At 65.9% G+C, this 166364-nt stretch carries 189 protein-coding genes and 2 tRNA genes; 109 read left to right on the forward strand and 82 right to left on the reverse strand.

The window, feature by feature from the left end; all coding sequences use genetic code 11:
* Positions 1-124 precede the first annotated feature (124 nt).
* Positions 125-784, forward strand: a complete 660-nt coding sequence (locus AB0O71_RS08540) for a TrmH family RNA methyltransferase (RefSeq protein WP_363744253.1) — start codon at positions 125-127, stop codon at positions 782-784.
* A gap of 146 nt (positions 785-930) precedes the next feature.
* Here AB0O71_RS08540 and AB0O71_RS08545 read toward each other — a convergent pair whose 3' ends face one another.
* The 3 genes from AB0O71_RS08545 to AB0O71_RS08555 are packed head-to-tail and all read right to left on the reverse strand — an operon-like array spanning position 931 to position 3115.
* Entirely contained in the window at positions 931-1656 is a 726-nt protein-coding gene (locus AB0O71_RS08545) for a GntR family transcriptional regulator (RefSeq protein ID WP_363744255.1), read from the reverse strand.
* Positions 1657-1670: 14 nt separating this feature from the next.
* Positions 1671-2474 carry a carbon-nitrogen hydrolase family protein gene (locus AB0O71_RS08550; RefSeq protein ID WP_363744257.1) on the reverse strand — a complete coding sequence of 268 codons (804 nt, stop codon included), beginning with the start codon at positions 2472-2474 and terminating at the stop codon, positions 1671-1673.
* Entirely contained in the window at positions 2474-3115 is a 642-nt protein-coding gene (locus tag AB0O71_RS08555) for an RraA family protein (RefSeq protein ID WP_363744259.1), read from the reverse strand. The genes AB0O71_RS08550 and AB0O71_RS08555 overlap by 1 nt, the downstream gene beginning before the upstream one ends.
* A 380-nt stretch (positions 3116-3495) precedes the next feature.
* On the opposite strand from AB0O71_RS08555, the gene AB0O71_RS08560 reads away from it, so the two are divergent.
* From AB0O71_RS08560 to AB0O71_RS08575, 4 genes are read left to right on the forward strand one after another with little or no spacing between them, the layout of a single operon-like run.
* Complete coding sequence (locus tag AB0O71_RS08560) at positions 3496-4563, forward strand: extracellular solute-binding protein (protein WP_363744261.1); 1068 nt, start codon at positions 3496-3498, stop codon at positions 4561-4563.
* Between the two features lie 2 nt (positions 4564-4565).
* Entirely contained in the window at positions 4566-5666 is a 1101-nt protein-coding gene (locus AB0O71_RS08565; protein WP_363744263.1) for an ABC transporter ATP-binding protein, read from the forward strand.
* 10 nt (positions 5667-5676) lie between these two features.
* Positions 5677-6582: an ABC transporter permease gene (locus tag AB0O71_RS08570; RefSeq protein ID WP_363744265.1), complete on the forward strand. Its 906-nt coding sequence runs from the start codon at positions 5677-5679 to the stop codon at positions 6580-6582.
* A 6-nt stretch (positions 6583-6588) separates the two neighbouring features.
* Positions 6589-7371 carry an ABC transporter permease gene (locus AB0O71_RS08575; protein ID WP_363744267.1) on the forward strand — a complete coding sequence of 261 codons (783 nt, stop codon included), beginning with the start codon at positions 6589-6591 and terminating at the stop codon, positions 7369-7371.
* A gap of 40 nt (positions 7372-7411) precedes the next feature.
* On the opposite strand, the gene solA is transcribed toward AB0O71_RS08575, so the two are convergent.
* The 3 genes from solA to AB0O71_RS08590 form a co-directional block, all read right to left on the reverse strand.
* Positions 7412-8596, reverse strand: a complete 1185-nt coding sequence (gene solA, locus AB0O71_RS08580) for an N-methyl-L-tryptophan oxidase (protein ID WP_363744269.1) — start codon at positions 8594-8596, stop codon at positions 7412-7414.
* Positions 8597-8663: 67 nt separating this feature from the next.
* Positions 8664-9821 (reverse strand): tyramine oxidase subunit B, encoded by a 1158-nt coding sequence (locus AB0O71_RS08585; RefSeq protein WP_363744272.1) that lies wholly within the window; start codon positions 9819-9821, stop codon positions 8664-8666.
* A gap of 149 nt (positions 9822-9970) precedes the next feature.
* Entirely contained in the window at positions 9971-10513 is a 543-nt protein-coding gene (locus AB0O71_RS08590) for a TetR family transcriptional regulator (RefSeq protein ID WP_363744274.1), read from the reverse strand.
* A gap of 77 nt (positions 10514-10590) precedes the next feature.
* Here AB0O71_RS08590 and AB0O71_RS08595 point away from each other — a divergent pair, with 77 nt between their 5' ends.
* Together AB0O71_RS08595 and AB0O71_RS08600 are read left to right on the forward strand one after the other, a co-directional pair.
* A complete protein-coding gene (locus AB0O71_RS08595) occupies positions 10591-12138 on the forward strand; it encodes an Ada metal-binding domain-containing protein (protein ID WP_363744276.1) in 1548 nt (515 codons plus the stop codon).
* Positions 12135-12698 carry a methylated-DNA--[protein]-cysteine S-methyltransferase gene (locus AB0O71_RS08600; protein ID WP_363744278.1) on the forward strand — a complete coding sequence of 188 codons (564 nt, stop codon included), beginning with the start codon at positions 12135-12137 and terminating at the stop codon, positions 12696-12698. Before AB0O71_RS08595 ends, AB0O71_RS08600 begins: the two co-directional genes overlap by 4 nt.
* A 24-nt stretch (positions 12699-12722) precedes the next feature.
* On the opposite strand, the gene AB0O71_RS08605 is transcribed toward AB0O71_RS08600, so the two are convergent.
* From AB0O71_RS08605 to AB0O71_RS08655, 11 genes are all read right to left on the reverse strand, one after another.
* A complete protein-coding gene (locus AB0O71_RS08605; protein ID WP_363744280.1) occupies positions 12723-12923 on the reverse strand; it encodes a hypothetical protein in 201 nt (66 codons plus the stop codon).
* A gap of 85 nt (positions 12924-13008) precedes the next feature.
* A complete protein-coding gene (locus tag AB0O71_RS08610) occupies positions 13009-13419 on the reverse strand; it encodes a hypothetical protein (RefSeq protein ID WP_363744282.1) in 411 nt (136 codons plus the stop codon).
* Between the two features lie 4 nt (positions 13420-13423).
* Positions 13424-13924: a DUF2243 domain-containing protein gene (locus AB0O71_RS08615; RefSeq protein WP_363744284.1), complete on the reverse strand. Its 501-nt coding sequence runs from the start codon at positions 13922-13924 to the stop codon at positions 13424-13426.
* A gap of 5 nt (positions 13925-13929) precedes the next feature.
* The gene (locus AB0O71_RS08620; RefSeq protein WP_363744286.1) at positions 13930-14793 is read right to left on the reverse strand and encodes a cytochrome c oxidase assembly protein; all 864 of its coding nucleotides are present in this window, start codon (positions 14791-14793) and stop codon (positions 13930-13932) included.
* Positions 14794-14934: 141 nt separating this feature from the next.
* Complete coding sequence (locus tag AB0O71_RS08625) at positions 14935-15213, reverse strand: hypothetical protein (RefSeq protein ID WP_363744288.1); 279 nt, start codon at positions 15211-15213, stop codon at positions 14935-14937.
* 52 nt (positions 15214-15265) lie between these two features.
* Positions 15266-15985 carry a cation transporter gene (locus AB0O71_RS08630; protein WP_363744290.1) on the reverse strand — a complete coding sequence of 240 codons (720 nt, stop codon included), beginning with the start codon at positions 15983-15985 and terminating at the stop codon, positions 15266-15268.
* The gene (locus AB0O71_RS08635) at positions 15960-16355 is read right to left on the reverse strand and encodes a metalloregulator ArsR/SmtB family transcription factor (protein WP_363744292.1); all 396 of its coding nucleotides are present in this window, start codon (positions 16353-16355) and stop codon (positions 15960-15962) included. Before AB0O71_RS08635 ends, AB0O71_RS08630 begins: the two co-directional genes overlap by 26 nt.
* A gap of 115 nt (positions 16356-16470) precedes the next feature.
* Positions 16471-16541, reverse strand: a tRNA-Gly gene (locus tag AB0O71_RS08640).
* Positions 16542-16550: 9 nt separating this feature from the next.
* Complete coding sequence (locus AB0O71_RS08645; RefSeq protein WP_363744294.1) at positions 16551-17762, reverse strand: tyrosine-type recombinase/integrase; 1212 nt, start codon at positions 17760-17762, stop codon at positions 16551-16553.
* On the reverse strand, positions 17762-18187 hold the full coding sequence (locus AB0O71_RS08650; RefSeq protein WP_363744296.1) for an ImmA/IrrE family metallo-endopeptidase: 426 nt from the start codon (positions 18185-18187) through the stop codon (positions 17762-17764). Before AB0O71_RS08650 ends, AB0O71_RS08645 begins: the two co-directional genes overlap by 1 nt.
* Positions 18188-18219: 32 nt before the next feature.
* Positions 18220-18591, reverse strand: coding sequence for a helix-turn-helix transcriptional regulator (locus AB0O71_RS08655; protein ID WP_363744298.1), 372 nt, complete (start codon positions 18589-18591; stop codon positions 18220-18222).
* A 98-nt stretch (positions 18592-18689) separates the two neighbouring features.
* Between AB0O71_RS08655 and AB0O71_RS08660 the strand changes: the two genes are divergently transcribed.
* Genes AB0O71_RS08660 through AB0O71_RS08675 form a run of 4 tightly spaced genes read left to right on the forward strand, consistent with a single transcriptional unit; the run spans position 18690 to position 20254 of the window.
* Positions 18690-18926, forward strand: a complete 237-nt coding sequence (locus AB0O71_RS08660; RefSeq protein ID WP_363744300.1) for a hypothetical protein — start codon at positions 18690-18692, stop codon at positions 18924-18926.
* Between the two features lie 17 nt (positions 18927-18943).
* Positions 18944-19138, forward strand: coding sequence for a helix-turn-helix domain-containing protein (locus tag AB0O71_RS08665; RefSeq protein ID WP_363744626.1), 195 nt, complete (start codon positions 18944-18946; stop codon positions 19136-19138).
* A gap of 11 nt (positions 19139-19149) precedes the next feature.
* Positions 19150-19974, forward strand: coding sequence for a Rha family transcriptional regulator (locus tag AB0O71_RS08670; protein ID WP_363744302.1), 825 nt, complete (start codon positions 19150-19152; stop codon positions 19972-19974).
* Positions 19967-20254 (forward strand): hypothetical protein, encoded by a 288-nt coding sequence (locus tag AB0O71_RS08675; RefSeq protein WP_363744304.1) that lies wholly within the window; start codon positions 19967-19969, stop codon positions 20252-20254. The genes AB0O71_RS08670 and AB0O71_RS08675 overlap by 8 nt, the downstream gene beginning before the upstream one ends.
* Before the next feature lie 579 nt (positions 20255-20833).
* Here AB0O71_RS08675 and AB0O71_RS08680 read toward each other — a convergent pair.
* The gene (locus tag AB0O71_RS08680; protein ID WP_363744306.1) at positions 20834-21031 is read right to left on the reverse strand and encodes a hypothetical protein; all 198 of its coding nucleotides are present in this window, start codon (positions 21029-21031) and stop codon (positions 20834-20836) included.
* Positions 21032-21220: 189 nt separating this feature from the next.
* Here AB0O71_RS08680 and AB0O71_RS08685 point away from each other — a divergent pair, with 189 nt between their 5' ends.
* The 28 genes from AB0O71_RS08685 to AB0O71_RS08820 all read left to right on the forward strand — a co-directional run bounded on the left by AB0O71_RS08685 (position 21221) and on the right by AB0O71_RS08820 (position 36360).
* Positions 21221-22426 (forward strand): AAA family ATPase, encoded by a 1206-nt coding sequence (locus AB0O71_RS08685; protein ID WP_363744308.1) that lies wholly within the window; start codon positions 21221-21223, stop codon positions 22424-22426.
* Positions 22427-22504: 78 nt separating this feature from the next.
* Positions 22505-23005 carry a hypothetical protein gene (locus tag AB0O71_RS08690; RefSeq protein WP_363744310.1) on the forward strand — a complete coding sequence of 167 codons (501 nt, stop codon included), beginning with the start codon at positions 22505-22507 and terminating at the stop codon, positions 23003-23005.
* Entirely contained in the window at positions 22998-23255 is a 258-nt protein-coding gene (locus tag AB0O71_RS08695; RefSeq protein WP_363744312.1) for a hypothetical protein, read from the forward strand. The genes AB0O71_RS08690 and AB0O71_RS08695 overlap by 8 nt, the downstream gene beginning before the upstream one ends.
* The gene (locus AB0O71_RS08700; protein ID WP_363744314.1) at positions 23245-23382 is read left to right on the forward strand and encodes a hypothetical protein; all 138 of its coding nucleotides are present in this window, start codon (positions 23245-23247) and stop codon (positions 23380-23382) included. The genes AB0O71_RS08695 and AB0O71_RS08700 overlap by 11 nt, the downstream gene beginning before the upstream one ends.
* Entirely contained in the window at positions 23382-23693 is a 312-nt protein-coding gene (locus tag AB0O71_RS08705; RefSeq protein WP_363744316.1) for a hypothetical protein, read from the forward strand. Before AB0O71_RS08700 ends, AB0O71_RS08705 begins: the two co-directional genes overlap by 1 nt.
* 1 nt (position 23694) lies before the next feature.
* Positions 23695-24528: a PD-(D/E)XK nuclease-like domain-containing protein gene (locus AB0O71_RS08710; RefSeq protein WP_363744628.1), complete on the forward strand. Its 834-nt coding sequence runs from the start codon at positions 23695-23697 to the stop codon at positions 24526-24528.
* Positions 24528-25319 (forward strand): hypothetical protein, encoded by a 792-nt coding sequence (locus AB0O71_RS08715; protein WP_363744318.1) that lies wholly within the window; start codon positions 24528-24530, stop codon positions 25317-25319. Before AB0O71_RS08710 ends, AB0O71_RS08715 begins: the two co-directional genes overlap by 1 nt.
* Positions 25320-25694: 375 nt before the next feature.
* Positions 25695-26030, forward strand: a complete 336-nt coding sequence (locus tag AB0O71_RS08720) for a hypothetical protein (RefSeq protein ID WP_363744634.1) — start codon at positions 25695-25697, stop codon at positions 26028-26030.
* Positions 25942-26178 carry a hypothetical protein gene (locus AB0O71_RS08725; protein ID WP_363744320.1) on the forward strand — a complete coding sequence of 79 codons (237 nt, stop codon included), beginning with the start codon at positions 25942-25944 and terminating at the stop codon, positions 26176-26178. The genes AB0O71_RS08720 and AB0O71_RS08725 overlap by 89 nt, the downstream gene beginning before the upstream one ends.
* Positions 26150-26818: a hypothetical protein gene (locus AB0O71_RS08730; protein WP_363744322.1), complete on the forward strand. Its 669-nt coding sequence runs from the start codon at positions 26150-26152 to the stop codon at positions 26816-26818. The genes AB0O71_RS08725 and AB0O71_RS08730 overlap by 29 nt, the downstream gene beginning before the upstream one ends.
* On the forward strand, positions 26803-27165 hold the full coding sequence (locus AB0O71_RS08735) for a hypothetical protein (protein ID WP_363744324.1): 363 nt from the start codon (positions 26803-26805) through the stop codon (positions 27163-27165). The genes AB0O71_RS08730 and AB0O71_RS08735 overlap by 16 nt, the downstream gene beginning before the upstream one ends.
* On the forward strand, positions 27162-27710 hold the full coding sequence (locus AB0O71_RS08740) for a hypothetical protein (protein WP_363744326.1): 549 nt from the start codon (positions 27162-27164) through the stop codon (positions 27708-27710). Before AB0O71_RS08735 ends, AB0O71_RS08740 begins: the two co-directional genes overlap by 4 nt.
* Positions 27707-28045: a hypothetical protein gene (locus AB0O71_RS08745; protein WP_363744328.1), complete on the forward strand. Its 339-nt coding sequence runs from the start codon at positions 27707-27709 to the stop codon at positions 28043-28045. The genes AB0O71_RS08740 and AB0O71_RS08745 overlap by 4 nt, the downstream gene beginning before the upstream one ends.
* Entirely contained in the window at positions 28042-28305 is a 264-nt protein-coding gene (locus AB0O71_RS08750; protein ID WP_363744330.1) for a glutaredoxin domain-containing protein, read from the forward strand. The genes AB0O71_RS08745 and AB0O71_RS08750 overlap by 4 nt, the downstream gene beginning before the upstream one ends.
* Positions 28295-28846 carry a single-stranded DNA-binding protein gene (gene ssb / locus AB0O71_RS08755; RefSeq protein ID WP_363744332.1) on the forward strand — a complete coding sequence of 184 codons (552 nt, stop codon included), beginning with the start codon at positions 28295-28297 and terminating at the stop codon, positions 28844-28846. Before AB0O71_RS08750 ends, ssb begins: the two co-directional genes overlap by 11 nt.
* Positions 28846-29073, forward strand: coding sequence for a DUF3039 domain-containing protein (locus AB0O71_RS08760; RefSeq protein ID WP_363744334.1), 228 nt, complete (start codon positions 28846-28848; stop codon positions 29071-29073). Before ssb ends, AB0O71_RS08760 begins: the two co-directional genes overlap by 1 nt.
* The gene (locus AB0O71_RS08765) at positions 29057-29491 is read left to right on the forward strand and encodes a nucleoside triphosphate pyrophosphohydrolase family protein (RefSeq protein ID WP_363744337.1); all 435 of its coding nucleotides are present in this window, start codon (positions 29057-29059) and stop codon (positions 29489-29491) included. The genes AB0O71_RS08760 and AB0O71_RS08765 overlap by 17 nt, the downstream gene beginning before the upstream one ends.
* A gap of 137 nt (positions 29492-29628) precedes the next feature.
* On the forward strand, positions 29629-30102 hold the full coding sequence (locus AB0O71_RS08770; protein ID WP_363744339.1) for an HNH endonuclease signature motif containing protein: 474 nt from the start codon (positions 29629-29631) through the stop codon (positions 30100-30102).
* Positions 30103-30639: 537 nt separating this feature from the next.
* Positions 30640-30888, forward strand: coding sequence for a DUF3310 domain-containing protein (locus AB0O71_RS08775; RefSeq protein WP_363744341.1), 249 nt, complete (start codon positions 30640-30642; stop codon positions 30886-30888).
* Positions 30885-31994: a DNA cytosine methyltransferase gene (locus AB0O71_RS08780; protein WP_363744343.1), complete on the forward strand. Its 1110-nt coding sequence runs from the start codon at positions 30885-30887 to the stop codon at positions 31992-31994. Before AB0O71_RS08775 ends, AB0O71_RS08780 begins: the two co-directional genes overlap by 4 nt.
* Positions 31991-32554, forward strand: a complete 564-nt coding sequence (locus AB0O71_RS08785; RefSeq protein ID WP_363744345.1) for a hypothetical protein — start codon at positions 31991-31993, stop codon at positions 32552-32554. The genes AB0O71_RS08780 and AB0O71_RS08785 overlap by 4 nt, the downstream gene beginning before the upstream one ends.
* Complete coding sequence (locus tag AB0O71_RS08790) at positions 32551-33426, forward strand: hypothetical protein (RefSeq protein ID WP_363744347.1); 876 nt, start codon at positions 32551-32553, stop codon at positions 33424-33426. The genes AB0O71_RS08785 and AB0O71_RS08790 overlap by 4 nt, the downstream gene beginning before the upstream one ends.
* Positions 33423-33863 (forward strand): hypothetical protein, encoded by a 441-nt coding sequence (locus AB0O71_RS08795; RefSeq protein WP_363744349.1) that lies wholly within the window; start codon positions 33423-33425, stop codon positions 33861-33863. Before AB0O71_RS08790 ends, AB0O71_RS08795 begins: the two co-directional genes overlap by 4 nt.
* Before the next feature lie 436 nt (positions 33864-34299).
* Positions 34300-35028, forward strand: a complete 729-nt coding sequence (locus AB0O71_RS08800) for a hypothetical protein (protein ID WP_363744351.1) — start codon at positions 34300-34302, stop codon at positions 35026-35028.
* A complete protein-coding gene (locus AB0O71_RS08805) occupies positions 35021-35284 on the forward strand; it encodes a hypothetical protein (protein WP_363744353.1) in 264 nt (87 codons plus the stop codon). The genes AB0O71_RS08800 and AB0O71_RS08805 overlap by 8 nt, the downstream gene beginning before the upstream one ends.
* Complete coding sequence (locus AB0O71_RS08810) at positions 35281-35559, forward strand: hypothetical protein (RefSeq protein WP_363744355.1); 279 nt, start codon at positions 35281-35283, stop codon at positions 35557-35559. Before AB0O71_RS08805 ends, AB0O71_RS08810 begins: the two co-directional genes overlap by 4 nt.
* Positions 35559-36014 carry a hypothetical protein gene (locus AB0O71_RS08815; protein ID WP_363744357.1) on the forward strand — a complete coding sequence of 152 codons (456 nt, stop codon included), beginning with the start codon at positions 35559-35561 and terminating at the stop codon, positions 36012-36014. The genes AB0O71_RS08810 and AB0O71_RS08815 overlap by 1 nt, the downstream gene beginning before the upstream one ends.
* Before the next feature lie 100 nt (positions 36015-36114).
* A complete protein-coding gene (locus tag AB0O71_RS08820; RefSeq protein WP_363744359.1) occupies positions 36115-36360 on the forward strand; it encodes a hypothetical protein in 246 nt (81 codons plus the stop codon).
* 439 nt (positions 36361-36799) lie between these two features.
* Here AB0O71_RS08820 and AB0O71_RS08825 read toward each other — a convergent pair whose 3' ends face one another.
* From AB0O71_RS08825 to AB0O71_RS08960, 28 genes are all read right to left on the reverse strand, one after another.
* On the reverse strand, positions 36800-37213 hold the full coding sequence (locus AB0O71_RS08825) for a hypothetical protein (protein WP_363744361.1): 414 nt from the start codon (positions 37211-37213) through the stop codon (positions 36800-36802).
* On the reverse strand, positions 37210-37758 hold the full coding sequence (locus AB0O71_RS08830) for a helix-turn-helix transcriptional regulator (RefSeq protein WP_363744363.1): 549 nt from the start codon (positions 37756-37758) through the stop codon (positions 37210-37212). Before AB0O71_RS08830 ends, AB0O71_RS08825 begins: the two co-directional genes overlap by 4 nt.
* Positions 37745-38242: a hypothetical protein gene (locus tag AB0O71_RS08835; RefSeq protein WP_363744365.1), complete on the reverse strand. Its 498-nt coding sequence runs from the start codon at positions 38240-38242 to the stop codon at positions 37745-37747. The genes AB0O71_RS08830 and AB0O71_RS08835 overlap by 14 nt, the downstream gene beginning before the upstream one ends.
* A gap of 503 nt (positions 38243-38745) precedes the next feature.
* A complete protein-coding gene (locus AB0O71_RS08840; protein ID WP_363744367.1) occupies positions 38746-39069 on the reverse strand; it encodes a hypothetical protein in 324 nt (107 codons plus the stop codon).
* Positions 39066-39773 (reverse strand): hypothetical protein, encoded by a 708-nt coding sequence (locus tag AB0O71_RS08845; protein WP_363744369.1) that lies wholly within the window; start codon positions 39771-39773, stop codon positions 39066-39068. The genes AB0O71_RS08840 and AB0O71_RS08845 overlap by 4 nt, the downstream gene beginning before the upstream one ends.
* Entirely contained in the window at positions 39770-40075 is a 306-nt protein-coding gene (locus AB0O71_RS08850; RefSeq protein WP_363744371.1) for a hypothetical protein, read from the reverse strand. The genes AB0O71_RS08845 and AB0O71_RS08850 overlap by 4 nt, the downstream gene beginning before the upstream one ends.
* 9 nt (positions 40076-40084) lie before the next feature.
* The gene (locus AB0O71_RS08855) at positions 40085-40267 is read right to left on the reverse strand and encodes a hypothetical protein (protein WP_363744373.1); all 183 of its coding nucleotides are present in this window, start codon (positions 40265-40267) and stop codon (positions 40085-40087) included.
* Entirely contained in the window at positions 40264-41016 is a 753-nt protein-coding gene (locus tag AB0O71_RS08860) for a CHAP domain-containing protein (protein WP_363744375.1), read from the reverse strand. The genes AB0O71_RS08855 and AB0O71_RS08860 overlap by 4 nt, the downstream gene beginning before the upstream one ends.
* Positions 41017-41362: 346 nt before the next feature.
* Positions 41363-43525 carry a hypothetical protein gene (locus tag AB0O71_RS08865; RefSeq protein WP_363744377.1) on the reverse strand — a complete coding sequence of 721 codons (2163 nt, stop codon included), beginning with the start codon at positions 43523-43525 and terminating at the stop codon, positions 41363-41365.
* A 17-nt stretch (positions 43526-43542) separates the two neighbouring features.
* Positions 43543-44934 (reverse strand): hypothetical protein, encoded by a 1392-nt coding sequence (locus AB0O71_RS08870; RefSeq protein WP_363744379.1) that lies wholly within the window; start codon positions 44932-44934, stop codon positions 43543-43545.
* A 59-nt stretch (positions 44935-44993) separates the two neighbouring features.
* Complete coding sequence (locus AB0O71_RS08875) at positions 44994-45998, reverse strand: hypothetical protein (RefSeq protein WP_363744381.1); 1005 nt, start codon at positions 45996-45998, stop codon at positions 44994-44996.
* Entirely contained in the window at positions 45998-46882 is an 885-nt protein-coding gene (locus AB0O71_RS08880) for a hypothetical protein (RefSeq protein WP_363744383.1), read from the reverse strand. Before AB0O71_RS08880 ends, AB0O71_RS08875 begins: the two co-directional genes overlap by 1 nt.
* An 11-nt stretch (positions 46883-46893) precedes the next feature.
* On the reverse strand, positions 46894-50121 hold the full coding sequence (locus tag AB0O71_RS08885; RefSeq protein ID WP_363744385.1) for a hypothetical protein: 3228 nt from the start codon (positions 50119-50121) through the stop codon (positions 46894-46896).
* Positions 50122-50129: 8 nt separating this feature from the next.
* On the reverse strand, positions 50130-50378 hold the full coding sequence (locus AB0O71_RS08890) for a hypothetical protein (protein WP_363744387.1): 249 nt from the start codon (positions 50376-50378) through the stop codon (positions 50130-50132).
* A 152-nt stretch (positions 50379-50530) separates the two neighbouring features.
* Positions 50531-50980 carry a hypothetical protein gene (locus AB0O71_RS08895; RefSeq protein ID WP_363744389.1) on the reverse strand — a complete coding sequence of 150 codons (450 nt, stop codon included), beginning with the start codon at positions 50978-50980 and terminating at the stop codon, positions 50531-50533.
* Positions 50981-51075: 95 nt separating this feature from the next.
* The gene (locus AB0O71_RS08900) at positions 51076-51666 is read right to left on the reverse strand and encodes a hypothetical protein (RefSeq protein WP_363744391.1); all 591 of its coding nucleotides are present in this window, start codon (positions 51664-51666) and stop codon (positions 51076-51078) included.
* A gap of 67 nt (positions 51667-51733) precedes the next feature.
* Positions 51734-52150, reverse strand: coding sequence for a hypothetical protein (locus AB0O71_RS08905; protein WP_363744393.1), 417 nt, complete (start codon positions 52148-52150; stop codon positions 51734-51736).
* A complete protein-coding gene (locus AB0O71_RS08910; protein WP_363744395.1) occupies positions 52147-52485 on the reverse strand; it encodes a DUF5403 family protein in 339 nt (112 codons plus the stop codon). Before AB0O71_RS08910 ends, AB0O71_RS08905 begins: the two co-directional genes overlap by 4 nt.
* On the reverse strand, positions 52485-52745 hold the full coding sequence (locus tag AB0O71_RS08915; protein WP_363744397.1) for a hypothetical protein: 261 nt from the start codon (positions 52743-52745) through the stop codon (positions 52485-52487). Before AB0O71_RS08915 ends, AB0O71_RS08910 begins: the two co-directional genes overlap by 1 nt.
* Positions 52746-52873: 128 nt before the next feature.
* Positions 52874-53269, reverse strand: a complete 396-nt coding sequence (locus AB0O71_RS08920; RefSeq protein WP_363744399.1) for a Gp19/Gp15/Gp42 family protein — start codon at positions 53267-53269, stop codon at positions 52874-52876.
* 8 nt (positions 53270-53277) lie between these two features.
* Positions 53278-53757, reverse strand: a complete 480-nt coding sequence (locus AB0O71_RS08925) for an SAP domain-containing protein (RefSeq protein ID WP_363744401.1) — start codon at positions 53755-53757, stop codon at positions 53278-53280.
* Between the two features lie 60 nt (positions 53758-53817).
* The gene (locus AB0O71_RS08930) at positions 53818-54834 is read right to left on the reverse strand and encodes a major capsid protein (protein ID WP_363744403.1); all 1017 of its coding nucleotides are present in this window, start codon (positions 54832-54834) and stop codon (positions 53818-53820) included.
* A gap of 11 nt (positions 54835-54845) precedes the next feature.
* Entirely contained in the window at positions 54846-55283 is a 438-nt protein-coding gene (locus AB0O71_RS08935) for a hypothetical protein (RefSeq protein WP_363744405.1), read from the reverse strand.
* A 15-nt stretch (positions 55284-55298) separates the two neighbouring features.
* Entirely contained in the window at positions 55299-55973 is a 675-nt protein-coding gene (locus tag AB0O71_RS08940) for a hypothetical protein (protein ID WP_363744407.1), read from the reverse strand.
* 56 nt (positions 55974-56029) lie between these two features.
* Complete coding sequence (locus tag AB0O71_RS08945; RefSeq protein WP_363744409.1) at positions 56030-57139, reverse strand: hypothetical protein; 1110 nt, start codon at positions 57137-57139, stop codon at positions 56030-56032.
* On the reverse strand, positions 57060-58571 hold the full coding sequence (locus AB0O71_RS08950) for a hypothetical protein (protein WP_363744411.1): 1512 nt from the start codon (positions 58569-58571) through the stop codon (positions 57060-57062). Before AB0O71_RS08950 ends, AB0O71_RS08945 begins: the two co-directional genes overlap by 80 nt.
* Before the next feature lie 3 nt (positions 58572-58574).
* Entirely contained in the window at positions 58575-60335 is a 1761-nt protein-coding gene (locus AB0O71_RS08955) for a terminase TerL endonuclease subunit (RefSeq protein WP_363744413.1), read from the reverse strand.
* Positions 60335-60838, reverse strand: coding sequence for a hypothetical protein (locus AB0O71_RS08960; protein WP_363744415.1), 504 nt, complete (start codon positions 60836-60838; stop codon positions 60335-60337). The genes AB0O71_RS08955 and AB0O71_RS08960 overlap by 1 nt, the downstream gene beginning before the upstream one ends.
* A 1093-nt stretch (positions 60839-61931) precedes the next feature.
* Between AB0O71_RS08960 and AB0O71_RS08965 the strand changes: the two genes are divergently transcribed.
* From AB0O71_RS08965 to AB0O71_RS08995, 7 genes are all read left to right on the forward strand, one after another.
* A complete protein-coding gene (locus tag AB0O71_RS08965; protein ID WP_363744417.1) occupies positions 61932-62219 on the forward strand; it encodes a hypothetical protein in 288 nt (95 codons plus the stop codon).
* A gap of 32 nt (positions 62220-62251) precedes the next feature.
* Positions 62252-62818, forward strand: a complete 567-nt coding sequence (locus AB0O71_RS08970) for a hypothetical protein (RefSeq protein ID WP_363744419.1) — start codon at positions 62252-62254, stop codon at positions 62816-62818.
* Positions 62819-62919: 101 nt separating this feature from the next.
* Entirely contained in the window at positions 62920-63393 is a 474-nt protein-coding gene (locus tag AB0O71_RS08975; protein ID WP_363744421.1) for a hypothetical protein, read from the forward strand.
* A gap of 98 nt (positions 63394-63491) precedes the next feature.
* Entirely contained in the window at positions 63492-63671 is a 180-nt protein-coding gene (locus tag AB0O71_RS08980; protein ID WP_363744423.1) for a hypothetical protein, read from the forward strand.
* Positions 63672-63724: 53 nt separating this feature from the next.
* Positions 63725-63994 carry a hypothetical protein gene (locus AB0O71_RS08985; RefSeq protein WP_363744425.1) on the forward strand — a complete coding sequence of 90 codons (270 nt, stop codon included), beginning with the start codon at positions 63725-63727 and terminating at the stop codon, positions 63992-63994.
* A 150-nt stretch (positions 63995-64144) separates the two neighbouring features.
* Complete coding sequence (locus AB0O71_RS08990) at positions 64145-64474, forward strand: hypothetical protein (protein WP_363744427.1); 330 nt, start codon at positions 64145-64147, stop codon at positions 64472-64474.
* Between the two features lie 94 nt (positions 64475-64568).
* On the forward strand, positions 64569-64817 hold the full coding sequence (locus tag AB0O71_RS08995; RefSeq protein WP_363744429.1) for an XRE family transcriptional regulator: 249 nt from the start codon (positions 64569-64571) through the stop codon (positions 64815-64817).
* Here AB0O71_RS08995 and AB0O71_RS09000 read toward each other — a convergent pair.
* From AB0O71_RS09000 to AB0O71_RS09020, 5 genes are all read right to left on the reverse strand, one after another.
* Positions 64814-65128: a hypothetical protein gene (locus AB0O71_RS09000; protein ID WP_363744431.1), complete on the reverse strand. Its 315-nt coding sequence runs from the start codon at positions 65126-65128 to the stop codon at positions 64814-64816. The genes AB0O71_RS08995 and AB0O71_RS09000 overlap by 4 nt on opposite strands.
* Before the next feature lie 112 nt (positions 65129-65240).
* Complete coding sequence (locus AB0O71_RS09005; RefSeq protein WP_363744433.1) at positions 65241-65495, reverse strand: hypothetical protein; 255 nt, start codon at positions 65493-65495, stop codon at positions 65241-65243.
* Positions 65496-66109: 614 nt separating this feature from the next.
* Complete coding sequence (locus AB0O71_RS09010; protein ID WP_363744434.1) at positions 66110-66709, reverse strand: hypothetical protein; 600 nt, start codon at positions 66707-66709, stop codon at positions 66110-66112.
* A gap of 84 nt (positions 66710-66793) precedes the next feature.
* Entirely contained in the window at positions 66794-67093 is a 300-nt protein-coding gene (locus tag AB0O71_RS09015) for a DUF2510 domain-containing protein (RefSeq protein WP_363744436.1), read from the reverse strand.
* 313 nt (positions 67094-67406) lie between these two features.
* Positions 67407-68567: a serine hydrolase domain-containing protein gene (locus AB0O71_RS09020; protein ID WP_363744438.1), complete on the reverse strand. Its 1161-nt coding sequence runs from the start codon at positions 68565-68567 to the stop codon at positions 67407-67409.
* A 215-nt stretch (positions 68568-68782) separates the two neighbouring features.
* Between AB0O71_RS09020 and AB0O71_RS09025 the strand changes: the two genes are divergently transcribed.
* Positions 68783-69826: a biliverdin-producing heme oxygenase gene (locus AB0O71_RS09025; RefSeq protein ID WP_363744440.1), complete on the forward strand. Its 1044-nt coding sequence runs from the start codon at positions 68783-68785 to the stop codon at positions 69824-69826.
* Between the two features lie 5 nt (positions 69827-69831).
* Here the strand turns inward: AB0O71_RS09025 and AB0O71_RS09030 are convergent, their stop codons facing one another.
* Together AB0O71_RS09030 and AB0O71_RS09035 are read right to left on the reverse strand one after the other, a co-directional pair.
* Positions 69832-71106 carry a DEAD/DEAH box helicase gene (locus AB0O71_RS09030; protein ID WP_363744442.1) on the reverse strand — a complete coding sequence of 425 codons (1275 nt, stop codon included), beginning with the start codon at positions 71104-71106 and terminating at the stop codon, positions 69832-69834.
* 47 nt (positions 71107-71153) lie between these two features.
* On the reverse strand, positions 71154-72476 hold the full coding sequence (locus AB0O71_RS09035; RefSeq protein ID WP_363744444.1) for an MFS transporter: 1323 nt from the start codon (positions 72474-72476) through the stop codon (positions 71154-71156).
* Between the two features lie 166 nt (positions 72477-72642).
* Between AB0O71_RS09035 and AB0O71_RS09040 the strand changes: the two genes are divergently transcribed.
* From AB0O71_RS09040 to AB0O71_RS09080, 9 genes are all read left to right on the forward strand, one after another.
* Complete coding sequence (locus AB0O71_RS09040) at positions 72643-72957, forward strand: Dabb family protein (RefSeq protein ID WP_363744446.1); 315 nt, start codon at positions 72643-72645, stop codon at positions 72955-72957.
* A 197-nt stretch (positions 72958-73154) separates the two neighbouring features.
* Complete coding sequence (gene dnaK / locus AB0O71_RS09045) at positions 73155-75005, forward strand: molecular chaperone DnaK (protein ID WP_363744448.1); 1851 nt, start codon at positions 73155-73157, stop codon at positions 75003-75005.
* Positions 75006-75007: 2 nt separating this feature from the next.
* On the forward strand, positions 75008-75604 hold the full coding sequence (locus AB0O71_RS09050; protein WP_363744450.1) for a nucleotide exchange factor GrpE: 597 nt from the start codon (positions 75008-75010) through the stop codon (positions 75602-75604).
* Positions 75597-76553 carry a DnaJ C-terminal domain-containing protein gene (locus AB0O71_RS09055; RefSeq protein WP_363744452.1) on the forward strand — a complete coding sequence of 319 codons (957 nt, stop codon included), beginning with the start codon at positions 75597-75599 and terminating at the stop codon, positions 76551-76553. The genes AB0O71_RS09050 and AB0O71_RS09055 overlap by 8 nt, the downstream gene beginning before the upstream one ends.
* 89 nt (positions 76554-76642) lie before the next feature.
* Positions 76643-77065 carry a MerR family transcriptional regulator gene (locus tag AB0O71_RS09060; protein WP_363744454.1) on the forward strand — a complete coding sequence of 141 codons (423 nt, stop codon included), beginning with the start codon at positions 76643-76645 and terminating at the stop codon, positions 77063-77065.
* A complete protein-coding gene (locus AB0O71_RS09065) occupies positions 77062-78237 on the forward strand; it encodes a methyltransferase (RefSeq protein ID WP_363744456.1) in 1176 nt (391 codons plus the stop codon). The genes AB0O71_RS09060 and AB0O71_RS09065 overlap by 4 nt, the downstream gene beginning before the upstream one ends.
* A 47-nt stretch (positions 78238-78284) precedes the next feature.
* Positions 78285-79544 (forward strand): MFS transporter, encoded by a 1260-nt coding sequence (locus tag AB0O71_RS09070; RefSeq protein WP_363744458.1) that lies wholly within the window; start codon positions 78285-78287, stop codon positions 79542-79544.
* Between the two features lie 94 nt (positions 79545-79638).
* Positions 79639-80826: a glycosyltransferase gene (locus AB0O71_RS09075; protein WP_363744460.1), complete on the forward strand. Its 1188-nt coding sequence runs from the start codon at positions 79639-79641 to the stop codon at positions 80824-80826.
* Between the two features lie 2 nt (positions 80827-80828).
* A complete protein-coding gene (locus AB0O71_RS09080; protein ID WP_363744462.1) occupies positions 80829-82043 on the forward strand; it encodes a glycosyltransferase in 1215 nt (404 codons plus the stop codon).
* On the opposite strand, the gene AB0O71_RS09085 is transcribed toward AB0O71_RS09080, so the two are convergent.
* The gene (locus AB0O71_RS09085) at positions 82040-82681 is read right to left on the reverse strand and encodes a CHAP domain-containing protein (protein ID WP_363744464.1); all 642 of its coding nucleotides are present in this window, start codon (positions 82679-82681) and stop codon (positions 82040-82042) included. The two genes, AB0O71_RS09080 and AB0O71_RS09085, sit on opposite strands and share 4 nt — an antisense overlap.
* A gap of 234 nt (positions 82682-82915) precedes the next feature.
* Between AB0O71_RS09085 and AB0O71_RS09090 the strand changes: the two genes are divergently transcribed.
* A tRNA-Ser gene (locus tag AB0O71_RS09090) sits at positions 82916-83003 on the forward strand.
* A 269-nt stretch (positions 83004-83272) separates the two neighbouring features.
* The gene (locus AB0O71_RS09095) at positions 83273-84424 is read left to right on the forward strand and encodes a hypothetical protein (RefSeq protein WP_363744466.1); all 1152 of its coding nucleotides are present in this window, start codon (positions 83273-83275) and stop codon (positions 84422-84424) included.
* An 11-nt stretch (positions 84425-84435) separates the two neighbouring features.
* Here the strand turns inward: AB0O71_RS09095 and AB0O71_RS09100 are convergent, their stop codons facing one another.
* Positions 84436-86142, reverse strand: coding sequence for a long-chain-fatty-acid--CoA ligase (locus tag AB0O71_RS09100; protein WP_363744468.1), 1707 nt, complete (start codon positions 86140-86142; stop codon positions 84436-84438).
* Between the two features lie 213 nt (positions 86143-86355).
* On the opposite strand from AB0O71_RS09100, the gene AB0O71_RS09105 reads away from it, so the two are divergent.
* The 4 genes from AB0O71_RS09105 (at position 86356) to AB0O71_RS09120 (ending at position 89787) form a co-directional block, all read left to right on the forward strand.
* Complete coding sequence (locus tag AB0O71_RS09105) at positions 86356-87411, forward strand: YihY/virulence factor BrkB family protein (protein ID WP_363744470.1); 1056 nt, start codon at positions 86356-86358, stop codon at positions 87409-87411.
* A 120-nt stretch (positions 87412-87531) separates the two neighbouring features.
* Positions 87532-88575, forward strand: coding sequence for an iron-containing redox enzyme family protein (locus AB0O71_RS09110; protein ID WP_363744472.1), 1044 nt, complete (start codon positions 87532-87534; stop codon positions 88573-88575).
* Entirely contained in the window at positions 88572-88772 is a 201-nt protein-coding gene (locus tag AB0O71_RS09115; RefSeq protein WP_363744474.1) for a CDGSH iron-sulfur domain-containing protein, read from the forward strand. The genes AB0O71_RS09110 and AB0O71_RS09115 overlap by 4 nt, the downstream gene beginning before the upstream one ends.
* A 10-nt stretch (positions 88773-88782) precedes the next feature.
* Entirely contained in the window at positions 88783-89787 is a 1005-nt protein-coding gene (locus AB0O71_RS09120) for a glycosyltransferase (protein WP_363744476.1), read from the forward strand.
* Here AB0O71_RS09120 and AB0O71_RS09125 read toward each other — a convergent pair.
* Positions 89690-90934: an aminotransferase class I/II-fold pyridoxal phosphate-dependent enzyme gene (locus AB0O71_RS09125; protein WP_363744478.1), complete on the reverse strand. Its 1245-nt coding sequence runs from the start codon at positions 90932-90934 to the stop codon at positions 89690-89692. The two genes, AB0O71_RS09120 and AB0O71_RS09125, sit on opposite strands and share 98 nt — an antisense overlap.
* Before the next feature lie 69 nt (positions 90935-91003).
* Here AB0O71_RS09125 and AB0O71_RS09130 point away from each other — a divergent pair, with 69 nt between their 5' ends.
* On the forward strand, positions 91004-91354 hold the full coding sequence (locus AB0O71_RS09130) for a TIGR02611 family protein (protein WP_363744480.1): 351 nt from the start codon (positions 91004-91006) through the stop codon (positions 91352-91354).
* Positions 91355-91442: 88 nt separating this feature from the next.
* Here AB0O71_RS09130 and AB0O71_RS09135 read toward each other — a convergent pair whose 3' ends face one another.
* The 3 genes from AB0O71_RS09135 to upp all read right to left on the reverse strand — a co-directional run bounded on the left by AB0O71_RS09135 (position 91443) and on the right by upp (position 93984).
* Positions 91443-92144 carry a DUF4870 domain-containing protein gene (locus tag AB0O71_RS09135; protein ID WP_363744482.1) on the reverse strand — a complete coding sequence of 234 codons (702 nt, stop codon included), beginning with the start codon at positions 92142-92144 and terminating at the stop codon, positions 91443-91445.
* Positions 92145-92280: 136 nt separating this feature from the next.
* Positions 92281-92976 carry a winged helix-turn-helix domain-containing protein gene (locus AB0O71_RS09140; protein ID WP_363744484.1) on the reverse strand — a complete coding sequence of 232 codons (696 nt, stop codon included), beginning with the start codon at positions 92974-92976 and terminating at the stop codon, positions 92281-92283.
* A gap of 369 nt (positions 92977-93345) precedes the next feature.
* Complete coding sequence (upp, locus tag AB0O71_RS09145) at positions 93346-93984, reverse strand: uracil phosphoribosyltransferase (RefSeq protein ID WP_363744486.1); 639 nt, start codon at positions 93982-93984, stop codon at positions 93346-93348.
* A 56-nt stretch (positions 93985-94040) separates the two neighbouring features.
* On the opposite strand from upp, the gene AB0O71_RS09150 reads away from it, so the two are divergent.
* A complete protein-coding gene (locus AB0O71_RS09150) occupies positions 94041-94475 on the forward strand; it encodes a nucleoside deaminase (protein ID WP_363744630.1) in 435 nt (144 codons plus the stop codon).
* A 131-nt stretch (positions 94476-94606) separates the two neighbouring features.
* Here AB0O71_RS09150 and AB0O71_RS09155 read toward each other — a convergent pair whose 3' ends face one another.
* The 5 genes from AB0O71_RS09155 to AB0O71_RS09175 all read right to left on the reverse strand — a co-directional run bounded on the left by AB0O71_RS09155 (position 94607) and on the right by AB0O71_RS09175 (position 99755).
* On the reverse strand, positions 94607-95701 hold the full coding sequence (locus AB0O71_RS09155; protein WP_363744489.1) for an ABC transporter ATP-binding protein: 1095 nt from the start codon (positions 95699-95701) through the stop codon (positions 94607-94609).
* A complete protein-coding gene (locus tag AB0O71_RS09160) occupies positions 95698-96528 on the reverse strand; it encodes an ABC transporter permease subunit (RefSeq protein ID WP_363744491.1) in 831 nt (276 codons plus the stop codon). The genes AB0O71_RS09155 and AB0O71_RS09160 overlap by 4 nt, the downstream gene beginning before the upstream one ends.
* A gap of 8 nt (positions 96529-96536) precedes the next feature.
* Positions 96537-97382, reverse strand: coding sequence for an ABC transporter permease (locus tag AB0O71_RS09165; protein WP_363744493.1), 846 nt, complete (start codon positions 97380-97382; stop codon positions 96537-96539).
* 93 nt (positions 97383-97475) lie between these two features.
* Positions 97476-98612, reverse strand: coding sequence for an ABC transporter substrate-binding protein (locus AB0O71_RS09170; RefSeq protein ID WP_363744495.1), 1137 nt, complete (start codon positions 98610-98612; stop codon positions 97476-97478).
* A gap of 180 nt (positions 98613-98792) precedes the next feature.
* Positions 98793-99755 carry a cation diffusion facilitator family transporter gene (locus AB0O71_RS09175; protein WP_363744498.1) on the reverse strand — a complete coding sequence of 321 codons (963 nt, stop codon included), beginning with the start codon at positions 99753-99755 and terminating at the stop codon, positions 98793-98795.
* Between the two features lie 137 nt (positions 99756-99892).
* Between AB0O71_RS09175 and proC the strand changes: the two genes are divergently transcribed.
* Positions 99893-100756 (forward strand): pyrroline-5-carboxylate reductase, encoded by an 864-nt coding sequence (gene proC / locus AB0O71_RS09180; RefSeq protein WP_363744500.1) that lies wholly within the window; start codon positions 99893-99895, stop codon positions 100754-100756.
* Positions 100757-100760: 4 nt separating this feature from the next.
* On the opposite strand, the gene AB0O71_RS09185 is transcribed toward proC, so the two are convergent.
* Positions 100761-101426, reverse strand: coding sequence for a TrkA family potassium uptake protein (locus AB0O71_RS09185; protein WP_363744502.1), 666 nt, complete (start codon positions 101424-101426; stop codon positions 100761-100763).
* On the reverse strand, positions 101419-102792 hold the full coding sequence (locus AB0O71_RS09190; RefSeq protein WP_363744632.1) for a potassium transporter TrkG: 1374 nt from the start codon (positions 102790-102792) through the stop codon (positions 101419-101421). Before AB0O71_RS09190 ends, AB0O71_RS09185 begins: the two co-directional genes overlap by 8 nt.
* Before the next feature lie 233 nt (positions 102793-103025).
* Here AB0O71_RS09190 and AB0O71_RS09195 point away from each other — a divergent pair, with 233 nt between their 5' ends.
* From AB0O71_RS09195 to AB0O71_RS09210, 4 genes are all read left to right on the forward strand, one after another.
* Positions 103026-103490 carry a metalloregulator ArsR/SmtB family transcription factor gene (locus AB0O71_RS09195; RefSeq protein ID WP_363744504.1) on the forward strand — a complete coding sequence of 155 codons (465 nt, stop codon included), beginning with the start codon at positions 103026-103028 and terminating at the stop codon, positions 103488-103490.
* A 115-nt stretch (positions 103491-103605) separates the two neighbouring features.
* A complete protein-coding gene (locus AB0O71_RS09200) occupies positions 103606-103704 on the forward strand; it encodes an AURKAIP1/COX24 domain-containing protein (protein WP_005504750.1) in 99 nt (32 codons plus the stop codon).
* A 117-nt stretch (positions 103705-103821) separates the two neighbouring features.
* A complete protein-coding gene (locus AB0O71_RS09205; RefSeq protein ID WP_363744507.1) occupies positions 103822-104127 on the forward strand; it encodes a glutaredoxin family protein in 306 nt (101 codons plus the stop codon).
* 34 nt (positions 104128-104161) lie between these two features.
* Positions 104162-104464 carry a Dabb family protein gene (locus AB0O71_RS09210; protein WP_363744509.1) on the forward strand — a complete coding sequence of 101 codons (303 nt, stop codon included), beginning with the start codon at positions 104162-104164 and terminating at the stop codon, positions 104462-104464.
* A gap of 21 nt (positions 104465-104485) precedes the next feature.
* Here the strand turns inward: AB0O71_RS09210 and AB0O71_RS09215 are convergent, their stop codons facing one another.
* On the reverse strand, positions 104486-105622 hold the full coding sequence (locus AB0O71_RS09215) for an FAD-dependent oxidoreductase (protein WP_363744511.1): 1137 nt from the start codon (positions 105620-105622) through the stop codon (positions 104486-104488).
* On the reverse strand, positions 105619-107508 hold the full coding sequence (locus AB0O71_RS09220) for an FAD/NAD(P)-binding protein (RefSeq protein WP_363744513.1): 1890 nt from the start codon (positions 107506-107508) through the stop codon (positions 105619-105621). Before AB0O71_RS09220 ends, AB0O71_RS09215 begins: the two co-directional genes overlap by 4 nt.
* A gap of 175 nt (positions 107509-107683) precedes the next feature.
* On the opposite strand from AB0O71_RS09220, the gene AB0O71_RS09225 reads away from it, so the two are divergent.
* The 6 genes from AB0O71_RS09225 to AB0O71_RS09250 are packed head-to-tail and all read left to right on the forward strand — an operon-like array spanning position 107684 to position 113540.
* Positions 107684-108838 (forward strand): ABC transporter substrate-binding protein, encoded by a 1155-nt coding sequence (locus tag AB0O71_RS09225; RefSeq protein WP_363744515.1) that lies wholly within the window; start codon positions 107684-107686, stop codon positions 108836-108838.
* 45 nt (positions 108839-108883) lie between these two features.
* The gene (locus AB0O71_RS09230; protein WP_363744517.1) at positions 108884-110821 is read left to right on the forward strand and encodes an ABC transporter permease; all 1938 of its coding nucleotides are present in this window, start codon (positions 108884-108886) and stop codon (positions 110819-110821) included.
* The gene (locus AB0O71_RS09235; protein WP_363744519.1) at positions 110818-111654 is read left to right on the forward strand and encodes an ABC transporter ATP-binding protein; all 837 of its coding nucleotides are present in this window, start codon (positions 110818-110820) and stop codon (positions 111652-111654) included. The genes AB0O71_RS09230 and AB0O71_RS09235 overlap by 4 nt, the downstream gene beginning before the upstream one ends.
* Complete coding sequence (locus AB0O71_RS09240) at positions 111647-112384, forward strand: ABC transporter ATP-binding protein (RefSeq protein WP_363744521.1); 738 nt, start codon at positions 111647-111649, stop codon at positions 112382-112384. Before AB0O71_RS09235 ends, AB0O71_RS09240 begins: the two co-directional genes overlap by 8 nt.
* Positions 112381-112920: a CMD domain protein gene (locus AB0O71_RS09245; RefSeq protein ID WP_363744524.1), complete on the forward strand. Its 540-nt coding sequence runs from the start codon at positions 112381-112383 to the stop codon at positions 112918-112920. The genes AB0O71_RS09240 and AB0O71_RS09245 overlap by 4 nt, the downstream gene beginning before the upstream one ends.
* Positions 112917-113540: a peroxidase-related enzyme gene (locus AB0O71_RS09250; RefSeq protein ID WP_363744526.1), complete on the forward strand. Its 624-nt coding sequence runs from the start codon at positions 112917-112919 to the stop codon at positions 113538-113540. The genes AB0O71_RS09245 and AB0O71_RS09250 overlap by 4 nt, the downstream gene beginning before the upstream one ends.
* A 40-nt stretch (positions 113541-113580) precedes the next feature.
* On the opposite strand, the gene AB0O71_RS09255 is transcribed toward AB0O71_RS09250, so the two are convergent.
* Positions 113581-114288 carry an SDR family oxidoreductase gene (locus tag AB0O71_RS09255; RefSeq protein ID WP_363744528.1) on the reverse strand — a complete coding sequence of 236 codons (708 nt, stop codon included), beginning with the start codon at positions 114286-114288 and terminating at the stop codon, positions 113581-113583.
* Positions 114281-116458: an FAD/NAD(P)-binding protein gene (locus tag AB0O71_RS09260; RefSeq protein WP_363744530.1), complete on the reverse strand. Its 2178-nt coding sequence runs from the start codon at positions 116456-116458 to the stop codon at positions 114281-114283. The genes AB0O71_RS09255 and AB0O71_RS09260 overlap by 8 nt, the downstream gene beginning before the upstream one ends.
* 188 nt (positions 116459-116646) lie before the next feature.
* Between AB0O71_RS09260 and AB0O71_RS09265 the strand changes: the two genes are divergently transcribed.
* The 6 genes from AB0O71_RS09265 (at position 116647) to pdxS (ending at position 124175) form a co-directional block, all read left to right on the forward strand.
* On the forward strand, positions 116647-118290 hold the full coding sequence (locus AB0O71_RS09265; RefSeq protein ID WP_363744532.1) for a TIGR04028 family ABC transporter substrate-binding protein: 1644 nt from the start codon (positions 116647-116649) through the stop codon (positions 118288-118290).
* Positions 118287-119249: an ABC transporter permease gene (locus AB0O71_RS09270; protein ID WP_363744534.1), complete on the forward strand. Its 963-nt coding sequence runs from the start codon at positions 118287-118289 to the stop codon at positions 119247-119249. Before AB0O71_RS09265 ends, AB0O71_RS09270 begins: the two co-directional genes overlap by 4 nt.
* A complete protein-coding gene (locus AB0O71_RS09275; RefSeq protein WP_363744535.1) occupies positions 119246-120118 on the forward strand; it encodes an ABC transporter permease in 873 nt (290 codons plus the stop codon). The genes AB0O71_RS09270 and AB0O71_RS09275 overlap by 4 nt, the downstream gene beginning before the upstream one ends.
* Complete coding sequence (locus AB0O71_RS09280) at positions 120115-121797, forward strand: ABC transporter ATP-binding protein (protein ID WP_363744536.1); 1683 nt, start codon at positions 120115-120117, stop codon at positions 121795-121797. The genes AB0O71_RS09275 and AB0O71_RS09280 overlap by 4 nt, the downstream gene beginning before the upstream one ends.
* Positions 121798-121819: 22 nt before the next feature.
* Positions 121820-123136, forward strand: a complete 1317-nt coding sequence (locus AB0O71_RS09285) for an alkylhydroperoxidase domain protein (protein WP_363744538.1) — start codon at positions 121820-121822, stop codon at positions 123134-123136.
* Positions 123137-123257: 121 nt separating this feature from the next.
* Positions 123258-124175 carry a pyridoxal 5'-phosphate synthase lyase subunit PdxS gene (pdxS, locus tag AB0O71_RS09290; RefSeq protein WP_363744540.1) on the forward strand — a complete coding sequence of 306 codons (918 nt, stop codon included), beginning with the start codon at positions 123258-123260 and terminating at the stop codon, positions 124173-124175.
* Between the two features lie 54 nt (positions 124176-124229).
* Here the strand turns inward: pdxS and AB0O71_RS09295 are convergent, their stop codons facing one another.
* The gene (locus AB0O71_RS09295; RefSeq protein ID WP_363744542.1) at positions 124230-124778 is read right to left on the reverse strand and encodes an XRE family transcriptional regulator; all 549 of its coding nucleotides are present in this window, start codon (positions 124776-124778) and stop codon (positions 124230-124232) included.
* A gap of 64 nt (positions 124779-124842) precedes the next feature.
* Here AB0O71_RS09295 and AB0O71_RS09300 point away from each other — a divergent pair, with 64 nt between their 5' ends.
* From AB0O71_RS09300 to AB0O71_RS09325, 6 genes are all read left to right on the forward strand, one after another.
* A complete protein-coding gene (locus AB0O71_RS09300) occupies positions 124843-125826 on the forward strand; it encodes an NAD(P)/FAD-dependent oxidoreductase (protein ID WP_363744544.1) in 984 nt (327 codons plus the stop codon).
* Complete coding sequence (locus AB0O71_RS09305) at positions 125827-126546, forward strand: class I SAM-dependent methyltransferase (protein WP_363744546.1); 720 nt, start codon at positions 125827-125829, stop codon at positions 126544-126546.
* A 177-nt stretch (positions 126547-126723) separates the two neighbouring features.
* The gene (locus tag AB0O71_RS09310; protein ID WP_363744548.1) at positions 126724-127311 is read left to right on the forward strand and encodes a SipW-dependent-type signal peptide-containing protein; all 588 of its coding nucleotides are present in this window, start codon (positions 126724-126726) and stop codon (positions 127309-127311) included.
* A 7-nt stretch (positions 127312-127318) separates the two neighbouring features.
* On the forward strand, positions 127319-127975 hold the full coding sequence (locus AB0O71_RS09315) for a SipW-dependent-type signal peptide-containing protein (RefSeq protein ID WP_363744550.1): 657 nt from the start codon (positions 127319-127321) through the stop codon (positions 127973-127975).
* A 33-nt stretch (positions 127976-128008) separates the two neighbouring features.
* Positions 128009-129217 carry a signal peptidase I gene (locus AB0O71_RS09320; protein ID WP_363744552.1) on the forward strand — a complete coding sequence of 403 codons (1209 nt, stop codon included), beginning with the start codon at positions 128009-128011 and terminating at the stop codon, positions 129215-129217.
* A gap of 65 nt (positions 129218-129282) precedes the next feature.
* Positions 129283-129780, forward strand: coding sequence for a hypothetical protein (locus tag AB0O71_RS09325; protein ID WP_363744554.1), 498 nt, complete (start codon positions 129283-129285; stop codon positions 129778-129780).
* A 69-nt stretch (positions 129781-129849) separates the two neighbouring features.
* On the opposite strand, the gene aspS is transcribed toward AB0O71_RS09325, so the two are convergent.
* Positions 129850-131193, reverse strand: a complete 1344-nt coding sequence (gene aspS, locus AB0O71_RS09330; protein ID WP_363744556.1) for an aspartate--tRNA(Asn) ligase — start codon at positions 131191-131193, stop codon at positions 129850-129852.
* A gap of 114 nt (positions 131194-131307) precedes the next feature.
* Here aspS and AB0O71_RS09335 point away from each other — a divergent pair, with 114 nt between their 5' ends.
* From AB0O71_RS09335 to AB0O71_RS09350, 4 genes are read left to right on the forward strand one after another with little or no spacing between them, the layout of a single operon-like run.
* A complete protein-coding gene (locus AB0O71_RS09335; protein ID WP_363744558.1) occupies positions 131308-131952 on the forward strand; it encodes a histidine phosphatase family protein in 645 nt (214 codons plus the stop codon).
* On the forward strand, positions 131949-132575 hold the full coding sequence (locus AB0O71_RS09340; protein WP_363744560.1) for a TlpA disulfide reductase family protein: 627 nt from the start codon (positions 131949-131951) through the stop codon (positions 132573-132575). The genes AB0O71_RS09335 and AB0O71_RS09340 overlap by 4 nt, the downstream gene beginning before the upstream one ends.
* A gap of 2 nt (positions 132576-132577) precedes the next feature.
* Positions 132578-133315 (forward strand): cytochrome c biogenesis protein CcdA, encoded by a 738-nt coding sequence (locus AB0O71_RS09345; protein WP_363744562.1) that lies wholly within the window; start codon positions 132578-132580, stop codon positions 133313-133315.
* The gene (locus tag AB0O71_RS09350; protein WP_363744564.1) at positions 133299-134966 is read left to right on the forward strand and encodes a cytochrome c biogenesis protein ResB; all 1668 of its coding nucleotides are present in this window, start codon (positions 133299-133301) and stop codon (positions 134964-134966) included. Before AB0O71_RS09345 ends, AB0O71_RS09350 begins: the two co-directional genes overlap by 17 nt.
* A gap of 36 nt (positions 134967-135002) precedes the next feature.
* On the opposite strand, the gene AB0O71_RS09355 is transcribed toward AB0O71_RS09350, so the two are convergent.
* The 4 genes from AB0O71_RS09355 to AB0O71_RS09370 all read right to left on the reverse strand — a co-directional run bounded on the left by AB0O71_RS09355 (position 135003) and on the right by AB0O71_RS09370 (position 139111).
* A complete protein-coding gene (locus AB0O71_RS09355) occupies positions 135003-135812 on the reverse strand; it encodes an ABC transporter permease (RefSeq protein ID WP_363744566.1) in 810 nt (269 codons plus the stop codon).
* Positions 135813-135834: 22 nt separating this feature from the next.
* The gene (locus AB0O71_RS09360) at positions 135835-136719 is read right to left on the reverse strand and encodes an ABC transporter permease (RefSeq protein ID WP_363744569.1); all 885 of its coding nucleotides are present in this window, start codon (positions 136717-136719) and stop codon (positions 135835-135837) included.
* 95 nt (positions 136720-136814) lie between these two features.
* On the reverse strand, positions 136815-137990 hold the full coding sequence (locus AB0O71_RS09365; RefSeq protein WP_363744571.1) for an extracellular solute-binding protein: 1176 nt from the start codon (positions 137988-137990) through the stop codon (positions 136815-136817).
* A 59-nt stretch (positions 137991-138049) separates the two neighbouring features.
* Complete coding sequence (locus tag AB0O71_RS09370) at positions 138050-139111, reverse strand: ABC transporter ATP-binding protein (protein WP_363744574.1); 1062 nt, start codon at positions 139109-139111, stop codon at positions 138050-138052.
* A 175-nt stretch (positions 139112-139286) separates the two neighbouring features.
* Here AB0O71_RS09370 and AB0O71_RS09375 point away from each other — a divergent pair, with 175 nt between their 5' ends.
* Both AB0O71_RS09375 and AB0O71_RS09380 read left to right on the forward strand, forming a co-directional pair.
* Positions 139287-140093 (forward strand): GntR family transcriptional regulator, encoded by an 807-nt coding sequence (locus tag AB0O71_RS09375; protein WP_363744576.1) that lies wholly within the window; start codon positions 139287-139289, stop codon positions 140091-140093.
* Between the two features lie 36 nt (positions 140094-140129).
* Positions 140130-140870 (forward strand): hypothetical protein, encoded by a 741-nt coding sequence (locus AB0O71_RS09380; RefSeq protein ID WP_363744578.1) that lies wholly within the window; start codon positions 140130-140132, stop codon positions 140868-140870.
* A gap of 37 nt (positions 140871-140907) precedes the next feature.
* Here the strand turns inward: AB0O71_RS09380 and AB0O71_RS09385 are convergent, their stop codons facing one another.
* The gene (locus tag AB0O71_RS09385) at positions 140908-142038 is read right to left on the reverse strand and encodes a mannose-1-phosphate guanylyltransferase (RefSeq protein WP_363744580.1); all 1131 of its coding nucleotides are present in this window, start codon (positions 142036-142038) and stop codon (positions 140908-140910) included.
* A gap of 221 nt (positions 142039-142259) precedes the next feature.
* On the opposite strand from AB0O71_RS09385, the gene sdhC reads away from it, so the two are divergent.
* Genes sdhC through AB0O71_RS09410 form a run of 5 tightly spaced genes read left to right on the forward strand, consistent with a single transcriptional unit; the run spans position 142260 to position 146789 of the window.
* Positions 142260-142676, forward strand: coding sequence for a succinate dehydrogenase, cytochrome b556 subunit (gene sdhC / locus AB0O71_RS09390; RefSeq protein ID WP_363744582.1), 417 nt, complete (start codon positions 142260-142262; stop codon positions 142674-142676).
* A 17-nt stretch (positions 142677-142693) separates the two neighbouring features.
* A complete protein-coding gene (locus tag AB0O71_RS09395) occupies positions 142694-143137 on the forward strand; it encodes a succinate dehydrogenase hydrophobic membrane anchor subunit (RefSeq protein ID WP_363744584.1) in 444 nt (147 codons plus the stop codon).
* 51 nt (positions 143138-143188) lie between these two features.
* Positions 143189-145021 (forward strand): succinate dehydrogenase flavoprotein subunit, encoded by a 1833-nt coding sequence (sdhA, locus tag AB0O71_RS09400; protein WP_363744586.1) that lies wholly within the window; start codon positions 143189-143191, stop codon positions 145019-145021.
* A 3-nt stretch (positions 145022-145024) separates the two neighbouring features.
* On the forward strand, positions 145025-145792 hold the full coding sequence (locus AB0O71_RS09405) for a succinate dehydrogenase iron-sulfur subunit (protein ID WP_363744588.1): 768 nt from the start codon (positions 145025-145027) through the stop codon (positions 145790-145792).
* Between the two features lie 37 nt (positions 145793-145829).
* Entirely contained in the window at positions 145830-146789 is a 960-nt protein-coding gene (locus AB0O71_RS09410; RefSeq protein ID WP_363744590.1) for a YhjD/YihY/BrkB family envelope integrity protein, read from the forward strand.
* Here the strand turns inward: AB0O71_RS09410 and AB0O71_RS09415 are convergent.
* Entirely contained in the window at positions 146779-148626 is a 1848-nt protein-coding gene (locus AB0O71_RS09415; protein WP_363744592.1) for a sigma-70 family RNA polymerase sigma factor, read from the reverse strand. The two genes, AB0O71_RS09410 and AB0O71_RS09415, sit on opposite strands and share 11 nt — an antisense overlap.
* A 396-nt stretch (positions 148627-149022) precedes the next feature.
* On the opposite strand from AB0O71_RS09415, the gene AB0O71_RS09420 reads away from it, so the two are divergent.
* Together AB0O71_RS09420 and AB0O71_RS09425 are read left to right on the forward strand one after the other, a co-directional pair.
* On the forward strand, positions 149023-149205 hold the full coding sequence (locus tag AB0O71_RS09420) for a hypothetical protein (protein WP_363744594.1): 183 nt from the start codon (positions 149023-149025) through the stop codon (positions 149203-149205).
* A gap of 22 nt (positions 149206-149227) precedes the next feature.
* A complete protein-coding gene (locus AB0O71_RS09425; RefSeq protein WP_363744596.1) occupies positions 149228-150550 on the forward strand; it encodes a thymidine phosphorylase in 1323 nt (440 codons plus the stop codon).
* A 2-nt stretch (positions 150551-150552) separates the two neighbouring features.
* On the opposite strand, the gene AB0O71_RS09430 is transcribed toward AB0O71_RS09425, so the two are convergent.
* The 4 genes from AB0O71_RS09430 to AB0O71_RS09445 all read right to left on the reverse strand — a co-directional run bounded on the left by AB0O71_RS09430 (position 150553) and on the right by AB0O71_RS09445 (position 156327).
* Entirely contained in the window at positions 150553-151476 is a 924-nt protein-coding gene (locus AB0O71_RS09430; protein WP_363744598.1) for an ADP/ATP-dependent (S)-NAD(P)H-hydrate dehydratase, read from the reverse strand.
* A complete protein-coding gene (locus tag AB0O71_RS09435) occupies positions 151473-153335 on the reverse strand; it encodes a phospho-sugar mutase (RefSeq protein WP_363744600.1) in 1863 nt (620 codons plus the stop codon). The genes AB0O71_RS09430 and AB0O71_RS09435 overlap by 4 nt, the downstream gene beginning before the upstream one ends.
* Before the next feature lie 249 nt (positions 153336-153584).
* Positions 153585-154814: an NAD(P)/FAD-dependent oxidoreductase gene (locus AB0O71_RS09440; RefSeq protein WP_363744602.1), complete on the reverse strand. Its 1230-nt coding sequence runs from the start codon at positions 154812-154814 to the stop codon at positions 153585-153587.
* Between the two features lie 160 nt (positions 154815-154974).
* A complete protein-coding gene (locus AB0O71_RS09445; protein WP_363744605.1) occupies positions 154975-156327 on the reverse strand; it encodes an MFS transporter in 1353 nt (450 codons plus the stop codon).
* A gap of 765 nt (positions 156328-157092) precedes the next feature.
* Between AB0O71_RS09445 and AB0O71_RS09450 the strand changes: the two genes are divergently transcribed.
* The 9 genes from AB0O71_RS09450 to AB0O71_RS09490 all read left to right on the forward strand — a co-directional run bounded on the left by AB0O71_RS09450 (position 157093) and on the right by AB0O71_RS09490 (position 166270).
* The gene (locus tag AB0O71_RS09450) at positions 157093-157671 is read left to right on the forward strand and encodes a cupin domain-containing protein (protein WP_363744607.1); all 579 of its coding nucleotides are present in this window, start codon (positions 157093-157095) and stop codon (positions 157669-157671) included.
* A 52-nt stretch (positions 157672-157723) separates the two neighbouring features.
* A complete protein-coding gene (locus tag AB0O71_RS09455; RefSeq protein WP_363744609.1) occupies positions 157724-158842 on the forward strand; it encodes an ABC transporter substrate-binding protein in 1119 nt (372 codons plus the stop codon).
* Between the two features lie 11 nt (positions 158843-158853).
* The gene (locus AB0O71_RS09460; RefSeq protein WP_363744611.1) at positions 158854-159738 is read left to right on the forward strand and encodes an ABC transporter permease; all 885 of its coding nucleotides are present in this window, start codon (positions 158854-158856) and stop codon (positions 159736-159738) included.
* Positions 159735-160541: an ABC transporter permease gene (locus tag AB0O71_RS09465; RefSeq protein WP_363744613.1), complete on the forward strand. Its 807-nt coding sequence runs from the start codon at positions 159735-159737 to the stop codon at positions 160539-160541. The genes AB0O71_RS09460 and AB0O71_RS09465 overlap by 4 nt, the downstream gene beginning before the upstream one ends.
* Entirely contained in the window at positions 160525-161541 is a 1017-nt protein-coding gene (locus tag AB0O71_RS09470) for an ABC transporter ATP-binding protein (RefSeq protein ID WP_363744615.1), read from the forward strand. Before AB0O71_RS09465 ends, AB0O71_RS09470 begins: the two co-directional genes overlap by 17 nt.
* Before the next feature lie 67 nt (positions 161542-161608).
* Positions 161609-162979, forward strand: coding sequence for an FAD-binding oxidoreductase (locus tag AB0O71_RS09475; RefSeq protein WP_363744617.1), 1371 nt, complete (start codon positions 161609-161611; stop codon positions 162977-162979).
* 27 nt (positions 162980-163006) lie between these two features.
* Entirely contained in the window at positions 163007-163369 is a 363-nt protein-coding gene (locus AB0O71_RS09480; RefSeq protein ID WP_363744620.1) for a cupin domain-containing protein, read from the forward strand.
* Positions 163370-163373: 4 nt separating this feature from the next.
* The gene (locus tag AB0O71_RS09485; RefSeq protein ID WP_363744622.1) at positions 163374-164588 is read left to right on the forward strand and encodes an FAD-dependent oxidoreductase; all 1215 of its coding nucleotides are present in this window, start codon (positions 163374-163376) and stop codon (positions 164586-164588) included.
* Positions 164589-164656: 68 nt separating this feature from the next.
* The gene (locus AB0O71_RS09490; RefSeq protein WP_363744624.1) at positions 164657-166270 is read left to right on the forward strand and encodes an amidohydrolase; all 1614 of its coding nucleotides are present in this window, start codon (positions 164657-164659) and stop codon (positions 166268-166270) included.
* Positions 166271-166364: the final 94 nt, after the last annotated feature.

The raw sequence follows: 166364 nt of genomic DNA on the forward strand, positions 1-166364 counted from the left end.
CGTCACGCCGAACGCAGACCTCGACCTCGCTGCCCGCGACGTCGCCCAGTCGGCGTTCGGGCATGCCGACACGCACCAACAGTGACCCCGCTCGCAGAAGGGCGGCGCGTGGGAGAATCTACGCGTGAACGACGTAGCGCCGCAGGCGAATCCGACTCCCGAGCGATCGACCTCCGGGGTCGGGCCGTGGCCGGGCGGGCGCGACGCCTGGCCGACAGATGCGCACTACGACGCTGAACTCCTCGAGCACGGCGACACGCGCAACGTGGTCGACCGATACCGGTACTGGAACATGGCAGCGATCGTCTCCGATCTCGACGAACATCGGCACCCCTTCCACGTCGCGATCGAGAACTGGCAGCACGACATGAACATCGGGTCGATCGTGCGCAGCGCGAATGCGTTCGCGGCCGACACGGTGCACATCGTGGGTCGCCGCCGCTGGAACAAGCGCGGCGCGATGGTGACCGACCGGTACCAGCACGTGGAGCACCGCGAAGACGTGACCGCGCTCGTCGCGTGGGCGCGGGGCGAGGGGATCCCGATCATCGCGATCGACAACGTGCCCGGCTGCGTGCCGATGGAGACCTTCGACTGGCCGGAGCGCTGCGTGATGCTCTTCGGTCAGGAGGGACCGGGCCTCACCGCGGAAGCGATCGCCGCGGCCGACGCCGTCGTCGAGATCTCCCAGTACGGGTCGACCCGATCGATCAACGCGTCGGCCGCCGCAGCGGTATCGATGTACAGCTGGGTGCAGCAGCACTCCCCGCTCCGCCCGCGCTGAGCACGCCCGCCCGGGCGCTCGTGTCGCCCGCGAGATCGAGGGCTTCGCCCGAACCGGAGCAATTCGCCGCTGGATCTTCCTCTCGCGCTCGACGAGAACACTCCGTTTCGCGGGGAGGGGCGCAGCGCGGGAGCGCGAGCTCAACCCTAGTTGCGGAAGATGCCCGAGACTTCGCCGAGGCTTCCGACGAGATGGGATTCCAGAAGCGAACTCGCGGTGTCGAGGTCGAACTGCTCGATCGCCTGAGCGATCTCGAGGTGCTGGTCGACCGCCGAGCAGCGCCGAGACGGCACCGCCTGAAACATGGCGATGCCGATCCGCACCTGTCGATCGTGGATGGAGTTGTAGAGCTGCGCGAACTCGGTGTTTCCTGTCGCCTGCACGAGGGTCCAGTGGAACTCCTTGTCAGTGACCACCATGTCGACGATGCGTTCGGGATCGTCATCGAGGATCGCGCGTTGTTCTTCGATGAGGTGATGCAGCCGGTCGGCGATTGGCACTCGGTGCTCGCACACCCATTTCACCCCATGGCCCTCGAGTACCACCCGAGTCATCGCTTGCTCCTGGATCGCCCGGAGGGTGATCTCGGGCACGAGGGCGCCCCGGTGCGGAATCAGCGTCAAGAGTTGCTCTGACTGCAAGCGCGAGAACGCCTCCCGCACCGGGGTGCGGGAGACGCCTGTCGCCACAGCGATCTCGTTCTCGGTGATGACCGTTTGCGGAGCGAGCTCGAGTGTGATGATGAGGTTCTTCAGATATCCGTAGGCGTAGTCCGCAGCCTTGATGCCGGGTGGACGCACGCCCGGCGGAAGTGGTGATTTTACCGACCAGCCGCCGAACCGGGCGTGCGATACATCCGGGATGAGCTGCATGCGTAGATCGTAGCTCAGGCCCGCGGGCCGACGGTGAAGCGCCGATTCTCGAGGCACGGATTGGTGCGGCGCACCTGCGCTATGCGGTCGGAGCTGACCACCGCGGTTGCGAACGTTTCGGTCTCCTCGCCCGCCGAGGCGCGCGTGATCCCGAGCGGGTCGATGATCTGGCTCTGACCCGTGCAATGCGGGCCGGTTTGGCCCGCCGCGGCGACATATGTCGTGTTCTCAATCGCCCGCGCGCGCAGCAACGACTCCCAGTGCAGCTCCTTCATCGGCCCGACGGCCCATGCCGCGGGATAGACGAGTACATCAGCGCCGTGGTCGACGAGCCATCGCGCCATCTCTGGGAACCGCAGGTCGTAGCACGTCGCCGCGCCGACGGTGATGCCGTTCACCTCGAAGGTGAGCGGGGTGTCGGCGATCGCCGCTGACACCGAGTCGGATTCCCGGTATCCGAAGGCGTCATAGAGGTGGATCTTACGGTAGACGCCCTCCAGCTCTCCGGTCGGAGCAACGTGCACGAGCGTGTTGTACGGGTGGGCGCCCTCATTCGTCTCGGTGAATCCAGCGACGACGTGGGTGCCGCTGCGCTCAGCTGCTCCCCGAAGTGCGGTGACGAACTCGCCGTCGAGCGCTTCCGAGTACCCCTCGTCGGGTCGTTCTTTCCCGGGGTCGGAGTACATGGCGTTCTCCGGGATCACCACGAGGTCGGAATTTGAGCCGGCTTGCTCGATCAGAGACACCGAGAGGTCGCGGTTGCGGGCGACGTCGAGTGTCGCGGAGAACTGGGCGACCGTGAGGCGGAACTCGCTCATCAGGCCGCCCCGCTCGTCTCGAAGTACTTCGCTGCACCGCTCCACTCCGAGAGTTTCAACCCGGCCGTGATCTCGGCCTTCTTCGAGGGCTCGGCGCTTTCCTTGCTGCGCAGGTCGGCGACGATGTCGTCGATCTCGTCCTCCGTGAGGACTGCGATGCCATCGGAGTCGGCGAACACCGCGTCTCCGGGGGTGATGACCACACCGCCGACGGTGATCGGGACGTTGATCGCCCCCTCGATGCCGAGGATCCGGGTGGTGCGAGCGGATACGCCGCGCGAGTACACGGGGAGCCCGAGTTCGAGCACCTCGTCGAAATCGTTCATCGCACCCGAGAGGATGACGCCCTCGGCTCCACGGGTCTTCGACGTGAACGCCACCATGCCGCCGAAGCTCGAGCGTTCGTCTCCCGATTGCTCGACGACGAGCACGTCGCCCGGGCGCAGGTGGTCTGCGGCGACGTGCAGTGCACTGGAGTCCATGTGGGGGAGTCGTACGGTCACTGCCGTGCCGGCGAACTGGATTGGACGACGGTTCGGGGTCAACCCGCGCACGAAACCGTAGTCGCGCAGGTGACCGAGGGTTGACGTCTGAACGGTGAGCAGCGACTGGCGCCGCTCCTCCGAAATCTGCTGGGGCATGGGGAGGAATTGGAACACGGGTTCGTGCCTTTCCGGTGCGGGTTCCGCGAGGGTTCGCACACCTCTTCGTGTGGGATCGTGCAGAGCTGACCAGGCCTGTCGCACGGATTGTGTACGTGTTGTATACACATGCTATGCACCGTAGCAGGCAGGATGTCGCAACGGAAGTGCGATCTCGCTGTGCGAAGGAAAACGGCAGATGAGAGCGTATAAAATTGAGCAGAGCAACGAAAGTCGTCGATGTGGAACGTAGGCAAAGCGTTACCAAATCGGACCTTGCGCGATCCTGAGCCGCCGCGTATCGTCGCTCACGACCAGGCTTGTTGACATGGGTGCGAGAGGCGGGACGAACCCGCATCAGACTTCAAAGGAGAAGTACCATGTCACAGAAGAAGACTCTCGGCGTTTCAGCCGTGCTGATCTCCGCGCTCGCGTTCACTGCGTGCAGCGGCTCGGGCGCCGGATCGGGCTCCTCGAACCCCGATGCCGTCGAGATCAATGTGCTCGGCTACGCCGCGCTGTTCGAGGATCAGTACACCGCGGCAGTGATCGACGAGTTCAACGCCTCACAGGACGACATCGTTGTGAACTTCGTTCCGGCGCAGCACAGCGCGGAGATGCTCGGCAAGCTCCGCAGCGAATCATCAAGCCCCACGGTCGACGTCGCGATCATGGATGCTTCCGTCGCGCATACCGGAAACCAGGAAGGCATCTTCGCGAAGGTCTCTGAGGACGACGTTCCGAACATCGCCAACGTGGTCGACCTCGGGCAGAGCGCCGATGGGTTCGGCCCCGCGCTCACCTTCGACAACCTTGTCGTGCTGTACAACACCGCCGAGGTGAAAACACCGCCGAAGGGCATCGAGGATCTCTGGGACGCACCGGAGAACTCGGTGTCGATCCCCGCGCCGCCGGATATCCAGGGGCACACGCTGACGATTCTCACCGCGAACAACCTTGGTGACGATTACCAGGAGAGCATCGAACCGGCGATCGAGAAGCTCTCTGAGCTCGCGCCGCTCGTGAACACCTGGGAGCCGGTACCCGATGTGTACCAGCCCGTGATCTCGGGAACGTCGCAGTACGGCGTCGGCTGGAACGCCCGTGCGCAGTATTTCGCCGATGACTCCGATGGTGCGATGGGCGTCGTCCAGCCCGACGACGGTATCGGCTTCCAGATCAATACGATCAATCTCGTCGAGGGAACCGAGAAGGCCGACGCTGCCCGCGAGTTCATGGATTACGCGCTCTCCAAGGAAGCGCAGGAGTCGTTCGCTGAGGCACTCTTCTACGCGCCGGTCGTCTCCGACGCCGAAGTGCCGGAGAACATCACAGAGCGTGTCGCCGACTCGGCCGACCCGAACATCGTCGACATTGACTGGATCTGGCTCGCCGACGAGCGCGATGCCTGGACTGAGCAGTGGCGACGCAACGTCATTGGAGGCTGATCATGACGGAGCAGCTCGACCCTGAGTACTTGTCGATCCGCAACCTGCAGAAGACGTACCCGAAGACCACCGCTCCAGCGGTGAACGATGTAAACCTCGACGTGCAGCAGGGCGACCTCGTCGCCCTGCTGGGCCCCTCGGGGTGCGGCAAGACCACCACGCTGCGTATGGTCGCCGGGCTCTTGGAGCCCACATCGGGGGAGATTTACGTCAATGGGAAGGACGTCGTCTCCACTCCGGTGCACAAGCGCGGCATGGGAATGGTGTTTCAATCGTATGCGCTGTTTCCGCACCTCACCGTGGAGGAGAACGTCGCTTTCGGGCTGCAGATGCACAAGGTGCCGCGCGCCCAGGTCGCGCCGCGCACGGCCGAAGCGCTCGACAAGGTGCAGTTGGGGCACCTCAAGGCGCGCAAGCCCTCGGAGCTCTCGGGTGGCCAGCAGCAGCGCGTCGCGCTCGCTCGAGCGCTCGTGATCCACCCGACGCTGCTGCTGCTCGACGAGCCGCTCTCGAATCTCGATGCGAAGCTGCGTGAGGCGATGCGCCGGGAGATTCGCAACATTCAGCAGGAGTCCGGAACCACGACCCTGTTCGTGACGCACGACCAAGACGAGGCGCTCGATATGGCGGACCGCATCGCCATTCTCAACAATGGCGTGATCGAGCAGTACGACCGTCCGACGGCGATCTACGAGAGCCCGGCGACGAAGTTCGTGGCGAATTTCGTCGGGAAGGCGAATTTCTTGGAGGTCGGCTCGGTGTCGGGCGGAGCGGGCGGGAGCTATCAGGTGCAATCAGACCTGTTCGGAAGCTTCGCCGTGGGGGGTGCCAGCGGGATCGCCGGTGAGGCTTCGCTCGTGGTGCGTCCGCATCGGGTATCCGTCGAGGCGGGCGGCGACCGCTTGGGTTCGTTGCCCACCGCGCGGGCGCGAGTCATCGCGTCGAGCTACACGGGCAATGTGCGCAGCTACGATTTGCGGCTCGACAGTGGGCAGGTGATGCGCGCTGACAAGCTCAGCTCGCCGCAGGACGAGCTGAGCATCGGCGACGAGGCGTACGTGTCGTTCGAACCGAGCGACGCGCATCTCGTGCCGGAAGGGTGAGGTGAGTCCGATGACTGCAACACACACCAACACCGAGCTCATCAGCGTTGGCATGAAGTCGAATCGGGCGCGCAATCGTTCCCGGCTCTCCGCCTACGGACTCGTGCTGCCGGGAGTGATCGGGCTTTTCGTGAGCTTCCTGGTGCCGCTGTTCGTCATGATCCGCATGTCTCTCAACGAGAACGGGTCGGGCGGCCAGCTCATCGAGACCTTCACGCTCGCCTCTTACAGTAAGGCGCTCTCCGATCCGTTCTATTGGGAGGTCGTCGGCAACACGCTGATGCTCGGGCTGGTCTGCGGGCTCTCTGCCGTGGTGCTCTCCTACCCGATCGCGCTCTTCCTCACGCGCACGACGTCGCGCTGGAAGGGCGTGCTGATCGCACTCGCCATCGCGCCCTTGCTCACCTCGGCTGTGGCGCGAACCTTCGGGTGGATGGCCATTCTGGGCGATCAGGGAGTCATCAACGCAGCGCTCATGAACATGGGTCTCCTCAGCACGCCGCTCCGGTTGAGCAACAACTTCCTCGGAACGTCGATCGCACTCGTGGAGATTCTCATGCCCTATGCGATTCTCGCGATGATCTCGGGGTTCGGGCGCATCAACAGCTCGCTCGAGGAGGCCGCCGGATCGCTCGGCGCCTCAAAGGTCAAGGTGTTTCTGCGAGTGACCCTTCCGCTGTCGCTCCCCGGTGTGTTCACCGGGTTCCTGCTCGTCTTCGTGCTCGCGGTGAGCTCCTTCGTCACCCCGAAGCTGCTCGGCGGCGGGCGCGTGTTCATCCTCGCAACCGAGGTGTACAGCGAGGCGACGCAGACGCTCAACTGGCCGTTGGCTTCGGCTCTCTCGGTCATTCTGCTCGTGGTGTTCGGCGCTATCGTCGCCGTGTATCAACGACTCATCAAGCGATTCGAAGGGTGATGCGCCATGGCTAAAATTCTCAACCGGATCATCGTGACGATCGTGTACCTGTTCCTGCTCGCCCCGATCATCGCGGTCGTGATCATCTCGTTCAACGACTCGAAGAGCCTCGCGATCGAATTCGGCGCTCCGTCGTTCGAGTGGTACCAGAGCATCCTCGTGAACACTGATCTGATGGACGGCGCCCGTGTCAGCCTCATCACCGCTGTGATCACCGCAGTGGTCGTGCTGCTGCTCGGCGTGCCGGTCGCGCTCGCGATCGCTCGGTACGAGTTTCCCGGCAAAGCTGCGGTGTCGGGGTTCTTCCTCTCGCCTCTGCTCGTGCCCGGCGTGGTGCTCGGCCTCGGGCTGCTGCTGGTGTTCCAGCCCGTCGGTCTCGTGGGAACGTATCCGGGCATCGTGCTCGCCCACTTCGGGGTGACCGTGCCCTATGTGATCCGCACGACGCTCTCGAGTCTGACGACGAGCGACATGCGGTGCGAGGAGGCGGCGCGGGTACACGGTGCAAACTCCTTCACCACGTTCCGGCGCGTGACGCTGCCGATCATCGCTCCCGGCATTCTCGCGGGCGGCGTGATGGCGTTCATCATCTCGTTCGACGAAGCGGTCATCTCACTGTTCGTGGCGGGGTCAGGCCACACGACGCTGCCCGTCGAGATGTTCCGATACCTGCAGTACCGCTCGGACCCGGGCCTCGCCGCACTGTCGGCGATCCTCATCGCACTGTCGGTGGTCATCGTGCTCATTATCGAGCGCGCCGTCGGGCTGAGGAAGGTCGTGAACTCCTAGCGAAGGGTGGGCACTGACGCTCGGGCGCAGGCCTGCGTGGTCAGTGCCCGCCGCCGGTGTAGGGGCCGGTCACCGCGAGTCGCTCGAGGTGCGCAGAAAGTGCGAAGCGCGGATCCCACCCCGTCACCGCGTCGAGGTCGTCGCCGGCGGCGAGCTGCGCCGCCCACTCGCCGAGCTGCGGCGAGAACTTGAAGCCGTGGCCCGAGAGCCCGGTCACGGTGACCACCCGGCCGCTCGCGCTGCGGTCGACGACGGGCAGGCGGTCCGGGGTGTACGCGCAGTGGTGCACGCTCTGCCGCACCGGCTCGGGGTTGATGCCGGGGAAGAGCTCGGAAGCGCGCTGGCCGATCTTGATGAGCTCGGCGCGCGTGTGCGACACCGGCACCTCGTCGACGTCGCGATACACCGGCCACTCCGGGTTCGTGCACGCTTTGAAGGAGTACCCGTCGAAGCTCGGCGCCCCGAAGAAGTGGATCGGGCCGACATCGCGCAAGAAGGCGGGGAACCGCTCGGGCACGAACTGCTCGGGGTGCTTCGGCATGAACCACGTGAGGCCGAGCACCTGCAGGCGCAGCAGGTCGTTCAGCTCCGGGAAGAGCCTCGTCGACCAGGATCCCGATGCGACGACCACCGAGCGCGCGAGCCAGGCGCCCTGCGTCGTGCGCACCACGACCCCGTTGCCGCGCTCTTCGATCTCGAGCACCGGGGTGTTGAAGTGCAGTTCGGCACCGTTCGCCTCAGCGAGGTCGAGCGCCGACATCACGGCGACCTCCGGGCGCAACCCGCCGCCGTGCTCGTCGAGCAGTGCAACGTCTCCGTCGTTGATGCGGTGCTGCGGGTACTCGGTGCGCAACTCTTCGGTGCTGAGGATGCGGTGCGGAATGTCGAACTGCCGCACGGTGCCGATGGCCGTCTCGAGATCGGGGAAGCCCTCGGGGGCGATGCTCAGGCAACCCACCTCGGCGTAGATGCCGCGGCCCGATTCCCGCTCCAGTTCGCGCCAGAGTTCGCGCGAGCGTTGGATCATGCCGACGTAGGTGCCGCCCTCGTGCACGGCGGTGCGGAAGACGCGGGATTCGCCTGCGTAGGAGCCGTGCGAGTGCACGCGCCCGTACTGCTCGATGCCGACGACCGTGAGGCCTTCGCGCTTGCTGAGCTGCCAGAGGGCCATCGAGCCCACGGTGCCGGCGCCGATGACGATCACGTCTGCGTGCTGAAGTTCCATCAGTCCTCTATCTCATCCTGTGTCGTGGCTCGTCTGGTGTCGTTGCTCGTGCGGTTTCGCGGGTCGCCTAGGCGAGTGCCGGGGTGTCCCAGAGGTTCAGCTTCGTGCCGATTCCGTCGCGCACGGCGTTGCGGTAGACCTGCGTCGCCCAGGCGACGTCTTCGACGGGCATGCCGCCCACCGAGTAGATGAAGATCTCGTCGTCGTCGCTGCGGCCAGGGGTGATGCCGCGGATGATCTCGCCCACGTCTTCGAACTGCTCCGGCTGCATTCGCCCGTCGCGCACGCGGTCGACGAGGTGGATGCCCCAGATGCCCACGGTTTCGTGAGCGGGTTCCGGTAGTTCCTCGGCCCACGCCTGGTAGATCTTGCGAGCGTCGGCGACGTGGCGAGAGCGCTGTACGAGCGACTCCTCGACGGCGAGATGCGCCGAGCAGCAGATGAAGGCGCCGGGCTTCACCCATTCGTCGCGCACGAGGGGGTAGTGCTGCGAACCCGACTGGCTGGGCACTGCGATGCTCACGATGTCGGATCCGCGCACGGCGGCTTCGAAGCTGTCGACCTGCTCGATGGTGAGCTGCGGAAACTTCTCGGTGGCCCAGGCGATGAAGGTGTCGATGCCGCCCTGGCTCCGGCCGAAGACGCGCACCGTGTCGATGCCGGGACGCACGGCGAGAAACGACTCGAGCGACGTGCGGTTCATCGGGCCGGGCCCCACGATGCCGACCACCCGGGCGTCGTCTCGTGCGAGATAGCGTGCTCCGACGCCGGGAATCGCGCCGGTGCGATACGCGCTCAGCAGGTTCGCCGACATGATCGCAAGCGGCGCGCCCGTGTCTTTGTCGCTCAGTGTGAACATCAGGATCGAGCGCGGCAGGCCGCGCTCCTTGTTCGCCACGTTCGATCCGTACCACTTGCACCCGGCCGCCTGGTAGTCGCCGCCGAGGTATGCGGGCATCGCCATGAAGCGGCGATCCGGCCCGTCGACCGGCATCCCCGGAAAGGTCTCCTCAGGTGGGAAGAAGATCTGTGCACCGTGCGAGTTGTTCTCGGTGCCGGCCATCCGGTAGTCGCCGGCGGCGAATAGCCCGAGCATGTCTGACATCGTGTCGACGCAGGCCGGCATATCGGTGACCCCGGCGCGAACCATGTCGGGTTCGCTGAGGTACAGGAAGTCGATGCGGGTATCGCTCGCGGTATCGCTGGTGGTCTGGGGCTGCGGCACGTCGGTGTGTCCCTTCGATCGTTCCCGGCTGCGACGCTCGGGGTGGCCTGCGCGAGCAGACTCGGGTCGGGTGGGTCAACCCTAGAACTATCCATATGGATAGTCAAGTGCTCAGCTCCCCGCGGAGACGCCGGATCGCGCGCGCCGGATCAGTTCGCGTGCTGCGCCTGTGCGACTAGGGCCCGCAACCGCGCGAGCGCCGGCTCCACACTCTCGGGAAGTACCAATTGCTTGAAGACGATGCCGTCGAGCGCGAACCAGATGAGCTCGGTCAGCTCAGCATCGCGCACGCCCAAACGCGCCAGCTGTCGTGAGATCGCCTCGCGATACGCGAGGTAGTGCCGCTCGGCGAGCGCTCGCAGCTCGGGCCGCCGCCGGGACTCGAGCAACAGCTCGTACTGGAATGCCTGGGTGCCGCTCTCGCGATCCGCCAGTGACTCGATCCCCGCGGCGAACGTCTCGGCCGTCAGTGCGTCTCCGACCATGTTCGAACCTTTGAGGCTCTCGTCGATCGCGTACTCCATCGCCTCGGCGATCAGCTGATCACGCGTGCCGAAGTGGTGTCGCACCAGTCCGTGCGAGACGCCGGCTTCGGCAGCGACCGCGCGATACGTGAGCGCCCGAAGCCCACCGGCAGAGACGACGACCACGGTCGCGCGCAGCAGTGCCTCACGGCCCGAAAGGTCTTTCATGCTGTCGAGCGTACTGGTCGCACCGCCGTGTCCGATTCCCGCGTGCGCACAGAGCTTCGGCCCGCGAAGATAGTGACGTGACTCCGACGGCCCCCGCGCTCCCGCTCGACTTCGACGCGTGCTATCGCGCGGCATCCGGGCGCGACGGCCGGTGGGACGGGCGATTCTATCTTGGCGTGACGAGCACGGGGATCTACTGCAGACCGTCATGCCCCGCCAGGAAGCCGCTGCCCGAGAACTGCCGCTTCTTTCCGTCCGCGGCGGCGTGCGTCGCGTCCGGGTTTCGCGCATGCAAGCGATGCCGGCCTGAGGCGGTTCCCGGCACGCGGGACTGGGATGCGCGCGGTGATCTGGTCGGCCGAGCCGTGCGCCGCATTCGTGATGGTGCCGTCGATGCGGTCGGGGTCGCGGGTCTGGCCAGGGAGCTCGCGGTGAGCGAGCGTCACCTGCGGCGCATGCTCATCGAAGAGGTCGGCGCCGGGCCGCTGCAGCTCGCCCTTACACGCCGAGCGCACGCCGCGCGGGCGCTCATCGACGAGACAGATCTTCCACTCGCCGACATCGCATTCGCGGCGGGGTTCGGCAGCGTCCGGCAGTTCGGCGAGGTGATGCGCGAGCACTTCGGCGTGGCGCCGTCGCAGCTGGCTCGGCGTCACGGCGAGGCCGCCTCCGGGCCGAGCTCCGACGAGCGACCCATGCTCGCACTGCGCTTGCGCACTCGCGCGCCCTACGACGCGGCCGCCCTGCGAGCGTCGCTCGTCGCGCACGCCATTCCCGGACGAGACGTCATCGGTGGCGATGGCTCGACGGAGCACGCGCTTGACGCGCCGGGCGGTACCGCCGTCGCGCGCGTGCACTGGGCCGAGGTATCCGCGACTGCTGGGCTGGCGACCGCGTTCGGAACGACGATCGGGATCCCAGTGACGCTCGAGTTGCCGCGGCTTGCCGACGCGATGCCAGCGATCGCAGTCGTGCGGCGCATGCTCGACCTCGACGCCGATCCCGCGCAGATCGCCGAAGCGCTCGGAGCCGACCCGCGTCTGGCGCCCCTGGTAGCCGCGCGCCCCGGCCTGCGCATGCCGGCGGCGCGGTCCGCTCACGAGACGGCGCTCGGCACGGTGCTCGGCCAACAGGTGTCGCTCGCCGCCGCTCGCACCCTGCAGGGGCGTCTCGCCGCGCGCTTCGCACAGCCCTTCACCGGGGTCGCCGCAGCCGCCAAATTCCATGGTGGGCTCGACGTCGCTGCGATTGCCCGAGAATCGGCCGACGCGCTGCGCGAGGCGCTTGGTCTGACCCGCAGCCGGGCCGAGACGCTGCGTTCGCTCGCCGTCGCCCTCACCGGCGGGCTCGATATCAGCGCGGGCGCCGACCGCGAACGCGCCCGGCGCGAACTCGCAACGCTGCGCGGCATCGGGCCGTGGACGGTCGAGATGATCGCGATGCGCGCACTGGGCGACCCGGACGCGTATCCAGCCGGCGACCTGATCCTGCGACGTGCCCTCGGCGATCCCGCCCCGAGAGATGCGGTGAGGATCGCCGCAGACTGGCGACCCTACCGCGGCTACGCCACGCAGCACCTCTGGGCCGATTTTCTCGAGACGTCCGCGCGAAAGGACCCCGCATGATCACCAGCCCGCTCATCCGCACCGTCGTCGACATCGTCGGAGCGCCGTTCCACGCGATCTGGGCGCCGGAAGACGGTGCGATTGTCGCCGCGGGCTTCGCCACTGAGGAGGATCCCGCTGCCGATGCGCTCGTCGCACGCCTCCGCAGCATCCACGCCGACGCCGCGGAGCGCGGGATCACCGACGCGGCTCCGGGCGCGGCCCCGGGCCCGGTCGCCGATGCACTGCGCGCCTACGCCGACGGCGACGTGACCGCCATCGATCGGTTGGCGGTTCGGCAGCCCGAGACGCCGTTCCGCGGCGAGGTGTGGCGCGCGCTCCGCGAGGTGCCGGCGGGCCGGGCCGTGACCTACACCGAACTGGCCGGGCTCGCCGGACGCCCGTCTGCGGTGCGCGCGGCGGCGTCGGGCTGCGCCAACAACCTCGTCGCTCTTGTTGTGCCCTGCCATCGCATCGTGCGCAGTGACGGAGGTTTAGGCGGCTACCTCTTCGGCGTGGATATCAAGACGCGCCTGCTGCAGCACGAAGGTGCGCGCCAGCGCGAGCTGTTCTCCGACTGATGCGGTCGGAGACGGGCGGGCGTCTCAGGCAGGCGAGTAGCGATTGCGCAGCTCGGCTGCACGGCGAATGTCGCCCTCGAGCGCGGCGGTCTGCTCTGGCGTGAGTGTCCCATCCTTCTTGGCGTTGTCGAGGCGTTCGAGGCCCGTCTGCACTTCGTTATCCAGGCCATCGAGCACGATCTGCTGAATGCTCTGGGGGAGGCGCTGAAAACTTGTCGTATCCATACTGACAAAGTTACAAGGTGTCAGGCGGTTCCGTCACATTGTGATAAATGATGTGCGCGTGTTGCGCCGGCATTGTTTTCGTTCGTCACTCGACCGTGACGTCGATCAGCGCCGTTTTCTGCTCGGTCGGGTCGTCGGGAACCGCACCGCGGAACTGGTATTCGAACTGAATCTTCGTCTGCCCGGTGCCGGTAGCGGTGAACCGGTAGGCGAGGTCGTTCGGCCCGCCCACGCTGTCTGACTCGCCCGCATATTCGGTCACTTTCTCGCCCGTCGACAGCACCGATGGGTCGGGGTCGCTGATGATCACCCAGTCCGATCCGACCGACATGTTGACCTCGCCGAAGTCGACAGTGAGCTCGGTTCCGTTCTCCACCGCGACCGAGGACTCCTCGTAGCCGACGGTGACCGACCCCGGTGCCGCGCACCCCGAGAGGGCGAACGCACCAAGAGCTGCGGCTGCGAGCGAGAGGACGGGCAACGCGCGAGATCTCATGCGTTCACGATATCGGCTGGCTCGACGCACTGTCTTCCGATATCCCGGGGTTTCCCCGGCGGGCGAGCACCAAAGTCCAGATGATGCCTGAGACGAGGAGCAGCGCACCGGCCGCGTTCCAGGCGACATCGTAGGGCAGCAGTTCGACCCCGTAGCGGATCTGGTGCAGCCGCAGGATCTTGTGGTCGACGATCCCGTCCCAGAGTTGGAACAGCCCCAGCCCCACCAGAAACCCCGCCCAGGCGGCGGCCGCCCAGAACGTGCGGCGCCGACGCGCGTCGAGCATGAGGAAGAACCCGAAGACGAAGACGAAAAGCTCGGCCGCGTGGAGCAGCCCGTCGGAGAAGATGGCGATGTCCGGGGTGGAGTTGTCGTAGAAGTGATGCCAGGCGAGGATCTGGTGGAAGACGATCTCATCGATCGCCGCCATCATGGCCACGCCGAGCAAGGAGCCGGCCCAGTAGGAGCGGAATCGCAGCGGAGACCCTCCCGTCCGACTGCTCATGCCGTTCATGCTGATGCTCCCTTCGTGCGTCGGCTCCCGCCCGGCGCAGCTGGCTCTGTGCGCTGGGCGGCTGAAACTGAGGTGGCCGTGGCCCGCAGTCGTCGGCCCGTGGCGCGATACCACTCTGCGCAGAGCAGCACGATCAGCACGAAGTCGACCGCGTCGCCGCCCGTGAACATGAGCTGAGCCCCGACGTGCGCCTCCGTTGCGGGGACGCCGGGTGGGGGATGAGCGTAGAGCAGTTTGGCCAGGATGCCGTGCGCGGCGAGCGAGCTCACCAGGACGACGCCGCGCATCACGAGGCCGGAGCGGTGCGGCGACGGGTCGATCCCCACCAGCGCATACGTGTAGAGGTATCCGGCGAGCAGGAAGTGGAGCATCACGAGCAGGTGCACCAGCATGTCCCGCTGCATCAGATCGTACAGCGGAGTGCGGTACAGCACCCACATCCCGCCGACGTTCAGCGCGGCCGCGACGATCGGATGGGTGAGCACGCCGGCGAGGGGGCTGCGCAGCAACCGGCTCAACCGCCGTGCCGGATCGACGCTCAGGGTCCGCAGCGCCAATGTCATGGGCGCGGAGAGCACTAGCAGGAGGGGTGCAGCCATGCCGACCAGCAGATGGGCCGCCATGTGCGCGACGAATGACTCATGCGCGGCTGCGGCGAGCGGTCCGATGAAGCCGGCTGCTCCGGCGAGCACGCCGGCGATCCAGAACATCGTGCGGAACCAGGGCCACGCTCGTCCCCGCTGCCGACCGATGATGGTCGCCGAGACGTAGACGGCGATGGCGACCAGCACCGGGAGCAGGGCGATGAGTTCTGAGCTGACACCGCCCGACGCGGCGCCGTGCGCGTGCGCGGGGATCACGGTGCTTCGCCTGCGGTCGTGCAGGTGATGGGGTCACCCGCTCGCGCCAGTGTGCTCGCCCAGCGGGGCCGGTGCGGGGGGCGCGAACTCATGCTCAGAGGCTACGTGCGAGTGGGTGGGCTGAGAGGAGGGTTGACTTCCTCAGCTCCCGAACGTGCGCGCGAGTCGCACAACGAGCAAGCCGACCGCCATGAGCAGCCCGAGATAGCTCAGAATCAGGCCGACGATCGCGGTCCACACGAGAGGCCCGGCGCGCAGGACCGCCTGGTGGCCGACGGTGACGGCGCCGCAACTGAGACCCAGGAGGATCACGTACGTGGTGAGGTCGCCAGCCTGCACGAACAGGTAGACGACGCAGAGCACCCCGAGCGCGAGCGCGACCAGGTGTCGTACGCGGTGATCGGACGTCGGATCGGGCATGATGCAGAGCTTACCGATCGGTCCGCTCACCACGACTGCAGTGCAGGTCCCGCTACGTGAACCGGCTGCGGCCTGGATCCGTCGCCACGACCGTCGAGCAGCATCCGTCTGCACACGTCTCGGGTTCCCGTTCGCCGGTGAGCACTGCCACCGGGGCGGCGCAGCACGCGTCGCCCTTCCAGGCCTCGATGCCCTCGCGGACGGCGAGGACCGCGATCACCAGTGCGGCGACCGAATCCGCCCAGGCCCAGCCGAGCAGGCTGTTGAGCAGTAAGCCGGCGAGCAACGCCGCGGAGAGGTAGGTGCACATCAGCGTCTGCTTCGAGTCAGCAACGGCTGACGCCGAACCCAGCTCGCGACCGGTGCGGCGCTCGAACCAGCTGAGGAAGGGCATTACGATCAGGCTCAGCGCTGCGATCGCGATCCCGACCGGCGAGTGCTCTGGGTGCCGCACGCCGAACAATGAGAGCACCGCATCGACGCTCACGTACGCGGCGAGGGCGAAGAACGATACGGCGATCACACGAAGCGCCACCCGTTCCCGCTTCTCCGGGTCAGGCGCGGCGAACTGCCATGCCACTGCCGTCGCGGAGAGCACCTCGACGATGGAGTCGAGTCCGAAGCCGATGAGGGCGGCTGACGATGCTGCACCGCCGGCGACCAACGCGACGATCGCTTCGATGACGTTCCAGGTGATCGTGATCGCGACGACGATCCGGATGCGTCGACGCAGCACGCCGCGGCGTTCAGGCGCGATTGCCGGCGCGGTCATGGCGCATCCTCCGTGGCACATCCTCCGTGCCGCAGCAGCCGGGGACGGAGCACGCCGGGTCGACGCACGGCGCGCTCTCGTCAACCGCCAACGTGACGTCCACGAGTGCCGTGAGCGCCGCTGCAAGGTGCGGGTCGGCGATCTCGTAGCGCGTCTGACGACCTTCGGGCTCGCCCACGACGATCCCGCAGTCTCGCAAGCACGTCAAATGGTTCGAGACGTTCGATCGCGTCAGTTCAAGCTCGCGGGCAAGCGCGGCCGGGTATGTCGGTCCCTGCAGCAGGGTCATCAGGATCCGAGAGCGGCTCGGGTCCGCCATGGCCCGGCCGAGCCGGTTCATGACGTCGAGACGCGAGGCAATGGTCAGCATGCACTGAACTATACAGTGACTGCTGACCTTTCACCAGGCGTTGAGATTCTTGGAGGGAGCAACAAGCCTCGAAAACGAAGAACGGGCCCAATCGTGGAGGAAAGGGCCCGTTCAGAGGGGATGACGGGAATCGAACCCGCGCTATCAGCTTGGGAAGCTGAAGTTCTGCCATTGAACTACATCCCCACGGCGGAATCATGCCGATCCCGACTCCGTAACACTATCAGAAACGCGCCTACTATCCATTTTGTATCCACTTTGGGCGAAGCGCTCTAGCTGTTCTGTCAGATCCTTCGGGACGTCCACCTTCGCTATGTAGCTCTTCTCAGTCGTCGCGACCGTTGAGTGACCGAGCTGGCCTCGCGCAGCATCCGCGCCACTTTCCGTTGCGATGAACGTACCGACGGAGGACCGGAATGTCTTTGGCAGTTCATCGAACGTCGACATCCCGTCCCCGAGCGCGTTCTGCCACTGGGTGCGGAAGTTGTCGGGGTTGCGCACCGTTCCCGTTGATGACGGGAAGACCTCTTCCGTCAGGGAGGTCATACGCCGTTCGAGGAGCTGCGCGACGAGGAACGGCGGGAGTGCAAGCTTCCTGATTCGGTTCGTCTTCGTGTGCTCCTGGATGACGGTCTTGAACTGCTCGTCCTTGACGACCGTTGCGTGGATCAACACGGTCGGCGGTGCGGCATTGAAGTCAATGTCAGACCACCTGACCGCGAACGTCTCGCCGGGCCGGCACCCGGTCCCCAGCATGAAGTCGGACGGCTGCGCGAGATCCGATACACGCCGCATCCCTCGCTTGTCAGTGCCAGAATCCCAAGCTTTCAGCTTCGCCCGCATCTCACCGATCTGCTTGATCGTCCATGCCTTCGGCTCCGACACCTCGCCCTTGATCGGCGCGCATCCGTCCACGGGGTTCACTGTGATCGCGCCCATTCGGATCGCATAACCAAACATATTCTGCAAGATCGCCTTCGCGATACTCCCGCTCGACGGAGAGGTTGCCTTTACGAGGTCGCGCAGAAAGCGGTTCACGCGTGGCGTCTTCGCTTCACGCAAGGAGAATCCGCCGAGCCCACGGATGATGTGGTTATCAATCATGCTGCGGTAGCGGCGCTCTGTGCCGATAGGCGGCTTCGCCGTTTCGAGGTACTCCTCCCACCACTCCTCAAGAACGATGGGGATCTTGAGATCCGCCATCGCCGTGTCTTCCGTGCGCGAGATCTCCGCGAGGAACGACTTGAGGTTCGCTTCGGCTTCCGCGGGCGTCCGTCCGGTCCTCGTCACCTTGATTACCTTGCCGTCGTAGCCACGGTAATTCGTCACTGCAAATGGAGTGCCGGACTGGTTCTTGGCGCGGCGAATATCCCCGTACGTGCCGACTGACAGACTGCGGCGTCCCATCAGGCGACTTCGTATCGGTCGGACCACTGGCCGAAGCCGTAGCGAGGGTGGACGTACACGGTATCTCCAATGCGTTGAAGGGTGCGTTGGTAGGCGATGATGGTGCGTTCGAGCACGTAGAGGTCGACTGCCATTGCGTCAATTTTTCCTGCGTGTCGTTCTTCGGCTTCGCGGTATTCGTCAGCGTCAATGAGGAAGTGTGCTGCCCACTCGTCGGCGCGGCGCTCCTGGCGGGCGTTCTCCGCGCTGAACATCGAAGGCTCGTCTCGGTGGGTGGCGTGGCCGAGCTCATGGGCGTAGACGTGTCGGAGCTTGCGGGGGAGCAGGCCGTCCTGAAGGCGGATGAGGCGCAACTCGTGGCAGTAGTCGCCGTTGCGGCGGAGGTGGCGGAGGTCGGTGAACTCGACCCGCACACCAAGCGCCATTGCGTGATGGTGCAGGTGTTTCACTGGTGTCCTTACTCGGTGTCTTCGCCGTTGTCCTCGGTGTCGGTCCACTCGTCAGCGGCGCGGGCGTATCGGTCCTGGCGATCCTGCCCGAAACCACCGACAGTCACATTCGCAGGCAGGCTGTCCTCGTAGATTCTGCGGCTCACGGTCGTCAGGAGATCCTGCCCGGTGATCCCAATGAGGCCGGCGAAGATGTCGAGCTCGTCGGTGTCGAAGGCCTTGATCCCGTTCACGCGCTCGGAGATGTACCCCTGATTGCGGTCGAGTGCCGCCGCAAACGCGGTCTGAGTGATTCCGTGTCGGGCCATGAGCCCCTTCACTTCGAGGGAGACGGCCTTCGAAAAGGCACCAACCGCACGCTGACTATCTCTATTCGCCATATCCCACAGTGTATGCGATATGCCATACAAATACAATCTGACAAATATTTCCCCGGCGTCAGCTTGATTGAGTATTGGATATGCCATAACCTATTGCCATGAGCACACACGAGACAGTTACCACGAGCATCCGCGTTCGCCTGGCGATGCTCAACAAAAATCAGACCTGGCTCGCTGACGAGTGCGAGAAGTCCAAGGCATGGGTGAGCGACCGAATGAGTGGACGCGTCGGAATGAGTACAGACGACATCGACCTCATCGCGCACGCGCTCGCAGTGCTTCCTCACCACCTCACGAGTGGTGACCTCATCCCGAAACTCGCGGTGGCGGCATGAGTGCCTCATCGCCATATATGACGGAGCACGAGGTGTCCGAGTACCTCCGGATCCCGGAGGGCACATTGCGGAACTGGCGCTCCACTCAGCCCGAAAGGCTACCTGCGCTGAAGCAGGGTCGGATGATCCGATACGCGCGCAGCACTGTCGAATCTTTCTTCGCAAACGAGAAGCCCGGTGCTGGAACACCGGGCGAAGACACCAACGCCTAGGAGGGCAATCAATGTCTGAGCAACAGGCTATCAACATCGTGGAGGATCCTGACGGCGAACTTCGTGTCTCGTCGTTGATAATCGCGGGCCGCACTGAGAATCAGCACGCGTCAGTTCTCCGGATCATTCGGGATCGTTCGCAGGAGCTCGAGCAGTTCGGCTTGGTCAGATTTGAAATCGTGCCAAGATCAGCGGGCCAGCACGGCGGCGGTGAAACCACCTTCGCCCTCCTGAATGAGCCACAGTCGACGCTTCTGATGACGTTCATGCGGAACAGTCCCGTCGTGCTTTCTTTCAAGGTCGAACTCGTGAAGCAGTTCTACGCGATGCGTCACGCTCTCAGCAAACCTCGTCCCGCCGCCGAACTCGACCGCCGTCAACTCGCGCTCATGGTCATTGAGGCGGAGGACGCTCGTGAGGCTGCTGAACAACGAGCCCTCGCGGAGTCGCATCGCGCTGCAGTCGCAGAAGAATTTCGGGAGCAGATCGAGCTCAACGACGGCCTGACAGTGCGTGACTTCCACAAGAAGTACTTCTCCGCACACGGTGAGCGTGAGGTCAACGAGTTCTTCTATGATCGCGGTCTTCTCATCGACGAGCGGAACAAGCGGTACAACCCGGAAACCGGCCAACGGAAGGACGGCAAGAACCACCGCCGCCCCACGTTCACCGGTAAGGCCTTCTTCTACCTCCACGGCGATCTCGACCGTGACGGTGTCCGACACGAGAAGACCCGCGTGCGACCCGGCGCGCCTGAACTTCAGCTCGTCGAGTACATGACCAAACGCGGGTTCACCGCGAACCGTTCTGAGAGCAAGGAGCTCGCACATGTCTAAGCCAGTTGTTCTCTACCGAGCCGTCACGACGACACCGCAGGAAATCTACTACGACGATGAGTGCATCGTGGAGCCGCCTGGGATCATTATCGGTCGCCAGACGGGCTATCTCTCGCGATCGGCTGCAGTAGACGCAGCGCGCCGTGCGTACTTCGAAGCGCACGAGTTCGAGATCGTGAGATCGGAGCCGGTCGTGTTCCTCGACAAGGCAGAGAAGCTCCGACTCGCGATCGAACTACTGGAGCAGGAACTCGCTGCGGCCGAAGCTGTGGACCAATGACGTGGCCTGAAGCCCTTGTGGCCTGCGCCGGGATCGCGAGACTCGCTGCGGTCCTGATCTTCACTCGCGACTAGCCCCGTCGCCACCTCTCAAGCCGCCGTTTGCTCGGTGGCCTAGCTACCGCTTTGCCAAAAACAGGGCGGCAAGGGTAACCAGCCCCTTCGCCGTTCACGGCCGCACGGCGGCTCACAACTACATAGCTGCAACTGAAACGCCCCTGATTGGTGGGGCGGCACACCACCCGTGCGGTGGGTGACACCGATGGTCTACGCATGACACCCGGTCCCAAAGGTTGCAGCGCTGAATAGAGAACTTGAACAGGATCCTGCCCGAGCAAGCAGTTGCGCGCTCTGCTCCCGGTGACCGCTGAACGGCGGCCAAGGACCCCGACCGGCCACGACGGCCCACTTCCTTATCAGCGTTCGCGCTGGGTGGAGTCGTTACACGCACGTTGCTGAACCCGTAGAGGCGGGGAGCACGGCAGGAAGCACGGTCACAGAGGTGGAGCGCCGGACTTGACGGCCCACCGCGGAGTTTGAGCGACCGCGGCCACCACGATGCGCGACCGCGCGTCTTCAACTATTGCTGCGAGGTGCTAGTCGCTTGCTGCTGCAGAGCGTGCTGGTAGTTGATGAGATCAATCCGGTACTGATGCTGCTCCTTAGCGTGCTGCCGAAGCGCAGACAGCACCATTGCTTTGATGATCGCAGCCATGATCAGCAAGGAGACTGCTGCTACTGCGATCAAAACGATGAGAGTGAAGGCATCCAGAGGCATGTTTTCAAGATAGCGCAGTGATAGGTGCTTGAAGGTCTTTTCTATCTCTTGCGTTCGCCCATATCTCTCATCGCAGTTTTCGAAGATAGCGGCCCATTTAGATGGCCACGACTTTGCCTATCAAGACTCTCGAGCCCGCCCCGCACCGACCGTGGGGCGGGCTTTCTCGTACCCACCGGAAGGAACACCATGCACATCGTTGAGCTGCAGATTGAAAATTTCAAGCGGATCCGCGCGATCAATATTGAGCCTGATGATACCGGCGCCGTCGTCATTTCAGGCCGCAATGCTCAAGGCAAGACCTCAGTACTCGACGCCATCTGGGCTGCGCTCGGTGGCCGCGACGGCAACAAGAGCGTGAAGCCAATCCGCGACGGCGCCGACCAGGCGCGCGTCACGCTCAATCTCGGCGACATGATCGTCACGCGAATCTGGCGCAACGGGACGACGGCCGTGAAAGTGCAGTCCGCCGACGGCGCCGAGTACAAGTCGCCCCAGTCATTGCTCGACACTTTGTTCGGGCGAATGTCGTTCGACCCGCTCGCGTTCACACGACTGAGCGCGCGCGATCAGAAGGAGATGCTGCTCAAGCAGGTGACTCTCGATGTCGACATCGACAAGCTCGACGCCGAACGCGAGAGGAAGTTCGCCGAGAGAACTGAGGTCGGGCGGACGAAGAAAGCTCTTGGTGAGCCGCCAACGATCGACCCTGCGATTCCTCACGAAGAGAAGAGTGCGCGTGAGATTCTCGGGCAGCTCGAAGAGGCGATGCAGCACAACCAGAGCGTTCGGAGCGCGATTGAAGCGAAAGAGAAGTTGGAGCACCGGATCGAGCAACTCGAGAAGGAACTCGACCAGCTCAAAGATCGGCTCGGTGATGCCGAGGAGAAAGCAGCTACTCAGCTCGTTGATGAGGAGGAATTGCGCTCAAACCTGCAGGCACTCGATGAGGTGAACGCAGCGGTGCGGTCGAACAACGCTGCGCGAGAGCAGAGTGTGAAGCACGCCGAGCTCGAGAACGAGTACGCGGATCTCAGCGAGCAGATCGCAGCGATCGATGCGGAGAAAACGGAAGCGCTCGCCCGCGCGGAGTTCCCGGTCGATGGCCTCGGTTTCGACGCTGACGGGGTGACGTTCGCCGGCATCCCGTTCTCGCAGGCGTCCGCGGCCGAGCAGATCCGGGTATCGATGGCGATGGCAATGGCCTCAAACCCGAAGCTGCGGGTCATCCGCATCATGGACGGATCGTTGCTCGACGACGATGGCATGCGGATCATCACCGAGACAGCGCGAGAGCACGATTTCCAGTGCTGGATCGAACGAGTTTCGGACAACGGTGCAGCGTTCGTTATCGAGGATGGCGAGCTGCAGGAGGCCGCAGATGCGGTGGCGTGACTTCGTTCTGAGTCTCGTCATGGCGGCGCTACTCCTGCTCCTGTTGTTCTACATCCGGTGGTCGATCGGGGCGTGGGCATGAAGGACCACCTGAAGCTCGCGCGGAAAGAGTTCCCCCGCTACGGCGCCGTGCTCATCGAGGAACACCCTCGGGCTGGCCAGACATGGCGCATGCCCTGGGGTGAGCGATGGGTTGCGTCACCACACATGCGGCTCGCCACTGTCCGGTCGATGGTCGCAGAGCTTCGAGCACGAGAAGACCCGCTGCACGGCTACCAACCGGGCGACGTTCCGCCCGGTTCCATATTCACCGGCACGGACCACTTCACCGAACGATTCCAGCTCATGGCCGGCCAACGCGGACAGCTAACTTACGCCGAAGTGCGCGCCGCGCTGCTCGAGCCGAGCGAAACACGAATCCACCCTGAATCCGGGCGATGCGCGTACATCCGTGACCGTGTTGCCGTCATCGCAGTCATCGAGACCGGTGCCGGGATCCGCCTCATTACGGCGCTGTGGACGCGCCCCGACCTGTGGGCGCAGAACCCACGAGAAACGAAGGAGACCAGCCATGTCTGACCAGAACATCACCCGCGAGCACCTCGTCGCCAACGCTCACGCCTGCGACGGTGCCGTGCATGTCGTCGTCGGAGACGCACTCACCATCGAGGAGTCCCGCAAGCTCCGGCACGCGATGGAAGCGGCCGAGCAAGACGCAGTGAAGCAGCAAGGCGGAGGCGAGAGCAACGTGCATCCGATGTTCAGCGGCATCTTCGATCTCCTCGCCGACGCCGCGAAATCACCAGAGGGCGGCCCCGATGCCGCCTGACCAGATCGCTGGGGGAGGCACCACCGCCATCGCCCTCACCCTCACCGCCGGGACTTGTCTCCTCGCGGCATGGAAACTCGGCCACCTCAGCACGCTGCTCGAGTGGCTCGGCATGAAGGAGAAATGATGCCGAATAACCCCATCCCTCGAGTGACGGCGGTCGGTGCACGCGCTGCCACGGTCCCGTCGAAGCCTTGCAGGAATCGCAACAACCCAGCGGGTCACAACCGCGAGTGCCCTTGCGGTTGGGCCCGAAAAGAGCGGCCGCCGCAGACCGTCCCGTACGACGAGGACACCCTGAACCTGCCCGCGTCGCCCCATGTCAATTTCGACGAGCTCGAAGACATAGACGACCCGGCCTACATCGAGAAGCGGTTCGAATCCGATCGGCTCGACGCCGACGTCGACCGCATGTTAGAGGAGAACCACTTTGGATGAAATGAAGCGCGAAGGCCTCGTGCTCGGAATGCCAGAAGACGAGTACCACGGCGGGCCCGAGTTCTCGTCGTCGGCGGCGAAGGAGATTCTGAAGACGCCCCTGCACTACAAGCACGTCTATCTCGACGGGCACCGCGAGAAGAAGAAGGCGTGGGACATTGGCACCGCGGTCCACTCGAAGGTGCTCGGCGTCGGCCAGCAGGTCGTCGCCTACCCCGAGAAGGTGTTGTCCGCTTCCGGTGCAGCGAACACGAACGACTCGCGTGCATTCCGCGCTGAGCAAGAGGCCGCCGGCCTCATCGTCGTAAAGCAAGCGGAGCTTGACGAGATCAACGCCATGACTGAAGCGGTGCTGAAACACGAACTCGCATCTGCATGGCTTCACTTGCCAGGCCAAGCGGAGGCGTCGATGTTCGCCACGGACCCCGAAACTGGGCTGAGGTTGCGGTGCCGGTTCGACTATCTTCCCGATGACCCTCGGGCGGCGATCGACCTGAAGACGACACTCGACGCGTCCCCGAACGGGTTCGCGAAACGAGCGCATGACCTTGGTTACCACGTGTCCCGAGCGCACTATCTCCTCACAGCGAAACTGGCGGGGCACCCACGGCAGGAGATGGTGTTTATCGCTGTCGAGAACAAGGCTCCATACCCAGTCGCCGTCTACCAGTTCGATCTTCGACAGATCGAACGCGGCGAGAAACGTGCTCGGCGGGCGAGACAGCTTCTCGTCCAGTGCCGGCAGAACGACACCTGGCCCGGGTACTCACCGGACGTGGAGTACCTCAGCGAGCCGGCATACGCCATGTACCAAGACGAATCGGAAGGTATCTAATGGAGAACCCCCTCGACCAGATACGACACCCAGCAGCCGCCGGATCGGAAGCGACGAAGATCGAGCAGGCGCGTGCCGTTGCCGAGGTTGCTGCAGCGATCCAGGTCGCGCAGCAGTTCCCGCGCAACGCTGACGCGGTACGAGCGGAGATGCAGGAACTTTGCACCTCCTACGACGTCGCCTCTGAAGCGTTCTACGCCGTCCCAAACCGCGGGTCCGGCATGAGCGTGCACCTCGCACGAGAACTCGCGCGCATCTACCGGAACATCGACTACGGCGTGCGGGAGCTCTCCCGAGACTCGATCAACGGCCAGTCCGAGGTGCAGGCGTGGGCGTGGGACCAGCAAGCAAATACCCGCACGACGCGGTCATTCATCCAACCTCACGCGAAGAGCACAAGAAAAGGCCAGGTCGCGATCACCGACCTCAACGACATCTACTTGTCGAACCAGAACACCGGCGCGAAAGCGGTGCGCGAATGCATCTTCGGCGTCCTCCCCGGATGGCTGAAAGCAGAAGCGACAAGGCTGCTCAATGAGACGCTCGAGCGCGGCAACGGGCAGTCGATCGAGCAACGGCGTGAGGAAGCGGTTGCAGCATTCGTGCCCTTGAGGATAACGGCCGCCCAGCTCGAGCAACGCGTCAAGCGCAAGTACGACGAGTGGCAGCCGGAGAATATTGCCGAGCTTGAACGCATCTACATGGCCGTCACGCGCGACGGAATCCCTGTCACCGAGTTCTTCCCACAGGAGACGGTGCAACTCCCGCCATCGGCGTCTCCGCGTGAGTAAGGGCCCCGATCTATCGGTCTTCACCGACGCAACCGTCGATGCGATCTTCAGGCGCGACGGCGGACGGTGCGCGCGATGCAAGCGCCAACACGACCGGGATTACGGGCGGTCTGTGCTGTGGAGCGTGCATCACCGTGCCCCTCGCGGGGCAGGCGGGAGTCGCGCGGTCACATGGATCGGAAACGTCTCAAATGGCGTCATCTTGTGCGGGCACGGCACGATCGGCTGCCACCACGACGTCGAGAAGTTCCGTGCCGACTCGCGCAAGCAGGGATTCATTGTGTCCCGCATCGGTGTCCGCCAATCACACGAAGTACCTATCCGGCACGCCGTCCACGGTTGGTGTCGACTCACGCAGGAAGGAGGCCACGAGCCATGCGATCCACCCGACGAATAACTCACGAGGACGTGGCGCTCGCTGCACGCAACCTCACCACGGAGGAAATAGTTCGCTACGCGGCGCAGTTCCGCGAACTTGGCGAGAACGCCGTGACAGCGGAGCAACGTGCCGACGCGACCGCCCTTGCTCAGATGTATGAGGATGCGGTCAGCATCCACGCCCGTGAACTCAGTTGGGGCGAGATCATCCGCCTCAGCATGACCGATTGGAAGGAGGACCCTCATGCAGACGACACGACACCTGGTCTTGAACCACATTCGCGCTTACACGCGGACCAAAGGATACGCGCCGTCGCTCCGAGAGATAGGTGACGCTGTCGGGCTGTCCTCCCTCTCATCCGTGAGCCACCAGCTTGACGCGCTCGAGCGAGAGGGGAGCATTCATCGCACCCGGGGGCGCAATCGATCGATCGTTGCGAAGGAGGTGAACCGTGGCCAAGATCCGCACCATCAAACCTGACTTCTGGACCGATGGAGACATCATCCGGTTGCCATACGAGGCGCGGCTGTTCTACATCGGCATGTGGAATCACGCGTGTGACCGCGGCCATCTTCCCGACGACCCGTTCGGGTTGAAGCTCAAGATCCTCCCGGCGGACCCTGTCGACGGGGACGAACTCGTCGACAAGCTCGTCGCCTCTGGAAGGGTCACCCGCATCTCACTCGAGGACGACAGGCGGTATCTCCTCATCCCCAGATTCACCGATCACCAGCGCATCGAGAATCGCTGGAAATCGCGGTGCCCCGCGTGCGACCAGGCGGACCTCGCAGAAACTCGCGCGAGGTTTAGCGAGGAACGTGGTGGCTCTTCCGAACTCGGTGAAGGAAGGGAAGGGAAGGGAAAGGAAAGGAAGGGAAGGGAAGGGGCCGCGCCGGAAGCGCCCGGTGCCCCCACCCCCACCTGTTCGAGCCATAACGGATGGGATCACGACAAGCCCTGCCGAGCATGTGCGAAGGACAGAGCCGCATTCGCCGCGTGGGAGTCAGCGGTTGCCGCCGATAACCGGCGTAGCAATCGTCGTGAGCGCCAGTACTGCGAACACGGACTGCCTCGGCACGAAGCCTGCGAGAGGTGTGGTGACGCATGGCCGGGGAACTGACGCTGGCGAAGGTCGAGCGCAGAGCGAACGAGAACACGACCACGCTGCTCGAACTCATCGAGTCGGGGGACCGCGGCGCGCTGCAGTCCTGGGTCGACGGGAAATCGAGAACCGAACTCGCGTGGATGGTCCTCGCACTCGGCGCCGGTTACCTCGAACGAGAAGCTGAAGCGGATCGGCTTCACATCACCGACGGAATCATCCGGCGTGAGAACGAAGTACTCGAGAACGCCAACAAGCGCCTCTTCGCTGAGAAACGAGCTCTCACCGACAAGGTTCTCGAACAGCGGCAGATCAACGAGGCGCGCGCTGCGGCCGCGCCCACGAAAGGAAGGAGGGTCGCATGATCCTCGGGATCGACTTCTCGCTCACTGCTACCGGTGTGTGCGCCATTAGCGAGGGTGAGGCTGAGTGTTTCACCGTGGTGTCAAAACCGGAGCCATATTGGTGGCTGTTCCCGGAGCGTGTCGAAGAAATCGCTGACCGCATCATGAACTGGGCCAATGCCGGAGGGTTCTCGCCGACGGTAGTTGTCGAATCGCCCGCGTACATGTCGAAGGGGTCTGGCCTCGATCGCATGTTTGGTGGTTGGTGGCTCCTGATCGACAAGCTGCAAACCGCGCATGACGTGGAACCGCCGATTTTGAAAGTCGCACCGGCGCAGCTCAAGAAGTTCGTCACCGGAAAAGGCAACGCCGGTAAGGACGAAATGAACTTCGCAATCGCCCGCCGCTACCCCGACGTAGACGTGACGAACAATAACGAGGGTGACGCTCTCGGCCTCGCCACTATCGGTGCGGCCGTGATGGGCGAACCATTCACCGGGGTCCTCACGAAATACCAACAAGAAATCGTCGACGCCGTGCGCGCCGGCGGAAAGGACAAGAAATGACCAACCATTCATCACCCCCGTACCCACCGAAGGACGAGCTGAAGGCCACGAGAGCACCCGCGCTCGTGGCCTTTCTGCTGCTCCTCGCAGTTTTCGTGACGCTCATCGTCATGATCACGCTGCAGGTAACGCAAATCGCATCGTTCCACCCCGCAACCTACGTCGCGATCATCTTCGGCAGCTCCTTGGCCGTGCTCGCGATTGCCGCGTTCGGCAGCCGCAAAGCGCAGCACCGCCGTTCAGAAACGGCGCACCGCATTCTCTCGACCCAGGACCAGGCATCCGTCGATCGGGTCGTCAACCGAATCAAGCATCAGAGAGGACACAACGATTGAGAACCGTACGCGTCTACACAAAACCAGATTGCGGGCCATGCACGATGACGAAGAAACTTCTCGAAGCCGCCGGCATCCCATTCATCGAGGAAAGCGCCACTGAGCCCGGCAATCTCGCGGCGATCAAGGAACTCGGGTTCCTCTCTGCACCAGTCGTCACCGTGGGCGATTCCCTTGACGACATGTGGGCGGGGTTCCAACCCGGCCGCATCAAGGAACTCGCCGCACGAATCGCAAAGGAGAACAATCATGGCCGGTGAACCGCTTCTGACTGTTGTCGGCAATCTCGTCGCCGACCCTGAACCTCGCGTCAGCCAGGCCGGCAAGTCGTGGGTGACGTTCCGTATTGCGAGCACCCCGCGAATCCGCGACCGCCAGTCGGGCGACTGGTCGGATGGCGAACCGTTGTGGCTCGGGTGCCGCGCGTACGGCGAGTACGCCGATAACATCGCGGCATCGCTCACCAAGGGCATGCGCGTCATCGTGCAGGGCCGTCTCACTCAGCGCAGCTACACCGACAACCAGGGGCAGCAGCGCACCTCTCTCGACCTCGAGGTCGAAGAGGTCGGGCCGTCGTTGCGGTTCGCAACCGCTCAGGTAGCTCGCAACAGCGACCGGGGTCAGACGGGCGGGTTCGGCACGCCACCGCAGAGCGGGTTCGGTGGACAGAGCGCGGACGGGATGAGCGGGTGGGCGCAGACCCCGCCCGAGGGCGCTGCGGGCGCCATGCAGGGTGGAAGTCAGATGGACTCCTACTACGGCAATAGCCCGGGCGGCTTTGGCGACGAGGAGCCGTTCTGATGAGCTCCGACGTACTCGAGAGGCCCGACACCAGGATCGAGGCGACCGACAGCGGCGACCACGAGCGCATGTCGCACTACTTCCGCAAAGCCGACATCGAAGCCGCCTACTTCGACGGCGCCGAGGTGACGGCGCTCTGCGGCAAGAAGGACGTGCCGACGCGTGACTTCTCCAAGTACCCAGTCTGCAAGACATGTCAGGAGGCACTCAATGCAATCCCAGAGTGACTACGTCACCACCACCGAAGCGAACGAAGCCGTGAGGCAGGTCCGCCGATATCACCAGGAGCAAGTGCGCGAATTCCGTGTCGCGTGCGGCGACGTGGTCTCCGATGTGCCGAAGCTGCCGAACCAGGCGATCCTCCGCCTCGGGCACAAGCTCATCAAGGAGGAAGTGAAGGAACTCATCGACGCCGTGATCGACGCCGATGCACCCGAAGTGCTCGACGCGCTCGGAGACATCCTCTACCTCACCTACGGGCTCGCCGCAGCCGCCGGATACGACATCGATGAAGCCTTCGACCGCATCCACGCCGCCAACATGGCGAAGGTCGGGCCAGATGGCCAAGTAGGACGCCGTGCTGACGGGAAAGTGACAAAACCCGAGGGGTGGAAGGCGCCAGATCTGAATGATCTAGTTCAATGAGCGCGTCAGATGAGGAGAAACGCTCGTGCTCTCTCAGTGAGTGCACGGCTCGTCATTATGGCCTCGGGTACTGCAGAAAGCATTACCGGCGCTTTAAGGCCCACGGTGTGCCCAGGCTCCGAACGCATCATCTCTCAGTGGCCGAGAGGTTCTGGGCGAAGGTGGACAAAAAGGCACCCGGTGAATGCTGGGAGTGGCAAGCGGCAAAGGACCCCGATGGATACGGGCGATTCATGGTTAAGAAGAACGAACCCGTGCAATTGGCACATCGAGTCTCGTTCGAGTTCAGCTGTGGTGCCATCGAAATCGGCAAAGTTTTGGATCATCTTTGCCGCAACCCGCCTTGCGTCAATCCGCGTCACCTTGAGGTGGTTAGCCAACGCACCAACATGGAACGCGGCGATATCGCATGGGCGGCGATGCGCAGAACCGGGCGCTGCCCGAAGGGGCACGATCTATCCATTGATGGACAGTTGTACCTCAGAAACGGACGATCGTATCGGCGATGCCAGCCATGCCACCTGGCTAGTCATCGGGAGCGCAATCGTCGCTACCGTGAGCGGCGAAAGAAGACGCCGCCGGATCTGACGGATCTCGTCGCAGAGAAGTAATCCCTGAGCCCCGCCACGAGCGGGGCTTTCACTTTCGAAGGGCCCGGCAGAGTCGGGCCCTTCGTCATCCCCAGGAGACCTGATGGAAGAGTGCGCCTGCCGCCGCGACCACGACCACAACCACGCCTCGTTCTGCTACCAGAACGGCGGCCGCTGCAAACAGTGCCGCGCATGGCGCGCCGAACGGTACAAGAGCCAGCGCGCGTACGTGAAGCGTCAGAGGCTCCTCGCAGGCATCGACATACTCGTCCCGTCCGGGCCAACGGTACGCAAGCTTCGCGCACTCGCATGCATGGGATGGGGAGCCGCAGAGATCGGCGCGCGAACCGGCTACCACCACAGAATCCTCACCCGCATGAGGTCCGGTTCCCGCACCCAGACGACCGTTTCGGTCGCGCGAACCATTGACCGCACCCACCGAGAACTTGCCACCCATCGACACGACACCCGAGAAGGTCGCATCACGACCACGAGGGCAAGAGCAAACGGGTGGATCGGGCCGGCCGAATACGACGACATCGAAGAAGGGATCGCCGAATGAGCGACCAGATCAACCCGCCGCACTACAAGCGATGCAAGGAAGTACTCGGTGTCGAAGTGATCGACATTCTCGAGTTCTTCTTCCCCGACGACCCGCTTATGTGGAACGCCGGAAAGTACCTTCTCCGGGCTGGGCATAAGGACGGCGCGCCGATGGACATCGAGCGAGGCAAAGCGATCTGGTATCTCGAGCGAGCCAGGCAACGTGATGCAGCGTTCCGCGCCGACGAGAGGGCAGCGAAGTGAACCCCGTCACCGCGCTCGACGTGTTCGCCGGCGTCGGATGGGGCGTTGCCTGCCAATGGCTCGGAGTCCGCGAGTACGGCGTCGAGATCGCGAAGTCGGCAATCCGCCTCCGCGCCGCGAACGGGATGCGCACGATCTACCGCGACGTTTGGTCGGGCCTGTTCCACGAGCACCTGGTGCCCGAGCACGATCTCTACATCGCGTCTCCACCGTGCCAGACGTTCAGCATGGCAGGGAAGGGTGGGGGTCGGAAGGCGCTCGAGGACGTACTGCGCGCGATCGACGAGCACCACCACGAAGACGCGGCCCGCCTGCACGAACTCACGGAGTCCCTCGACCCTCGCACCGCCCTCGTGCTCACGCCGCTCGCTCACATCTATCGACACCGGCCTCGCCTGGTGGCGCTCGAGCAGGTGCCCGAGGTGCTGCCGGTCTGGCACGCCTACGCGAACGTGATGCGCGGACTCGGGTACTCGGTGCGCGTCGAGATCATGCGATCGGAGCAGTACGGCGTTCCGCAGACCCGGAAGCGCGCAATCCTCATGGCTCGCCTCGACGGCAAGATCCAGCCGCCCGCAGCGACGCACTCCCGTTTCTATCCAACGAATCCAGACCGACTGGATCCGGGCGTCGAGAAGTGGGTGACTATGGCCGACGCACTGGGGTGGGGAATGACTAATCACCCATATCTGACGATCGCATCAGGTCGGGAAACCGGAGGGCCAAATAAAGAGAAGGTCGGCGGATCCGCGGCGCGAGCCAAGATCTATGCAGAACTCGATGCGGGGCGATGGGTGTTCGAGCGACCCGCTACAACCGTAGTGGGAACGTTCAGTCCGCACATGATCTCGGCGCCCGGGCATCGCGACTTCAAAACGGTGTCAAGGCAGGACGTCGACGGCTCGGTGCGAGTCAGCCTCGAGCAAGCTGCGGCATTGCAGTCGTTCCCCGCTGATTTCAAATGGCGCGGGACGAAGACCGCAAAGTTCTTGGCCGTTGGGAACGCGGTCCCGCCGCTCATGGCGGCCGCGATCCTCGGCGCTCTGCTCGCCCCGCCCGCCGAGCGCGACGCATGGGACAACGTCTTCGCGGCGGTGGCCGGATGACCACCTACCCGCCTCTCACCGACACCGACCTCAACGCTCTCGCCCGCATGGGGCTGCCCCGAACATCACTCGACGTCCCGAAGGAGAACACGAACATGACCGAGATGAGAATCCTGACCGTGCGTCAGCCGTGGGCGTGGGCAATCATCTACGGCGGCAAGGACGTGGAGAACCGCGTGCGGAACGTCGCGGGCGACTACCGCGGCCCCGTCGCGATCCACGCGGGAGCGGAGTACGACCGTGAGGCAGACGCACACCCTGAGATTCGGAGCATGGCGCGCGCCCGCGATGCCGCCTCGCTTCGGGAGCACCTGATCGCGCACGGCGAGAAAGCATACCGGCGCATCATCGGCGTAGCAGACTTCACCGGCGTGCACCTCGACCGGGGCCAGGAATCCGAGCTCTGTTCTGAATGGGCCGAGACCGAAGTGCATCATCTGGTGCTCGAGAACCCGCGCCCGCTCGCCGAACCGATCCCATACCGCGGCGCGCTCGGCCTGCGCCGCCTCGAGGACACCACTACCGCGCAGATCCTCGCGCAGATCGGAGACCCCCGATGACGAACCAGGAGACACCCGAGCAGGGTGGCGCAACCGAGGAACAGATCGAAGCCGCAGCGCTTGCAATGCACCGGTGCGACTGGCCGGGGGGATATGGGTGGACGGCTTACTTGCCCCTTGCCCGCGCAGCACTCGCGGCAGCGCCGAAAACCTCCGACGTATCGCAGGGCACGTCTGACGAACTGATTCACAACCTCTGGGTTGCCGCCCAGGAAGTGAAGCAATACGGCAAGTGGTACTACGAGCTGATGACCGATGCCGCTGAAGCCATTACTACCCTCTCAGCGTCTGCGTCCGCCCAACCAGCGGACGAGCGCCACGATGCCGAGGAGCGCGAGGCCGAGTCCGAGGATCATGCGGCAACGGTAACAGGCGAGCGCGAGCGCGGCTTTCGGAATATGGAAGCGGTGCAGGGCATTCTCGGTGCTACGCAGACATCCGTGGCAGATGCAACACGAGAGCTCTCGCTTGTCGCCTCCGATCTCGCAGCATCGTCACGCCCGGTTGAGGGAACAATTCGCCATGCGGTGCAGTCCGTCGTGTGGAACGCAGCGAACCATCCGAAGCCGAGCGCGGTTCTCGGTCAGGACATTCGCCCCCTGACGGACGAGATCGTGGCGTCGGTCATGGCCGCTCTCGCCGCCCCGGTCGAGGTAACCGGCGAGCCTCAGGGGTTGAGCACTGTTCTGCCTACTGTCTCGACCGCAGAGCTGGACCTGGAACACGGCCCGGAGCGGCGGAGTGCGTGGGAACGCGAGAAGCTGATCGCCGAAGCTGAGACATGGGGCCGTGAGCAGCTTCCGCCGTCACCGTGGGGCGACTCGCACGTCGTGCATCGCCTGATCGCTGAGCTACGAGGTGAGGGGCGATGATCGAGGGCAAGCAGTGTGTTCTCGCGTTCCAGGCGTGGCACAAGCAGTGGTGGCGAAACGAGCCGAACCCGGTCGCGGAGTCCAACGCACAGTCGGCGTTCTTCGCGGGGTGGGAAGCGCGCGGAGCGTCGACCGCACCGAGCAGTGATCGCGCGAAACTGATCGAGGTGGTTCGCCACAACTTCAGGATCGGGCCCATCGGGCCGAACTCTCGAGATCTGCTGGATCGCGGTGGAAAGGTGCATCTCACTCCCGGAGAAGCCGGAGCAATCGCTGATTCGATCCTCGCCGCGTTTCCCGAACTCGCTACCACGTCCAAGTTCCGATTCACCGACGCACAATGGCGCGAGTACCAGGCTCTCCCAGAGCAAGGATATTCGAACCGGCAGCACCTGGAGCATGTGGTCAACCAGTGGATCCGAGGCGAGGCGATATGAGCCGCATCCGTAAGCACTCGTGCGGTGCCCCTGGCCCGTATGGGGCGCACTGCACCGACTATCCCGGGCACGACTACTCCTGCTACGACGCGGGCGATGACGTGTCATTCAATGAGCGCACGATGCGCGAAGAGGGCATCCCGCACGGGGACTGCAGCGATCCCATATGCACAGAAGAGAAGGGGGCATGAATGAACGCTTACTTTTCGCGGACCCGCCGCCACTCAGTGAATAAGCCGAGGATTCTGCCCTGGCTAAGACGGTATAGCTTGCCGCAGCCGTCACACCGCCATTCAGTACCGACGCCGAACTTTGAACGGTCGGGGAAACGGCAGTAGTGCGATCCATCGACGACTCGCTCAAGACCCATGATTCGGATGCTACCGGGTCGATGCTGTCGCGCGTGGGAACGGTTGAAACAGAAACGAGGAGAGACATGAAGATCGATCGGACGAACTACGAGCCGCTTGTGAATGCGTTCAAGAAGGGCTGGCAGGAGGCAGACGACGAGGGCGACGTTGGCAATCGCGTCAGGCGCGGTGTCCGAGCACTGCTCGATGAGTCGAACAGCCCGCAGGGTATCCGGCGCTGGGCGCATGCCGTAAAGGCGAACTCGGCGCTCATCGACCAGCTCGAAGGAGCACAGGCCGAACGCGCGGAGGTGGAGCGTGCAGCCGCCGAGAAGACCGAGGCTGAGCGAAATGCGCTCGGCGCTGCGGCGTTCGCCGCCATTGTGGCGTCGGGTGCCGACACCGACGGGGCAGAGACATGGGAATCCTACTTCCGGCCGCTGCGCTACCCCTCATGGGTGGACGACGTGCACCAGAATGTCACCTCGATCCGGGAGGAACGCGACCGCGCTGAAATGGAATCGCTGTCGGCCGAAGCTGGCGTCAAAGCTCAGAACGAGGCGAACAACAAGCTCATGCAGATCAATGGCGAACTGATCGCGGAACGCAATGCTGCCGTCGAGGAGCGTGATGCTGCACTGTCCACCATCGCCAAGGTGGAGGCGCTAGCCGACGAGGTGATCGCGGTTCATGGAGATCGAATCGGAACTCACTATGCCGACTGCTACAAGAACCACGTTGCGTGCTTCGCGGTAGCTATCCGGCACCGTGCTCTCGGGTCTGTGCCGTCAACAGGGGAGGGAAACGATGAGTGAGGGGGAACGTATCGAGCTTGAAGAACTCACCGATGCACTCCGTGACGCCGCAGCCCGGGACGATGACCCGCAACTCACCCCAGCCGAGAACTGGCAGCAGCTCACGCACTGGGCACTAGGTGTGGCGGGTATCGAGGTGACAGAGCAGGAGTTCGAGAGGGCGTGGCGAACTGCGTGGCAGCGGGCGTTCATGGGCGGTAGCTACACGCAGGATGCGAAAGCGATTCTCAAGGCAATCAGGGAGGGAAACGGATGAGCGAGACGAGTTTCATCGAGGTCTATCCTGTGGGCCTGCTCTCCGACATCAAGCGTAAGCGGGCGCGGAACGGCATCAAGGGCTATCTCATGTATCAGGTTAAACGCCGCAACTGGCGCGCAGTGCGCAACTACTTCAACGGCTACCTCGCGGAGTGGCACTACTGCCCGGATGGGGTCCGACACACGAAATGCGGCAGAGGGTGGACGAGACGTATCGCTCTGCGCCGCCTGGGGATACATATTGCGGAAGCGAATACCAAGGGGGCCTACTGATGACTGACGACGAGAAGCGCGAACTGATCGACCGCGCGAGAGAGACCACCCGGTGCCGGTGTGTTGACGCACCAGAGCAGGATTGCGGACAGCACGGAGATGAATGGTCCCGGACTATGGGCGACCTCGCTGATGCTCTCGAAGGGACGCTCACAGAACCCAAGCGGGAAGAAGTGAGCAAAGCGCTCGAGTACTACCGAAAGAACCTCGGCAGATCGGTGCGGTCGAACTCGCACAAGCAAGGTGGGACGCGACCTAAAGCAGCGAATCACGGCGCGCGGTGGACCCCAGAGGAGGACGAGGTACTTGTCAGGGGAGACGGACTCTCACTGCTGGAGAAGGCCAAGATGCTTGGGCGCAGCTATTACGCGACAGAGCACCGCCACGCCTATCTCTTGAACAAATCTGTGGGGGCGGTCACTGATGACGGAGAGCGAGCCAACAATGGCGACTAATCCAGGCAGTAAGTCCGATAGTGGCGATTCCCGTCCGCATTCGGCCCTTGGTGGGGTTGACCCGTGGGAGGTAGCGAAAGTTGCGGCGGAGGATCATTTCTTGCCGCGCATGGACGGCACCGTGTCGCCGAAGTATGTGCAGCAAGCGTTCATCGACGGGTACGCAGGAGCGGTGGAGCAGCTACCCAGCAGAGACGAAATCGCGGCGGCGGTTAATCAAGCGCTTGATGGGTTCCCCAACGGTGAGACGTTCGACGACAGTAGGTCTTATGCGGACCAGGAAGCGGAGTGTGCGGCCGACGCGGTGCTGGCCCTGATCCGGGAATGCTACGAGGGTGAAAGTTAACTCACGCCCTGCACCATTAGTTAACGTTTACGGCTCCGATATGGCATCTGCACGCGTCATCTCGCCAGAGAACTGATACATACACGTGCCAAGTACTCACGCCTTTCACCCCATCCCGGGGTCCTTTCGTGTGCAGGGGTGGGAAGCATGAGCAGACTCTGTTCGTGCGCCCGCCGATGTACCGTGTCTTCATGTACGTGTGCGTCGCGTGTGGTGGTCCCGCTAAACGAGTAGGGGACACTGTTCGCTGCGTTGATACCGACTGCGGGATGGTGCGGATACTGCAGGCACTCCCCGAACAGCTGCCTTGGGAGTAGCACTGTCCGGCGACAGCACCGCCATAATCCCCTGGAAGTGATGGTGGGAATGCCCACGATGCGACCGGGTGAAAGTCCGGGGGCGCACTTTTGAAGCGAAATGCCCCCAGCCTCGATGTTACTCAGCCTGCTTGAGTTGGCGGCGTCTCAGCCCAGAAAGGGAACGAGTGGACTTCGCCGTCGTTGAGTCTGAAGTTAATGATGAACTGTCCGGGGTTAGGAATCATCGCGTTTCGAAGATCAAAGACCATCGGGAAATGGGTCTGCCGACCATGCCCAAAGGTGGACACAATTTCTCCGCGCCCCTCGAATAGCGGCTCGTCCACGCCAGGCTCCCCGCACCAGAAGTGGAATGCGTCAGTGGCCTCGCCTTCACCAATCTCTTCAGACACTGTCGTCGCGATGGCTACCAAATCTACGCCCATTGACGCGGGAAATTCTCCACGATGGAGCTGATTTACGAATCCGCCTAACACGCCTAGCGTCCCTTCCCGGACGCTTCCATGATCTGCAAGGAATACGGTATTGAGTTTCAAGATACGGACCTTCCCGACAAGGGAGATTTAGTGAGTGAATAGTGCGTGCCCCCGATGTTCGCATTGCGAACGTTCCCGAACACTGAGGCGTCTACAACAGGAACCATCTTTGCCATCTCTACCGCGGCGATCGAATCGGATTCTGTGATCAGCACAGCATTACTCGTTGCGCCGGTATCCTCGCTCTGGACAAAAGCGAAAAGCTCTTTATGCCTCCGATCGCGAGCGCGTTTGGCTTTGAGGCTCGGTGCGCCGTCGTCAGCAGGTTCAGCCTCCAGCTCGAGGAGATATCCCATAGCGCGCAAGTAACGCGCGGCCGTTGCAACTCGAAGCGCGCCATCTGCGTTGAGGACCTGGGAGACCCGACCCTCAGTAACGCCAAGGCGTTCAGCAAGAGTCTTCTGCGATAGTCCAGTAACACGGAAGGCCTTCTTGAGGAGATGCCCAACGCGGACCTCAGCCCGAGCTGCGGCCATCTCACGCTGACCTTCAACTGTCCTCTGCTCAAGATCTACGAGTGAAACTCGTTTCTCAATTTGTGTCATGAGAAAGATCCTCCGCTCTAACTTCAATTGACCGGTCAATGTCTTCTTGCGTAGCCCATTCCCCAGTTTTCGGGAAATAGTGGCCTACACGGATGAACTCATCGAAATCCTCCGGAAGAATTGCTTTCGTCTTCCCATCCCATTGTGTGTGATCGGTGCCGAATTTTGGCTCGAAGGTCCCATCACCAGGAGTGTCAAAGAACGAGACACGCAAAGTCTCAATTTTGAACTCCCAGATGCCTTCTTCGAGTCGGTTATATGGGGTTTCGAGGTCACCAAATTCCGCCAGGTGTTCAGCCTGCGCGAGAAAACGACTCTTCATCTTCACCTGGTACTCATCGGGGAAAACGGTTATGCCAGGAGCCGGCCAGGACTTAGCGTCTAGCTGCTCCAACAAATCGACCACTGGAGACGTGATGCCGTCAGCAAGTACGGCGCACGTGATCTCGTGGACCCGTCCGTCCACCAACAATAGTCGATCCACTTTAGACAATCCTAAACTCCGCATACACTCGTAGCACTTTCATCGAATCGTACTAGGTTGGTAACCTGCGAGACCAGGGCCATTCAGCTACCATTATTCGAACATACTTTCGAATGGTGGTGAGCATGGAGCGGTCGAATCTGATTCAGGTAGCGTCGGATGAGTGGATCGTGATGCGTGAGTTCGCTCAGTATCCGAAGGCTGTGATTCGTGGGATGCGTGACAGTGACGGACAAGCACGGTTCATTTTGAGTTCTTGGAATCCGGTCAGGCATAAGCAGCGCATGATCGGCCTCTACCCCACCAAAGAAGAAGCCGAAGCCGCTGTGCCGTGGCCCAGCAGAAACCCGGACCTGCCAGCACGCGCCGAGATCGCGAAAACCAGGCAACGCGGACCTGACACGGTCGACGCGAACGGGTACCCGCCAGGATCGCCGGACTGGGAACGGGTACGACGAAAAGCCCCCACCCGACCCGGAGGTCAGATGGGGGCATGAGTAAGCTCAGGAGTTCGCGTAGCGGGGTGTGTAGTGGGGGCGCGCGTCTGAACCGAGCATCAGCTTCTCGACGCTCGGCCAGCGATCGCCTAGCCATTGGGCAACGCGCTGGTAGATGAGGATCACCGCGGCGATCACGACGGCCTGCAGCAGGGCGAGCGCGGGAACCGAGATGATGCCGGCATCTGAGATGACACCATCGACCCATGCGAGAGCTGCGGCGAGCATGGGAATCGTCGCGACGAGGCGAGCGACGAGCACAGCGACGAGCGCAGCCATGATGGTGCGCCGGTCCTGGTTCTTCCGGTCGGTCTTGGTCTGGGTGTTCATGTTTGCTCCTCTGGGGGAATGATGGTTCGGCAGGCACCAGCGGATGCGGTGGTGCCGTCGGTAAATGTGACTTGCCAGGTGCCGGCGTCGTCGCAGGTGAGGGTTTGTATGCCGCGGCCGTCTTTGCCGGCGGACCCGGCTGGGCCTTGTGGTCCGGTCGCTCCGGGTTCGCCTGCAGGACCGGGGGCACCTTGCGGACCCGGCGCGCCCTGAGGCCCCGGAGTGGTGGAGTCTTCGCCTGGTGCTCCGTTCAGGCCGGGTGCACCGGGGTCACCCGTCGCACCGTCCTCTCCCACGGGCCCCACGCAAACGATTGGGAGGCAGAACGCGGACACCGCAGAAGCAATCTGCGAGCTCGATGCGTCCTTGCCGTTCGCGCCCGCCGGACCGGATGGCCCAACAGGTCCCGGAGGGCCGGCGGCACCCGTCGCGTCGGCGGCCGGATCCGGCGACTCACTCGCCACCTCGGCTGGGTCCGGCGCTGCAGGTTCCTCACCGGTCTCCTTCGTAAACTCGTCATACAGTTCCACGTAGCGGTCCTGCCACGAGATCGACTGCTCATGCCAGGCCTCGCGCCCGTTCCACGCGGTGATCCAGCCCGCACCCATCGCGACAACGATCGATGCAAGGACCAGTGTGAATGCGATGATCACGCGTTGACGTTCCCGCTGCGCAGCTTTCAGAAGTTCGTCTGGGTTACTCAATGGTCGCTCCTCAACGCTTCAGGCAGGTCCGGCCAGGGTGGGATTGTTCCGGTCTCAACGCCGTGCTGGATCATCGCGTAATGGCGCATCCAGGCGATGTCGCGCGTCCGGTATCGATCCAGCTTCTTATCGACGACGTCGAGCCGAGTGGATAGTTCTTTGCGTTCCGCGCGTTCCGCCGCGAGGTCTTCTTGCAGTTGGTCCAGGCGGGTGTTCTCGATCGTTCCCTTGCGGGGCAGGAGAGCGATGAGGGCCAGGACGATCGCCAATCCCCAGCCCCCGACCATGCCTGCTATTTCCATACAGGTCTCCTACGTGTTGGGCCACCGACCGGGATCGGGCGAAGCCGTGTCGGCCCGGTCGTTCGGCGAACGTCCATGGCCGCGACGTTCCTTCCGGTCTTGTTCGAGCGCGAGGCCGACGAGGATGACCGGTGTGAAGATGACGCCGGAGGCTGCGATCGCGACCAGCATCGGCGCGATCGCGTCCATCATCCGCGCCGCTGGATTCGATCGAGTGCGGGCTTGTCGTACGTCTCCCACTGCGCTTTCCCGATCTTCCCGAAGTTCCGGGTCACTCCGTAGAGGCGGGACTGCTCGTTGATGTATTCCTGCTTGACGCCGGAGAACATCGTGTAGAAGCCTGAGTCGGAGTTGAAGATCACGCAGAGTCGCTTCTCTGCGGCGGGGAGCGGCTTGGTGAAGTCGGTGACGATGTAGGCGCCGATGTTCGCGGACATGGAGTCCTCCTTCTGGGAGTTGGTGAGGGTGGGGGTCTTGCTCGCGTCGACGGCGCCGACGCTGAGAATCCGCGGCCGCAGGTAGCCGATGATTCCGTTCGTGATGAGGTCCGCGATCTGCACGGCCCCCGGGTTCTGAGTCAGGCACCGCAGCATCCGCCCGCCGTTCACGACGTTGAGCACGGTCGCGACGTGCGACCACGGGTACCAGGCGGAGCCGTACTCCCAGAACGCGACATCGCCCGCGCGAGGAGTCGCCGACGCGGGCAGGATCTCGAACCACCGGCCAAGGCCGGCGGCGTGCGCGTTGTGGTGCACGTTGCAGGCGTACCCGGAGTGCGGGTTGCTGCCGCCGGCATCGGCCCACGTGGTGAGCGCTGGTACGCCGATGAAGTTCGTCGCGTAGTGAGACCATTGGTCCCAGCACTGCGCACCGAACCAGCCGTCGACGTCGATGAAGCGGGAGCGCACCGAGGCGATGTACTGCTCGAGTGATTGCGCCATTGGTTCCCCTTCCGTGGGAATAGAAAAGCCCCGCTACTCAGCGGGGCTCATGGGCGAATCAGTAGTGTCGGGTGGTGGACGCAACAACTGAACGGCTGCCAGGATCATGCCATCACCGATCACAGACTCATCAGCGCCCGGCCTTTCGACGCCATGCGCGATCGCATACGCGTACGCCGCATCCCAGCCAGGTTGAGCAGACAGCTGCCACACATGAGACTGCGCCCAGAACGCTGGATCGCTCGCACCCTTCGCAGCGGCACACGCCGTCACCCGAAGAAGGAGCTGCTGATCCGCCGCAATGGCTGCCTGAGTTAGATACGTCATCTCGCCCCCAAGTTCTTTTTCATCGGAACCACGACCCACTGCCAGCAACAGACGCAGCTGTAACGGTGCCCGTGTTTCGAATATCAATTCGCCCACCCGAATGCGCGATGCCTGACCCTCCGTACGTGCTATTCACGTTCACCAGGAAGGGTGTAGGTACGGCCGGGACCGCTGCGGCCGGGAGTGTGCTGATTCCCTGAATCACTGCCCCGACTGCCAGAGAGTTCGTGAGCCCGAGCGAGAACCGGAACTTCACTTCTCCCAGGTAGATGCGCCACTCCATCGTTCCCGTTCCGCCCGAGATCGGAAGCGACGCCCAGTCGGTATCGCCCTGGAACTTCACAGAGCCCAGAAACTCCGTGTCGCCGTACATCGTTGCTTTGTCGAGCGTCAGGCTTAGGCCAGTCTGCCTGCCCGTTCCGGGTGACGTCGGCGACGAGATCGCGAGAAACGAGACAGAGCTCTCGCTAGCCGCCATGTAAGCCATAGGAGACTGTTCGCCCGCAACGGGGGAGACGAAACTGAGTCGTGTCCTCGGGCTCGATGAAATCCTCTCGGTTCTCAGTGAGGCTTGCCCGAACGCGGTTTCAAGCTCAAGCCTCCCATCGGTGAGCCGTACCGCGTCACCATTCGCGCCGACGCTTTTTACCGATGCTGATCCGTCAATTTCGCGCGTGATCGCTGCTACACCGCTCAGTGCGTCATATGCGACGATGCGTAGTTCGTCGATGTACAGGTTTCCGCTAGCGAACGAGTGCACATAGGCTTTGTCGGCAACCGTGCCAGCGGGAATGCTGTACACAAGTTCGGTCCACGTGTTCGCGGGTACCGAAACGCGAGTTTCTGAATACTCAACCCCAGCCGCGACCGACGCTGCAACCGTCACGTATACCCAAACCGTCATTCGCCCGCCTCGGGGGAAGGCAACTTGAGTGAACCGGCGCGTGCCATACTTCGCACCAGTACTGCCAACGCTCGGGTAACCAAGCATCGAATATGAGCCGGCCTTTTTCTGCGCGGCCGTTCTCGTGAGAACAGCGCTCCCGTCGTATCGCTCCCACGTCCCGACAACCTCGCAGTTGTCGTACAGAACCTGCGACATAGATGTGACAGATGAGAGCGTGAGCTCGCTGCCCTCGAACCGGTTACCGAAAAACTCGCCACCGATGACCGTCGGCGCAACAATCCGAGCATTCCCGATCGCGACCGTTCCGTTCTCGTCAGGCACGAGAATCTGGTCGGCGAGCACCTGATCGCGCACCCATCCCGTGCCCGACCACCGGTCGATCTGGTACGGCTGCCCGCTCGCGTTGACTTTCACGCGCTGCGCATTGATTCGGAACCCGCCCTCAGGCTCGGCCGGCTCGATGTTCCCGCCGTCGACCTGCCGGTACCGGGTGTTCTGCAGTGCGAGCTCGCGCACCGCGTTCGCCCGAGCAGTCGCGTCGGCTGCTGCTGAGGCGGCGCCGACCGCCGTGCTCTGAGCCGATGCCGCCTTCGCTTCCGCGGCGGCCTGCGCCGCATCGGCCTTCGCCTTCGCATCAGCAGCGGCGGCGAGCTTCGCCGCATCCTCGGCGGCTTGCGCCTTCGCGGTCGCATCGTCCGACGCTGCGGCCTTCGCCGCGCTCTCGGCAGCGGCCGCCTGCGCTGTCGCATATTCCTTCGCCGCTGCCTCGGCTGCTGCGGCCTTCGATGTTGCGTCCGCGGACGCTTGTTCCGCTTCGGCTTTGGCCTGCGCCGCTGACGTGCTCGCGGCTTCCGCGACTGTTTGTGCGGCATTTGCCGCTGTCCTTGCTCCCTCCGCAAGTTCGGAGACGCCGGCTGCCGCCGCTGCAGCTTCGTTCGCCGCGGTGAGCGCTTCGCCAACGCGCCCCGCCGCGATCAGGCTGAGGTCGAACGCCGCATCGGCGCTGCCATCGACGATAGCGAGACGTTCGGGGAGGAATGTCGACTCAACTGCCGACGCATCCGAGATGTCTCCGATGTCAGTGAGCGTCCCGTCATGTTCCGCGGCGATGTGGTAGGCGTCGCGCCCCGCAGCCACACCATCGGCAATACCCTGTTCTGTGCCGTCATCGAGTGCAACTGATGTGAATGGAAGCTGCTTAGCTCGTGAGGCGTTGAGCCGACGCTCGAGATCGACGATTGTCCGCGCGAGCTTGCGCTCATCCTTGCTCGTCATGATGACCCTCTCTACTGCTAGGCGGGCGCAAGCCGTATGCGCGCCCGGTTCTGTGATGGCCACGACCACGATTCGATGCGGGCAAGCCCCGACCATCTGGTGCCGATCGTTGTGACACCTGAGATTTGGATCATGTCTCCGACGTTCCACGAGCCGATACGACAGTTCGGGTGATCTCGGACGTTGATCTCTGTCGGGAATAGCCCGCCGGTGCTTTCGGCGAGCACTCTCCGCATGAGAGCGCGCATCTGCGCCGACGTTTTCGCTGACCGATCATCAACTTTTGCCGTGCGACGCATCCGGCTCGCGCGCACACTCATTGACTCCCGGATCGCCTTGGACCCTTCGCCGGCGCCGATACCGGCTGCGGCGTTGTAGTAATCGAGCCGATCCAGCTCGAGCGCGTCGACGATGTTTACGGCTGTGTCGAATACAAGATCGTTTCGGCGCCCGCCAGCTCGCGGATAGTGCACCTTGATCGCGAGATCGGGAGCGCCCTGCGAGTAGCGGGTGACGGTCGACCACTCGACGCCCGCCGTTCGGCAAAGATCCTGCAGAGCGGTGTAGGCGTCCGGGAGGTCGTCGCCGTCGATCGTGTAAGCGCCGGCCCCGTCTTGCTGCTGTTCTTTCAACGCGTCGTACGCCTTCTTGGCGGCGTCGTAGGCTTTCTGCGCTTCGTCCTTCGTCTTTCGGGCGTTCGCAAGTGCGGCGCGGCCTGCTGCGATTTCTGCGTTGTAACCGGCAAGCGCCTGCTGGTGCTCGGCCTTGCGTTGCGCGAGCGTCTGCCGCGCCTGCTCTACCTGCTCTGATGGCGCGTTGGTGCTGATGAGCGACGTTACGAGGGACTGTGCATGGGTGACGAGTGCACGAGCCTGTGCGACGTCGTCCGCCAGCGTCGAATCGAGGTTCTGGAGACCGCTCGTTGCCTTCGATTTCGACTTCGAGAATGTATCGAGAGTCCGGCGACGCGCATCCATACTGGCTCGAGCCGCCGCGATGCGGTCGTCAAGATCGGAGCCGAGTCGAACCGGCGTCGACCCTTCAACCGTGCACCCAAACCAGGCATTCTCCCAAGACTGGATGTCGTTCAGGAGTTGCCTTGCGAGCACGGCGGGATCGTCCCGCACCCCTCGGATAAGGCCCTCGAACGGTGTGCCCTTGAGATAGCCGATCGCCTCGATGATCGTCAGATCCCACCCTGCAGCGCTGAGAGTCGCCTCCGCAACGATCCCAGTCCAGATGCGGCGCACGCGGCCCGGATCGTCGATCTCGGCGTGCACGAACGTGCTCCACTCTTCGAACATGGGCCGTCCGTCGTCGGCCAAAATGCGGTGTGATGCGGGAGCAGGAACCGTGGCCGCCATGATCCCGTACGCGCCGAGCGCCCACTCGGGACCATCTTGAGTCACGAGAGGCGCCTCATAGTTAAGCCATCGCCATGTTCCGTAGCGCTGCAGCGCGAATCGCATTAGCCTCGCTCCTGGAATGTCACCGTGATCGCGATGCTCGACGTAGCATTCAGTCGCGCAGTCGTTGTATTGGTGCCAGCCGTTCGTCGCGCCCGGGGAAAAATCTTCTGACGGGTCCCTCGAAGCTCCTGCGGGATGGCAATGGTGTCAGCGAGCCCGAGCGTCACTCGGTGCGCATTGGACTCCCCGTCACTGTCCCAACTCGTCGTCTGAGATTTCACGTTGTTCGGATTTACTGTCTGGGCTAACTGCAGCCACAACATGCCGCGTGCGTTCCCACCCGGGTAAATGACTCCGTAGAAAGCTGCCTGTGTTTCAGCGTGCGTCGCCCACTCAGGAATGTCCAGACCTAGTTCACCGGCATCCTCAGCCTGAGTCGGCCAAGTCTGCCCACCCTCCGAAGTGCTCGTGATCAGTTCAACCTCGCTCCCGGAAAGCGAGTAGTACAGAACGCGAGTGAGCTCCTTCGGAGTGTGGGGGCCAGCGATTCTAGAGATCATTGAGGACTGCACGTCACCACGATTCGCGGGGATTGTAAGACGCGACAGCACCAGGCCTGTGCGGTTGGCGTAGCCGGGGACCTGATGCAAGTGCTTTACGTTGATGCCTGCCGGCACGCCCTCGATGACGTGCAATTTGAAGAACTCGAACGTTTCCGGGTCCAAGGGTTCGGGAACCGGAGAGTTCTGTGCCCACGGGTCTAGGACCTCGAACACGACGAGATCGGTTCGCCCCGATCCTGATGGGGTGGGAGTTACCGCGAGCGTCGTAGCCTCGTTCAGTGAGGCGAGATAGGTCTGCCCATCGGAGTATCGCGATTTGATCAAGCACGAACCGGGGGAGACCTGCACGGCACCGCCGGTGGGATTCGTGGGGCGCGTAATCAGATCCGACAGACTGGCCACCCCGTGAGCATCGCCCGACAGGCCATAGGTCAGCCGACGCGCGTCCTCGACCGGTGTCTTGACGGGGCCATCAATTGCCCATCCACTAGTACTGGCCATCAGATACCTGCTTTCGTGTTTCGCCACCGCACCTGTGCGCGAGCGGTCCCCTGAGGTGAGATCCCCCGAAGACTCACCTGGTGCGGTCCGGGGGTGAGAGATAACTCCGACAACAGCGAGCTCGTCGGAGCGAGGAAATTGTTCGGTTCACCGTTGACCATGAGAGTCATCCGTCCAGGACGCGCGTCTGCGACAGCGATCTCGTCGTATGCGAGCGACCGATTCGTGATGAGTTTGAAGCCGTCCGTGATCTCAAGTTCTGCGCGCGCCTGAATGGGACCTTGTAGTGAGACGATGCACGAAGCGTCGGTATCGCCGCCGACGTCGAACCACGTGGCTCGCACGGCTGGTTCAAGATTCTGGACCGGAAAGACGAGCGGGAACGTCCACCCTGAACGCACGGCCGGCGGCACGATGCCCACCCCAGCCTCATGCCAAGTAGAGCCATCCGGTTCAACGACGTAGGTGACGGGTGACGAACGGATGAAGGTGGCTGTGCCGATGAGGTAGCCGAGGCCGAACGTGGACCAGTCCCACTCGGCCCGTCGAGGTCGCCCCTCGAAGAGCCCGACTGATGGGATGGTGAGTTCACCCACCGCACCCGTGACTTTTCGGAGCTCAAGGGCATCCCATGCCAGCAGGAAGCCCTCGGCTGCCTCTTTCAACATCGCCCGCTGCAGACCCAGATTCTTGACGGTCTGGAACGTGAGCAACAACTGGAACTGAATGTCGCCGGGATCCGCGAAGTCTTGGCCGAACGCGACGCCGTCGGATCGAGGGTTGGGCGTATCGTCGACGCGATACACCTTCCCCCCGATCTCGACGGAAGTGACCGCCACGTGGTCAAACGAGAAGACTGTGTCCTCATGCTGCAATGACCACATGTGCGGCCCTCCTACACTTTTCTGAGCTCGCGCTGCATCACCGAAGAGAACTCTCGGAACTGCTCACGCTGCTCGGGCTGAATGAAGTTCGCCGTCACGTTCGTCGCGCCGGCGGTGGTGCCGCTCGAGATAGGCGTGACCGTGCTGCTCAGACGCGCTGCGTGCGCACGGTCGACCGCGTACTGCCCGGCGACATCGAAGTTCATTCCGGAGACGTCACCTGAGAGCGACGAGAACTCTCCCCGGATCCCGGTGAGAGACCGAGCGACCTTCGACTTGGAACCGTTCAGTGCAGACGCGATGGAGTCACCGAAGGTCTGGCCAACGGCCTTACCCGAGTACGACACCCATCCGCGCCCCGAGAACGGACCCCATTTTGCGGGGCTGTTCGGGAACAGGCCGCGAAGGTTCGCCACGGCGGCCGACACTTTGAGCGCTACTGATGCGATTGCCGCTTGGACCCCGTTGCCGAAACCCTCGAGCAGTGCGACGCCGGAACTGTAGAGCCAACTGCCCACCCCGTCGAAGAAGGACGTCACCCGACTCGGCAAACCGGCGAACCAGATAACGACTGAGACCCAGGCAGAAGTGGCACCAGACTGCAGCCCGCTGATGATCTCGCTGCCTCTCGATACAAGCCATGAGCCTGCGTTAGTGAAGAACGAAATTACTTGGTTCGGAATGCGCGAGAGCCAGAGTACGGTTGACACCCACGCGCTCGTCGCTCCAAGTTGAAGGCCGCCGATGATCTCGGAGCCCTGATTGAGTAGCCATACGCCCGTATCGGTGAAGATCGAGGTGATCTCTCCCGGGAGCGAATTGAGCCACAGGAGCGCCTCGGCAATGCCCACAGCGAGCCCGATAAGGAACTCGTCAAGCGCCTCCACTGCCCCGCTGAAATACTCTCCAAGCGAATCAGTGAAGTCGTTGAGAGAGAACCCGAAATCAGACAGTACTCCCGCTAGGGGATTGAGGGCGGAGAGTAGTTCCTGGACCGCGTCATTGGCCTCATTAATCCAGTCGGCAGAGCCAGTTCCCTCATTCGGATCGTCACCGAACAAGCTCATGATGTCGCTCAACTTCTCGAACGCGCCAGCCAGACCACTGATACTGTCGGACGCTTCTTCCACCATTCCGCTGGCGAGCGGGCCGAGAAGTTCGATGAGCGTTCCGAGCGCGGGAAGTCCGCTCTCAGTTAGCTCGACGAGTGCTGGTACCAGGTCCTCCCCGATGGCGCTGGCGAGGTCTTCCAGAACGGGTCCGGCATCAGATTTGAGGAATTCGTCGAATGCGTCAGCAAGGCGCTTGACGACGTCGTGGTCCTTGAAGCTGTCGAGGAGGTTGCTCACAATTCCTGACGCGGTTTCGAGCGCGGTCTGCAGCACCGGGCCAACAGCCTCCGCGAGATCACCTGCGAAGTCCGCCAGATCACCGAAGGCATCTGCCATCGGTCCGAGTGCTGGTTCGAGCGCGTCGAGCCCGCTCTTTACCCCATCGATGAACCCCGTGAGGCCGTCAGCGACGGCAGGCCGCGAGAGCGCATCAGCGATGTCGCCGAGAAAATCGCCGAGCGCCTGTCCCGCGGTGCCCATGAAGTACTCGATGGCATCTCGTTGTGTGTACAGCAAGTCGCCGACGCGCTCGAGACCCTCTCCGAAGCCGTCCATTGCGACGCCAGCGCCACGGAACATCGCGACGAGGGTGTCCTGCCACTTGGCGCCGTTGATTGCCTTCTCCCAGTCGAGAAGCATGTCGGCGAAGCCTCGAAGGCCCCCTGAGCCTGCAGCTTCGGCGGCCTTCCACAGGCCTTGGAAGATGCCAGTCGTCGCCGCAGCAACGTCCCACAATGCGTAGAACGCGTCGATCGACTCCTCGATCCACTCATCGAGACGGCCGTCGGTCGCGACGTCAGAGAGCCAGTTATCAAACGTGTCCGCGAGGCGCACGAACCAGGACGCGAGGCGCGGCATGTAGCGTGCGGCCACCAGGCCGAGATTCGTGATTGCTCCGGCGAATGCATCGGTCCCGGTCGCGAGAACGTCCCACGAAGCGGCGAGGCCGTCGAACATGGCCTCGAGGCGCCCATTGTCGAACTCCTGCTGGAATGACCGGGCGAGGTTCGCGGTGAAGCGACCAATCGCGGATGAGGTCTTCTCGAACGACCTCTCGAGCTGCGGCATGATCGAGTTCGAGAACTCGATGATTGGCTGTCGGGCTTCATCCCAGAAATTCGTGGTGATGATGTCGCCGAGGTTCCGGTAGGAGTCACCCAGCTCTGCGAGCTCGTCCTTCGCGTCCCTCAGCGCGACGAACAATGCGACGCCCGACATCACCGCACCTGCGAGCAGCCCGGGGAGCAGGAGGAGCGATGGAAGTGTCGCTGCCAGGCCGTCGCCGATGCCGACGATGCCCGAAAGTACGCCCATCAGGCCCGAGAATGCGGTCGTGATACCCGTGACACCGAACGTGAGACCGGGCAGCTTCTTGTCGATCTCGCTCATCCAGTCCGAGAACCGCTTGAAGTAGTCGTATGAGAGCCGAGCGCCGGAGAGCGCGGCGAGAGCGGTCACCGCCTTCGTCAATGCGGCCTTCGACACGCGAGGAATGATCTCGACGACTCGTGGGCGGCTCAGCCATGCAAGCCGAGCGGACGCCCACGCAGTGAACGGGTTGATGTCGAGGTGGACCGTACGGTCCTTCGCCATGTCGTCGAGCTCTTCACCGATCTGGTGAATGCGATGACGGATCACCGCGCGCTGCTCTTCGGACAGGACCGAAATGTGCAGGTCCTTCTCGAGCTTCTTCAATTCGTTGGTGAGTTCGTAGACCTTTGCCCGGACCCCATCGTCATCGACGAAGGGTGTGATCTTCGCTTCGATGCCAGAGATTGCCTGATCGACCTGCTTCCCGACTCGGCCAAGCATGGCCTTGTCAAGTTCCGGAAGGAGCTCGATCCGCTTGTCCTTGGTGAGCTTCTCGATCGACCTGGAAGCGTTGACCGCGTCGACCTTGGTATCGACCTTCACCTCGAGATCTCGTACCGAAGCGAGCTGAGCCTGGATCGACCGCTTGATCTTCTGCGTATGAACTTTGGCCTTGGTGATCTCGACAGTCAGCGGAGGCATCGACTTCTCGATGCGCTGCAACTGCTGCTTGAGTTCGCGCGGGAAGTGCTTCGTGTTCGGGAGGACCCGAACGTGCATCGTTCCGGCTCGTTTTCCCAGGGAGGGAGCGGCCATTGTTCCTCCTACGAGTTGATGACCTGCATGAAGGCAGGCACGTTGAAGTCCGCGAGAGTTGGCGCGAAGAGTTCGCCCGCCTCATCGGCGTGCTTCGGGGCGTGGCCGGGACGCGGGTAACGGTCGGACTCCGTGAACTTGTCACCGGCAGCGAGTTGGTGAATGAGGTCGTGCTGTGAAGCCGCGAGCTCGGAATTGGAGTCCCACCCGATCCAGCGGGCGTCGCCGCCGAGCGAGATCATTCGGCAGCGAGACATCGGATTGAGTTGGAGGTGCCCTGCGAGGACGATTACGTGCTGCGCACTGACCCGACCAGCCCACACATCGGCGAGTTTGAGGCCGTGGTGGAACTGGTCGAGATCAGCACTTAGCGACCCGGGATACTCCGGGTGATGGTCGTATTCGTCAATCAGCTCGCAGAGCCGTTCGATTCCCCCGCTGCGTCCGCGTAGCGCATCAGGAGAGCGATGAACGGTGCATAGTCGTCGGCGTTCTTGTTCGACCACTCGATGTAGCCGGGAACGTCGATCGCGATGGACTCAGCGAACTCGTCGACGGCCTCCTGCACGCGCATCATGTGCTTCATGTACTCGACGGCGGTGGCCTCGGGGAGGTCGGAGATCTTCGCCCCGTCCTTCACATCGCCGACAATCTTGGCGAGGTTGCGGCCGTGATCCATCCGGATCGTCTTGATCTTGTTCCGCGCTGCGAGACGCAGTTCGTGCGGCTGGCGAAGCTTCGGCAGGTCTGCGAGGAGATCGTTGGTCTCGGCTTCGGCCTCGAGGATCTCTTCTGCGGTGGGAGCGGCGACGTCTTCGGCGACGTTCTCTGCCTGTGGGGTTGTCTTCTTGGTGGCCATGTGCGGACCTTTCGTCGTGGGTGTGTGCGGACCGTGGAAAGGGGAAACCCCCGGCGCGGGTCCGCAAAGCGCGCCGGGGGTCGTGAAGGGGCCGGTTACGGCGCAACCAGGCCGGTCTTGAAGAGCTCCATGATTCCGGGACGGCCCTCGACGGCCGGGATCACGTCGTTGTCAGCCGCGTTGATCGATGCGGTGAGGGGGAGCTCGAGGTACTGCTCACGGTTGACCGTGGGCGGTTCACCGAGGGTGACCTCGGAGTTCGGAATCCAGAAGCCGAGCTTGCCGGTGTTGTCCTGCATCAGAACGTAGAGCTGAGTCTCGATCGCGGCCGTCTGGCCAGGAACGATGTAGCCGCCCGTCACCGGATCGAAGTCGCCGTTGAAAGCCATGTCGAGCACGTCACTGTCGAACTGCAGCGCGGGAATCGACATCCCCCAGGCGACAGACGAGTAGATCGTCTTCGTGGAGTCCGCGAGCCAGGTGCCAATCGACGACGCCTCGCCACCTTCGCGGCTGAATCCGAGGGTGTTTTCGCGGCTGGTGTGGCCGAGGTTCGTCCACCCCTCTGGCGGGGTGCCGGTGAGAGTGAATGCGGTCAGCGGGTTCGTGGGGAACTCGACAGCCTTGGGTGCGTGAAAGATCGTGCCGTTGCCGGGAACGATCATCGCGGTGGCGTTGACGCCCATGATTTCTCCTTCAGAAATGCGAAAAGCCCACCTGGTGGGGCGGGCTTGAGGTTGGGTGCGGGAGCGTTCAGCTCAGGTCTTGGACCGTGATGCGGAACGTGGCGACGGCTTGTGACAGGTGCTTGCCGGGCAGTCGTATCTCGTTGACTTTGTCGAACACCCCGGCGTCTTCGACTGTGTTGATCGCTGCGAGGTCGAGGATCACGCCTTCTCCGGGAGTGTTCCAGGACTGGATTGCCGCGTAGAGCTCCGCTGAGTACGCGAAGATTTCGCGCGGTGCCGCAAGCAGGTTCAGCACCAAAGTCACGTTCCAGAGCCCAAAGTCGTACTGCCCCTGATTGATCGCCGTCCAAGAAACAAACGGGACCTCGTCGTAACTGTCGGCGTGCTGATCTTGGATCGCCGTGACCGTGTCGGGCGCGGCCGCCGTCATCAGAGAGTCGAAGAACGTGTCGAGGTCTGGAAGCACGCGTTTCAGGCTCATCCTGACGTCCTCCCGATCGCACGCTCGAAGACGTGCTTGCCGGGGACGCGGGTGACTTCGCCGGTGTCCTTGTCCGTGTACTTGCGGCCGTAGTTAATCGCCATCGCACCAGGATCGGTCGTGTACACGACGCGGTCGCTGACCTGCTGGCCAGGGCCGGACTCACCAGGCACTGTGGCAGTTTCGAAGCTGTTCATGAACGCGCTCGTGAGATTGTGTCTCGCAGCTTCAGCTACGAGATTCGTCTGCAGCTTCGCGGCCGCGCGGTCCATTGCGGGGTCGCCGCCGGCGATGATCGCCGCGGTGAGCCGGACGTGTGATTCAACGCTCGCCATTACTCACCCTCCTGCTCTTCGTCGACGTTGGGGACGTGTGGGGGAGGCCCGTCTCCGAGCCACTTGATCGTCGTCACCCAGTGAGCGGTGCGGCGGGAGCCGTCCATGTGCTGCGGATCTCCGACTGTCTCGAAGATGCCGCCATTGAAATAGACGAGGCCGTTCGCATCGGCGGGCCAGGTGCGGGTGAACACACGCCTCATCGAGATGAGACTGAGGCCATAGGTCATGACCTCTTCTGCAGTTGCCCACTCCCTCACGGATTGGACGCTGCAGCGCTCGATCTTCACCGGTGGCCCATCTGGGACGTAATCGACGGCGCCGCGGAACCGCTCGATCTTGCGGGATTGGACGATGACCGTGTGGGGCCCTCTGCCTCGAATCGACATCAGCCCCCCCGGTGATCTCCGATGGAGAACGTGCCGATGACCGGCGACGGCTCTCCGAGCATGTCGAGCATGTTCTCGGCCGTGAACATGAGATAGCCAGACGCGACCACAGCACGCAGCCCATACGAGTAGTTGCCCTGTTGTTCGGTCGTGTACCCCTCGGGGTTACGAATGATGCGGAGCACCGCCTCGGCGACGGTGTCCTTGAACAGGTCTTCCTCGAGCTGGCCTGCCGCCAGTCTCGATTCGATCCGCTTTCCGAACCGGGTCTTGAGCTTCCCCACGGTGTGGCGAATCTTCGACTTGACGTATGACTCGCGGCCGAGTTCGTCAGGCTCGCCTTCGAAGGCGTCGCAGACCCACTCGTACGTGACTTCGGGGAGTGTGACAGCCATGAGTTCTCCTACTGCTTGCGGGCGAGCTCGATGACGGCGGCGAGTTCTTCGGAGGTGGCAGCTTCTCCGACGTCGATGCTGTTCTCCGCGGCGAACGCCTTGAGCTCGTCGACGTTCATCGACCAGATGTCGACGTCCTCCGCGGGCGGCTGTTCGGCTGCCTTGTCGGCTTCCTTCAGGCGTTCGGTCATCGCGGCCTTGTTGCCCGTCGCGTCGAGACCGCGCTCCTTGAGCATTGCCGCGAGCTCGGGGTTCTTGAGCTTCGAATACTTGTCCTCGGTAACTGCTTCTGGCGTTCCCGGAGCGGCAACGGGTTCCACGGGCGCGCTTGCCGGAGCGGCATTTGAGGGATTCTCGGCTGATGCGTCAGCGACGACCGCGGGATTAGTGACCCGCTTCTGCGCCCACGTGGGAACGTCGTCGCCGGGGAGCAGCGTGACGAGCTGGAACTGGTCGTCGAGCAGGTTGACGGTCTGGCAGACCTTCATCGTTTCCTCCTGGGATCCGAGAGGGGGCGACCGGCTGGTCGCCCCCTCGTGTTGGTCTGGTTAGAGTGCCTTCAGCGACGCGGTCGAGTTCGCGCTCTGCACGATCGGCAGGCCGATCGCTCCGACGACGACGTCGAATCCGACGGGGTCATCGGATTCGAGCGCGCCGGCGAATGCGCCGGGCTGGCCGCCCAGACCGTTCTCGGTCAAGAGCGATTCGGCAGTGACACCGAAATCCGTCGTGCCCAGGGGTCCGACGCCGGCCGCCTGGCTGAGCGCGGTCTGCTGAGCGGCGGGGAGGAACAGCACCTTGTCGGAGCTGAACAGGTTGCGCTCGGTGCCGGTGTGGTCGACGAAGCGCTCCTTGTTCGTGAACACGCCATCGAAGCCGAAGCTGCGCAGTGTGCCGAGCACATCGTCGAGCGAGATGCGTGAGGGGGTGCCGAGTCCGCGGGTGGCGAGCTCGATGATGCCCTCGTTGCGGCTGAGGTGCTGCAGGACGAGCTCTGGCACCAGGATGGAGCCAGGGCTGCTGCCGTAGGCCGCCCGCAGCGCCTCGAGGTCGCCGATCACGTCAGCAGCGGGATCCGACCACAGGGTCGGTGCCGTCGCGGTCAGGCTCGCCTTGCGCCCGTAGTCGATCACGAACTTGAGCTTGCGCTCGTCGATCGTGAGCTTCCCGGACTCGATCGCCTCGGCGCCTGCCCACACGAAGCGGGTTGCGATCTGTGCGGCGATGAGTCGTGCGTAGTTCTCGAATACGGGGCCGAGGTCTCCGCCGATCTGTGAGATCTGCGCGAACTCATCGACGTGCAGGCGACGCGAGATCGCGGGGAGCTTGCCCTGGCGGGCTTCGCTTCCTTCGAAGCTTGCGACGTCCGACTCGGTGTTGTACGAGCGGAAGCGCGCGGCCTCGGGCAGCGACGTGCTGCCGACGTTGAAGTCGAACGTCAGGCCCTGGTTCTCGCGCTGAGGCAGGAACGTGGAAACGATGGATGCGCCGAAGACGCCGTCGATGGTGCCCTGGGCGATACCCGTGAGCTGCGCGGCGGTCCGGTGGGACTTGGTGAATGCCATGCGGAATCTCCTTAGATGAAGGTGAACAGGCCGGTCGTCGGCGCCACCTGCACCGGTTCGCGCTGGGCGCTGACCGGGAGGCGGGTGGCGTCGATGCCTCCGACGATGAGCAGCGCGAACGCGGCCTTGGTGGACTTTGCGACGCCGGCGCGACGGAACAGGTCGATGCCTGCGTCGTCGTTGATGAAGCCGGCGAGGTTGGGGTGGTCCTCCGCGCTGGCTCCGGGCGTCCAGGGCTCGTAGAGCCCCGAGGTGGCGTTCTTCGTCAGCGCGACGCCCGAGGGGATCACGTTGTCGGTGCGGCCACCGATGTTGTAGTGCGTGCCCTCGACGAACTTCGAGAGGTCCAGGGTGCCCGGCTGGGCGTGGTCCTGGCCGAACTTCGATGCGCGCCAGCGGGTATCAATCCGCGGCTCGGTGCGGGACGTGTCGATCGCGAAATCGGTCATCGTAGCCTCCTGGGTCTACTTGCTGTTCTGTGCCGTGTAGCGTTCGCGCTCACGGTTTCGGTATTCGGCGACAGAACCCGCGTGGTCCTTCGGGGGCGCGGTCGTGCGACGGAGTACGTCGCCGAGTGCAGCGCCGCCCGGTGCGGGATCTGGTGCAGGAGGCGTGTCGCCGCCCTGCTTCGGGGCGTCGGCGAGCTTGCCAGCCAGCCGCTCCACCCGTTCGGTGTCGAGGCGCTCGTCCTGGCCGAGGAACTTGTCGAGCGCGACGTCTTCGAGGAACTCGTCGAGTTCGTCGTTGGTCATGTGGGGGCGCCGGGCCTTGAGCTCGGCGCGAACGGCGTCATGGAGGAACGCGGTCGCGCCCTCGCGGCGACCGGCGGAGCGAGCGTCGCTGACGGCCTTCTGATCGGGCGGGAGGTCCTCGTGCTCCTTCTCACGCCACTTCTGCGCGTCTGCGGCGATCTCGTCGAAGTTCTCGGGACGGGCACGCTTCTCGTGCTTGCGCGAGAGGCCCTTCCACTTCTCTGCGTCGTTCTTGTAGAACGCGAGCTGCTGCTCCGGCGTCATGTCTTCCGGCTTCGTGTCGGCCGGGAAGCCGAGATCGTCCTCGGTCTTCGCCGCGGGCTTGCCGCCATTCTCATCGTCGCCGTTGAACCGGAGTCGAAATCCGAGTCGGGGTGTGGTGAACATTCGTGAGGTCCCTTACATGTCGTAGGTGTTGTGGTGGCCGCCGCATGGCGCGGTGGTTATGCCGCGAGTCGGGCGTCGAGTTCCTTGAGTGATTGCTCGACTTCCCAGATCGCGTGGTCGATTCCTTCGCGGCTGCCGTCGCCGTCGGAGCGGGCGCGTAGGTTCGCGAGGGTGGCTTCGAGCTCGGAGCGTCGGTTCGAGAGACGTTCCTTCTGCACGGAAGCGTTGGGCGGCGTATAGGGCTCGAAGCCTTCGATAGGCGTCCAACCGCGCTTCGCTGAGTAGGCGAGCATTGGCCCGAGTTCCCCGTGTTCGCGGACGGCGACGCGGATGCGCTTCAGCTTCTTGCCTGCCGTGCCGCCGCCGGCGCCGTAGATCTCGTCGAGGTTCCGGCGGAGGTCCTCGGCGTTCCAGCGGAGCCCCGGGTCGGCGCTCTTCGTCACCGGCAGAGTGGCGCACTTGCAGAGATGGTGGATCGCCTGCAGGTCACCGCGCGTGTACCACTGGGTGGCAGCGACAACGCAGAGTCCGCAGGAGCCGTGACGCGAAAGCTCAGGGCGGATGACGCGGCGCCAGCCGATGACTCGTTCGCCACCGACGATCGGCTTGTTCTCGAGTCCGTAGTCGTCCTCGAACCGCTCAATCCACTCTTCCATTTCGTCGCGCGACATGAGCTCGGTGGCATCATCGTCGTCGTGCACGATGGCGTCTTCGGACTCCGAGTACTCCGTGAGTCCGTCAGCTTCGAGCTGGTCTTGGATGCGCTTCAGTTCGTCACGGTCGGCGATGATGACGTCCGCCTCGACGATGCCTTCGAGTCGTTTCTCGAATGCCTCGAAGGCTTGCTCAGGGGTCCCGCCCCGTTCGAGCACCTTCGTGGCGTCTCGAGCGGGGCGGCCGTAGACCTCCAAGAGATCGACGCGTGACCTTGGGTACAGGTCGATCGGTGGGCGGTACTTCGGCGTTGCTACGCCGAGCTCCTTGAGGACCCGGAACTGGAACTGCCGAGTCTCCTTCTGAATCTCCCGCAGCGCGGACTCGACGTGCGGGATGCTCGCCGCCGTCCGCGCCTTCGTGAGATCGTCGTCACTCCACTGGCTGTAGTTCCCCCACAGACCGAGCAGGAGCCGGAGGAGTCGCTCTGTCAGCGACCGTTTCCGCTGCACGTGGAGGTCCAGCATTTTGTCCGTTACCGGCATCGACGGTCACCCCCATGAGTGAGTTCTGGAACTGTTCGTCCCGGATCGACATCTCTTCCTGCTGCATCTCGTCGGGCGTCATCTGATAGATGTGCTCGTTGATGCCGCGCAGTGACATGCCGCCGTCGCGGGCAGCGCGGGCAGCCTCGGCGGCTTCGGCCATCGAGATGTGCTCCATCGGGCCCCACATCGAGACGATCTCTGTGCGGTCTGCCCGCTGCTGGTCACCGTTGGCCTCGAAGAGCAGTGACATGAACTCTGTTGCGCTGCGGCCGTCGCGTTTGTTGCGGTCGCGAACTTTCGTGCGGATCGTTTCGCGTGAGAGCTTTGCACCTTCTGCCGACTGGTTCTCTGCCGGCGACACGGAGAAGAGCGGGGTGCCTGTGACTGCGGCGAGATGCTCGATGTCCTTGTCTTCGGCGTTGATGAGGCTGCTGATGTCGGTCGGCGAGGACTCCCAGATCTGCGCCCCTTCGGGCAAGAACCAGAGCGCTGCAGGGCCGCCCTTGTAGATCTCGTCGTAGTCGATCGGTTCGCCCGGACTCTCAGGGTGATCGTCGGGGTAGTGGGAGGGAAGGGCCCGCCCGTCGCCGGGGGTGACGGCACGCTGCCGGAATGCCTGCATGGCTGTGATCGTCAGGCGCTGCAGGATGTCTTCGGTGATGCGGTCGATCGAGTCGATGTGGTTCTCGTACTCGCCGAGCCCGTGCGGGTTCGCCCACCGCACCACCGGGACCCGCTCGGTGAAACCGAGGGGGATGGGGCCGCCCGTCCAGTCCCATGCGAGACCGGGCTCCCACTGGGTGCCGTCGCGCGGGATGGTCGACTGCTTGCCGGGCTTTACCGCGACGCGCATGTAGCCAGGACGAAGCAGAGTGAGCACGTCCTGCTGGTTGAACGGATCCCACGAAGCGATGATCGCCGCATCGACCTGCATGGGGCGGATCTCGCTCATGCGTACCGCGACCGACCAACTGTCGAGGATCTTCCCGAACGGTTCTCCGGTGAGCGGGTCGATCGCGACGACGCCGAACGAGACGCCGTGCTGCGCTTTCTTGTCGAACGCTTCAGAGAACTGCACGTCGAGGTCGTTCTGTCGCATCAGCCGAGCAGCTTCTCGGTCGCCGTTCGCGTCGTTCTCGGCCGCGGTGCGGAAGCCGCGCAGGTCCTGCCGGCCGACCACCTGTGTCACGATCGTGTCGGCAATGGTCAGTCGCGCCTTGCGAGCGAATTTCTTGTAGGCCTCCCGCACCGCGGGATCCGCTTCGACCGGCACGACAAAAGTCCCGTCGCGGTACGACTCGAGCATGGCGATGCGCGGGAAGTTCGCCCCGAGTTCTTTGCCGAGCTCGACGAGGTACCAGTCGTCCGTGCCGGGGATGAGTGCTTCTGTGAGCATCTGCTACCTCCGTCTGCGCGCGTTGCCGCGCGGGTTGAATGGCTCGAAGGCCTGTTTGTCGGGACGCTCTTTCGCGAGGTAGCGTGCTCGAGCTTCGAGCGCGAGCACCATAGCCACGGCGGCGTCCATCTTGTTCTTGGATCCGCGCTTGTCCTTGCCGATGACGTCACCTGTGTTCCGCTCCCACCGGCGCGCGTTCATGACGTGCCGGGTGAACTGGGGGTCGTTGCTGTGGGTGATCTGACCGGTGACGATCGCGGTGTGCGCGCGTTCAACGGCCATCGCCATCGTCTTGTGGTTTGCGGTGTAGAAGTGCAGGCCTTTGTCGCGAGTGCCTCGGACCTTCATGTCGTCGCCGAAGTCCTTGTCCCAGGCGTCGACGTAGTCCTGCCAGTAGGGAGGGTCAGCGAAGAAGCCCACGACCTCGAACTTCGCGAACGTGAGTCGGACGTGCTTGTCGACCTTGTGCTGATCGACGACCCAGTCCTTCGCTTTCTCGGAGTCAGGCGGCTCTTCGATCAAGATCGGCCACGTGTACCCATCGGAGACGCGGCACGCGATGAGCGCGGTCGCGTCGTCGGAGCGGGACCCGTCGAACCCGAGTGTGATCTTCTCGCCGGCAGATGGTGGCCGCCACGATGGGGCGACGCCCTCCTTGAGAGCGGCTTTGATGCGCGCTCCGAGGCCGATGTCATTCCATTCCGCGATCTTCAGCCACGAGTTGTTGGCCTCGACGACGGCGTTCAGGAAGTAGCGGCGCTGCTCCGATTCGTTGTTTCGGGGGTCGAAGAACGCGTCGAGCATGTCCTCGACGTCGTTCCACTCGGCGGCGTCACCGTAGGCGTCTGCGAACGCTTCCTTGATGCGTGCCTCGTAGGCGTCGTTCGGCTCGTCCGCGCCCTGCGCGGCGTCTCCGAGCTCACCCCACCGGTGGTCGAAGAACAACCGCTTGCGACGAGTGCGGCCCTCTTGAATGAGGTCGGCGAGCCGGTACGTGTCTTCGGCGACCGAGTCTTCACCGGGCTGATACATCGTTGTGGTCTCGATGTACCACGGCTCGGCGATCTTCTTCCGCTTGCGGAGGTTTCGCGTGACCGTGCCATGCATCTGCTTCAGGCGGTCGACGTTGTACAGGTGCGACTCGTCGAAGACGACGAACGTCTCGAGGCCACCGTCCTTGGACGCGGCGCCGGACGACATCGGCTCGATCGACCCGCCGCCGGACGACTTGGGCAGAACCACACGAGTGAGGCCGGCATCCACGCCATACGCCTTGACGAGTGCATTCAGGGGAGCGGTCTCGGTTGCGAGGTTGTAGTAGATCGTGTCGTAGACGTTGCCGGTCTGGCCTTCCTCAGTGGCGAGGATGCGGATGATCGGCTGGGTGACGGCGCGGCCCATCGGCTCGCCCTTGCTGTAGGTGTACGTCTGACCCAGGAACGTGTACTGCTCGCCGCCCTCAGCCCAGCCCTCGAAACGGCAGGGCCCGAACGCCTCGAGCAGGGCGATCGCCGCGGCGACACCGGACTTGTCCGTGCCCTTCGGGCGAGAGAAGAACGCGGAGTCGTAGAGGCGGCGCCCACGCTTGTCGAGCGCGTAGCAGTCGACGATGAACCCGAAGTACTCGTCTCCGTACCGGATCGGCTGGCCCGCGATGTCGCCGCGGCCGTGGACAACGAAGGTTTCGATGAACCAGACGGCGAGATAGCCCAGTGAGCGCTCGCGATCATGCAGCTCGTCGTTCTTGATGACGCGACGGGGCATCAGGCACCCCCGTTGGCTACTCGCTTCCTGCGCGCATCATTCATCGAGGACACGTTTGCCGTTGACGAACCGACCTCGAACTCTTCAGGAATCTCGATCTCGAACTTGAGCCGCGCGCGGTCCGCCGGCGTCGCGCCGAACGTCGCCGCACGCAGACGGATCTCGGCCGCACGCTCCGAGTTCTTGCCGCCCGACTCCCACATCTGGTGATGCAGCAGCGCGGTATCGAGCAAGTAGTCCCAGTCGACGGCGGTTGCCATGCGGATGCCCTGCGGCGACTCTCGCCAGTTGTTCCACCAGCGCACGGTTTGCGGGTGCCAGTCTTCGCGGATCGGATTGCCGTCCATGTCGAACTGCAGCTCTCCGCCGATGCGAAGCTGCGGCAACACGTCGTCAGGGAGCTCGAAGCCGCCGACCTTTCCATCCGATTTCACGAGGTCGCGCTTGGGGGAGTCGCGGAGGCGCGATCGCTCGTCTTTCGGTACGGGTCCGACGCCGGCCATCAGGCCACCGCCTGGATCGCGTGCTGAACACAGCCACACTCGTGGGAACGCGCGTACTCGATGAGTTCCGAGATTCGCCGAGGAGAGGCGCGATGCTCGGCGCCAGGCAGAAGCACCCAGCCAGCGAACACACGACCCTTGATGCGGCGAAGCGCGCCCGGGTCGCTCGCGACCACGACCATCGCGTGTGAGTACTCGGGGTGACGACGAGTCGCAGCGACGCCGGCCTCATGGTGAGGGGCGATCAGTACGACGCGCGCGGAACAAGATAGGACGGCCATCGGGAACCTCCATGTCGGCAGGTGAAAACCCTCGGCCCTGGCGGCCGGGGAAGCTCTCGCGCCTCGAGCGCGCACCAAGCGGCGCTCGGGGCATAAACCCCCCAGACCCACGCGCACCGCGAGATGCAGAACGCTTGCGGGCGATGGGGAAGGGGGTGGGGGGAGGGGGTGGCCCCCGTGCGCTCGTGTGCGCTCGTGCGTGCGTGGCCGGGTGCGCGTGGTGCGCGCCCGCTCGTGTGCGTGTGTGTGGCGCGTGCTGCGGGTGCGCGTGTGCTCGTGTGCTCGTGTACCTGTGGGCTCGCCAGCGGGGCGCGTGGTGCGTGACGTGGCGTGGCGTGTGTGCTCGGTGGGCCGGGTGTCTCGCGCTACCGGTGCGAGGTGCAGGGCTGGGCACGTCGAGCGCGCCGCCGGGTGTGTGGTCTCTCGGTGCGCGGCAATCGCCGGCGGACGCGACACGCCCGGGCCGACACGCTGAAGTAAAACCCGTCGTCGCGCATGGTGGTGCCGATGTGCGAGGTGTTGGTGAAGCAATGCGCGGCGCATGACTTGTAAACAATGCGCGGCGCATGGTTTAGTTATCTCATCGCCACCGGGAAGCCCCAACGGGAACCAGTACCGGCAGGCACAGATCCTTCACAACTCCACAGCGAAACAACAGGCGGCGCGATAGGCGCCATGCTCACCGGCACCACGCCGGAGACGTGCACGGGTTCGAGCCCCGTGGTCGCCACCGTGGCATCTGCCACCAAGACCAAGCCCCGGCGCGAGTGTGCAGCTCGCCCGGGGCATGTACCGAACTGGGAGGTTCGATCGTGACTACCGTATCCGCCGCGGAAGTGCCCGCGGACGTTTTCAATCTCGCCGATGTCGTGTGCGAGCTTGCGGGATCTACCCGCACAAGAGCGTGCGACCTCAACCTTGGCCGTTGGGTCATCGAGCCCGCCGACGAGTGGGGCAACCCTGCAGTGCTGAACTGGTGGGTCTCACTCACCGCAGACGGCCGTGAGTTCAAGATCTTCCGGTTCGTTACTCGAGCCGATGCGCTCACGTGGGTCGAGGAAGTTTGCGGCCACGTCAACTGGATCGATATGGGCGCGTAAGCCCACCGAATTGCAGGGGAGGAGATTGCAAGATGAGTGTCAAATCTGAGCGCCGCGCATGGTACGCGGCCAACGTAGAACCGCGCCCCGAATTGCGGGCTGACTCACCGGAGTACCTCGCATGGGTGCAGCGGGCGAACGCGTACATGGTTGCGCGTTGCGTGCCAGGCACCGCGATCTTGCAGGATCCGGCCGCGGTTGCGGCTCCGTCGCGAGTTGCGGCGAAGTCGTTGCGGGCGTCGGGAACCGACGACGCGGACCGCGCCGCGTACCGGTCGCTGATCGAAGCGATGCAATACCGAATTGCAGACCACATGGGATGGCCGGGCACGCTGTGGGATGACTTTTGGCGGCAGCAAGCATTCGGTGCGGATGCTCGCCGGCGACCGTCGCTCGAGTTCTGCAAGGGCTCATTGCATATTGCGTGGCCTCACCTGACCGAAGAGATGCAGCGCGCTCACGACGCCGGCGTCTGGCGTTGGGTGACGTTTGCAGAGTTCAAGGCTGAGCAGGTTGCAGAGCGCGCGGCGATGGCCGAAGCGTACGCGGCAGAGGCAACGGAAGTTGCGGCAGAGGACGTGTGGTCGGAGATCTTCTGACCACCACAGGTGGCGAGCGTTAAGGCGTCGACCCGGTTCGAGTCCGGGCGCCACCACGGGGCGCGCAAGTTGCGTGCCAGCAATGACGAGAGGAATCAATGATGTCTGTGAAAGCGATTGACGCCGTGCAAGCGAACCTGAGCGCGCGGAGCCTCACACCGAAGCAGCTTGAGGCGCTGTATGCAGAATTGCCGGAGCGCGGTTCGCGCTCGGAGGAAGAAATTGCGGTCGCGATCGCGATCAGTCGCGAGTATCGGGTGAAACTTCAGCCGGCACATGAGTTGCTGCACTGTCGTGGCCTTGCAGGCGAGTACCGCCTGCGCATCGATGCCACCGGTCGCTACATCGCATTGCACGGCGAGCCGCTCGACCTCGTGAGTGACCGGTGTGACGTCATCGATCGATTGCTCGAGACGCGCCTAAGTTGCGACTTCTTCGAGCTCTGGGAAGAGGCCGGGGGTTCAGCCGTTCGCGACGCTGACACAGATGCACTTGCGCGGTTCGTAGTCGAAGAAGTTGCGCGGCGATGCGACACCGAGAACACCACCTATTGCGCGCACAACCCGCGCTGGTGAACCAACACGCGCTACCGGAACGAGCCGGGGGCGGATTGCAAGCATCCGCGAGCGCACGGGGCGCGATCGTCGCGCCCATTACCGAGAGGGGGCCCGAAGTGGCCGCATTGCTGGAACTTGTACTGATGATCGCCGTTGCGATCCTCCCCGCTTGCGCGAGCGAGGACGCCACCAATTGCACGTGGGATGCCAACGCGCACGGCAATGGTGCCGGAACGTCGTTTGTCGACATCGACGGACGCGGGTACCCGGTGGAATTGCAGGGGGCGGACCGATGAGCCGCGCGGCGCTGCCGTTGCGTGTGCTCAGTGCCCTATCAATGGGGTGGCCGATGCCTGAAGACCATGACGGGCTGCCCGTCGCGTGGTCATTCGATATTGCGCCTGGGGACGACGACGGGATCGACGTTCCCCATTTCTCGATTGAGTTGTGGACGCTCGCCGGAACTGTGGTCGCGGGTTTTTCGGAACGGTCGGGGGAGACGGTGCAGAGCATCTCTGCTTGCACGCTCCGGCCCAAGCAGATTGCGGCCGTGATCGAGCGCTGGGAGGCGCTGTACTCGTGGCCGTACAACGGTGAGCTCGCGGAGGCGACATCGTGACCGACGCCGAGCGGCGCGCTCAATGTCGGTTGGTCCTAGTAGAAATTGCGGGCGCCGTACTGACGCTCGGGGGAGTCATTGCCGTCTGGCAGGGGCTCGAATGGTACGCCGTCGCGACACTGAGCGCGGCATAGCGGAAGGAATTGCAGCATGACTCTCTACAACAGCAGGAAGATCAACAGCGACCCTAAGCCGTGGAGATGCGTCGTCGATCAGTCTCGAGCGTCTGACCCATTTGCTGATGGCGCGACTCCTGGCGGGTACTCGCTCGAGCCACGAGCAGTGTTCGACCTGGATAACAACCCGAATAGCGTGCTTGAGGCGTTTCGCGGCGATTGCGAGTCTCACGCGCCCGTGCTCACGGTGAAGCGATGCGCTGAGCTCTGGCTGAACAACGGCATTACAGCCCGATTCAAGCGAGCATCGTGGGGCGAGATATTGCACGCGCAGGGAGTATTGCGCCGCATCGTCGCGCTGTGAATTGCAGTAGCTCGCGCCTGGTGGGCGTCTACGTTGGTTCAATCCCGACGGCGAGCACGAGCCCCGCAGACAGTGGGGCAGTAAGGAGACAATCGTGAAGTTGCACGCATTGCCATACGTCGCGCATGATGTAGATATGACGCGTCACTACCTATCCACCACGGAGATTGCCGAGCGGCTCGGGATCACCCGTGGGGCGCTGTCCTCGCTCACGCTTCCGAAGCCTGACGTAACCGTCGGCACGGTTCGTGGGTGGAGCGAGAAGACCATCGACGCGTGGAACGAGCAGCGTCCGGGATCCGGCAACCGCAAGCCGCGCAAGACTGCCGGCAAGAGGTCCTAGAGGATCCCGGGGTGTGCCGGAGTTGCAACTTTGCGCCGGCGCGCGGCGGCCGCTTTGCCGCCTTGGCTTGAGGTCTTCTGCTGGTGGTGCCAGCTGCAAAGTGATTGCAGGTTCTCGGGCCGGTGGTCGTTCCGGTCGTTGATGTGGTCGACGTCGGTGGCCGGCTGTAAGCACTTGCGGTCCGTGTCGTAGCGGACGTGCTGGCATCGGCGGCCGTCGCGCTTGAGCACGTGGCCGCGTACCCGCCACCAGTCAGGCGGAAGAGTTGCGCGCCGATCCGTCGGCCGCGCGACCCATCCTGAGGTGCTCATCGCTTGCGCGACTGCCGGATGCGTCGGTCTTCGACGCGGTCGACCTCACCGCACTCCTCGGCGGCGAGCGCTGAGGAGTACTCAGATCCACACTCAGGGCAGGGTTGCATGATCAGTCTCCTTGATGGCCGCTGTAGGCGCGGTTTTCCCTGGCGATCTCGAGCAGGCCGCGGCCCTTGACCCACGAAAGATCTGGGGAGGAAATCACTCCGACTGCTGAAGCGCCTTCGGCTTCGAGCTCGACGGACAGCTTGTGCGTCACGAGCACCCAGCCATCGACGAACTCTCCGGTGGTCGCTTGGTAGTAGGTGGAAACTGCACGCGAGAGTTCTGCGTGAGCTTCCCGCCATGCTTCGTCGGGGTTCATGATTCCTCCGGTGAGATGTTGCCGGGCTCGCCTCGCACTATGTGATGTTGGTGGTCGAGGGTCCGGCAAGAAGTGGGGCCCGCCGTGCGCGCGCGTTCGGCGCCGCGGGCTCTCGCATTCCGGCTACTAGTGCTTGCGTCTGCGCACCGGATCGAGACTGTCGTGAGTTGCAGCCTGCAGCACCGCCCGCCGGCGCGCAGTGTCGCTATGACACGAACGCGGCGGCTCCCGTCACGCACGGGAAGTAAGAGGCCCGCCGACCGTGGCCGCGGGCATATTCGATTGTCGATATTCAGTTGTCATGGAACGACAAAACCCCCGGGCGCTGAGCGCTGCGGGGGTTTCTGTGTTTCAAGCCTGGTGAAGTGGTTACATTCCTCCACCATGAATCACACTACCGCATAGCGCGCATTAGTCAAGTCGTCCGTCTTTTGCGGCGTTGCGTCTGCGCGTCCATGCGTTCGAGGTCTGGGACGTAGAGCCACACCTCCTGCAGGGGACGCATGGTCCTGACCTGCTCATCGGTGATCCACTTCTCGATCGTTCGGCGCGGGCGGTCGAATCTCTCAGGTGCTGAGGCGAGGCGGACCCACAATGCCGTGCCCGTTCTTACGTCAAGCTGCAAGGGTGACCTCCGTTGCATCGACTGCGACGTCGGCGCCGGCCATCTCTGCTTCGATGAGCAGCACGTTCACCGAGAACAGATCCTCGGGCATCGAGTAGCCGCACTTCGGGCAGTCGACGACGATTGCGTCGCCGGGGAAGCGCGGCGGGCGGTACATGAGTGTCAGTTCCGAGCAGCCCGCGCAACGCATCAGGCGCATTGCGTGGGGCTTGTCCTCGCGTGGCCATCGTCGGTCCGCGATCGACACCGCGCGGCCGAGCTCAATTGCGAGGTATGAGCCCTTCGGATCGTTTGCGGCTTGCTCGGGTGTCGAGAACCCGTTGAGCTCCTGCAGGTAGCGCGCGATCTCGTCAGCGGCGAGCCACGTTGCCGGCAGGTTGATCGTGGGCGCGGAGGACGAATCGACGCGGACGTCGGTCTCTCCGGCCATGTTGAGGTTGCCCGCTGAGTACAGCCACGTGACGAGGGACGCGGCGGCGGACCATGCCCAGATGAATCGGGACCATTCCCGTTGCTCGAGCCGGCCTATGCCGTCGGCCGCGTGCCCGGTGTGATCGAGGTGGAAGGGGGGAGCTTGATGCTGGCGCATTGCGATGTTCCCGGCCTCGGCCCGGTATACCCGTGCTCGAGCTATTCAGTTGTGCTGCCGTGAATCTTACACGCGGGTTAAGGCTTAGGTGTGCCAGTAGTGGTTCGGGCTCACAGAGATGTAGATCACGTTGATCCATAGGCAGAAGATGCCGAGGAGAAGATGTGAGGTGATGCTGTGCCCCTGCTGCGGTCGCACATACGAGACCGGCATATTGTTTGCGTACCGAGGGTGTTGCACCTGCACATGCTGCACAGCAGGTTGCTGCGGAGGGGCGAAAGGGCCCCACGCTTGTCCGTCCCACCAGCGGAGGTGGCCGCTATTCGTATCGGGATACCACCCAGCAGGAGGAGTCGTCGTTGGCTCGGGATGCTGCACGCTCATGCAAATACCTTACCCGCGCGCATCCACAACACGGGCGTGAGGTGCCGCCATTGGCGATCCGGTGGCAAGCGTTCAAGATGGGCTCGTGTATCCGTTTAGTATCCAAAATGGATACACGGCGGGGGCTTAGGGGGAGGTTGAGGAGGGCCAAAATCTGGCGTATTTCCAACGAGGAATGACGCTCGTGGACAACGTGTGATCGAGAATGGTAGACGCTGAAGTTCTACCATTGAACTACATCCCCGAGACGCAATCGCAAGGATTCCGACTCGTCAACCGTAGCAGAAAGTGGCTGGGTGGCCAGCACAGGCCCCTACTGGCAGACGGCCGCTTCCGCGAGCGCTTCGGTCTGCTCGTCGGCGCTCCATCCGAGCTCCGGTGCGACGCCCTGCGCCTGCGCGAGCGATGCGAGCTGGAAGGCCAGCGCTTTCGCGAAGCCCGCTCCGGCCGACGAATTGTTCAACGATACGACGACGGAGAAGCCGCTTTCCGGATCCGTGTACGCAGCAGTGAGGGTGCCTGTGATCGCTCCGCTCCGGCCGTAGAGGGGACCGACCTTCTCGACTCCGAAACTCCACAGGCGGCCTTCCGCTGCGATCTCCTCGGTGGGTTCGCCGTTCTCGTCGCGCTCGGGGTTCTTGGTCGGGAAGGTTTCGGTGACAACGCCCGAACTTTCGCCGCCGAAGGTTCCACCGAGATAGCTGTCGTAGAAGTTCTTGAGGTCGGTCGCTGTCGTGATTGTTGCACCGGCTCCGGCCAGCATCGACGGCGAGACCTCGGATACTTCGACCGGCTCCGCGTCGCACACGGCCTTGCCGCCGCTCGACGCGAAGGTGAGGCCTTGCAGGGTGTCGCCCGTGACCGTGGTGCTGTTCAGATTGGGGAAGTACGAAGATCCCATGTTCGCGTTCGAGTAAACGTGATCCTGCAGCAGGTCGGGCAGCTCGAGACCGGTCTTCACCTTGAGCGCCCGCGCGAGCACCACGGTGTTCGAATCGGACTGATGGAAGTCGAGCCCGGGCCAGGATTCAGGCGATCGGGAGAGTCCCTGAGCGAGCAGTTCTTGTTCGGCCCAGGGCCGCGTCGGATTGTTCGCGAAGATGTCGGTGAACGCTCCCTTGTAGTCGGCGATGCCGGATCGCATCTCGCAGAGCTGCCGGTACGTCACGTCCTCGATGCCCGACTGACGCGTGAGGTCATCGGAGACCTTGCCGTCGAGATCGATGGTCCCCTGATCCACGAGATCGAGCATGAGCGCGCACATCACTGGCTGCGTGGCCTGCGCACCACGGATGCGCGTGGCCCCATCGACACCGCTGTCGCCGTATCCGCGCAAGTATTCGCTTCCATCATTGCCCCACACGCCCACGACCGCCTCGGTCGAGCGGCTCTGCTGCATCGCATTCGTCACCGCGTCATCGACGCTGCTCGCGAGGGCCGCGTCGACGGTGTTGACGTCGGCCGCACTGGTCACCGAATCGCCGCCGGTGCAGGCTGTGAGGCCGAGGGCGGCGACAACGACGGCCCCGACGGCCAGGAGGCGTGTGCGGGGGGCAAAGCGCGGAATCAAATTCGACCGCCAATCGTGAACGTGAATTGGACACAGAACACCCGGGAGTCTACTGCGTGCGACTGAGAAGATTGCCGCGCGGTGAGGCGAAGTGAGGCAAGCCTTACTAGACTGACGTGGTGACGAATTTTTCGGATGACGTGATCTCGGGTGTGACCGGGCACATGAACGGCGACCATACGGATGACAACCTCCTGATCGCACGTGCTTTCGGGTATCCCGAGGCGACGGCGAGCGCGATGGTCGGCGTGACCGGAGTCGCGGGGCACTGGCGCGTGACGGACGACGCAGGGGAGCACGAACTCGCGGTGGCCTGGCCGGGCGGCCCGATCAGCGAGCGCCCAGAGATCCGGCGCGAGGTCGTCGCGGTCTACACGGCGGCGTGCGCGAGGCTCGGGGTGCCGGCGCGCGACGAGCACCAGGGGCAGCCGGATGACCAGGGACAGCAGCACGCGCACGCCGGGCATGAGCACGGCGCGCAGCACGACGGCGATGCGGTCGAGCCGGCGGGGGATCGCCCCTTCTCCGTGGTGATCCGTGAGAGCTCGTGGTCGGATCACTCCGACAGCGAAGGCGCGACGTTCATGGAAGACATCATGCGCGGCAAGGGTTCGCTGCAGGACTACATCGACCTCGTCGCCCAGCACTACTTCATGTACGAGGCGCTCGAGGCTGCTGCGGATCAGGTCGCAGGCGACCCCGGTTTCGCCGGTTTCCACACGCCGTCGCTCGTGCGTCTCCCCGCACTCGAGGCCGACCTCGAGCACCTGGTCGGCGCGGACTGGCGCGATCAGATCGTCGCGGTGCCGGCAACGCTCGAGTACGCGGCGCGCATGCGCGAGGTTGCGGCGGAGGGGTGGGTCGCCGGAGTGGTCGCCCACCACTACACGCGCTACCTGGGCGATCTGTCGGGTGGCCAGTACATCGCGAAGCGCGTTGCGAAGCAGCATCAGCTGCCGAGCGCAGGCATCGCCTTCTACGACTTCACCGAGCTGGGCGATCTCGCGGAGTTCAAGAATCAGTACCGCGCGGCGCTCGACGTGCTCGGCGCCCAGCTCGAAGATGCTGAGCGCACCCGCATGCTCGACGAGGTGCGCACCGCTTACGCGTTCAACACCGCGGTCTTCCGCGACCTCGGTCAGGCGAAGCTCGCGGCGGCCTAGCCTGCTTACGCGGTGTCTTCCTTGCCGCGCATGAACCGCACGACGTTGGGGTCGACGATCACGTCGCGGGGCTGCAGCGGCCGTTGCAGGTAGAGCCCGTCGAGGGAGCGCACGCGGCTGAGCGCCACGTACGTCTGCCCGGCGCTGAAGGCTCTGGGCCCGAGATCGACGACGGCGGCGTCGTAGGTGTGGCCCTGCGACTTGTGCACGGTCACGGCCCAGGCGAGGCGAAGCGGAAACTGCTCGAACTCGGCGACCACTTCTTTCTCGAGTTTCTTCGTCTCCGAATCGTAGCGATAGCGGTACCGCTCCCACACCATCGGTTCGACCTCGAACTCCTCGCGCCCCACCTCGACCCACACGGTGCCGTCGACGCGGGACACGGTGCCGATGGTGCCATTGACCCAGCGCCCATCGGGGTCGTTGCGCAGGAACATCACCTGCGCTTCCGGCTTCAGCTCGAGCACCTCGTCTGCCGGGTAGGTGTTCTCGCGGAACTCCCCGTTGATCTCTGCCACCGCGCGAAGCGATGAGCCCGTGATCTCGGCGAGGCGCTGGGCGTTGAGGCGATTCACCGTCGCGTTCGTCGTCGCGAGGGTGATCACGTCGCGGGGGGCGGGACGAGCTCCAGCCGAGTTCAGCTCGTTCGCCTGATCCTCCGTGACGACCCCGTGCCGCACGGCCGCGAGAATCTGCTTGAATCGATCGTCGCGCTGGCGATGGACTTCGAGCAACTCGATGGTCGAGAGCGGCGTCGACGCCCACACGTTGGCGTCGAAGAACCACAGCGAGCGGTAGGTGTCGGCGAAGTAGGCGCGCTCGTGCGGGTCGCGCGGCGGCACGGGCGGCAGCTGGTAGGGATCGCCGAACATGATGATCTGCGCACCCCCGAACGGATCGTGTTTCTTGCCCCGCGCCAGTCGCAGCGAACGGTCGATCGCGTCCATCAGGTCGGCCGACACCATCGAGATCTCGTCGATGACGAGGGTGTCGATCGCGGCGAGCATCTTCTTGAGCTCCGCCGGCTGATCCAGCTCGTGATCGGCGATGATGCCCGTCGGCAGTCGGAGGAGCGAGTGAATCGTCTGCCCGCCGACGTTCAGCGCAGCGACGCCGGTCGGCGCGCACACGGCGATGATCTTGCTCGTATTCCACGACAGGTGGTTCAGGATGGTCGATTTGCCCGTGCCGGCTCGACCGGTGATGAACAGGTGCTCTCGGGTGTGCTCGATGCGTTCGTAGACGGCGAGCTGCTCGGCGGAAAGTTCGGGACGGGCCACCAGAACAGGCTACTGCCCCGCACGCGAGGCTGTGCGCTCGGCGGTCGTTATTGCTGACGCGTGCGCACGGGCAGCAGCAGGAGTAGGCCGATGAGCAGTACGGCCCCGATGCCGATGATGCCGAAGATGGTCGAACCGCCGATGGCGATCGCGATCGTGAAGCCGGCGGGGGCGAGGAACGAGACCGCGCGGCCGGTGGTCGCGTAGAGGCCGAAGATCTCCCCTTCGCGTCCGGGCGGAATCTGGCGGGCGAGGAAGGATCGGCTGGCCGATTGCACCGGCCCGACGAAAATGCAGAGCATGAGCCCGAAGATCCAGAACACCCAGGTTCCCGCGTCGTGCAGCGCGAAGACCAGCAGGGCGCAGATCACCATGAGCACGATCGACCAGACCATCACCCGCTTCGCACCGAGGCGATCCTCGAAGAAGCCGACGAGGATCGTCGCCAACCCGGCGACGACGTTCGCAGCGATGGCGAAGAGAATCACCGTCGTGTTGTCGAACCCGAAGCTGCGCGCGGCGATCACGCCGCCGAAGGTGAATACGCCGGCCAGCCCGTCGCGGAACACGGCGCTCGCGACGAGGAAGTGCAGGGTCTGGCGGGCGTCGCGCCAGAGGCCTGCGACGCTGCGGAACACGTCTGCGTAGGCCTGGATGAACCAGCGACCCGTGTTCTTCGGGTGCGTTGCGGCGGGGATCTCGGGCACCGCGAAGAACACGGGAATGGCGAAGACGGCGAACCAGACCGCGGCGAGGAGCATGGCGATGCGCACGTTCCAGCCGCCCTCGGAGGTAACGCCGAACCAGCCGACCTCGGGGAAGATGAAACCGACGAGAATCAGCGCGAGCAGCACGATTCCGCCCAGGTAGCCCATGCCCCAACCCACGCCGGAGATCTTGCCGACGTTGCCGTTGTTGGCGATCTGGCCGAGCATCGCGTTGTAACTGACGCTCGCGAACTCGAACGCGACATTGCCGATCGCCAGCAGTACCAGGCCGAAGATCAACAACTGCTCGTCAGGAGCGACGAACACCATCAGCACGGTGCAGGCCACCACGATGCCCGTGTTGATGCCGAGCCATGTCTTGCGTCGACCCGCCTGATCGGTGAGTCGTCCGATGACCGGAGCGAACAGGGCGACGACGACGCCGGCGACGAGCAACGCGATCCCGAGCTCAGCCGACACCTGCTCCTCGGGGCCGAACGGTGCGCTCGTGATGTAGACGCTGAAGACGAAGGTCGTGACGACCGCGTTGAACGAGGCGGATCCCCAGTCCCACAGCGACCAGGCGAACACGGTTCGCTTCTGCACGGATTCGGGGGCCGCTGGGCTCGATGGGACGGGAGCCGGCAGCACGTGGTCGCTCATGGAATTCAGCGTATCTCGGTCGGGGAGGTGTAGCACGAGCGGATCCCGCGGCATTCATGTCGCTGCAACCCTCTGTTCGTGGAGGGACGCGCACTAGGCTCGCCCCGAAACCGCCGGAGCTTGCGGTTCGAGCTGTCGCATCAGCACCACGACCCGAGGAGCCGCTATGCCTGTTCAGCACACTGTCGTCTTCCGTCTTATCCATGGGAGCGGATCGCCTGACGAGGAGGAGTTTCTGACATCGGCTGCTCGCGACCTCGCCGAGATCCCGGGGGTGCAGGCCTTCACCGTGCACCGGCAGGTGAGCCCGAAGAGCGGCCTCGAGTGGCAGTTCTCCATGGTGTTCGCCGATGAGCACGCCTTCCGCGCCTACAACGATCACCCCACGCACGTGGAGTTCGTGCGCACGCGATGGGCCGTCGAAGTCGCGGAGTTCCAGGAGTACGACTACGTCGTGTACCTCAGCCCCGCGGCGCACTGAGGAACGCTCTCTGAGAGTTGAGTGAGATCGACTCAAGTTTTGGTGCGCAGACTTGACCTTCGTCGGCGCTCGAGTAAACTTGAGTCCAACAGGCTCAACATCGACGCGCCCCGCGTTCGCTCGCGAAGCGTCGATGGCGAGTGCAGACTCCGGGCAGGCCTCTCGCCTGACCGATCCGATCGACAGAAGGAGCACACATGTCACGCGCAGTAGGCATCGACCTCGGCACCACGAACTCGGTGGTTTCCGTCCTCGAGGGCGGAGAGCCCACGGTCATCGCGAACGCCGAAGGCCTTCGTACGACGCCCTCGATCGTCGCATTCACGAAGGACGGGGAGGTGCTCGTCGGCGAGACCGCGAAGCGCCAGGCCGTCACGAACGTCGACCGCACCCTGTCTTCCGTCAAGCGCCACATGGGCACCGACTGGAAGACCGATGAGATCGACGGCAAGCGCTACACGGCGCAGGAGATCAGCGCGCGCACGCTGCAGAAGCTGAAGCGCGACGCTGAGACGTACCTGGGCGACAAGGTGACCGACGCGGTCATCACCGTTCCCGCCTACTTCAACGACGCAGAGCGCCAGGCGACGAAGGAGGCCGGCGAGATCGCGGGCCTGAACGTGCTCCGCATCATCAACGAGCCGACCGCTGCCGCGCTCGCCTACGGCCTCGACAAGGGCAAAGAGGATGAGCTCATCCTCGTGTTCGATCTCGGTGGCGGCACGTTCGACGTCTCGCTGCTCGAGGTGGGCAAGGACGACGACTTCTCGACCATCCAGGTGCGCGCCACGGCCGGCGACAACCGTCTCGGCGGCGACGACTGGGACCAGCGGGTCGTGCAGTGGCTCATCCAGCAGTTCAAGTCGTCGACCGGCGTCGACGTGGCGAAGGACAAGATCGCCCTCCAGCGGCTGAAGGAAGCGGCGGAGCAGGCGAAGAAGGAGCTCTCGAATTCGACGAGCACCCAGATTCAGCTGCCCTACCTCTCGCTCACCGAGAACGGCCCGGCGAACCTCGACGAGACGCTCTCGCGCGCCAAGTTCGAGGAGCTCACCAAGGATCTGCTGGAGCGCACCCGCAAGCCCTTCCAAGACGTCATCGCCGAGGCGGGCGTCAAGGTCGCAGACATCGCGCACGTCGTGCTCGTCGGCGGATCGACCCGTATGCCGGCCGTGACCGAGCTCGTGAAGTCGCTCACCGGCGGCAAGGAGCCGAACAAGAGCGTGAACCCGGACGAGGTCGTGGCCGTCGGCGCCGCACTGCAGGCCGGCGTGCTGAAGGGTGAGCGCAAGGACGTGCTGCTCATCGACGTGACCCCCCTGTCGCTCGGCATCGAGACCAAGGGCGGGATCATGACCAAGCTCATCGATCGCAACACCGCCATCCCGACCAAGCGCAGCGAGACGTTCACGACCGCTGAAGACAACCAGCCCTCGGTGGCCATCCAGGTCTTCCAGGGCGAGCGCGAGTTCACCCGCGACAACAAGAACCTCGGCACGTTCGAGTTGACCGGCATCGCGCCGGCACCGCGCGGAGTGCCCCAGGTCGAGGTGACCTTCGACATCGACGCCAACGGCATCGTGCAGGTCTCCGCGAAGGACAAGGGCACCGGCAAGGAGCAGACGATCACCATCTCCGGTGGTTCCACGCTCTCGAAGGAAGACATCGAGCGCATGGTGCGCGAGGCCGAAGAGCACGCTGCCGAAGACAAGCAGCGTCGCGAAGCGGCTGAGGTGCGCAACAATGCAGAGCAGCTCGCCTACTCCGTCGAGAAGCTCATCTCGGAGAACGACGAGAAGCTGCCCGAAGACGTCAAGACCGAGGTGCAGGGCGATCTCGACGCGCTCAAGCAGGCGCTCGCCGGCGATGACGACGAAGCGGTGAAGAACGCTTCGGAGAAGCTCGGTCAGAGCCAGACGAAGCTCGGCGAGGCGATCTACGCCGCAGCGCAGGCCGAGGCTCCCGCCGAGGGCGGTGCTGAAGAATCGTCGAACGACGACGACGTGGTGGACGCCGAGGTCGTTGAAGACGACGAGGAGAAGAAGTAACCATGGCGAACGAGGAACAGCGCACGCCCGGGGAAGACCCGAACGCTGACGAGGTTCCTGCTCAGGAGCCGGAGTCGCAGGACTCCGGCTCCTCGCCCCAGCCCGACCTCACGGTCGAGGACATTCTGGGAGCGGAGCAGAGCGACGCCGCAGCAGATGCCGACGCGCCGGCGGAGGACGCCGACAACCCGTATCTCGACGACCTGCGCAGGTTGACGGCGGAGTACGCCAACTACCGGAAGCGCACGGAGGCGAATGCGGCGATCGAGAAGCAGCGGGCGATTGCGGCGGCGGTCTCGCCGATGCTGACGGTACTCGACGATCTCGATCGCGCTGAGAAGCACGGCGACCTCGCCGAGGGCACCCCGTTCGCGACGATCGCGCAGAAGATCCGTGGAACGTTCGAGCGCATCGGGGTGCAGAGCTTCGGTGAAGCGGGCGAGGCATTCGACCCGCAGATCCACGAGGCCATTGCGCAGGTACCGGTTCCCGGCACCGAGCAGCACACGGTGCTCGACGTCATCGAGCGCGGATATCGCATCGGCGAGGTCGAACTGCGCCCCGCCAAGGTCGCGGTGGCGGTGGGAGCGGATGGCTAGTCAGGATTGGCTCGATAAGGACTTCTACCAGCTCCTCGGCGTCTCGAAAGACGTAGGAGACGCGGAGCTCAAGAAGACGTACCGCAAGCTCGCACGCAAGTATCACCCGGACTCCAATCCTGGCGATGCGGTTGCCGAGGCGAAGTTCAAGGAGATCAGCGAGGCCTACTCGGTGCTCTCCGACGCGGAGCAGCGTGCCGAGTACGACCAGATTCGCGCCATGGGCGCCGGCGGGGCTCGCTTCACCGCGGGCGGCGGCGGCAATCAGGGCTTCGAGGACGTGTTCGGCGGGATGTTCGGCGGTGGCGGGCGCAACACCCACTTCCAGTCGGGTGGACCGCAGGGGTTCGAGGACATCTTCGGCGGCATGTTCGGAGGTGCGGGAGCGCCTCGGGGCCCGCAGTCGGGGCGCGACATCCAGGCGACGACCACCCTCGACTTCGAGACCGCCGTGCAGGGCAAGACGGTCACGCTGCAGGCCTCGACCGGCTCGGTCAAGGTCAAGATTCCCGCAGGAGTCTCTGACGGCCAGAAGATCAAGGTGCGCGGCAAGGGCGAACCGAGCCCGACGGGTGGGCCCGCCGGGGACATCATTCTCACGGTGAGCGTGCGCAAGCACCCGGTCTTCGAACGAGACGGCCAGAACCTGCGGGTCAAGCTGCCGGTCACCTTCTCCGAGGCGGCGCTCGGGGCGACGGTCGAAGTGCCGACGCTCGGTGGCGCCCCGGTGAAGCTCAAGGTGCAGCCCGGTACGCCCAGCGGGCGGGTACTGCGCGTCAAGGGGCGCGGGGTGTCGAGTTCGAAGGGCACGGGCGACCTTCTCGCTGAAGTGCAGATCGTCGTTCCGTCGCACCTGTCGCCCGAGGCGACGGAGGCGCTCGAAGCGTTCCGCGCGGTCGAACCGCAGGAGAATCCGCGAGCCGATCTTCTGGCTCGCGCGAAGGGATGAATCTCCTCTGAATTGAACGAGGAGCGCGGCGTGAGGGGTTCACCTCGCGCCGCGCTCCTCGACCAGCACGATGAAAGCAGGTCAGCATCATGGCGAATCCGCAGATGGATCGTTACACGCCGGTGTTCGCCATCGCCGCGGCTGCCGAACTCGCCGAGATGCATCCGCAGACCCTCAGGCAGTACGACCGCATCGGGCTGGTGTCTCCGCAGCGTACGCGGGGCAATACGCGTCGCTATTCGCTGCACGATGTCGCCCGCCTGCGCGAGGTCGCGCGCCTGTCGGCTGAAGGGCTCAGCCTCGAGGGCATCCGACGCGTGCTCGAACTCGAGGACCAGGTGCGCCGGCTCGAAGGCCGCGTGCGCGATCTGGAGCGCGCGCTGACCGAAGAACGCTTGCAGCGCCCCGACCGCCGCGTCTTCGCGGCGGGTTCCGCGGGCGGCGAAGTCGTGACGCTGCGTCGCGGAACGCGCATGCGCCGCAACGCCGAGGTCGTCGTGTGGCAGCCGTGAGCGCCGACGCTCTCGATGAGCAGCTCACCGCACTCTTCGCGCACCTCACGCGCGATCCCGATTTCGATGCCGACGAGCTCCAGGCGTTCGATTCCGCTGACCAACTGATCCTGCGCTCTGCCGCAGAGGATCTCGCCGAGCGCCCGTTCGTCGATGCACTCGCCCCTGGCGACCTCGTGGTGATCGGTGACCGTCACGGGGCGCTCACACTCGGAGCTGCGACGGTGCTCGGAGCGACCGGGATCCGGACTCACCAAGACCCGCTTCTCGGCGAACGCGCGCTCGCGCAGAACGCCGAGCGCCTGCGGCTGGGAGATCGGTACACGAATCACCCGCTCGACGCCGCGCTATTGACGGGTGCGCGCGTCGTGCTGCTGCAGCTGCCGCGCGGGCTCGACGCGCTCGCAGAGGCGTCGCAAGCCATCGCCCGCTGGGCCGACCCAGACGTGCGGGTGTTCGCCGGCGGGCGCGTGAAGCACATGACTCGAGGCATGAACGAGGTACTCGGGCGCGATTTCGCCGAGGTGTCGGCGGGTCTCGGGTGGCGCAAGGCGCGCGTGCTGCGCGCAGCGGCGCCGCTCGATCGAGCTGACACCCCGGCAGAGTTCCCGAAATGGGGCGCCGATCGCGATCTCGACTTCTCGCTGGCAGCTTTCGGAGCGACGTTCGGCGGCGCGGTGCTCGACCACGGCAGCAGGCTGCTGCTCAGCACCCTCGAGAACACGCGCCGGCGCCCGGGCACGATCGTCGACCTCGGCTGCGGCAATGGTGTGCTCGCGGTCTCTGCGGCGCGGCGCTTTCCCGATGCGCGCGTCGTCGCCACCGACCAGTCGGCAGCCGCCGTCGCCGCCACACGGTTGACGGCGCAGGCGGCTGGGGTGGCGGATCGCATCGATGTGGAGCGTGCCGACGCGCTCGAGACGGTGAGCGACGGCTGGGCAGACCTGATTCTGCTGAACCCGCCGTTCCACACGGGGGCCACGGTGCACGCCGGCGTGGGTCACCGGCTCATTCGCGCTTGCCGCCGTGCTCTCGCACCCGGGGGAGAGCTGCGGCTCGTCTTCAACTCCCATCTCAGGTATCGACCCCTGGTCGAACGAGAGATCGGGCCGGCGCGCCAGCTCGCGCGCACCGCTGCATTCACGGTGCTCGCGGCATCCCGCGACTCCTAACGGCCGGTCGCCGCCCGGCCAAGGCTCGGGAGTACTGTGGGATCGACATGACGAATTCGGCACCCGCGTTTCTCTGGCGGCTGGCCCCGAGCATTTACGGGCCGTCGGTGCTCTTCTCGCTGGGCGAGTATGCGATCCTGCCGCTCGTCGCGGTGATCGCGGTCGGCATGGGGGCGAGCATCGCATTGGCCGGTGTGATCGCCTCTGCTGCCGTTGTCGGTCAGGTCCTCGGCAACCTGCCGGCGAGCTGGGTGGTCTCGCGGGCGGGTGAGCGGGTCGCGATGCTGCTCGCCGCCGGGGTGGCGCTGATCGGCTGCCTCGGGCTGGTCTTCGCGCCGACGCCGGCCCTGCTCGGTGTGGCCGTGCTGGTGATCGGGTGTGCCGGAGCGTCATTCGGACTCGCCAGGCATGCGTTCATGGCGAGCCGGGTGCCACTGCGCTTCCGCGCGCGGGCGCTATCGCTGCTCGGAGGCACGAATCGGCTCGGGCGGTTCGCCGGGCCCTTCCTTGCGGCCGCCATGGTCGCCGCGACCGGCGATCCGGTATCGCCGGTGTGGGCGTTCGTGGTGTGTCTCGTGCTCGCCGCGGCGCTCGTCGCGTGGGCGCCAGATCCCGAGCGAACGGTGACGGCGCCGAACGTCAGCGCGCAGCAGGCCGCCGCCGATCGGAGCGTTCGCGCTGCGCGCCCTGGGGTGATGGGGGCGGTGCGCGACGGCGGGACGGCGCTGCTACGCATCGGCGGCGCGTCCGCGATCCTCTCTGGCATGCGTTCCATCAAAGACGTGCTGCTGCCCCTCTGGGGCGTGTCGATCGGGCTCGACGCGACCCAGGTTGCGCTCGTCGTCGGCATCTCGGGCACCGTCGACTTCCTGTTCTTCTACACGAGCGGCCAGATTATGGATCGCTTCGGGCGACTCTGGGCGAGTCTGCCCGCGATGGTGGTCATGGCGGCCGGATTCCTGGTGCTCGCGGGCACCCACGACCTGCCCGACGCGGGCGCTTGGTTGCTGGGCGTCGCCATCGTGGTGGGCCTGGGGAACGGCCTGTCGAGTGGCATCAACATGACGCTTGGCGCCGACCTGGCACCCGCCGACCAGCCCGCTCCGTTTCTCGCGGCGTGGCGCACACTGACCGACCTCGGCGGGGCCGTCGCGCCGCTCGCCATCTCGGGCCTCGCCGTAGTATCGCTGCCGTTCGCCAGTGTTGCCGCCGGAGCGCTCGCCGTCGCGGGGGCGGTGGGGTTCGGGCGCTGGATTCCGCGCTATCTGCCGCACGTCGGGCGGCGGCCGCCGCGATCCGGCAACTGACGTGTTTGTAAGCCGCGCTTTGTAGACTGGTGTCGCTTCGCGCGCCGTTCGTGCGAACCCGCCCCCATCTCCGACCGAAGGACTCCCGCGCACCGTGAGCACCACCGATCGCCAGGCGCCGCTGCGCATTCTGCAGGGCTGCGACACCTTCTCTCCCGATGTGAACGGAGCCGCACGATTCGCCGAACGCCTATCAGCGGGCCTGGTGCAGCGGGGCCATGACGTGCACGTCGTTGCACCCGCGAAGCGGCACAGCCAGCACGGCAGCTACGTCGAGACCATCGAGGGCGAACGCATGACCGTGCACCGGTGGGCGAGCTGGCGCTGGTACCCGCACGACTGGCTGCGGTTCGTGCTGCCGTGGCGCGCGCGCGGCTACGCCCGCAAGCTGCTCGACCGCGTGCGGCCCGATGTGATCCACATCCAGTCCCACATCGTCATTGGGCGGGCACTGGCGATCGAGGGCGCCAAGCGCGGCATTCGCATCGTCGCCACCAACCACGTCATGCCCGAGAACGTGCTCGACTTCACGCTGCTGCCCGAGAAGGCGAAGCGAATCTTCGTTCGGTGGGGTTGGAACGCTGCGGATCGCGTGCTGCGGCTCGCAGCTGCCGTCACCACGCCGACGCGCCGAGCCGCCGACTTCCTCGAACGCAGTACGCACCGTCGCGGCGTGCGCCCGGTGAGTTGCGGCCTCCGCGCCTCCGACTACACCGCCGATCTGACCCCGCGCACCGCCCATACGCTCGTGTTCGTGGGGCGAGTGACGCTCGAGAAGGAGATCGACGTCATTCTGCGCGCGATTCCGAGACTCGACCCGGATCTCGACGTGCACTTCACCGTCGTCGGAGACGGCGATCAGCGCAAGAATCTCGAGAAGCTCGCCGACGAGCTGGGCATCGCCGACCGCGTCGAGTTCACCGGGCGCGTCACGGACGAGGAGCTGCGGGGCCACCTCACCAGCGCGAGCGTGTTCACGATCGCATCGATCGCCGAGCTGCAGTCGATCGCGACGATGGAGGCGATGGCCTCGGGCCTGCCCATTGTCGCCGCCAACGCCATGGCCCTGCCGCACCTCGTGCACGACGGCGAGAACGGCTACCTCTTCCAGCCCGGCAACGATCGCGAGCTCGCGAGCCGCATCACTCGAGTGCTGCGGCAGTCGCCAGAGGAACGCCTGCGTATGCAGCGGGCCTCGATCGAGGCCGTCTCGGTGCACGACATCGACCGCACACTCGACACGTTCGAAGAGCTGTACCGCGGCGACGTCGACGCGCGCTGATCATGCACATCCTCATCGTCACCGACCAGCACGTCGATTCGCTCGGCGGGGTGCAGGTGGCGATCCGCATGCAGCGTCGCGCGCTCGAGCGCCTCGGTCACCGGGTCACGGTCGCGGCCCCAGCCCTGCATCGTCGCGGGTACGACACGGCGGCTCAGGATCGCGACGCGTATATCGACCTCCCGTCTCGGCCGATCACCCGTGATCGTGAGTACGGCATCACGTGGCCGGGCAGGCGCAGTGATCGCGCACTCGCTCGCGCCCTTGCCGAGCGACCCCCGGTCGACCTCGTGCATGTGCAGGGAGACTTCTGGGGCGCGATGATCGGCATGCGGGCCGCGCGGGGGTTGCGGGTGCCGATCGTGCACACGATGCACAACCACGTCGATGAGGGCACCCGGGCCGTGACGCCGCTCGCGCCGCTCGCCTTCGCCGGGCTGCGAGCGTGGCGGCGGCTCGTGCTCGGCAGCCCGCGCGGGTACGTCGACCGCTCGTCGCGCGGTGCATGGCGCTACCTGGCGGAGCTCGCGGCCGAGGCCGCCGCAGTGACGGCGCCGTCGCAGCACTTCGCCGAGGCGCTGCGGCGGCACGGCGTGAGCTCCTCCGTGCTCGTCACGCCGAACGGGGTCGATGATGAGGCGATCGCCGCCGCGCGCGAACGTGCGCGTTCCGAGCGCCGCCGACCTCAGCTCGTGTGGCTCGGCCGCATGAGTCACGAGAAGCGCGTGCTCGAATTCATCGAGGCGATCGCGGTGTCGGGTATCGACGCCGACGTGACGCTGCACGGCGCCGGCCTGCTGCTGCCGCGCGTCGAGGGGCGCATTGCCGCGCTCGGTCTCACCGACCGGGTAACAGTCGCCGGGCCGGTGCCGTACGCGGCGGCGCTCGCCGCGTTGCGCGACGCAGACGCCCTGGTGCAGACTTCCATCGGGTTCGAGACCCAGGGGCTCACCCCGTTCGAAGCGGCAGCGCTGGGCACGCCGACCATTTTCTCCGACGCCGAGATCGCCGACGATGTCGATGTGGCGCAGAAGTGGGTCGTCGCCGACGGGAGCGTGGTCGCGCTCGCTCACACGCTGCAGCAGGCCACGGGGGAGCTCTCAGCAGCTGATGCTGGGCGCCTGCGCGTGGAAGACTCCGCGGCGACGCGCTTCTTGCAGTCGGCGCGCACCGCAGAGATGGTCTCCGTGTACGAGCATGTGCTCGTCGCGGGCTAGAAGCGCCAGACTGCGGCGGTGAAGCCTTCGGGCGGTGCCGGGGTCCAGTCCGTCTCCTCGGTGACCAAACCCGAACCGCCGGGGCTGTTCGACTGGATGATGGTGAAGGTGCCGTCGTCGTTCACCTCGGTGATGAGCACCGTGTGCACGCCGGTCACCCACGAGGTGGGGGAGGCCGTGTATTCGTACTGAATGATGTCGCCGGCTTCGGCATCGGCGAGAGAGACGCGGTTCGCTCCCGCGTAGTTCGCGACGGGATCGCCGCTGCCGGTCCATGCGCCGTCGCCCGCCTTGACCCAGCGCTGCGCAGACATGATGCACTCGCCTGGAGCATTCCAGCCCGTGGGGCGGCTGGTGCCGATCTCGCTCTTCGCCAGTTCGATCGCTGCTTCGACGTCGTAGCCGTGGGGAACCGTCGCGACCTCTTCTTCGACCTGCAGCACCGAGTCGATGGAAGCGCCGGCGAGCGGGTCCGCCGTGGTGTCGAGCTGCTGGGCGACGGTGGTGACGGGCTGTACGGCGGCGGCCGGCGAGGAGTAATCCTCGAGCGGCACATCGGCAACCGCTGGTGCTGCGCCGACGGCAAAGGTTACGGAAGAAACCAGGCCGACTACGAACACCTTGGCAGATACATTCACGCGATAAACTCCGGACTTTCCAACAAAAAGCGCCGGGCGGTGGCCCGTGCGCCTCACCTAGTATGCGTTACCGTTCCGTTACTTTCAAGTTCGGGAGTCAGGTTCCGTACATCTTCAGGTTTCTTTCGACAGATATTCAGCCGTCGACGGCGACCGCAACATCGTCTGCTGGGCCCCGGTTCGGCGTGCTCGTGAGAACCCGCTAGACTGGTGCCCGCTGGCTTCGGCCAGTGAGGAGGATTCGCCTAGCGGCCTATGGCGCACGCCTGGAACGCGTGTTGGGTTCACGCCCTCGGGGGTTCAAATCCCCCATCCTCCGCCACGTGCAAAGCCCTCCGCCTGGACTTCGGTTCCGGGCGGGGGGCTTTTGTGCGCATCGCGCGAACACCCACGCGAGTTCAAGTCACCCTCGCGCTCCCGCCCGCGCCCCACTACCAGTTGAATCGGGGTCGATATCTGGGCCAAATCGATCTCGCGACACTCCAGACTTTGGCACCGTTTCGGTTGTGGGCAAGTGGTCGGGTGGGCGAGGAGCGGCTGGCGCGGGCGAGCTGCTCCGCTGAAGCTCCGGCGACCGGTACCCTGACACGGATGATGGACGTCAGCGCATTCCTCGGTGTAGCGAGTTTCGGTATCCTGCTCGTCCTGCTCGCCCTCGGTGTCGTCGCGATCGTGAGACCGATCGCGCGCCGCCTCCCTCGCGCACCGATCGTCGAGTACGTGCCACCGGAGGGAGACCTGCTCTCGCACGGCCTCCTCGTGCGTGCCGACCGCCGACTCCTGACTGCCGTCGTCACCGACCTCGCAGTCCGCGGCTCGGTTCGTATACTCACCCCGCGCGGTTCGCGCGGCCCCGTGGCCATCGAAGTCGTGCACGGGGCACGGTTCTCTGCCGAGGAATGGCAGCTTCTCGCCGCGCTGCGTCCCCATCGCATGCGTGCTCGCCAGCAGCGCAGATACGTACGTGCGCTTGCGGAGATCGGAGTCGTCGTCGGCCAGGTCGATGACGCCCCCGACGTGGTCTTCGTGCGCGGCCCTGGTTCGTTTCGGAGGCACCGCAGGCACGCGCTCAAGAACTTCTTGGACGGGTTGCGTCATCGTGTCGTCGCGGAGGGCCTTGCGCGCAAGCGGCCGGTCAGCATTCATCTCGTCATGCTGTCGCTCCTGTTTCTCGTCACGGTCGCCTTCGGGCTCCTGCTGATTCTCGGCGCGTTGGTGGACGGCGAATGGATCGGCGCGATCGTCGTTCTCCTCACCATGGCAGCGCTGTTCTGGGTGCTCACGCTCTCTCCGCCCCCGCTCCTGTGGTTCACCGATGCAGGACGTGAACGGCGTCGGCACCTTGCGGGTTTGCGTGATTACATGAAGCTTGCAGAACAAGACCGGATCCGCTTTCTGCAGTCTCCTGAGGGAGCACTGCGCAGCCCCACGGGTGAGTTGACGCCCACCGGGCGGATCATGGGCCTGGCTCCGGCGGCGCACGCGGCGAACCCTGCGGCGCAGTCGGGTCTCGACCGCATCATCCTCGACGAGAAGTTACTTCCCTACGCCATTCTGTTCCGTCAGGAGCGGCGTTGGCATCGGGAGCTCCACCGTCTCGGGGGTGCACATGTCTCTCGCAACGTCGAAGTTCTGGGCGGCACGCTCGAGGGCGTGATCGCGGTTCTCGACGTGCTGGTCATCATCGGCCAGGTGCTGCGGGTCACCGGGACCGTCGTATCGTTCCTCGGCCGGTCGACGTAGTCGAAGCCCCATTAGTGCGCGGAACCGGCGATCATCTTTTCGCGCACGCTGCGACGGAGCACCTTGCCGATGAGCGAGCGGGGGAGGTCTTCGACCTGGACGAATCGTCGCGGCACCTTGTACGGGGTGAGGCGCGTGCGGCAGAAGTCCCGCAGGGCGCCGGGGTCGAACTCTGCGCGATCGCGGAGCACGACCGCGGCGGCGACCTCCTCGCCGCCGTCGGGCCGCGGTACTCCCACGACGGCGGCCGCGACCACGTCCGGGTGCGCGGCGAGGGCACTCTCGACCTCGCTGGGCGACACGTTGAAGCCCCCGGTGATGATGATCTCCTTGAGCCGGTCGACGATCGTCACGAAGCCGTCTTCAGAGACCTCGGCGATATCGCCGGTTCTGAGCCACCCGTCGGGCAGCAGTGTCTCCGCCGTTTCAATCGGACGCCCCCAGTACCCCTGAAACACCTGCGGCCCGCGAAGGAGGAGTTCGCCCGTTACCCCGAGCGCGACGTCGACCGTCGGGTCTTCGGGGTCGACGACGCGGATCTCGGTGCTGGGAAACGGCACGCCCACCGTTCCCGGCCGCCGCGTCTTGCCGATCGGATTCCCGAGGGCCACCGGCGAACTCTCGGTCATGCCGTAGCCCTCGACGAGCAGGCCGCCGGTCGCTTCTTCCCATCGCTCCACCGTCGCAACCGGAAGACTCATGGCTCCAGAGATCGCGAAGCGCACGCTCGAGAGATCAATGGTCCCTCGCGACGCCGCGCGCGCGAGTTGGTCGTAGATCGGGGGTACCGCGGGCAGAAAGGTCGGAGGGCTCTTGCGCGCCGCCTTCGTGACCAGGCCGACGTCGAAGGTCGGAAACAGCACGAGTTTCGCGCCGATGCTCATCGCGAAGGTCAGGCACAGCGTCATGCCGTACGCGTGGAAGAGCGGAAGCACCCCGTAGAACGTTTCGGCTCCCGGCTCGAGCCCGGGCACCCAGGCCCGCCCCTGCATGGCATTGGCCCGCAGATTTGCGTGCGTGAGGATCGCGCCCTTCGGCGTGCCGGTGGTGCCGCTGGTGTACTGCAGGAGTGCGGTATCGCTCAGTGACGGACCGGCGACGCGTCGCGAGAGCCGGCGATGATCGAGGAGCGATTTCCAGGAGATGAGATGCTTCGCCGCAGGAGCAGCCGTGAGCTTCGCCCGTGATGCGCGTGCTGCTGGCAGCGGCAGGCGCAGCAGGAGACGCTGTGCTCGGGGCATCGCCGCGGTGAGATCGACGCTGACGATGCGCTCGAGCTCGAGGTCCGATGGGAAGCCCGCGATGGTGTCGACGACCTTGTCCCACGCGATGGCGAATCGGGCTCCGTGGTCTTCGAACTGATGGCGCAGCTCGCGGGCCGTGTAGAGGGGATTGTGCTCGACGACGATGGCGCCGAGCCGCAGCACGGCGTAGAACGCCACGACGTGCTGTGGACAGTTCGGAAGCACGAGCGCGACCCGATCGCCCTTCGTGACGCCGATCCGTCGCAAGCCTTCGGCAGCGCGTTCAACCTGCTCGCCGAGCTGCCGATAGCTCGTCGGGGCGCTGAAGAACTCGAGTGCGACATGGGAGGGGAATGCCTGCACGCTCGCCGCCAGCATTTCGGGAAGCGTCTGCGTCGGTTCGTCGATCTCGGCGGGCACGTGCTCCGCGTACGAGGCGATCCACGGGCGAGAAGCGTAAGGGGAGGCGACCATGTCTCTATCCTGCCGTCTCGGCGGTCGCCTCGACAGAATATTCTCGGCTCTCCGCATCGGCCCGCATCGGCCCGCATCAGCGTGCGTCTGCGCAGAGCGCACCACTATAGGGCAGCCGTGACGAGGGCGCGACCCCGCTGACCTACCGCAGCGGCCGTAATTGACTGGGGGCACCTCTATCGCATCTTCGAGCCAGAACGGGAAGAGCAACTGATGAATACGGATCGCACTCCGCCAACCGACACCCGGAAGAACGCACCGCACCCCGAGGATCCGCGGAAGCCCGACGGCCCGACCGACCTGCACAAGCGCTCCTGGTTCTACGTACTGCGCAAGACGCTTCGTGAGTTCGGCGCAGACCAGTGCATCGATATCGCGGCGAGCCTCACGTACTACGCGGTGCTCGCACTCTTCCCCGCGCTGATCGCGATCTTCTCCCTACTGGGTGTGTTCGGCCAGGGTCCCGCCGCGACCGACGCGATCCTCGACATCGTCGACGAAGTCGCACCGGGAGGGGCGGCAGACGTGGTGCGCGGGCCCATCGAGCAGTTCGCCACTTCACCGGCTGCGGGATTCGCGCTGGTTAGCGGTCTGGTCATCGCCATCTGGTCGGCTTCCGGGTACGTCACGGCGTTCAGCCGGGCGATGAACAAGATCTATGAGATCGAAGAGGGGCGGCCGGTCTGGAAGCTCAAGCCGATCCAATTGCTCATCACGCTCATCTGCCTCGTGCTGATCGTGATCGCGTCAGTCATCCTGGTGGTCTCCGGTCCTGTCGCAGATGCAGTCGGATCTGCCCTTGGGATCGGGGGGACCGCCACGATGGTGTGGTCGATCGCGAAGTGGCCCGTGCTCGCCGTGGTGTTCGCGCTGATTCTGGCGATTCTGTATTACTCCACGCCGAACGCCAAGCAGCCGAAGTTCCGCTGGATGAGCATGGGGGCATTCCTCGCTCTCATTCTGCTCGCGATCGCAACGGCCGCGTTCGGCCTTTACGTCGCGAACTTCTCCAACTACGACAAGACCTACGGCTCGCTTGCCGGAGTGATCATCTTTCTCCTCTGGCTCTGGATCGCGAACAACGCCATTCTGTTCGGAGCGGAGTTCGACGCCGAGCTGGAGCGCGGCCGTGAGCTGCAGGCCGGAATGCCCGCCGAAGAACGCATTCAGCTGCCCCCGCGCGACACGCGGAAGAGCGAAAAGGCCGCGCAGAAGGAACAGAAGGACATCGACGAAGCCCGGGAGATCCGGCTGCGAAACGGCGAATGATGGCTCCAGTCGGCGACGATCCGGCCGAAACCGGGCATAGCGCACCTGCTCTCGCGACGCCAAGCCCTGGTCGAACCCCGGCCGCTTGGGCAAGCTGAGAGGAAGAGAGATAGGAGCCTCATGTCCATCACCGTCGACACGTCACCCCAACTGCTCGCGTTCGAACCGCGGGGGCCTGTGAGCGAATCGCTGCTGCGCTGTCTCGCCGGGGCGGGCGAGACCACTTCGGTTCCGGCAGCGGCGCGCGTCGCGGTCGAGAAGAGCACGGACGTGACGCACGACGACGACATTCAGCTCGCGCTCTTTTTGCTGTACGCGAGCCACTACGGCTCGATCGACGGCATTTCGGCCGAGTGCGAGTGGGACGTCGCGCTCATCGAGGCGCGAACGGTGCTCGAGACGGCCTTTGAAGCTGACCTGCGCGCTCGGGTACCGGTTCCCGATACGCCCGAACCGCAGGCGCGAGCGGTGGCAAAAGCGCTCTTCGAATTGACCTCGGCGGATGCCGGACCCAGCCTGTCGCGGTACTTCGCCAAGCGAGCGACGCGAGCGCAGGCCGAAGAGTTCCTGATGCAGAAGTCGATCTACACGCTCCGCGAAGCTGATCCGCACTCGTGGGCGATTCCGCGCCTGCGCGGGGGAGCGAAGGCGGCACTGGTCGAGATTCAGGCGGACGAATACGGGAGCGGCCGAGCGGACCGGGTCCACGCCACGATCTACGCGAAGACGATGCGCGGGGCAGGCCTCGACGACGCGTACGGGCGGTACGTCGACGTCGTTCCGGCGATCACGTTCGCCTCGCACAACGCGATGTCGATGTTCGGTCTCAACCGACGACTCGTCGGAGCGATTGTGGGTCATCTCGCGGCGTTCGAGATGACCTCTGCCATCCCGAATCGGCTGTACGGCGACGGGTTCCGACGCCTCGGGTACGGCGAGGAAGTGACTGACTACTTCGACGAGCACGTCGAAGCCGATGCGGTGCACGAGCAGATCGCGGGTCGTGACATGGCCGGTGCGCTCGCGGAGGATCGGCCAGAGCTGCTTCCCGACATCATGTTCGGCGCGGCTGCGTGCCTGACCGTCGACGGCTGGATGGGGGAGCACATGCTCGACGCGTGGACGGCGGGGCGCTCGTCGCTCCGAGAGCAGGCAACCGCATGACTGCCGAGGAGCCGACGATCACGCCGTACCCCGACGGCCCGTTGATCGTGCGCGGCGCGATCAACCTGCGGACCTCGGACGGGGAGCCGATTCCGCAGAAGCGGCGCACGGTCGCGCTCTGCAGATGCGGCCTCTCGACGATCAAACCGTTCTGCGATGGAACGCACCGGCTCTCCGGATTCCGCACGGACGATTAGGGGCGGCGTGATGGGCGACCGGGAATCGGCGGAGTACGTCATCCCGCTGCGCTGGAGCACTGACACCGGGCTCGCGGAGATGACGTCGTATCTGCGAGAACTCACGACCTGGATCGACGTCACGGTCATGGACGGCTCGGACGAGACGCAGTTCAGGGCGCACGCGGACGCCTGGCTCGGGATCGTGCGGCACCTTCCGGTGGATCGCTCTGGCGCAGGCAACGGCAAGGTGTACGGCGTACTCGCAGGCGTTGCAGCCGCCCGGCACGAGCACATCATTCTCGCCGACGACGACGTGCGCTACGACCGCTCCGCTGCGACCGCGGTGATCTGTGCGCTGCGCGACGCGGATCTTGTTACACCGCAGAATTACTTCAGCCCGGCTCCCTGGCACGCGAGGTGGGACACCGGCCGCAGCCTGTTGAACCGTGCGCTGGGCGCAGACTATCCGGGCACGTACGGACTCCGGCGCTCGACGTTCATCGACATGGGCGGGTATGACCCCGACGTGCTGTTCGAGAACCTCGAACTCGAACGCACGGTTCGCACCAACGGGGGCAGAATCGCGCACCGTCCCGACATCTACGTCGCGCGGCGCCCGCCTTCGGCACGCCACTTCCGCTCCCAGCGCGTGCGTCAGGCGTACGACAGCTGGGCGCAGCCCGCGCGTCTGCTCGCAGAAGCGGCGATTCTCCCGCTCGTGCTCTGGTCCCTGCGCAAGCGGATGCGCGGCATCGCCCTATTCGGCACGATCCTGGTCATCGCAGAGCGAGGCCGGCGACGCAGCAACGGACACACGGTCTTCCCGCGGAGCGCTCCCTGGTGGGCGCCGTTGTGGGTGCTCGAACGCGGAGTCACGATTTGGGTCGCTCTGGTGCTGCGACTTCGCGGCGGCGTGCGCTATGGGGACTCGCGGCTCAAGCGCGCGGCTCACTCGGAAGCGCAGTTGCGGAGCGCAATCCGGCGAGGCGTTCGACCGCAGTTCGCAGCGTCTGCTCATCTTTCACGAAGGTGAAGCGGACCCAGGAGGAGAGCGCCGCCGCGGTCTCCGATCCGGCTCGGCAGAAGGCCGAGACCGGGACGCACGCCACCCCGACCGTGTGCGGGAGTGCGCGTGCGAACGCCGCCCCGTCGGGCACGGCGTCGCTCAGAAACGGCGCCGCGTCGGCGCACACGAAGTACGTGCCGCCCGGCACCACCAGATCGAAGCCGGCGCGGCGGAGGCCGGAGATGAGCAGGTCGCGGCGATCCGCCAGCGAATCTCGCAGCTCGAGAATGTCGGCGTCGCCCTCGACGAGCGCTCGGGCGATCGCCGGCTGGAACGGGGCGCCGCCCGAGTAGGTGAGATACTGCTTCACCGCCGTGATCGCCTCGATGAGTGGCGCCGGCCCGACGGCCCATCCGATCTTCCATCCGGTGAGCGAGAATGTCTTGCCCGACGAGGAGACGGTCACGGTTCGTTCGGCCATGCCGTCGATCGCCGCCACTGAGTGATGCCGAGCGCCATCGAAGGTCAGATGCTCGTACACCTCGTCGGTCAGCACGATCGCGTCGGCGCGTTTCGCCGCTTCTGCAACGATTTCGAGCTCGTCGGCGCTCAGCACGGTGCCGGTGGGATTGTGCGGCGTGTTGATCACGATCACGCGCGTGCGGGCGCCGACCGCAGCCGCGAGCGCGCCGCGATCCACTCGGAATGCTCCGTCGGCGTACCGCAGTGGCACCGCCACGTGGGTCGCGCCCGACATCGTGATGAGCGCGGGGTACGCATCGTAGAACGGTTCGAGGGTGACGACCTCATCACCCGGGCCGGCGAATGCGAGCAGCGCTGCGGCAAGGGCTTCCGTCGCACCCGCGGTGACGAGCACCTCGGTCGCAGGGTCGACGACGATGCCGGTGTGCCGCAGACGGTGCTGTGCGATCGCCTCGCGCAGCACCGGGATGCCGCGCCCGGGCGGGTACTGGTTGGCCCCGTGCAGGATCGCGTCAGCGGCGATGCGCCGAATCCACTCCGGGCCGTCGGCGTCGGGAAAGCCCTGCCCGAGATTCGCAGCGTCGGTGGCGATGGCGAGAGCGGTCATCTCCGCGAAGATCGTCGGCCGGGTCGAGCCGTCCGCTGCCGCCAGCCCTGCCGCGGTCGCCACGGATCGCCATCGCTCAGTCATTCGGCCAGTCTAAGCGCGCACTCACCTGAATTGCGGCGGGCTGCCAGCGTCACGACCTAGGCTCTCCCCATGCCCACACCCCATGCACGTCGAGCTGCTCCAGGCGGCCGCAATGATCGCCGCTGGCATCGGGTGGTTCATAGCTCGTCACGGGTCCGCGCGGTCATCAAGCGGCGCCGGTGGCTCGACACCCTGTATCGCGTCGTGCTCACCGCGGTCGGCGCACTGGTGGTCGTCGTCGGGTTGATCCTCGTGCCGCTACCGGGGCCGGGCTGGCTCATCGTATTCTTCGGGTTGGCGATCCTCGGCACTGAGTTCCACTGGGCACGACGGCTGCTCGTGTGGGCGCGCATGGCCCTCGCTCGCTTCGCCGAGCGCTGGCGAGCATGGCGCTCGCGCCGTGCTGCTCTCGGCACCTGAACCGGTCTTCGGCGCTCAGCGCGCGGACGACGAAGGCGCCCCGAATCCGCCTGAAGCGGAACGGGGCGCCTTTGTAGTCAGTGCGCCGCTACTTGATGAGCGGAATGTTGAAGATGAAGCCGGGCTGCTCGCCGCGGCGGAAGCCCTCGCTCGCCTTCACGGCGGCGATGATGTGGAAGATGAACAGCACGAGCGAGCCGATGCCGAGCAGGAAGCCGAAGATCGCCCCGATGTAGGGGATGAGCGCGAGGATCCAGGTGGCGATGACGAGGCCGACGCGCAGCAGCGAGAAGTTCAGGTTGTCGCGCTGGTAGGCGTACAGGCGCTGGTCACCCTTGTCCTTGTCGATCAAATAGAAGATCAGCGCGGGAATCCAGGAAAAGAAGACCGACAGCCAGTAGTTGAGCACGACATTGGTTGCCGGATCAGCGACAGGCTGGGCGTACCCTGCCGGCGGTTGCTGGTATCCGCCGGGGGGCGGGGGCGTCTGGCCGGGCGCTCCGAAGTTCGGCGGCTGCTGAGACTGCGGCTGCTGCTGAGCCGGGGGCGCCTGGTACTGCGGTGCCTGCGGCGGCACGGGCGGGGTGCTCGGCGCTTCGAACTGCGGCTGCGATTGGAACTGCGGCGCAGTCGGCGGCGTTTCGGGAGCTGCCGGGGGAGCCTGGGGCACCGTGGGCGGAACCGGAGGAGCCGGGGGAGTCGTCGGTGCAGGATCGCCTGAGAACGGATTGTCTGAGACGGGGCCGGAGGCTTCCCGGTCCGGCTGATCCTCGGGGGGCAACGTAGTCATGTTCGGTCTCCTTCAGAACGTCGGATGCGACTCTGAGGCTACCGCAGGTGCCAGGGATCGCGGTAGCTCATTGCGCCGCCCGCGGTGATCGGGCGGCAACGCGCTTCAGAACGCGTCGGGCTTGCGGGACGCGTTCTCAGAACGCGTCGGGGCTCGGGGCCGCCGTGTGGAGGATCGCGACGTCAGCGTGACGGTCGAACCGGTACCCCGTGCCTCGCACCGTGCGCACGATGTCCTGGTACTGTGCCAGCTTCACGCGGAGGCGGCGGATGTGCACGTCGATCGTGCGCTCACTCGGAGCCTCTTCGTCGCTGCCTTCGCTCCACAGCGCGGAGATGAGCTCCTCGCGGCTGATCGTGCGCCCCTCGCGCAGCACGAGGTACTGCAGCAGTTCGAACTCGCGGAAGGTGAGGGCCGCCGTGACGTTGTCGAGCAGCACGCGCTTGCGCGAGAGATCGAGGATCACGCCGCTCGCGGCATGATCCTGCTCCTCGGCCTCGTGCTGCTTCTGGCGGGCGACGGCAGCGGGGTCGCCGAGTGCAAGGCGCACCACGTCGACATCGCGACCGCCGGTGTGCTCGGGAGCGAGAGCGACGGCGGCGTACGTGTCGGCCGCGGGGGCGAGCTCGGCGACGAGCTGCTTGATGCGGGTGACGATCGCCCCGAGCTTCGGGTCGCCGTCAGCGATCTTGTCGTCGGCGAGCCCGACGTAGAGTGCGAAACCGCGCACCTCGGTGCCTTCGGGCACGCGGCGCTCGGAAGCGGGCTGCGGCGCGAAGTCTGCGGCGAGGTCAGGGCGGGCGGCGCGGAGAGTCTGGGTGATGGCGTTCATGATGATGTCCTTCGAGGCTGTCGAATGCGGTTCCTCGCAGCAGTGCGCGGAACACGGAGGCCGGTGACCGGCCAGTGGTGCGGGCGAACCGGGAAGCGCTTCCGAGGAGTCTCAGTGGAAGCGGCGACCCGAGATCGCGGCGACGGAAAGATGTCGCGGAGTGGACGTACTACTCGGAGACGTTCACATGCACATTCGACAACGCATGACACTCTGCCCGGGCATCATCATGCCGGGGTTCCCAAAGTTCACCTCGAAGGCGGACTGGGGACGAATGGTCTCATGCATAACCGCAAGTTAAGCAAAGCATTGCTCCGGGTGTCAAGCGGAAGCTGCGGTTGCAGCGGCCATGTTCTCGCAGCGGCCGGGTCAGTGGTCGGCGGTGCCGTACAGGCGGTCGCCGGCGTCGCCCAGCCCGGGCACGATGTAGGCGTGCTCGTTCAATCCGTCGTCGAGCGCTCCGAGTACCAGCGTCACCTCGCGGTCGCCCGCGGCTTCCTTGATCGCCTCGACGCCTTCCGGGGTGCCGAGTACGCAGATCGCCGTGACGTCATCGGCACCACGATCGAACAGGAACTTGATCGCTGCGGCCAGCGATCCTCCTGTCGCGAGCATCGGGTCGAGCACGAAGCACTGACGCCCGGCGAGCGAATCGGGCAGGCGTTCGGCGTACGTCGTGGGCTGGAGCGTTTCCTCATCGCGCGCCATGCCGAGGAACCCGACCTCGGCCGTGGGCACGAGCTTCACCATGCCTTCGAGCATGCCGAGACCGGCACGCAGAATCGGGACGATGAGCGGCAGCGGCTCGCTGAGCTTCACCCCGGTGGTCGGGGCGACCGGCGTCTCGATCGCGTGCGGCTCGACGCGCACCTCGCGGGTGGCCTCGTAGGCGAGGAGCGTCATCAGCTCTTCGATGAGGAGCCGGAACGTCGGCTGGGAGGTCTTCGTGTCACGCAACACGGTGAGCTTGTGGGTGATGAGGGGATGATCCGCAACGAAGACTCGCATGCACCTATTCTATTGGCGTGACCCCCATCCCCCCATCACGCGCAGAGTTCGAGACGATGGGCCTCGCTCTGGAGCAGGCGCGGGTCGCGTTCGACGCCGATGAGATTCCGGTCGGAGCGATCGTGCTCGATGCCGATGGGGTCGTGATCGGTACGGGCCGCAATGCGCGCGAGTCGGTGCCGGACCCGACGGGCCACGCCGAGGTGATCGCCCTTCGCGAGGCCGCTGCCGCCCGGGGAAACCGTGTGCTCGACGGCTGCACGCTCGTCGTGACGCTGGAGCCCTGCGTCATGTGCGCTGGCACGATCCTCGCTGCTCGCGTGGCGCGCGTGGTGATCGGAGCGTGGGACGAGAAGGCCGGCGCCGTCGGCAGCGTTTACGACCTGCTGCGCGACGGACGTCTGCCGCACGCGGTGCCGGAGGTGGTGGGCGGGGTGCGCGCCGACGAGTGCGCCACCCTGCTGCGTGCCTTCTTCGAGCGCCGCCGCTAGCGGCCCGCCCGCTCCACGCGCACGTTCTGCGAGCGGGGTCACTCTTCGTGCGTGTTGCATGTCCGACACGCACGAAGAGTGACCCCGCTCGCACAGACGTGGGGAGGGAGGGGGCGGCCGGGGCGGGGCCGTCAGGGGCGGGGCGCGACCGTGACCGGTTCGGCGGCGAAGGAGACCGTCACGCGGTCGCCCGCGCGGAACGGCTCATCGGCGGCGTGCTGCGATGCGAGCTCGGTTCCGTCGTCGAACTGCACGACCGTGCGGCGGATCGGGCCGAGGAATCCGCTCGACAGCACCACCCCGCTGAGCGACGTCGCGAAGGATCCCGGTGCTTCTGCGGCGAGCCGTACGTGCTCGGGGCGCACGTACGCGGTCACCCGGCCGCCGACCACGCCGGTGGTGCCGGCTCCCGCCGGTGCGATCATCGGGAGCCGGGCGCCGCGCACGTTCGCGTGATCCTGTTCCAGAGTTGCTTCGAGCCGATTGGAGAGCCCGACGAAGTCGGCGACAAACGGCGACGCGGGCCGGCGGTAGAGGTCTTCGGGGGTGCCGAGCTGCGCGATCCTGCCGCCCTCCATCACGGCGACCCGATCGGAGATGGCGAGCGCCTCCTCCTGGTCGTGCGTGACGAACACGGTGGTGATGCCGAGGTCGGTCTGGATCGCACGAATCTGCTCGCGCAGGCGCACCCGCACCTTGGCGTCGAGCGCCGAGAGTGGCTCGTCGAGCAGCAGGGCCCGGGGGCGTGTGACCAGGGCGCGCGCGAGCGCCACGCGCTGCTGCTGCCCGCCCGAGAGCTCGTGCGGAAAGCGCTCGGCGAGGTGCGAGAGCCCCACGATCTCGAGCATCTCACCGATGCGCGTGAGCCGTTCGGCCTTGGGCACCTTGCGCATGCCGAGCCCGAACTCCACGTTGCGCGTGACGGTGAGGTGGGGAAAGAGCGAGTACTGCTGGAAGACCATGCCGATGTCTCGGCGGTTCACCGGTACTCCCGTGACATCGTCGTCGCCGATGCGCACGCGCCCGGAGGTCACGTCTTCGAGGCCGGCGATGCAGCGGAGCGCCGTCGTCTTGCCGCAGCCCGACGGGCCGAGCAGGCAGATGAGCTCGCCGGGTTCGAGCGCGAGGTCGATCCCGTGCAGCACGGTGGTCGAGCCGTAGGCCTTCGTCACCTGTTCGAGGCGCACCGCGGCGCCCGATCGGGTCTGGGTCATCGTGTCGTTCATGATGAGGACTCCTGGGAAGTTTTCGAGCGGGCACCGCGTCGCGCGCGGCGGCGCGGTGCGCCCCCGGTGCTGCTGACGAGGAGAAGAACGAGGAAGGCGCCGACCAGCGAGAGCAACGATACCGCGACGGCGACGAACGGATCCGACTTGGAGATCTGCAGCAGCGCCGTCTGCAGCGTCACTCGGTTGAGCAGCGACGAGACGGTGAATTCGCCGAGCACGATCGCGATCGTGAGCAGCGACGCCGCGAGCAGCCCGCGTCGCACGCCCGGCGTGACGACCCGCACGAGAACGGTGCCCCACCCTGCCCCCAGCGAGCGGGCCGCCTCGGTGCGCGTGCGCGCATCCATGCCCTGCAGGTCGGAGTTGATCGCCCGATACGCGAAGGGCAGCACGAGCACGCCGTAGGCGAGCGCGAGCGACCACGCGCCCGAGCCGAAGACGGTGCCGAGCGCACGGTAGATCGGTGCGAAACCTACGACCAGCACGATGGCGGGGATCGCGATGGGCAGCACGGTGAGCAGGTCGAGGGCCCGTTCGAGCTTCGGAAACCGCAGATGCACCAGCACGATGGTCGGGAAGAACACGCCGAGCACGATGACCAGGGTGAGCGCGGCGAGCAGGAAGGAGTTGCTGAGCCCCTGGAACAAGGGCCGATAGGCGCGGGCGTTCTCTGGATCGAAGAGCGCGAGCCAGTGGTCGGGGCCGTAGCCCCCAGTGGTCTGGCGAAGTGTGAACTCGAGCATCGCGAACAGCGGAATGAGGAAGACGAGGCCGATGACTCCGACCACCGTGTACGCGACGCCGCGCGAGGGCCGGCCGGGCATCCGCGCGCTCAACGCTGCCACCGCCCGGCCCGAGCCATGAGGCGGCCGTAGGCGAGCATCACAACGGTCATCACGACGATCATGCCGAGGGCGAGCACGCCTGCTGTTGCGGAGTTCGAGCCGCCGGTCTCGCCGATCAGTGCCGCTCGAATCTGCAGCGGAACGATCTGCGCCCCTTGGCTGATGAGCGCGGCAGCCGTCGCGTACGACGAGAACGCGTTCGCGAAGAGCAGCAGCAGTGAGCCGAGGAAGGCCGGCGCGAGCACGGGAAGACCGACTCGCCACCAGTAACTGAAGCTGCTGCCGCCGAGTGTTGCGACCGCTTCGGCCCAACCTGGCTTCAGTGCCACGACCGCGGGCAAGAAGGTGATGACCATGAGCGGCACCTGAAAGTAGACGTAGGGGAGGATCAGGCCGGGCAGCTCGTACAGCCAGACCCCGTCGGCGTAGATGTCGACACCGAGGCGCTCGCGGAGTGTGACCGTGATCAGCCCCTGGATGCCGATCGTCGCCACGAAGGCGAAGGCGAGCATGACGCCGCCGAACTGCGCGAGCACGGAGCTCGCCGCATCGACGACCCGGCGAAGCGGACCGCTCTCAGGGAGGGCTGCGAGCGCCCAGCAGAGAATCGCACCGACGAGCGCGCCGACGAGGGCGGTGATGACGCTGACCCAGATGCTCGCGGTGAACGCGCTGAGCGTCGCCGGTGCGGTGAGCACTTGCAGGTTCGCAAGCGTGAACCCGCGGTCGTCGGTGAAGCCGCTGGCCACGGCGAGCGCGGTGGGAACGGCGAGGAAGAACAAGACGTAGACGGCGAAGGGGGCGAGCCCCAGCAGCGATAAGAGGCGTTTCACGTGGGCTCCGTGACGGTCGGCCGAGATGAGGGGAGGATGCGGACGCACGCGTGCGGTGGGGGCGAATCACGCCCCCACCGCACGGATTCGTTGCTACTTGATTGCGGCCGCCCAGCGCTCCCCGAGGAGCGTGTTGGCGGCAGTGGTCTCGTCATCGGTCGGAGTGATCCAGTCTTCGCTGGTCGTGCCGAAGGTAGCGGCCTCGAGCAGAGACTCGTCGACCGATCCCGCCTCCTGCAGCGCGTCAGCGCGAACCGGCACAGCGTTCGCCTCGAGGTACAGGCCCTGCACCTCGTCCGAGAAGATCCACTCCTGCCACAAACGTGCCGCAGCGGGGTTCGGCGCATCCTTGTTGATCGCCTCGTTGTAGAACGAGACGTACGCCGGGCCCTCGAGCACGGTGGTCTCCCAGCTGGGCTTGTCAGCGGCAGCCGCGATGTTGTTGAACGACCAGTCGAAGACGAGGGGCGTCTCGCCCGAGGCGATGGTCGCAGGCGTCGGGTCGACGGTCAGCAGGTTGCCGGCTCCGCGCAGCTCGGTGATGAAGTCGATGCCGGGGCCGAAGTCGTCGACGCCGCCGCCGTTGAGCGCCGAGATCGAGCCGACCGCGGCGAACGCTGCGCCGGCCTGCGTCGGGTCGCCGTTGAGCACGACGGAACCCTTGTAGCCCGCGTCGAGCAGGTCTTCCAGCGCCTTCGGCTCCTCGAGCTTGTCAGCGTCGTAGCCGATCGACATGATGCCCGAGTAGTTGTTCACCCAGAGGCCGGTTGCCTCTTTGTTGCCCTCGGGGATCTCGTCCCAGGTCTCGACCTGGTACGGGGCGAACTTGTCGAGGTTGTCGAGTGCCACTGCGGTGCCGAGATCGAAGACGTCTGGCGCCGTGTCCTGGCCCTTCAGGTTCTCAGCGGCCTGAATCTCCTCGGCGCTCGACGCGTCGGGCGAAGCCGAGTTGACGGTGATGCCGTACTTGTCTTCGAAACCGGTGATGATCTTGCCGTAGTTGGCCCAGGTCTCTGGCAGGGCGATGACGTTGAGCTCGCCCTCCTCCTGAGCTGCGGCCACGAGTGCGTCCATGCCGCCGAAATCTTCGGCGCTGGTGGCGGTGGCCGCGTCGGTCGATGTGCTCGAGCCGCCCTCGGCATTGCTCGCCGTGGAGCAGGCTGCGAGCGAGCCGCCCATGAGCAGTGCGGTGATCACGGCGGCGGAGCGCAGAATAGCGCGAGAGGTCACGGGTGTTCCTTCCAACGTATGGGGTGCGGATCGCCGGGAGGCGCGTGCGGTCTCGCCCGTGAACGGGCGGCCGATCCGAGACCTTACGTTAGAAGTGCGCGGTGGCCGGAAAGGAGCTGCGCAGTGGCTGCTGGGTGAACGGTGCATGCACCCGACGCGGCGCTTGCGCGTCGCGAAACGTCAGTCGCTCGACAGCATGACGATCGAGCTCGTCGACGGCGTGGCCGCATTGGGGTCGAGGTAGACATCGGGCTCGATGTAGATGACGCGCGCGGCAGGCACGGCTTCGCGGACGCGCCGCTCAGCGAGATTGATGATGACCGAGACCTCATTCATCGTTCGCGTCGGCGCGATGTCGATCTTCGCGCCGACCATGAACTCGTCGGGGCCGAGATAGAGGGTCTTCATGTGGATGATGCGAATGATGTCCTGCGACTTGAGGAGCGCCGCCTCGATCTTGGCGACGTCGTCGTCGTTCGCGCCCTCGCCGACCAGCAGGCTCTTGACCTCGATGCCGAGCACGATGGCGACGGCCACGAGCAGCACGCCGATCGCGACGGTTGCGATGCCGTCGAAGAGCCCGTTGCCGGTGAGTACCGTGAGGCCGACGCCGATGAACGCGAACACCAGACCGAGCAGTGCGGCGAGGTCTTCGAGCAGCACGACGGGCAGCTCCGGCGCCTTGGATCGGCGGATGAACTGGAACCAGCTCGAAGTCCCCTTGTGCGGCCGGCTCTCGCGGATCGCGGTGCGCAGCGAGAAGCTCTCGAGCACGATGGCGATGAGGAGCACGGCGAGCGGGAGCCACCACACCTCGAGCGCGTGGGGGTGCTGAATCTTCGACACGCCCTCGTAGACGGAGAAGACGCCGCCGATCGAGAAGAGCACGATCGCGACGACGAAGGCGTAGACGTATCTGACGCGACCGTAGCCGAACGGGTGCTCCTTATCGGCCTTCTGCTGCGCTCGCTTGCCGCCGACGAGCAGCAGTACCTGGTTTCCCGAGTCGGCGAGCGAGTGCACGCCCTCTGCGAGCATCGAGGAGGATCCCGAGAACGCCCAAGCGATGAACTTCGTCACCGCGATTCCCAAATTGGCGAGCAATGCCGCGATGATCGCCTTGCTGCCGCCTGACGCGCTCATTCCAGATGCCTCCCATGATGGACCTCGAGTGTCCGAATTGCTGGCCCAAGTCTATGACGCACCTCGCGTCGGGGAGGTATGGAAACGGACAAGGTCGCCGCCCTCATTCTGTCGGAGGTGCTCCATACACTGGGGAGATGGACGATACGACTGCACCTTGCACCACTGCCCCTCTGCCTCGCACCGCGATGATCGGTGTCGGGTCGATGGGGGGCGCGATCCTCGCCGGGTTGCGCGCGCCCGAGGTCGATATCGAGCGCCCGATTGCGGTGACCACCCAGTCTGAGGCGAGCGCGCAGGCGTTTTTCGGCGCGGAAGATGTGACGGCCGCATCGTCGGAGCGTGACCCCGAGGCCAACAGGCGGGCGGTGCACGGCGCCGGGCTCGTCGTGCTCGGAGTGAAGCCCTGGATGATGCGCGACGTCGTGCGCGAGATCGCGGGCGATCTCGAACCGGGGGCCATCGTGGTCAGTGTCGCGGCGGGTGTTCCGAGTTCCGCGATCGAGGCCGAGCTGCCCGAGGGCGTTCCGGTGGTGCGGGCGATGCCGAACACGCCGTCGACCATCGGCCTCGGCGCGACGGGCATCGCGGGCGGCGCGTCTGCGACCTCGGAGCACGTCGCGCTCGTGCAGCGTCTGTTCGCCACGGTCGGTGAGGCGCTGATCGTGCGCGAAGACCAGATCAACGCGGTCGCCGCCGTGTCGGGATCGGGCCCGGCCTACCTGTTCCTGTACGCCGAGGAGATGACGGAGGCGGCGGTGCGCGCCGGGTTCGCTGAGGATCAGGCCCGCACGCTCGTCAAGCAGACGATCGTGGGCGCGGCGCAGCTCTGGGCGCACAGCGACGAGACCCCGGAGACCCTGCGCCGCAACGTGACGAGCCCCAAGGGCACGACGGAGCAGGCGGTGCTGGTGCTGCAGAACGGTGGCTGGCCCGACCTCTTCGATCGTGCGCTCGCCGCAAACGTGCGCCGCTCGGAGGAGATCGAGCGCGGCGAGTGAGCGCCTATCCGATCGCGGCGAAGCGCTCCACGTCTGCGGCGGTGCCGCTCACGATGATGAGGTCTTGCCGCGAAACGATCGTGTCCTGTGTCGCGTGCGTGAAGGGCTGGCCGGGAGTCTTCACGCCCACGACGGTCACCCGGTAGCGAGTGCGCACCCCGCTATCGCTGAGCGAACGGTTGCGAATGGATCGCGGCGGGTACATCTTCGCGATGACGTAATTGTCGTCGAACTGGATGAAGTCGAGCATGCTGCCGCTCAACAGGTGGGCGACGCGCTCGCCGGCCTCGCGCTCGGGGTAGATGACGTGGTGCACGCCGATCCGCTCGAGAATCTTGCCGTGCGACAGCGAGATCGCCTTCGCCCAGATCTGGGGCACGCCGAGGTCGACGAGGTTCGCCGCGATCAGCACGCTCGATTCGATCGAGGCGCCGGTTGCGACAACGGCGATCTGGAACTCGTCCGCGCCGATCTGCTTGAGCGCCTCCATGGACCGGGCGTCGGCCTGCACCGCGTGCGTGACGCGATCCGCCCATTTCTGCACCAGGCCGGGATCGGTGTCGACGACCAGCACTTCGCGATCCTGACGATCGAGCTGCCCAGCGGTCGCTGCGCCGAAGCGCCCGAGTCCGATGACGATCACGGGGGCGTCACTGCGAATATCAACCAACGATCGGCCTTTCTTCGGGGAGGCGGAACATGCGTGAACGGCTCGTCGCTGCGACGGCCGCCGCAAGCGTAACGGTTCCGACGCGGCCTGCCCACATGGTAGCGGCAAGAATGTATTTCCCGGGGTCATCGATCTCGGCAGACAGCCCCGTCGACAGCCCGCACGTGCCGAATGCGGAGATCACTTCGAAGAGCACGATGTCGAGCGGCTTTCCCGTGAGGTGCATGATGGCGACGGAGGCGGCGAGCACGATGGTGGCGCCCCAGATGAGCACGGAGACGGCGACGCGCAGCACCTCATTGGGGATGCGCCGATCGAACGCCTGCATGTCTTTGTACCCGCGCGCTTCGGCGTACGCGGCGAGAAACAGCACGGCGATGGTCGTCACCTTGATGCCACCGGCGGTCGACGCAGAGCCGCCGCCGACGAACATCAGCATGTCGATCACCAAGAGCGTGGAGCCCTGCATCTCGGTCGGGTCCATCACGCCGAGACCGCCCGAGCGGGTCATCACCGACATGTAGACGGAGCTGAACAGCGTGTCCCCGAGCCCTTGCGATCCGAGCGTGAGCGGATTGTTGAACTCGAGCCCCGCAATGGCTATCCACCCGAAGATCACGAAGATGAGCGTGGTCGTCAGCGTGAGCTTCGCGTGCAGCCCCAGGCGCTTGTGCGCCCGCCAACCGCCGCCCACCACATATCGGTAGAGCGCGAAGATCACCGGGAAGCCGATGCTTCCGAGAAAGACGCCGACGGCGAGCACGGTGAGCAGGTACATATCGGTCGCGAAGGGCTCGAGCCCGCCGGGCAGCGGCACAAAGCCCGTGTTCGTGAACGCCGAGGCAGCGAGGTAGAACCCGTTCCACAGGGCGGGCCAGAAGGTGTACCCCTCAGCGATGAGGCGGGGAGTGATGAAGGCCGTGAGCGCGAGTTCGATGACGACCAGGCTCGTAGCCACCGCCGCGAGCAGGCCGCCGATCTCTCCGAGCCCGACGGCCTGGCTCTCTGATACGTCGCGTCCCATGCGCATCGGATTCGTGTCGCCGGCCGCGAGGAGGCGCGAGCGCAGACCCAGCCGCCGTGTGACCGTGAGTCCGAGGATGCTCGCGAGGGTGAGGACTCCGATGCCGCCGATCTGCAGACCCGCGAGAATCAGCAGCTCCCCGAAGAACGACCAGTGCGTCGCCATGTCTACGGTCGCGAGACCCGTGACGCAGATGGCGGAGACCGCCGTGAAGAGCGCGTCGGCGAGCGGAGTGACTTCACGAGTGCTGCTGGCGATGGGCAGCGACAGGAGTGCCGTCCACACCAGGATCAACCCGGTGAACACCAGCAGTGCAACACGTGCAGGTGACGAGTGGATCAGGCTTCCGATCCACGACTTCAGCGAGAGCAGACCGGCGAACCGGACGCTCGCAGCGCGTGCCATCACGACTCCTGCTTTCGGGCGATAGTGAGAGTCGGCGCGTGCGACGTCGCCGACTCGATGCTGTCATGCTACACAGCCGCGGGTCTCTGCGCTCACTCCGGGAGCGGACGCCCGGCGCCGTGCACCGCGTGCGAGGACAGATCGTGCTCGCTCCGACTACTCTGGTGCTTATGCCAGATATCTTCGGGGTCATCGCCGATGCCACACGGCGCGACATTCTGCAGGCGTTGCTCGAGAAGCACGTGCAGAACGCCGAGATGAGCGTGTCTGAAATCGTGGGGCAGCTCGAGATCAGCCAGCCCACCGTGTCGAAGCACCTCAAGGTGCTGCGCGAGGCGGAACTCGTGGTCGTGCGCGAAGAGGGGCAGCACCGGTTCTACTCGCTCGACCCTGAGCCGCTCGAGATGATCGAAGACTTCGTGATCCCCTTCCTCTCCGCAGGATTCGAAACGGAGGTGACCGTGGAGTATCTGTCAGAGGACGGCGAGCGCGTGCACGGGCCGGGCGAGGACGACGAATTCGACGAGGTGCTGCCCGAAGAGGCGACGGCCGCTGCGGAGCGGATCGGTCGTGCGGCGGCGCGGGCTGAGCACCGGGTGAAAGAGCTCGTTGCGCGTTTCAAACTGCGCGGATAAGCGCTCCGATGTGATCGTCTGCACCACTCGGTTCGCATCTGCGGCCGACGCCAGGTAAGATCTATGTTTTATGGGCCCCGACTCCCAGCGGCCCGAGAGACGTTGTGAGGTTAATGTGGGTTCAGTAATCAAGAAGCGTCGTAAGCGCATGTCGAAGAAGAAGCACCGCAAATTGCTTCGTAAGACGCGTCACCAGCGTCGCAACAAGAAGTAATCGACGCCGTCGCGAGACGGCTGATCGGTGACAGGCGCCGACCCCGGGTTTCGGGATCGGCGCCTGTCTCATTCTCGGAGCGCCAGGGCTTCAGCCGCGCCGTAGACTCGGAGCATCATGTCTGCTGTACGTCTGACCCTCATCGGCAAGCCGGGCTGCCATCTCTGCGACGACGCCAGGCACGTCGTCGACGAGGTGCGCGAGCGGCTCGCCGCGGCCGGCGTCGCGACGAAGTTCGACGAGCTCGACATCACGCGTGATGCCGCCCTGGCCCGGGAGCACGCCGAGCACATTCCGGTGGTGCAGATCGACGGGCGGCGACATGCGATCTGGCGCGTTGATCCGGATCGCCTGGCCGCTGCCGTGACCAAGGCCGCCCGCAATCCGCTGCGTGCGCTGCGCCGCGGACAGGCCACGCTGTAGATCCCACTGTTCGTTCCCATACCGAGGAGTACTCATGGCACTGCGCCACATCGTCAGCTGGAAGTTCGCCGGAGAGACCCGCGAGGAGCGCGATGCGCAGGCCGCTCAGGCGGTTGCCGCGATCGAACCGCTGCGAGACCTGGTGCCGTCAGTGCGCGCGCTCTCGCTGCATCGCAACGAGCTCTTCGACGGCACGAACTTCGACCTGACGCTCATCGCCGACTTCGACGATGAGGCCGGTCTTGCCGAGTACGCGTCGCACCCCGAGCACCTGCCCGTGATCGATCTCGTGAAGGGGATCGCCACGGCCCGGGCGGCGAGCGACTTCACCGTCTGAGGTTGCGCGGGCGCGCGTGGACTACTGCGCGGCGTGCGCGGCCAGTCGAAAGAGCTCGGGCGGCGTCGCGCGCCCCATCGCGGCATCTGCGAGCACACGCCCGATCGCCGGCGTGAATTTGAACCCGTGCCCGGAGAACCCCGCTCCCACCGTGATCGGTCCCACGGTGTCGAGGATGAAACGCCCTGACGCGGTCGATGTGTACGTGCAGCTGATCTCGTTCGGGGTATCAGGATCGAGCCCGGGGAACCAGTCGGAGACGTAGCGGCGCAGTGTCTCGCGCTGCGCGTCGCGCGCGCGGAACGGGCGATCATCGGGGTCGACGACATCGCCGACCCTGTGGAAGCCGACCTTGACCCCCTCGCCGGGGCTTGGCATTCCGTACACCGGAGCGCCGAATTCGGCCTCCAGGTCGGACGGAAGCAGGTGATTGAACGACGGCCAGGCGAGCGAGGCGGATCGAGACGCGAAGTGCGCCGGGTGCTCCTCTGTCACAGTGAGTGGGGGCAGGTCGACCAGCCCGTCGAGCAGAGGCCTCGTCCAGGCGCCGGCGGTGATGGTCACGTGGTCGGCGGCGAGCTCGCGTTCGACGCCGCGGGATCCGCGGGTGGTCACGCGCACCCCTGACCCGTCTGCGCGGGGCTCGACGCGCAGCACCTGCTCGCAGCGCTCGACGATCGCCCCGCGAAGGATCGCCGCTGCTTCGAGCGCCCCGAGTGCCCGGGCGGCATGCACGATGCCGGCCTCCTCGCTGAACAGCGCGTCGTCCGTGAAGCGCATTCCAGCCCAGCGTCCACTCGCCTCGTCGGCGCTGAGCAGGGACACCGCAGCGCCACGCGCGACGAGCGCATCGTGCGCGGGAGCCACGACCGCAGGGTCACCGTGCGTCACGAGCCCGTGCAGCCCGAGCAGCTCCGTGCGCGACTCCGCTTCGAGCGCGCGCCACAGCGTCACCGCCTCATCGAAGAGTTCGAGATACGCCTCCTCGGCATAAGCGTTGTTGAGGTTGCGCGTCGAGCCGTGCGAGGCGCCCCGGGTGTGGTGCGTCTCGAAGCGCTCCAGCAGGCGAACGCTCGCACCGCGCGACGCGAGGTGCCAGGTGGTCGCGAGGCCCATGGCCCCACCGCCGATCACGATGTGGGTGGTGTGCGTGGTCACGCGGCCTCCTCGGCGGTACAGTGCACTCGTGCACGGGTTCGGGCGAGCATCGACTCGACCGCGGCATCGATCTCGCGGAGCACGGAGGATCGAGTCCCCGGGATCGGCGCGATGATCGTGAAGCGTCTGATAGCTTCGTGCAGTGGCCCGACCGAGTGCAGCCCCTCGGTCGGAGCACCTGAAGCGCCGACGAGCGCGCTATCGGCCTCGGTGATCTCCAAGGTGGCCGGTTCGCCGAGCGCCGCGCCCGCCCAGGTGCGCGCCAATCCGTCGGCGAGCAGACCGTCGAGCAGCGGGTCGCCCAGCCGCTCCGCGTCGGGAAGGTTCAGAAAGGCTTCGGCCACACGGTCGACATAGGAAAGAGGCTCTGCCGAGAGCGAGTGGTACACCGCACGACCCGCAGGGTCGGCGCGCATTGTGAAGCCCGGGCCAGCGAAGCGCACGACACCGGCGCGGTGCGCAGCGAGCAACTGCTCGACTCGGAAGAGCGGGGGGCCGCTGCCGATCAGCCCGGCGAGGAAGAGGTAGCGACGCAGGTCGTCAGTGCTCGCGGCGGCGGTGCCTCCGAAATCGGTGAGGGGGATGATCGAGGCGCGCGCGGCTTGGAACACGTGGAGCGCCCGCTTCCACGGGCTGCGCAACCCCAGGGCGGCTTCCGCGGCGTCATCCGCAATGCGTTCGGCGATCTCGTGATCCAGCGCTCCGGCATCGCGCGAGGCGAACGGAGCGAGCACGGCAGCCGCATCGAAGCGCCGAACGGCCGCGTCGAGCGATGCGTCCTCGAGTTCGCGCCAGTGCGCGGAGCCGGTCTCGTCGGGCGGAGCCTGCAGCGCGTCGAGCAGGGTGCGCGGGTCCGCCACGTAGGCGTCCGGGTGCAGCTCGGACAATGCGCGGTGGTACTCGGCTGCGGCATCTCGCTCGATGAGCGGAAGCACATCGACCGCGAAGTCGAGCGGGCGGTGACCGACGAGCTGCGGGATCGCGGCATGGAGGGCGGAGAGACGGGCACTTGGCGGCACCGCGCCGAAGTCCGGCTTCGCGAGGAACGGCAGGCCGCTGCGCGAGCCTGCGATGAGCGACGGCTCGCGTCCGCTCGCGCGGTACTCGAGGGCTCCGGGCCGTGTCGGTGCGCTCGCCGCAATGTACGCGCCGCCGCGTTCCTCGGTGACGAGGCTGAGCAGATCGGTGAATCCCATCCCCATGCCGTGCACGGCGACGCGGTCGCCCGGAGCGATCCGCTCGATGCGCTGATCGATCGGGTTCTCGGAGGGCACGTCGGTCGAAGCGCTCCCGCAATGCGTGCGGGGCACCCATCCCAGCGCGAGCAGCACGGTGTCGGCGATGATGGTCGTCGGCGCCACTGCGGACGGGGCGAGCGGGCTCGGGTCGAGCGCGATCCGGAAGACATCGGCTTCCGCTGCGATGCGTCTTGCTCTCGCCGCGTGCACCGTCAGCGTCACCTGCGGCGGCAGCGATTTCGCAAAGCGCCGATGCGCCCAACGGAGGTAGTGCCCGTACAGGGAGCGCGACGGGGTGCTCCAGGGAAGCGTCAGTGCCGCGGCCTCGTGCACCCACTCGGACTCGACGGCGATATCGCCGGCGGCGACTCCGACGCACCAGGACGCGAAGTCGGGGCCGGGAAACGGCGCGCTGAATGCGAGCGTCGCGTCGTCGAACACCGTCGAGTGCGCGGGCACGGTGTTCATCACGAGGGATCGCGGCTGTCCGTCGCGCCAGATTCTGCCCGATCCCGGCGGAAAGGGGTCGATGACGTGAATGTCGAGTGGATCCGCCGGTTGCGCCGCATTCACCCGTGCGGCGATGCGTCCCAGCGCTGCGGTACCGCGAACGCCGGCGCCGACGATCGCGATAGCGGGAGAGTGCATACTGCACGGTATCCCACTTCCCGCGGCGATCGGCAACTCGTGACCGAACCAAAGCTCACGTGATGTGTAACATTAGTTCATCTACGGAGTCGCATCGAAGCGCTCTGACACACTGAACGGGTTACCGGCGCCGGAACCCTGTACGCCGTTGTCGTAGGAAAGAGGAGAATTCGCCATGTCATCACGTCTTCGGAGGGTCGCCGCGCTCGGCGCCGTCGCCGCGCTCTCGCTCGGCCTGGCGGCGTGCTCCTCGAACGGGGGCGCGGGCGAAGACGAAGGTGCGTCAAGCGGTCCGATCAAGTTCGGTGTCGCGCTTCCCGACACGGGGAACTCGGCTCAGTACGGCGAGTACTTCCGCCAGGGGCTCGATCTCGCGCTCGAGCAGATCAACGACGACGGCGGCATCGACGGGCGCTCGGTCGAACTCGTGTACGAGGACACGCAGGCGGACCCGGCGCAGGCGCCGCAGGTGGCGCAGAAGTTCGTCGATGACGAGTCAATCCTCGCCGTGCTGGGCGACTTCGGCACCCCTGCCACTTCGGCCGCGAGCCAGATATATCAGGATTCCGGTCTCGTGCAGTTCGCGTTCTCCGCCTCGGGCCCCGATGTCACAGACCCAGGCGACTTCGTCTTCGCCACCTGGGTCTCCCAGGAGTTCGAGGCCCCGCGCCTCGCCGAGTTCGCGGGGGAGACGGGGAAGTCGGCCGCGGTCTTCTACCACGACACCGACTGGGGGCAGGAGACGTACGGCTTCTTCCAGGAGGGCGAGGAGCAGTCGGGACTCGAGGAGGTCTACTCGACCGCCTACGATCCCGAGAGCACCGACTTCCGCCCGCTTCTGCTGGCAGCGAAGGCGGCCAACCCCGAGGTCATCGTGCTGATCTCGTACGCCGCCGACGGTGCGCTGATCACGAGCCAGGCCCGCGAGCTTGGCATCGACACCCCGATCGTGGGAATCAGCTCGATCTACAATCAGCAGTTCATCGACCTCGCCGGTGAGGCTGCCGAGGGCGTGCAGACGCTCAGCTATTTCACGCCTGACAACGAGGATCCCGAGGTGCAGCAATTCATCGCCGACTTCGCGGATGCCACGGGCGAGGCCACCCCGAGCGACTACGCGATCCGCGCATACGACGCGCTGAACGCCGTGGCCCAGGGAGCAGAGCGCGCTGAGGAACTCACGCGTCAGGGTCTGCGGAACGCGCTTGACGACGGGCAGCCGTTCAACTCGGTGCTCTACGGCGAGTACAGCCTCGACGACACACGTCGGGTGAGTGATGCCGAGCAGTTCCCGCTCGTCATCACTGACGGTGCCTTCACCATCCAGTAAGCCCCTCACACCTCGGAGCGGCGTCCTCGCGGGCGTCGCTCCCGCATGTCCGGAGATCTCTTGGATATTCTGCTCGCCGGCCTCGTCTCAGGAAGCACCTACGCGCTCATCGCAGTCGGCGTTTCGCTCGTATTCGGGGTTTCGAACATCGTCAACTTCGCCCACGGTGCGGTCTTCGCGGTCGGGGCGATGATCGCGTGGTGGCTGACCGGACCGATGGCCCTGCCCATCTGGGTCGCCGCTCCTTCGGTCATCGTGATTACCGGCTTGCTCGGCTGGGCCATATATTTGGTGGCGGTGCGGCCGCTGCGGAAGGCCCCTGGCATCGCCGTGCTGCTCGCGACCTTCGCGATCGGCGTGATCCTCGACAACCTCTCGCTGCGTTTCTTCGGCGGTCAGACCCGGCGGCTCGAGAGCGCATTCCCGCGCGACAACTTCGAACTGCTCGGTTTCCGCTTCGGCACGCTTTCCATCGTGATCATCGGTGTCAGCGTCGTCTGCGTCGCAGCCCTGGTCTGGCTGCTCGGCTACACGAAGACCGGCCGTGCGATCAGGGCGACCTCGCAGGATCAGGAAGCGGCGCAGCAGATGGGTATTCCCGTGGAGCGCATCCAGGCGCTCTCGTTCGTCATCGCCTCTGCGCTCGGCGGCCTCGCGGGAGTGCTCGTCGGCATGTACACCTCGAACGTGTCGCCCGCGATCGGCTTCCTCGCCGGTCTGCAGGGGTTCGCTGCTGCGACGATCGGCGGCCTGGGATCCATTGCGGGTGCCATCGTCGGCGGTCTCGTGCTCGGAATCGCCGAGGCGTTCGGCGTCTCGCTCTGGGGCGACTCGGTGCGCCAGCTCATCACGTTCGGATCGCTCCTCCTCGTGCTCTGGATCCGTCCTGGCGGGCTGCTCGGCCGTGTTCCCAGTATCACCAGCGAGCCGATGACGGGCACCTTCTTCGGAGCGGGTAAGCCGCTGCGACTTCCGTCATGGGCGGGTGTCGCGGCCGCCGCGGTGCTTGCCGTGCTTCCGCTCGTCGCCAGCGATTACTTCTTGCGGGCGGGCAGTCAAGTCTGGATTTACGCGTTGTTCGCGCTCTCCATCACGCTCGCCGGCGGCTTCGCCGGGCAGATCGTGCTGGGCCAGGCAGGCGCGCTCGCAATCGGCGCATACACGTCGGCGATCCTCGTGACGCAATTCGAGTGGGACTTCTGGCTCAGCTTTCTGGCGGCAGGAGCTGCGGCGTGCGTGCTGCAGGTGATGCTCACGGCGCCGACGTGGCGGCTCAAGGGGCACTACGTCTCGATGGCGACCCTCGCCGCCGGTGCGGTCGTCTCGGCGCTCGCGTTGAACCTGCCGCAGATCACGGGGGGATCACGCGGGATCTCGTCGATCCCGCGACCCACGCTCTTCGGTGAGAGTCTCGGCAGCGCTTCCGCCATGTACTGGGTGACGCTTGCGATCCTGCTCGTCGCCGTGGTTGTCGTGGCGCGACTCGGATCCTCGCGACTCGGACGCGTCTGGGCCGCTGTGCGCGAGGACGAGGTGGCCGCGGCGTCGGCCGGGCTGCATCCCGCCTCCTACAAGTCGCTCGCCTTCGGCCTGGGGGCAGTGATCGCCGGCTTCGCCGGTGCGCTGTATGCGGCCCAGGTCACATTCATCGAGCCCAAGCAGTTCGACGTCTCGCTGTCGGTTCTCGCCGTGACAATCGCCATCCTCGGCGGATTGCGCGCGCCGGTTGGGGTTATCATCGGGGCCGCGATCCTCGTGGGTGTGCCAGAGCTCTTCCGCCCGCTCGCGGACTGGCGTCTGCTGCTCTACGGCGTGCTCCTCCTCGGGCTCGTCCTGCTGCGTCCGCAGGGCCTGTGGTCGCACGTGGGATGGCTCCAGCGCGCAACCCAGCGGGTCGCCGGCCGACGAGGCGGTGGCGGCGGCACCGCCTCGGGATCCCAGCGTAAGGTCGACAGCACCGCGGGCGAGGAGACGCGCGCATGACTACGCCACTCCTCGGAGTCACGGGAATCACCAAGCGCTTCGGCGGCCTGACCGTCGTCAACGGCGTCAGTTTCGATGTCGCGCCGGGCGAGGTGCTCTCGATCATCGGTCCGAACGGGTCTGGAAAGACGAGCACGCTCAACATCGTGAGCGGCGTGCTCGCCTCGGACGCGGGTTCGGTGACCCTTGACGGGGTGCCGATCACCGGCCGAAAACCGCACCAGATCGCGCGGCTCGGGCTCACCAGAACGTTCCAGAACGGCCGGGTGATCGGCAATCTGACCGTGCACGATAACGTGCTGGTGGGGCTCGACGGGTTGGGGCAGCAGGAGTCGAAGCTGCGCGAGATTCCTGGTCTCCGTTGGCTGCCGCTGCTGGGCGAAGCGCTTGGTGCGCTCTTCGCGCCCCGGAAGGGCGTCGAGCAGGCCGAAACCGCCGTCACGCGTCAGCTCGAGCGCTTCGGCGAGCGACTCGCGCCGCGCCGCGACCAGTACGCATTCACTCTTTCCTACGCGAACCGCCGGCGCACCGAGATCGCTCGCGCGCTCGTCGCCGATCCGCGCGTGCTCGTGCTCGATGAGCCCACCGCGGGGATGAACCAGACCGAGACCGCCGAGGTGCTGAAACAGCTGCTCCAACTCAAGCAGCAGGGACAGACGATGCTCCTCGTGGAGCACAAGCTCGACCTCGTGATGACCCTCTCCGATCGCATCATCGTGCTCGACGAAGGCCGGATCATCGCCGAGGGCACCCCCGCCGAGGTGCGCACCGATCCCAGAGTGATCGAGGCCTACCTCGGCACGGCATTCGTCAAGGAGCACACCCATGAGTGAACTCGTCTTCGAATCGGTCACCGTCTCGTACGGAACGAGCCCCGCGCTGATCGACATCGACCTGCGCATCGGCGACGGCGAAGTCGTCTCGCTGCTGGGCGGCAATGCCTCTGGCAAGTCGACGACGATGAAGACCGCCCTCGGACTCAAGCGACCCGACAGCGGCCGCATCATCTGGAACGGCGAAGACATCTCGCAGTGGTCGACCGCACGCCGTGTGCGGGCAGGCATCGCCTCGGTGCCGGAGGCGCGGCGCGTCTTCGCCGACATGACCGTCGAAGACAACCTGCTCAGCGGGGCGCACACGCGACGCGACCGCGGCGTCAAGCAGACGCTCGCCGAGGTGTACGACTTCTTCCCGCGCCTCAGGGAGCGCCGGTCGCAGCGCGCCGGGAGCATGTCGGGCGGCGAGCAGCAGATGCTCGCCTTCGGCCGAGCGATCATGAGCCGTCCGCTGCTGATCTGCATGGACGAGCCGACGATGGGGCTCGCGCCCATCATCGTGGAGCAGGTGCTCGAGCGCATCTCCGAGCTGAACCGCGAACTGGGCGTGTCCGTGCTGATGGTGGAGCAGAACGCCGAGTTGGCGCTCTCGATCGCCTCCCGGGGCTACGTGCTGCGCACCGGAGAGATCGCCCTCGCCGGATCGGCGGCGGAACTTGCCGCAGACCCCGCGATCCAGGAGGCCTACCTGGGGCGCGGGATGCATGAAGAAGGGAATGCTGTATGACGCGACCGGACACGCTCAGTGCGCTTGCCGGGCTCGATGCTGAGGCTGCGGCGCGGCTGCAGGGGCGCCGCCCCGAGGCGACCGATGCGGCCGAGGCGAGCCTGCACGCACTCTTCGATGTCGGCGACGACGATGAGGCGGCCGGCCTGCCGCGCTACTTGCGCCTGCTGTTCGCCGCCCGCGCGGCTCGAGTCGATGGCGCGCACGAGCTCGCAGAGTTCTACCTCGAGCTCATCGATGAGGAACGGGATGGCGAGGCCGGTACTTTCAGTATCGACGACGCACACGCCCTCGTTATCGGCGGCGTCGAGAGTGCCGCCGGTCGGCCGAGTCCACGCCGGATCCGTGCAGCGCTGCGGCACGTCGACCTGCTCGTGCAGCGCCCCGCCGCGGCGACGTCGGACGATCTCGACGCGCTGTCGACAGCGGGGTGGAGTGTCACGGAGACGGTCGTGCTCTCGCAGATCGTCTCGTTCGTCACCTACCAGACCCGCGTCGTCGCCGGTCTCCGAGTGCTGCAGGAGGCTCGCGCATGAGCAGTCACTACACCATGGAGGAGCGCGCTTGGCACGCCTGGATCGCGGCTGCCGGGCCCGATACCGCGAGCGAGCGGCAACGCGAGGCCTACGAGACGAGCGTCTGGCCGAACTCGCCGTACTTTCGTTTGCTCGCCTGGCACCCCGACTCCCTCTCGGCTCGAACGCAACTCGATCGAGCGATTTTCCTCACGCGGGATGGGCTGCCGCGCGGCGACCGGGAACTGGCGGCAACCGTGGCCTCGCGGGTAAACGGCTGCGAACTCTGTGCGAGCGTGCACGCGCGATTCACGGCGGCCTTCTCGAAAGACGAGGCCACCGTGCTGCGGCTTCTTCAGGAGGGGCCGGAGGCAGAATTCTCGGGCAGGATCGGTGCGATTGTCGACGCTGCTGCAGCTTTGACGCAGAGCCCGAGTGCGTTCGGAGCACATCATGTGCACGCGCTCCGCGCCGCCGGTCTCAGCGACGCGGATATCTTGGACGTGGTCCAGGCGACGGCATTCTTCGCGTGGGCGAACCGGCTCATGTTGAGTCTCGGTGCCCCCGCCGCTCCCGGAGCCGCCGATGCGGATGCGCTCGGGGACCAGCGCGCGAACGACGCGATCGCCGCGAGGAGTTGACCCTCTTCGCCAATCGCGAGCGAACGGTGGTGCTGCCCGTTCACAGGCGCGCGATCTCTTGTCGGGGTCGCACCGCGATGTCGGTGAGCTGCACGTCGGCGGGTGCATCGACGACGAAGCGCACGGTGCGCGCGACCGACTCCGGTCGGATGTAGCGCTCCGGCGTGTAGTCGTCCGCGGCGATTCCGGCCCGCAGCATGTCGGTGTCCGTCTGGCCGGGTGCGATGGTGACGACGCGCACCCGGTGCGGTTCTTCGTCGATGCGCAGTACGTCGGCAACCCCGCGCAGTGCGTGCTTGGTCGCGGTGTACACGGCGCTGCCCGGTACGGCGCGCGTGCCTGCACCGGAACCGATGAACACGACCGTCGCCGTCGCGGCGCGCAGCAGGGGGAGCGCGGCGCGCGTGATCAGCGCTGGTCCGGTCACGTTCACCTCGAAATGATGCTGCCACGCGGCGTCGTCGGCAGACTCCACGGAGAGATGGTCGCCGATCGCCGCAGCGTGCACGAGCACGTCGAGCCGGTCGAGCTCGGCGATCCTGCGCGAGAATTCTTCGTGGTCGGTGACGTCGAGCTGCCACCCGGTCGCACCGGTCTCCGCGACAACCGCGTCGAGACGCTCGGCGTTGCGCCCGACGGCGATGACGCGATGGGTGCGGGCGAGGTCGCGAACGATCTCGCGCCCCATCCCGCCCGAAGCGCCCGTGACGAGGGCGACGGGGCGTGCGTTCGCATGCTGATCAGACACGGTGGGCTCCTTCAAGTGGTCGGGGATGCGCGGGGGAGTCGGGGGCCGCACCGCGGCTCGGCGGGAGCCCGGATCGGGCCTGTCGGGCCACTGCGATGAGACTGCGCGCCACGCGATCGGTTTCGCGCAGCATCGGGGGATCGGTTCCCGGCATCGGGCTGATCACCGTGTCATGGAGCGCCGCGTCGACCGGGATGCCGGCGATGTGCACCGCGTCGTCGAGCGAGCCGTCGGCGTGAACGAGCAGCCCGGTCGCCGGATCGATGTCGAAGGCGCCGGTCTCACGGGGCTCGCCGGATCGCGCGCTGATGCGGAACGGCCGCGCTCGCCCGGCTTCGACCAGGCCGAGCGCGAGCGAGTCGGAGCTGTCGGCGAGGCGATGGAAGTGCATCCAGGAATCGATGAGTGTCGCAGCGGTCACTTGCGAATCGGTCACGCACGGCGACGCGGCCGTGAACCCTGCGTCGGAGATGGCGACGCGGGCCCTCGGGCCGATGAAGCGCACGAATCCGGCCTCGGCGAGCGCCAGCAGCTGGCGGTTGCGGAACGCGGGCGGTCCCGATCCTGCCATGCCGCCGACGGCCATGAGCATCGCGAATCCCGAGGCCCTCGATTCGGCGTCGAAGCCTCCGAGCGAACCCACGCGGTTGGCGACCCCCCGCGCAGAGCTCACCGACCAGAGCCCCGCCTTCCATGCGCTGTCGCGACCGAGTGCGGCCTCATCGAGGTCGTGGGACACGCGTCCCATCACCCAGGCGTCGAACGCTTCCGCGCTGTCGAAGACGTGCTGCACCGGGCGCATCTCGCCGAGCAGATCGAGTCGATCGGCGGCATCCGCGATGAACGGCGCCACCACGTCTGCCACGTTCCGGGCGACCGCTTCGAGCGCATCTGCGTCAGCGGCGTCGCGATCCGAGACGGGGTTCGCGACGGGAGCGGCGGCGAGATGCGGCTGGATTGCGGCGGTGATTGCCGACTCGACGTCATCGGCAGTGGCTGTCGTCGCGCTCGGTCGCACGCGTTGCAGTGTGCGGTAGTGGTCGAAGTGCGCATCGGCGACGATGCGCGGCCAGAACTCGCGGTCGAAGTCGATGGGCCGGGGTGCCGTCGTCCAGTCGACACCGGTGAGAAAGCGCTGCTCGGGTCGCGGCGGCAGCGAACCGTAGAGCGTCTTCGCGCGGAAGGGCACGCCCCGCCCCGAGGTCACGTGCAACACGGGCTCGCGCCCCGAGGGCTCGTAGCGCAGCCCGCCGCGCGCCCGCGTGTCAGTGACGAACTCGCCGCCCCGCCCGAGCGTGAGCAGCGCCATGGTGTCGAAGAACCCCATGCCCATGCCGCGCACAATGACGTGCTCGCCCGATCCCACTCCGCTCAGATTCTGCTCGACGGGGCTGGCCGGGCGCACCCACGAGAGGTCGGGGCGCTCGGCGAGCGCGGCCGTGAACTCGCGTTCTTCGGCGGTCTCGACGCTCGGCATCCATCCGGTCGCGAGCACGACGGCGTCCGCGTCGATCGGCCCTCCGTCTCGCAGCTCGATCCGCTGCCGCCCGGTCTGGGTCGGTGCAACGCCCACCGCTCGATCACGGTGCCGCACGATGCGCGCCCCGGCGGGCAGCTCAGCGATGGCTCGCTCGAGGCACCACTGCAGATACTCGCCGTAGAGAGCCCGGCTCGGGTGGGACTCGGGGCGGAACGCCTCGAGTTCGCTGCGGTACTCGTCGGCGAACCCGGGCCGGATCGGGTGGGCCTCGACGGCCGCAGCGTGCGATGCCGGGATTGCCGCGATCGCGTCGGTGAGCGCGGCCGGTGGTGCGCTCGAAGTCGGTGGGCTTGACGTCGATGCGCTCGACGTCGCTGTTGCGAGTGCCAGCAATCCCCACTCGAAGAGCGTGGGCCCGACGCGAACCGGGCCCGCGACCGAGCTGCCGGGTTCGGTGAATAGCGTGACGGCATCGGCGAGCGTGTTCATGCAGAGCTCGCGGGTCTGGTCGGTGCGCCAGATGCGCCCTGCGCCGAAGGTGGTCTCCTCGACGAGGTGCAGCTCGAGACCCGGTGTGTCGTCGGCACGGGTGCCGCCGCTGGTCTCGCTCAGGTGAGCCCCGATGCGCTCGACGAGCGATGTGCCGCGCGGGCCGATGCCGATGATGGCGATCGTCGGGACTGGGCTCATAGTTCCGTTATACGCCGCCCGAGCTGCTGCTGTCTGATCGGATGACCGTTTGTGACGTGAGGAGTTCATGAAGTTCTGTGACACCGAAGATTTCCGCTAGCTTATGAGAGCTATAACATTAGCCGGGTTGCCCGCATCACGACGAACGGGCAGCGTCACACGACTCACGAGTTCGCAGAAGGAGCACCATGAAGAAGCACCGCATCGCCTGGATCGCCACGATGGCCGTAGCCGCGATGGCGATCACCGGGTGCTCGGCGAACGCGGGCAGCGGCTCCGGCGACGCCACGGCTCAGGAGGGCGGCACGCTCACCTACCTCGAACCGCAGACCTGGAACACGCTGTACCCGCCGGCCGCCGGCTTCTACCCGAATGGCGGCGTCGTCAATCAGGTGACGGATCGCCTGCTCTATCAGAACCCCGAGACGCTCGAGCTCGAGCCGTGGATCGCGAGCGAACTGCCCGAGGTGAACGAGGATGCGACGGAGTACACGTTCACGCTGCGCGAGGGCGTGACCTACTCCGACGGCACACCGCTCAACGCGGAGAACGTCGTCAAGAACTTCGATCTCTACGGCAAGGGCGACACCGACCGCGCGCTGTCGATCTCCGAGGCCATCAACAACTACGACCACGGCGAGGCCGTCGACGAGTACACGGTGAAGTTCTACTTCAGCGCTCCGTCCCCCGGCTTCGCGCAGGCGACGTCGACCATCAACTCCGGTCTGCTCGCGAACGCCAGCCTCGACCGCACGAACGAGGAGTTCGGTCCCGGCAACGCCACCGAGATCATCGGCAGCGGGCCGTTCGTGATCTCGGACGAGCAGATCGGCAAGCAGACCGATCTGGCAGTGCGCGAGGACTACGACTGGGCGCCGGAGTCGCGCGAGCACGAGGGTCGCGCTCACCTGGACGCCGTGAACATCATTGTCGCGGGCGAGTCGAGCGTGCGCGTCGGCACCGTGACGTCGGGGCAGGCGCAGATCGCACGCGCGATCCCCGCGCCCGATGAGGCGCAGTTCGCCGGCGACAACCTCGAGCTCGTGCACGCGGCGACGAACGGCGTGAACAACAGCCTCAGCTTCCGCTTCGCCCACACCCCCCTCACCGATATCAAGGTGCGCCAGGCGATCATCGCGGGCATCGACCGCGAGGCCATCGTGAGCACGCTGTTCACCGAGAACTACCCGCTCGCCACCGGCATCCTCGCTGAGACCGCACTCGGCTACGCCGATACGTCGGAGTTCTACGAGTACGATCCCGCGAAGGCCGAGCAGCTGCTCGACGACGCCGGTTGGACGCCGGGATCCGACGGCATCCGCGAGAAGGACGGCGAGCGCCTCTCGATCACCTTCAACGAGGCGCTGCCGCAGCCGCGCTCGAAGGAGGTCGTCACCCTCATCCAGGAGCAGCTCGCCGAGCTCGGCATCGAGGTCGAACTCTTCCCTGGCGACCAGGCCGCGCAAGACGAGGCGCGTCTCGACGCGGACACGATCCAGGTGTACCACTCCATGGTCGGCCGCGCTGACTTCGATGTGCTGAAGTCGCAGATCTTCTCGACGAATCGCAACGCGAACCTCAATCTCGATACGGAGTCGGGCACCATCCACGACCCCGAACTCGACGCCGCGCTCGCCGAGATCGCCTCGGTGCCGACCTCCGAGGAGCGCGCGGCGGCATCGGCGAAGGCGCAGCAGCGACTCGCCGAGCAGGCATACGTGCTGCCCCTCTTCGAGGAGCCGCAGGTCTTCGGTCTGCAGGCGACGGTGGAGGGCTTCGCGACTGAATCGATCGGTCGTCCTTCCTTCTACGACGTGCAGCTCGGCAAGTGAGTCGGGCGGCGCTGCTGCGGCGCGTGGGCCAGGCGATCCTGGTCCTCGCGCTCGCGTACACCGCCGCCTACGTGCTGCTCGCCGCGCTCCCCGGAGACGCGGTGATGGCGCGTTTCGGCAATCCTGATCTCGGGCTCTCGGCGGAGCAACTCGCCGAGATCCGGGCGAGTTACGGCGTCGACCGTCCGTTCTTCGTGCGGTTCTTCGACTCGGTCGGGGCGTTCTTGCAGGGCGATCTCGGGTACTCGGTGCAGAGCGGAGCGGCGGTCTCAACGCTGCTCGCCGAGGCGCTGCCCTCGACGCTGACGCTCGCGGTGGTCGCGCTGATCCTCGCCGTCTTCTTGGCGGTCGTCATCGCGTTCACCGCGAGCTACGGCGCGGGCAGCTGGTCGCGACGCCTCTTCCGCAACCTGCCGCCGCTCTTCGTCTCCTTGCCCGTGTTCTGGATCGGCATCGTGCTCATCCAGGTCTTCTCGTTCCAGCTCGGTCTCGTGCCGACGATCGGGGCGACCGAGATGCAGGCGCTGATTCTGCCGGCCATCACGCTGGCGATCCCCATCGCGGCGCCCCTCGCGCAGGTGCTGCTGCGCAGCATCGACGAGGTGAGCGAGCAGCCGTTCATCGCGGTGGTGCGGGCGCGGGGCGCCAGCACGAGCTGGCTGCTGTGGCGCAACGTCGCTCCGAACGCCCTGCTGCCGGCGATGACAATGGCCGGTCTGCTCTTCGGAGAGCTCGTCGGCGGCGCCATCGTCACCGAGGCCGTCTTCGGCCGGGTCGGCATCGGCGCGCTCACGGCGCAGGCGGTCGCCAACCGCGACACCCCCGTGCTGCTCGCGGTCGTCGTCATTGCGACCGTCGTCTTCGTCACGATCAACCTCGTGGTCGATCTGCTCTACCCCGTGCTCGATGCACGGCTCAGGCAGCGCACCGCGCGCAAGTCGATAGGAGCGACCGCATGACCGCGATCGACGTTTCAGCCGCACGCGCGGTGCCGCCGAGCGGCGCGCGCGGAGCACGCGCGTTCTCGTGGAGAGCCCTCTTGCGCCCGGGCATCATCGTGCCAGCGCTCGTGCTGCTTATCGCACTCGCGTGGGCCGTGGCTCCCGGGCTGTTCACCTCGGTCAATCCGACCGCGAGCGTCGGGGCAGCGCTGCAGGCGCCGAGCGCCGAGCACTGGTTCGGCACCGATGCGACGGGGCGCGACCTCTACGCGCGCGTGATCTACGGCGCTTCGCAGTCGATCAGCGCAGCGTTGATCGCCGTGCTCGTCGGCCTCGTCGCGGGCACGCTCATCGGCATCACCGCGGGCGCCGTCGGCGGATGGGTCGACGAGGCCCTCATGCGCGTGGTCGACGTGCTGCTCGCGATCCCGACCCTATTGCTCTCACTCAGCATCGTGATTCTGCTCGGATTCGGTACGACGAATGCGGCGATCGCAGTGGGAGCCACGTCGATCGCGGTGTTCGCTCGCCTCTCGCGTTCCCAAGTGGTGAGCGTGCGCGCGAGCGAGTTCGTCGAGGCCGCCTACGGCTCCGGCGGCACCTTCTTCGGGGTGCTGTGGCGGCACATTCTGCCGAACTCGCTCACCGCCGTGATCGCGCTCGCCGCACTGCAGCTCGGCTCGGCGATCCTGCAGATCTCGACGCTCGGGTTCCTCGGCTACGGCGCACCGCCGCCCACGCCCGAGTGGGGCCTGCTCATCGCCGAGGGCCGTAACTACCTCGCCACCTCGTGGTGGCTGACCGTGCTTCCCGGAATCGTCGTGGTGTTCGTGGTGCTCGCGAGCAACCGACTGAGCCGGGCCATCAGCGATGGAGGCAACGCATGAGCGTCGAACCGCTGCTCAGCATCCGTGATCTCGCGGTGCAGTACCGCACTCGGCAGGGGCACATCGATGCCGTGCGCGGGGTCAGCTTCGACGTGCGCGCCGGCGAGGTCACCGCAGTGGTGGGCGAGTCGGGATCGGGCAAGACCACGGTCGCCCAATCGGTCATCGGCCTGCTCCCCGCCAACGGGCGGGTGACCGCCGGCAGCGTCACGCTGAACGAGCGACGCCTCGGGTCGACCGAACTCGTCGGACTTCCCGAGCGGCGCTGGCGCGACCTGCGCGGCCGATGCATCGGGCTCATTCCGCAGGATCCGGGCAACTCCCTCAACCCGGTGCAACCGGTCGGAAAGAGCATCAGCGAATCGCTGCGCATCCACGGCCGACCGAGTCGCGACGAGGTGCACGATCGCGTCCACGCACTGCTCGAGCAGGTCGGCATCGATCAGCCCATCAAGCGGGCCAAGCAGTACCCGCACGAGTTCTCCGGCGGCATGCGTCAGCGCGTCCTCATCGCGGCGGCGCTCGCCAATGATCCCGAGCTGATCATCGCCGACGAGCCCACCTCCGCGCTCGATGTCACCGTGCAGCGCACCGTGCTCGATCTGATCGACCGCCTGCGCGAGGAGATGGGAACGGGCGTGCTGTTCATCACGCACGACCTCGCCGTGGCGGCGGATCGCGCCGACAGCGTGGTCGTGATGCGCGGCGGCGAGGTGCAAGAGGCCGGCCCGGCAGCGCAGGTACTGGCGAAGCCGTCGTCTGATTACACGAAGCAGCTCATGGCCGATGCGCCCTCGTTCGGCAAGCTCGTCGAACGGGAGACGATCGCTGTCGCATCCGTTCCCGGCGGTGCAGCTGCGGCTCCCGCATCGTTTGCGCCGGCAGCCCCGCTCGTCGAAGTGCGCGACCTGCATCAGGTGTTCGGGCGCGGTGACGACGCCTTCGTTGCGGTCGACGGGGTCTCGTTCTCGGTCGCACGCGGGTCGACCCACGCGCTCGTCGGCGAATCGGGATCGGGCAAGACGACGACCGGCCGTGCGATCGCCGGCTTCGCGGTGCCGACCTCGGGCAGCGTGCGCGTCGACGGTGCCGAGGTCACCGAGCTGCGGCGCTCCGGCCTGCGCGAGTTCAGGCGCACCACGCAGATGGTCTACCAGAACCCGTACGGCTCGCTCGATCCTCGTCTCTCCGTGGGGCAGACGCTCGCCGAGCCGCTCAAGAACTTCCGCATCGGCACCGGGAGTCGCGCGGATCGCGCCGAACGCGTGGCCCACGCGCTCGAAATCGTCTCGCTGCCTGCCGAGTTCGCCCAGCGTCGCCCGCGCGAGCTGTCGGGTGGTCAGCGGCAGCGCGTCGCGATCGCCCGCGCGCTGATCGTCGAACCCGAGCTCGTCGTGCTCGACGAAGCCGTGTCGGCCCTCGACGTCACGGTGCAAGCGCAGATTCTTCGACTGCTCGCGCGCTTGCAGCAGGAGTTGAGCCTCACCTACGTATTCATCTCGCATGATCTCGCCGTCGTTCGCCAGATCTCCGACACGGTGACCGTGCTGCAGCGCGGCCGCCAGGTGGAGCACGGCCGCACCGAAGACGTGTTCAGCAACGCGCAAGACCCCTATACCCAGCGCCTCATCGAGGCGATCCCCGGCGCATCGCTGTCGTCGGGGCACTGGGAGATCTGACACTAGAAGGAGCACCACCGCAATGACCCTTCCCGCATACGTTCCCGCAGACGTCATCGCATCGCTCACCGGCATCTTTCCAGGCGATGCCCTCGATCGGGCGCGCGATCGCCGCCCGGAATCGAAGCAGCACGCCCAGGGCAGTTTCGAGGCGCTCTTCGTGCCGCTCGACGCCTCTGAGGTGTCGCTGGCCGAGCGGGCCGCAGTCGCGCTGTTCGTCGCGCAGCTGCACGAGGAGCCGGAGGCCGTCGCGTTCTACGGTGCGCTGCTGCGCGAGACGGGGGGCGGCGCCGGGCTCGAGCCCCTGATCGTCGCAGAAGCCGGGCGCGCTGCCGGGCAGGGCCCCTACGGGGCGTTCCGCGCCGAGAACGCGCCCGAGAGCGAGGCCGGCCCCGAGTACCGCGTCGCGTCCGTCGAAGCGGCCTACGCGCTGGGCGATCGGCTCGCAGCAGCCCTCGAGCACGCCCACATGCTCGTGCTCCACCCCCGCGACGCCGATCGCGAGCGCCTCGGGCGGCTGCTCGACGCCGGATGGAGCAGCACCGGTATCGTCACGCTCTCCCAGCTCATCTCGTTTCTCGCATTCCAGCTGCGCGTGGCACACGGCCTGCGCGAACTGCGCGAGAGCGTCGGCGGGGTTCCGGCGACGCGCGCCGAAGACCTCCCGGCGCTCGCCGCGCAGGTTGCCGCGGTGGCGCGCGAACGTGCTGGAGCGTCGGCCGAGCAGGCGCCGGTGACGGCCTCTGAGGCGTTGCCAGCTGCGCCTCGTGTCGACGAGCCCGCACGCTTCACGCAAGACGTGCTGGGGTGGAAGCCGTGGCTCGAGCCCCTGCCGGTCGCCGAATTCACCGAGGCGCACTACGACGCGCTCGTGCAGCGCGACCGCGTGCACATGCCCTACTTCCGGTTGCTCGCGCGCGATCCTGAAGCGCTGCGCGAGCGCACGCTCACCGATCTCGACATCTTCTTCAACACCGACGCCGGGTTGCCTCGCGCCGAGCGCGAACTCGCAGCGGCCGCCGCTTCGCGCTTCAACGGGTGCGTGTTCTGCGCCTCGGTGCATTCGCGGTTCGCGACGGAGCAGGGCGCCGATCGCACCGAGGTGCAGCGGTTGCTCGACGAGGGGGTGGGGGCGCGGATCTCGACGAGGATCGACGCCATCGTTGACGCGACCGTCGCTCTGACGGCGACGCCGCCGCGCTTCGGGCAGGCCGAGATATCCGCCCTGCGTGAAGAAGGTTTCGGCGAGCTCGAACTGCTCGACGCGATTCAGGCCGGCGCCTTCTTCAACTGGGCGAACCGCCTGATGCTCTCGATCGGCGAACCCACGACGGCCTGAGGCGCACCGCCGCTGGCCCCCCGATCCATCGAGGAGCCAGCGGGCCCCAGGAATTGGTCTCCTGCAACTTGACACTTGTGGACCTTGAGACAGACCAATGCAGCCGGGCAAGGTAGTGCGTATGACCGAATCCCAGGCATCAGCGTCCACCGCAGCTCCGACCACCGGCTCGCCCCTCGTCAAGCGAGGCTTCGCCGACATGCTCAAGGGCGGGGTGATCATGGATGTCGTCACCCCCGAACAGGCGAGGATCGCGGAAGACGCCGGTGCCGTCGCCGTAATGGCGCTCGAGCGCGTTCCGGCAGACATCCGCGCACAGGGCGGGGTGGCGCGCATGAGCGACCCGGACCTCATCGACGGCATCAGAGCGACCGTTTCGATTCCCGTGATGGCGAAGGCCCGCATCGGGCACTTCGTGGAGGCGCAGGTACTCGAAGCGCTCGGGGTGGATTGCATCGACGAGTCCGAGGTGCTGTCGCCGGCCGACTACGTGCACCACATCGACAAGCAACGGTTTGCGGTTCCCTTCGTGTGCGGCGCGACGAACCTGGGCGAAGCGCTTCGCCGCATCTCGGAGGGTGCAGCGATGATCCGCTCCAAGGGCGAGGCCGGCACCGGCGATGTCTCGGAGGCGACCAAGCACATTCGCACGATTCGCGGTGAGATCGCCCGCCTCTCTGCGCTCGGCCCAGATGAACTGCACGTCGCGGCGAAAGACCTGGCTGCGCCGTACGATCTCGTCGCAGAGATCGCGGCCAACGGTCGCCTGCCGGTGAAACTCTTCACCGCGGGCGGGGTCGCCACGCCCGCGGATGCGGCGATGATGATGCAGCTCGGCGCCGACGGGGTCTTCGTGGGATCCGGCATCTTCACGTCAGGCGACCCTGCGAAGCGTGCCGCCGCGATCGTGCGAGCGACGGCGCGTTTCGATGACCCTGGCGAGGTCGCCGAAGCTTCGCGCGGGCTCGGCGAGGCCATGGTGGGCATCAACGTCGCCGACCTGCCCGCGCCGCACCGCCTGGCCGAGCGCGGATGGTGACGGCACTCGGCAAAGTGCCGCTCCTCCCTCACGACGAAGTCTGGATCAAGGGTGCTAGGTCGTGTGCAGGTGGAGGCGCTCGCCGACCGTGTTGAAGATGCTGATCACCTCGCACGGTTTCGCGCCGTCAGCGCGCATGCGGTGCGGTACGGAGGTGTCGAATTCCGCTGCCTCACCCCGGCCGAGCACGTGCTCCCGCTCGGCGAGAGACAGGCGCAGTTTGCCCGAGAGCACGTAGAGCCACTCGTGCCCCTCGTGCACCTGCAACTCGCACTCCGGCGCATCTGGGGAGTACGTGATTTTGAAGGCGCGCACCTCCGACGCCTCGCGGGTGAGCGGAGCGATCGTCATGCCCTCGCGCCGAATGAGGGAGCGGTGCACGCGGGGGTCGCGATCCGGCGCATCGAGCAGGTCGTCGACGCGGATGCCGAGCTGCCGCGTCACGGGAAGCAAGAGCTCGAGGCTCGCCTGGCGCTTACCCGACTCGAGCCGGGAGAGCGTGCTCGGAGACATGCCTGCCCGAGCGGCGAGATCTTCGAGAGTCCATCCGCGGTCTTGCCGGGCGGCGCGTAAGCGCGGCCCGAGCCGCTGCAGTTCATCCATGCGTATCCTTGCCATTTTCGCAAACCAGATTGCAATTATTGCACATCGCGTCGATGCTGATGGCATGACGAAAACAGATTGGGATGCCATTGTGATCGGCGGCGGCGCTGCCGGCCTGAGTGCTGCGCAGGCGCTCGGGCGCTCGTTGCGGCGCACGCTCGTGCTCGACGGCGGGGCGCCCCGCAACCGCTTCGCCGCACACATGCACAATGTGCTGGGACTCGACGGAACACCCCCGCTCGAACTGCTCGATCGCGGTCGCGCCGAGGCTGAGGGCTACGGGGTCGAGTTTCGGGCCGCTCAGGTACGTGCGGTGCGCGACACGGTCGAGGGCGCCGGATCGCCGCAACCCGTGGGCGGCTCGGTCTCTGTCGAGCTCGAATCGGGGGAGGTGCTCACGACGCGGGCCCTGGTTGCTGCGACCGGCGTTACCGACGTACTCCCCGAGATTGCCGGGCTCGCAGAACGCTGGGGCCGAAGCGTCTTGCACTGCCCGTACTGCCACGGCTGGGAAGTGCGCGGAACGCGCATCGCGGTCGTGACGACCTCGCCGATGGGACTGCACCAGGCGAAGCTGCTGCGGCAGTGGAGCGACGACGTCACGGTGTTCACGGAGGGGCTCGTGGATGCGGAGGGCTCCAGCGTGCTCGATGCCGATACCGAACGGGGCTTGCGGGCGCGCGGGGTGCGCCTCGTGCCGGCTCCGGTCGAGGAGGTCGTCGGCTCCGGGTCGCAGGTCAGTGCGGTGCGCACTTCGGATGGGCAGGAGTTCGCAATCGATGCCGTCTTCACGGGATTCGCGATGGTGCCCCAAGATGGGTTCCTCTCTGAGCTCGCGCTCGATCGCAGCGATACTCCGATGGGTGCGTTCATTGCAGTCGACACGATGCAGCGCACGAGTCATCCGCGCGTCTGGGCCGCGGGAAATATCGTGAGTCCGGCAGCGACGGTGCCGCTCGTGATGGGCGCGGGAACGATGGCCGGGGCAGCGGTGAATGCCGCTCTCGTGGATGAGGACTACGCCCTCGCCGCAGCGGAGGTGGTCTAATTGGGCGCTCACCAGCACGGCGCGCACGCGCACGATTCGCATCCGGTGCCGCATCCCGCACCGCTCTCCGAGCCTCACGATCCCGCACCGACGGATCCCATCGCGTTCTGGGAGCAGCGGTACGGTTCGGCCGACCGCGTCTGGTCGGGCAGCGTGAACCGCACGCTCGCCGACCTTGCGGAGGGCTGGACCCCAGGGCGAGCGCTCGACCTGGGGAGCGGCGAAGGCGGAGATGTGCACTGGCTCGCCGAGCGCGGGTGGGACGCGACGGGCATCGACCTGTCTTCGACCGCGGTTGCTCGGGCGCAGCTCGCGGCTGCGGAGCGGCGGCTCGAGGGCGCACACTTCATCGCTGCAGACCTCGGTCGCTGGAGTGAGGATCCGGCGGCCATCGATGGGGGTGCGGCTCCGTTCGACCTCGTGACAGCGAGTTTCTTCCAATCTCCGGTAGAACTGCCGCGCGAGCGCATTCTGCGAGCCGCTGCTGACCGCGTGGCTCCCGGGGGCAGACTCGTGCTCATCGCTCACGCGGCCGCTCCGCAGTGGTCGTCGCACCACGACGAGGACTTTCCGACCCCGGAGACGGAACTCGCCGCACTGGAGCTGGCGGAGGATGCCTGGGAGGTCGCGGTCGCGGAGGTGCGCGAGCGAGACGGGCGCGGACCCGATGGAACCCAGCACCGACTCAGCGACTCAGTCGTCGTAGCCCGGCGGCGCTGAGCGACGGGCTGCCGCGCGCTATTCGGTCACCTCGTCCCCCTCGTTCACCTCACCGCAGTGCGCGCCCGATCCGACATGCCCGAGATGCGCAAGGCCTGTTGCGTCAGATGGGTTCCACGTACCCTGTCACCATAGTGCAGTCATAGGAAAGTTGGCTGCGCGGCGTACAAGGGGGTAATGGGTATGACCACGGAGCGCGTAGAAGCAGCACCGGAATCGAAGCGCGGATGGACGAAGGCGCGCGCGATCCTCGCTGGTGGGCTCGTTCTCGGCGTCGGGGCGGCGATCACGCTTGCGGCCTGGACCGACAACGAATGGGCCACCGGCGTGTTCGGCAGCGGCAACTTCGGCATCGAGGGCTCGACCGATGGCACGGCGTTCAGCGATCATCCGACGGAAGCCGAAGCCGAGGAGCTCGAATTCACCGTGGGCGCCGAGAACCTCGCGCCCGATGACGTCGTCTACGCCCCGTTCGCGGTGCAGCTCGAGCGCGACGCGACATACGATGCCGAGGTCACCATCGCACAGGCCGTCGATCCCGCGCTCGTGGGCATCACCGCCGACTACGTCTTCACCGACACCCTCGGGTGCACCGAGGAGGCCTACGCCGCCGGCACCGACGAGAACGCCGCGACGTTCGCCCTCGACAGCCTCGCCGACGTGCAGAACGTGTGCTTCCGCGTGACGGCGGGCGATGACCTGGCGCAGGGCGTCGAGGGCGAGATCACCTGGAACTTCGCAGCGGTTTCGGGCGACGCTCTGTAGGTCTGCCGTGAACCGCAGAGGCCGTTCGACCGGCATTCGTGGGCATGGCAGAGCGCGGGGAGATTGGTTCACGAAGACGCGCGCGGTGCTCGCCGGCGCCCTCGTGCTCGGGGTGGGCGGATCGTTGACGCTCGCGGCATGGACCGACACTGAATCGGCCCGGGCGACGTTCACTGCGAGCACGTTCGGCGTCGTCGGCTCGGCGAACAACGGGGCGACGTACACCGAGAACCCTGCCGCGACCCCCGCCGCACTGACGTTCGCGGTGACGCCGACGGCGATGTCGCCGGGAACCACCACGTATGCGAAGTTCTTGGTGCGTACGACAGACGCCACGAACGTCGGGGGTACTGCGACATTGAGCGCACCCACCACAACGACGACGTCGGCGACGAGCCTTGCGGGGTTCCTCACCTACGGGGTGCGCGTGATTCCGGCGGCTCAGACGTGCGACTCGACGTCGTTCGGAGGTTCGTCGAGCGTGGTCGTGCCCAACGGGAGCGCTTTGACGGTCGCGGGGAGCGGTTCGGTTCCGCTTGCTGCTGCGGGAGCGTCGCCCGTCGCATACTGCTTCGCCGTCACGCTGCCCGCCGGAACCTCGAATGCCGCGCAGGGGACCAATACGACCGCGACGTGGACGGTGACGGGAACATCGACTTCGTGAACGGTCGGGCATGCAGGGTGAAAGGGGGAGGCGATGACGCGGGGGAACGCGGGTCGAGTTGTGGGGAACACGCTGTTGAATATTGCAGCGCTCGGCGGTCTGGTGTGCATGGTGCTCGTGCTGGTGTCGGCGCTCTGCAACGTCTCGCTCATCATGTTCAAGACCGGATCGATGTCGCCCACGATCCCAACGGGGTCGCTCGCGGTCGTGCGTGAGATCCCAGCGTCGGATATCGAGGTCGGCAATGTGCTGACCGTCGACCGACCCGGAGAGTTGCCCGTCACGCACCGCGTCACCTCGATCGAGGGATCGGGTGAGAGTCGTACGATCACCATGCGGGGCGATGCGAATGACGCCGAGGATCCGCTGCCGTACACCGTCACCGAGACGCGTATCGTGATGATGTCCGTACCGCACCTGGCGAAGGTTGTGGTCTGGTTCTCGAACCCCTGGGTGCTCGGGGGGCTGACGCTCTCGGCATCGGTATTGGTGACGTGGGCGTTCTGGCCGCGACCGCGGCGAGACGGCTCCCGCACGCCACTGCACGGTGCGCGCGAGAGCGGGGCGAAGGATCGCACGGCCGCCGGCGTCGTGGCGGTGAGCGCGATCGCGATGGGTCTGGTCGGCGCAACCCTTGCTCCGACGGGCGCCGAGGCCGTCGCGCCGTCCGAGGCAACCCCGGTCGTCATTCGAGGCGAGCATATTACGCTGACGTCGATCGGGGACGCCGACGCGATGCGCACGATGCGGCCCGGCGTGCCGGTGGTCTGGCAAGTGGGAGTGCAGGTCGACGCCCCCGATCCCGGAATCGTCGAGGTCTCGCTCGCGGCCGCCGGATCGCGAGAGCTCGGACTGACCCTCGACGTGCGCAGCTGCGACGTCGCCTGGAACGAGGGGCGCTGTGCGGGTGATGAGGCGGTGCTCGAGAACCGCGGACGCGTCGATGTCGGGGCTGCCGCGATGCCACTCACCGCCATGCGCGCCACCGAGGAGCAGTGGTTGCTGGTGACCGCTACGATTCCCGCACCTGCGTCGGGCATGGTCGCGCTCACCATGCGCGCCGCCGGAGGCAGTGAGGCGGTCGCGACGAGTCCCCAGCCGATCGCACCCCTGCCGACTACCGGGACCGAGCCCGCTTGGGCACTCGGCTTCGTCGCCGTTGCGGCGGGGTTGACGGCCGCGGGCGTCGCCTCGCTCCTGCGCGGACGACGGACGGCGGGAGAGCCGTGCAGCGCCGCTTGATCCGGGGCCGCGACCGGGATGACACCGCCGTCCGCACCCGTCGTCGAACCAGACTCGCCGCGGGCATGATTGCCCTGGGCATCGTGGCGACCGGGCTGTCGCAGCCACCGCAGCAGACGGAGGCGCTCTGGACGGACGGGGATTCGGGGCGCGCGACGTTCACCGCTTTGACGGTCCCGGCACCGGTATCGAGGGCGAACTGCGTGACCACACCGGGCGCGCTGGGGCTCAATCCGCGTGTGACGATCTATTGGCGCGCACCGGTGGGCGCCACCGGGTATACCTCAGCGAATGCGCAATATGGGTACGTCTCGAGCTCCGGGCTCATTCCGGTGACCGGACCCCTGCTCGGCAACGTGAACACTACCGGAAGCACGCCCGCGGCGTACACGACCGTCGTGAACAGCGGATTGCTCGGTGGCCTGCTCGGCGGGAGCGTCGTGTTCGGAATCCGATTCGTCGGCCCCGGCGGTTGGCAATCGCAATGGCTCGTGGCAACCGCATCGATGGGGCTCGCGGGCATCAACCCCACCTGCACGTTGAGCACGCTTCCGAGCACCTGAGGTCTTGCCCGCGCACCGACGGCGCCCATCGACAGAAGCGAGGGGCGCCGTCGACGCGAACGTTTGGACCTACGGGAGCAGGCGGTTCGGCCCGCGGAAGAGGTATGTCACCTCGCGGATCGACTGCTGCTTGAGCAGGAGCATCAGCACACGGTTGAGGCCCATGCCGAAGCCGCCGTGCGGCGGCACGCCGTAGCGGAAGAAGTCGAGGTAGAAGCCGAGCTCCTTCGGGTCCATGCCCTTCTCGACCGCCTGGGCTTCGAGCACCTCGATGCGGTGCTCGCGCTGCGCGCCCGTCGAGATCTCGGTGCCGCGGTAGATGAGGTCGTAGCTCTGCGTGAGCTGCGGGTTCTCAGCGTTGCGCATGTGGTAGAACGGGCGGATCGACGCGTCGTAGTCCGTGAGGAACACGAAGTCGTGGTTGTACTTCTTCTTAACGTGAGCGGCGATGCGACGCTCGCCCTCGGGATCCATGTCGGCATCGGCGCGGGGCACCTCGTAGCCCTCCGCCTTCACGATCTCCTTCGCCTCGGCGAGGGGGATGCGCGGGAACGGGCGCGACGGCACCTCGACCTCGATGCCGAAGAGCTTCTCGATCTCAGCGCCGAGCTGCTCCTTCACCGCGGTCAGGCCGGCGACGAGCAGCTCCTCGTGCAGCTCCATGACGTCTTCGGGGGAGTCGATCCAGCTCAGCTCGGTGTCGATTGAGGTGAACTCGGTCGCGTGCCGCGACGTGAACGAGTGGTCTGCGCGGAAAGCGGGGCCCACCTCGAAGATGCCGCCGAAGCCCGCAGCCTGTGCCATCTGCTTGAAGAACTGGGGGCTCTGCGCGAGAAACGCCTTGCCCTCGAAGTACTCGACCTCGAAGAGCTCGGCGCGCGACTCGGAGGCGCTCGCCATGAGCTTCGGGGTCTGGATCTCGATGAAGCCGCGATCCACCCACACTTGGCGCAGCGCGTGCAGGAACGCGGTCTGCACGCGGAAGACGAGGTTCTGCTCGGGACGGCGCAGATCGAGGAAGCGCCAGTCGAGACGCACGTCGATGTTCGAGTCGCCGGCGACCGGGTTGTCGGGGAGCGAAGCCGTGACGACCTCGATCTCCTCGATCTGCACCTCGACGCCGCCGAGCTTCACACGCTCGTTGTGCTGCAGCTCGCCCGTGACCGTGACGAACGATCCCTGGGTCAGCTCTGAGATGGTGGTGGTGCGGGGCACGAGAACGTCTGAACGGGGGTTCTCGGGATCCGGCTCGCGCAGCACGCCGCCATTGACGAGCTGCACCGCGCCCGACTCATCACGCAGCACCACGAACTGCACGTACCGCTGGTCGCGTACCTTCTCCACCCATCCAGAGACACGCACGATGCCGTCTTCGCGGGCGGCCAGGTCCTTGATCAATACACGCTCAGTCACCCGGACAGTCTAGCTGTCACGGTGCGAAGCGCTGTACGGGGCGATCGGGTGATTGCGGTGACCGCTGCTGGCTCAGCCCCGAACTCCCAGACACTCCGAACGTACAATGGATGTGTGAGCGACAAACTGCTGCATTTGGTGCGCCATGGCGAGGTGCACAATCCGGATCGCGTGCTCTACGGGCGCATTCCGGGATTCCGCCTGTCTGAACGCGGCCACCAGATGGCGGAGGCCGCAGCACTCGAGTTGGCGGGCAGCGACCGGGTCGTCACCAAGCTCTTCGCCTCGCCGCTGGAGCGCGCGCAGCAGTCCGCGCGCCCGATCGCGAGTGCGCTCAGCCTCGAGATCGCGACCGAAGAACGCATCATCGAGCCGACCAATGCATTCGAGGGCATGGTCAGTTCCGGCGCCGACCGCGCCTTCACGAAGCCGCGGTACTGGTATCGCTACCTCAATCCGTTCCGCCCGAGTTGGGGGGAGCCCTACCGGCAGATCGCGGATCGCGTGCGGTCGGCGATGGACGACGCCTGGGATTCGACGCGCGATGGCGACATCGTGATGGTGTCGCACCAATCACCGATCTGGATGGCACACCTCGACATCATCGGTAAGCCCCTGTTCCACAACCCGTCATCGCGACGCTGCGATCTGTCGAGCATCACCACCTTCGAGAAGCGCGGCGAGCGCTGGTTCGAGGTCGATTACCGCACCCCCGCCGCCGGCCTGATCGACGACGCCGTAGATGTAGGAGCCGTATGAGCCTGCGACGCACCGCCACCGCTGTCACCTTCACGCTTTCGACCGCTCTGCTGTTGGCCGGCTGCAGCAGCGAGGGCTCAGACCTCGCGTCGCAGTACCAGGAGGGAAGCGACAAGGGCTACGTCTCGGGCGACGGGACGTCGCTGAGCATACCGACCGCAGAGCGCACCGAGCCCGTCGAGTTCTCCGGGGTGGACGAGAGCGGCGAGACCTTCGGCTCCGACGACACGGCAGGCGAGGTGACGGTCGTGAACTTCTGGTACGCCGGGTGCGCTCCGTGCCGCGTCGAGGCCCCCGATCTGGTCACCGCATTCGATGAATACTCGGATGAGGGCGTGCAGTTCGTCGGTGTGAACACACGCGATCAGGTGGCTCAGGCGCAGCAGTTCTCGCAGGAGTTCGATATCGAGTACCCCTCGATCATGGACAACGCGGGCGGCCGTTCGGTGCAGCGCGCGTTCGCGGGCCAGGTGCCCCTCAATGCGGTGCCGACGACACTGGTGCTGGATCGCGAGGGGCGCGTGGCGCACCGCGTGCTCGGGCAGCTCGCGAGTGCATCTCAGCTGAGCACCCTCATCGACGAGACCCTCGCCGAATCGAGCGACGCCGCCGGCGAGCAGTAGCAGTGGAGCACATCGTCGCCGATGGGCAACTGCTCGTCGCATCGCTCATCGCGATCGCCGCGGGTCTTCTCTCGTTCCTCTCCCCATGCGTACTGCCGCTCGTCCCCGGCTACCTCGCGTATGTTGGGTCTACTGCCGGCTCGGCTCCCGGTGAACGCGCCCCGCGCGGTCGGGTGCTGCTCGGCTCAGTGCTGTTCGTGCTCGGCTTCACCGTCGTGCTCGTCGCGTTTCTGGCCGCTGCGGGAACGGTCGGAGTGTGGCTCCTCGAGTGGGAGTCCGTGATCACTCGAGTCATGGGCGCGGTGATCATCGTGATGGGGCTCGTGTTCGTCGGGCTCTTCAATCGGATGCAGACGACGAAGAAGATGCGCATCAAGCCGAAGCTCGGGCTCGCTGGGGCGCCGCTCCTGGGCGCGGTGTTCGCCGTTGGATGGACGCCCTGCATGGGCCCGACGCTCGGTGTGATCATGACGTTGAGCTTGCAGCAGGGCTCGGTGGCTCGATCGGTCGTGCTGGCGATCGCCTACTGCATCGGCCTCGGCCTCCCCTTCATCCTCGCCGCGCTCGGCTTCGGCTGGCTCACTCGGACGATGACATTCTTCAAGCGGCATATTCGTGCCGTGAACCTGATCGGCGGCGGGCTGCTGATCCTCATCGGTCTCCTCATGGTGACCGGCCTCTGGAGCAAGATGATGTACGCACTGCAGGCGGTGATTGGCGGCTATGTCACGCCCCTCTGATTACGACGACGGAACCGGGGCCGGCGGGTCACTCCGCGCCGAATCGCCCGAACTCGGCTTCACCGGCTGGATGCGGTGGTTCTGGCGGCAGCTCACCAGCATGCGCGTCGCGCTCGTGCTGCTCCTGCTGCTCGCCGTCGCGGCGATTCCCGGCTCGCTCGTGCCGCAGCGCAGCGCCGACCCGAACGGCGTGGTGCAGTACGAAGCCGATCATCCCAAGCTCTTCCCGATTCTCGACGCCTTCCCGATCCAGGCGTTCGACGTCTACGGCTCGGTGTGGTTCTCGGCGATCTACCTGTTGCTCTTCATCTCGCTGATCGGGTGCGTCATCCCCCGCATTACGCACCACTGGAAGGCGTGGCGCGGTCGACCCCCGAAGACGCCGGCTCGCCTCGAGCGTATGGCCGGATTCTCCGAGGTGCGACTGGTGAACCCCGAAGCGAGCGACGAGGATCGCACGGCCTTCGCCGAACGCGCCGTCGAGGAGGCGGCTCGTGTCTTGAAGAAGCTGCGCTACCGCACCGACATCCAGCGGGTTTCGCGCCGGGGCGTGGAGACGGTGTCGGTGTCGGCCGAGCGCGGATATCTGCGCGAGACCGGCAACCTGCTCTTTCACATCTCACTGCTGGGCGTACTCATCAGCGTGGGCGTCGGCGGGGTCTTCACCTTCAATGGGCAGAAGGTGCTCGTCGAGGGCGAAACCATGGTGAATCAGCTCATCGATTACGACACCGTGAATACGGGGCGCGCATTCGACTCGTCGAGCCTCGATCCGTTCGGCCTGAAGCTCGATTCGCTCGACGTCACCTACGTCACCCCCGACGACGGCAACACGAACGCGATCGGGCAGGTGCGCGACTACACGGCGAACCTCGAACTCATCGATCCCGAAGACGGGAGTATCAGCGACGAGACGATTCAGGTGAACCACCCCCTGCGCGTGCACGGGTCGCCGATCTATCTGATCGCGAACGGGTATGCTCCGCGCATCACGGTGAAGAACGCCGAGGGCACCGTCGTCTACAGCGAGGCGATGCCGTTCATTCCGCAGGACAACATGACGATGACTTCGCTCGGCGTCGTGAAGGTGCCGTACGGCATCACAGATGCAGCGGGAGAACAGGTGCAGGTCGGTCTGCGCGGGTTCTTCTACCCGACGAAGGCTGATCTCGACACGGGTGCCTACACCTCGAACTACCCCGATCTTGAAAACCCCGTGCTCACGCTCGATGTCTTCGTCGGCGACCTCGGAATCGACGACGGCGTGCCGCGCTCCGTGTATTCGCTCGACACCTCGAACATGGAGCAGCTCACGGGTCGCGCGATCGACGCGGAATCGATCGAGCTCACACCGGGGCAGACAACCGAGCTGCCCAACGGGATGGGCACGATCACGCTCGACGACGTGCCTCGATACGCCTCATTCGACGTGATGCGCAATCCGGCGCAGACGTTCGTGCTCGTGTTCGCGCTGCTCGCGCTCGGCGGCCTGGTGTGGTCGCTGTTCGTCGCGCGCCGGCGCATGTGGGTGAAGGCCGTTCCCACCGACGACGGACTCGTGCTGCAGTACGCGGCGCTGGCCCGTGGAGACGACCCGGCGCTCGAACGGGCGGTCGAGGAGTTGCGCGACAAGCACCGAGACCGCCTGTAGCGTGCGCCTCCTATGCCGCGCGCGGAGCGTCGCCAACTACTTCGCGTCGCTGACCGCCGAGACCTTCTGCGAGAAGTAGACCGGAATCAGTGAGAGCAGAATCATGACAGTCGCCACCACGTTCACCTGATTCACCTCGTTGGGCCGCGCCATCTGATTCATGATCCAGAGGGGGAGGGTCTCGACACCCGGCGGGGCGGTGAAGATCGTGACCACGATCTCATCGAATGAGAGCGCGAAGGCGAGTAGACCACCGGCGATGAAGGCGCTGCGAAACTGCGGGAAGGTGACGAGCCGGAAGGTCTGACCGATTCCGGCGCCGAGGTCCATCGACGCTTCGTCGAGATTCGGGTGCATGCGGCGCAGGCGAGCGATCACGTTGTTGAAGACCATGACCACGCAGAACGTGGCGTGCGCGATGATCATGCCCCAGTAGCCGATGTTGATGCCCATCGGCTTCAGCACCTGGAAGTACGTGTTCGAGAGCGCGACACCGGTGACGATGCCGGGAAGCGTGATCGGCAGCACGATGAGCAGGTTGACGGTGTGCTGCCCGAAGAAGCGGAAGCGCTGCAGTGCGAACGCGGCGAGCGTGCCGAGCAGCAGGGCGAAGGCCGTTGCGACGGACGCCACGATCACCGAGTTCAGCAGGGCGGCGTGCACGGCCGGGTTTGTGAGCGCCTTGCCCCACCACTCCAGCGAGAACCCGGGGATCGGCCAACCGGAGACGCGGCCCGAGTTGAACGAGTTCATGACGATCACGAACAGCGGGATGTACATGAACCCGAGCGCGATCACCGTGATGACGGTGAGCGCGGCGCGCGTGGTGCGGTTCAGACGAAGCATGTCGGTCTCCTGCGGATCTCGGTCAGAGGTTGTTGAGCGCGCCGGTGCGGCGCACCGCGCTGAGGTAGATGATGACGAGCACGATCGGCACGAAGGAGAATGCCGCAGCAAGGGGTGGATTCAGATTGATGTTCTGCGCGATGATGCTGCCGATCATCTGCGTCGAGCCGCCCACGTACATGGCCGCGATGTAGTCGCCGAGGCTCAGTGAGAACGTGAAGACGGATCCGGCGATCAGCGATGGAAGCAGCAGCGGCGCGACGATGGTGCGGATCGTGCGGGCGCCGCTTGCACCCAGGTCGGAAGAAGCGTCGAACAGATTGGTCGGGATCTGCGACACGGCGGCGTATACCGGAATCGCCATATAGGGGAACCAGAGGTAGACGAGGGTCAGGATGACGGTGAGCGTGCCGAAGCCCGGGCCCGTGATCCCGAACGGAGACAGCGCCCAGTTGAAGAAACCCTCATCGGTCCAGACGAGGCGCATCGCGATAATCTTTACGAGGTACCCCGCCCAGAGCGGCAGGGTGACGAGCACCGCGAGCACGGCCCTGAGTCTCGGGCCGGCGACCTTTGCCATGAACACGGCGAGCGGAATGGACACGACGGCGCAGATCGCGGTGACCGCGAGGGCGATGCCGAGGGTGCGCAGCGCCGTCGACAGATAGGCGGGCACAGTCACCAGCTGTTCGAAGTTCTGCAGCGTGAACCCGGGCTTCACCCGGGAGGTGAACGGGTCGGTGGTCCAGAACGCGGTCATCAGCAGCAGCACGAGCGACAGGATGTAGACGCCGAGCAGCCACGCCATCGGCAGCGTGAGCAGCGAGGCGAGGCGGCCGCGCGGATGACGGTAGAGCGCGGTCGAGACCGGTTTGGTGCGGCGCTCGAGGGTCGGCTGGTTCGACACGATGGTTCCTCACAGACGGGACGTGGTGTGACGGATGGAGCGAGTGGACCGGGTGACCGGGAGCGGCGGGCCCCCGGTCACCCGATGTCGGGGCCTTAGCCCTTGACGGTGGCCCAGGCGCTGGTCCAGTCCTGGTAGTTCGTGCACTGCACGTCGGTGCGGCCATCGAGGCACTGATCGATCGGCGTGGTCCAGAACCACACCTGCTCGAAGTACTCTTCGTCGGTCGCGTTGAAGTACTCGCAGTGCTCACGAGCCTCGTCGCTGGTCTCGCAGAACGCGGCGTTGGCGGGCGCCATGCCGAAGTTCATCGCGATCTGGCCGTTCACCTCCGGGCTGCTCGTGTAGTCCATCCACGCGTAGGCGCAGTTGGGGCTCTCGGATTCCGCCGCGAGCATCCACGCGTCCGACCAACCGGTCGAGCCCTCCTCGGGCAGAACGCTCTTGAACTTCTCGTCCTGCGTCGCCTTGCGCAGTACCTCCCAGGAGGTGCCGACCACCGAGTTGCCGCCGGTGAACGAGGTCACATTCGTCGCGGGCGACCAGTACTCCGAGACCATTCCGTTCTGCTGCTGCAGCAGCTCGACTGCTGCCGCGAGCTGCTCGTCGTCGAGTGCGTAGGGGTTCTCGATGCCGAGATCGGGCTGCGTGGCCATGAGGTAGATCGCCGCATCTGCGATGTAGATGGGGCTGTCATAGGCTGCGATGTTGCCCGCGTACGGGCTGTCGTCCTCCCAGACCACATCCCAGCTGGTGGGTTCTTCAGTGACGACGTCGGAGTTGTATTCGAGGATATTCGCGCCGCGGCCGATCGGAATGCCGTAGACGTTGCCGTTCAGTGTGTCGTAGAGCTGCCCCTTCATGCCTTCGACGATGTCGTCACCGAAGTTCGGGATCAGCTCTGTGTTCAGCGGCTGCACGTTGCCGTCGACGATGAGTCGCAGACTTGCGTCGCCCGAGGCGGAGACGAGATCGTACTCGCCGGTGCGCATCAGCTGCACCATCTCGTCGCTCGTTGCGGCGACCTTGCGGTTGACCTTGCAGCCGGTGTCTGCGGTGAACTGGTCGGCCCACGCCGGTTCGACGAAGCCCGACCAGGCGACGATGTTCACCTCCGATTCCATGTCTCCGACTGATTCGAGCGCGGGCAGGTCGGGAACGTCGATCGCGATGTCTCCCGGAGCGGTCTCACCGCCGCTGCTCGAACAGCCCGAGAGGGCGAGTCCGGCTGCGGCGACGAGGGCGGCGGGGATGACGAGTTTCTTGTGCATCGGTACTCCTTCGTAGGCGATTCGGTGTGTGGTGCGTGTGGATCGAGTGAGAAACAGGGTCAGGCGCTCGGCACAGCGACCGCGTGATCGCGGGCGAACCGCAGGCTCACGGCGTCGCCGCGCGAGATGCTCGGGTGGGTGCGAGGGGTGTGCGTGTTCTGCGCCTCGGAGATGAATCGGGTGCCACTGTCGGTTTCGACGAGGTAGCGGGTGTGCGCACCGGCGTAGACCGTTTCGAGAATGGTGCCGGCGAGCGCCACATCTGCGGCGTCCAGTGGCGCAGTGGGATCCACGAGCCGCACGCGCTCCGGACGAACGCTGTGCGGTGCGTTCTCGCCGAGGATGCGCTGTGCCGTCGAATCGGTGAGCAGATTGGTGATTCCGAGGAACCTCGCGACGAATTCGGTGCGAGGAAATTCGTACACCTCACGCGGACTGCCGACCTGCTCGATCTTCCCGTTGTTGAATACGGCGACTCGGTCGGAGAGCGTGAGCGCTTCCTCTTGATCGTGCGTGACGAACACGAACGTGATGCCGACCTCCCGCTGGATCTGCTTGAGCTCGAACTGCATCTGCTCGCGCAGCTGCTTGTCGAGGGCCCCGAGCGGTTCGTCGAGCAGGAGCACCTTGGGGCGCAGAATGAGGGCGCGAGCGAGGGCGATGCGCTGGCGCTGACCGCCGGAGAGCTGTGCGGGCGAGCGGTCGGCGACGTGCGCGAGCTGCACTTGCTCGAGCGACTCCGCCACGAGACGACGGCGCTCGGCGGCGGAGACGCCGCGCACTTTGAGCCCGTACGCGACGTTCTCAGCGATGGTGAGATGGGGGAAGAGCGCGTAGTCCTGGAACACCGTGTTGACGTCGCGGTCGAAGGGCGCCGACCTCGTGACGTCAGTGCCGTGCAGCAGGATCGAACCAGCGGTGGGCTCCTCGAAGCCGGCGATCATGCGGAGCACGGTCGTTTTGCCTGATCCGGATGGCCCGAGCATCGAGAAGAATTCGCCGGCCCGGATCTCGATGTCGAGATCGTTCACTGCGACGAGGTCGCCGAACTGCTTCCGAACGCCGCGCACCGAAACGGCGATGTCCCCCTGCTGCTCCGGGGTGGGGGCGTGATGTGTCATGCGGATGCTCCTCAACGTCGCTGTCGGCCGGATAGATGAAACATAACATATGGGTTTAGAGGATTAAGGCGGATGATCCCAATCTTCGGTCACGGTTTGGTCACGGAGTGGCGGCGGCGAAATCTCAGTCGCGACGTGCAACACTCGGTACGTTCGTGAGAATCGGAGGATCACGGTGAGCGCTCAGATGCCGTCCGCGCCCCCGAGTCGCCTGCGCACTGCGGCACTCGCGCCGATCGGCGACGAGGGCCGAATCGAGCTGGTCGAGTCGCGCATCGTTCAAGCCATTTCGGTCGGCGCCTTCACCGAAGGCGAGCGGTTGCCGAGCGAGACCGAGCTCTCGGCATTGCTGGGAGTTGCGGTCGTCACGGTTCGAGAAGCGCTGAGCGGACTGCGTCATCGCGGTCTCATCGAGACTCGGCGGGGTCGCAACGGCGGCAGCTTCGTTCGTCCGAGTCACGGATCGGTCGAAGAGGTCAATGCGCGAGCGCTGCAGGCGATGCCGCGCGTTGCGCTCGCCGACCTCGCCGTGCACTACGAGGCCGTTTGCTGTGCCTGTGCCGAGTACGCCTGTCAACGTGCGACGTCGGGTGAGATCGACGTCGTGGCCGCCGTGATCGAACGGGCCCGTGACCTCGATCGCATCGCCTGGCGCCGCAGAGTCACTGAGATCCAGCTGGAGCTCGCTGCGCTCAGCCAGTCGGTACGTCTCACCACCGAGCACGTGCGCGTGCAGACGGAGTTCACTCCGCTGCTCGCCCTGCAGGATCTCGACGCACAGGCCCGCGCGTCGACTCAGGAAGCGCTCATGGCGCAGATCCGAGCGACACGGGCGCGTGACATCGATGCAGCGCGATCCGCCATTCGTGAATCGGTCCGAGCGTCGACCCGCTGGCTCGTCGGCCTGAGAACCGAGTTGATCGCGGCCCCGCACGAGACCGATCTTCGTGGCACACTGGAAGCGCGTCGTCGGGAGGGGTGACTCTTCGGCGACCTCGAAGAAGAGGAAGAGAGTCCTGTGACTGCCGCGCCCCATACTGCAGACGCCCCGCTTCACGTGGCATTGCGCCACGTCGACGACTTTTTCGATGGCGTCTTCGCGCCACTCGACAGGTGGGTTCCGGAACTCACGTCAGTGCTCCGTCGCCAGTCGGAGCGCGGCCCGTTGACGGGCGGTCAGCTCGCCGTGATCGTCGAGCCCGGTGCGCACCGCGTGCTCGATACCGAGGGGCGCCCGCTCTACGGCGCTGGATTCTGCGCGAGTGAAGATCTCGTCGCAGAGGGCAATCCGCTCGCGTGGTGGCAGGGCCGCGACCGGGCACTGCTCGCATCGTCGACGTTCGGGCCCGGGCAGGCCGCCATCGACCTCATGCGTCTCGAGTGGTATCGAGTACCCGAGGCTACGGGTGACCGCCATGTCGCGGGGCCGTTCGTCGACTACCTGTGCTCGAACGAGGTCACCATTACCTCGGCCGTCCCGGTGCTCGTCGGGGGTGACTTCTGGGGGGTCGTCTGCGCCGATGTGCTCGTCTCGTCGCTCGAGGATGCGTTGCTCTCGGTGTTCGACGGGCATTCGGGGGTCACGCTGGTGAACGCGAACGGCCGCGTCGTGCTGTCGAACGACCCCGACTTCGAAACCGGCGACCGCTATCCGGGTGCCGATCCCGAAGACGGGTTGGCTGCGCTGCGAAGCTCGGGATCCGCGGTGCGCGTGCTGTCGTCCCAGCGCTACCCGTTCTCGCTCGTGGTCGCGGCGTAGCTTCAGCTTCAGCGCTAGCGGTCCGGCTTCCCGCTGGCTACAGCAGGTGCCCGCCGCCGGTGACCTTCATGCGACTGACGAGGTTCTTCACATCCTGGGCCCGGCTCTTCGACGTCACCAGCAGCACATCCGCGGTGTCGACGACGACAACGTCCTCGACGCCGACGAGCGCGACGAGCCGGCTGCTCTCGGAGACGACGATGCCGCTCGAGGCGTCGGAGAGCACCTGGGCGCCGTCGCCCAGCACCGCCAGATCACTGCCGCGCCCCCGGGTCAGCAGGTTCGCGACCGATGCGAAGTCGCCCACGTCATCCCAGTCGAAGTGCGCGGCGACGCACACCATCTTGCCGGCCGCTGCAGCGGGCTCGGCGACCGTGTAATCGATGGCGATCTTCGGCAGGGTCGGCCACAGACGCTCCCGCACGTCGGCGCCGCGCTCCGTGTCCCAGGCGGCGGCGATCTCCCTCAGCGATGCGACGAGGGTGGGCTGCTGTAGGGCCATCTGCTCGAGCAGCACCGACGCGCGTGCGATGAACATGCCTGCATTCCACAGGTACCCGCCGTCGGCGAGGTAGCCCTCGGCCTGCGCGGCGTCGGGCTTCTCGACGAACTCCGTCACGTCGTACACGTCGAAAGGCGCCAGGTCTCGGCGCGCATCACCCGTCGAGATGTACCCGAAGCCGGTCGCGGGGTGCGAGGGGTGGATGCCGATCGTGGCGATGTATCCCTGATCCGCGGCCTGCACCGCCGTGGTCACCGCGCGCTGAAAGAGCACGTCGCCACGGATCACGTGGTCCGCCGCGAACGACCCGAGGATCGCGTCGGGGTCGCGCAGTTCCAGGATCGCGGCCGCGAGACCGATGGCCGCCGACGAGTCCTTCGGCTCGCTCTCGGTGACGAGGTTCTCGCCGAGCAGCTCGGGCAGCTGCTCCGCAACGGAGTCGCGGTGCGAGATGCCCGTCACCACCATGGTGCGCTCCGCCGGCACGAGCGGAGCGAGTCGATCCCACGTCGCCCGGAGCAGGGAGTCTCCCGACCCGGTGAGGTCGAGGAGGAACTTGGGGGCATTCGCTCGCGAGAGCGGCCACAGTCGGGACCCCACGCCGCCCGCCGGAATCACGCACGTCAGGCGTTCAATGGCTGGGATGCGCGCAGAGCTCTCGGTCATGCGTTCAGCCTACTGCGCGGCCCGAGTTGAGCAGCCAATCATCAGATGAAAGCACGCCTCAGCCGGCCAGCGAGAGCGTGCAGGAGCGCTCGCGAAAGGTGTCATAATGGTTCCGCAGTGGATTCTCAGCCATGCGTTGTGACGGGAGTTCCCGCGCATGGCGAGATGGCTATGTCAGCCGCCGGGTGTCTCTCGGCGAAGCCCGACGAAGGAGGAAGCCCGTGTCAGCCCAAACGGCAGCAGCCGCACCCGTGGCGAGGAAGAAGGTTCGCCCCGGCGGCACCCTCTACCGCGGTAATGAGGGAATGTGGTCCTGGGTGCTGCACCGCATCACGGGTGTCTCCATCTTCTTCTTCCTGCTCGTGCACGTGCTCGACACCGCCCTCGTGCGGGTCAGCCCCGAGGCGTACAACGCCGTGATGAGCACGTACAAGACGCCCGTGATGGGTCTCGGCGAGGCGGTGCTGGTAGCGGCGATCGTCTTCCATGCGTACAACGGCGTTCGTATCATCCTCGTCGACTACTGGAGCAAGGGCGCGAAGTACCAGCGCACCATGTTCTGGGTGGTCATGGGGCTCTGGGCGGTAACGATGGCCGGCTTCCTGCCGCGTCACCTGATGAACGTATTCGGTCACTGAGCGCGGGGAGAACAGACATGTCACTGACCATTGATGCCCCGCGCTCGAAGGCGCCGGCGAAGAAGCGCACGAACTGGGAGAAGTGGGGCTGGATCTACATGCGCGTTTCGGGCGTTCTGCTCATCGTGCTCGTATTCGGCCACCTCTTCTCGAACCTCATGATCGGCGATGGCGTGCACGCCATCGACTTCGGATTCGTCGGCGGCAAGCTCTCGCAGCCGTTCTGGAAGGTGTGGGACACCCTGCTCCTCTGGCTGGCGCTCATCCACGGCGCGAACGGCATGCGCACCATTGTGAACGACTACGTCGTTCGCCCGCGCCTCGCCAAGGGGTTCAAGGTCGCGCTGTTCCTCTCGGCCACACTGCTCATCCTGCTCGGCACCATCGTGATCTACACGCTCGACCCCTGCCCCGCGGGCGCAGACCCGGCACTTGTGGCGTCGTTCTGCCCGACGCCGTAATCTCCGCGCGCAGCAGCAGCAACAGATTTCGAAACGAAGAATAGGATTCACGTGACCACAGACACCCATCAGGGCGAAGACGTCACCGTCAAGGACGGCGTCACTTATCACCAGTTCGACGTCGTCATCGTCGGCGCCGGTGGCGCCGGCATGCGAGCCGCGATCGAGGCCGGCCCGAAGGCTAAGACCGCGGTGATCACGAAGCTCTACCCGACGCGTTCGCACACGGGTGCGGCGCAGGGCGGTATGGCCGCGGCGCTCGCGAACGTCGAGGAAGACAACTGGGAGTGGCACACCTTCGACACGGTCAAGGGCGGCGACTACCTCGTCGACCAGGACGCGGCCGAGATTCTGGCGCGGGAAGCCATCGACGCGGTCATCGACCTCGAGAACATGGGACTGCCCTTCAACCGCACACCTGAGGGAAAGATCGACCAGCGCCGCTTCGGCGGGCACACGCGCGATCACGGCAAGGCCGCAGTGCGCCGTGCCTGCTACGCCGCCGACCGCACGGGCCACATGATCCTGCAGACGCTCTTCCAGAACTGCGTCAAGCTCGGCGTCAACTTCTTCAACGAGTACTACGTGCTCGATCTCGTGATGACCGAGGTCGACGGAGTCCGCAAGCCCTCCGGCGTCGTGGCCTACGAGCTCTCGACGGGCGATCTGCACGTCTTCCAGGCGAAGTCGATCGTGTTCGCCACCGGCGGGTTCGGCAAGATCTTCAAGACGACCTCGAACGCGCACACCTTGACCGGCGACGGCGTGGGCATCGTGTGGCGCCAGGGTTTGCCGCTCGAAGACATGGAGTTCTACCAGTTCCACCCCACCGGCCTCGCCGGGCTCGGGATCCTGCTCACCGAGGGAGCCCGAGGCGAGGGAGCAATTCTGCGCAACGCCTCCGGCGAGCGATTCATGGAGCGGTACGCACCCACCATCAAGGACCTCGCTCCGCGAGACATCGTGGCGCGCTCCATGGTGCAGGAAGTGCTCGACGGCCGCGGCGCCGGCCCGCACAAGGACTACGTCTACCTCGACTGCACCCACCTGGGAGCAGAGGTGCTCGAGACCAAGCTGCCGGATATCACGGAGTTCGCGCGCACCTATCTGGGCGTCGACCCGGTGACCGAGCCCGTTCCCGTGTTCCCAACGGCTCACTACGCCATGGGCGGCATCCCGACGAACAACGACGCCGAGGTGCTCTCCGACAACACCACCGTCGTGCCCGGTTTGTACGCCGCGGGCGAGTGCGCCTGCGTGTCCGTGCATGGTTCAAACCGACTCGGCACCAACTCGCTGCTCGACATCAACGTCTTCGGCAAGCGCTCGGGCAATAACGCGGCCGATTACGCGCAGACCGTTGATTTCGTTCCGCTTCCCGAGGATCCTGCGAAGATGGTTCGCGAAATGGTCGAGGGCTTCCGCAACGGAACCGGTACGGAGCGCGTCGCCGATCTGCGTCGCGAACTGCAGGAGGCCATGGACCGCGGAGCTCAGGTGTTCCGCACCGAGGAGTCGCTCACCGAGGTGCTCGGCGTGATCAACGACCTGCGCCTGCGATACATCAACGTCGGCGTGCAGGATCGCGGCAAGCGATACAACACGGATCTGCTCGAAGCGATCGAGCTCGGGTTCCTGCTCGACCTCGCAGAGGTGCTCACGTACACGGCTCGAAACCGCAAGGAGAGCCGCGGTGGGCACATGCGAGACGACTACCCGGATCGCGACGACGAGAACTACATGCAGCACACGATGGCGTATCTATCGGGTGACCCGCACTCGGCCGACCCCGACGATCACATTCGCCTGGACTGGAAGCCGGTCGTTTTCACCAAGAACGATGAAGGCGAGTTGCGCTACCCGCCGCTGGAGAGGAAGTACTAGGTCATGAGCACTGCAACCGCTGAAGCTCCCACCGCCGAGGCTCCGGAAGCACCGAAGCCCTTCACGGTGACCCTGCTGATTCGCCGTTTCGATCCCGAGTCGGGGCGCGATGCTTTTTGGGAGGACTTCGACGTCGAGATGTACCCGACGGACCGAATTCTCGACGCCCTGCACCGCATCAAGTGGGATCAGGACGGAACGCTCTCGTTCCGGCGCTCCTGCGCGCACGGCATCTGCGGGTCGGATGCCATGCGCATCAACGGCCGTAACCGCCTCGCCTGCAAGACCCTGATCAAGGATCTCGACATCTCGAAGCCGATCTACGTCGAGGCGATCAAGGGCCTGCCCCTCGAGAAGGACCTCATCGTCGACATGGAGCCCTTCTTCGCGTCATTCCGCGAGGTGCAGCCGTTCCTCGTCGCGAACTCGACTCCCGAGGGCGGCAAGGAGCGCCTGCAGACGATCGAGGATCGCGAGCGCTTCGACGACACGACGAAGTGCATCCTCTGCGCGGCGTGCACGACCAGCTGCCCGGTGTTCTGGACGGACGGGCAGTACTTCGGGCCCGCAGCGATTGTGAATGCGCACCGCTTCATCTTCGATTCACGCGATGAGAACGCCGAGGTCCGCCTCGACATCTTGAACGACACCGAGGGAGTGTGGCGCTGCCGCACCACCTTCAACTGCACCGACGCCTGCCCCCGCGGCATCCAGGTCACCAAGGCCATCGCCGAGGTCAAGGCAGCGATCCGCACCGGCAAGGTCGCGTAACGCGCCCCGGGGTTTCCCCCTCGGTTACAGTGGCTGAATGACGTCGCCCCGGAACTCCTCCGATCACGTGGAGGATTCCGGGGCGACGCGCGTTTCCGAGGTCGTCGAGCGCGGCATGCGGCGGTGGCAATGGGCGCAGCGGCTCCGGCCCGTGCGCACCTACATGCACTTCTCCGACGTCGGAGGGATCGTGCTGTCGGGCGGCATGAGCTACCAGGCACTCTTCGCAGTGTTCGCGGCGCTCTGGCTCGGGTTCGGCATCTTTGGCATCGTGCTGCGCGGCCGGCCGGAACTGCTCGAAACGGTGATCGCCCAGATCAACCTCTTCATTCCCGGGCTTGTCGGATCCGGGGGAGCGGTATCGATCGACGAGCTGATGAGCGCTCGCGCATTCGACTGGTCGAGCATCATCGCTGGGCTCGTGCTGGTGTGGGTCGCGCTGAACTGGTTCACAGGAACACGGCGCTCGATCCGCATCATCTTCGGTCTCGAAGTGCGCCTCTATCGCAACCCGGTGCTGCTGAAACTGCGTGACTTCGTGCTCGCGATCGTGTTCTTCGCGGCGATACTCGTTTCGGCGGTGCTCACCGTACTCAGCTCCAACCTCGCCGATCAGTTTCTCTCCTGGATCGGCGCGGATCATGGAAACTGGTTCGTGGGCACACTCGGCACCGTCCTGCGCTACGCCGCGGTATACCTCTTCGATATCGTGCTGCTGATCGCCATGCACCGCTTTCTGGCCGAGGTGCGCGTACCTCGATGGCGTCTGGTCATCGGCTGCGGCCTTGGGGCGCTGGTCATGTTGGGCCTCAAGATGTTGGGCGGTGTGCTCATCGGGGGCGCGACGAGCAACCCGCTCCTCGCTACGTTCGCCGTCTTCGCCGGGTTGCTGCTCTGGTTCAATCTCATCTGCCGCACGCTGCTGCTGACGTCGTCGTGGATCGTGACGGGTCTCAACCCCGAGCTGGGTCGCCCGACTGATGAGGCTATCGAATGATGCACTGAGCCGGAGGCGCGTCGAGCTCATTCATCGCTTCGAGCGGAAACTGCGTCCAGGGAGACGCCCGACCGTCGGCTAGCCGCAACTGAATCTCGAGAGTCGCCCCGGCGGCGCCCGTTTCCGTTCCGGGGAGGAAGACGGGGGAGCTCGAATACCAACGGGCGTCGCCGAGCACCTGCATCTGCTCCGGATGCTCGGTGACCTGACCGGCGTGCACCACCCGCGCGAACACCAGCGCGCCGAGCAGCGCCGAGCGCCCCTCGATGTAGACGCTGCCGTCGCTGCAACGCGCCCACCTCGGGTCGATCGGCGTCAGTGACGGATCTCCCTCGTCTTGCGGGTCTGGCTCCGGGATCGGCTCCGGTTGCGGTTCTGGTTCCGGCTGCGGCTGCGGTTCGGGATCTGGCTGCGGTTCCGGCTGCGGTTCGGGATCTGGCTGCGGTTCCGGCGCGGGTTGCGGATCCGGAATCGGATTCAGGCCCGGCTGCGGGCTCGCTGGATGATCGGGATCGTCGCCATCTCCGCCATCTTCGCCCGCCGGGCTGCTCGGTGTTCGTCCGCTCGGGTCCGAGCGAGGCGAGTCCAACGGAATTTTGACGACCTCGTGAGCGTCATCACCGGCCGCACCGCTGCGCGATTCGTCTGCGGTCTGCTCTGCGCGATCCTCGGCGCTCTCTTCCGCACTCTCCTCGGATCCCCGCTCGCTCTGGTCTTCAGCGGTTGGGTCCTGCGCCTCCGCTTCGGATTCGGGCACGAGGGACGGCGTGGCGACAATCTCCGAGTTGCTCGATGCATCGGCGGCTCGCGACAGGTAGAGGGCTCCACCACCGACCACGAGGGCTGCCGCCGTTGCGGCAGCGAGGAGCAGGGTTCCCGAGACGCCGCCGAGGATGCCTCCGGTCACTGTTCCTGCAGTCACCGATCCGCCGGCAGAGCCCGAGGCAGCGCCGCCGGGAGGGCTCCCACCGGAACTGCCCGGCCCGGCCACCTCGCTCCCGCTGCTACCGGCTGGCGCACCGTCGGCGAAGCCGGCTGCCGTCGCCGGCGTCGCGGCACCGGAGCCGCCGAGAAAACCGAACGTCGTGCCGCCGCCGAGCAGGATCCCGACGAGCACCAGGGCAAGCTGGCGGTTGAGAGCTGCGAACTCGGCGGCAGCGCGAGCGCAGTCGTCGCACGAATCTAGGTGCGCTGACACGGCACGGCTCGCCGCAGCAGTGAGCTTGCCCCGCTGGTAGCGCTGGAGGTGATCGAGCGTCGTGCGGCACTCCGCGTGGCGCAGTTCGCGATCGACATGGACTTCCACCCATGCCGATTGCAGCGCTTCACGAGCGCGCTTCGCGAGCGCGGAGACGGCATTGGCCGAGAGGCCGAGAATCTTCGCGACTTCGCGGGGCGGCATCCCTTCGACCTCGGTGTACCAGAGCACGGCCTGCCACCGTTCATTGAGGCTCCCGAACGCTCGCGCGGCGGCATTGCGGTCGAACGCGCCGTCCTCCCACGGGCCCGCCTCAGTGAGGTCGGGAACATGGTCGAGGTCGTCGCTCGATTCCTCCGGCGAGCTCCAGCGATCGGCGGCGATGGAGCGTATGGTTCGGTACAGGTACGGGCGAAAGGCCCCGCGCGGCCCCCGACCGGTGAGCACGAGTTCGAAGATGCGCAGGTACGCCTCCGAGAGAATGTCGTCAGCGTGGGACGCGGAGCTCATGTGTCGCGCCGCAGTGCGACCGGCACGGCTATGACGTTGCCAGAGCAGCGCAAAAGCCGACGGATCGCCCGCACGTACGATGTCGAGTAATTCGGCGTCTGAACGATCAGCGTTCGCTGCGTCATGCATCGGGGTGCCCTCCGTACTCGTGGTACCCCCGTGAACGAAAACAGCGTGCAGCGTCTCCACCTCGCCGCACACGTCGCGCGGTGAACTCCCCGCCGTCTAGTATGCGCCGATTCTTCGCAAATTCCGAACCTCAAAAGATTCTCTGCAGAAATTCACTCAAACGCGCGTCACGTTTCGATCGATCTCCGGTGTCATCTGTGAGCTCGGTTCCCGTTCGCTCCCCACTTGAAGTACCCCAGAGCGGGAGCCGAGCGCTTGCACAATTCCACCCAACAGATTCCACTCACTCACCCGCCCAGTGCACTCAGTACCCCGAGGTTGAAATTGCCACACTATTCGACGCCTGCACACCGACGCTCGCCCCGGAGTCGAACCATCACCACCGCTGCGGCGGTCTTGATCGCGATCGGATGCGCACTCGTCGCTGTGCTCGCCGCAGCGTCCCCCATTACTGCGCAGTTCGACCGGCCAGCCACAGAATCATCGGCCGAAGTGCTGCTCTGCGTCGGCGCCGCGCTCGCGTTCGGCACTGCAGTGCTGGGCAGCACATGGGCGCGGCGCCGCACGTCTGTCGGCTGACCGGGAGGTCTACGCTGGAGCTATGAAGCAGCAGCGCGCGGTCGAGCCGCACGACGTCGTCGATCTCATCACTGCGAAGCGTTTCGGGCGTGCACTCGAGCCAGGTGAGATCTCCTGGCTCGTCGACGCATTCACACGCGGCGTGGTGGCTCCCGAGCAGATGAGCGCACTGCTCATGGCCGTCATGATTCAGGGCATGGAGCGCGATGAGATTCGGGCCATGACCGAAGCCATGATCGCGAGCGGCGAGCGCATGGATTTCACCGGTCTGGGCCGCCCGGCGATCGATAAGCACTCGACCGGCGGTGTCGGCGACAAGATCACCCTGCCGCTGGTGCCACTGCTGGCTTCGCTCGGCGTCGCCGTGCCGCAGCTCTCGGGGCGCGGGCTCGGTCACACCGGCGGCACGCTCGACAAGCTCGAGTCCATTCCGGGGTGGCGGGCTTCCCTCTCCAACGACGAGATGCTGGCGATGCTCACCGATATCGGCGGCGTCATCTGCGCTGCGGGCACCGGCCTCGCGCCCGCGGATCGCAAGATGTACGCGCTCCGAGACGTGACCGGCACCGTCGCGGCCGTGCCGCTCATCGCATCATCGATCATGAGCAAGAAGATCGCTGAGGGTGCGGGCGGACTCGTGCTCGACGTCAAATTCGGATCCGGAGCCTTTCTGCCCGCCGTCACGGACGCGCGCGAGCTCGCTACCACGATGGTGCGTCTCGGAGAAGACTCTGGTCTGCAGACCGTGGCGCTGCTCACGGACATGGACGCCCCGCTGGGTCGGGCGGTGGGGAATGCGAACGAGGTGCGCGAGTCGGTCGAGGTGCTCGCCGGGGGCGGTCCGAGCGATGTCGTCGAACTCACCCTGGCGCTGGCGCGGGAGATGCTCGGGCTAGCCGGGATGCCGCACGTCGATCCCGCCCCGGCGCTGCAGGACGGCCGGGCGATGGACGCCTGGCGACGTCTGATCGCAGCCCAGGGCGGCGATCCGTACGCGGCGCTTCCCGAGGCCCGTGAGTACGAGACGGTGCGGGCCGAGTCCGACGGCACCGTGCAGCGGGTCGATGCGCGAGCGGTGGGCGTGGGTGCGTGGCGCCTGGGAGCCGGGCGAGCTCGACCGGGCGATCCGGTCGATCATGCTGCCGGTGTCGAGGTGCTCGTACGCCCGGGGGACCGGGTCACGGCCGGCGACCCGATGTTCATCGCGGCGTGCGACCATGCCGGTCGGATGGCGCGCGGCGTGGATGCACTGCGCGGGGCGGTCGAACTCGGCGAGGCGGCGCCCGATCCGCGCCCGCTCGTGGCTGGACGCATCACCGCCGAGGAGTGCGCGCGCGAAGCGTAGGGTCAGCCGCGCTGCGAGACGAGCTCGGCGAAGGCCTGGGGAATCGCGGCTGCTACGTCTGCGGCGGTGATGGGGTGCCCCGAACCGTCGGCCCGCGGGTCGTCTGCAGCGTGCCGTGCGGCGTGATCGTGCAGCAGTGCGGCGGTTGCACCGAGGCGCGCGAGCAGGTCGGGATCATCGTGAACCTCAGCGGATCTTCCCGCGACGAGCGCTCCGAGAATCCCCGCGAGCACATCGCCGGTACCCGCGCTCGCGAGCCAGGGAGTCGCCGGCCCGGCACTGAGCACCCGGCCTCTGGGCGATGCGCACACGGTGACCGAACCCTTGAGCAGCACTGTCGCGTCGAGGGCTGCCGCAAGGCGTGCGGCGGCCACGCCGCGTGGTGCCGGATCGATGCCGCGCGAGTCCCAGTCATCGGGAAGGTCACCGAGCTGCGCTGATCGCCACAGCCGTTCGAACTCGCCGCCGTGGGGCGTGAGGATCACGGGCGCCGAGCGATCCGCGCCCGCAGTCACGAGCTCGAGCGCCCCTGCGTCGATCACGAGCGGTGCGTCGCCAGCGAGGAGCGTCCGCAATTCGCCGAGTTCCGCCGCCGAGCGCGTTGCCGCGTCGGTGCCCGAGCCCATCACCCAGGCGTCGCAGGGTCTGCCGGTGGGAGGCCCGAGAACGGTCTCCGGCCGCGCTGCGAGCACCGCCGCGGCGGGTGTTGGCAGTCCGAATGGAGGGGCAGCATCATCGACGGGCGGCACGTAGCGCAGCATACCGACGCCGGCGCGCCACGCAGCGGTCACACCGAGTACGGCGGCGCCGGGATAGTGCGCTGCGCCGGTGCGCACCCCGAGCACGCCCCGCCGATACTTGTCGTCGCGCGGGCCGGGCGGGCGCAGCATCGAAGCCGCGTCCTGGGCCGTCCAACTCTCGGTCACGCTGAGCGCGCTTCCGTCTGCAACGCCTCCAGGTACTGCCGAACCGAGCGCTCGAGGTCTCCGAGGGCACGCTCTGCCGTTGCGCGCCGCTCAGCCGCTGCGCCGACGTCGCTGAACGTATCCAGATACACCTTCAACTTGGGCTCGGTGCCGCTGGGGCGGATCATAACGCGGGAGCCGTCGGCGAGATCGTACCGGAGCACGTCGGCGGGAACCTCCGCTGCGCCGGGCTCTTGCAGGTCACGCGTTTCGATGACCGCCGTCGCGCCGAAGTGCTGCGGCGGCTGCGCGCGCACCCGTGCCGTGAGTGCGGACGCGGCGGCCATCGAGGCAAGGCGAAGGGTCACTTGACCGCTCGCGAAGTGGCCGAAGCGCTCGCTGGCCTCATCGAGCCGATCCCAGATCGTGCGTCCCTCTGACGCGAGCTCCCGAACCATCGCGATGGCGTCTGCGCTCGCCGATATGCCGTCCTTATCGCGCACCACCGCTGGATGAATGAGATACCCGAGCGCCTCCTCGAACCCGAAGACAAGGCCGGGAACACGGGAGACCCATTTGAATCCCGAGAGCGTCTCCGCGTACTCGAAGCCGTACGCGTCGGCGACGGCCCGCAGCACGGGGGAGGAGACGATCGTGCAGGCGAGTGCGCCGCTCACGGGAACCTGGCGCTGCTCGGCGCGCGCGGCCGCCCGTTCAGCGGCGCGCCACCCGAGCAGGAGGCCGAGCTCGTTGCCCGTGAGGCGCCGGTACCCCGACGCCTCTGAGGGGTGCGGGGCGGCGAGCGCGAGGCGATCCGCGTCAGGATCGTGCGCCACGATCAGGTCGGCGTTCACCGCTCGTGCGGTGCGGTACGAGAGGTCAAGGGCTCCCGGCTCCTCAGGGTTCGGGAAGTCGACGGTGGGGAAGTTGCCGTCGGGCGCCAGCTGTTCGCGCACCGGTGTCACCCGCGGCAGCCCCGAGGAGAGGAAGACGCGCTGCGCGAGCTCGGCGCCCACTCCGTGCATCGCGGTGTAGACGACCCGGAGGTCCGTGTCGGTGCCGATCGCGACGCCCGGCGATTCGACTCGCTGGGGCAGGCCCGCGAGCACGGCGGCCGAGGTTTCCGACACGTAGGCGTCGGCGACACCGCTGCCGAGAACCGAATAGCCATGAGCGCGGCGGATCTCGGCCACCGGGGTCGCGGCGACGCGTTCGATGTGCGCAGCGATCGCGGCGTCGGTGGGAGGAGCGATCTGCGATCCGGCATCGTCGTCGCCGAGATATACCTTGTACCCGTTGTCGCGCGGTGGGTTGTGGCTCGCGGTGATCATGATCCCGGCCGAGACATCCAGGTGGCGCACTGCGAATGCGGTGAGCGGGGTGGGGCCAGCCTCGGGCAGCAGGTACGCCGCGATGCCCGCGCCGCTCATGACTTCGGCTGCATCGCGCGCGAAGATCGTCGAGCCGATGCGACCGTCGTATCCGATAACCACGGAGGGAGCGTCGCGGGATCCGCGTCGCCTGGCCTCCTCCCAGAGGTATGCCGCGAATCCTGCGGAGGTTTGCGAGACGACCACCCGGTTCATGCGCATGGGGCCGGCACCGATCCGCCCGCGGAGACCCGCAGTGCCGAAGGCGAGTCGGCCGCTGAATGCCGCGGTGAGCTCGGCGATGGCCGCGTCGTCGCCGCGGGACGACCGTTCGATGAGCGCGCGCGCTTCGGCGCGGGTGCTCGCATCGATGTCGGCGTCGGCCCAGGCCGTCGCCACCGCGATCACCTCGGCGAGGTGCGCGGGCGTCGCTGCGTCGTCGGTGCCCGTGTCGCGAGGCGCGGCAGCGGCGCGCGCCTTCCGCGGAGATGCTGTCTCGGATGATGCCATCGCGGCGTCTCCCTTCCCCTGGTCATGCCGGTTTCAAGCTACCACTCCCGGGCTGGAGTCATGCCGCCGTGCGATGATGGTGGGATGCGTTCGGGTCTCGAACGCATCTGTCGAGAGGAAGCCCCATGTGCTCACCGGTCCGTTGTTCCACGTGCAACAAAGTGACGTGGTCGGGGTGCGGTCTGCATATTGAAGAAGCGCTCGCCGAATTCTCGAAGGATCAGCGCTGCACCTGCGAGCGCTAAGCGTTCAGGCCGCCAAGTGCTGATGCAGCGCGGCGGCGGCGCGATACCCGGAGGCCACGGCTCCCGAGAGCGACTGGGCGAGCCCGGTGTGCTCGCCCGCGATCGCCACGCGCCCCGCGGTGTTCTCGAAGGCGCGCGCATCCGCCGCTTCCCAGTCGAGGCCGGCGGCGGTGTACGACCCGCGGGTGAACGGGTCATCCTCCCACGTCGTGAGGAGCACCTCCCCGTCGATCTCGAGCTCCGGTCGCATCTGCTGCAGCGCGCGTACCCAGCCAACCGGCCCCGAAGCGACGTCGAGCGCTTCGAGTGCGAACGGGCCGCCGGCGAAGGATGAGAGCGCGTTGATCCGGTGCTCGCCGTCCGAGGAGAGCGACCGCCAAGACCACCAGGTGTGAGCGGGGTTCTGCAGCGCGATATCGTCATCGACGCGCGCGATCGGCACACCGAGCTTCGCCGCGACGGCCATGAACCGGTGATCGAGGGCGCGCTGCTGCGCTTCGGGAAGGGCGAAGCCGAGGTCGAGGGCGCGCAACACGGGAAACGGCACCGCGAGCACCGCGGCATCCGCATCGATGCGTTCGCCATCGGTGAGCGTGACCTGCACACCGTTCGAGGTCTGGTCGAGCGCTGAGACCGGATGCTCGAGGCGTACGCGATCGCTCATGCGGCGAGCGATCTCGATCGACAGGCCCTGATTGCCTCCGACCAGACGGCCGCCGTCTTCGATGTACCCGCCAGTCGTCGACGACTCGTGCAGCAGCACCGCCGCGGCGCTGATGCGGTTCGGATCGGCTGCCGCCGAGGTTGTGGTGCGGCGGTAGACGGGGTCCAGTCGGTACTCTGCACCCAGCGCCTCTGCAAACGCGCGCTCGAGCGATACCCGCGATTCGCCGTCGGCGATCATGTCGCTGAGCGTTGTCGACACCCGCGCCACCGTATCGCCGAGTTCGGCGAAGCTGATGACACGGCCGTCGACGGTGCGACGACCGTACCGCACGTTGTGCGAGAGGATGGGAACGCCCAGCTCTGCGGCGAGCCTCCGAATGGGGAACTCCGTGGGGAAGATGTACTCCCCGCCTCGCTCCGTGATCTCACCGTTGCCCAGACGCTGCGACCACGTCCGCCCGCCTACGCGATCCTTCGCCTCGAGTACGGTGCACCGATGACCTGACTTCTCGAGCTCCCAGGCGGCGGTGAGGCCGGCGAGACCAGCCCCGATGACGACGATGTCCATTCCCTGTTCCTCCTCGAACCCGGTTCGCGCATAACCGCGGCTGAACGATGTGTTCAGTGGTGTGTCGCTCACTGTACAGTCGCCCGGGTCGTCGTGCAATGACGAGGGCCCGCGCGCATCGTGGACGACGAATGCGCGCGGGCCCTGCCGACGGGGGATATCAGGCGTCGATGTCGACGTCCTTCGTCTCCTTCGTGAGCAGCAGTGACACGAAGGTGATGAGGCCGGCGCCCGAGAGGTACAGGCCGACGAGCAGCGGGCTGCCATCGGCGAGACCCCAGAGCCACACGGCGACGATCGGCGCGAGCGCGGCACCGAGGATCGACGACATGTTGTACGCCACGGCCGAGCCGGTGTATCGCACGTTCGTGGGGAACATCTCGGGCAGGAACGCGCCCATCGGCCCGAATGTCAGACCCATGAGGGTGAAGCCGAGCGCGAGGAAGAACATCACCATCGGCGTGCTTCCCCCACCGAGCATCGGCACGAAGAGCAGACCGAACAGCACGATCGCGCCGGTCACGACGAGCAGCGTCTTGCGGCGGCCGAAGCGATCGGCGAGGGGGCCCGAGACGAGGGTGAAGATGCCGAAGAACACGACTCCGAACACCAGCATCAGGATGAACGCGTTGTAGGTGTAGCCGGCCCCGGGCACCTCAGCGTCGGTCGGGCGCGTGCCGTAGGTGAGCGTGTACGAGGTCATCAGGTAGAAGAGCACGTAGGTCGCGAGCATCGCGAAGGTGCCGAGAATCAGCCCCTTCCAGTGGAACTTGAAGGCTTCCGCGATCGGCATGCGCTTCACGCCGCCCGACTGCTTGGCCTGCTCGAACGCGTGCGACTCGACGAGCTTGAGGCGCACCCAGAGACCGACGATCACCATGAAGGCGGAGAAGAGGAACGGGATTCGCCATCCCCACTCGAGGAAGGCTGCCGAAGGCTGACCCGGGTTCGCCGGATCGGCCAGCAGGTGATTGATCACGTAGAAGAGCATGTTCGCGATGATGAACCCGATGGGCGCGCCGAGCTGGGGGAACGTTCCGTACCAGGCGCGCTTGCCCGCGGGGGCGTTCTCGGTGGCGACGAGCGCCGCTCCCGACCACTCGCCGCCGAGCGCGAAGCCCTGCGCGAGGCGCATGATGAGCAGTAGCACGGCAGCCCACACGCCGATCTGAGAATGCGTCGGCAGCAGGCCGATTGCGAAGGTCGCGATGCCCATGGTGAGCAGCGAGGCCACGAGCGTGGTCTTGCGACCGAGACGGTCGCCGAGGTGGCCGAAGAAAATTGCGCCGACCGGCCGGGCGAGCATGGCCGCGCCGAAGGTCGCGAACGACGCGAGCAGCGCGGTCGTCTCGTTCTCCGACGGGAAGAAGAGGTGCGGGAACACGAGCACGGCCGCGGTGGCGTAGACGTAGAAGTCGTAGAACTCGATGGTGGTGCCGACGAGGCTCGCGAGGATCACGCGTGAGCGCGAGTTGCGAGGCTGGGTCGAGGGCAGGGAAGTGGTGGCTGACACAGTGCGGCTTTCGAAAAGGATGGCGTGTGTGCGAGCAGCTCAGACCCGGATCGGGCTCAGTGCGCGACGTCGGGCGTGCCCGCTTGTGGCGGACTCCGCAATGATACTCATGATCCGCACCGAGTTCATACTTCGGGTGCGGAACATGGAGCTCTACGTTGGCCCGCGTGTCTTCGTTCGGTCGCCGCGGGAGCAGGGTCGAGCGATCATGCAGATGCCATTCTCGCGGCGCCTTCAGTGCTTGCTTGCCCTAGTGTTCTTGAGGCGGTATTTGATGTCCCTCTCGAGGAGCAGAATCGCTCGCATCGTCGAGCTTCCGAGACTGCCGTTCAATCTCTTGAACCGCTGAATGTTGCGTCGGTTGGAACAGCTCTGCTGCCACACCGAGCAGTGCAGGCCCGCCTCCTTTTGGTTTGCGCTTCCGATAGAACAGCCAGCCACGCGTTTCCATCCACAGAAGAATGCGGTCGACTAGGAAGATTCCTATAGCGATACACGCAACACCTATCAACCAAGCCATATATCCTCCTACCTCGCGATCGAGGGGGCTTCCCCCCCGACATCAGCGGACGAGCGGGTCAGCGAACAGTATCCGGGCGTATACAGCACTTTAATGACCTTTCAAGGGTGGGCTTCGCTGTGAAGGTCACGAACCGGTATCGCTCGTTGCCGGATGAGGGGGGACACTGTACGGTGGGACAAAATTCACTGAACATCTTGTTCAGTATCCGCATTGATGCGGTACAGCGGTTCGAGGAGGAACCCATGTCGGCAGATGACGCGCTCGAACTCGGACGCCGGGTGGCCGCGCTTCGCGAGGTGCGCGGCATGAGTCTGCGCGCGCTCGCCGCAGCCGCGGGCGTGAGCTCGAGCTTCCTGAGCCAGCTCGAGAACGCGCGCACGAATGCGAGCGTCGCATCGCTGCGCAAGATCGCGGTCGCCCTCGGCGTCTCACTCGCGCAACTGCTCGACGACAAGCTCGTGCACACGCGTGGCGTGCTCCGCGCTGCCGATCGGCCGACGCTGCCCCTCGAGGGCGCTGACAAGTACGTGCTGTCGCTGCCACCGCTGCGCAACCTCGAGGTGTACGCGGGGCACTTCGAACCCGGAGGGTCCACCGGCGCCGATCTCTACACGCACGGGCAGTCACAGGAGATGCTCGTCGTCACGATGGGTGAGATCGTGCTGCAGCTCGGCGATGATCGCTACACGCTGCGCACCGACGACTCGATCGAGTTCCTGAGCTCGGTGCCGCACCGGGTCGCCAATGAATCGGATGCCCCGGCGAGCGTCATGTGGATCAACAGCCCGCCCACCCCGGCCGAAGCGGCGCATCCCGCCTGATCGCAGACCGTGACATCACACCATGCATGACCATCAACGGAGAGGACGCATCATGAAGACACGAATCGCCCGCACACTGACGTCGGGCTTGGCCATCCTGGGCGCCGGCGCACTGCTCGTCGGCTGCTCGGCCCCCGGGCCCGCCGCGGAGATCGATCTCGGCAGCGGACCGGCCGAAGTGGGCACCGTGAAGGAGGGCGCGCTCGACGGGATGAATCTCACCTTCGTCTCCTGGGGCGGCGTGTTCCAGGAAGGGCAGATGGAAGCGATCGGGAAGCCGTTCGCCGAAGAATCGGGCGCGAACGTGCTCGAGGACGGCCCGACGGAGTACGCGAAGGTCAAGGCGCAGGTCGACAACAACGCAGTCACCTGGGACGTCGTAGACACGGACATCATCTGGGCGCAGAAGCAGTGCGGCGAAGAGGGTCTGTTAATGGACATCGATACCTCGATCGTCGACACGTCTCACGTGCCGGAGGGACTGGTCGGCGACTGCTACGTCCCCGCGATGCAATACGGCTACGTCATCCTGTACAACGCCGACACGTACGCGACGCCGCCGACCGGCTGGAACGACTTCTTCGACACCGAGAACTTCCCGGGCAAGCGCGCGATCGCCGGCTTCGAAGATGTGGGACCGGGTGTCTACGAGGGCGCGCTGCTTGCAGACGGAGTCGCGGCCGACGAGCTGTACCCGCTCGACATGGATCGCGCATACGATCGCATCGACACGATCCGCGACGACCTCATCTACTGGAAGACCGGCGCCGAATCGCAGCAGATGATCGAGTCGGGAGAAGCCGATATGGCACTCGTCTGGTCGGGTCGCGGGTACGCGGCCGTGGAGAACGGCGCGAATTACAAGCCGATCTGGAAAGAGTCACTGCAGATCGTCGAGGCGCTGGGAGTGCCGAAGGGCGCTGCCAACCCCGACGCGGCGATGGCCTTCATCAACTACTACCTCGGTCAGGAGCAGCAGGAGAAGCTCACCGAGCTCACCTCGTACTCGCCCGTGCACGATGAGGCTCAGCCAGAACTCGACGAACTCGGACAGGAATTCCTCGTCACCGACCCGGCGATCGCAGATCAGATGGTCGCGACCGATGCGCAGTGGTGGGCGGAGAACTACGATTCGGAGCTCGAGCGCTGGATGACGTGGCTGCAGGGATGAGCTGATATCCAGTGACCACCACGAATCTCCCTGTGGTGCGCGCCGCGAACACCTCGCGGCGCGCACCCGCCCGGGCGCTGCTCCTGCTGCTGCCCGCATATGCGCTCCTCGTCGGAGTCTTCGCGTATCCCGTGTTCGAGAGCATGTGGCGCAGCGTCAGCGAACCCGAGCTCGGCTTCGGCAACTACGCCTGGGCGCTGCAGAATCCGCAGAATCTCGAGATTCTCGCCCGCACGTTCGGCAACGCGTTCCTCGCCACTGTCATCTGTCTCTTGCTGGCCTACCCGTACGCCTTCCTCATGACCGTGGTGGGGCCGCGCGCACGCGCGGTGCTCGTCGTCATCTCGCTGATCCCGTTCTGGACCTCGCTGATGATTCGCACCTTCGCGTGGATCGTGCTGCTGCAGGATTCGGGTGTCGTGAACTCGTTCTTCGAGTTCATCGGGATCGGGCCTCTCCAGTTGCTCCGCAGCAACACCGGTGTGCTCATCGGTTTGAGCCAGGTGCTCATGCCGTTCATGGTGCTGCCGCTCTACGCCGTAATGAGTGGTATTGACGGCAGGCTCGTCACCGCTGCACGGTCGCTCGGTGCCCGGCCCTCGATCGCCTTCCTGCGCGTGTTCCTGCCGCTCTCAATCCCGGGAATCGCGGCCGGTTCTCTGCTGGTCTTCATCCAGTCGCTCGGCTTCTACGTCACCCCGGCGCTGCTCGGATCCCCGTCAGACAGCATGCTGGCGCAGGCCATCTATGCCCAGGTGAGCAGTCTGCTCGAATGGGGACGCGGTGGTGCACTCGGTGTGATCCTGCTGGTAGCGACCTTCATCTTGCTCGGCATCGTCGGGCTCATCGTGCGCTCGGCACAACGGAAGGGCCTCGCCGTGGAGGTGTTCTCATGATCAATATCCGTCCTGCCACCCGCGTCGTACTCTGGGCGATCAGTGTGCTCGTAGCCTTCTGGCTCATCGCACCGACCTTCGTCGTGATTCCGCTGAGCTTCACCGGAAAGGCGTCGTTCGCCTTTCCACCTGAGACCTGGTCGCTGCAGTGGTACGAGTCGTTCTTCTCGAATCCCGCTTGGACCTCGGCACTGGGCAACTCGCTGCTCGTCGGTCTGCTCGTCGCGCTGCTGGCGACCGTACTCGGCCTTCTCGCGGCTCTCGGGCTGCGCTCGCTGACGAGCAAGCGGATGTCGACGACGCTGCGCATCGGGCTGCTCGCACCCATGGTGGTGCCCGGCATCGTCGTCGCCATCGGCATCTACGCCGTCTTCTTGAAGCTCGGGCTCGTCGGCACCGTCGTCGGGTTCGTGCTCGCCCACACGGTGCTCGCCCTGCCGTTCACGGTCATCGCGATCACCGCCGGGTTCGCCGGCTTCGATGATCGACTCGAGCTGGCTTCGCTGAGTCTCGGTGCGAGCCGGCTGAAGACGTTCCTCACCGTGACGCTTCCGAACATCGTTCCGGGAATCGTCTCGGGTGCGCTCTTCGCGTTCGTCACGTCCTTCGACGAGGTCGTACTCTCGCTGTTCATCAAGAGCCCGTACCTCAACACCCTCCCTGTGCTCATGTACGCGAGTGTCACTCGCGATACCGACCCGACGCTCGCCGCAGCCGCGACCGTCATTCTCGTGTTCACCACCGTGCTCGTCATCGGCGCGCTGGTGCTGACCGGAAGGAAAAATCGTGCCCGACGAGCGTAATCAGCGCGGTGCCGAGATCCTGCTCGCAGGAGTTTCGAAGCACTACCCGAAGTCCATCGCCCTCGATGATGTCTCCCTCAGGGTGGAGGCGGGCGAGTTCATGACTTTCCTCGGTCCGTCGGGATCCGGGAAGACGACGACCCTCAACCTCATCGCGGGATTCACCGATCTCACCGAGGGGTATGTCGAGATCGACGGTCAGCGCATGGACGATGTGCCGGTGCATAAGCGGGGCCTTGGCATCGTGTTCCAGCACTATGCGCTGTTCCCGCACCTCTCGGTGCTCGACAACGTGCTCTTTCCACTGAAACAGCGCAAGGTGGCGCGGGCGGAAGCCGCAGAGCGGGCCCGAGCGGCGCTCATCACCGCGGGCCTCGAGGGATATGAGGATCGGCACCCCAAGGAGCTCTCGGGCGGTCAGCAGCAGCGCGTCGCCCTCGCCCGTGCGCTCGTCTTCGAGCCGAAAGTGCTCTTGCTCGACGAGCCGCTCGGCGCGCTCGACAAGCAGTTGCGCGAGCGCCTGCAGCTCGAGTTGCGCCGCGTGCACCGCGAGGTCGGGCGTACCTTCGTCTTCGTCACGCACGACCAGGAGGAGGCACTCACCCTGTCCGATCGCATCGCCGTGTTCAACGAGGGGCGGATCGAGCAGGTCGGCACCTCTGAAGACCTGTACGAGCGCCCGGCGTCGCTCTTCGTCGCCGGCTTCATCGGCGAGTCGACGAAGGTGATCAGCGACGACGGGAAATCGATCACGGTCGTGCGTCCCGAGCACGGTGAGCTCCACGCGACGCCCGACGGCGCGAGCGCCGGGCATCCCGCGGTGCCCGTCACCGTGCGACAGGCCATCTACCTGGGGTCGGGATGGAAGTACGAGGTCGTGCTGCCCGACGGCTCGACCGGCGTGGTGCGCGGCACACGAGGGCTCGACTGGCTCCACGGTGAGAACGAGTCGGCATGGCTCAGCTGGAAACCGGGGGCGGCCTCGGTCTTCTCCCTCTGAGTTCCGACCGCGGCCCGACCGCGACACTCCCGTTCAATCGCCCGGCAGGGCAGAAAGACCGATATTCATGATCAACGGCAACGTTTCTCACTGGTGGCAGCAGATCGGCGCCCCGAAACCGCGTGCCGCGCTCCCCGGCAATCTCACCGCTGATGTCGCAATTGTCGGAGCGGGCTACACCGGGCTGTGGACGGCGTACTACCTCAAGCAGCAGCGCCCGGAGCTGCGCGTGGTGGTCGTCGAGCAGCGGCACGCCGGCTACGGCGCCTCCGGTCGCAATGGCGGCTGGCTCACGAACTCCATCACCGGGGGCCGTGAGCAGTACGAGAAGACTCACGGCAAGGACGCCACTGAGCGGTTCCAGCGCGCGATGAACGAGACGGTCGACGAGGTGATCCGCGTCACCGAGGCCGAGGGGATCGACGCCGACATCAAGCGTGGCGGCGAGTTCGGGGTCGCCTATACGCCGGCGCAGGAATCGCGATTGCGGGCATTCGCCGCTTCGGAGCAGCGGTGGAAGCACACCGATCTCGCACTTCTGGAGCGCTCGGAGGCGCAGGCAAAGATCAATGTGGCGCATACGCGCGCCGCGGTCTGGCATCCCCATGCGGCGCGCATTCAGCCGGCCAAGCTCGTTGCGGGTCTCGCGGCGGCGGCGGAGCGTCTCGGCGTGGAGATCTACGAGCGCACCCGCGTCGTCGAGATCGCCCCGCACCGGGTGCACACCACCCACGGCACCGTCTCCGCGGAATACGTGGTGCGCGCGACCGAGGGATTCACTGCGAACCTCAAGGGCCTGCACCGCCTCTGGCTGCCCATGAACTCGTCGCTGATCGCGACCGAACCACTCAGCGAGGAGGTCTGGGATGAGTTGCGCTGGAACCAGGGCGAGGTGCTCGGCGATTTCGCGCACGTCTACATGTACGCGCAGCGCACCGCCGATGACCGCATCGCGATCGGCGGCCGCGGGGTGCCCTATCAGTACGGGTCGAAGACCGATACCGATGGCCGCACGCCAGAGGTGACGGTGGAGACGCTCAGCGAGATCCTGCACCGCTTCTTCCCGGTCACCCGGAATGCGGCGATCGACCATGTGTGGTCGGGCGTGCTGGGGGTGCCGCGTGACTGGGCGGCCACGGTCGGGCTCGACCGCTCGACGGGGATCGCCTGGGGCGGCGGCTACGTCGGCACCGGCGTCACATCGACGAACCTCGCGGGGCGCACGATCGCCGACCTCATACTCGGCAACGACAGCGAGATCACGGGGCTCCCGTGGGTGAATCATCGCGTGCGCAAGTGGGAGCCGGAGCCGTTGCGCTGGCTCGCGACGAAGGGGCTGTACGCGGCGTACGGGCTCGCCGATCGTTCGGAGCTCGCGGGTCGCGAGCAGACCTCGCCCATCGCCCACATCGCCGACGTCGTCACCGGCCGGCACTGATCCCAGAACCCGTTTGGAGCAGCACACATGAGTACCACCAGCACCGTTCGCACGTTCTCCGCCCACGGCACCGATGCGCTCGTGATCGGCCCGCACGGGCCGAAGCCGACCGCGCTCACGCCCGGCCAGACCGAGGCATCGACCACGGTCTGGGAGGACGCGCGCATTTCGACCGGACTGTGGGAGTGCACGGTCGGCGACTTCACCGCCGAGCGGCTCGGCTACACCGAGATCTGCACGATCCTCTCGGGGCGCGTGACCATCGAGGTTGAGGGGCAGGAAGACCAGGAGTTCGGGCCGGGCGACGTCATGGTGATGCCGTCGGGCTGGGTCGGCGTCTGGCGTGTGCACGAGCCGCTGCGCAAGCACTTCACCACGATCGCGGACTGATCTCGTGGCGACGGCAACGGGTCGCAGATCCGCGATCGTGGTCGGGGCGGGGGCCTGGGGGCTCCCCGCGGCGCTCGACCTGCAGGATCGCGGCTGGGACGTCACCCTCATCGAGCGGTTCGAGCCGGGTGGCCCGTCGGCCTCGAACGGAGGCAGCACCCGGTTGTGGCGACTCGCCGACACGCAACCGTGGCGCGCTCGGTCGCTGCGGGGCACGCTCGACGCCATGGATCGGCTGAGCGAGCGCCTGGGCGAGCCGGTGTATCGACGCACCGGCCTGCTCTGGCGCGACGACGCCTCACTGCCCGCAGTGGCCGAGTCGCTCGTCGCCATCGGAGAACCGGTCGAACGCATCGCGGCCGACCGGGTGGCGGAGGTGTTCGCAGGCCTGCGCCCCGACGGCCGAGACGCGCTCTACGTCGAGCAGGCGGGCGTGGTGCACATCGACCGACTGCTCGGGCGATCGCTCACGGCCTTCATCGCAGCCGGCGGCGTCTATCTGTCACAGACGCGGGTCACCGCGATCGAACCGGGAGCCGCCTCGGCAACGGTTCGGTTGGCGGGCGGTGAGCGTCGCACCGCCGACCAGGTGCTGGTCGCCGCCGGCCCGGGCACGGCAGAGCTGCTGCCCGGGCTCGGTATCGCGCTGCCGCTGACTCCGTACATCGAGCAGGTCGTCTACGTGGGCGATCCGGGCGCCGTTCCGCCCGCGGCGCCCGCCCCGGACCTGCCGGGCCTCGTCGACTGCCCACCGGCCGTTCCCACTGAGCAGGGGCCAGACTCGGCGGGCGTCTACGCCATGCCGAATGGGCCGTTGGGCTACAAGATCGGACTCGACCGGCCGCTGCGTTCGCTCGCGGGAGGGACGCTCGGCGACGACCTCGACCGCAGCCCCGTTGCAACGCGCACCGAGACGATCCGAGCACGGGTCGCACGCGATCTCACGTCGATCGTGCCCCAGGTGCTCGGAACCCAGGTGTGCACCTGGACCGACTCGGGAGACGGAGACTTCATCATCGGCCGCATCCACCCCTCCGTCGTGCTCGCCTGCGGCGATTCGGGCGAGGGGTTCAAGTACGCCGCGTTCATGGGCGAATACCTCGCGGCGCTCGTCGTGGGCGAACCGACGGATGCGGAATTCGACCAGCACTGGGATCCGGCCCGCTTTGGCACGGAGACCGCGCCGCGCCGGCACTACAGCCCAATCGGCAGGCACTGACCGCGCTGCCGGCGCATCGCCACCCACACCACACATCGACCGCAACCGAGAACGGAGCACCGAGCACCATGGAGCATTCAGGAGGCGACCTCGCGCTGATCGGCGCGACCCTGCGCAGCAACACCGGAGAGACCACCGACGCGACCGCGATCCTCATCCGCGCCGGCCGCATCGAACTCGTCGGCACCGACGCCGAGATCGCCGATGCTGCCGCGCAGTTCGCGATCCCGACCCGCGACCTCGGCGGGGCCACCGTGACGCCCGGCCTGTTCGACTCGCACACCCATCCGCACTGGGCGGCATCGGTGACCGCCGGGCTCGATCTCGGCGGACTCGAGACGATCGACGAGCTGCGCGCTGCGCTCGCCGCTGAGCACGCGCGTCTCCCGGACGGCGCGTGGCTGCGGGGCTGGAACCTCGAGTACGAGGCCTTCGAACACACCGGGCTGCGCGGCGATCTGCTCGCTGACGCGGCGCCCGGACGACCGGTCGCGCTCATCTGCTACGACTTGCACACCGGCCTCGCCACCGCCCCCGCGCTCGAAGCGGCCGGCATCACGGGAGTGCGCGTCTTCGACGACGCGAGCGAGATCGTCGTCGACGAAGCAGGGGCTCCCACGGGCGAGCTGCGCGAGCCGACGGCCTACAATCTCGTATTCGACGCCGCGCCGCAGCCGCCGCACGACGAAGAGCGCGACGGGCTGCGCGACATGTTCCGTCGGCTCGCCGCCGTGGGGCTCACCGGCGGGGCGATCATGGATGGCAAGGATGCCACGGTGGAGCTGCTCGAAGAGCTCGAGGAGCGGGGCGAGCTGGATCACCGCCTGACGGTGCACCACTGGCACGCCGTCGGCGACACCGACGCCGACGTGGCACGCGTCGTCTCGGAGAAGGATGGCGCCGGCCGCCTCTGGCAGACCGGCGCCATCAAACTCTTCAGCGACGGCGTCATCGATACGGGGACCGCGTGGCTGCACGAGCCCGACTCGTGCGGTGACGGGCGCGCGGCGTTCTGGCCGTCGTGGGAGCGCTACGGCGACGTCGTGCGCGCCTATCACGACGCCGGAATGCTCATCGCGACGCACGCCGTCGGCGACTTCGCCGTCAGCCGCGTGCTCGACGTGTACGCCACGCTGCCGGCGCGCGACGGACTGCCCTTCCATTCCATCGAGCACCTTGAAGTGCTCTCCGACGCCGACGTCGAGCAATTGCGCGGCAGCGGGGTGACCGCCTCGATGCAGCCGCTGCACATGCAATGGCGATCCTCCGATCACAGCGACTCGTGGGCGAAGCGGCTGGGCGAGGATCGGAGCCACACCGGGTACCGCGTGCGCGATGTGCTCGACGCGGGGGCGAGACTCGTGCTGGGTTCCGACTGGCCCGTGGCGCAGTACGACCCGCGCGTCGGCATGGCGTGGGCGCGTGGCCGCCACACCCCGGGCGACGCCTCGGCAAACGTGTTCGAGCCGTCGCAGCGGCTGTCCGGCGAGGAAGCCCTGCTCGCATACACGCTCTGGCCGGCGCAGGCGAGAGGTCATGCCGACCGCGGCGTCATCGCCATCGGCGCCGTCGGCGATCTCACGGTGTGGGGCGCCGACCCCGTCACCACCGACGCCGACGCGCTGCCCGAGGTGCCGATTGTGCTGACCGTCGTCGACGGCCGCATAGTGCACGAGGGCTAGCGGGCTCTCTCCCCCACCCACCCACCCACCCCCCCCATGCGAGCGGGGTCACTCTTCGTGCGTGTCGCGCACATGACACGCACGAAGAGTGACC

Source organism: Leucobacter sp. NPDC077196 (assembly GCF_040687075.1).
Lineage (GTDB): Bacteria > Actinomycetota > Actinomycetes > Actinomycetales > Microbacteriaceae > Leucobacter.

Excerpts from the sequence above, each read along its gene's own strand:
- AB0O71_RS08545 (WP_363744255.1), bottom strand. The coding sequence starts at position 1,656 with ATGCAGCTCATCCCGGATGTATCGCACGCCCGGTTCGGCGGCTGGTCG.
- AB0O71_RS08550 (WP_363744257.1), bottom strand. The coding sequence starts at position 2,474 with ATGAGCGAGTTCCGCCTCACGGTCGCCCAGTTCTCCGCGACACTCGAC.
- AB0O71_RS08555 (WP_363744259.1), bottom strand. The coding sequence starts at position 3,115 with ATGCCCCAGCAGATTTCGGAGGAGCGGCGCCAGTCGCTGCTCACCGTT.
- AB0O71_RS08560 (WP_363744261.1), top strand. The coding sequence starts at position 3,496 with ATGTCACAGAAGAAGACTCTCGGCGTTTCAGCCGTGCTGATCTCCGCG.
- AB0O71_RS08565 (WP_363744263.1), top strand. The coding sequence starts at position 4,566 with ATGACGGAGCAGCTCGACCCTGAGTACTTGTCGATCCGCAACCTGCAG.
- AB0O71_RS08570 (WP_363744265.1), top strand. The coding sequence starts at position 5,677 with ATGACTGCAACACACACCAACACCGAGCTCATCAGCGTTGGCATGAAG.
- AB0O71_RS08575 (WP_363744267.1), top strand. The coding sequence starts at position 6,589 with ATGGCTAAAATTCTCAACCGGATCATCGTGACGATCGTGTACCTGTTC.
- solA (WP_363744269.1), bottom strand. The coding sequence starts at position 8,596 with ATGGAACTTCAGCACGCAGACGTGATCGTCATCGGCGCCGGCACCGTG.
- AB0O71_RS08590 (WP_363744274.1), bottom strand. The coding sequence starts at position 10,513 with ATGAAAGACCTTTCGGGCCGTGAGGCACTGCTGCGCGCGACCGTGGTC.
- AB0O71_RS08600 (WP_363744278.1), top strand. The coding sequence starts at position 12,135 with ATGATCACCAGCCCGCTCATCCGCACCGTCGTCGACATCGTCGGAGCG.
- AB0O71_RS08605 (WP_363744280.1), bottom strand. The coding sequence starts at position 12,923 with ATGGATACGACAAGTTTTCAGCGCCTCCCCCAGAGCATTCAGCAGATC.
- AB0O71_RS08610 (WP_363744282.1), bottom strand. The coding sequence starts at position 13,419 with ATGAGATCTCGCGCGTTGCCCGTCCTCTCGCTCGCAGCCGCAGCTCTT.
- AB0O71_RS08615 (WP_363744284.1), bottom strand. The coding sequence starts at position 13,924 with ATGAGCAGTCGGACGGGAGGGTCTCCGCTGCGATTCCGCTCCTACTGG.
- AB0O71_RS08625 (WP_363744288.1), bottom strand. The coding sequence starts at position 15,213 with ATGCCCGATCCGACGTCCGATCACCGCGTACGACACCTGGTCGCGCTC.
- AB0O71_RS08630 (WP_363744290.1), bottom strand. The coding sequence starts at position 15,985 with ATGACCGCGCCGGCAATCGCGCCTGAACGCCGCGGCGTGCTGCGTCGA.
- AB0O71_RS08635 (WP_363744292.1), bottom strand. The coding sequence starts at position 16,355 with ATGCTGACCATTGCCTCGCGTCTCGACGTCATGAACCGGCTCGGCCGG.
- AB0O71_RS08645 (WP_363744294.1), bottom strand. The coding sequence starts at position 17,762 with ATGGGACGCCGCAGTCTGTCAGTCGGCACGTACGGGGATATTCGCCGC.
- AB0O71_RS08650 (WP_363744296.1), bottom strand. The coding sequence starts at position 18,187 with ATGGCGCTTGGTGTGCGGGTCGAGTTCACCGACCTCCGCCACCTCCGC.
- AB0O71_RS08655 (WP_363744298.1), bottom strand. The coding sequence starts at position 18,591 with ATGGCGAATAGAGATAGTCAGCGTGCGGTTGGTGCCTTTTCGAAGGCC.
- AB0O71_RS08660 (WP_363744300.1), top strand. The coding sequence starts at position 18,690 with ATGAGCACACACGAGACAGTTACCACGAGCATCCGCGTTCGCCTGGCG.
- AB0O71_RS08665 (WP_363744626.1), top strand. The coding sequence starts at position 18,944 with ATGACGGAGCACGAGGTGTCCGAGTACCTCCGGATCCCGGAGGGCACA.
- AB0O71_RS08670 (WP_363744302.1), top strand. The coding sequence starts at position 19,150 with ATGTCTGAGCAACAGGCTATCAACATCGTGGAGGATCCTGACGGCGAA.
- AB0O71_RS08675 (WP_363744304.1), top strand. The coding sequence starts at position 19,967 with ATGTCTAAGCCAGTTGTTCTCTACCGAGCCGTCACGACGACACCGCAG.
- AB0O71_RS08680 (WP_363744306.1), bottom strand. The coding sequence starts at position 21,031 with ATGCCTCTGGATGCCTTCACTCTCATCGTTTTGATCGCAGTAGCAGCA.
- AB0O71_RS08685 (WP_363744308.1), top strand. The coding sequence starts at position 21,221 with ATGCACATCGTTGAGCTGCAGATTGAAAATTTCAAGCGGATCCGCGCG.
- AB0O71_RS08690 (WP_363744310.1), top strand. The coding sequence starts at position 22,505 with ATGAAGGACCACCTGAAGCTCGCGCGGAAAGAGTTCCCCCGCTACGGC.
- AB0O71_RS08695 (WP_363744312.1), top strand. The coding sequence starts at position 22,998 with ATGTCTGACCAGAACATCACCCGCGAGCACCTCGTCGCCAACGCTCAC.
- AB0O71_RS08700 (WP_363744314.1), top strand. The coding sequence starts at position 23,245 with ATGCCGCCTGACCAGATCGCTGGGGGAGGCACCACCGCCATCGCCCTC.
- AB0O71_RS08705 (WP_363744316.1), top strand. The coding sequence starts at position 23,382 with ATGCCGAATAACCCCATCCCTCGAGTGACGGCGGTCGGTGCACGCGCT.
- AB0O71_RS08710 (WP_363744628.1), top strand. The coding sequence starts at position 23,695 with ATGAAGCGCGAAGGCCTCGTGCTCGGAATGCCAGAAGACGAGTACCAC.
- AB0O71_RS08715 (WP_363744318.1), top strand. The coding sequence starts at position 24,528 with ATGGAGAACCCCCTCGACCAGATACGACACCCAGCAGCCGCCGGATCG.
- AB0O71_RS08720 (WP_363744634.1), top strand. The coding sequence starts at position 25,695 with ATGCGATCCACCCGACGAATAACTCACGAGGACGTGGCGCTCGCTGCA.
- AB0O71_RS08725 (WP_363744320.1), top strand. The coding sequence starts at position 25,942 with ATGCAGACGACACGACACCTGGTCTTGAACCACATTCGCGCTTACACG.
- AB0O71_RS08735 (WP_363744324.1), top strand. The coding sequence starts at position 26,803 with ATGGCCGGGGAACTGACGCTGGCGAAGGTCGAGCGCAGAGCGAACGAG.
- AB0O71_RS08740 (WP_363744326.1), top strand. The coding sequence starts at position 27,162 with ATGATCCTCGGGATCGACTTCTCGCTCACTGCTACCGGTGTGTGCGCC.
- AB0O71_RS08745 (WP_363744328.1), top strand. The coding sequence starts at position 27,707 with ATGACCAACCATTCATCACCCCCGTACCCACCGAAGGACGAGCTGAAG.
- ssb (WP_363744332.1), top strand. The coding sequence starts at position 28,295 with ATGGCCGGTGAACCGCTTCTGACTGTTGTCGGCAATCTCGTCGCCGAC.
- AB0O71_RS08760 (WP_363744334.1), top strand. The coding sequence starts at position 28,846 with ATGAGCTCCGACGTACTCGAGAGGCCCGACACCAGGATCGAGGCGACC.
- AB0O71_RS08765 (WP_363744337.1), top strand. The coding sequence starts at position 29,057 with ATGCAATCCCAGAGTGACTACGTCACCACCACCGAAGCGAACGAAGCC.
- AB0O71_RS08775 (WP_363744341.1), top strand. The coding sequence starts at position 30,640 with ATGAGCGACCAGATCAACCCGCCGCACTACAAGCGATGCAAGGAAGTA.
- AB0O71_RS08785 (WP_363744345.1), top strand. The coding sequence starts at position 31,991 with ATGACCACCTACCCGCCTCTCACCGACACCGACCTCAACGCTCTCGCC.
- AB0O71_RS08790 (WP_363744347.1), top strand. The coding sequence starts at position 32,551 with ATGACGAACCAGGAGACACCCGAGCAGGGTGGCGCAACCGAGGAACAG.
- AB0O71_RS08795 (WP_363744349.1), top strand. The coding sequence starts at position 33,423 with ATGATCGAGGGCAAGCAGTGTGTTCTCGCGTTCCAGGCGTGGCACAAG.
- AB0O71_RS08800 (WP_363744351.1), top strand. The coding sequence starts at position 34,300 with ATGAAGATCGATCGGACGAACTACGAGCCGCTTGTGAATGCGTTCAAG.
- AB0O71_RS08805 (WP_363744353.1), top strand. The coding sequence starts at position 35,021 with ATGAGTGAGGGGGAACGTATCGAGCTTGAAGAACTCACCGATGCACTC.
- AB0O71_RS08810 (WP_363744355.1), top strand. The coding sequence starts at position 35,281 with ATGAGCGAGACGAGTTTCATCGAGGTCTATCCTGTGGGCCTGCTCTCC.
- AB0O71_RS08815 (WP_363744357.1), top strand. The coding sequence starts at position 35,559 with ATGACTGACGACGAGAAGCGCGAACTGATCGACCGCGCGAGAGAGACC.
- AB0O71_RS08830 (WP_363744363.1), bottom strand. The coding sequence starts at position 37,758 with ATGACACAAATTGAGAAACGAGTTTCACTCGTAGATCTTGAGCAGAGG.
- AB0O71_RS08840 (WP_363744367.1), bottom strand. The coding sequence starts at position 39,069 with ATGAACACCCAGACCAAGACCGACCGGAAGAACCAGGACCGGCGCACC.
- AB0O71_RS08850 (WP_363744371.1), bottom strand. The coding sequence starts at position 40,075 with ATGGAAATAGCAGGCATGGTCGGGGGCTGGGGATTGGCGATCGTCCTG.
- AB0O71_RS08855 (WP_363744373.1), bottom strand. The coding sequence starts at position 40,267 with ATGATGGACGCGATCGCGCCGATGCTGGTCGCGATCGCAGCCTCCGGC.
- AB0O71_RS08860 (WP_363744375.1), bottom strand. The coding sequence starts at position 41,016 with ATGGCGCAATCACTCGAGCAGTACATCGCCTCGGTGCGCTCCCGCTTC.
- AB0O71_RS08865 (WP_363744377.1), bottom strand. The coding sequence starts at position 43,525 with ATGACGAGCAAGGATGAGCGCAAGCTCGCGCGGACAATCGTCGATCTC.
- AB0O71_RS08875 (WP_363744381.1), bottom strand. The coding sequence starts at position 45,998 with ATGGCCAGTACTAGTGGATGGGCAATTGATGGCCCCGTCAAGACACCG.
- AB0O71_RS08880 (WP_363744383.1), bottom strand. The coding sequence starts at position 46,882 with ATGTGGTCATTGCAGCATGAGGACACAGTCTTCTCGTTTGACCACGTG.
- AB0O71_RS08885 (WP_363744385.1), bottom strand. The coding sequence starts at position 50,121 with ATGGCCGCTCCCTCCCTGGGAAAACGAGCCGGAACGATGCACGTTCGG.
- AB0O71_RS08890 (WP_363744387.1), bottom strand. The coding sequence starts at position 50,378 with ATGTCTCGCTGCCGAATGATCTCGCTCGGCGGCGACGCCCGCTGGATC.
- AB0O71_RS08895 (WP_363744389.1), bottom strand. The coding sequence starts at position 50,980 with ATGGCCACCAAGAAGACAACCCCACAGGCAGAGAACGTCGCCGAAGAC.
- AB0O71_RS08900 (WP_363744391.1), bottom strand. The coding sequence starts at position 51,666 with ATGGGCGTCAACGCCACCGCGATGATCGTTCCCGGCAACGGCACGATC.
- AB0O71_RS08905 (WP_363744393.1), bottom strand. The coding sequence starts at position 52,150 with ATGAGCCTGAAACGCGTGCTTCCAGACCTCGACACGTTCTTCGACTCT.
- AB0O71_RS08910 (WP_363744395.1), bottom strand. The coding sequence starts at position 52,485 with ATGGCGAGCGTTGAATCACACGTCCGGCTCACCGCGGCGATCATCGCC.
- AB0O71_RS08920 (WP_363744399.1), bottom strand. The coding sequence starts at position 53,269 with ATGGCTGTCACACTCCCCGAAGTCACGTACGAGTGGGTCTGCGACGCC.
- AB0O71_RS08925 (WP_363744401.1), bottom strand. The coding sequence starts at position 53,757 with ATGAAGGTCTGCCAGACCGTCAACCTGCTCGACGACCAGTTCCAGCTC.
- AB0O71_RS08930 (WP_363744403.1), bottom strand. The coding sequence starts at position 54,834 with ATGGCATTCACCAAGTCCCACCGGACCGCCGCGCAGCTCACGGGTATC.
- AB0O71_RS08935 (WP_363744405.1), bottom strand. The coding sequence starts at position 55,283 with ATGACCGATTTCGCGATCGACACGTCCCGCACCGAGCCGCGGATTGAT.
- AB0O71_RS08940 (WP_363744407.1), bottom strand. The coding sequence starts at position 55,973 with ATGTTCACCACACCCCGACTCGGATTTCGACTCCGGTTCAACGGCGAC.
- AB0O71_RS08950 (WP_363744411.1), bottom strand. The coding sequence starts at position 58,571 with ATGCTCACAGAAGCACTCATCCCCGGCACGGACGACTGGTACCTCGTC.
- AB0O71_RS08955 (WP_363744413.1), bottom strand. The coding sequence starts at position 60,335 with ATGCCCCGTCGCGTCATCAAGAACGACGAGCTGCATGATCGCGAGCGC.
- AB0O71_RS08960 (WP_363744415.1), bottom strand. The coding sequence starts at position 60,838 with ATGGCCGGCGTCGGACCCGTACCGAAAGACGAGCGATCGCGCCTCCGC.
- AB0O71_RS08970 (WP_363744419.1), top strand. The coding sequence starts at position 62,252 with ATGAGTGTCAAATCTGAGCGCCGCGCATGGTACGCGGCCAACGTAGAA.
- AB0O71_RS08975 (WP_363744421.1), top strand. The coding sequence starts at position 62,920 with ATGTCTGTGAAAGCGATTGACGCCGTGCAAGCGAACCTGAGCGCGCGG.
- AB0O71_RS08985 (WP_363744425.1), top strand. The coding sequence starts at position 63,725 with ATGCCTGAAGACCATGACGGGCTGCCCGTCGCGTGGTCATTCGATATT.
- AB0O71_RS08990 (WP_363744427.1), top strand. The coding sequence starts at position 64,145 with ATGACTCTCTACAACAGCAGGAAGATCAACAGCGACCCTAAGCCGTGG.
- AB0O71_RS09000 (WP_363744431.1), bottom strand. The coding sequence starts at position 65,128 with ATGAGCACCTCAGGATGGGTCGCGCGGCCGACGGATCGGCGCGCAACT.
- AB0O71_RS09005 (WP_363744433.1), bottom strand. The coding sequence starts at position 65,495 with ATGAACCCCGACGAAGCATGGCGGGAAGCTCACGCAGAACTCTCGCGT.
- AB0O71_RS09010 (WP_363744434.1), bottom strand. The coding sequence starts at position 66,709 with ATGCGCCAGCATCAAGCTCCCCCCTTCCACCTCGATCACACCGGGCAC.
- AB0O71_RS09015 (WP_363744436.1), bottom strand. The coding sequence starts at position 67,093 with ATGAGCGTGCAGCATCCCGAGCCAACGACGACTCCTCCTGCTGGGTGG.
- AB0O71_RS09035 (WP_363744444.1), bottom strand. The coding sequence starts at position 72,476 with ATGAGCGACCACGTGCTGCCGGCTCCCGTCCCATCGAGCCCAGCGGCC.
- AB0O71_RS09040 (WP_363744446.1), top strand. The coding sequence starts at position 72,643 with ATGCCTGTTCAGCACACTGTCGTCTTCCGTCTTATCCATGGGAGCGGA.
- dnaK (WP_363744448.1), top strand. The coding sequence starts at position 73,155 with ATGTCACGCGCAGTAGGCATCGACCTCGGCACCACGAACTCGGTGGTT.
- AB0O71_RS09050 (WP_363744450.1), top strand. The coding sequence starts at position 75,008 with ATGGCGAACGAGGAACAGCGCACGCCCGGGGAAGACCCGAACGCTGAC.
- AB0O71_RS09055 (WP_363744452.1), top strand. The coding sequence starts at position 75,597 with ATGGCTAGTCAGGATTGGCTCGATAAGGACTTCTACCAGCTCCTCGGC.
- AB0O71_RS09060 (WP_363744454.1), top strand. The coding sequence starts at position 76,643 with ATGGCGAATCCGCAGATGGATCGTTACACGCCGGTGTTCGCCATCGCC.
- AB0O71_RS09070 (WP_363744458.1), top strand. The coding sequence starts at position 78,285 with ATGACGAATTCGGCACCCGCGTTTCTCTGGCGGCTGGCCCCGAGCATT.
- AB0O71_RS09080 (WP_363744462.1), top strand. The coding sequence starts at position 80,829 with ATGCACATCCTCATCGTCACCGACCAGCACGTCGATTCGCTCGGCGGG.
- AB0O71_RS09095 (WP_363744466.1), top strand. The coding sequence starts at position 83,273 with ATGATGGACGTCAGCGCATTCCTCGGTGTAGCGAGTTTCGGTATCCTG.
- AB0O71_RS09100 (WP_363744468.1), bottom strand. The coding sequence starts at position 86,142 with ATGGTCGCCTCCCCTTACGCTTCTCGCCCGTGGATCGCCTCGTACGCG.
- AB0O71_RS09105 (WP_363744470.1), top strand. The coding sequence starts at position 86,356 with ATGAATACGGATCGCACTCCGCCAACCGACACCCGGAAGAACGCACCG.
- AB0O71_RS09110 (WP_363744472.1), top strand. The coding sequence starts at position 87,532 with ATGTCCATCACCGTCGACACGTCACCCCAACTGCTCGCGTTCGAACCG.
- AB0O71_RS09115 (WP_363744474.1), top strand. The coding sequence starts at position 88,572 with ATGACTGCCGAGGAGCCGACGATCACGCCGTACCCCGACGGCCCGTTG.
- AB0O71_RS09120 (WP_363744476.1), top strand. The coding sequence starts at position 88,783 with ATGGGCGACCGGGAATCGGCGGAGTACGTCATCCCGCTGCGCTGGAGC.
- AB0O71_RS09125 (WP_363744478.1), bottom strand. The coding sequence starts at position 90,934 with ATGACTGAGCGATGGCGATCCGTGGCGACCGCGGCAGGGCTGGCGGCA.
- AB0O71_RS09130 (WP_363744480.1), top strand. The coding sequence starts at position 91,004 with ATGCCCACACCCCATGCACGTCGAGCTGCTCCAGGCGGCCGCAATGAT.
- AB0O71_RS09135 (WP_363744482.1), bottom strand. The coding sequence starts at position 92,144 with ATGACTACGTTGCCCCCCGAGGATCAGCCGGACCGGGAAGCCTCCGGC.
- AB0O71_RS09140 (WP_363744484.1), bottom strand. The coding sequence starts at position 92,976 with ATGAACGCCATCACCCAGACTCTCCGCGCCGCCCGCCCTGACCTCGCC.
- upp (WP_363744486.1), bottom strand. The coding sequence starts at position 93,984 with ATGCGAGTCTTCGTTGCGGATCATCCCCTCATCACCCACAAGCTCACC.
- AB0O71_RS09150 (WP_363744630.1), top strand. The coding sequence starts at position 94,041 with ATGGGCCTCGCTCTGGAGCAGGCGCGGGTCGCGTTCGACGCCGATGAG.
- AB0O71_RS09155 (WP_363744489.1), bottom strand. The coding sequence starts at position 95,701 with ATGAACGACACGATGACCCAGACCCGATCGGGCGCCGCGGTGCGCCTC.
- AB0O71_RS09160 (WP_363744491.1), bottom strand. The coding sequence starts at position 96,528 with ATGCCCGGCCGGCCCTCGCGCGGCGTCGCGTACACGGTGGTCGGAGTC.
- AB0O71_RS09175 (WP_363744498.1), bottom strand. The coding sequence starts at position 99,755 with ATGAGCGCGTCAGGCGGCAGCAAGGCGATCATCGCGGCATTGCTCGCC.
- proC (WP_363744500.1), top strand. The coding sequence starts at position 99,893 with ATGGACGATACGACTGCACCTTGCACCACTGCCCCTCTGCCTCGCACC.
- AB0O71_RS09195 (WP_363744504.1), top strand. The coding sequence starts at position 103,026 with ATGCCAGATATCTTCGGGGTCATCGCCGATGCCACACGGCGCGACATT.
- AB0O71_RS09205 (WP_363744507.1), top strand. The coding sequence starts at position 103,822 with ATGTCTGCTGTACGTCTGACCCTCATCGGCAAGCCGGGCTGCCATCTC.
- AB0O71_RS09210 (WP_363744509.1), top strand. The coding sequence starts at position 104,162 with ATGGCACTGCGCCACATCGTCAGCTGGAAGTTCGCCGGAGAGACCCGC.
- AB0O71_RS09220 (WP_363744513.1), bottom strand. The coding sequence starts at position 107,508 with ATGCACTCTCCCGCTATCGCGATCGTCGGCGCCGGCGTTCGCGGTACC.
- AB0O71_RS09225 (WP_363744515.1), top strand. The coding sequence starts at position 107,684 with ATGTCATCACGTCTTCGGAGGGTCGCCGCGCTCGGCGCCGTCGCCGCG.
- AB0O71_RS09230 (WP_363744517.1), top strand. The coding sequence starts at position 108,884 with ATGTCCGGAGATCTCTTGGATATTCTGCTCGCCGGCCTCGTCTCAGGA.
- AB0O71_RS09235 (WP_363744519.1), top strand. The coding sequence starts at position 110,818 with ATGACTACGCCACTCCTCGGAGTCACGGGAATCACCAAGCGCTTCGGC.
- AB0O71_RS09240 (WP_363744521.1), top strand. The coding sequence starts at position 111,647 with ATGAGTGAACTCGTCTTCGAATCGGTCACCGTCTCGTACGGAACGAGC.
- AB0O71_RS09245 (WP_363744524.1), top strand. The coding sequence starts at position 112,381 with ATGACGCGACCGGACACGCTCAGTGCGCTTGCCGGGCTCGATGCTGAG.
- AB0O71_RS09250 (WP_363744526.1), top strand. The coding sequence starts at position 112,917 with ATGAGCAGTCACTACACCATGGAGGAGCGCGCTTGGCACGCCTGGATC.
- AB0O71_RS09260 (WP_363744530.1), bottom strand. The coding sequence starts at position 116,458 with ATGAGCCCAGTCCCGACGATCGCCATCATCGGCATCGGCCCGCGCGGC.
- AB0O71_RS09265 (WP_363744532.1), top strand. The coding sequence starts at position 116,647 with ATGAAGAAGCACCGCATCGCCTGGATCGCCACGATGGCCGTAGCCGCG.
- AB0O71_RS09275 (WP_363744535.1), top strand. The coding sequence starts at position 119,246 with ATGACCGCGATCGACGTTTCAGCCGCACGCGCGGTGCCGCCGAGCGGC.
- AB0O71_RS09280 (WP_363744536.1), top strand. The coding sequence starts at position 120,115 with ATGAGCGTCGAACCGCTGCTCAGCATCCGTGATCTCGCGGTGCAGTAC.
- AB0O71_RS09285 (WP_363744538.1), top strand. The coding sequence starts at position 121,820 with ATGACCCTTCCCGCATACGTTCCCGCAGACGTCATCGCATCGCTCACC.
- pdxS (WP_363744540.1), top strand. The coding sequence starts at position 123,258 with ATGACCGAATCCCAGGCATCAGCGTCCACCGCAGCTCCGACCACCGGC.
- AB0O71_RS09295 (WP_363744542.1), bottom strand. The coding sequence starts at position 124,778 with ATGGATGAACTGCAGCGGCTCGGGCCGCGCTTACGCGCCGCCCGGCAA.
- AB0O71_RS09300 (WP_363744544.1), top strand. The coding sequence starts at position 124,843 with ATGACGAAAACAGATTGGGATGCCATTGTGATCGGCGGCGGCGCTGCC.
- AB0O71_RS09310 (WP_363744548.1), top strand. The coding sequence starts at position 126,724 with ATGGGTATGACCACGGAGCGCGTAGAAGCAGCACCGGAATCGAAGCGC.
- AB0O71_RS09320 (WP_363744552.1), top strand. The coding sequence starts at position 128,009 with ATGACGCGGGGGAACGCGGGTCGAGTTGTGGGGAACACGCTGTTGAAT.
- AB0O71_RS09325 (WP_363744554.1), top strand. The coding sequence starts at position 129,283 with ATGATTGCCCTGGGCATCGTGGCGACCGGGCTGTCGCAGCCACCGCAG.
- AB0O71_RS09340 (WP_363744560.1), top strand. The coding sequence starts at position 131,949 with ATGAGCCTGCGACGCACCGCCACCGCTGTCACCTTCACGCTTTCGACC.
- AB0O71_RS09350 (WP_363744564.1), top strand. The coding sequence starts at position 133,299 with ATGTCACGCCCCTCTGATTACGACGACGGAACCGGGGCCGGCGGGTCA.
- AB0O71_RS09355 (WP_363744566.1), bottom strand. The coding sequence starts at position 135,812 with ATGCTTCGTCTGAACCGCACCACGCGCGCCGCGCTCACCGTCATCACG.
- AB0O71_RS09365 (WP_363744571.1), bottom strand. The coding sequence starts at position 137,990 with ATGCACAAGAAACTCGTCATCCCCGCCGCCCTCGTCGCCGCAGCCGGA.
- AB0O71_RS09370 (WP_363744574.1), bottom strand. The coding sequence starts at position 139,111 with ATGACACATCACGCCCCCACCCCGGAGCAGCAGGGGGACATCGCCGTT.
- AB0O71_RS09385 (WP_363744580.1), bottom strand. The coding sequence starts at position 142,038 with ATGACCGAGAGCTCTGCGCGCATCCCAGCCATTGAACGCCTGACGTGC.
- AB0O71_RS09395 (WP_363744584.1), top strand. The coding sequence starts at position 142,694 with ATGTCACTGACCATTGATGCCCCGCGCTCGAAGGCGCCGGCGAAGAAG.
- AB0O71_RS09405 (WP_363744588.1), top strand. The coding sequence starts at position 145,025 with ATGAGCACTGCAACCGCTGAAGCTCCCACCGCCGAGGCTCCGGAAGCA.
- AB0O71_RS09410 (WP_363744590.1), top strand. The coding sequence starts at position 145,830 with ATGACGTCGCCCCGGAACTCCTCCGATCACGTGGAGGATTCCGGGGCG.
- AB0O71_RS09415 (WP_363744592.1), bottom strand. The coding sequence starts at position 148,626 with ATGCATGACGCAGCGAACGCTGATCGTTCAGACGCCGAATTACTCGAC.
- AB0O71_RS09425 (WP_363744596.1), top strand. The coding sequence starts at position 149,228 with ATGAAGCAGCAGCGCGCGGTCGAGCCGCACGACGTCGTCGATCTCATC.
- AB0O71_RS09435 (WP_363744600.1), bottom strand. The coding sequence starts at position 153,335 with ATGGCATCATCCGAGACAGCATCTCCGCGGAAGGCGCGCGCCGCTGCC.
- AB0O71_RS09440 (WP_363744602.1), bottom strand. The coding sequence starts at position 154,814 with ATGGACATCGTCGTCATCGGGGCTGGTCTCGCCGGCCTCACCGCCGCC.
- AB0O71_RS09450 (WP_363744607.1), top strand. The coding sequence starts at position 157,093 with ATGTCGGCAGATGACGCGCTCGAACTCGGACGCCGGGTGGCCGCGCTT.
- AB0O71_RS09455 (WP_363744609.1), top strand. The coding sequence starts at position 157,724 with ATGAAGACACGAATCGCCCGCACACTGACGTCGGGCTTGGCCATCCTG.
- AB0O71_RS09465 (WP_363744613.1), top strand. The coding sequence starts at position 159,735 with ATGATCAATATCCGTCCTGCCACCCGCGTCGTACTCTGGGCGATCAGT.
- AB0O71_RS09475 (WP_363744617.1), top strand. The coding sequence starts at position 161,609 with ATGATCAACGGCAACGTTTCTCACTGGTGGCAGCAGATCGGCGCCCCG.
- AB0O71_RS09480 (WP_363744620.1), top strand. The coding sequence starts at position 163,007 with ATGAGTACCACCAGCACCGTTCGCACGTTCTCCGCCCACGGCACCGAT.
- AB0O71_RS09490 (WP_363744624.1), top strand. The coding sequence starts at position 164,657 with ATGGAGCATTCAGGAGGCGACCTCGCGCTGATCGGCGCGACCCTGCGC.